Here is a 182,855-nt window from a genome sequence, read left to right as displayed (position 1 = left end):
GAATTTATCTTGAATACAACAACTGTTTGGGTGTTGTATAGTCAAGCCTCACGAGCAATTAGTATTGGTCAGCTTCACATATCACTATGCTTCCACATCCAACCTATCAACGTCCTAGTCTTGAACGGCTCTTTAGGTGACATATAGTCACAGGGAAATCTTATCTTGAGGTAGGCTTCCCGCTTAGATGCTTTCAGCGGTTATCCCTTCCGAACATAGCTACCCGGCGATGCGACTGGCGTCACAACCGGTACACCAGAGGTTCGTCCACTCTGGTCCTCTCGTACTAGGAGCAGATCCTCTCAAATTTCCAGCGCCCACGGTAGATAGGGACCGAACTGTCTCACGACGTTCTAAACCCAGCTCGCGTACCTCTTTAAATGGCGAACAGCCATACCCTTGGGACCTGCTTCAGCCCCAGGATGAGATGAGCCGACATCGAGGTGCCAAACACCGCCGTCGATATGAACTCTTGGGCGGTATCAGCCTGTTATCCCCAGAGTACCTTTTATCCGTTGAGCGATGGCCCTTCCATACAGAACCACCGGATCACTAAGACCTACTTTCGTACCTGCTCGACTTGTGGGTCTCGCAGTTAAGCGCGCTTTTGCCTTTATACTCTACGCGTGATTTCCGACCACGCTGAGCGCACCTTCGTACTCCTCCGTTACTCTTTAGGAGGAGACCGCCCCAGTCAAACTACCCACCAGACATGGTCCTCGCCCCGGATTACGGGGCAGAGTTAGAACCTCAACATTACCAGGGTGGTATTTCAAGGATGGCTCCAATGTAACTGGCGTCACATCTTCATAGCCTCCCACCTATCCTACACAAGTAAGGTCAAAGTTCAATGTCAAGCTGCAGTAAAGGTTCACGGGGTCTTTCCGTCTAGCCGCGGGTACACTGCATCTTCACAGCGATTTCGATTTCACTGAGCCTCTGCTGGAGACAGCGCCGCCATCATTATGCCATTCGTGCAGGTCGGAACTTACCCGACAAGGAATTTCGCTACCTTAGGACCGTTATAGTTACGGCCGCCGTTTACTGGGGCTTCGATCAAGAGCTTCGCTTACGCTAACCCCATCAATTAACCTTCCAGCACCGGGCAGGCATCACACCCTATACGTCCACTTTCGTGTTTGCAGAGTGCTATGTTTTTAATAAACAGTTGCAGCGGCCTGGTTTCTGCGGCTGCCAAGCGCTCAGGGAGCAAGTCCCATCACCCTCAGCAGCGTACCTTCTCCCGAAGTTACGGTACCATTTTGCCTAGTTCCTTCAGCAGAGTTCTCTCAAGCGCCTTGGTCTACTCGACCTGACCACCTGTGTCGGTTTCGGGTACGATTCCTGTGTAACTGAAGCTTAGAGACTTTTCTTGGAAGTATGGTATCAGCCACTTCACTGTACAAGTACAGCTTGATATCGACTCTCAGCATAGAGCACCCCGGATTTGCCTAAGATGCATGCCTACTGTCTTCCACCTGGACAACCAACGCCAGGCTGACTTAACCTTCTCCGTCCTCTCATCGCATTACACAGAAGTATTGGAATATTAACCAATTTCCCATCGACTACGCCTTTCGGCCTCGCCTTAGGGGTCGACTCACCCAGCCCCGATTAACGTTGGACTGGAACCCTTGGTCTTTCGGCGAACGGGTTTTTCACCCGTTTTGTCGTTACTCACGTCAGCATTCGCACTTCTGATACCTCCAGCATGCTTCTCAACACACCTTCATCGGCTTACAGAACGCTCCCCTACCACGTAACTCTAAAGTTACATCCGCAGCTTCGGCACATAGTTTTAGCCCCGTTACATCTTCCGCGCAGGCCGACTCGACTAGTGAGCTATTACGCTTTCTTTAAAGGGTGGCTGCTTCTAAGCCAACCTCCTAGCTGTCTATGCCTTCCCACATCGTTTCCCACTTAACTATGATTTTGGGGCCTTAGCTGGCGGTCTGGATTGTTTTCCTCTTGACTACGGACGTTAGCACCCGCAGTCTGTCTCCCGGATAGTACTCATAGGTATTCGGAGTTTGCATCGGTTTGGTAAGTCGGGATGACCCCCTAGCCGAAACAGTGCTCTACCCCCTATGGTATTCGTCCGAGGCGCTACCTAAATAGCTTTCGGGGAGAACCAGCTATCACCAGGCTTGATTAGCCTTTCACCCCTATCCACAAGTCATCCCCTGGCTTTTCAACGACAGTGGGTTCGGTCCTCCAGTTAGTGTTACCCAACCTTCAACCTGCTCATGGATAGATCGCCTGGTTTCGGGTCTATACCCAGCAACTAAACGCCCTATTAAGACTCGATTTCTCTACGGCTCCCCTATGCGGTTAACCTTGCTACTGAATATAAGTCGCTGACCCATTATACAAAAGGTACGCAGTCACCGAACAAGTCGGCTCCCACTGCTTGTATGCATGCGGTTTCAGGATCTATTTCACTCCCCTCACAGGGGTTCTTTTCGCCTTTCCCTCACGGTACTGGTTCACTATCGGTCAGTCAGGAGTATTTAGCCTTGGAGGATGGTCCCCCCATATTCAGACAAGGTTTCACGTGCCTCGCCCTACTCGTCATCATGATGTGTGCCCTTTCGTGTACGGGACTATCACCCTCTACGGTCGCACTTCCCAGAGCGTTCCGCTAAAACACACATCACTTAATGGGCTGATCCCCGTTCGCTCGCCGCTACTAAGGGAATCTCAATTGATTTCTTTTCCTAAGGGTACTGAGATGTTTCACTTCCCCTCGTTCGCTTCAATAACCTATGTATTCAGTTATTGATACCTACCTTATAGTAGGTGGGTTCCCCCATTCAGACATCTCCGGATCAATGGATATTTGCCGCCTCCCCGGAGCTTTTCGCAGGCTATCACGTCTTTCTTCGCCTCTGACTGCCAAGGCATCCACCACATGCACTTAATTACTTGACTATACAACCCCAAACAGTCGTTAATACCTACAAGTAGTATTACCAACATTACAGTTTGAAGTACTGTGCACTTAAGCACCGTACAGCTTCAATCTAAATTCATATACCAAAACGCTTGATTCAGTTAATTTGCTAGTTCTCAATTAACTCTAAGATCAGAATGACTTCTTCTCTCTTTGTTATTGAGTGAACAATTTATTTCAGACTCAATTCTCAATCTGTTAATGAATTAATGTAACCTCGTCAGCTACATTAAACTGTGATTAATCACAGAGGTTAATAAACCAAGATCCTGCAATCTTCTTATTTATTAATCTCTATAACCATCTTTTCTTTCACTTTCGTGTTCGATCAGATACTGCGCGAAGCATAGCTTCTTGCTTAAATTTCAAGAAAAAGCCTTAAAGCGATGCTTTAAGTTTTCTATTCTTGAAATTTGGTGGAGACTAGGAGAGTCGAACTCCTGACCTCCTGCGTGCAAAGCAGGCGCTCTACCAACTAAGCTAAGTCCCCAGCTTATATCATTTACGTATCTTTAACTCTGTACTCATTAATCTATTCGTCAGAATGGTGGGTCTGACAAGACTTGAACTTGTGACCCCACGCTTATCAAGCGTGTGCTCTAACCAACTGAGCTACAGACCCTGAGAAAGTTTTAAAGCACCGCTTTAAAAGTTTCGCAAGACAAACAGCTTCGCTGTGCGTAGTGTTTGATTCTCGCTCTTTTTTTAAAAGCTTCTCTCTAAATCTTTTTCATTCAGATACCAGAAGAACAACTTGTTGTGGATTCTTACCAATCAACCAATCTTTTCGTTAAGGAGGTGATCCAGCCGCAGGTTCCCCTACGGCTACCTTGTTACGACTTCACCCCAGTCATCGGCCACACCGTGGTGAACGTCCTCTTTGCAGTTAGACTATCCACTTCTGGTGCAACAAACTCCCATGGTGTGACGGGCGGTGTGTACAAGGCCCGGGAACGTATTCACCGCGGCATTCTGATCCGCGATTACTAGCGATTCCGACTTCATGGAGTCGAGTTGCAGACTCCAATCCGGACTACGATCGGCTTTTTGAGATTAGCATCCTATCGCTAGGTAGCAACCCTTTGTACCGACCATTGTAGCACGTGTGTAGCCCTGGTCGTAAGGGCCATGATGACTTGACGTCGTCCCCGCCTTCCTCCAGTTTGTCACTGGCAGTATCCTTAAAGTTCCCACCCAAAGTGCTGGCAAATAAGGAAAAGGGTTGCGCTCGTTGCGGGACTTAACCCAACATCTCACGACACGAGCTGACGACAGCCATGCAGCACCTGTATGTAAGTTCCCGAAGGCACCAATCCATCTCTGGAAAGTTCTTACTATGTCAAGACCAGGTAAGGTTCTTCGCGTTGCATCGAATTAAACCACATGCTCCACCGCTTGTGCGGGCCCCCGTCAATTCATTTGAGTTTTAGTCTTGCGACCGTACTCCCCAGGCGGTCTACTTATCGCGTTAGCTGCGCCACTAATCCCTCAAAGAGACCAACGGCTAGTAGACATCGTTTACGGCATGGACTACCAGGGTATCTAATCCTGTTTGCTCCCCATGCTTTCGTACCTCAGCGTCAGTGTTAGGCCAGATGGCTGCCTTCGCCATCGGTATTCCTCCAGATCTCTACGCATTTCACCGCTACACCTGGAATTCTACCATCCTCTCCCACACTCTAGCTAACCAGTATCGAATGCAATTCCCAAGTTAAGCTCGGGGATTTCACATCCGACTCAATTAGCCGCCTACGCACGCTTTACGCCCAGTAAATCCGATTAACGCTCGCACCCTCTGTATTACCGCGGCTGCTGGCACAGAGTTAGCCGGTGCTTATTCTGCGAGTAACGTCCAGTACCTGGTAGTATTAATACCAGTACCCTCCTCCTCGCTTAAAGTGCTTTACAACCATAAGGCCTTCTTCACACACGCGGCATGGCTGGATCAGGGTTCCCCCCATTGTCCAATATTCCCCACTGCTGCCTCCCGTAGGAGTCTGGGCCGTGTCTCAGTCCCAGTGTGGCGGATCATCCTCTCAGACCCGCTACAGATCGTCGCCTTGGTAGGCCTTTACCCCACCAACTAGCTAATCCGACTTAGGCTCATCTATTAGCGCAAGGTCCGAAGATCCCCTGCTTTCTCCCGTAGGACGTATGCGGTATTAGCATCCCTTTCGAAATGTTGTCCCCCACTAATAGCCAGATTCCTAAGTATTACTCACCCGTCCGCCGCTAAGATCAGTAGCAAGCTACCTCTCTCCGCTCGACTTGCATGTGTTAAGCCTGCCGCCAGCGTTCAATCTGAGCCATGATCAAACTCTTCAGTTAAAATCATTTCGCACCTTATTAAAGACAAGGTGCCAATTCTGGCTCATCAATTACTGACAAATTCTCTCAAATAAACTTCGAGTAATTTAAACCAATCAATTAATGATAATATTTCGATCAATCAATTAGTAAAAATCCACACAAGTTGTTCTTCTATATTCTTAATGATCTTCTTCATGCTTCGTCAGCATCAAGCTAGGTCGGCTATATTACTCTCAATCTCTTAAAAGTCAACAGGCAATTTAGATATTTTTAAAACTCATTTTACTCAACCAAAATATCAATCAAATCCCTCAAGACCCAACCAACACCCTGTTTTTCAACAAGTTTTTATCCGCATCACCACCGATGAGTGCGCATTCTACAGCATTCTACAACCAACGCAACCCCTTTTTTTAAAGATTTCACTCCTTCGTCTATGTTTTGATCATATTTGACGGGTTTGATTATTTCTTAAGCAAACAAGGCTGAGCTTGAAGGAACTCATCCGCAAGAATTTGTGTTTGGTTTTTTTCTTGCCAATTTAAAGGTCGAATATCAATATATTCGCAGTACGCGCTTTCACCTTCAAAGTCCTGATCGTATAAACGCGCATGATAACGAAAGCTTCCAGCAAAACCCGCCCCTACTCCGAATTTATAATCCCCTCGACTTTGTGCTTTGATTTCAAAAATGGGCTGTCCATTTTCCTCTACATACCAAGAAAACTCTCGAGGAAGGTACATTTGACGATGATTTGGCGTAGTAATCTTTGGGTAAACACGATGAACATGAAAGTAGACTTTTTTATCAATAAAGAGGTTTTCTCCATTGATGCCACGCAAATAAAATCTGGAATAAATGATCTGATTCCATTGATTGCGCACCTGACTCAAAATCACTTGTGTGTTTTCATTTAGATTGATCAGTTGATGCGTATAAAATGCCAATGGAAGATAAGGAATATTTGCAGCACGGGCATAATCAAAACTTCCCATACCACTAATTTCATAATGTTGATTTTGATATTTTAAATGCCCCTCGCAATGACACAATATTGACCAATGTTCAAATAAATTCCATTTCAATGGGACAAAGTGAGTAATGTTTTCCGTGGTTTGAATTTTGAGATTCAACTCTAACTCACGATCCTGACGTTGAATTTCAAAATGTGGAAAATTTCCATTGAACTGGTCAATTTGATCAAATTGGTAATGGTATGGATGGATTTGACACTGCTGGTTAAGCCGATAACTTTTTAAATGTCCTACCTGATGTGGACTCACTGCCATCATTACGCTGGCTGTATTGGAAGCTTTATCTTTGATAATACTTGGATTATGAAACAATGGAATTTTGGGTTGACCCAACAAATTAATAAAATTAAAAAAGTGAAGCGGTGCTGGTAGATTGGGTAAAATCAGCCCATGATAAACCAGTCTAAAGTGTCCTTTCGGCGGATGATAAGCCAGCAAAGCAGTTTGGCTGAGTTTGAGGTTCAGGCGTGTAGACTGTTCTAGCGAACTCATCAACATTTGCATACTGAACCTCACTCATAAGCCTTATGTCTTTATAGTAGGACTTTGTTTACGTGCGAACAAGGTGGTCACAAAACCTGAAATTGCATAAATAATGGATACGATTAAAATCCCCATTGGAATATTGTAAGTAATTGCTGCAAAAATCAGCACAACGGGCAACATCACCACAAATGGAACACGTTTACGATCCATTTGTTTAAAAGAATAATATTTAATATTTGAGATCATTAAGATCGCAACAATGACCATGTAGATTGCATAAGCGATTTGTACTTTAATATCACGAATATCGAACACAAACGGATAATCTCGACTGACCCAAATCAGAGTAATCACCAATATTGCAGCCAATGGACTGGCGATACCGATAAAGTAGCGTTTATCCACCACACCAATTTGTACATTAAATCTCGCCAAACGAAACGCAGCGCAAGCGGTATAAATAAAGCAACATGCCAAGCCAATACGCCCCAGATCATGCAAGCTCCAGCTATACATTAAAATAGCAGGCGCAACACCAAACGCTAATAAATCGGACAATGAATCGTATTGCTCACCAAAAGCACTTTGTGCACCAATTGCTCGTGCGACACGTCCATCAAGTCCATCGAGTAAGGCTGCAAGAAAAATCGCATAAATGGCTTGCAAAAATTCACCATTCATACTCGCAGTAATCGAATAAAAACCTGAAAGTAACGCAGCAGTCGTGATCAGATTTGGCCATAAATAGATCCCACGGCGTTTAACTTTTTGGCCTTCCTGAGTCTGTTCCTCTTCAACTACTTCAAAGGTAATACCATCAAAAGGATGGTCATTCTGAGTTGATTCATGGTTAGGCTTTTGTATGTTTGTCATTGTTGTTGATCTCAAATATGCTTTGAATGATAAGTTTTACTCACCTACAAGCCAGCGAACTGCGGCATGACCGCCATTTTCCTGCATACGCAAATGTGGAAATAACCATTGTAAGGCCTGATCGGCATCTTCTGAAAATTGCCAAGGTGGATTAATCACCAATAAACCACAACCATTTAAACCTACTGGCGTATCATCGGGCCAAACACAAATCTCACAAATGAGCTGACGGCGAATGCCCGTTTTCATCATTTTCTTTTCAAAACGCTCAATCATGGCGCGATCCTTAATCGGATACCAAACAGCAAATACGCCTGTTGGCCATTTTTTATAGGCATTTTGCAAAAGCTCAACCAATTGTGGAAAGTCCTTACGCTCCAACTCATAAGGCGGATCGATCATGACCAAACCACGTTTCTCTTTTGGCGGAATCACACCAAGTAAACCCTCATAAGCATCACGCTCATGCAAACCCATGCGTTTATCGCGAATATTTTGACGAAGTTGTTGGAAGACATCGCGTTGCATTTCAAAAACAGTGGCTTTATCTATCTCACGCATCGCTTGCAGGGCAAACCACGGCGATCCAGGATAAGTTCCCTTACCTTGTTCAGCGCGGATATTTTCAACCAGTTTGAGATATTGTTGTACGCCCTCAGGAGCCTGACGTTTTTCCATATCTCCCAGTTGAACCAGTCGATGAATACCCGTTAAAAACTCACCTGATTTTTGTGCAGGTGCCAGAGATAAATCATATTTTCCCGCACCAGCATGCGTATCAATATAACGATAAGGCTTATCTTTCGCGTTTAAACGTGTTAACAATTGAAGCAAGAGTACATGCTTCATGACATCAGCAAAGTTGCCCGCATGGAAATGGTGACGGTAATTCATTTTTTACATTAATTCCTCAGATTAACGTGTATTTTAACATGAAAAAAAGCAGTTACGTGTGCATGAGTTGTTTTAGAATAGCGAAAGCTCACGCTGGATAGGTTTTCTTTGATGGGTTTATTTGATGATTGAGAGGCAAAATGCAGCAAATTTCTGAATCGATTCAGCATGACATCGAACAAATTCTGGATGATTTAGACCAGCATGGCTTTGCTATCGTCAACCAAACACATTCAGCGCCATTTACCAGTCAATTGCTAGATGAATGTCTATTCAATTTAAATCAGTTTCGCGAAGCTGCCATTCAAAATGGTATCGTCAGTAAAATTCGTAGTGACCATATTCTCTGGATTGATGAAAAATTAAAGATTGCGCAACAGCATATCGACTTGCTCCAAAATTTTTCACGGGCATTTAATCGTGCTTTTTTTCTTGGGATTCAATCTATTGAAGCGCATTTTGCTTGTTATAATGCGGGCGAGTTTTATGCCTTACATCGCGATAATCCTCAACAAAAAAATGATCGAATGATTTCAGCCGTTTATTATTTACATCCAGAATGGCAACCCGATTGGGGCGGACAACTGCGCTTACAAGATAAAAATGAGCAATGGCATATTATTGAACCTGAACCTAATCGTCTGGTGATTTTTCAAAGCGATTTATTACACGAAGTATTAAGTTCTAAGCGGCAGAGACTTTCCATTACAGCATGGCTACGCAGTGGCAACTCCATTTGGTCTTCTAAATAGTCATCTGGATAAATAGTGATCTGGAAATATGCCATCAAAGCTGCAACACTGCGTTTCACCCTTGTACACTTTTAAAATCGCCGAATAGCCTCATATAATGACGATAAACCCAGAGGATGAACCACATGCTAGATACAAGCAAAATGATTGTTGAGCGCATCGGAGAAACTGATCAACACTACCTTGCGGGCAATACACCTGAACTTGCACTGGAACGTGGGGATTTACGTTTACAATTGGTTGAAATCAGTCGCAACCGTCAGGAACGTGTGCACTTTTTACATGAAGCGATTGCGATTTTAGAGACATCCCGCGTTGAATTTGATGAAATGCCTATGTCGCTTTATATAGATTTGTCTTTACAATTGGCCAAAGCCTATATGATGTATTATGAGCTGAATCGTGAAGCAAAATTTGCCACCATCACTCAGCAAATTTTAAAACCTTTGGCGCATTTACAACATGGTGATGTGTTGTTCTTTTTGGCTTATGCGTCTGCGGTTAAAGCCGAGTATGCACTGGCGCGCCATTGGCTAGAAAAATATAGCCAGTGCACTGAGTTTGATCTGGAGTTAATGCAACATCATTCAGCTTTTACTCAATTGCATCAACACGATTGGTTTAAAACACTAATTCGTTCAAAAACACATTAAAATGAATCATGGATCCTAAAGCTTAGGCTTTAGGATTACTATCGATATGTAACTGTTGATTGAGTTCATCAATGACAATCGCCCAGTCATCATCTTTATCAATGTGGCTTTGTAAAAACTGACGCTGTCCTTCGCTCCAGAATTCTGCATCATGCAGCTCTACATCTGCCGAAAGTTGATGTTCTTTAATGAATTGATCCATCGCACTTTCACTGGCATCCAATCCAAGCTGCTCAAATAATAATTCTAAAGTGGGTTGTTGTTCGAACATTGTTATTCTCCATGAATCAACTGACCTAAGTTAAGCTTCACGTTAACCACAATACGCTGTTTTGTCATCTATATCCGTTTAATCTTCTTGTTATTTTTTGTTTTAAATCATCATTATGCAAAAAACAAGATCATAAAAAAAGCACCCCTTTAAGGAATGCTTTTTGACGATTAGAAATCGTTTTTAATTATTTTAACATGTCTGCAATTGCAGCACGTTCTTCTTCAAGTTCTTGAAGTGTTTTGTCCATACGTTCACGGCTGAATGCGTCAATTTCAAGACCTTCAACACGTTTGTATTCGCCATTTTCACAAGTAACAGGCACACCATAAATAACGCCTTCTGGAATACCATAAGAACCGTCAGAAGGAATACCCATCGTTACCCACTCACCGTTTGTACCCAAAGCCCAATCACGCATATGGTCGATTGCAGCATTTGCAGCAGAAGCAGCAGAAGACAAACCACGCGCTTCGATGATCGCAGCGCCACGTTTACCAACAGTCGGAAGGAATACGTTCGCATTCCAGTCAGCATCATTGATTTTGTCTTTTAAGTTTACGCCATTTGCAGTTGCAAAACGGTAGTCCGCATACATGGTTGGAGAATGGTTACCCCAAACTGTAAGGTTTTTGATATCAGCAACCGCAACACCTGCTTTTTGCGCAATTTGAGTCAAAGCACGATTGTGATCAAGACGTAGCATTGCAGTAAAGTTTTTCGCTGGAAGATCTGGAGCAGATTTCATTGCGATGTAAGCATTGGTGTTTGCTGGGTTACCCACAACCAATACTTTCACGTCACGGCTTGCTACTTCATTAAGCGCTTGACCTTGACCGATGAAGATTTCACCGTTCACTTTCAACAAGTCAGCACGCTCCATACCAGGACCACGTGGACGAGAACCTACCAACAATGCGTAGTCTGCATCTTTAAACGCAACTTTAGGATCATCAGTACCGATCATGCCAGCCAACAATGGGAAAGCACAGTCGTCAAGTTCCATCATTACGCCTTTAAGCGCTTGTTGAGCTTTCTCAACTGGAATTTCAAGCAATTGCAAAATCACTGGTTGATCTTTGCCTAACATTTCACCGCTTGCGATACGGAATAACAAGCTATAACCAATTTGACCTGCAGCGCCAGTAACGGCAACACGAACGGGTTGCTTCATGTAATTATCTCCAATTGAGGATCGTTAAGATGATTAAACAGATAGTCTATTTAATCTAATAATCATAAACGGCAAAGATTGTACTCCAAACCCACAAGAGATGCATTTAAAAGAGAATGAATTTCAACAAAAGTCTGATAGAAAATACAAATCAATTGCGACCAAGTGATTAATAACTACCTTTAATTGTGAACTCATTTGGACAATTGGACACCACATGACTAGAACATTGCTTATAGGTTCCATTGACCTGATAACAGACCTGAACTTCTGTCAAAATCTGTTCTGAACGTGAAGATTCACAACTCAATCGAATACCATTGGCAGGTAAAGAAGGATTTAAGCGAACAAACTGTTGTTGTAGATTATTTTTCTGAATTTCCTTATTGATTCCACTGGTTAAATCCGCAGGAATTTTCAAACGCTCTGCATAATTAATAATCATTCGGAAATACTGACTGGCGGACATAGGAATACAACCGCCAATACTACGCCATAATTGTGCGCGAGCATTTTCATCAGGCATGACACGTGCCACAACTTTGGCTTGTAATGGTGATAATGTAGGAGCAGAAGTAGTTTCACAACTCGAATGACTGGTTTCAGGCAGCAAGCCTGTAATGGTTAGGGAATATCCTTCCAGACATTTACGCTGTTTTTGCCGCGAAGAATCTAGCGCACATACCGCAGGTGTCATTTGAATTTGCATGACATAGCCTTGTAAGCGTGGTGATTCGGCATATAAATTCGGAGCAAATAAAACAACATTTACCCATAATACGCATCCCGTCAACCATGAAAGACAATGGTATGTAAAACTTTTCTTTTTCATCGAACTAAAAACTTAACCGTTATCATAAGAAGCCCCATCCTGTTTTAAGGTGTGCTACGAACAGGAATGGGAAGCATGCGTTGTTCTATCGATTGAGGCCCCCGCCCCAACAGAACACCATAATGTGCAGCATTGGTCATAACATGCTTTACATAATCTCGTGTTTCAAGTAATGGAATACTTTCCGTGTATTGATCGGCTGACAAAGCTTGAAAATCAGGCTGCCAGCGACGGGCACGATTTGGCCCAGCGTTATATCCTGCGGTTGCCAGCACCGGATTACCACTTAATTGCCCCTGAATCATGGATAAATAAAATGTTCCATAACGCACATTGGTGTTCATGTCAGTCAAAGCAGCAGGATTGTAAGTCTCACCCATTTGTCGGGCAATCAGTTTTGCTGTATCAGGCATAATTTGCATGAGCCCACCTGCCCCGACATGCGAACGTGCAGAGGTTACAAAGCGACTTTCCTGACGCATTAAACCATAAGCCCACGCAGGATCAATTCCTGCATTTTGACTATGATTCACCACCGTGACTTGATGGGGCATCACATAACGATAGGCATAATTATGTTTATTGACCGTACGGTCTGCCGCATAAATTGCACGATCATACCAACCCATTTCACTGGCACGTTGCGCAGCAGCCAGCAATAAACCATCATCTTGTTTTAAGTAAGCCTGACGTACTGCCCAGTTCCATTCACGATTAACATAGTTATCAGGCGCGTTGACATTGCGCAAAGTAAAAGCACGTCTAAAATGAATATCTTGATTCAATCGTTGTAAATCATTATTGGTCGCTTGGGTGTAAACTGGAATATCATTGTATTTTTTCCCCAAATGATCCCGCGCCAACAAATTATGATAGTCATCACCTGACTGAGCCAATTTTTGATAAATCTGCTGCGCTTGCTGTTTTGCCTGCCGATCATTGCGCTGTTCTAAAGCACGCGCTAACCAATATTGCCAACGATCTTCTTGCTTTTGACTGACCGACATGCCATCAATGGCACGAATCACACTTTCCCATGAACCAAAGCGGATGGCTTGGCGCGCATACACTTCCGCTTCTTCTGGACTGAAGGGATAGCCATAACTTAAATCAAAACTATTTAAAACTTCACGATTAAAGTTATTTTTCATGACTGTGGTACCGCCGATGTAACCCACCGTGCGATATAAATATTTTTGAACATCGGGCGGTGTGCCTTCTGCAACCCGCTTTACATTGCCCAATGCTGAAGTTAAATCACTATCTGCCAAACGACCTAAAGCAAAAATTAGATACGCATAATCGGTCTGGGAAGTTTTAGGCGCAGACCATAAATAATTCAGTGGATTGGATTGAATCTGATTCAACTGCGCAAGAGATAAACTCATGCCTAAAGTCTGCGCAGTGGACAGAGCCAGTCCAGATTGGCCTGCTCGTAACTGCCCCCACAAACGTTGTTGTTTATCCTGCGCAGACATCAGTGGGCTGGATTGCATCATCCGCCCCAATCCATTACAGGACTCTGGTTGGCTATTGGTGGTGAGCCAGACATCTTTATATTCAGCAAATACCAGTGGATCACCTGAACTGGCGCGAACTTGTGCCACAGCACAGCTTTCAGCACGATCTGGATTGGTTACATACGGCAATACAGGTTGAGCAGTTACCAAATCTCCTTGTTTAACTTTTTCTTCGACATAATCTGCCGATAATTTTTCAGCCATCGCAGAGTTAGGATAACGCTTGGCAAAATTAATAATGGTGGTGGCAGGCTGCAATCCTAAATCAGTGTTAAGTTTCCAATATTCTGGATAATAACCTAGCACATCATTTTGCATGGAAAATTGGTATTGATCGAGCGCAGTTAAATCGCCTGCATTGGCGGCACGTAATGCATCGTTAAATTGTTCCTCAGCAGCAAAAGCCACAGATGCTGAAAGTGATGTTAAGACACTGATCGCACTGGTATAAATCCATTTATTTTTAAAGAAAACTGCCACTGAAAATTTACTCTTTTTTTTCCATGCCATAGACGCTTTTTTAAACCCCAATCACTTCTGCGCTCTGCTAGTGTAATTACTCTTGACGCCCGCTACTGTTGTGTTATGTAAACTGCTGATTCAGCAACAGTAATATTCACATTTTTTTAATTGAAAAATCAACCATATTAGCGAATCACTTACTTATCACAGTCTGCAAAATATCTTGATCTGAAGCTCAATGTTTAGCCACTTCATTTATTTCGCGATCTTTGCCGCAAATACTGCTACAATTGCGCGCTTTCGTCGGATCAAATCCCGATAGACCGGTTTACTTTATTTAGGAGCCTACATGACGGTTCAAACTTTCATTCCTAATGGTGACAAAGCTGCCTCAGAAAACACTGTCACCCAGCCAGCGCACACCCAAGATGTTTCAATCAAGAAATTGTATATTGAAACTCAAGGGTGTCAGATGAATGAGTATGACAGTCATCGTATGGCAGATCTTTTAGGCGACTCTCATGGCTATGTCCTAACTACAGATCCGAAAGAAGCCGATATTCTACTAATGAATACCTGCTCGATTCGTGAAAAGGCTCAGGAAAAAGTATTTAGTGAGTTAGGGCGCTGGCGCAAGCTTAAAGAACATAATCCTGACCTGATTATTGGGGTTGGGGGCTGTGTTGCGTCTCAGGAAGGCGACAACATTCAAAAACGTGCGCCCTATGTCGATATGGTCTTTGGTCCACAGACTTTGCATCGCTTGCCACAGATGCTGGATCAACATCAGGATCAGGTCGAAAAACCAAAAAAAGATAAAATCAAACTAGTAGACATTTCTTTTCCAGATATCGAAAAGTTTGACTTTTTACCTGAACCACGGGTCGAAGGCTTTAAAGCGTTTGTTTCGATTATGGAAGGTTGTTCAAAATACTGCTCGTTCTGCGTCGTGCCTTACACACGCGGCGAAGAAGTGTCACGTCCTTTGGATGATGTATTGGCTGAAATCGCAGGATTGGCTGAAAAAGGGGTCCGTGAAATTTCATTGCTCGGCCAAAACGTCAACGGCTATCGTGGTGAAACTTTCGAAGGTGGAATTTGTACCTTCCCTGAATTGTTACGACTCGTTTCAGAAATTCCGGGCATCGGACGTTTGCGTTATACCACTTCGCATCCACTTGAGTTCTCTGATGACCTGATTCAATGCTACCGAGACTTACCACAAATGGTGTCTCATTTGCATTTGCCTGTACAAAGTGGCTCAAATGCCGTGTTACAAGCGATGAAGCGTAACCACACCATTGATGTGTATATCGAGAAGATTGCAAAACTCCGTAAAATCCGCCCAGACATGCATTTATCCAGCGATTTTATTATTGGCTTCCCGGGCGAAACCGATGAACATTTTGAAGAAACTTATCAATTTATCAAAGATTTGGATTTCGATCATTCTTATAGTTTTGTCTACTCAAAACGCCCTGGGACACCCGCGGCTGAGCTAGTAGATACGACATCCGAAACAGTCAAAAAAGAGCGTTTAGGCAAAGTTCAACATTGGATCAAGCAGTCTAGTATCCGTAAAACTGATGCCATGTTAGGTACAGTACAACGAGTATTGATTGAAAATGTTTCCGAGAAAAATCCAGACCTTTTAGTCGGGACTGCGGACAATACACGACTGGTTACATTTATCGGAGATCCTTCATGGGTGGGACGCTTCGCAGAGATTGAGATTACCGAGATCAAAACTTTGAATTTAGTTTATGGTGAACTCTTGAATCTTGAGCCTGACGTGGCGTAATGTAAGGGTATTAGAACAAGGCTAGAAAAAGGATAACTCTTTGACTGCAGCGATTCGACGTACCGTTACTTTTCCCGGCGTTTCAATGACCCGTTTAAAAAGCATGTTAGGTGCATACAACGGTCACTTGAAGCAGATTGAACAGCGTTTAGATGTACAAATAACTCATCGTGGTGACGCGTTCTACATCGATGGTGACATTGATGCAGTCGAACGAGCAGAATCACTGCTCCAGCGTCTTTACGATGAATCAGAAATTTCCAGCCAGATTAGTGCCGATATCTTACACCTGATGATTCAGGGCAGTCAGACTGATCGAGAGCTTATGGATGATTCCGAACAGGAACATACAGGTCTGGATAATGTCTGGCTACAAACTCCCAAAGGTCGTATTAACCCTCGTGGTACCAACCAAAAGCGTTATGTGCAGCGTATTTTACAAAGTGACATTTCGTTTGGAATCGGGCCAGCAGGAACAGGTAAAACCTATCTTGCCGTTGCTGCGGCTGTCGACATGCTGGAACGCAATGAAATCCAGCGTATCCTCCTTGTTCGACCTGCCGTTGAAGCAGGTGAAAAACTCGGCTTCTTGCCAGGTGACTTAGCTCAAAAAATCGATCCATATTTGCGTCCTCTTTATGATGCTTTATACGAAATGTTGGGTTTTGAAAAAGTTGCAAAGTTGATTGAACGTCAGGTGATTGAAGTCGCACCACTTGCTTATATGCGTGGTCGCACACTGAATCATTCTTTCGTGATTTTAGATGAAGCGCAAAATACTACGCCTGAACAGATGAAGATGTTTCTCACCCGTTTAGGCTTTGGTTCACGTGCTGTCATCACGGGCGATATCACGCAAGTCGATTTACCACGCGGACAGCAATCTGGTTTAGCGCATGCTTTACGTGTACTAGAACCGATTAAAGAAATTCACATTACCCGTTTTCATTCACGTGATGTGGTACGTCATCAACTGGTTCAGAAAATTGTTGAAGCCTATGAAGGCTGGGACTCTGAACAAAATCGCTTAAGTGCAGAAGCACGTGCTGAACGCAAAGCACGACAAGAAGCCTTGATGAATGAACATGATGCCGCGGCAGATGCCCAGCATCAGGAAGTTTAATATATTCATCAAGTTGTCTATCAACTTACAAAATCAGGGGATTGCCATGCATTCCCCTATTTTTATGAAGGATCAGGTTTGAAGCTTAATCTTAGTTTACAACAAGAATTTAAATCTTCTGATTTAGTCTTGAAGCGTGTTCAACTTAAAAAAACCATTGAAGTGACATTACGTCATGTGGATATTGACAGTGATTGTGAAATTGGGATTGCCTGTGTCGATCATGAAGAGAGTCATCGTCTAAATCTGGAATATCGCGGTAAAGATAAATCGACCAATGTACTGTCTTTTCCGAGTGATATTCCTGAAGAAGTTTTACCTTTACTGGATGCCCGCCCTTTGGGTGACTTGGTCATTTGTATTCCTGTTGTGCTACAAGAAGCCATTGAGCAAGATAAAACAGCACACGATCATTTTATGCATATGCTGGTACATGGCACTCTGCATTTACTGGGTTATGACCATGAACTGAGTGATGAAGACGCAGAAGAAATGGAAGCGCTAGAAATCGAAATTTTAGCCAAGTTGGGATTGGAAAATCCATATTTGGAGCGGTAGCTTTCAGTATTTCAATGAATACGTCTAATGCACTTCAAACTCAGCCTGTGCTGGGTTAAATTTCCATGTTCGGATAATCCGTAATTCGGAAATATCTTTCATTCCTGCATCAAAACGACCAAACGGTGCGCCACGGCGTACCGATGCTTTGGCAGCCTCATCCAGTATTGGATGTCCAGAACTCTCGATTAAACGAATCGCACGAATGCCGCCTTGTGCATTCAGCACCACCATGAGTCGAACTTCACCTGCTAAATTTTGTTGTTTGGCTTCATCTGGATAATAACGGTTGCCATAAAGTTCCACTTTTTCACGAAATTTATTTAAATAGGCTGCTGATGCATCTTGCTTGGCTTGAATACCATCTACGGTTTTAATCCGTTGCTGTCGGCTAAAATTCTGCTGACGCTGTAAATATTGCGCCTCAATGCTCGCGACCATGGCTGCTTTAGCTTGAAACTGGCTTTGTAAATCATCCTGTGCTTTTTTTCGCTGGTTTTCTTCCGCTTGTTTTTGCCAGCTTAATACCGTCATCAGCACTTTTTCTTCAAATTTTAGCTCACGTTGTTGCTGAATATGGTCAAGGGTTTGTGTTGGTGACTCACCTGAGCTTTGATCAGGCATGGCTTTGGGCATATCACTCGACATACGGTGAGAATCATGAAATTTTCCAGATCCTTTTTGATTTGCCTGTGCTAAAAAGTCGGCATGCTCAACCTGATCAGTACTTGGACGAATCGATACTGCAATTTCTTTGGTCGCAGTATCCGATGGCGCAGGCATGGCGAAATGAATCAGCAAAACGAAAATATGCAGCACGATTGCAATCGCAATTGCAGCCAATAAAATAGAATCCTGCCACCAGTGTCGAATAACTGGAAAATAACCTACATTTTTTTTAAACATTGTGTTCAACTAACAAAATGTTGCATCCCCACCTGTGAAAACAGGATAAAATAAAACCATTATTCATTTTTAAATAAAAGCGTGACCCACTTCAAAGCCAATAACAATAAGGTTTGAAGTTTTAAAAATGTAGCAATTAATTTTGCTAAACTGCAACAAATAAACTCATTTTTTTCATGTTTTAGATTAGATTGTAATTTTGCAATCGACCAAAACAGCTATTTTTTGGACAGCCTTTATGCCAACATTACTGTCATCGATTTCTAAACATTTGCGTCGAGCTTATGAAAAAGCCGAAGAATTTATCGAAGAAGAACGCGAAATTCCAGTTTCACAAGTATTCTTAAATGCCACCTTTAAACGCTATGTAACGGATAATCTCAGTTTTCTGGATGATTTACATGCCGATGTCTACGAGGGTTGGCTACGTTTGTATGCCAGTTTACATTTTAAAGGATTGAGTACCACACTTTCGGTCGATTTAAAGTTGATCCAAATGGAGCTCAATAAAGACACCCAACTTCTAGTCTTTGAACAAATTAGCGACACACAGGTTGTTGAAGCCAAATTTAAAAATACCTTACAGAAAATCGCATTTAACAGTTATGTTTTTTTCTATCACAAAATATTGCGCAAAGATCCGCTCGGCCCGATTCTTGAGCGTTTCGAGGTAGTCAAAGTCAAAGATGAGCTTTTATTTTTAGATTTAAATCGCTGGTTAGGCAAAAACCGTAGTGTGATCGATGCACTTTCCAAAGTTCATGTTAATCATGCACAACTGAGAGAAGCAGAGCTGGTGGTACTGGGCAATGTCAACTTTATGGCACTCTTTAATAAAGGACTGAGTAAGCCAAGAGATCAAGAGGATGCTGCCGAAGAAGAGTTAGAACTTGCAGAAACCACGGTCACTCCGATACGACAAAAAAATGAATAAGCTCAGAAACAAAACACGCATAAAGACATTAAATATCAACATAATGAAACAATGCATACGGAAATACTGCGTTTTTCTTCATCACGAAATGTAATACTATCTGGAATGATTGAAGACTCTTTCACTATTTCATTTATGACATCAGGAACTTTCTTATGGCACTTCATGTAACGAAAACCATGACTTTGGCAGCTAGTCTGACCACAGCACTGTTATTTACAGGCTTTTCCAGTCATGCACTCGCCATGAGTCCTTTTAAGGCAAGTTATCAATTTTCCTATAATGGGAAAAATATGGGTTCAGGAACACGAACCTTAAGCCAACAAGGCAATAACTGGACTTATGATTTTTCTGCGAAAGCAGGTGTGATTGCTTCTGCCAGTGAAATTAGTAAATTTAGCTTTAATAATGGGCAAATTAGTTCACAGCAATTTAGCCGTAGCAGTAAGATTCTGGTGCATAACAACACCATGAATATCAATTTCAACCCATCCAGCAAAACCATTAACACTCAAAAAGATGATAAAAAACGGTCGTTTGCTTGGAAAGCGGGGGTACTTGATGAACTCAATGCTGAATTACAAATTCGCGAAGATTTAAAGGGAAATGGTATAAAAGCCACCTACCCAATTGCGGATGCCAAAGGTATTGATACACGCCGTTTTGTGAAACAAGGGACTGAAAATATCAAAACCCCTTATGGTACATTCAATACCATTAAAGTCATTATTCAATATGACAATAAACCAGGTCGTAATACCACGTTTTGGTTAGCCCCTAAACTGGATTACTTACCTGTGAAAGTCAGTCATGTCGATGAGAAAACTTCTTATGGACTGCTCTTAACAGGTTATTCTGGTAAAACTAACTAAGAATTGTCGATTTTGGCTTGCATTTTTTTGGATGCTTTTTAAAATACGCTTTTGCTGAAAAGGCATCCGCCCTAGAGGATTCTCCCGTGCATGCACTAGAACAGAAAATCTTAACAGAAGGTATCGTTCTATCTGATCAAGTTTTGAAAGTCGACGCTTTCTTAAATCACCAAATTGACCCTGTACTGATGCAGAAAATTGGTAAAGAGTTTGCTGCTCGTTTCAAAGATGCAGGCATCACCAAGATTATTACCATTGAAGCATCTGGTATTGCGCCTGCGATTATGACAGGTCTTGAACTGGGTGTTCCTGTGATTTTTGCACGCAAATATCAATCATTGACTCTGAAAGATGACTTGTACCGTGCCAAAGTATTTTCATTTACCAAACAAACTGAAAGTACCATTGCCATTTCCAATAAACACATCAACTCAAGCGATAAAGCTTTAGTGATTGATGACTTTTTGGCAAATGGTCAGGCTGCTTTAGGTTTGATTGATTTGATTCATCAAGCGCAAGCCGAAATTGTAGGCGTTGGAATTGTGATTGAAAAATCATTCCAGTCTGGTCGTGATCTACTGATCGAAAAAGGTTATCGCGTTGAATCTCTAGCACGAGTTCAATCATTAACCGATGGTAAAGTGACTTTTGTCAAAGAATAATTCGAGCAGAATTCCTTGAATGATCTAAAAGAGCGCTTCGGCGCTTTTTTTATTTCTGTCAGATTTTAAACAGCGTCATTTAACGCTCATCACGCATTTTTCTGCTATTTTCATCATTTCATTTACAACTGCGCTAAACTATTGAGCTATGATTCGGCTAGAATGATTTGAAGAAAAATAGGAAATTGAATTACATGGGTAAAGCGCAAAAAGAAACGGAAACAAAAGTAGTCTGCCCTAAATGTGGTTCGACCGATCTTGAACAACGCAATCATGAACAAGTTTTACAAAAAGCTGGTGGTGTACTTTTAACCTCAGCAGGCGCAGCCGCTGGAACAGTAGGGGGTGCGGCCTCTGGTGCATCGATTGGTGCGGCCATTGGCACTGTCGCAGGACCTTTAGGGGTGATTGTAGGGGGAACAGTCGGAACCTTTGTCGGTGCGATTAGTGTTGGAATTACGGGTGGTTTTTTAGGTAATCGTTTTGGGAAAAAAGCGGGCGTAATGATCGATAAAAATATTTTTCAAGATTATAAATGCCTAAAATGTGGTTATCGTTTTAAGCAGTAGATTTCTTTCGGAAGTGCTTTTTATCTCTCTGCTACGCAGAAAAAAAAGAATAGTCCAACCGTTTTGAAAGAAATCTAGCCATTTGTCGCTTTAAAGTTTGTCCATTTGAAATGGCTCATTTTAAAAATCGATACATCGCGATTGGAATATAATTTAACACATCACTATGATCTGGATTTCAAGATAATTTCAGCGCAACTTCAGCCAAACGCTTGCCCATTGCTTCACACAATATTTTTTCATCCTGACTTAATTCCTGATCATGTCTTGGACCACTGACATGACTTGCGCCATAAGGGGTGCCGCCTGTTTTCGTATTAGATAGCGCGGCAATCGAATTAGGTAAGCCCAAAATCATCATACCGTGATGAAATAAAGGCGGAAGCATGGTCAACAGAGTACTTTCCTGACCACCATGCATAGAACCCGATGCAGTAAATACACACGCAGGCTTGCCATGTAATGCTCCATTTAGCCAAAGGCTCGTGGTTTGATCCCAAAAATACTTCATTTCACTGGCCATATTGCCAAAACGAGTGGGTGAACCCAGTGCCAGACCTGAACAATGTGCCAAATCATCTAAAGTACAATAGAGATCGCCTTCTGCTGGCACACTTGGCTGTGCCTCTGTAACGACCGTAGCCAGTTGCGGCACGGTTCGAATTTTTACTGGCATACCTGCGGCTTCTACGCCATTGGCAATGAGATGTGCCATCTGTTTGGTTGAACCATACTTACTGTAATAAAGGACAAGAATATAAGACTGCATAATTTTAAAATGAGGTATTAAAAACAAAACTATACGATATTTATGGCCTTTTTTGGTTAAGCTTTACATGGAAAACCTAAAAAGATCAAAAAAATGAGACTTTATTTTTATGCTGAATTTTTTAAAAAAGTTACCTTTTTACGATAAAACATGGTTTCAGTTTATCCTGTTTGTACTGCGTCGTTTTGAAGCAGATCGTTGTCGTGAACATGCAGGGGCACTGACTTACACCACGTTATTTGCAGTGGTTCCAATGTTGACGGTTTTTTTGGTGATTATCTCCTCCATTAAAGCACTTGAACCTGCTAGACAACAATTACAGCAGCTCATTTACAGTAATTTTCTGCCCAAAAGTACCATTGCCTTTGATCGAATCTTAAATTCATTTACCGAGAAATCCAGTAATTTGACTGTCATCGGGGTGTTATTTTTGTTTGTTACGACCGTGATGATGCTTAGTACCATTGAAACCGCATTTAACCGTATTTGGCGGGTGCGTGAAACCCGTGGTGGCATCGTCGGTTTTATGCGTTATTGGACCATTATTTCACTTGGGCCTATTTTATTAGGAAGTGCCTTCGTCATTTCTTCTGCTGTCGCATCCATGAATATCCTCAGCAATAATTTTGCAGGCTATGAGCTAAATGGTGCTTTTGTGCTATGGCTGATTTCATTTGGATTGACGATTATTGGATTTTTCTTTTTATATTGGACAATTCCAAATCGAACGATTCCCATTTATTCAGCCATCATTGCGGCTTGTTTTAGTGCCACACTCTTTGAATTACTCAAAAACATTTTTAGTTTCGCGATGTCTAATTTTACCAGTTATGAACTGGTGTATGGTGCTTTTGCTGCGATCCCCATCTTTTTATTGTGGATTTTTCTTTCATGGAATATTGTGCTTCTTGGCGTTGAAGTCAGCTATGCATTGACCGCCTTTCATTCACAAAAAATTCAGACTCGACACCCTGTGCTCATGCTATTGGATGTACTGGAACTTTTTTATAAAAAACAGAAACTAGGTGAAAGTGTGACGGATCTTGAAGCACTGGATATTATGGGGCGTGGTGAAATTGGACGCTGGCCAGGCTATGTGGAAATGCTAGAAAAGCAGAACTTGATCAAACGTACTGATAAAGATGAATATGTTTTAGTCAGAAATTTATCACAAGTCGATTTCTGGTCATTTTATACCGCTTTACCTTTTTCCTTACCGCGTCGTCAGGATGTTGGAAATATTCACCCTGATGATGAATGGATGCAAAAACTAGGGCCTGCCTTGATTGAATCGGATGATTATCTGGCTGCCAAACTGGCTATTCCTCTTTCAACTATTTTTGAAGAGAAATAATAATTTGAAGATATCGTTTGATTTAAAACGGTATCTTCATATTTAGATTTTAAGCCTCTTCGATTGTATCCAACCTGGCAGACTGACCACAATCACACCCAGCAACACCAAAGCCGTTCCAATCAAGAAATTTAGTTCCAGTTTTTCATTGAGCAGGTAAACACCAAATCCCATCCCAAAAATCGGGGTAAGAAATGAAAATACCCCTAAACGTGACGCCAAATATGTTCTTAATAGCCAGAACCACGCCAGAAAACTCGCAAAAGAAACGACAAATGTATGAAAAATCAGACTCCCCACTGCCAATGGAGTAAAGTGAATCTCAGTTTGCCCTGTAATCCATGCCACAATCATCAATACAATGAAACCACCCAACATTTGATAAAACATGGTTTGGGTAGCAGGTGCTTGGGAAAGTGGTGTCAAACGTATCGAAATGGTCGTTGCAGCCCATGCGATTGCAGCCATAAGTGCTAAACCGTCGCCCCACAAAATCGACTGTGTATCAATCCCCTGCACGGTCTGTGGTCGAATGAAAGTAAGGATGACTCCCAAAAAAGCAATGCCAATTCCTGACCATTGTAAAATGCTTAAACGTTCAGCGGGAAGTTTCCAGTGCAAACCCAATGCAACAAAAATGGGGGCTGTATAAAGTAATACTACGGTATGCGAAGCATAGGTATGCCGAATGGCTTCAGCGAGTAAAAAGAACTCAAGCGCAAAGAAAAAAGCCACCAATAGCCCTGAACGCAAATAAACGGGTGCCAAAAGTTGGATATTTTTTTCTCGACACAAAAGTGGTAAGACTAAAACTGCGGCTAGCCCTGAACGTAATGCGATTTGCATGATGGGTGAAATATCGGGAGCAGCCATTTTTAAAATGACTTGCTGTAAGCCCCAGATCATGCAGAGCACGACCATGAGACCAGATGCACGTGCATCTAACGCCTTCCGATCATCCACCGTCTATTCCTTTATTCAATCAATGAAAATGGACTATAGCGCTGACCTATTTAAATGATATAGTTCAAATCAGACAACTTATCACCCAATACAGGCAACTCAACTCAAATACCGCTATGAAAAAAACAGCGCATCTCATCAAAAAATTTTTGGAAATCCCTGCCTGTAATGATATTCCCGCACCGCTCTGGTGTCAGGTGAGAGATGCGCCTGCCGAAACCATTTATCCGCAACATGAACACGCATGGGGAGAATTTATTTACGCATATCATGGTGTTTTGGAGGTAAATGTCGATTCAATTCATTATTTAACCCCGCCGCCTTATGGTTTGTGGCTACCACCGCATTTAAAACATAGCGGACTGAATCGGACAAAAGTGACACATTGTACGGTGTATATTCATGAATCTTTATGTCAGCACATGCCAAAACATGCAGGAATTCTCCTTAGTTCTGCACTGGTTCCTGCGATTATGGAACACCTTAAAAATAATGTAGTGGCACAGACAGACCCAGATGAACATTTACGATTATTGTATGTGTTATTAGATCAACTTCAACATGCTCAAATTGTAGGAAGTTATCTACCAACTACGTCACATCCATTGTTACAGCCTTTACTTGACCATTTAAAACAAAATCCGTCTGATCATCATTCGTTGGCAGAATTGGCTCAACTGGTTAATACCAGTGAACGAACATTGGCACGCTATAGTCAAAGTGAACTTGGCATGTCATTACATGAATGGAGACAACGCTTACGCGTCATGCAGGCATTACCCTTACTTGAACAAGGTCATACGGTAGAAAGTATCGCGCTAGATTTAGGTTATGCCAGTGCGACAGCTTTTATTAATCTATTTAAACGTTGGATGGGCCTTACCCCTGATCAATTTAGAAAAACATTTTCTGCATGGTAAATGCATTCAATCGTTTTTCAGTAAAGACTGAATAAGGCTAGAAAAATTGATCGCAGCTTGGGCATGCGTATTTCGTCGATAAGCAAGAGAGAAACCAACTACGGGTTTAGGTTCAGCCACTTGTAAATACTGTACGCCTTTAATGCCTAATTGCATGGCGGAGGCTGGCACTAATGACACACCCAAGTTTGCGGCCACGAGTGAAACAATCGATACAATTTGTGGGGCACTTTGTCCAATTTTGGGTTCAAGTCCATGACTACGGCATGCATCCAGTACAGCATCATGCAAACCTGCACTCACCGAATGTGCAGCCATAATAAAATTTTCATCTTTTAACAATTTAAGCTGTATTTCCTGTTGCTGATCAATCATGCGTTCTAAAGGCATCACTACAACTAGTGGCTCGTACATTAAAGTCTGAATATGAATATCTATAGGCACATGGTGGGGTGGACGAATTAAAGCAATATCAAGCTGATCATTCAGCAATCGATCAATTAAAACCAAAGAATTTCCTTCTTCTAAACGAAGTTGGACTTTAGGGTATTGCTGCTGAAACAAACGAATACTATGAGGTAAGACTGGATTAAGCATTGCGGTTCCAGTGAAACCCAGACGTAATTGCCCTAGTTCACCGTTCGCCATTTGCTGAGCCAAACTCACAGCATCGTCCACTCGCTGTTGAATCGGCTGTACCGTATTTAGAAAAACCTGCCCTGCTGCGGTCAATTCCGCTCCATGTGACGAACGATAAAACAACTCTGTTCCAATCTCGTCTTCCAGATTTTTGATTTGCATGCTTAAGGGTGGCTGACTAATTCCCAAACGCTGGGCTGCTCGAGTAAAACTTTTTTCTTCTGCAACCACCAAAAAATAACGAATATGCCGGAGTTCCATATATAAAACATATAGTGATTGATATTTATATATATTAGACAAATAATACTCAGATTGCTATTCTCACCTTGTTGGCAGCTAGGCAAGCACTGCCAACACACTCTCTTCTTTTTAAAAAACTCTGGTTTATTTCATGACGATTCCTTCAACAGTAAGCGAGTCTGAACGCGGTATTGATTCACCTCAAATTATTCATAAGACCAATACTGAACATTGGATTAGCCGTGGCACATCTGCTTACCTGAAAGCAGGACTTGCACTTTTCTTACTCGGTTTTGCAAGTTTTTCCATGATTTACTGTGTGCAACCATTGTTACCTGAATTTACCCATACATTTCATATCAGCCCAGGTACCAGTGCGCTTGCCTTGTCACTGACCACTGGATTACTGGCAGTTTCCATTTTATTGTCCAGTGCTTTTTCTCAGGCTTTAGGTCGCAAAGGTCTAATGTTCGTTTCGATGGGCTTAGCCGCACTGCTGAATATTTTGTGTGGCCTTGCACCCAATTGGCATATTTTACTCATTGCCCGTGCGGTACAAGGTTTTGTGATCGGAGGCGTTCCTGCCGTTGCAATGGCATGGATTGCTGAGGAAATTCATCCCGCTCATTTGGGTAAAACCATGGGGCTATATATTGCAGGAACTGCGTTTGGCGGCATGATGGGTCGTGTTGGGATGGGTTTACTGACACAATATTTCTCATGGCGTGTTGCATTGGGGGTATTAGGTGTAATCTGCCTGATCTGCGCTTTAGGATTTTTATGGTTACTGCCTAAATCTCAAAATTTTATTGCACAAAAAGGGATACAGCTTCAGTTTCATTTATCTGCTTGGAAAAATCATTTAAAAAATCCTCGACTGGTTCGTATTTATGCGATCGGCTTTCTCATTACCAGTATTTTTGTCACCTTATTTAACTATGTCACTTTTCGCTTGGCTGCTACACCTTATCAACTCAGTCAAACCCAGATCAGTCTGATCTTTTTGTCTTATAGTTTAGGGATGATTTCCTCATCGCTTGCAGGTTCTCTGGTAGACAAATTTGGCAGAAAAATGGCAATGTTGATGGGTTTTGGTTTTATGTTAGCGGGAATCCTGCTCACCCTGAACGCTGGTTTATTTGCAATTATTATTGGAATTGCAGCCATTACCACGGGGTATTTTATTGCACATGCTATTGCCAGCAGCAATGTGGGACTGGAAGCAAAACAGGCCAAAGGCCATGCAACTGCACTGTATTTGTTATTTTATTATTTGGGTTCAAGCATCATTGGTTCTGTAGGGGGATGGTTCTGGCAATACGGCGGTTGGCATGCTGTTGTATATCTGACACTGGCACTGGTTGCTGTGGCCATTTTTATCGTGATGACCGCGCCAAAACCGTTGCAAGCATCATCAAATTAATGATTTGAAAACGGAGATCAAATTATGCGAATTTCTCATCTTGATCATTTAGTGTTGACGGTTGCAGAGATTGAAGCGACCTGTAACTTTTATCAACACGTATTAAATTTTGAAGTGATTGAGTTTGGAGAAAATCGTAAAGCGCTCAAGTTTGGTTCTCAAAAAATCAATCTACACCAAACAGGGCATGAATTTGAACCGAAAGCCGCTTTCCCAACCCAAGGTTCTGCCGATCTTTGCTTTATCAGCGAAACGCCGATAGAACACATCATTCAACAGTTAAAACAACTGCATATTGATATCGAACAAGGTCCAATCCAGCGTACAGGTGCAATGGGTGCTATTTTATCGGTTTATATTCGCGACCCAGATCACAATCTGATTGAGATTTCAAATTATCTTTAAGTAATAAAAAGCCTGCTTCAAATAGCAGGCTTTCTTCATCACAGCAAAATTAGGCTTTAACAAAGGTTTCCCAAACAAATTGTTGAGTTTTACCATTAAGCACCATTTTGAGCTGATCACCACGTTCTAGCGGCCCTACACCTGCGGGTGTTCCAGTCATGACGACATCCCCTGCTTCTATCGTAAATGCCTGACTCATATTACACAGATATTCACCAACACTTAATAGTAAATAGGCTGTATCACCCTGTTGGCGAACCGCATCATTAATATAAAAACGATAGGTCACATGTTTCCAGTCTTCAATTTCACTGACATCGACCCAATCGGCCAATACGCATGCACCATCAAAAGCTTTAGCTCGCTCCCACGGCTGACCTTTATTTTTTAGCTCAGTTTGTAAATCCCGTAACGTCAAATCCAGACCAATCGTGACCGCACCAATCGCGGCTAAGGCTTTTGCTGGATCAGTTTCATTCTTGAGCGGCTGATCGATTCGCAAGGTCAATTCACATTCAAAATGACAACTTCCATTCGCTGGATTCCATTCAATTCCATCCTGCAAACCAATCAAGCTACTTGGTGGCTTAATAAATAACACTGGACGATCGGGAATGGCATTGCCGAGTTCTTTGGCATGCTCGGCATAACTTCTACCCACACAAATAATTTTTGATGGTCGTGCGTTCATAAGACTTCCCTTTACATGGCGTTACGTATTGATTATTTTTTAAAGGTGTTTTCAAACTGAGTTTGTTGTGTACTGTCGCTAAAGGCACGTTTTGGCACAATCACCACGGTACGATTTTTCAGTTCAATCATATAGGTCAATTTACCTTTGGCAAAATTGACCACTTCACTATACGCGAATTGTTGCTTACGACCATTCGCATAAAGTTCCATACGATCTTGATACAAGTCGATGCCCTGTTCACTTTTACCAAACTGATATTTGACAAACTGACGTTTAAACATCATGGGTAAAAACCAGTAACGCATCAAAATTTGCATCACCAGAAAAAATGCACCCAATGCGACGTAATAACGTCCAACACCAGAAAATCCGAGATAAAAACCCCAAATGATAATCGCAATACTAATCACGGGCGTAATAAAGCGAGTCAATTGTTTTTTTCCAAACGTCGCAAGTGCAAAGCCGTCTTGAGATTCTTCTAAATTGAGTTGATAACGCAATGAAATGGCGGGTTTCAGTTCTGACATAAAATGTTCAACATAAATGATGAATTACCCTCAAAATACTACACCAGTTCGACTATTTTATTTAGCGCTTGATCACATTTGATTAAGAATTTAATCCCCCTGACATTGATCAGTATTTACATAAAATGACTTTTTTTTGAAGCTAAAACGTTTTAAACACTTAAGACTCAATCAAAACAATAAACTATTTTCGAGGATGTTATGCAACGATTTGCCTATGGATGTGGCATTTTTCTCAGTTTGATCAGTTACAGCAGCATCGGTTCTGCGCAATTTGTCTCGTGGAATGAAAATATTCCAAGCAGTCTGGCATTGTTCCAACAAAATCCTCAAGAACTGGCAGATTTGGCTCAAAACAATATTTTAATTTATGCACAACCTTATACCAAAACCAATGTACCTACCCAAAAGAAAAACCCGCAACCGACCGTCCAGTTTGTCAGTTCAGCCATTATTGTGCCTGTCAGCACACAGGAGGTTGCCAAAGTATTAACCGATTACAATCATTATGTTGGCCTATTCCCCACGTTAAAATCTGCGAAAATTGAAGAAAAAAACGGTAATACCACGCGGGTAAAATATAAAATTCAAATTCCGACCCCGATTCCAGTGCTTAACTTTAACGAAGATATTTCCATGCAACATCAAATAGGGAATAACAGTATTGCCAGTTTAATTACCGATGCACCTGTACCCTATGGCTTAGGAAAATTTGAATGGTTTAGTTTAGGCCCACAAAAAACGCTGATTACCTTGACACAATGGGGTGACCTAAATCAGATTAATGGTTTTTTACTTCGCAAGATGTTGTCTGCTGTGCCTGATGCAAAACTCGGCATCCCGATTGGCAGTAATGCTTTTATACTTGAGTCTTTACAACGTAAATGGACAAAAACTCAGACTACGGCACTTGATGCGAGTCAATTACCGCCGTTACAACTTACGAGCAATCAAATTAGAAAAATAAGTGAAATAAGCCGAAGTACGGGATATCCAGTGTCTTTTATTCAACCTGCGTCCTCGATACCTTATCCTCAAGGACGTGAAACAATGCGCTTCACCACAACATATCAGTATTACGCAAAAACACCACAGCAACTGCAAAACTGGCTCAATCCTGCGTCTTTTCAAAGTTTATTTCCAAGACAAATCAAAAAAGTGGAATTGAGTTCTCCTGCCCCCCAATTACAGGACGCTAATTTTCGGGTTTCGGTAGGATTAGGAGTTATTAACATTCCATTTGATTTTAAAATGCGTTTTAACCATATCGACTCCAATCAATCACAATATAATGCCATTGGTGGTGATTTACGCTTTGTTAAAGGAGGGATGCAATTACTACCACAGAATAATAATGGCACACTACTTAAAATGACCAGTGCCGCCAAAATTGATGAAAAAGCGCCGTTTTTATTACGCGCAATGCGTAGTTTACCTTATCACGATATGTTGCCCGCAGCCGGTGGCAATGCTGTCTTTAGTCTAAAAATTAAAGAGAAAATGAAATAATTTTGTAAGAAATGCCATTTATGATAAGCACAAAAAAACCACTTAAAAAGTGGTTTAATTTAACTCATATCGAGTTCAAGTTGGTGCGCTCAGAGAGATTCGAACTCCCGACCCCTTAGTTCGTAGCCAAGTGCTCTATCCAGCTGAGCTATGAGCGCGTACTTGATGGAGCGCATTATACGCATTTTTTCTGCATTGATAAGTCTTTTTTCACAAAACTGTCACCAAACGTTTAGTTATTAGGCATTGTTTTAAAATTTATACTGATGAAAGATTATCCTATCATTCTGAGTTCATGATTTATGCTTGGAAGATGAGTTTGATCGATAGGCAAACAAATCGTAAATATGGTTCCTTCGCCCTTTTGCGTTGTCACTTGTACATTTCCACGATTTTTTTCAATGAACTGTAAACACAGTAAGAGTCCTAAACCAGATCCTTTTTCGCCATCCGTACCTTTTTCACTGCGAATCTGCTTTCTCTGGTTAAAGTTTTGAAAAGATTCATCTGACATACCAACACCTGTATCACGGACGGTAATTTCGACTTGTCCATTTTGGGTTAAGGCAGATATATAAATTTGACCACCATTCGGTGTAAATTTGAGGGCATTGGAAATAAGATTCTGAAATACCGAAAGCATCATGTTTAAATCGACAAAGCAATGTAAATCCTTTTCGATATTACATTCGATCTGAATACTTTTTTTCTGTGCAACTGCCTGAAGAATTTCACAAACATCTGACATCAGTTCTGCCATATTGACAGATTGCGGGTTATAAACAATTGCGCCACCTTCCGACATCGCCCACTGCAATAAATTTTCCAGAAGCTTAAATGTCGCTTGGGCTGTACTGCGCAAATAACCTGCAATATCACGAATGCCCTGTTCATCCAGTGTTTCGATTTCTGTCTCTAGTACATCAGAGAAGCCTAAGATGCCATGAAATGGTGCGCGTAAGTCATGAGCAATAATGGAAAAAAACTTATCTTTACTTGCATTTAAGTATTCTAATTCTTGGTTTTTTTGTTGTATTTCAAAATTGGATTTACGCAGTTCAAACTGTTGGACGACTTGCGCTGCTAAAACAGCAAGCGCCTGACACTGATCAGAAGTTAATTGACGTGGTTTAGAATCAAGAACACACAAGGTACCCAGATTAAAACCATCATAGGTTTTTAATGGCGCGCCTGCATAAAAACGAATCCCGAGATCACTTTTTACTGTTGGATTATCATGGAATCTTTCATCAAGCAAAGTATCTTCTATAATAAAGATGTCCTGCTGCAAAATCGCATGGCTACAAATACTGTATTTTCGCTCAACTTCTCCACGCGGTACGCCATAAGAGGATTTAAACCAACTGCGGCTTTCATCGATCAAACTAATAATAGAAACTGGTGCCTCACAAATTTTTGACGCCAACAAAACAAGATCATCTAGACATTGTTCAGCCATGGTATCCAAAATCTGATACTCATTTAAGGCATGCATCCGTCCCAATTCATTTTCAGGCAGTTTTGCTTCAATCATTTTAAGTCTCAGTTATGATCTAGTTCGGTTTTAAAAAAAGCTTAAAACAACTACTATAGTTTGTAACAACCCACCTATAATTATGTATTATTATTGATAATACAACGATTTATACAGCCATCCTATGTATGAAATGCGTAATTAAGATAAATGGTGTATGCATTTTCCGTATAAATATATCTACGTTTGAACAATTCTATATTTAATGCATTGAAGTTAAGCGTGTAAGTTTTTATCTTTTTAACGCGTTATGATGCGCTTTTACGATGCTTGATATAAACGACTAGAAATAGAAACAGAGTGTCCTTCTGGATCTTTCAATTTGCAAATTGATAACCATCCCGTATTTCATGCATTCATAGCTTGATATCTGGTTTTAACTATTTCATCTTGTTGCAACAATATCAAATCATTTCCAAGCAAGTAAATTCTCACAATCCTTTAAAGATTTCCGAGCTTGTTGTTGCTCCGCTAATTTTAAATCCTGAAACTCAGAAAAGACCAGACGCGCAAATCGTGTTTTAAAAGTGGGCTTATGCAATGCGTAATCTGGATAAGAGTGTTTTTGCACTTTTTCCATTTCAATGAAAATATGATCCTTTTCTGTTAAATCATCTTTTTGAATCACCAAGCAGAATAATGCGCGATAATCTTCATATTGGGCTGGCGAAGGCTGCCAAATTTTATACGCAATCAAACTCAGAACGGAAATGGACAAGACGATTAAGATAGGTTTAATCAATGACATGAAATAAATAACAGATCAATTTTATCGATATTATAAAACAAAAAAACCGCAATTAAGCGGTTGATTGTTCAAGTTGGTGCGCTCAGAGAGATTCGAACTCCCGACCCCTTAGTTCGTAGCCAAGTGCTCTATCCAGCTGAGCTATGAGCGCATTACTTGTGTGCCTATATAAAGGCTTCGTTAATTTCGAATACTTGTTAAATTGGTGCGCTCAGAGAGATTCGAACTCCCGACCCCTTAGTTCGTAGCCAAGTGCTCTATCCAGCTGAGCTATGAGCGCATCGTAAGTATTCGTTGGCGGTGAGAGAGGGATTCGAACCCTCGGTACAGTTACCCGTACGCATCCTTAGCAGGGATGTGGTTTAAGCCACTCACCCATCTCACCGTAACGAGCCGCCATAATACAAACTTAGCCTGTGAACTGCAAGTCATCACATCTAATTTTTCTTAGTTTTTTATCCAATCAACTATTTTTTAAACAAAATTGGACGCTAATGAATTAATGAGTGTTTACAGCTTGTTAATATAATGACTATCTTTGCGCTATACCTATGCAAAACTAAATCACATAGACTTGTCATGATGATCATGCAGAATGTTCCTGCATAAGCTATGCTAAACTTATCTTCAAATATGAAGCCAAAAGACATTATGAAAAACTGGGTTGACCCTGAAGCGAAAGCGGAATCTGAACGTTACGATAATCCGATCCCGAGTCGTACGCTTATCTTAAATACACTCGAACAAGTCGACACGCCCCTTTCGCATGCCGAATTGGTCGATCATTTTGAAATCAAAGATCAAAAAAGTATCGATGCTTTAAGTCATCGTTTAAGCGCGATGGTTCGCGACGGTCAAATTGCCAAAGATGGTTTTAAGTTTCAGCTCCTTGGCGATCAACCGACTTTTGATGCAACGGTTTATATTAATAACAAAGGTCTGGGTTCAGCACATATCGATGGTCAAAATGATCTATTACTGCCTGAGCGCGAGTTACGTTTAGTATTTAATGGCGATCGGGTCAAAGTTCGTCAGACCTCTGTTGACCGTAAAGGCAAAGGATGGGGTTTTATTACTGAAGTCACGCAACATCGCGTGAAACAGCTCATTGGTAAAGTAGCAGAACATGAAGGTGAATTTCATATTCAACCTGCTGCACCCAATGCGCATCAGCCGATTCCTTTAGAAAAACAATTGGTTGAACATGCCCATGCCAAAGTGGGCGATTATTTGCGGATTGAAATTGACGATTATCCAACCCGCGAAGAATTTGCCACGGGTCATGTGATTCAATCCATGGCAGATAAAGCCGACACTGAGATTATTATTCCTCAGACTATTTTAGAATATGGTTTGCCTTATGAGTTTCCAAAAGAAGTCGTTGAGGAAGCAGAAAGTTTTAAAGAACCATCGAAAAAAGATATTGAAGGTCGTATCGACTTACGTGATTTGCCATTAGTGACCATTGACGGCGAAGATGCCCGCGATTTTGATGATGCGGTCTATGCTGAAAAACGCGCAGGTGGAGGTTACCGCGTGGTCGTGGCAATTGCGGATGTCAGTCATTATGTCCGTTTGGGCAAACCGCTTGATGATGAAGCGCAAGAACGTGGAACTTCAGTATATTTCCCACATTTTGTGCTCCCAATGTTGCCTGAAGCTTTATCCAATGGACTGTGTTCCTTAAATCCGCATGTCGATCGTTTATGTATGGTCTGTGATTTAAAACTCTCTCGTGCAGGTCGCGTGATGAGTTATGAATTTTATCCATCAGTGATGCATTCTCAAGCACGTCTGACCTATACACAGGTCGGTCAATATTTTGAAGGTAAAACGGATGCAATTCCTGCCGATAAATCGATTCAAAAATCACTAAATACCTTGTTCCAACTTTATCAAACGCTGAAAGAGCTACGCGCCAAACGTCATGCGATGGAGTTTGAAACTGTTGAAACTTATATGACTTTTGATGAGTTGGGTGGAATTAAGGAAATTTTACCGCGTACTCGAAATGAAGCGCATAAATTGATTGAAGAATGTATGTTGCTTGCCAATGTCGCGGCAGCCGAATATGCATTAGAACATGATATTCCGATGCTGTATCGTGTGCATGAAGCACCCGAATTTTCACGCATTCAAAAAGTCAAAGATTTTGTTAAATTACTAGGTTTACCGTTCCCTGATCAGCCAACACAGGCAGATTATCAACGTGTCATTGAAGCCACCAAAGATCGGATTGATGCACCAAGTATCCATGCAGTGTTATTACGCTCGATGATGCAAGCCTATTACGGCGCTAAAAATGCAGGTCACTATGGTTTGGCGTATGAAGCCTATACGCATTTTACTTCGCCAATTCGCCGTTATCCTGATTTATTGTTACATCGCTCGATTAAGGCGCATTTACAGCAAAAACCTTATCCTCTTTCTGGTGCAGCACTGGATGATGCAGGTGAACAGTTTTCCAAAACTGAACGCCGTGCCGATGAAGCGTCTCGTAGCGTAACGTCTTGGCTGAAATGTCACTATATGCAACAGCATTTAGGTGAAGAGTTTATTGGCATTATTAGTGCGGTAACTGAGTTCGGTTTATTTGTCACCTTAAAAGATTTATATGTAGACGGTATGATTCATGTCAGTCATTTGGGTGACGATTTCTTCCTTTACGATCAAGCGAGCCAAAGTTTAGTCGGGCAAAATCGTGGTCAAATCTTTGGTCTAGGTGATGAAGTCAAAATCAAAGTCGCTGCGGTAAATCTGGAAGAACGCAAAATTGATTTTGAACTAATTCAGCAAATTACCCATGCAGGTCGAATCATTCGGAGTCGTGCGCCACGAACTAGCAAAGCTCAAACCACTGAGCAAGTGTTTAATGCGCAAGGTGACAGCGTTGAATCTCATCAACAACCCTCACGCAAGAAAGAGAAATCGAAAAGTAAACCAAGTTCGTATGGTAAGAAGTCAGCTAAAAAAGCTGTTGCTCCCGTAGCAGTGAAGACTGAAAAACCCAAGAAAAAAACCAAGTCCAAACGTAAAAAGTCCAATGCCAAAAGCAAATCGGACAGTTAGATAGAACGGCCAGTTAATAGAACCAAGGAAGGTCATTATGGGAAAAGTCATAAGCGGTATGTGTATATCTGTGGATGGTTTTGTTGCTGGTCTGCATATGACCGAAGATAAACCTTTTGGTGAATTACCCAATATTCACCAAAGTTTATGTAAATGGTTATTTGGTCAAGCAGATCAAAATAAAAATGAAATCGCCAGCCTCACATCTGCGGGCGCGTTTATTATGGGTCGTAATATGTTTGGTCCAACTGGGGCACAATATAGTACGTGGCAAGGCTGGTGGGGTGAAGAACCGCCCTATCATGCGCCTGTTTTTGTTCTGACGCATACAGCACGTGACAGCCTGAGTTTACAAGGTGGAACGACTTTTTATTTTGTCACTGATGGAATATTGAGCGCACTTGAACAAGCAAAAAAATTGGCGGGCGATAAAGATGTTGCAATTGCAGGCGGTGCGCATACCGTTAATCAATATCTTAAAGCAGGGCTGATTGATGAGTTGTGGTTACATATCGTTCCCGTCATTGTCGGTCAAGGTCAACGTTTGTTTGAAGAAATGCCAGAGATCAATTTAGAAATATTAGAACAAAGAGGAACAGATTTGGTCACCCATATCAAATATCGCATCCTCAAATAACATTGGTTTTATGGACGTTACTCAGAATGATTGTTGGCCAAAATCAATAAAGCCAAATCATCACTGTGAGAAATCCGCTTAATAAATCTTTAGCCCAGCTTGATTTCCTTGCGTTAAACCCTTACATCTAGTCATAAGTTTAAAAAATTATGGCGAATACAATGACATTACAGCAAGCAACGCTTCCCGCTCCTCAATTTGATCACATCCAGCTAGACAGCCTAAAACAAGAGATCGAAAAAAATATTCATCAAGGTCAGCAGTTTTTAGACACTTTACAAAATGTTCCAACTGATTTTGCTGCGCAAATACATGTGTTGGAACAAATGGATGAACTTGAAAATAATATGAGCGAATCATGGGGCGTTTTGTCACATCTAAATGCCGTGATGAGCAATGCGCAAACCCGCGAAGTGTTTCAATCATTATTGCCTGCTCTAAGTGAATATTATACGCAGCTTGGGCAACATACGACGCTCTATCAAACGTATCAGCAGATCCATGATAGCGCTGAATTTTCTAGTTTAAGTGCCGCACAACAAAGTGCTATCCGTTTAGCCTTACGTGATTTTAAACTTTCAGGTGTTGCGCTTGAAGGTGAAGCCAAAAAACGTTACGCAGAAATCTCAGCACGTTTATCGCAGCTTTCTTCTGATTTTTCCAATCATGTGCTCGATGCAACTCAGGCCTATTTTAAACCTTTAAATGAAGCTCAACTTAAAGGCTTATCACAAAGCAGTATTGAGCTGCTTAAACAATATGGTCAACAGCGTGAACTGGATCAACCCGTGGCAACGCTAGATATGCCTGCTTACTTAGCCATTATGACCTATGCCGAAGACCGTGATTTACGCGAAGCGTTATATAAAGCTTATACCACCCGCGTTTCAGATCAATCCGATCATAAAGAGTTTGATAATACTGAGGTGATGGAAGAAATCCTAAAACTACGTCAGGAAATGGCTGTATTACTTGGTTTTCATAATTTTGCAGAATATTCACTGGCGAGCAAAATGGCGCCTGATGTACAAACGGTACATAAATTTTTGGTTGATCTGGCTGAACATGCAAGCGCGCCTGCTCAACAGGAAGTAGCGGAACTGAAAACCATTGCACAACAAGATGGTATTGAACAATTACAACCTTGGGATAGTGGTTATTATTCAGAAAAACTTAAACAGCAGCAATTTAATTTGTCTCAGGAAACCCTGAAACCGTATTTCCCAGCACCCAAAATTATTCAAGGGTTATTTCAGATCGTAAATCGCTTATATGGCGTTCAGATTGTTGAGCGTCAAGCACCCGTTTGGCATCCTGATGTCCATTATTATGAACTTGAAGACCAAGGCAAAGTCATTGCAGGATTCTATTTTGACCTCTATGCACGTAACGGTAAACGGGGTGGCGCATGGATGAGTGGTTTCCGTTCGCGTATGCAAACGAAACAGGGTTTACAAAAACCGATTTGTTATATGGTCTGTAACTTTACTCCACCTGTGGGCAATCAGCCTGCATTACTCACCCATGATGAGGTCAATACACTATTTCATGAGTTTGGACATGGCTTACATCATATGCTGACTGAGGTCGATAATATTTCGGTCGCAGGCACACACGGCGTAGCATGGGATGCTGTAGAGCTTCCAAGCCAGTTTATGGAGTTTTGGACATGGGACAAAGAAAGTCTGGATGTCCTCAGTGAACATATTGAAACCAAGCAAGCCTTGCCTGAAGAATTATTGAGCGCATTGTTAAATGCTCGCTTTTTTCAGTCAGGAATGCAGACCCTTAGACAGATTGAATTTGCTTTGTTCGATTTGACCATTCATTCCAAAAATCCTGCACTAAACAACACACAAATTCAGTCCGTTTTAGATGGAATTCGCAGTCAATTTTCAGTATTGCCAACTGCCTCATATAACCGTTTTCAAAACAGTTTTAGTCATATTTTTGCAGGCGGTTATGCGGCAGGATATTACTCTTATAAATGGGCTGAAGTGCTTGCCAGTGATGCCTTTGACCGATTTGAAGCAGAAGGTATTTTCAACACAAAAACAGGACACGAGTTCCGCGAAGCGATTCTTGCGGTGGGTGGCAAAGATACGGCTTTAGAAGCATTTGTTAACTTCCGAGGTCGTGAACCCAAAATTGATGCATTATTACGTCATCAGGGTTGGACGAGCGACCCTAAAACGGCTTAAACTAAACATTAAAATGTTCGTAAGTGGTTGGGAAGTGACAAAATGAAACGTCGGTTTATTGCAGGTGCTAAATGTCCAAAATGCGGTGCCACAGATCGGATTGTCATGCTCACCACAAACGACGACGAATGGATTGAATGTATCGAGTGCGACTATAGTGAAAATCGTCCTACTCATGTTGAAGAACCCGATATTCCCGCAGTTGCAGATGAAGTCGGAGTGATACAGTTCAAACCACGTCGTTCAAAATAAAAGGTTTAAGCAATGACGTTAGAACAACGCCATAACTCTCGTTTGTTATGGATTATTATTGGGGGCATCAGCATCGTTGTGTTGTTATTTTTAGCTGCACAATGGTTTTTTGCTGAGAATCAAAATGAATCAGAAAAAACTCAAACATCAACCACCGAAACGCAAACAAAGTTATCCAATTCAACACAACCATCGACAAAAAATGCCGATGTATCTGCTGCAAGCGAGCCTGCACCAAGTACTTTAGTGGATGACTCTATCCTAAAAACGCCCGTGCCAGATCATCCTTCCCTTGCAAAAGAGGAAATCGCCAAACTTGATGATATTCAATCACAACTTAAAGATCAGAAATCAACGCTCCAAGCCCAACATCAGGATGCCGATACGTTGATTAAACTGAAAGAGGAACAAATTAAGTTACTTGAAGCACAATTGGCCGAGCAAAAATAAAGTCTATACTTTAAAACTTGGGTTTGTGCATCACAGACCCAACTTTTACTATCAATAAAAAATCTGTATTAAAGTGCCAAAAAATACGCGCTATAACTTATATAGAAAATGCTTAAATCAAATTATTCGGCTTTAGCCTGTTTACTTATTTACGCCTTAAAGAACGAAGCCTGTTAATTCGCGATCCAAAATACCTCTGGTAATAAATCACTGAATAAAGTCTAGTTTGATGATGCGATTGATTTCAATCGTAAAAAATAAAGCACCCAAAGGTGCTTTATTTTTTATCTTTGCAGATTAATGATACCAACCGAACATCTTGAAGATATAAGGTGCAAAGGTCACAATCATTAACGCTGGAAATAGCACCATGATCGGCAATAACCAACGCTCATAGCGATAATAGAAACTGGTATATTTTTCCTTAGCTTCACGATCTGCTGCTGCAACCTCTTCATCACCGACTGATAACCTCGTCAACAAATGATTCAGTGCAACTGGTGGTGTGACATAACCCAACTCGAAGGCAACCAGTACAATCATCCAGAAGTGAATCGGGTGAATACCATTTTCGTAGGCGACTGGAGCAATAGTTGCGGCCACCAAAATCACCGCACCAAATGGATCGGTACACATTCCAATCAAAGCCAATAGCATCGCAATAAAGAACAATGAAATATAAATGCTACCTAAATGAGTCGGTAAATATTCCACGATTTCGGTACGTTCAATCAGACCACCAACACTCGCAGAAAGCGCCATCAAGATAATCAATGCGCCGATATGCCCGACGGTCTCTGCTGTGGCAAAGTGCATAGAGCTGAAAAAACCACGACGATATTGGTCACTTTGCGCGCCATGCTCACGTAAGTAAGGAGAATCCTGCTCATGTTGCTTAACTAAAGATTCATGCGCTTCTACTTGAGGAATGTATTCTGGCTCTTTACGCAACTTGTCAAACAGAATAATCGCAATCAATACCAGTGGTAAAATCACAGGTGCAGTGAATTCGTTCATACTGGTGTCTAGACCATATTTGTAGAACGCCAAAACTATCACTGTGATCACGATATAAGGAATTACAGGCATGAAAGCACGTAACATGCCTGGAATCGCAACTTTAGGTGAATTCACACGGAATTTGGTTTCAGCAAGCAGTAACGACACGCCTAAGAAAATAAATGCCGTCAACCAGAATACATAGAAGCCATGATCAAACAACTCATCAGACGTGACATGACGGCTATCCAGCATTGCAATCAGAACCACCAGTAGACATGGGCGGATCACTACCCCCAATGAACCCGACATGGCAGAGACAGCCAATGCATATTGACGACGTGCGCCCGAGTTCCAGACTTCTTTATAGATAATCGCACCTGCTGCGATCACGAAAATCCCTGAAGCGCCTGTATAAGCTGTCGGAATTGCCGCTGCTAAGAGAATGAGCCAAGTCAGAGTTTCAGGTGCAAGATTCCACGGACGTAAAATGTTCAGGAACAAATCCATCACACGCGTCTGAGTTAACAACATACCCGCCCAGATAAACAAGGCAAGATTCAAGAAGATCCCTGAGAATTCGACCAGAATACTCAAATAAATCCCTTGCCCCATTGGGTAATCCATAAAGAAGGTAAATGCAATACCTGTCAAAATGGACATAAAAGCATACAAAGGGATACTGAGTAAGGCTAAGCCAAAGTTTCCACCCGGCAATGCCGTTTTTGGAATTCTGAAGAGTTGGTATACACTAATTAAGGTCAATATCCCAAATAAGCCCATCCATAACCATGCAATGACCAATGTTTCAGTGGTCAATGTCACACCTGAATTGATCAGGGAACGATATTGGCTCACAGTAGATGCGGTTAATAGTGCATTCCCCAGCACCATCGCCACTGAATAAACACGGAAATCAACACGCGTTTTTGGACTACGTAGACCAATATGATGAATTTTCAAGCTGGCTGTAATGGCAGCAAAGAACACCATAATCAGTAGGAAAATCGTACGATTCTCTGTACCAAATTTAAAAATACCAAAGAAAGTGGTTTCCATGGTGCGATAAGCACGAAGCGATGGATGCGATTCAATATGCTTCATCGCTTTATCGTAAAACTGATACTTTTCTTCACACAGTTGTTGTGCTGCCAATAATGAAGCACGGACGTCTGATTCAGATGCTGCACCAAAGAAGTCAGCAAACTCATCGTGTTTATTGGCTTGCATCTGTTGCTGAACTTGCGCATCGATATTTGGATGGCGCTCACAGTCTGGTTTTTGTGGTTCAGCGCGTAAAAAAGAATATTGCATCCCACTTGCAGGATCACCATATAAACGCTCACCCATACGTAACATCTGACCATGGATCATTTCACCTGTTCCAATAATCAGTGTTAGCAATAACATAATGAGGATGACGTATGTTGAAATCCATTCGTTCCAGATATAACTCAGGAGACCCAAGCCAGATCTATTTTCTTGATTTTCTTGCATGTCTTTTCCAATTTTTTTTGCAGCATCACCCAAACCAGCGATAGTTTTAAGTGATCTCTCCTTGGCAACGGGTTGTTCCATCCCCCATTGCAGTCCTTTTCCATTGTTTAAATTTGCAACATACCTTTCCATTAAAGAATGGCTTGATCGCAACTTTTAGCGGTTTATTTTGTCAACTTTCTCGTATTTCAGTTTTTGTTTGAGTAAATAGGCACTTCCTGCCAGTATTCCACCGAGAGCACCTAACCAATGTGCCTCAACTAATACAGGACTGCCAATGAGTTGTGCAGTACGGCTATTACCCCACGTATTTTCCCAGATAATTTTAATGACAATCAGCGCTAGAACCAAAAGAGCAAAATTACGTTCTTTGGGATATTTTAAATACACGATCGCAACAGCAACATACATACCATGCAACACACCAGATAAGCCTGCATAAGCTTCAATATGAGGCATAAACCAGTAAAATATGACACTAATAAATGGCGATAACACCATCAATAATAAGGTCATATGCCGTGTTCTGGCATGAGGAAAAATAAAAGGCAAACAGGCAAACGCCAACATATTCAGTAGAAAATGTATCCAACCGACATGCACCCAATGCGCCGTCCATAAACGCCAGAATTCGGTTAATAAAGCAGGTCGCCAGTAAATAAACCAATCTGAAAAAACCTGTAAACATGCTGAAATGGAAATACATAGCGCGACAAAAATCACTTTTTTAATGAGATCTTCATCTTTCATGATTTGCCCTCCATTCACATGTGCAAAAGGGATCAGGTGTTTTCCAACAGCCTCATCCCCTCCACGATCAAGTCAAATATCCAGTTCTTTAAGCTTTTTCGACTTCCTTGAATTACTCAGCTGGCTTTTCCTCAACAGGCATCGATTGAGAATCAGCATTACTCTCACTCGTTGCATCAGCACTACTAGCACCTGCACCGCCATCATTAAATAAATCTTCTAGCTCTGAAGATGTTTTATTTTGCTCATCCCAGAAAGTGGTCATCCCATCATCGCCAGTACGCACACCTGTATGCTCAGTCCAGTAACGATCCGAAATACCACGAATCATCACCCCTGCCATTGCATCAAATAGTCTGAAATTCGGATTAACTGGCTTATCATCACCACGTGACTCAGCGTATGATCTAAGCGCATCACGAATTTTATTATCATCGCCACTGGCTTGCGCTGCAACCGCATATAACGCGTGAGGTAAGCGAACGCCTTTTTGTTCACCAATTTGCATGGATTGTTTTAAAGTCACATAAGGATCAGGTTTACCTTCATCAGCCCCCGGCAATAAAGTCCAGATGACAGCGCGGGTTGCATTTGGTACACCCCAAAATTTGGTGTTGTCCAAACAAGCCATACTCCGTTCAACAATGCCTGCAATATCTTTAGGTACATTGACATCACCGCCAGAATTGATGTCATTGGTTACAGCCTGCAAACCACTTAACAATCCAAGCATATAAGTCAGTTGATCCTTGTCGCTACGCATTTTTGGACAAGATTCACCTAAATGATATTTATATTTACTTTCCCAACGCTGTGCAAATAATTGGTAAGCATTATATTGACGCTGTGCAGCAATTGCAGCCCAACGTTTTTGTTCAATGCGTGCATCTTGGGCTTCCGTTACCTGCCCCGCTTTAGAAGCACGCAAATAACGTAATTCACCTTCTAATGCCTGATTCTCTGCACACATTCCTGCACCAGCGTACAATAATACTGCCATATTGGTCGGGTCGGCACCCATATCTTTCGTCGCCATAATCGCTGGCGTTAATGCATTCCCAGAATTACAGATCATATCCACATCACCCATTGCCAAAATAGGTGGAACAATATGATTTTCACTAAAATTCAAGGCAACATTGGCACCTGATTTAATCACATAGGAACATCCAGACAATACAGATGAGGCAAGAACAGCAACGGCCAAACCCTGACCTATTTTGAATACTTTTGGCATTTTCTATCCCTCGAAATCATTTTATTTTTCCTTTGCGTTGTACCTTATCAGATGCACAAGGCGAATAAAAGAGCAATTACTCTAATATTAATCACGTAATATGACATAAAAAAATAATGAAAAGATTGGCTTTTTTCTTGTGTTTATACAAATTTTAGGCAAAAAAAAGTAGCATTGCGACGGTTCAGCACATGCTACTTGTTAACTGAGAATGGGTTGTACTCTTATTTATTGATGGTGTTCAATATAATCCCTGAGTAAAGTTCCTGCTCGTCCTATAACCACTGCCAAAACAAAAGCAATGACTGGAAACAACCACGTTGGAATATCGATCATTTCTGACCTCCTTCACACTTTACGTTGGTATTTGTACTTTAACTGAAGTCTTTGAGACACAACTTTAAAATTGTTAGACAATGCCTGTTTAGGCTGTTTTTTCAATGATTTGATCAGACAATATGCACCTAGATTTCATTTAAATAACTTAACACTCTGATTTTAATCTATTTTAATTTTATTCTATTTTTTAAATTGTTTAACAATTAAACCAGTTTTGCCATGACTTTGAGCTGTTTCCATTGATTTAAACTCACTTGATCACGCCAAATGATCTGCGAATTGCGATTTTGCTTAAAATATAGAACTATATAAATGTGGTGATCTATCACACGATAAAGCTGCACATGTTCAATTTTGCTGTGATTGCGCCATTGAATTGACCAAAGGTCTTGATCGAGATAAGCCAAAGAGCGCATTTTCGAACGTCTCAAGAACGCAAGATAAGCAATGATTGCCAAAAATATCGCAATTAAAAATATATAAAATGGAAAAAGCTGAAACCAGATAATTCCGATCAATAGCAACATTCCCAACTGAAACAACAGGGCAAGCAAGCTGCGTTTCAGTTGAAATTGATGATTAACCATGCACGTAATGCTTGAGTTTCAAAATAAAAGTTTTGAGCTCTGGCTTCGGTGGCTCTGATACTTCCATAAACCAATCCAGTAAATCTGGATCTTCCTGATCAACCAATTCAGCAAAAAGTGCTTTTTCTGCGGGTTCAGCGCTCAGGTAATGATTACGGACATAAGGATCAAAATAGACATCAATTTCTTTCAGGCCGCGTCGCGCACGATAAATCACCTTGCGCTCTTCGAGCGTAAGTTCTTCAGACATTAGATTCCCCAAGTCGATAAAAAACCCCGCTAGTTTAACCGATCAGCATAGGTTTGTGGGTAATTGATTGAGCTGAATGACTAAATCCATCATTCGCACTTCACTTTTGAGCATTCATCCTATTGTTTGCCTGAGTCAGATGATTTTTACTTTCTGCTGAGAAAATAAACTGCAAGGATACAATAACAATGCAATCAGCTGCGATTCGTCCCATTCCTAATATGCTGGAGCGCAATCTTTTTAATGAAGAGCATGAAGCCTTCCGTGAAACTGTACGTAAATTTTACGAAAAAGAAGTAGTTCCCAATATTGAAAAATATGAAAAACAACAACATGTTGATCGTGATTTATGGAACAAGGCAGGTGATTTGGGATTGTTATGTACCACCATGCCTGAACAATATGGTGGTTCTGGAGTAGATCGTCTTTACAGTATGATTTTGATTGAAGAACAGGCCTATGCCATGGACTCCAGTACTGGATTTTCATTACACTCTGATATCGTTGCCAATTACATTAATAATTTTGGTCATGAACAACAAAAACAGAAGTGGCTGCCAAAAATGGCAAGTGGAGAAGTCGTCACTGCGATTGCCATGACCGAACCAGGGACAGGTTCAGACTTACAAGCTGTGCGTACTTCTGCTGTTTTAGATGGCGATGAATATGTCATCAATGGCTCTAAAATTTTTATCACCAATGGCTATTTATGCGATATGGCCATTGTAGTGTGTAAAACAGGCAATAATGAAAAGGGTTCAGCCAATTTATCCTTAATCATCGTTGAAGCTGATCGAGTTGGTTTTAGTAAAGGCAAACCGCTGAATAAAATTGGGATGAAAGGTCAGGATACTTGCGAATTATTCTTTGATAATGTTCGCGTCCCTAAAGAAAATTTATTGGGTATGGAAGGTATGGGCTTCATGATGCTCATGAAAGAGTTGGCATGGGAGCGCATGTTAGTTGCCATTATCTGTCAGGCAGGTGCTGAAGCTGCTTTTGCTCATACAGTTCAATACACCAAAGATCGTAAAGCTTTTGGTAAACCAATTGGATCATTTCAAAATACACGGTTCAAACTCGCTGAACTCCGTACTGAAATCGACTTTTGTAGAACGTATTTAGATCGCTGTATGCAATTACAACTCGAAGAACGATTAGGGATAGATGCAGCCGCAGCAGCCAAATATAAAATTTCAGACATGTTCTCCAAAGTCGTGGATGATTGTTTACAACTTCATGGTGGCTATGGCTATATGCTGGAATATCCAATTGCTCGCGCCTATATCGACAACCGAGCAAATCGCATCTATGCAGGAACCAATGAAATTATGAAAGAATTGATTTCGCGGACACTCTGATCGTTAATCCATCTTTGCTAATGCAATGAAAAAGGAGCTTATCTAAGCTCCTTTTCTAATTTACATATCGAGATTATGAAACTAATTTTGGCTTGGATTTACGCTCAATGCTTGCATCTACTTTATGAAACTTTAAAACGCCATCATCAAAACGCGCATTTTTAAGTGCCTTACGATCTGCCAGATAGTTATTAGTCACTTTCCACGGTGCATGCTTACCTTGTTTTGGCATCACACTGGCGGCACGTGCGATATAACCTGATGACAGACTTCCCATCACGGTATCATCCATTAACTCGGTTTGATCACCTTCTGGAATGACTTCATCATAGCCATTTTTATCCATATAATTCAGCAAACGACAAATATAGTCTGCGGCGACATCCACTTTGAGTGTCCATGACGCATTAATATAACCGATGATCATCGCCATATTCGGTACATCACTGACCATGACACCCTGATACAGCATTGATTTTGAAGTATCCAGAGGCTGTCCATCGATTGTCCCTTTAATCCCACCCAAAATCTGGATTTCTAGACCTGTTGCAGAGACCACAATATCTGCATCCAAGTGTTTGCCTGATTTTAGCTGAATACCTGTTTCAGTAAATTTCTCAATCTGATCGGTTTCCACGCTAGCCTTACCAGAACGCAAAATCTTAAATAAATCACCATCAGGTACGACACACAAACGCTGATCCCAAGGATTATAGCTCGGCGTAAAGTGCTTCATATCCACTTTACCCTTAAGCTGCATTTCAATTGATTTTAAAAGCAGTTTACGCACTAACTGTGGTTGCTTCTGAGATAAGGCATAAATACCACGTTGCATGCCGATATTGCGCGCACGTGTTAATTTATATGCCACATCTTCTGGTAAAAGCTTACGCATTTTGTCATAGACAAAATCGATTGAAGGAATAGACGCAATATAAGTTGGCGAGCGCTGTAACATCGTGACATGCCCTGCCCCCCCTTTTGCCATTGCTGGCACCAACGTAATCGCAGTCGCGCCACTACCAATAATCACCACCTTCTTGCCTGTATAGTCCAGATTTTCAGGCCAATGCTGTGGATGAATAAATTGACCTTTGAAAATATCCTTATTTGGAAAATCAGGTTCAAAGCCATGATCATAATTATAATAACCCGTACATCCGACGACAAAATTCGCAATCCAAGTTTGCCTTTTTTGATTGGCATCTTCAATTTCGACAAACCATTTTTTCTTGGCTGTATCATAATTGGCTGTAAGTACGCGATGCTTAAAATGAATTTTTTTCTTTAAATCAAATTCATCAACCACTTCGCCTAGATATCCCTTAATTGCGGGGCCAGCCGCGAGTACATTTGCACTACGCCATGGTTTAAAATTAAAACCGAAAGTCGACATATCAGAGTCAGAGCGAATGCCAGGATAACGAAATAAATCCCAAGTTCCACCAATACTGTCACGACGTTCAATAATTTCAAATTGACGTTGTGGAGAATTCTTAGCAAGATGTGCCGCAATTCCAATCCCAGAAATACCTGCACCTACAATTAATACATCAACGATCTTTTCCATGTTGTTTTTATAACCTTGAGAACTGTTCCATTTTATTAAAGCACAAATTTGACAATGTGCAATGTCAAGTTTGGGTCATTTGTCGCTTTTTCTTATCACTTGGGGACAATTTTTCAAAAGGCAAAAAAAAGATCGGTAAAAACCGATCTTTTTCTTGAATAAGTATCTTATTCTGCTGAAGTGTTTACTTCACGATCTACAAGCTCAACATAAGCCATTGGTGCAGCATCACCTGCACGGAAGCCCGCTTTAAGCACACGTAGATAACCGCCGTTACGTTCTTTGTAACGAGGGCCAAGTACGGTAAATAATTTACCTACAGTTGCAGCTGAACGAGTACGAGCAAACGCCAAACGACGGTTTGCTACTGTATCGTTTTTTGCTAGAGTGATTAAAGGCTCAGCAACACGACGTAATTCTTTTGCTTTAGGCACAGTTGTTTTAATCAACTCGTGTTCAAACAAAGAATTCGCCAAGTTTTGGAACATCGCTTTACGATGGCTGCTTGTACGGCCTAATTTCACACCACTATTACGATGACGCATGGTGATAGTCCTACTTAATTAACGGCTACGATAGGCGAAACGATCGTCCATGCGTAAACTAGCAGGTGGCCAGTTTTCTAAACGCATGCCGAGTTGCAAGCCTTTCGAAGCTAAAACATCTTTAATCTCAGTCAACGATTTTTTACCTAAGTTAGGAGTTTTTAACAACTCAACTTCAGTACGTTGAACAAGATCACCAATGTAGTAAATATTTTCTGCTTTCAAACAGTTAGCAGAACGAACAGTAAGCTCTAGATCATCTACTGGACGAAGCAAGATTGGGTCAACTTCTTCACGAGGTTCTTGAGCCACTGGTGCCTGATCTTTCTGAAGATCAACAAAAATTGCAATTTGTTGTTGCAAGATTGTTGCCGCTTTACGGATCGCTTCTTCAGGATCAACAGTACCATTGGTTTCAAGATCAATGACCAGTTTATCAAGGTCAGTACGTTGTTCAACACGCGCATTTTCAACGGTGTAAGAAACACGTTTGATTGGGCTATAAGAAGCATCTAACTGTAGACGACCTACAGGACGTGTTTCACCTTCAGGGAAACGCGAGTCAGAAGTTTCATAACCACGACCTTGAGAAACTTTCAGGCGCATTTTAATTGAACCTGAAGCACTCAATGTGCCGATCAAATGCTCTGGGTTAACCACTTCAACATTATGCGGTAAACGAAGATCCGCAGCAGTAATATCGCCAGGACCTTGTTTTTCCAATGTCAAATATGCTTCATTTTGATCGAACAGCTTAATAGACAATCCTTTTAGGTTCAGCAAGAGCTCGACGATGTCCTGCTGCAAGCCTTCTAAAGTACTGTACTCGTGCTCGACGCCTTCTATTTCCACTTCAACCACAGCAGCGCCAGGCAAAGAAGACAATAGAATGCGACGTAAAGCATTACCTAGAGTATGGCCAAAGCCACGCTCTAAAGGCTCCAGAATCACTTTTGCCGAGGTCCCGCTCACCGCTTCGACCTTGATCGCTTGCGGAGTTAGAAACTCGTTTGCAGTACGCGTCATTTATTGCTACCTCAAGGATTATTTAGAATACAATTCTACAATCAAGCTTTCGTTGATTTCAGCAGGTAGATCAGAACGATCTGGTGCAGCTTTGAACGTACCTTCAAACTTAGAATGATCAACTTCCATCCAAGCAGGAATACCACGTTGAGCAGCTAATTCAATTGCGTTTTTGATACGTAATTGTTGTTTAGCACCTTCATGTACTGCAATCACATCACCCGCTTTTACTTGAATAGACGCAATGTTAACACGACGGCCATTTAAAGTAATAGAACGGTGAGATACGAGCTGACGAGCTTCTGCACGTGTAGAACCAAAACCCATGCGATAAACTACGTTATCAAGGCGGCTTTCAAGCAATTTCAACAAGTTTTCACCTGTTGCACCTTTTACACGAGCAGCTTCTTTATAGTAATTACTAAATTGACGCTCTAACACACCGTACATACGACGTACTTTTTGTTTTTCACGTAATTGTAGTGAATACTCAGATTGCTTACCGCGAGCTTGGCCATGTTGACCAGGCGCTTTAGCATGTTTTTTAGTTTTGACGTCAAACGGTTTAACGCCAGATTTTAATTGCAGGTCTGTCCCTTCGCGGCGAGAGAGTTTGCATTTTGGACCAATATAACGAGCCATGAATGTTTCTCCTTACACGCGACGTTTTTTAGGTGGACGGCAACCGTTGTGAGGGATTGGAGTCACATCGGTAATGCTGTTGATCTTATAACCCACTGCGCCTAATGCACGAACCGCAGACTCACGACCTGGACCAGGACCTTTTACAAGGACGTCTAGGTTTTTCAAACCGTAATCCAAAGCTGCTTTACCAGCAACTTCAGCAGCTACCTGAGCAGCAAACGGAGTTGATTTACGTGAACCACGGAAGCCTTGTCCACCTGAGGTGGCCCAAGCCAATGCATTACCTTGACGATCGGTAATCGTAACAATGGTGTTATTAAAAGACGCGTGAATGTGTGCAACACCTTCAGAGACGGTACGGGTGACCTTCTTGCGTGTGCGAGTATCTTTAGCCATCTTTTAGCTTCCAGAAATCTTACTTTTTAATCGGTTTGCGCGGACCTTTACGGGTACGTGCGTTAGTTTTGGTGCGTTGTCCACGGACAGGCAAGCTGCGACGATGACGAAGACCACGATAGCAGCCTAAATCCATTAAACGTTTAATGTTCATGGAAATTTCACGACGTAAATCACCTTCGGTTGGAACCTTGGCAACTTCTGCGCGAATCGCATCAAGCTGAGCATCATCCAACTCACGAATTTTTGTTGTTGGTGCAATACCTACAGCAGCTAAGATGTTCTTAGATGTGTGGCGACCAATACCAAAAATATACGTAAGTGAGATAACAGCATGCTTGTTATCCGGAATGTTTACACCGGCAATACGAGCCATTCACTTTTCTCCAAAAAGGCAGTAGATAAATCAACCGCCCCACAAAAAAACTTTGAGGGGCGGATATTAACCTAATTCGCCTACTGAAATCAACAGGTCTTGATCAGATTAACCTTGACGCTGCTTATGACGAGGTTCTGCGCTGCAAATCACGCGAATAACCCCATTACGACGGATAACTTTACAGCTACCACAAATTTTCTTTACAGAAGCTTGTACTTTCATGATGAAACCTCTAAGTGCGCTTATCCCTTAGGATGAGCAGTCGTTTTTCTCATTAACGTTTGATTGTCATATTGATGTGAAGTCAGGTGCGCTTGAAGTTGCGCCATAAAGTCCATCACCACTACAACAACAATTAACAACGATGTACCACCGAGGTGAAATGGAATTCCAAATGAACTTTGCAGAATCATTGGCATTAAACACACTACAGTAATATAAATCGCGCCGATAAAAGTCAAACGATTCAAAATATGATCTAAATAACGAGCCGTTTGCTCCCCTGGGCGTATACCAGGTACATATGCACCGCTACGTTTTAAATTTTCTGAAACTTCTTTCGGACTGAACACCAGTGCTGTATAGAAATAACAGAAGAAAATAATTAACGCACCGAAAAGCATGAGATATAACGGCTGTCCAGGCGATAACACGAGTGCCAAATCTTGCAAAGCACGTTTCACAATTCCTGCATTTGGATCAGCACTTCCAAGCCATTGACCTAAACTCGCTGGAAATAATAACAGTGAGCTGGCAAAAATTGCTGGAATAACACCTGCCATATTAATTTTTAATGGCAAATGTGTTTGCTGTGCAGTAAACACACGACGACCTTGCTGTTTTTGTGCATAGTTGACTGGAATCCGACGCTGTGCTTTCTCAATGAAAACAATTGCAGCAAGAACTGCAAGTGATAACAAAGCAAATACAGCCATTCCAATTAAACTGCCTTGACCATTTTGTACAGAAGTAAAGCCCTGAATCACCTGATTCGGCAATCCCGCAACAATCCCTGCAAAAATAATCATGGAAATACCATTACCAATACCACGTTCGGTAATTTGCTCTCCAAGCCACATCAAAAACATCGTTCCAGCGACCAATGAAGTCACTGCTGGAACATAAAATGCCAGACCTGAAGTCAAAGTAATCCCCTGACTGATCAAGCCTGCACACATCCCTACCCCCTGCACCAAAGCAAGGAACAAGGTGCCATAGCGTGTGTATTGATTGATTTTACGTTTGCCTTGCTCGCCTTCTTTTTTCAAAGCTTCTAACGATGGAACAACCGTTGACATCAACTGCACGATGATCGATGCAGAGATGTACGGCATAATTCCCAAAGCCAGAATTGACATACGTTCTAATGCACCGCCAGAGAACATGTTAAATAAACCCAAGAAGGTTCCTTCATTGGCTTTAAAAAAACGGGCTAGCGCTACATTATCAATACCCGGTAACGGAATATGCGCTCCTAGTCGAAAGACCAACAATGCACCAACCAAGAACATTAATCGGCGAATAATTTCACGATATTTCACATGAAATGGTTGTCCTTTCATCATGTTGACATGACCTGAAGAACTAGGAGACATAGCCACTCGGTATTACTCCTCGACTTTACCGCCAGCCGCTTCAATCGCAGCTTTAGCGCCTTTAGTCAAAGCAACACCTTGCACTGTAAACGCGCGAGTTACTTCACCAGAAAGAACAACACGTGCACGAGTCTGATCACGACGAACTACGTTCGCAGCTTTCAAAGTTTCAAGTGAAATAATATCACCTTCAACTTTTGCAAGTTCAGACAAGCGTACTTCCGCAGTTTTCAATGCGATTTGGCTAGTGAAACCGAATTTAGGCAAACGACGATAAATCGCTGTTTGACCACCTTCAAAGCCTGGACGAACGCCACCACTTTTACGTGATTTTTGGCCTTTAACACCACGGCCACCAGTTTTACCAACGCCAGAACCGATACCACGACCCAAGCGACGATGTTCACGCTTTGCACCTTCAGCAGGTGAAAGTTCATTTAAACGCAGAGTCATGGCTTATTCCTCTACACTAACCATATAGTAGACTTTGTTGATCATACCGCGGTTAGAAGGCGTATCTTGCACTTCTACAGTATGACCAATACGACGCAGACCTAAACCTTGAAGGCAAAGTTTGTGATTTTTCAAACGATGCGAAGCAGATTTAGTCTGGGTAACTTTAATCGTTTTCATGATTGATTACCCTTGAATTTGTTCTACTGAAAGACCACGTTTTGCAGCAACTTTCTCAGGAGAAGTCATATCACGCAAACCTTTAAAAGTCGCGTTTACAACGTTCGCCGCATTCGTAGAACCATAACATTTAGCAAGTACGTTATGTACACCAGCAGCTTCCAAAACAGCACGCATCGCGCCACCAGCAATTACGCCAGTACCTTCAGAAGCAGGTTGCATGTATACACGGCTTGCACCATGACGAGCATTCACAGGGTGTTGCAATGTAGTACCAGCAAGGTCTACAGTAATCATGTTGCGACGTGCAGCTTCAAGCGCTTTAGAAATAGCAGCTGGAACTTCACGTGCTTTACCACGACCAAAACCTACACGACCATTCCCATCACCCACAACTGTTAATGCTGTGAAAGAGAAGATACGACCACCCTTAACAACTTTGGCTACACGGTCAACGGCAACCAGCTTTTCAACAAGACCTTCGTTTTGTTCAACTTTAGCCATGATTAGAACTCCAAGCCGTTTTCACGAGCAGCATCAGCCAAGGCTTTGATACGACCATGATATTTAAAACCAGAACGGTCAAATGCAACTTTCGTTACACCAGCAGCTTTCGCACGTTCTGCGATTAAAGCACCTACTTTAGTAGCTGCGTCTACGTTACCAGTTGAACCGCTACGTAAAGAGGCATCCAAAGTAGAAGCTTGCGCTAATACTTTGCCACCATCTGCGGAAATCACTTGAGCATAGATGTGACGCGGAGTGCGGTTTACACACAAACGAGTCGCACCCAATGCACGAATGTGCAAGCGTGTGCTTTTCGCACGACGCAAACGGGATTGTTTCTTTTCGTTCATAAGAACCTCGCGCCTTATTTCTTCTTAGCTTCTTTACGAAGAACAACTTCGTTCGAGTAACGAACACCTTTACCTTTATACGGCTCTGGTGGACGATAACCACGGATTTCAGAAGCAACTTGACCAAGTAACTGCTTATCTGCTGACTTCAAAACAATTTCAGTCGCAGTTGGAGTTTCAGCAGTTACGCCTTCAGGAAGGTTGTAATCGATTGGGTGAGAAAAACCAAGGTTAAGGTTCACAACTGTACCTTTTACCGCAGCTTTATAACCAACACCAATAAGTTGCAACTTACGTTCGAAGCCTTCGCTTACGCCTTTTACAAGGTTGTTAAGCACAGCGCGAGCAGTACCAGCTTGCATCCAAGCGTCTTTCGACTCTTTTGCAGGAGCTAGTTGAAGTTTACCTTCTTCCTGTTTTAGCTCGACCAGCGCATGCAGGTTGAAAGACAATGTACCTTTAGTGCCTTTCACTTCGACCTGCCGGCCGTTCTGAGTAACTGTTACACCGTTAGGGACAGTTACTGGGGCTTTAGCCACACGAGACATGAGGAATCACCTATTAAGAAACAAAAGCAATAACTTCACCACCAACGCCTGCAGCACGTGCAGCGCGATCAGTCATGATGCCTTTGCTTGTAGAAACAATTGCAATACCTAAACCTTGCTTAACGCTTGGAAGTTTATCTTTACCGCGATATTGGCGTAGACCTGGACGGCTTACACGCTTCACAGTTTCGATCACTGGTTTGCCTTCAAAATATTTTAACGTAAGAGTCAAAGTAGCTTTTGCTTCTTCTTGAGCAACTTCTACGTTTGAAATATAACCTTCTTGTTGAAGAACGTTGGCAATTGCAACTTTCAACTTAGAAGACGGCATAGAAACAGTTTGTTTCTTTGCCATTTGTGCGTTACGAACACGTGTTAGCATGTCGGCAACGGTATCTTGCATACTCATTTAGTTGCTCCTTACCAGCTTGCCTTAACAACGCCAGGTACATCACCCTGCATTACTGTATCACGTAATTTGTTACGGCTTAGACCGAACTTACGGAAGTAACCATGAGGACGACCTGTCAAACCACAACGGTTACGAAGACGTACTGGAGATGCGTTACGTGGCAATGCCTGTAACTTTAATGTCGCTTGGAAACGCTCTTCATCGCTTGCATTTACGTTGGCAATAATCGCTTTTAATTCAGCGCGTTTTGCAGCGTATTTAGCAACGGTTTGTTCGCGTTTCAACTCGCGATTAATCATACTTTTCTTAGCCATATCGACCTCTTATTTGAACGGGAAGCCGAATGCACGCATAAGCGCACGGCCTTCGTCATCGGTGCGAGCAGTAGTAGTGATAGTAATATCCATACCACGAATACGATCAATCTTATCAAAATCGATTTCAGGGAAAACGATTTGCTCTTTCAAGCCCATTGAGTAGTTACCACGACCGTCGAAAGATTTCGCTGAGAAACCACGGAAGTCACGGATACGAGGGATCGCGATTGAGATCAAACGGTCCAAGAATTCGTACATTTGTTCGCCACGTAAAGTCACTTTACAACCAATTGGCCAACCATCACGGATTTTGAAACCTGCGATTGATTTACGTGCAAGCGTAACTACTGGTTTTTGACCAGCAATTAAAGTCATGTCTGCAACAGCACCATCTAACAATTTCTTGTCAGTTGCAGCTGCGCCCACACCCATGTTTAGGGTGATTTTTGTAATGCGAGGAATCTCCATTACATTCTTAATGCTAAGTTCCTGTTGTAACTTAGCTTTAAGTTCTTCATTGTAACGTGTTTTAAGTCTGGCCATTGCCGTGTCAACCTATTACTTTGCTGTCGCCACTGATTCACCATTTGACTTATAAACGCGAGTTTTCACGCCATTTTCGTCAATTTGGTAACCAACACGATCAGCCTTTTGGGTTGTAGCATTTAAAATTGCCACGTTTGAGATATGAAGCGAAGCTTCTTGAGTAACGATGCCGCCTTCAGCGCCAGTTACACGGTTCGGCTTTTGATGCTTCTTCACTAAGTTAAGGCCTTCAACCTTAACGCGGTCTTCAGAAACAGACAGAACAGTACCCTGTTTGCCTTTTTCTTTACCTGCGATCACGATAACCGTATCGCCTTTTTTAATCTTAGCCATGATTGCCTCTTATAGAACTTCAGGAGCCAATGAAATGATTTTCATGAACTGTTCAGTACGAAGTTCACGAGTCACTGGTCCGAAAATACGAGTGGCAATCGGAGCTTTATTGTTGTTTAACAATACAGCTGCATTGTCATCAAAACGGATCACAGAACCGTCTGGACGACGAATACCAAACTTAGTACGTACCACAACAGCATTCATCACGTCGCCCTTTTTAACACGGCCACGTGGAATTGCTTCTTTAACAGTAACTTTAATAATGTCGCCAACAGAAGCATAACGACGATGTGAACCACCTAGTACTTTGATACATTGTACGCGGCGAGCACCACTATTGTCTGCTACGTCGAGCATACTTTCGGTTTGAATCATTGCCCTACTCCAAAACCGAGCAACACCGGTCGCAATTTCGAAAGGCTCAAAGAGTACTCGAAATTGACCGATGATGCAACAAGAACGTAATTACTCAGCAGCTACTTCAACCACTTCCACTAAAGTCCAAGCTTTAGTTTTAGAAATTGGGCGGCTTTCTTTGATGGTCACTAGGTCGCCTAATTTAGCAACATTGTTCTCATCATGAGCGTGTAGTTTAGTTGAACGGCGGATTGATTTGCCATACAACGGGTGTTGAACGCGGCGTTCAATAAGAACAACAATAGACTTATCCATTTTGTCGCTTACGACTTTGCCGGTTAACGTGCGGACTGTTTTTTCACTCATTGTCCGTTCCCCTGTTTTTCGGTAAGGAGTGTCTTGATACGAGCGATAGTTTTACGAGCAATTTGCACTTCGTGCGATTTACCCAATTGACCAGTCGCTTTCGCCATACGAAGACGGAATTGGTTAAGCTGTTGCTCATCAAGCAACGCTTTCAACTCTTCTACCGATTTTTCACGTAGATCTTTAGTTTTCATTACATTACCGTCCGAGTCACGATAGTGGTTTTAAACGGAAGTTTAGCAGCAGCAAGCTTAAATGCTTCAGTTGCTAATTCATCGTTCACACCTTCAATTTCGTACAGGATCTTACCTGGCTTGATCTCGCAAACCCAGTATTCCACATTACCTTTACCGTTACCCATACGTACTTCTAATGGTTTTTCGGTAATTGGCTTGTCTGGGAATACGCGGATGAAGATTTTACCACCACGCTTAATACGACGGCTAATAGTACGACGCGCAGCTTCGATCTGACGCGCAGTCATACGACCACGTTCAGTCGCTTTAATCGCAATCGAACCAAATGATACTGTACTACCACGATGCGCTAGACCAGTGTTACGGCCTTTGTGCATCTTACGGAATTTGGTACGTTTAGGTTGCAACATGGATTATTCTCCCTTGTCAGCAGCACGGTCATTACGACGTCCACGACGCTGTTCTTGACCTTCACCACGACCACGACCGCGTTTAGCTGGACGCTCTTCAGCAGGAGCAGGGTTCATGACTTGTTTCATGCCACCTAAGATCTCACCACGGAAAATCCAGACTTTAACACCAATCGTACCGTAAGTTGTTTCTGCACGCATAGTTGCATAATCGATGTCCGCACGAAGCGTATGCAAAGGTACACGACCTTCACGATACCACTCAGTACGTGCAATCTCTGCACCACCTAAACGGCCTGAAACTTCAACTTTGATACCTTTAGCACCAGCACGCATGGTGTTTTGAACCGCACGCTTCATAGCACGACGGAACATCACACGCTTTTCCAATTGAGAAGCAATTGCTTCAGCAACTAAACGCGCATCTAAGTCTGGGCGATCGATTTCGTTGATGCTTACTTGCGCAGGAACACCCATAATATTGGTAAGTTCGCGCTGTAATTTTTCAATGTCTTCGCCTTTTTTACCGATTACGATACCAGGACGAGCAGTGCTAATAGTTACTTTAGCAGCACCTGTCGGACGTTCGATAAGAATATTGCTCACCATCGCGCTCTTAAGTTTTTTAGTTAAAAACTCACGAACTTGAAGATCTTTAAGCAAGTATTCAGCGTATTGTTTCGGATTCGCATACCAGTTAGCGTTATGACGTTTCACAACACCTAGGCGGATACCGATTGGATGAACCTTCTGACCCATATCAAACCCCTACCTTAACGGTGATGTGACAAGTACGCTTAGTAATACGATCTGCACGGCCTTTAGCACGTGGCATAATACGTTTCAGGCTAATGCCTTCATCAACGTAAATCGTAGAAACTTTAAGGTCGTCTACATCTAAACTGTTATTGTGTTCAGCATTTGCAATTGCAGATTCCAAAGCTTTTTTCACTAAAACAGCAGCTTTTTTGTTGCTGAAGTTTAGGATATTAAGCGCGTGAGCAACAGATTTGCCACGGATTAGGTCTGCAACCAAACGTGCCTTTTGTGCCGAGATAGCGGCACCGCGTAATTTAGCAGTTACTTCCATCATGACACCTATTAACGTTTAGATTTCTTGTCAACACCGTGACCACGATAGGTACGAGTTGGCGCGAATTCACCGAGTTTATGACCAACCATGTGTTCAGTAATGATTACTGGAACGTGGTTACGACCATTATGAACAGAAATTGTTAAACCAACAAAATCCGGAAGAATCATTGAGCGACGAGACCAAGTTTTGATCGGCTTACGGTTGTTAGCAGCTACAGCAGCTTCAACCTTAGCGAACAAATGCGCGTCGACGAATGGACCTTTTTTTAATGAACGAGGCATTAGTCAGATTCCTTTACTTGACGCGACGGTCGCGGATAATCATCTTAGTCGTACGCTTATTGGTACGAGTCTTGTACCCTTTCGCTTTTTGACCCCATGGGCTTACAGGTTGGATACCTTTGTTACGCCCTTCACCACCACCGTGTGGATGGTCAACTGGGTTCATCGCCATACCACGAACGGTAGGACGAACACCACGCCAGCGCGCTGCACCAGCTTTACCCAATGAACGTAGGTTGCTTTCTTGGTTAGAAACTTCACCAATAACAGCACGGCATTCAACATGTACTTTACGCATCTCGCCTGAACGCAGACGAATGATTGCGTAAGAACCATCACGACCCAACAACTGAACTGATGTACCAGCAGAACGTGCAATTTGAGCACCTTTACCGATTTTAAGTTCAACGTTATGTAGTGTAGAACCGATAGGCATATTACGAAGTGGTAAGCAGTTACCTGGACGAATTGGAGCATCGTTACCAGATTGAACTTTATCACCCGCACGCAAACCTTTAGGCGCAATGATGTAACGACGTTCACCATCAGCATATTTCAACAAAGCAATATGCGCTGTACGGTTAGGATCGTACTCAATGCGTTCTACAGTTGCAGGAACGCCATCTTTGTTACGTTTAAAGTCAACGATACGGTAGTTTTGCTTGTGTCCACCACCAACGTGACGAGTCGTAATGTGACCGTTGTTATTACGACCACCAGTACGTTTTTTAGCTTCAACCAACGGTGCATAAGGCGCGCCTTTGTGAAGATGGCTATGCACCACTTTCTCTACAAAGCGACGTCCTGGAGACGTTGGCTTACATTTTTGAATCGGCATAATTTTCGTCCTTATTCCGCTGCGCTTTCAGCGGTATCGCCCAAGTCAGCCATTTCAACATCTTGGCCAGCTTTCAGGGTGACGTATGCTTTTTTAACATCAGAACGACGTCCTAATGTTTTACCAAAGCGCTTAGTCTTACCTTTAGTAATAGTTGTGTTAACTTTAACAACTTCTACACCAAATAGTTGTTCTACTGCTTTTTTAACTTCAAGCTTAGTTGCATTAATATCAACTTTAAACACTTGAACACCAGCAGTATCACCTAAAACTTGTGCCTTTTCTGAGAAGACCGGTCCTTTTAGGACTTGATAGATACGTTCGTTGTTCATCCGAGTTCTACCTCAATTTTCTTAGCAGCAGCTACAGACATGACAACTTTATCAAACGCGATCAAGCTAACAGGATCGATTGCAGCAGCATCTACCACATCAACGTGTGGAAGGTTACGTGCAGCAAGATATAAGTTCTCATCTACAGCATCAGTCACGATAAGTGCACGAGCTGCATTCAAGTCGTTAAGTTTTGCAAGCAATTCTTTAGTTTTAGGAGCAGCAACAGCAAACTCTTCAACCAATACAAGACGATCCTGACGAACAAGTTCAGCAAGGATACATTGCATTGCACCGCGGTACATTTTGCGGTTTACTTTTTGAGACCAGTCTTGTGGACGTGCAGCAAAAGTTTTACCACCGCCAACCCAGATTGGGCTACGAATAGAACCAGCACGAGCGCGGCCAGTACCTTTTTGACGGAATGGCTTTTTACCACCACCAGATACTTCAGCACGTGATTTTTGAGCACGCGTACCTTGACGGCCACCAGCTAAATAAGCTGTAACCACTTGGTGTACAAGCGCTTCATTAAATTCACGTCCGAAAGCAACTTCAGACAACTCAACAGCAGAGCCGGAAACAGTTTTTAAATTCACGTTATTTCCCCTCAGGCCTTGATCGTAGGACGAACGATAACGTCGCCACCAGTAGCACCAGGAATCGCACCTTTAACAACAAGAACTGAACGTTCTGCGTCAACGGATACAATTTCAAGACCTTGTACTGTTACGCGTTCATCACCTAAGTGACCGGCCATTTTTTTGCCTTTGAACACGCGTCCAGGAGTTTGGTTTTGACCTGTAGAACCTAAAACACGGTGAGAAACTGAGTTACCGTGAGTCGCGTCTTGGGTACGGAAGTTCCAACGCTTAACACCACCTTGGAAACCTTTACCTTTTGATTGACCAGTAACGTCAACAATTTGACCCACTGTGAACAAATCAACACCAATACTGCCGCCAACTTCACGACCTTCAAGCTCAGCTTCAGTCACGCGAAACTCTTTAACCAAACGACCAGCAGCCACACCCGCTTTCGCAAAGTGACCTTTCTGTGCATTGGTTACGCGAGATTCACGACGTTCACCAGTAGTAACTTGAACCGCTTGATAACCATCAGTTTCAAGCGTTTTAATTTGAGTGATACGGTTAGGATCAACCTCAATCACTGTAACAGGCACAGAGACGCCGGCATCTGTAAAGATACGGGTCATACCGCACTTGCGGCCGACTAAACCAATAGCCATGTGTGTAACCTCTAAAAAAGCAGCTTAATTAATGCCAGGCACTAATTAACCCGAAAGCCTTAACCCAATGCGATCTGAACATCAACACCCGCTGCAAGATCCAATTTCATCAATGCATCAACAGTTTTATCTGTTGGTTGAACGATATCGATCAAACGTTTGTAGGTGCGGATTTCGTACTGATCACGCGCATCTTTGTTTACGTGCGGTGAAGTAAGAACGTTGAAGCGTTCGATGCGAGTAGGCATCGGGATTGGACCACACACTTGTGCGCCAGTACGCTTAGCGGTTTCTACGATCTCTTGAGAAGATTGATCAATCAGACGATGATCAAAAGACTTAAGACGGATACGGATTCTCTGGTTAGACATACCAGTAAACTCCAAGCCAAAATATATAAAGAATCACCTTTGACGCACCTCACCCATTGGTAAGTGTCAAAGGCAGTGAAAATCACTAAGGTCACGATCGATGCCGCGACTGTCATGCATTTACTACGTTCTTTGCAGTAAATGACCTCACAATTTGAGGGTCGCTCATTATAACGACTGTTTAAGTCTTATGCAATTCTATTTGTTGCTGAATCGTTAAATATCCGAGTTTTATTTTAAATCATTTGCATTTTATTTTGATTACGATGCGTTCACTACATATTCAATCGCCTGATTGAGCAATTGATTTCCTTCTATAAATTTTGATTGTTTTGATTGTTTGAGTTGATTGGCTGGCTGTACATATTCTCCATGAAAAATGGCCACTTCATCATCATTTTCCAAAAATAACTCCAGTGTTTGTGGGGTGATTTCTGGGTGAAACTGAAAACCTAAAACATTTTGCCCAATCTGATACATCTGATTACGACAGACGTCATTTTCAGCTAAATGAATCGCGCCTTTGGGAATCTCAAAAGTTTCACTGTGCCACTGCATCACATGCAAAGAAGAGGGTAAAGGAAAACACTGCGTTGCCGATTGTGGTACTCGATGTACGGTCGTCCAGCCTAACTCCTGAAATGGATTACGGCTCACGGCAGCACCTAAAGCATTGGCAATCAGTTGTCCACCCAGACACAATCCTATCGCCGGTTTACCCGCGGCTAAATAACGACGAATCCAGCGTTTTTCAATTTTCAACCAAGGAAAATTGGCTTCATCATTAACACTCATGGTTCCGCCCATAATGATCAGTAAATCGACATCGTCAATACGAGGGAGCGCCTCTATTTCAAGCGGTAAATCAGGGGGGAGTGCGAAAAATTCAGTCGCGGTAATTTTTGACTGATGTGTTTTCAAAAAATCATAACAACTCCCGAACCCTTCACCAGCAATATGCTGAAAATAATGCACTTTTAAATGCGACTTCATGCACTTAGAACCTATATTGTTGTTGGTATTAGCTAAGTCATAGCAAAAATGAAGCCAACTTTTGTCAATGCAGTTTTATGTAAAGAAATACTCACAAAACTCGACCAAAACTAGCAGAAAGGATTTATATTTTTTAATCTAGAGCTAAATGACCTAAATGATATACACCATGACAGATAATAAAACCATTCAAACCCAGCTTATTCACGCCCCACGAAAGGCTCCTCAATATATTGCGAGCATTCAACCTCCCCTGTTTCGTGCATCGACGATTATATTTCCATCGACAGCGCACCTTTTTGATCGGCATTGGACAGATGCTTATGATTATAGTTATGGCACCCATGGCACACCGACCACTTATACCTTAGCTGATCAATTGGCACAGCTTGAAGGGGGGACACATTGCTTACTCGCACCGAGTGGACTATCTGCCATTAATCTGGTTAATTCAACCTTTTTAAATCAAGGCGATGAAGTTTGGGTTCCAGATAATGTGTATGGGCCAAACATGGAACATCTCAAAAATCTACAACAACGTTATGGCATCATCGTCAAAGTCTATAATCCAATTGATGCCAACTCATTTACGCCTTCTGCACACACTAAACTGATCTGGCTCGAAGCGGCAGGTTCAGTCACTTTAGAATTTCCTGATCTTAAAAATCTGGTTAAAAAAGCCAGACAAGCCAATGTGTTGATTGCATTGGATAATACATGGGGCGCAGGGCTCGCCTTTAACGCTTTCGATTTTTCAGATGAACACTTATCCGTTGACATCACCGTCCATGCACTCACCAAGTATCCAAGCGGTGGTGGTGATATCTTAATGGGCAGCGTAATTACTCGGGATCAAAAACTTTATCATCAGCTCTTTAAGATGCATGCCACTCAGGGAATCTGTGTGTCGGGAGATGATACCGCACAAGTTATACGTAGCCTGCCGCATATACGCTTACGTTATCAACAACAAGCCAAAACCACACAAGACCTATTAGCGTGGCTCAAACAGCAGCCTGAGTTTGCACAAGCTCTACATCCCGCCGACGCGAACAGTCCTGGACACGCCTTTTGGCAAGAAATCTGTATAGATCAACAAAGCGCAGGTTTGGTCAGTGTGATCTTTCAAGCCAACTATGACATCAGCGCCGTCCGCCGCTTTTGTGATGCCTTAACATTATTTAAATTAGGTTTTAGTTGGGGCGGCCCCGTAAGTCTGGTGATGCTTTATGATTTAAAACAGATGCGAGTATTGCCAAATACACATCTACAACAGGGTTTATTGGTTCGCTTTTGTATAGGACTAGAATCTGCCCAAGATTTAATACAAGATATCCAAAATGCACTCCAACAAATTGAAAAGTGATAAGAATAGGAATAAGTATGGGCACACCAATTGTGATTGCAAAAAAAACGACTGATATTCATCAGGATATTGTTTTACATTCCGAATTTGCGAACCGTCACGGTCTGATTGCAGGTGCAACAGGAACAGGTAAAACTGTGACACTCAAAGTCATGGCTGAAAATTTTTCTCGGATTGGTGTGCCTGTTTTTTTAGCAGATGCCAAAGGTGACGTCTCGAGTATTGCCAAAGCGGGAAGTGATAATCCAAAATTTGATGAACGGATTAAATCACTTGGTTTAGACACTATTGCGTTTGCTGCTTCTCCCACTATTTTTTGGGATTTATTTGCTGAACAAGGTCATCCAATTCGTACCACTGTCTCTGAAATCGGGCCATTGCTTTTGGCTCAAATGCTGAATTTAAATGATACACAGGAAGGTGTACTTTCTGCGGTGTTTCGTATTGCAGATGATCAAGGGTTATTGCTCATCGATTTTAAAGACTTAAAGGCCATGCTGAGTTATGTCAGTGACAATGCAACTGACTTAAAAGCAGATTATGGAAATTTATCACCTGCAAGTTTAGGCGCAATTCAGCGAAATTTGCTGGCATTGGGTGACCAAGGTGGTGAACAGTTTTTTGGTGAGCCAAGTTTAAATATTCTGGATTTTATTCAGACCGATAGCAATGGTCATGGTTATATCAACCTGCTCGCCGCAGATAAACTGATGAATACGCCAAAACTCTATGCGACCTTTTTGCTGTGGATGCTTTCAGAGTTATTTGAACAATTACCTGAGGTTGGAGATCTGGATAAACCGAAACTGGTATTTTTCTTTGATGAAGCACACTTACTTTTTGATAATTCTAGCCCCGCCTTACAACAAAAAATTGAACAAGTGGTACGCTTGATTCGTTCCAAAGGTGTGGGCATTTATTTTATTAGCCAAAACCCACTCGACATACCAGAAACGGTTTTAGGGCAACTCGGAAATCGAGTTCAACATGCTTTACGTGCGTTTACACCAAAAGATCAAAAAGCAGTAAAAACAGCAGCGGATACCTTTCGTGCCAATCCTGAATTTAAAGTGGATCAAGCCATTACTGAACTTGCCGTTGGCGAAGCATTAATTAGTTTTCTGGATGAACAAGGCACGCCACAGATCGTGGAACGTGGCTGGATCATGCCTCCCTATTCTGCATTTAGCCCTTTAAGCGCTGATGAACGTAAAGCATTAATGTCGCAAAGTATTGTCGCGGGAATCTATGAACGCGCTGTAGATCGAGATAGTGCTTATGAAATGTTACAGCGCAAAGTGAGCGAAAGTGCGGCGCAACAACAAGCCCAGCTCGAAGCCGCGCAACAAGCCAAACAACAAGAAACAGATGCCAAGCAACAGGCAAAAGAACAAGAGCGTTTAGCACGTGAACAACAAAAAGTAGATGAAAAAGCACAACGCGAGCGTGACAAACTCACTCAAGATGTACTTGGAACCTTTGCAAAAAGCGCAGCACGTAGTTTAGGCGGACCAACAGGACAAAGACTGGTTCGCGGCTTGCTCGGCTCGTTGTTTGGAAAACGCTAAATAACTTTCAAAAATACACTGATTTTACAAAACCAATCTCTTGTAAAATCAGTGTTTAATTTTTTTGCGAAAAACCAATCAATTTGACCAATACGATCTATTTAATCCCTTAAAAAAATTATGACTTTTAATTAAAGATGCATTGCAAATGTATTTTATAAGATGTATTTTAAATATATCTTATATAGCCAGATAAAAAGGTCTAGCCATGACTCCACAACAAATCGAACTTGTAAAATCAACTGTACCTGTCTTACGTGAACACGGCGTCGCACTGACCAGCTATTTTTATAAGCGTATGCTTGGCAATCATCCTGAACTCAAAAATGTGTTTAATCTGGACCACCAAACAACAGGACGTCAACCACGCGCCTTAGCCGCAGCAGTTTTGGCTTATGCAGAAAATATCGAAACCCCTGAAAAACTAGCCAAAGCAGTGGAACATATTGCAACCAAACACGTCAGTCTGGATATTCAACCCGCGCAATACTCGATTGTGGGGGAAAACTTATTACATTCGATTAGTGAAGTGCTTGATGTCCCATTTGAATCAGATTTAATCGAAGCGTGGAAACAAGCCTATTTGCAACTAGCTGATATTTTGATTGGGGCTGAGCAACAAAAATATGATCAGTTGGCTTCGCAAAGTGGAGGATGGTCAGGTTGGCGTAATTTCAAAATTGTGTCGATCCAAGATCACGCAGAAGGTAAATTTTTTAACATTCGTGCAGCCGATCAACAAACGATTCCAACGGCACAAGCAGGTGAATATATTTCGGTCAAAGTCCATGTTCCCGAAAAAGGAATTGATCAACCTCAACAGTTTAGTTTTAGTTCAACTCAGGATACAGCTCAATATGGTTTCTTAGTCAAATCACAGGCTGAACATAGTGAATACGATGTTGCCAATATTCTGTTAAGTCATTATCAAGTCGGAGATGAGCTCGCTGTTTCTGCTCCTCTCAAAGGTTAAACTGAATATAAGATTAAACTGAATATAAAACTGTGATTTGCAGGTGTTTGGACTCGGGAGTTTCCTTCGGGAAACTTTCAGGCTAATATGATCTTTATAAATTTCTGGTATTTAGCTGAACATGCAACTCAATAAATTTACCGACTATGCCTTGCGTATACTTATGTACGTTTCACGCCCAAGTGAAATGCCGTATACCATCGCAGAAATCGCACGGGATTTGCATGTTTCTCAAAATCATTTGGTCAAAATTGTACATTTCATGGCTAAACAAGAGTGGATCATTACCACGCGCGGCAAAGGCGGTGGACTTCGTTTAAATCCCAAAGCGCTCGATCTGACATTGGGTAAAATCGTACGGATCTTACAAGGTGATCATCAGATTGTAGAATGCAATACTCCGCCTTGTGTATTACGCTCGCACTGCGGCTTAAAAGGAATTTTAGATGATGCACTGGAAAGCTTTTATCAAACACTCGATCAATACACTTTAGCCGATGTTTTGGCTGCTCCGCCTTCTACCTCCAGTCATTCAGCCATCGCTTTTATCTCGATCTCCTGATCATTTGATCCAAATGCTGTTAAAATTCGCGTGAAAGGCTCGCATCCTTTATAATGCGTTTTAAATATATTTTGATTGTAAAAGTTAAGCTCTATGCATCGCTATGCGAAATCCAAAGACACCAAAGCCAAACTCGCACCTAAACAAAAAATTAGTTATGAGAAAAAAGCTGATCCTGCAATTACTGAATACTCAGTAAAGGCACTCAATTGGCTACGCAAAGCTGAATTTTTAATGAGTGCGCCCAAACTGGCACTTTGTGTAGAAGATACAGGTTATGAAATTGCCTTTGCAGGACGTTCCAATGCAGGCAAGTCCAGTGCCATTAATACCTTAACCAATCAAAAACAACTGGCACGTGCGTCTAAAAAGCCAGGACGTACCCAGATGATTAACTTTTTTAGTCTAGGGAATCCTGATCAGCGTCTGGTGGATTTGCCAGGCTATGGTTATGCTGCTGTCCCTGAAGATATGAAACGGGTTTGGCAGAAAGAACTTGAAAACTATCTGATTCATCGTCAAAGCTTACAGGGTTTAGTGCTATTGATGGATATTCGTCATCCACTCCAGCATTTCGATACCATGATGCTGGAATGGGCGCATTCACGTAAATTGTTTGTGCATATTTTACTGACCAAAGCGGATAAAATGAATCGTGGTCCCGCTCATCAAGCCCTACTCGAAGTTAAACAAAATCTAAAAAAGATGAAGCTGAATTTTTCAATTCAACTATTTTCATCACTCAATAAACAAGGACTTGAAGAGCTTGCCAGTGTGATGGCAGGTCGCTTAAATTATACGCTAGAACAAGAACCTGAATTTGATTTAAGTCAAATTCCAGAAGCGACAATTGATGATGAAGATGAAGCAGATTTAGTATTAAAAGAAGAATAAACTACCGCTTTTCTGATCATTTCATCACGTAATGACAATTGAATGTCCCGTATTGCAAAGCAAAATACAGGGGCATTTTTTATACTCAAAAAAACCAGCAAAAGTTCGATAAGAACAAATAAAGGTAAGGACATGAGTATTTTTTCATTTTTTAAACACAAGCTTCCAGGATCTTCGATTCACTATCGCATTCAACCACGAAAGGTAAAATTCGACTGGAAAGAAACTCCAGTGGACTGGATTCCCAATCAACCTTTTGCCAGTTATTTCATCAATGAAATTAATAATATCTTACCTGCGGGTGAGTTCTGGTTCTGTCGTCTTTATAATAAAGTCTTGCCGCAAATTACCGATGAAAAACTCAAACAAGATGTCCAGGCTTTTATTCGGCAAGAAGCCATGCATGCCAATGCGCATACCTCTGCCAATAAAGAATATTTGTCGGCACGTAATATCGATATCCAGCGTAATCTGGATATCATGAACTTTTTATTTAGCAAGTTATTGGCTGATAAACCTCTAGACTATGAAGTGCCTAAAGCGTTACAACATCAGTGGGATTTATTTCGTTTAGGTGTGATTGCCACAGTAGAACACATGACGTGTGTATTGGGTAAATACGCGCTTTACAACAAAAAATGGGAAGAACTCGGCGCTGACCCTGAAATGGTCGATTTAGTCAAATGGCATGGCGCAGAAGAAATTGAACATCGGACAGTTGCATTTGATTTATATCGTCATTTAGGTGGTGGTTATATTGCCCGTTATTATTTAAGTGTCGCGGTAATTGCGGGGGTATTAGGTTTATGGGTCGATGGTGCCGCACATATCATGAAACAAGACCCACGTTTCGCAGATAAAAATCCGAGTCTGTGGCATCCATGGATCTGGTTAGAATGGCTTAAACAAGGACGCAAGGATAACCAAGTGCTTCCTAGCCCAATCTGGTTGGTAGCACAACAGATCGATTATTTAATGCCATGGTACGATCCAGTCAAAGAAGGAAGTACCGAAGATGCTGTCCAATATTTAGATCAATCTCCAGCAGCGAAACGGGCGTTATTAACTGCTGCTTGAATGAAGTTACTTGAGCGAAATAAAAGGTAAAAAGCAGAAGTTCTCTTCTGCTTTTTATCATTCTCGTGATGCAATGTCTTGCAATCGAGCATCTTAATCGCACTGCATTTTAAGATGGTTCAATGGAATCTGATTTGGCATAACGATCTACCACGACACTGATCATCATATCCCCCTGCACATTAACCACAGTTCGTACCGTATCTAAAATTCGGTCGATTGGCAGTAAAATCGCAATCGCTTCGGCAGGAAGCCCAACAGACTGTAGCACCATGATCATGGTGACCATTCCTGCACTAGGAATTCCGGGCGCACCCAATGATGCAATCATGGCAGTTAAACAAACAATCAATTGCTGAGTCAGGGTTAAATCCATTCCTACCAAATTGGCAATAAATAATGCAGCCGCGGCTTCATAGAGCGCGGTACCGTCCATATTTAACTGCGTTCCTAAAGGGATAACAAAACCTGCTGTTTGTGGGCGAACCTTGAGATTTTCTTGGGCGCACTTCATGCTCAATGGCATCGTGGCTGAACTGGAACTGGTGGCAAAAGCAGTAATGAGGGCTAAGCGTGTACCTTTAAAAAAAGTGATTGGATTCATTTTCCCAAAAATCCACAGTAATAAAGGCAACACCACCGCACCATGAAAAATCGTCGTTCCCGTTACAACTAAGGCAAACTCAGCCAGACTGTTCAGGATTTTGACATCTTCCGTTGCAATCAGTTTAGCAAGTAAGGCTAAAATTCCTAATGGAGCCAATTTCATGACCCAACCCACCAACATCATCATGATGTCAAAAAACTGTAAGCTTAAAACCCGTACTGACTGAAAACGATCTCCACCTTTAATTAAAGCCGCCCCAATGAACAAGGCGAACACCACGACTGCCAGAACATTGCCATCGCTAAAAGCTTTAAAGGGATTAATCAGCGTATTTTGAATAAAATTCGTAAAAAAGGTGGATGGCGATAATGTATCTGGAGATTGATGATTACTCATGGCTTCACTAAAAATTCCGATATCCATGCCCTTGCCCACTCCAAATAAATGAGCACAGCCAATACCGAGAATTAAAGCCAATGTAGTCGTAGTTAAACAACATAATGCTGTGATTTTCCAGACTCGTCCAAACTGCCCGCTGGCTTGCAAATTTGAAACTCCCACCACAATTGAGGAAAAAATCAGTGGGATTAAAAGCATTTTCAACAGCCCGATAAATATGCTACTGATAATACCGAGTCCATAAAGACTATGTTGAAAAAAAGCGGTGTCTGGGTATAGATTTAATAAAAACCCAAATGCGATACCGATGATTGCAGCAACTAAAATCTGTGTATTTAAGCTCATACCATTTGAAATAGAATGTCATTGTTTTGGATTACTATGACACGCAAGATGCTTAGAATCGAATAATTTTTTAGCATATCTGACAATTTAAAAATAAAAAGCCGCATCCATGCAGCTTTACTGAAACATTTAATGTGGTTTTATTGGTTATTGGCTATTTCACGCAGGCGTATAAGCCCCTCTTGTGTGGTACTACAGACCAGTTGTCCATTTTGCCACATGCGTCCAAAATTTAATCCGCGTGAATTTGCAGTGACGGTCGCTTCCATGTCATACAGCATCCATTCATCCGCACGGACTGGACGATGAAAATAAATGGCATGATCGATACTGGCACATTGCAAACTCGGTGAAATATAGCTTAAACCATGCGGTTTTAAGGAAGTCGTCATTAAGCTGAAATCAGAATAAAATGCAACGATCGCTTGATGTAAAGACTGATCATCCAACTCTTGAGGAATAGGATCATGGGTTCGGATATAGTGTGCGTTAATCGGTGCTTGTGGTTGAGGTTGAAATGGATTGACTGGATCAATCGGGCGAATTTCAACATGTCGATCACGCATAAAACTGGCACGCACATTTTCAGGCAGGAAATTAACTAATCCTTCTTTGAGTTCATTTTCTGATTTGAGGTCTTCTGGCGCTGGATAGTTAGGTTCTTCTGGTTGATAATTCAAACCTTCTTCAAGATAAGCAAACGATATCATTGCCGAAAAGATAGTACGACCATGCTGAATAGCACGAACTTGGCGACTGGAAAAGCTTCGACCATCGCGTAAAGGATCGACTTCATAAATAATCGGTGCATTGACATCACCGCCATAGAGAAAATAAGCATGTAGCGAATGTGCAGGACGATCTGTGGTATAGGACGCAGCACGTAACGCTTGTCCCAGAACTTGTCCACCAAATACACGTTTTCCGACCAGATTACGGCTTTGTCCACGGTATAAATGATCTTCAAGCCTTTCAAGAGATAAAAGCTCGACAAGTTCCTGGGTTAATGCATTCATAAGATACCTTTAAAGTGTCGGCAATTTAAAAACAAGACAACTGTAAACTATAAAACATATATACGGTATTTTTCCACAAATTCAGAGTATAACCATCAAGATTAGTTGACTGTCATGTCACACTTTAGCATTGTTATTCGTATTAAAAATACGTTTTTTAACGATAAACACTAGCGCAATCCATGTGATTTATCAGAAAATAGCTCATTGTTTTTCACATCAATTCACTAAGGCAGTTTTCGTTCTTTAGGACAGAGATTGTTGTTTGAGTAGGAGTTCTTATGGCCAAGAGTGGCTTGGGTCAGATGTATCGACGCCTGTCGAGTAAGTTACTTGACCTCGTGGTAACACCGCATGTTCTTGGGGAAGTCCCTTCTGAATCTACCGATCAGCAGACTTCAGAACATCCTGCACAGAAAAAAGTCGTCTGCTATGTATTACAAAATTACTCTCGCAGCAATGCTTTAGTTCTTGATGGTGAAACACGTCGCTTGCATTTAAAGCCTGCACTAGATCCACTGGTGATGGATGATCACAAAGAAAAAGCATCGGTTTTATTTTTACAGCATCACGATGAAAAGAATTTACTCAATCCACCACCGCATGCCTTTCCTCCGCGATTACTGCGTTTAATTGAGTTTTTAGACAAGCATCCTGACTACGATATTGAACTGGTTCCTGTCACGGTGCTATGGGGACGCTCTCCTGATAAAGAGGATTCATGGTTTAAGTTGTTATTTACCGATACATGGGCAACCCCAGGTAAAGTCAAACAATTGATGAATATCGGTCTGCATGGTCGTCAAACTTATGTTGAGTTTCATGAACCGCAGTCGTTACGCCAACTGGTCAACTATGCCAGTGCGCATTATCCGAATCTGTCTCCTGCCACGTATATCGTGAGCACTCTGAATGACTATTTAGATAGTCAGCGTGAAGTGGTTCTGGGGCCTGACTTGTCTGACCGCCGTAATGTGATGGAATCCCTGATCAAATCACGTGATGTGCAGGATGCGATTCGTCGGGAAAGTATTCGCGGTAAAGTCAGCATGCTTGAAGCTGAACGCCGTGCGATTGGCTATTTAAATGAAATTGTCTCAGATTATTCATATTCAGCCATCCGTTTTGCTGATATGGCCCTGACTCGATTATGGACACAACTTTATGATGGTGTCGAGGTTCATAACTTTAGTACCGTACGTGAACTGGCCAAAGACTACGAAATTATCTACACACCATGTCACCGCAGTCATATCGATTATTTATTATTGTCTTATGTGATTTATCGTCGTGGTTTAATGGTGCCGTATATTGCAGCGGGAGATAATCTAAATCTGCCATTTGTCGGTCAGCTTTTACGTGGCGGCGGTGCATTTTTTATTCGACGCTCCTTCCGTGGCAATGCACTTTATACGTCTGTATTTAAAGAATACCTATATAGTATTTTGTCGCGTAATACCCCGCTTGAATATTTTATTGAAGGGGGTCGCTCGCGTACTGGTCGCTTACTTCCGCCCAAAACAGGCATGCTGGCCATGACCATACACAGTCATTTAAGGGGTCGTGCCAAGCCGATTGTTTTTGTTCCAACATATATTGGTTATGAACGCTTAATGGAAGGTTCAACCTATGTAGGAGAAATGCAAGGCAAACCCAAAGAAGCAGAATCCATCTTCGGGATTATTCAAACTTTACGCAAAATTGAACGTATTTTTGGCAAGGTCCACGTTAACTTCGGTGAACCTGTGTTTCTGGACGATTTGCTAAAAGCACATGGTGCAGATCAGATCAAAATTGAGAAAAACGATGATCCGATTCCACCACAAGTTTCAGAGGTCATTAACAGTTCAGCACATGCGATTGTTGAAAATATTAACCGCGCTGTAGTGATCAATCCTGTTTCGTTGCTTTCTTTAATTTTATTGGCAACCCCTAAACACACATTGGACGAAGAGTTGTGTATTAAACAACTCGATGCTTATCGTAATCTTGTTACCACACTTCCTTATGATGAGCGCACACAAGTTACACCGCTGTCTGGTAAAGAAATTATTGCTTACGGCTTGAAACTGAAATTGATTAAACGTGTTCAGCATGTATTAGGCGACATTATTGCAATCGAAGATTATCAAGCGGTGTTGTTGACCTACTTCCGCAATAATATTTTACATGCTTTTGTGCTGCCCTCTTTAATTGCAGCGCTAGTTGAACACAATGGTAGAATTAGCCAGAAAAATCTGATCAATGTCATTAAAACACTCTATCCGTTTTTACAGGCAGAGTTATTCCTGAAATGGAAACCTGAGCAACTTGAACAACAAATTAGTCAATATGCCGATGCTCTGGTCAATGCCAAACTGATTGAACGCGACAGTGAAGGCGACTTGATTAGTCCTGCACCAAATTCAGAAGATCATAATCAATTGGTGATCTTAGCAGCTCCAGTCAAACAAAGTCTGGAACGTTACTACATGACCTTGGCATTAATTGCACAACGTGGTTCTGGAAATATTTCGGTGAAACAAGTCGAGGACTTGAGTCATTTGCTAGGGCAACGCCTGTCGGTTCTCTATGAATTCAACTCACCTGAATTTTTTGATAAATCATTGTTCCAGAGCTTTATCAAAGTTCTGACCCAGCAAGGATATATCTGCACCAATGAACAAGGGGCAATCGCGTTTGAACGCAACTTTAGCAATATGGCGGAAGGTGCCAAATTGGTACTGGATGAAGCAACCTTACAAATGTTGCAACATATCACCACCTTTAATGACGATGAGCTTAAAGCTGCACTGGATGCAGTCGCTTCACAACAAGCAAAACGTCGTTCAAAACGTAAAAAAGCTTAAATGATCCTGTCATCTAAAATTTGAGCTCAACATGGCAACTTCGGTTGCCATGTTTGATTTACCAGATCTGACACTCAAAATATTGCGGTTCATCTTTACAGCGTAATTTTTTGATCAGTTTGACAAAGCGCGGATCATAAAAAAAGTTCTGGGAATATTGATTGCGTACTTTAGCAATGACCACATTATAAGCTTGTTTCTCAGTGGCAGACACATCCATCCAATAATACGCGGGTAATCGATTTTCCCAGCGTATCACTTGCCCTACCAATACCCGTGCTTGTCCTGCAAACCAATGCCGCATATTCACACCAAAATCTGATGGGTATTCAGCAGCGCGAATTACAATATTTAAGCCCGCATAAACCACTGGAAAATTGATGACTCGGGTCGATTCACCAAACTCTTTTCTCAGATTATAAGCAAGTAAAGCATAAACAGGGACAGGTAAAATATCCACTTGATTATTTTTAAAGGCCTTGATTGCATTATCAAAACTCAAGGCAACAGGCTGTGCACGCACACTACGCACCAAAGCCGTTTGGGGCGGAACTTCAGCCAAAACACCAATCCGATTATTTTTTAGGTCTGTCACTTTATAAAGCGTTGGCGTTTTGAGCATCATATAGGTCATTCCCACAGGAATAAACCCGACCACCTCATACTCTCCTTGTTGCATGGCAGAACGTAATGCAGGTTGGTTCAACAACTGAATAAAATGCTGCGCGGTTATATTATTTGTGATAAATCCCACACCAGCCGTACTTCCCATAAATGCATTATAGTTTCGAGTATTAAAGTTGGTTGCGACCAGACCTGAACATTTTTTCTGATTAAATTGTGCAATAGCCTCTGTTTCATGCTGATAAATTTTAAGTTGCAAATTGACCTGATCACGCTGTGCATAAAGCGCAATCTCTTTTAAACGTCGGGTAATATCCCCTTGCGCACCGACTGGATCATATACACACCATGTCTTTTCAACCGCTGCCACCTGTTGCACCACGATGAGCAGAAGCAAGCTTCCAAATGCCTGTTTAAACATCTTCCACCAATCTTGTATTTATCGGTTTAATTTAATTGTAGATGTTGCCGCATTCTTGAGTTTAATTAAATTATTGGCTTTGCCTATGTTGTTTCAGGCAGATTGTATAGTCATTAAAGCAAACCGGATGCTGTAATTTAAATCCTGTTTTGAGCATCCGTGTTGCATATAAGCGTTTTCCTGAAATTTCCTGACTGCTCAATTGTAGCTTTGGCAAATCGAGTTGTTGCTGAAACCACAAGATAATTTCATGTAAAGCTAAAGGGTGGTTATTGGTCACGATATAAGACGAATCAACATTTTTTAATGTCGATAAATCCGCTAAAAATCTTGCCAGATCATCAATATGAATGCGGTTGCTATAATGAATCTTTGGGTAACTAATGGTGTTTTCTGCCATTTTTATTAAACGCGCAACCGATTGACCATAGATCCCAGAAGGGCGAATTATCACGGTCTGTTTCGGATATGCTGCCCGCCATTTTAATTCCATATCACGCAAGATTTGTCCTTGCTCATCTACAGGTTGAATGGGCGATTCATCATCGACTCGCTCGCCCTGATGTTCACCATAAACCCGTGTCGATGACAGCACCATAATCCTTTGTACAGGATGTGATTTTAATGCTTGAACGATTGGTTCAACTGAATCCAGATAGGTTTGACGATAGACCTCTACATTACTTTCTGAGGGCGCCAAAGCCACATAGACCAAATCAATTGGTGCAAGATTGTCCAGATTAAGGTCATGCACATCTTGAATGAGGTGATTCGCGTACACATCTGTTTTCGGGCTACGGCTAATTGTGGTAATTTGATGTCGCTGTTGATTCGAGTTCTGTTCAAATAGAAATTGGGCAACGCATTGAGATGTTTTACCATAACCAATAAATAAAATATGCATGCATGATCCTGATGTAAAGGGTCCTGACTTGGAGAGATATGACTTCAGTCCAGCAGTTACAGGGTGTCGGTGGTGCTGCCGCTGCACTTTTGGAAAAACTTAATATTTTCACTACCGATGATCTACTTTTTCACCTGCCGCGTGACTATGAAGATCGTAGCACGGTCATTCCCATGAACCAACTGGTGGTGGGACGCAGCTATTTGCTTGAAGGTGAAGTCAAAGCTCTGGACTTTCCACCTGGAAAACGTAAATCTCTGGCCGCTTTACTGCAAGATGACTCAGGTAAAGTTACCTTACGCTTTTATCATATTTATAAAAATCTGACTGATAAGTTAAAAGCAGGTCATCGTTTACGTGTTTTTGGGGAAGTTCGAGTCGGCGCGCGCGGCTTAGAGATGTATCATCCTGAAATACAACTGGTCACTGATCATAGCGCTTTACCTAAAACTCAGCTCACTGCGATTTATCCCAGTACAGAAGGACTGACTCAACCCAAACTGCGTGAATATGTCAAACAGGCACTCAGACAATACAGCGATCATTTACCAGAATTATTGCCTGAACAATACACCAATGGTTATGCGCTGAAACAAGCTTTACAGTATATCCATGAACCCCCTGTCGATGCCAATATGCAGCAATTGGCACAAGGTTCACATCCCGCACAGCAACGACTGATTTTTGAAGAACTGGTCGCACATCAGGTCAGTTTACTCACCCGACGTGCCTATATTCGACAAATTGCTTCTCCCAGTTTTAGCCCAAGCAAGACACTTGCCAAAGCCTTACTCGCCCAATTACCCTTTGAAATGACACAGGCCCAAAAACGAGTGTCCAAAGAAATTGTCATCGATCTCAAGCAAAACAAACCCATGCTACGCTTGGTACAAGGTGATGTCGGCGCAGGCAAAACCCTGGTTGCCGCTGTCGCTGCTTGTCATACACTAGAAGCAGGATGGCAAGTCGCGCTGATGGCACCGACTGAAATTTTGGCCGAGCAACATTATCTAAATTTTAAACGCTGGTTTGAACCACTAGGGATACAAGTCGCGTGGCTGTCTGGAAAACAAAAAGGGAAGGCTCGTACACAGGCTGAACTAACTATTAAAACTGGCGAAGCACAATTGGTAGTGGGTACTCATGCGTTATTTCAGGATACTGTTGAATTCGCCAAATTAGGTTTGGTGATTATTGATGAACAACATCGATTTGGGGTCGATCAACGTTTGGCACTTCGCAATAAAGGGAATGATCAACTTACACCACATCAGTTGGTCATGACCGCCACCCCGATTCCACGTACACTGGCGATGAGTGCCTATGGGGATCTGGACACCTCTATTATCGATGAGCTTCCGCCGGGACGTACTCCTATTCAGACTGTCACCGTTCCACTTGATCGACGTGAACAGGTTTTAAATCGTATTGCCAGTAATTGTCGTGAAGGTAAACAAGCCTATTGGGTATGTACACTGGTCGAGCAGTCGGAAACCCTTGATGCTCAAGCAGCTGAAGCAACGTATCAGGAAATGAAAGAACGCTTTCCTGAACTGAATATCGGTCTAGTGCATGGCAAAATGAAAGCAGATGAAAAGCAAAATGTCATGCAAGCATTTAAAGACAATCAATTGCAACTACTCATTGCCACCACAGTCATTGAAGTCGGGGTAGATGTCCCAAATGCTTCTATTATGGTGATTGAAAATGCTGAACGGCTTGGACTCTCCCAACTCCATCAATTACGTGGTCGCGTCGGGCGAGGTGCAACCGCCAGTTTTTGTGCCTTACTCTATAAAACGCCTTTATCGCAAAATGGACATGAAAGATTATCCATTTTAAGAGAAAGTAACGATGGTTTTGTGATTGCGGAAAAAGATCTGGAAATTCGCGGCCCTGGAGAATTATTAGGAACCAAACAAACGGGTGATATTGGCTTTCGCGTAGCACGTCTGGAGCGTGATGATCATTTGCTGACACAGGCACATTATGTGGCAGAACAGGTATTAAAAAACTATCCAAAACAAGCCGATGCATTACTGAAACGTTGGCTACCCGAGGCACCTCGCTATGCTTATGTTTGATGATATTAAAGCCTCCATGCAACAGCTTGGGCAAAAACTTTTACCCTGCCGTCTGTGTGAATCCAGTCCACGTTTAAAGCATTATGTTCTATGTAAAAGTTGCTGGGAGCAATTGCCTTGGCTGAAACAGCCGATCCATCGGCATGAATTACAGATCATGGCGGCCTGTTACTATGATTATCCGATCGATCGTATTTTACAGCAGTTTAAATACGAACAAAAATTACATCACCAACCCTTACTCGATCAACTCCTTGCCCAGATGAAATATCCTAAAGTTCAGGCGATTGTCCCCATGCCGATCTCGGAGGCACGTTTGATCGAACGCGGTTATAATCAATCTTTGCTCTTGGCACAACAACTGGCAAAGAAACTCAATATTCCCGTCTGGCAACCGATTCATCGACTTGAACAACATTCTCAAAAAGGACTGAATCGAATAGAGCGGATTCAAGGCATAGAACAGCAGTTTGTTCTGTTAGAGAAACCCAAAATTCGCTACCGAAAAGTCTTGATCATTGATGACGTCGTCACGACTGGCAGCTCAATTTATGCGTTGCATCAAGCATTACACGAATTAGGATGCCAGCAGATTTACGCATGTTGTATTGCAGCAGCAACAAATCAAAACGCCAAAACTTAAAAATCGCTAAATATTTAAATACTTTCGACACCATGGCATCACCACTTCACGCGTTAATGGTGCAAGTGCTGTAACTTGATCATCTAGCGTAACCCATTTCATTTCGGCAATCTCGGCTGCAATCTGCGGCGTCTGCTTTAATTGCGCCAAATAAACATAACTTACCAATTGATGATCGGGCTCATTAGCCGTTGCTGTTTCAAAACGTCCGACAAACTGATCAATCTGAATATCACAGCCGATTTCCTCTTTGATTTCTCTTGCAATCGCTTGTTCAGGCGGCTCATTTACTTCTAACTTACCGCCCACCTGCATAAACACGTGAGTATTTTTCTTACGCACCACCAAGAGCTCACCTGCCTCATTTAAAATAATCGCCGCGGCAACGGTAATTCTCTTGGCAGTGCTTTTTTTCACATCAACTTTTTCCACAGCGCTGTCTCAATGTTAAGGATGAACTTGCGTTTGTGCACCCCACTTCGGCGCGGCAGGTTGATAATGCTCAAAGGCATTTAAAATCACATCAATCTGATCTGATGCAATTAACTTCTCGACAAAACGTGACTGAGTAAAGCCTCGCTCTACAGTTCCTTGAATCATTTTGAGTAAATCATCATAAAAACCCTGAATATTTAAAAAAGCACAGGGTTTTTGATGAATGCCCAACTGTGACCACGTCCATTGTTCAAAAATTTCTTCCAGTGTACCTGCTCCGCCTGGCAAAGCAATAAAACCATCCGAAAGTTCAGCCATTTTGGTTTTACGCTCGTGCATATTTTTTACGATATGCAATTCAGTTAGATTGGGATGAGCCAATTCACGATCAACCAAAGCGGTAGGAATGACTCCAATCACACGGCCGCCTGCCTGCAAGGCACTATCTGCAACCACACCCATCAGTCCTGAGCGACCACCGCCATACACCAGTGTTTTGCCCTGTCTGGCAATGGTTTCACCTGTCAACTGAGCGGCTTGTAAAAATAAAGGATCATTCCCAACTGCTGAACCACAAAAAATACAAATTGAATTCATAAAACTTTTAACCATGTTTTTAAGCTGTCATGCTTACAATATAAGCTTTAGCAAGATTTTTTCAGAAAAAACGACAACAATGAGTGTTTTTAAGTGAATCCTTGTCTAAAATACACCCATCAAATTTATCCATACTGCGCAAGGGAGAAAAGACATTATGCTTGAAGCCTTTTACGCCACAGAGCGCGGTAGCCTTGAAGATGCAACCATTAATGGTGGTTTTGATCTACATCAGGATCTGGTCTGGATCGATTTAATTGCACCCTCTCAAGAAGAGCAACAATGGGTCATTGATGCCTATGACCGAAATCTACCTACCCTCAAGTCACTTGAAGACATTTCATCCTCTGCCCGATTTTACCGCGATGATGATGGCATTTTGCATATCAGTACCTATTTTTTAACGAAAAATAAAAATTATCAGGTCGATGGCGATAATGAAGACACCAGTCATATCTTAGCAACGGTGCAAACGGTCGCATTTATTTTACATAAAGATCGGCTATTTACCATGCGTGGTGAAAAGCTGGTGGCGTTTCGTGCATTTCGTGCCCGTGCACGACGTAACGACTATGACATGGATTATAAAGATCCGACTTGGATTTTACTCGGTTTACTCGAAGCTAAACTGGATGAGCTTGCGGATATCCTCGAAGATATCCACAAGGACTTGGAAAAATATTCTACAGAAGTGCTCAATAACCATCATCGTGAAAAGATTTTAGATCTGGATGACATGATTACCCGTCTGGCACAACAAGAAGACGTACTGGGTAAAGCACAACTGTGTCTGATTGATTTACGTCGTGTCCTGACCTTTTTATCTCGTCCACGTGCTTTGGGCAGTCATATTTATGATGCGGACATTCGCGAGTTGAGTGAAGACGTTCGCTCACTGGTCGAACATGATGCATTTTTATTCCAGAAAGTTCGCTTCTTGCTCGATACTACATCTGGATTCATTAATACCGAGCAGAACGATACCATTCGTCGATTCTCGATTTTACCGAGTATGCTTGCGCCACCGATGTTGATTGCCAGTATTTATGGGATGAATACAACGGAGTTACCCTTTGCCCATGGTGCTTTGAGTTTTTTAATTGTTGCAGCAATTTTGATGGTTTCATTTGTCGGGCCGATGATGTACTTCCGCTGGAAGAAATGGGTTTAAAATTATCGATATAAAAAAAGCACCGAGATTCGGTGCTTTTTTTATTGAAATTTAATTAACTGTGCAGCAGGGTTAAATCATCCTGTAAATGACAAGACTGGATAATTTTGAGCATTTTTTCTGGTACATCCTGAAAATGTAACCCTTGTGCATTTGGTGTTTTTCTTAGCCATTGCACCAAAACCGCCAATGCCAAAGTACTGCCATGCTGTAATTGGCTTAAATTCACCACCAAAGGAAAGTGTTGATGTTGTTGAATCAAACGCAGACCATCCTGATAAACCGTCTGCGCATTGTCAAAATCAATCTTTCCTGATAGCACCAAGTGCTGATCGACGATTTCAATCACAATAAACCTTCACTTATTTTTTGTTTACAGCCGCATCAGCATCTGGCTTAAAGTTGGCAATGGCTTTGTCCAAATTACCACCATTACGCTGTACCGTTGCAGCAAACTGGTTACGGAATTGCAAACCTAAATCAATACCAGACACATTGATATTACGAATTTTCCACTGACTGCCAGCATCAGTAAGCTGGAAAGAAACAGGAATCTTGTCGCCTTTATTACTAAAATCAATCGTCACCACAGGGTTACGACTACCCGTTTCTTTATAAGGGCGCATGGTATAGCTTTGATTACTATATTTTGCAAACGCAGTACCATAGTTTTCAATCAAAGTTTCACGGAAATTCTTTTCAAACTGCGCACGTTGCGCCGCGGTACTGTTTTGATTGGTCGCATAAGTTCCCATCACAATGCGGGTAAACGCTTGCGAATCAATATATGGATCAAGATTTTGACGTACAATTGCTTTTACAGCAGTCGGATTGTTTTGCAGCTTGGCATGATCTGCCTGTAAACGCGAAATAAAATTATCGGCAACACGTTTAATAAATGCTGGTGGCGCTTCTGCTGGCGCAGCAAATGCAGTACCTGCAAGAAGAGTAGATAATACACTTGCAGTAAGGGTTTGTTTGAACAACGTCTTCACAAGAATCGCTCCTTAAAATTACTCAGTAAAAGAAGGTTCGGCACTATTGGATGCAGCCGCTTGTGGCTGTGACGCCGAGTCTTCTGCCGAGCCACCCGATGATGATTTATTGGCACCACCAGTAATAAACTTACTAATCAGATCTTCAAGATCCATTGTACCTTGAGTATTGGTAATATTTTCACCACGTTTTAAATAGTTAAATCCACCACCTGGTACAATTTTAAGATACTTTTCACCTAATAAACCGTTGGTTGCTATCATTATATAAGCATCTTCATCGATATTAGTGATGGATTTCATGTTGGCAATCAGTTTCTGTTCCATTTCTTTTTGTTGCGCAGCATTGGCTTGCGTATAATCAGAACTGTAACGTAACTCATCCAAAGCATTTTGTTGAACCGCCTTGAGCTGTTCTGCATTGAATGAGGTCAATTTTCCATCCAGATCAAAATCAACAGTCGCCAAACGAGTCACAGGATCAAGCGTAATCGATTCAACCCGTCCGACAGTTACGCCACTCATGGTGACTTTAGCACGTGGTTTAAGACCATTCACATTATCAAAACGCGCCGTCATGTGATAACTGTCATTTAAATTGGTTCCAACCAGACCACTGACTTTCATCGCCAAAAAGAACAAGGCCACGCCAAAGATAATGACAAAAATCCCTACGGCCAGCTCACTAGTACGTGATTTCATTAAACACCTCCGAACATGACCGCAGTCAACACAAAGTCAAAACCTAAAACACACAGCGATGAATACACCACTGTACGAGTGGTTGATGTCGCAATACCTTCTGAAGTCGGTTCACAGGCATAGCCCTGATAAACCGCAATCCATGTACAAATCAGAGCAAATACAATACTTTTAATCACGGTTCCATTAAAAATGTCATGCATAAACTGAATCGAACTTTGCATGCCACTCCAAAATGAACCATCATCCGCGCCCAAAAAATCGACACCGACGACTTTACCGCCAAAAATACCAATCGCAGCAAATATAATTGAGAGCATCGGTAAACTCACAATCCCAGCCCATAATCTAGGCGAAACCACACGTTTTAATGGATCAACCCCAATCATTTCCATACTGGAAAGTTGCTCTGTGGCTTTCATCAGACCAATTTCAGCAGTTAGCGCAGAGCCTGCACGTCCTGCAAATAATAACGCTGCTACAACAGGTGCAAGCTCACGCAATAAGGTCAGTGCAATTGCGGTGCCTAGCATGGCCTCACTACCAAAAGTCACCAAAATGTTATACATCTGCAAGCCAAGAACAGCCCCAATAAATAACCCAGATACAGCGATGATGAGTAAGGACATGACCCCAACACGGTACATTTGGTAGATAAATCGACCAAAACCACCCGCAGACGGCAAAGAAAAGATAATTTGTAGCAACATAACCGTTGCGTCACCAATTCCACGTACCCGCTCAATCACGAGTCGACCTAACCAGGCAATCGCATTCATGGATGTACCTCGTTACTTAAATATGCTTGATGGCTAAATTGATATTCAACGGGTCCTTCGGCAGAGCCTGTCAAAAACTGTTTTACAAAAGGTGAAGCTGAAGCCTGTAATTGTTCAGGGGTCCCCTCTCCCTGAATTTTACCTTCGGCAATCACATAAATATAATCTGAAATTTCAAGTGTTTCAGCAACATCATGAGACACAATTATCGTGGTTAGATCTAATGCTTCACGGAGTGAACGGATCAATCGCGTCAATACTCCTTTTACAATCGGATCCTGACCCGCAAAAGGTTCATCATACATGATCAAATCTGGATCAAGGGCAATGGCTCGTGCTAGAGCCACACGACGATTCATCCCGCCTGACAGCTCTGTTGGCATCAGGTGTTCTGCACCGCGCAAACCGACGGATTCTAATTTAAGTCCGACCAATTCAGCGATTAAATGTTCTGGTAAATGGGTATGCGCACGAATGGGGAATGCCACGTTTTCATAGACAGACATATCAGTAAAGAGTGCGCCACTTTGAAACAGCATACCCATACGTGCCCGTGCGGCAAATAACTCTTGACGAGACATGCTGGCAATATCCTTACCATCAAGCAGAACCTCACCACGATCTGGAGTTAATTGTCCCCCAATTAATCGTAATAGTGTTGTTTTTCCTGTGCCTGATGGCCCCATGATGCCTGTAATTTGTCCACGTCGAATGGTTAAATCAACATTGTCATAGATGACGCGCTCCCCTCGATTAAAACTCAGATTTTTCACTTCAATCAGTGGCTGAGCTGTCGAAAGTATCGAATTATTCATAGCAGTATATGTTCCTGCATATTTTAAGCTCGCATAATATAGCACTGAACGTTTATGAAATTCTTGTTATTTAACAATGAAACGACCAATTACTTGATGAGCTGAATACTGTTATTTTGATGATCTTGCATTGCAAGTGCTTGTGGTGAAATGTCATGATGAACGTAGATACTATAAGAAAAATATAAAGCATTCCCAATTACTAGCGCTGCGCCAAGTTTGCGCAAATTGAAATGACGTAATCGGGACAAGAATTTTACATTAAGATCCTTTTTTTCTTTCATTTTTACAATAAAAACCTGACACAGTTCTCATATTATATATTTTTTGATAGTTTTATTACAAGAAAAAGCCGATGCATAAAAGCATCGGCTTTAAAATAACTTCAGAAATTAAATCTTAACGATCATTTTTACGTGAACGGTCACGACCAAAGTTTTCTTCGTTTACACCACGGCGCGGACGGTCATCACCGAAACGTTTTGGACGGTCTTCACCACCAAAAGTACGTTTAGGACGATCTTCACCACCAAAACTACGCTTCGGACGATCATCACCAAATGAACGTTGTGGACGGTCACCAAAACCACCTTCGCGACGTGCTGGACGATCACCAAAATCACGTTTTGGACGATCACCGAAACCACCCTCACGACGTGGTTTGTAATCTACGCGATTACCACGGTTGTCATCATTTGATTCGAAACGCGGTTTATCATTAAAACCACCTTCACGACGTGGACGGTCAGAATTGAATTCGCGACGCGGACGATCTTCACCACCGAAGCTACGTTTTGGACGGTCTTCAAAACCACCTTCACGACGTGGACGGTCAGAATTGAACTCGCGACGCGGACGATCTTCACCACCGAAGCTACGTTTTGGACGATCTTCAAAACCGCCTTCACGACGTGGACGGTCAGAATTGAACTCGCGACGCGGACGATCTTCACCGCCGAATGCAGGACGTTCACCACGTGGTTTATCATCGAAACTACGACGCGGACGATCATCACGACCACCTTCACGACGTTTAAAGTTGCTTTCGCCTTCAAAACGACGACCGCCACCAAAACCACCGCGACCGCCTTCACGACGACCACCACCGTTACCACCGCGACCACGACCACCGCCATCACGACCTGAACGCGCAGGAGGTGGAGATGGCTCTAAGCCTTCGATTTCAGAAACGCTCAAACGCGCTTCTAAATAATCTTCAAGGGCACGAATTTTACCGCGCTCACGATAAGTTGCTAAAGTAATCGCCTGACCTGTACGACCTGCACGACCTGTACGACCGATACGATGCACATAATCTTCGTGTTTCATTGGCAAGCCAAAGTTAATCACGTGAGAAATAGTCGGTACGTCTAAACCACGCGCAGCAACGTCAGTCGCAACCAAGATTTTAGCTTTACCTTCACGAATGCTACGCAAACGGCGGTTACGCACGGTTTGTGGCATTGCACCATGAAGTGCAACCACTGAATGACCTGCTTCAGCAAGTTCTTCAGCCAGCATATCTGTGTCTTCTTGTGTGCTTGCAAACACCACAGCCTGATCTAGATTTTCATCACTTAACCAGTGAGTCAGCAATTTTTTCTTATGCTCAAAACCATCAGTCCAGTGTAAAGTCTGGGTAATGTCAGTATTAGTTGAATGACCTGTCTCAATCGCAATACGCATTGGATCTTGCATCATGCATTCAGCAAGACGGATGATACGATCAGCAAATGTTGCAGAGAACATCAATGTTTGTTTACGGTTTGCAGCTAATTCGCTAATCGCTTCCAAATCTTCAGAGAAACCAAGATCAAGCATACGATCCGCTTCATCGACAATTAAAGCATCTACTTTGTCTAATTTAATTTGACGACGATTGACCAAATCCAACAAACGGCCTGGAGTAGCAACCACTACTTGCGCGCCTTTTAATTGTTGAATTTGTTTTGCAAATGGCATACCACCCATAATCGCAGCGATACGAACACCTTTCATATGACGTACAAATGCAATCGCATCTTGACTGACTTGTTGAGCCAATTCACGTGTTGGTGAAATCACTAAAATATTCGGTTGAGTTACTGCTTTCATGCGTTCTTTAAACGGAACAAAAGTGTCCTGACCAGCAAGCGCATGTAATGTTGGTAATAAAAATGCTGCTGTTTTACCAGAACCAGTTTGGCTTGATACTAAAAGGTCTTTACCTTCAATAGCAGCTGGAATCGCTTGTTCTTGCACAGGGGTTGGTGAAGTGAAACCAAGGTCCTGTAGTGCTTGTTGTAAAGATTCGTGTAGAGAGAAATCGGCAAAAGTTTTGCTCATAGAGAGTTTCACCCTGATGGGTGCTCCATTTTAATAAATACAAATATGGACATCGACAAAAGGCGGCACGGCATCTTAGGCTGAATAGTTTATATTCAACAGCAATCCGAATAACGACGATGTAGACTATACGCACGCATGATTACGGCCGGAACCTGAAGAATCGCTGAGCGATTTGGGCGCAATGAATGGTCCTCTCTATGGACGGCGTGCGCATACAATGAATAGAACAGAATGTTCAGGTAATGAACGGAAATTTAAGTGCGTGGCGAGAGTATAACAGAAAGTTTTTAAAAGTCACCTTTTTTAATAGGTTTTTACATAAAATCAAACAAGTTGACTCACTCTCTGCAATAAATAATTGCATAAAAAATATAAACTATTGATTCAAATTGTTTTTAATATTATTTACCACTTGTAATGGCTGTACATCTGTAAGCATGATTTGACAGGGTAATTGAGAATAAATATGAAATCTCTGTATTATTTTATCGCGTTCTTTCTCTGCTGAGGCTTTTAAATAGGGTCGATTCATTTGTCTTTTGACAATTTCCTGCACACAAATTTCAAAACTTAACGAAGGAAGCAATACAAAAGTTAAAGAATGTTCAAGTATTTGCTTTTTGAGCTCTAAATAATTTAAATGAATGTCTTCTGGATAAATCATAAAACCAGAAGAGCAGACCACAATTACATTACTTCCTTTTTGATGAACCTTATGCATTATGGTTAAGTAACACTCAATATTTTTTGTGCATAATATGCATAACCAAATTGGTCAATATATGTGGAAATATCGCCCACAGTTTGCATAAAGTATAAGTCCAGATCAAAACAATCCCAGCCAAGTTGTGATGCTAACAACTGTGCAGTTGTTGTTTTTCCCGCTCCACCTGGACCAATCAAATAAATCATCATGACTTTATCTATTTCTCTTATTATAAAAAAAGCCCTCAAATTTTCATGAGAGCTTTTTAATGCATCGATTCAGCTTACTTCGCCATTTCGCCCCATGCAGGTACAACCGTTTGCATCAATGGCTTTAACATTTTTAATGAAGATGCCAGAACCTGACCATTTTCCATTGAATCATTGCCACCACGGGCATCGACCACAACACCGCCTGCTTCTTTGACAATCAATTCACCCGCAGCAATATCCCACGGTTTTAGACCTACTTCAAAGAAGCCATCAAAACGACCCGCAGCAACATAAGCCAAATCTAACGCAGCAGAACCTGCACGACGAATATGCGCTCCCGCTTGAGTCACTGCTAGCAATGAAGCAAAATGTTGCTCGGCATAAGATACCACTTCGCCATTACGCATCGCACGATAAGGATGACCCACTGCTAAGAAAGCATTTTCTAGATTGTCACGGACATTGACACGGATACGACGCTGATTCATGACAGCACCGCGACCACGACTCGCTGAAAATAATTCATCGCGAACTGGATCGTAAATCACACCATGTTGGGTAATGCCTTTATGTTGCACAGCAATAGATATACAAAAATGTGGAAAACCGTTGATAAAGTTTTGTGTGCCATCTAATGGGTCAATTACCCAACACCAATCGGCATCATGACCTTTGCCTTCTTGTAGGCCAAACTCTTCACCTAGAAAGCTGTGGTTCTTATAACTTTTACGTAAAGTATCAATGGTCAGTTGTTCTAAATAACGGTCAACACGTGTTACTGGACCTTCAATGCCTTTTTCTTCAACTTGTAGATCGAGCTTATGACGATTTTGATGTGCTTTTAAAAGCTCTTGACCAACTAATTGAGCTGCACGCGCAGCCATGACCACCATAGGTTCCATTGAACACCCACTACAAGTTTGAAGATTTTGACAAAGAATAATGCATGAAAGCGCGCAGATTCTATCAAATTAGCGCGCTTTTGGGTAAAAAATGTTAGGATTTTTTTAACTGAAGAATTTAAGCTGTCTGTACAAGCTTTAACCACACTTTTTCTATGGCTTTCTGGATACCTTCCGCATCTAGCCCACAGTTCTGTAACATCTGTGCATGTGTGGCTTGAGCCAGAAAACTGTCAGCTAAGCCTAAGTTCAGTATTGGTTTCAAGATTTGTGCTTTGGCCAAAAACTCATTTACGGCACTGCCTGCACCAGCCATAACCGCATGCTCTTCAACTGTCACAAATAAACTGGTTTTTTCTGCGAAATCACGAATGATTTGTTCATCCAACGGCTTCACAAAACGCATATTGATGACACGTACCCCAATATCATGCATTTTGCTGAGTTGAATAGCCGCTTCAATAGCTGCCGTCACACGACTACCAAAGGCTAGAATGCTAATTTGTTCATCATATTCGGCGTGGTATTCCGCTACAATTTCAGCTTTGCCTATTTCGAGCGCGGTCAATGTTTGTTGAATTTCAACGCCAACTCCATTACCACGTGGGTAACGTACTGCGGCAGGTCCATGATGTAAATACGCGGTATGCAACATTTGACGACATTCATTTTCATCTTTAGGTGCCATGATCACCATGTTTGGCACAGTACGCATATAGGCATAATCATAGGCACCAGCATGCGTTGGACCATCTTCACCCACTAAACCCGCACGATCAATACCAAAAGTCACATCCAGATTCTGTAAAGCCACATCGTGAATCAGTTGATCATAACCGCGTTGCAAAAAGGTTGAGTAAATTGCCACAACAGGTTTTAAGCCTTCACACGCCATGCCCGCAGCCAAGGTGACTGCATGTTGCTCAGCGATCGCTACATCAAAGAAACGTTCAGGATATTGCTTGGCAAATTTCACCATGCCTGACCCCTCACACATCGCGGGGGTAATCGCTAAAAGTCGATCATCCTGCTCCGCTTGATCACATAACCATTGCCCAAAGACATCAGAATATTTTGGAGGTAATTTTTTTGCTGGCGCAGTCGCGACTGGTGCAATTTTGGTAATGGCGTGATAGGTGATCGGATCAGCTTCGGCAGGCTTAAATCCTTTGCCTTTTTTAGTATAGACATGAACCAGACGAGGTCCTTTACGTTTTTTCAGCGCATTGAAAACATTGACCAGTTGTTCGACATCATGGCCATCAAAAGGGCCAAAATAATCAAAACCAATGGCTTTAAATAAGTTATCTGCGGCATCAGTAGCAGACTGATGTAACCGTGAATTATATGTCCATTGTGGATGGGGCTGTACATAAGCCTCACCCTCGTCATTGATATTGACTGAATGACCATGTTCCCAAATGGCTGCCAAATGTTTGGCAAAGCCACCTGTGCTACAGGAGATGGACATATCGTTGTCATTTAAAACCACAATTAGATCTGCATCATGTGCCACAGCATCATTCATGGCTTCAAAAGCCATACCTGCGGTCATGGCGCCATCACCCACAATACACACCACTTCGCATGGATTTTGCTGATAACGGCGCGCAAGTGACATACCCAGTCCTGCCGAAATTGCAGTCGAAGAATGCCCAACACCAAAAGTATCAAATACAGATTCTTCACGCGCAGGGAATGCAGCCAGACCATGTTGAGCACGAATCGTGGTCAATTGTTCACGACGCCCCGTCAATGCTTTGTGCGGATAAGCCTGATGACCCACATCCCAGATCAAACGATCATGCGGGGTATTAAAACTATAATGAAGCGCAACAGTTAGCTCAATTACACCTAAATTTGCGCCAAAGTGCCCGCCACTTTGTCCTGCCGCATATAAAATAAACTGACGCAACTCATCAGCCACTTGAGTCAATTGGCCTTGCTCGAGCTGACGTAATTGTTGTGGATGATCAACTTCATCTAACAATGGCGTAACAGGGCGTTGAGTTGGTATTTCGGTATACAACATATGTGGCAAAGCCTTTTTAAGCCTGGCAAATCCTAAGCTGGGTAAATGGGATTCGATATGATGAATGACATCATAATCTTATCGAATTTAAAGTCACCTTCAATCAGCCACATTTCTAACAAGGTCGCAGGGAAATTTTCCCTGCGGCGTGGTTGGCTAGATTATCCAGAATAATCTTACTGTTTATCAACTATTATCGTGTGCATTATACAAAAAAGAAATTATTATGCATAAATTCAGCAGTTCAATTCTACCAATATATGACCAGTACGCTATACTTTAGCCGTTTTCCTGATGAGATATGTAATTAGTGGCTATCGAATTTGTCGCAACGTCAAAACTCCCGACCAAGTTTGGTGACTTCAATATTTCGGTGTTTCAAGATCCTGAAACGGGTGAAGAGCATGTCGCATTATCCAAAGGTTTAGAAAGTGCGCCGAATGAACCTGTGCTGGTACGTATTCACTCTGAGTGTCTCACGGGCGATGCTTTTGCCTCACTCAAATGTGATTGCGGCCCGCAGTTGCAGGCGACACAACAGCTCATTAATGATACGGGTAAAGGCGTTATTTTATATTTGCGTCAGGAAGGCCGTGGTATTGGATTGACCAATAAAATTCGTGCTTATGCTTTACAGGATCAGGGACACGACACAGTCGATGCCAATCTTTTATTGAATCTTCCTGCGGATGCACGTCACTATGATATGTGTACCATTATGCTGGATCATTTGCAGGTCAAAGCAGTTAAATTAATCACCAATAATCCTCTCAAATTAAAAGCTTTGACTGATTTGGGGATCAATGTAGTTGAGCGTGTTCCACTCACGGTTGGACGTAATCCTTTTAATGAGCATTACTTGAAAACTAAACGTGAACGTATGGATCATTTATATAAAAAAGATGATTTCTAATTTCACGTTATTCTCGCATTTACATTTCAAGGGATTTTATTCATTGACTGAATAAAATCCTTTTTTACTTATTCTCACGCTTTCTTTATGCTTCATCTAAAGAAAATAAGATCATTTGAGGTCCTCATGCAGCATCCAACTTCGGCTGATATTCTACGAGTACGTGAATTTTTACTCGACCTACAGGCACGGATTTGTGCTGCATTAGAACAACAAGAACAACGCGGCGGCGGTTCTGCACAGTTTATGATTGATGACTGGCAACGTGCAGAAGGTGGCGGCGGACGCTCTCGTGTTTTGCAAGACGGAGAAGTGATCGAAAAAGGCGGCGTGATGTTTTCACATATTGATATTCGCCAACTCCCCGCTTCTGCGACACAACGTCATCCCAATATCGCAGGTGCTAAAGCGCAAGCATTAGGCGTGTCATTGGTGATTCATCCTAAAAACCCCAATATTCCCACTTCTCATGCCAATGTCCGTTTATTCGTGGCTGAACCTGAAGGTCAGGAACCTATCTGGTGGTTTGGTGGTGGTTTTGATTTAACGCCGTTTTACCCAGACAATCAAGATATCAAACATTGGCATCAAACTGCTTTTGATTTGTGTCAGCCTTTTGGCGAACATGTTTATGCTGAACATAAAAAATGGTGTGATGATTATTTTTATTTGAAACATCGTGATGAACAACGTGGGATCGGTGGTTTATTTTTTGATGACTTAAATCAGTGGGATTTTGACACTTGTTTTGACTATATCAAAGCCGTTGGCAATGGTTATCTCGACGCCATTCTTCCAATTTTTGAGAAACATCGTGAACAGCCTTATACCGAAGCACAGCGAGAATTTCAGTTATATCGACGTGGCCGCTATGTTGAATACAATCTAGTGTATGACCGTGGTACGTTATTTGGTCTACAAACAGGCGGACGAATTGAATCAATTCTAGTCAGTCTTCCTAATCTTGCCGCTTGGTCTTATCGTCCAGAATGGGATGAACACTCCATTGAGAAGCAACTCACTGATTATTATCTAAAACCTCATGATTGGTTAGCAGAACTGTAATATTCACTTGCAAATGAGAGTATTTATTATTAAATCGTCTCTTGAATGTTTGCTGTGATGCGTTATGCTGCTAGTACATGAAAGTTCATGTCATTACATGATTGAAAAAAGCCCCCACACAGTAAAGCAGCAACTGTTTGTCATCTTGATTTCATATTGTTTTGATCTAATTTAAAAAAATGAAAGGGTCATATTATGTCTAACATTTTAGAAAAGCATCGTATGCTGGTTTTATATGCCTTGATTGCTACTGTAGTGATTTCTTCTGGTATTACCATCGAATATGAAAATGTTTATTCAGATAGTATTTCGATTTCTGTGACTGTGCTTGCTGGTATAGGTTTATTTTTGGCTGCTGTGATTTTCTTCATTGAAGAAATTGAATCCATTTGTAATCCATAATATTCCGATACGATCAAAACTTCGATATATCCCCCCTGCAAAATTCCACACATCTTGTTGTTTGTAAATCATAGTCTCCAAATACCCTAAATTTAAAGCATCCACAAAAATAAAAGCCGCCTGATTCAGACGACTTTTACCTATGTTTAAATTTTAAATATTATTTAAATCAAGAACCTGCCAACTTAAACTCAATCCGGCGATTACGGAACTTACCTTGTTCAGTTTCGTTATCTGCCACTGGATGTTCAGAACCATAACCTACTGCTTTTAAGCTTGAACTACTTACGCCTTTTCCAGTTAAATAATCCACAACTGCTTGCGCACGTTTTTGTGAAAGGGCTTTATTGGTCTCAGCATTCCCCGTTGAATCGGTATAGCCTTCCACATTTAATGCAAGATTTGGAACTTTTTGCAACAGTCCAGCAGCCTGATCCAACACGGCTTTATTGGCATCTGGAATAGTTGCAGAACCGCTAGCAAAATTAATAATCTGCATATTTAAGGCACGTACAATTTGCTCTGGACTTGAGGATTCATTTAATCCTGTTAAAGCTTGAGTACTCGCATCAATACTGTTATTTACAGACTGCTCAACATTTAAAGGAGCTGCTGAAACGACATTTAATTCAGGCGCCAATGCTTTAATTTTTTCAATCAGACCTTTTAGAGCATTTGCATCTGGTGCATTCACAGTTAACTGATCACCCACCCACTCAATGCTTGCATTCGGAACTTCTTTCACCAGATTTAAAATGGCATCCAGTTTCTCCTGCGCTGGTAATTGTGTGGCATAGGCTGAATCTGTGGCAATATTACAATTTACACCTGTACCAAAGACTTTGGCTATTCCAGTCTGTAGAAGAGACGCAAGACCACTGTCTCCCACATTGGACTGACAACCTAAAACCTGATTTCCTGTTCCAGAAGTCAAACTTAGGGATGCAGGAGACGTAGCAGCCACTGTTGGCGCGACTTCAGAACTTGCTGTAGGCTCTGCGACACTGTTCGGTGCAGGTGTCTGTTTTTGGCAAGAACGCCAGAACAATAAAAGTAATAAGGCAAGAATAATTAAAGCTAGCCACGGCAGGAACTTTTTAAAGCCGCCTCCCGATGAATCTGCGGGTGGTGTTTTGAATGACTGACTCGCCGATGCCGTATGAAATAAGCTGCCCAACCCCAAACCTGATAAAATAGGTGCTGACCATGCTGGCAGCTGACTGGTTATTTGAGGTAGATAAGAACCGATGTAAGAAACAATATTTTCCTCACCCACCTCCTCTTTCAATGCTCTGGCACTGAGAGGAATCGCGTGATTGAAAAGAGATTCGATCGTTGCGGGCTGTAAACTATGATGTTTTGAAAATGCATCCAGAATTTCATTTAAAACGCCTTGATGATTTCCCAACAACTCCTGTAGCGGTGCCTGACTGCCATGTAATATGCTATTTAATCGGTCAGGAAATTTATGAAATAACGCCAGCATAATCGGGTAAAACTGTTTAAGTAATGAGGCCTTTTTATCGATATCGATTTCTAGTTGACTATGGTCGACCACCAACGGTGTCACTCTCTCCGCCAGAAGCTCTAGCGGGTTGAAGTTTGATGTCATTATTGTTCTCCATTTTTGTTGTGTCACAACTTAAATTATTAAGCGATATTATTTATAAGAAGAAATATCCAATAGCGTTTACATTTTGATCAGATCAAAAAAATTAGGCAATTACTCGCAACATAAACACATCATAAAGCTACAAATGCACGCACAAAGGCCATCTAACAATCTCGCAGAAACCTCATTTATTTTGCGGTCATTTTTAGCGTATAGTGATTCCATTTTTTGATAGTGATGGAGCTTCGCAATGACAGGACAATTTGCGGTAATTGGCAATCCGATTGAGCAATCACGTTCTCCAGAGTTACATTATGCTTTTGCTGAAAAATTAGGGATTGAATTGAGTTATCAAAAGCGTCTGGCACCTTTGGATGGTTTTGAAAAAAGTGTCACTGAGTTCTTTGCACAGGGCGGTTCAGGAATGAATGTGACTGTACCTTTTAAAGAACAAGCCTATGCAATGTGTGACGTCCTTACAGAGCGCGCGCAGATTGCCAAAGCAGTCAATACTTTGTGGAAAAAAGACGGGCAGTTATTTGGCGACAATACTGATGGACAAGGTCTGGTCGATGCCATTTTAGCGTTAAATTGGTCACTCAAAAATACTCGTATTTTAATTTTGGGTGCGGGTGGCGCAACGCGAGGCGTGATTTATCCCTTGGTTAAAGCAGGCGCAAAACAGATCACTATTGCCAACCGCACACTCACCCGTGCAGAACAATTAATCAGTGATCTTGAATCTTCTGTTCCAGAGGCTCAACTGAATATGATGCAGCTTTCTAAGCTCTCAGGTGAATATGATTTGGTTATCAATGCAACATCTGCCAGTCTCAGTGGCGAGGCATTAGTGTTACCGTCAAAGCTTAAATTTGATCATGCTTATGAAATGGCTTATGGCAAACCATCCACCTTTATTGACCAAGCCAAAGCTCGTGGTGTGCCAACGGCTGAAGGTTTTGGTATGCTCGTTGGTCAGGCTGTAGAAGCTTTTGCCATTTGGCATGGTGTTAAACCAGCAATCAAAGAATTCCTGTAAATACATGATTAAATCAACATATAAATAAGCTACGTCCATCTTGGAACGTAGCTTGCTATTTCAAAAATATGGTTCTTATTCAGTCAACATCTGACGATAGAGCTGTTCGAATAATTGATAATCAATATATTCCAAATGCTGTTGAGTCAATCCCTGTAAAGATTGTTCAGTCAGTTTATGTTGATGCGCATCTACAAAGACCTGCCCTAAGATTTTAGAGGTCTGAATCAACAGTGGGCGCGTTGATAAATCAACACCCTCCTGTTTTTCAAAAAGGGCCTGATACTGAACTGCAAACAGTTGTTGCGGTTTTTTTATAGCTTTTCTTGAGTTGCTGCCACTGCTGCCGTTCTCCTGACTGCATCATTGTCTGAGTTACAATCTCATCCACCATAGCACCCAGCTCTTGATCAAATTGCTCATCCGCCTCTAAATGATGCTTTTGCTGTAAAGCCTGAATTTGTTTGAGTGCCTGTCCTCGCGGGTTATAAATATCTTCATCGGAAAACCAATACGCATAAACCCGCGCAATATCTTTTAAATCTTGCGCAGAAAAATGTTTCACATATTCAGGCTCATTTGCACTCAAATGAGCAATAAAAATGGCGTTAAATGTTTTTTCATAAGAATGCGTTTGCTCATAAACCTGCGCCGCCAATTGCTGAAGCTGTTCATCCCATGACCATGAAGCATTTGTAGTGGTATCTATTTCATTCTCTAATGACCGGGTTAGACCACCCACGACTTTTTCAAGAAAAGAACCCTTACTCACTTCACTCAGTGATTTTGCCTGTTTAAGCTGTTGACGAGAAATGGGCGTTCCTTTTCCATAATTACTGACCTGCATCTCCATATTAAAATGCATACGTCGATTGGTTTGAGGCAATAAAAGACTCAGGTCATAATCAGCACTGACCAAACGCCCTTGTGCATCTAAGCCCACATTCATCGTCAAAGGTGTGCGCGCTTTGACAGCGGGCAAAGTTTGATCAATTTCAGAATGATGTTTAAGCCAAAGTGCTTTAAATGCTTGATCATCAATGAATTGATTTTGATCATAAGCTGCAAACGTGCTTTCTAATTTCTTTTGTTGAATCTGCTGATCGTTGTTACTGATTTGAGCGGTGCCGAACAGATCGATTCCATAATATTCTTGACAATAATGGATATCACCGTAGAACATCGATTTTTGAGATCTTTGCAAATCGGTACATTGCGCTTCAGTTAAAAGCATCGAATCCTGACTTTGGCTAAGGTCATGATCTTCAGCATCAGGTAATAACACATCAGTATTTGCTTGAATTTCATCCTCCGTTTGATCGGACTGCTCAGCAAGATCGGACTCTGTAACCCCTAATTTTTCAGTCACCATCGCGTACAGTTTTCGACTGGCATCATGCGCCTCAAGCTCAGGAGACTGATTTGCAGAAGTTTCGGAAGCTTTTGTTGCCAATGCCGCTGCTTTGTTATCTGCCCATTGCTCAAATGAGTTTTCTTTAAAGCCTAATACTGACTGAGTTAAATATTGTGCATTGACTTTATTATAAAGATCAGTTTGCAACATCACTTCTTCTAAGGTACTGTTTATACTTATTTTTCTAACAATTCCTGCTGATCTATCCTGATCACTTAACGGCAAGGTCTGGAACTGTTCAGGTTGAGCCAATACATAAGACACCGCACCTGAAGCTTTGAGATATTCCACCAATTTTTTCAAATCAACTTGTTTAAAAATATTTTGATATTTGGAGAAATCGATATAAGCAAGATTGCTCTGATTTTCGCGATTAACCAAATACGGCATAAATGCAAAATAGTTGGTATAAAATTTATAATCTTTAAAATCCAAAATCATTGGCAATTTCGCCTGTACCAATAATGTTGGCTTTTCATAACGTGCGGTTAAATTGAACGATCCCATTCGTTCACGATAATGTACCGACCCATCGTAACTAAACTGCACATCGTTGAGGATATTGATCCCAATATCCATCATTTTATCTAAATTACCCAAAGACCCCTGATTATTTGCACGTAGGCTTTGTTGCGCAATTGCACCATATAACTGTTGTTTTTGTTGTGCAGAGAGGCGAACTCCTTGTTCAAGCAAAGAGCGATCAATCTTTTGTTGTAGCTTTTGATCAAGTTTTTGCTCAGATGCAGCATTCTTTACGGTATTGTTTTGCGGCTTTGGCTGAATGTTGACTTTAAATTGACCAGAATAATCATAACTTGGGGTTTCATAGATTGCATTTAAACCAGAAATGATACGCTCACGATCGGTTTGATTCACCGAATTGGTTTTAATGACATGTTGAGTGCACCCCGAAAGACTTAAACCAAGTACACAATATGTTAAATATTTTAAACGCACTTTCACGCTTTACACCTTTAATATAGTTATAGTTACTAGCCTAATATGATTATTTTTAAATCAGAACCATACACTCGGACTTTATCAGAAAATCATCAAAAAGCCTTTGTCCAAATCTACAAAATTCGCTTTTCTGACATTTTTTTCATAACCGAGTATCAATGTATTTTTAAAGATGAGTAGGAATAATCCCTAGCATCGATACAGATAATCCAGAACTATTTCTAAATTTAGGATTAAAGACTATGCCAGCGTATAAAGCCCCGCTCCGTGACATTCGCTTCTTAATGAATGAAGTATTTGATTATGCTTCTCACTATAAAACGTTATCTAACGGTGAAAATGCCGATGCAGATACAGTAGATATGATTTTAGAAGGCGCAGCCGACTACTGTGAAAATGTACTTTCGCCGCTTAATCAAAGTGGTGATGAAGAAGGTTGTCATTTTGACAATGGTGAAGTGAAAACACCAAAAGGCTTTAAAGAAGCTTACGACCAGTTCGTACAAGGCGGCTGGCAAGGTCTGTCTTATCCAGAAGAATTTGGTGGTCAAGGCTTACCAATGTCATTGAACCTGATCAAATCTGAAATGATGGGAACGGCGAACTGGTCATTTACCATGTATCCAGGTCTGAGCATGGGCTGTATGAATACCATCATGCAATTTGGTACAGATGAACAAAAAGCGACTTACATGCCAAAGCTGGTTGAAGGGACTTGGTCTGGCACCATGTGTTTAACTGAACCACAATGTGGTACAGATTTGGGACAAGTTAAAGCTAAAGCAGAACCACAGGCAGACGGCACATACAAAATCTCTGGCACTAAAATCTTTATTTCTGCGGGTGAGCATGACTTAACAGATAATATCATTCATATCGTATTGGCTCGTCTTCCAGATGCACCTGCGGGTACACGTGGTATTTCATTGTTCATCGTGCCTAAATTCCTCCCTACTGCGGATGGCGGTGTAGGTGAGCGTAACGGTGTTGTTTGTGGATCAATTGAACACAAAATGGGAATTAAAGCTTCTGCAACGGCAGTGCTTAATTTTGACGGTGCAACAGGTTACCTGATTGGTGAAGTGAATAAAGGTCTGCATGCGATGTTTACCTTTATGAATACAGCCCGTATTGGAACAGCGGTTCAGGGTATCGCGCATGCTGAATTGTCTTTCCAAGGTGCGTTACCATATGCCAAAGATCGTATGTCGATGCGTGCCCTTTCTGGTAAAAAAGATCCAGATAAAGTCGCTGATGCAATTATTCATCATGCCGATGTCCGTCGTATGTTGCTGACTCAAAAAGCCATCGCGGAAGGTGGTCGTTCAATGATTTATCATGCAGCACAACTTGCAGATAAAATGACCGACGCATTAATTACAGGTGACCAAGCTAAATTTGAAGACTATGACGACAAACTGGGCTTCTTTACCCCGATTCTAAAAGGTTTCTTGACTGAGCTTGGTTTGGAAGCTGCGAATCATGGTATGCAAGTATACGGTGGTCACGGTTATATTCGCGAATGGGGCATGGAGCAAATTGCTCGTGATGCACGTATCTCAACACTTTATGAAGGTACTACTGGTGTCCAAGCACTCGATTTGATTGGTCGTAAAGTACTGTTATCGTCTAAAGGTAAAGTCGTTCGTGACTATACTGCTGAAATTTTAAAATTCTGTGGCCGTCATGCACGTAACAAATACTTGCGTCGCTTTGCATGGGATCTCACCAAAATCTGTGCGCAATGGAATACTTTAACTGTCCGCATCATGCTCGCTGCACGTAAAGACCGTGACATCGTTTCATCTGCTTCAGTAGATTATTTAATGTTCTCAGGTTATGCCATGATGGCTTATTTCTGGGCACAACAAGCCGTGATTGCATCTGAGAAACTAGAAGCAGGTGACGGTAAAGAAACACCTGAATTCTATAAAGCCAAAATTAAAGTTGCAGATTTCTACTTTGATCGTTTGTTGCCACGTGCACAAGGTCATGCTGAATCAATGGTTACACCATCTCGTGCATTAACATCATTAGCACCAGAGCATTTTAGTTTTGACTACTAAGTCTCGTTAAAACTCCAGTGATCAAAAAGGATGCCTTTGAGGCATCCTTTTTTTTACTTTTACTTTCTATTTCCATCTAATCAGTAAGCTTAGTCAGGATACGGCTTTTCTGAGGTAAAACGAAATTCTCACCCAAATTTCTACGGTTTTCGCCATTATTTGTATTTTTAATTTTATCCAGATCGGTTTTTATACGTTCAGAGTCGATAATTTTAAAATAAAGGTTTCCTCCACCAAAAACACTGACACTAATTTCTTTCTGAGCACTATCGATTGTCCACGCATCTGGCTGAGATATTTTAGTGTTTTGTCTTTCATCGATCACGATCCGCCCTGTACTAATTCTTTGGCGGTAAGCCGTTCCATCCTGCAATAAGCTGATCACATAATCAATCTGTCCTTCAGGCTCTTTGCAAAGCGCAACTGGATCAGAACAAGGAATGTGTACATGATAACGTCCAGTATATTTCAATGCCTCTGGAGACAATGACGTAGACTTTTTCTGATTCGGCGGTGTTTCAACTGGCAATGTTGCCTGACCAGCGACATCCACCAATTTACTGCCCTGATCTTCGTCATCATGAGCGGAATCTTCTGCAACGGATGACGCTGCCATAGGATCGCTTGATGCAATATCAGGCTGAGCATGATGTTGATCACATGCTGATAATCCGAGACTGAATAACAACACCAATAGCAACCGTGTTTGCATCAACGTAAAGCTTACCGAAGCGTTTTTTGAATAAGACATAGATGAGTATCTTTAGCGTTTTCCTCTATTTTCAGGGAAATAACGCCATATCATAAATTTAAGATCATGATTATGTTCTGGATCTCACACTGAGAGATTGATCTTATTTAAAAAATTCAAATTCTGCGTGAAATTGGTGCAAGTTTATCTATTTCAGCTTTTAGTCAGTGATTTTGCTTACATAAAATAACGATTTTTTAGCTTATATACCTTTAAAGCGTTGAGATCTTCCCCATTTTATAAATTACATACCCAAAACATAAATTGGAGATGTATTTATTTTTATCTGAGGAGATATTCTGAATGGCCAATACTGGTTTATATCGTTCTAACCGACAACATTTGATCGCCGGTGTCATGGGCGGTATTGCTGAACGTTTTGGTTGGAATGCAAATTTATTACGGCTTATTTTCGTCATCATTTCGGTCATGAGTGCTGCTTTCCCTGGCATATTGGTGTATCTGATTTTATGGTTGGTTATGCCCAAACAAACTGAACGTCTGCCATATCAGCAAAGCTATCAGCAGCCCATTCGAACAGTACATGAAGAACAACGGATGAGACGTTAAACCCAACATCATTTGACCTTGTTATTCTGGTCGCTACGATTGTGATCCCCCTAAAATGCAATCGTAGCTTTTTTTTGGCTAAAAATGCTCAATCAACCTGATGATGCTTGAATATGCACTAACTGCTGTTGTAATGCGGCAATCATATCGGCACGGCTAATAATTCCAATCAATTTTTGATCCTGAACCACAGGAATATAGTTAAACGATTTTTCCACAAAATAAGGCACCAAATCCTGAATAGGTTGTAACGGCATCACCGTTACCACTTTGCGATTCATAATTTGTTTGACCAGATGCTCCCATGAAGCTCTCGGATCTGCCGCGCGTTTAAACCATTCCACCACATCATATAAAGCCAATGTCCCCACAATATGATTATCCTTGTGAATAACAGGTAAGCTCATGAGATTATTGTATTTAAATTTATCTAGTGCTTTATGAATATCATCATTTTCATCGAGTGTAATAAGGTCTTTACTCATAATATCCTGACATCGATAGACATTGACTTGGCGTTGGTGGGCTAGCTCCTGCGCTTCCAAGATGATTTTTTCCAGATCGTATTGGCTAATATCGAGCAACTCTGTGTGTTCATGCAGTGCACGTTGAATATCTTGTGGCTGAATACTGACCTTTTGTGTCGGTGTCGGGTCTTTAGAACGTGAATTAAGATGTTTTGGATAAGGATAATGTCGGCCAATCAATCGATTAAAACACAAGGCAAATGCCAGCAATAATACTGAATTCAGTAACACTGGGTATATCACAAAGTTAAAACCTAAACGGTGAACAGCCTCTCCGCCTAACACCGCGGTGATTGCAACTGCGCCACTGGGAGGATGCAATGAGTCGCTAGTCATCATCAGAAAAATAGTGAGACCTACTGCCAAGCTAAATGCGCTCGTTAAATCTGGAATCCACGTGGAACACGCGACTCCCACAGTAGCAGCAATAGTATTCCCGATCAGCATATTCCACGGCTGCGCCAAAGGACTTGATGGGACAGCAAATAACAAAACAGAGGATGCCCCCATCGGCGCGATATACCATGGATTTATGCCACCCAAGACATACCAGCTAATGAGTGAAGAAATGGCTAAACCACATAATGCGCCGATGCTACAAAAAAGTCGTTCTTTAAAAGGAAGAATCTTGAAATTTGGTTTTAAGGCTGAAAGCCAATCTTGCTGTATATCTCTCACCGCTCACCTAGGTTTTGATCTTGCCTGAGTTACAAAAGTATAAGCGGATTTTTCTTAAAAATGTATTTGTATTATATCTTAAGAGAATCAGAAAATTTGCTCATCATTTTAATTGATGTATTCCTGTAGTTGTTCTACCCGATGTTGATATTCAAGCATTGGACAAAATCCATACATTGGAGAACCTATATAATCCCCTGCATTTTGACATTCCTGATCGACATATTGTTTCCAAAGCTGCTGTGACTTCATAATCTTGTTATATCGCTCAGGACTTCCAGTTGTTTTGATCTGATCTAGCAATTGTACAATCTGCTTTTCATAAAGACCTCTGGCGTATCCACTACAGACGTCTACCACTGCGTTATTAATACTCGGAAAATGCTGCTTCTGTATCGTTTCTTCCACGCATTGGCTATATAAATCTGACTCAACAGGATTCTGCGCATTTGCAGTTTCTACCAAGAAAATTAGGCTCAGTAAAAATAAGCTATTTTTGAGCTTGGTCATCTCTCCCTCCTTTTAACGTGCATGCTGTTTGAAAAAATTCCAAACCACTTGCGTCGCATCAAATCCTTCATCTGCCTGATCAGCAGTTGGCCAGACATGTTGCCCCTGATCAATATCATAAAGTACGACATCAGCTTTGCAGTTTAGATTTTTTTCAATCCTAAAATGTGCTGTTTGCTCTATAAAGCCTTTTGTTTGACATTGATTGACCGTCTTCCAGTAATTCATCGCATAAGCAACCGATTGAAACGGTTGTTGCTGTGCTTTAGCAACAAATCGAGTTGGGCTTATTCCTCCCTGAAAAGGCACCACCGAATCTTTTTCACCATGAATCATTAAAATAGGCACTGCATCTTTTGCTATTGCTTCATCTCCAAATAATGCACCTGACACGATCGCGACAGCAGCCAGTTGTCGCCCCATGTGGATGGCTAATTGATGCGTCAACATTCCTCCATTTGAAAAACCCACTACATAAATTCGATGCGGATCAAGCAGTGCATGCTGCGATGCATCTTTTAGAACCACCTGAATAAATTTAATATCATTTACCTGCTTCTGCACGGCTTGACCACAACAACCGTATGCATTCCATGTTCCCATTTTGCTATTTGCACCTATGCCTTGTGGCGTAATTAAAATAAAGTTTTGTTGTTGTGCAATGGCTTGCCAGCGTTTCAGCATTTGATTGGCATTGCCTCCTCCGCCATGTAATGCAATCACCACTGGGCGAGCAGATTGCCTTGCAGAAGATGGGATATATAATTGATAGCTGCGCTGCATAGCATCAACTTGAAGATATTGTGATGATAGCGAATTGTTCTCAGTTGTTCTTTGTTCAAATTTTTGCTTTATTTTTTGTGCAAGTGGCCGCTCTGCCAACCATGCCGCTTGAGCTGAAAGGGTATGCATGATCAGGGCAAAGACACCGAATATCGCGCACCATCGTTTAGATATTTTTCTGAAGTCGGCCATGTCGATTAACCTTTGTGTTTATTTTTAGCTCTAATCTACGCCTAAATTCAGCAGAAAAGATGAAGTTTAATCTCCGCTATTTTTTATTCGCAAGAACTCGACAGAACCTTTGCCACTCCCCTTTAAAATCCTTATACTTGAACGCAATTTTTCTTTGATTTTATTAGTGGATGCACCATGAGTCGCGCCATATCGCATATTGATACCTTTCAGGGCTTAATTCTTGCCCTACAAAACTATTGGGCCGAACAAGGCTGCGTCGTTCTACAACCCTACGACATGGAAATGGGTGCAGGTACATTCCATACCGCGACCTTCTTACGTGCACTTGGCCCTGAAACATGGAATGCCGCTTATGTGCAACCTTCGCGTCGTCCGAAAGATGGACGCTATGGTGAGAACCCAAACCGCTTACAACATTATTATCAATTTCAAGTGGTACTTAAGCCAAACCCAGACAATATCCAACAGCTTTACCTAGACTCCCTCAAGGCGATTGGGATTGACACTCTGACTCACGATATTCGTTTTGTCGAAGATAACTGGGAATCTCCAACACTCGGCGCATGGGGCTTAGGTTGGGAAGTCTGGCTCAATGGTATGGAAGTCACTCAGTTTACTTACTTCCAGCAAGTCGGCGGTGTTGAGTGTTACCCAGTCACAGGTGAAATTACCTATGGTTTAGAACGTCTGGCGATGTACCTACAAGGGGTTGATTCGGTTTATGACTTGGTCTGGACTAAAGGTCAATTTGGAACCGTGACCTATGGCGATGTGTTCCACCAAAATGAAGTGGAACAATCGACCTATAACTTTGAATATGCCCCTGTCGAGAAATTATTTGAATTATTTGATTTTTATGAATCAGAAGCAGTTCGTTTAATTGAGGCAAAACTGTCTTTACCTGCCTATGAACAAGTGGTTAAAGCATCGCATACCTTCAACTTATTGGATGCGCGTGGCGCAATTTCAGTCACCGAGCGTCAACGTTATATTTTGCGTGTAAGAACTTTAGCTCGCGCCATTGCGCAAAGTTATGTTCAGGCGCGTGCCGAACTTGGCTTTCCAATGGCAGAGCCACATTTACGTGATGAAGTTTTAGCCCAACTCAAAGCACAAGCAGAAAGTGATGCAGCCAAAGCGCAAAAAGCGGAGAACAAATAATGAGTCAACATACGGTCTTATTTGAACTTGGCTGTGAAGAGCTGCCACCAAAAAGTTTAAAAACATTACGTGATGCGCTACAAGCAGAAACCATCAAAGGTTTAACCGATGCGGGCTTAAACTTTGCAACAGTGGAAGCCTATGCTGCACCACGTCGCTTGGCTTTAAAAATTGTGGATGTTGATGGCGCTCAGGCGGATACACAAAAACGCTTTGATGGCCCTGCGCTTCAGGCTGCTTATGATAGCGAAGGCAAACCGACCAAAGCCCTTGAAGGCTTTATGCGTGGTCAAGGGATTGAGGCGGATCAAGTATCGACCTTTCAGGCTGGTAAAGTTGAGAAAGTCTGCTACTACAAAGACATCAAAGGCCAAAGCCTTGATGAATTATTACCAAATATTCTACAAACGGCGTTAGACAATTTACCGATTGCTAAACGCATGCGTTCTGCTGCAAGTCGTACCGAATTTGTCCGTCCAGTAAAATGGGTCGTATTACTTAAAGATGATCAAGTCATTCCAGCCACGATTCAGGATCATTCAGCCAGTAATGTTACCTATGGTCATCGTTTCCATGCGCCTGAAGCGATCACTTTGGATCATGTCAATGATTATTTGACTGCACTTGAAAGTGCCTATGTGGTGGCTGATTTTTCAAAACGTCAAACCACCATTCAGCAGCAAGTGAAACAATTGGCAGATGAAGTCAATGCCACTGCCATTGTGCCTGACGACTTACTCGATGAAGTCACTGCATTGGTGGAATGGCCAGTTGCACTACGTGCAAGTTTTGAAGAACGCTTTCTTGCTGTACCACAAGAAGCCTTAATTACCACCATGCAGGATAATCAGAAATATTTCTGTCTGGTCAATAGTGAAGGCAAGCTGCAACCCTACTTCATTACCATTTCCAATATTGAATCGAAAGATCCAACTCAAATTATTGAAGGAAATGAGAAAGTTGTACGTCCACGTTTGAGCGATGCAGAATTCTTTTTCTTGCAAGATCAAAAACAACCGCTTGCCAGCCGTAAAGACAAATTGGCCAATATGGTGTTTCAGGCAGAACTTGGGACACTCTGGGATAAATCTTTACGTATTGCCAAATTGGCAAGCCAGATCGCGATATTAACTCATGGTGATCGTGCTGCCGCAGAGCAAGCAGGTCTTTTGGCAAAATGCGATTTGACCTCTGAACTGGTCGGTGAATTCCCTGAATTACAAGGTACTGCGGGAACCTATTATGCACGTTTGGAAGGTTTACCAAGCGAAGTTGCAGATGCGATTGCAGAGCAGTATTTACCACGTTTTTCAGGTGATGTTTTACCACAAACTCAAACGGGTACGGCGCTTGCACTGGCAGATCGTTTAGATACCTTGGTCGGTATTTTTGGCATTGGTCAAGCCCCGACAGGTTCTAAAGATCCGTTCAGCTTACGCCGTGCTGCGATTGGTGTATTGCGTCTATTGATTGAAAAAGAGTTAGATTTGCCATTGGTAGAACTGACCAAAATTGCTTCTGAAAACTATCATGGCAAGTTACGTGAGCCTGTCAAAGCGCAACATGAAGCGCTGAACTTTATTGAGGCGCGTTACCGTGCCATGTATGAAGATCAGGGCGTTGCCATTGATGTGATTCAATCGGTTCAGGCGTTATCTCCAAAATCTCCACTGGATTTTGATCATCGCGTTAAAGCTGTGAATCATTTTAAAAATTTGCCAGAAGCACAGGCATTGGCTGCTGCCAATAAACGTGTGGCCAACATTTTGGCTAAAGAAGGTCAGATTGTCGGTGATGTGGATACCTCGCTGTTAGTTGAAGATGCTGAATACGCGTTATTTAATGCACTGCAAACGGTGACTCCAATAGTACAACCTTTGCTTGAAGCACATAACTATACCGATGCCTTGTCTCAATTGGCGTCGTTACGTGAGCCGATTGATGCATTCTTTGACAACGTGATGGTGATGGCAGAAGATCCAAAACTCAAAGCCAATCGCTTACGTTTACTGGCGCAGTTACGTGGTTTATTTACCGCGATTGCGGATGTGAGTATGTTGCAAGGTTAAGTTTTTATCATCCTTGTTTTTTAATATAAACCTCGCTATAAATTAGCGGGGTTTATTTCGAGATAAAAAATGAATAAATTAACTCAACGAGAAAGAATTTTTGAATTTTTAAAACAAAATCCGCTAAAGCAATTTAAACCACGTGAAGTTGCATTAGGTATAGTTGAAAAATTTCCAGAATATTATAAAGAAAAGCGTAAAAACCCAAGATTTAAAACAGAAAGTGATTTTATCAATCAAATTGTTGCAGAAATAGCAAAACAGAAAGATGATATTTTAAGAACATCGCCAAATATACAGCTACAAAATAAGCCGCGTCTTTTCTGGTATGATCCCAACACTCAAAATGACGTTACTACAATAAACTCGGACTCTTTTGAATCAGAGATTGATATTATTGAAGATTTAGAAACTACATATATTAATACAAAGAAAGTTCAACTTCTATCGGAATATGAACTTTATCCTTTATTAATTGAATTTTTAAAATCTGAACTTGGTTTATATTGTTTAAGAATTGATGAAAAACGATCTGCAAATACGCGTGGTCTCAATGGTAATCAGTGGTTACATCCTGATATCGTTGCGATGCAACCTTTAGATAAGGGATGGCATGAATTTATAAAAACATGTGTAAAGCATAGTTCAGGACAAAATGTTCGGCTGTGGTCATTTGAAGTCAAAAAAGAGCTTAATAGCTCGAATATACGCAGCAGTTTTTTTCAAGCCGTAAGTAATTCAAGTTGGGCCCATGAAGGTTACTTAGTAGCTACCGCTATTTCCAAAGCAGACGTAGAAGAGGAACTAAGGATGCTCTCTGCTTTACATGGTATAGGTGTAATTTTGCTTAATACTGATAATCCAACAGAAAGTGAAATTTTACTTCCTTCACGACGTAGACATGATGCAGATTGGCAAACAATAAATCGTATTTTGAAAGAAAATACTGACTTTAAACAATTTATTGATTTAGTCGCCAACTACTTTCAATCAGGGCGCATCTATCAAGAGAATTGGAATAAATAGACTACTATTTACTTTCTTAAAGCTTTTCTTTATTCCAATTCATCCACCCAATACTACCCACAATCATTAATCCTCCAATCAATACATAAATCGACGGCCGTTCACCCAAAAACAAGATAGCAATCGTCATCGCCACCAAAGGCGTACAATACAGAAGATTTGAAGCCTGCATTAACGGTATTTGCTTAAGTACATAGCCCCAAAGTACATATGCCAAAGCACTCGGAAAAAGTCCCAATAACAACACCGCAATATTTGCCTGCCAGTTTGCCTGTTGGATTTGCACAAGCACATCAGGGCTATAAAACAATAAAGGCAAGCTGCCGAACCAGACGACATAACACATCATACTGATCGAGTCATAAGGCAGATCAAATTTTTTATACAGTACAAAATAAATCGCCCAACACATTGCTGCGAGTAAAATCAATAAGCTATGCGCATTTGGTGAAATCAGCCCACGATCGCCACTGACCACCAAAATGGCACCAGCCAATCCCATCACAATACAGATGCTCTGTTTCAGCGAAATTTTATCTTTAAATACCAACGCTGAAATAATGAGGGTAAACAATGGAATCGACTGACTTAAAATACTTGAAGCAGTGGCAGTGACATATTGCTGTCCAGTATTGATCAAAACATGATGCAAGGTTACCGAAAACAGCCCAAGAATGAGTAATATAGGAAGATCACGTATTTTGGGAATCATCATTCCTTTTCGTAGGGCAATCATCGCTAAAACAGCTGATGCAATCACAAAGCGTAATAGCGCAATATGTTCAGGCGAATACGATAGTAAAGCGCTATGCACACCTACAGGCGAATAGCCCCAACAGATCACCACCAAAGCAATAGAGAAATAAAGTTTGAACTGCTGATGATTGAGCAATGAGATGTAAAAGTGATGCATTAAAGCTTACCAGACTTGGTCTTAGTTGCATCATAAAGCGATAGATGGTTGAGTAAAATTAACTTATATTGAGCTTATCATTCATTTTTATTCAACCATAAACGATGGATATACAACAACTCAGAATGTTTCAAAGCATCGTGGAATGTGGCAGCATGGCTCAAGCTGCGACTAAACTGCATTGTGTTCCCTCCAATATCACCACTCGTATTAAACAGCTTGAGCAAGAACTCAAAGCCCCTCTTTTTTTACGTGAAGGAAAAACCCTTAAACTCACTGCTTCTGGTGAGATTTTTCTGGAATATTGTCAAAAAATTTTAGCTCTATGCGATGAAGCCAAACGTAGTATTCATCCTGATGCAGCGCCCTCTGGGCCATTAAGAATTGGTGCAATTGAATCTTCAGCCACGACTCGTCTGCCGCGTTTATTGGCTCAGTATCATCAACTGTATCCCGATGTTTCCGTTCAAATTACGACAGGAACGTGGAAACAACTTTTACAGGATGTCGCTCAACATAAACTGGATGGTGCCATTGTCGCGGGACAGATAAATTTTCCATTACTCCATCAACTTGAAATTTATCAAGAAAATATGGTACTGATTGCGCCAACATCCATGGGCGAAATTCGTTGTCTGGAAGATTTGATCGATAAGGAAATTTTTATGTGGACTGAAGGTTGTCCTTATCGTGCAGCACTGGAAGCATGGCTTAAATTAAAACACTTGTCCTTACCCATAACAGGTATCGCAAGTTACGCTACCATTATTGGCTGCGTCAGTGCGGGTTCTGGTGTTTCTTTAGTTCCTAAAAGTTTGTATGAACAATATCAAGGTCTCAGCAGTATTCGCGGTTTTGATTTTGCGCATTTGTCCTCAATTCAAAATCAATTTTTCTGGCATCAAAATGTTCAACATCATAAAGCCAGAGATGCATTTATTGCGCTATTAAAAACAGAATTTTCAAATAAAAAATAGCTTAATTTTTTTATTCACTACTCTCGCTGAATGAACAAATATGGTTATACTGATAGCCAATAACAACACATGTAAGCACTTGAATGATGAAACTTAAAACTCTTTTTTTAGCAACTGCTACTTGTTTAACCCTTACAGCCTGTTCAACGACTCCTCCTGTTCCAGAAACCACTGTAGGTGTGATTGAAGAAGTCAGCAATATTAAAGCCTTTCCTGATACCCAAAATAATAAGGCAAAATTGATCAAGCTGGGTGATCATTGCAACATTGAATTTACAGGTATTATGGATGCAGGTCGTGCGCGTGAGAACTGGGTATTTAAAGGCAATACCTTAATCTCTGCGGGAACGGTGATCGTGGCTAAAGATGGCACCAGTTCAGCCAAATCTTTTGACCTGTATGACAAACAAGTTCAAGCAAACTTCCTTTCGCTCCGTGACAATTTCAAAAAAGAAAACGTCGCAGCTTGTGAATAAGACTTACTGTTCTGCCCTTAATCCAAATTAGGGGCAAACTATTTCATTATATTTATCTCCTTCAATGTATATCGCTTGTAGCAAGCTGTATCAGTTTGATCTTTTTTATTCTTAAATTCAGTTCATGCGCTAAGATAACCCACATTCTAGAATCAAGAAAAAGGATGGCTAAAAAATGCTTAAGCATGCCCTTTATGCTGCAACGCTCAGTTTGCTTACTTTTTTACCTATTGCAGCAAATGCAAATGAAAGCGTGACATCTACATCAGATCAACCCAAAACTATGCCTTATGGGGATAACCCCAATATCTTTCGGGTACTGACCTATAAAACTGGGCAAAGCATTAGTCGTTTAGGAAATTCGATTCAGCGCGGCGCAGATAAGTCTTCCGCTAAAATCAGTGAGAAGTGGCAGGAAAGCAAAGCTTATGGCTCTGAACAGTCACAAGTGGCACAGCAAAAGGCCAATGAGGCAAAGACCTACACTGAACAAAAGTGGCAGCAGACCAAAGATGCTGTGGTCGGTACCAACGGCGGCACTGTTCCGATTGAACAAGGCAGCTTAAGTCAGTCCTCAGCAGAACCAGCGACTGCTAGAGCGGCAGTTGCTACTCCTGCAAGTTCAGTCAGTCCATCTACGACCAATCCAGTAACATCGGCTGCGCCATTGCCCGAAAGTGCGAATCCTTAAATCTTTGGGAGAGCTAGGTCTCAGACATTCACCTGACGGATGATTTGACCTGAGATAAATCCTTTTGCATTTTCAGCCAATTGCTCTACCATACGTTGTCTGGATTGCACACTGCCCCATGCCGCGTGTGGGGTAATGATTAAATTTGGAAGATTTGCATCCAGTAGCACATTACCCTCTCTAGGTGGCTCAACAGTCAGCACATCGGTGGCTGCACCCGCGATCTTTCCTTGCTTTAAGGCATCAACCAAATCGGCTTCATGCACAATGCCACCCCGCGCACAATTGATTAAAAAGGCTGAATTTTTCATCAGCTCGAATGCATTAGCATTAATCAAATTTTGAGTCTCGGGTGTTAATGGACAATGTAAGCTTAAAAAATCCACTTGTGGTAACAATTCATTCAGTTCTAAACCATTTTCATGTTTTGGTCGGTTGGGTAAATTGGCAATTAAAATCTGCATGCCAAAGGCTTGAGCCAAACGAGCAACTTCCTGTCCCAATTCGCCATAACCCATAATGCCTAAGGTCTTTCCAGAAAGTTCAAGTATTGGATAATCCAAAAAGCAGAATTGCGAAGATTGCTGCCAACGCCCTTGTGTAACCGCACGATCATAACGAATCAGTGAAGTAGCCAATGCCAACATCAGCGTCAGAGTATGCTGTGCAACGGATGCCGTGCCATAGCCTTGACAATTACACACCACGATTCCTTGTGCTTTGGCCGCTTTCAGGTCGACATTATTGGCCCCTGTGGCAGAAATGAGGATCAATTTTAACTTTGGAAGCTGTTGAATTGTCTCGGCATCTATAACAACTTTATTGCTAATGGCGACCTCAACATGGCTCAGGCGCTCGATCACCTGTTCAGGCGCAGTACTTTCATATAACTGAAGCTCATTAAAACAAGCCCGTAAAGAGCTAAAATCCAGATCATTCATGTCCAGAGAACCATAATCCAAAAATGCAGCAGCTAAACTCATCATGTACTCTTGTGTAAATTGGCTATTTAAAATAAAAAACTTATCACGAAAATTCTATCTTGTTCGCATCAGATACAAAACTTATGATCAAGCTGAAATGGCAAGGGATGCAGCGTATTTTTCCTCAGCTTGAAAATTTTAACTTTGAGTCAAATTCATTGATTTTTCTGTCTCCATAATTTCTCCTCAACTTTATTCACGCAGTTAACTGCTTGTAATTTTTTTGAACTAAGTCACACAAATCAAAAATTGTTACTTATGATAGCAACGTCGATCACTCAATCATCAGGCTGAGTGGATTCACAAAAGGAAAGAAAAATGAAAATGATGAAAACCGCGATTTTAACTGCAAATATTTTAGCTTCGGCAAGCATCTTTGCTGGCAATGCTTCTGTCAATGTTGGTGCAAATGCTCAAGTCGAATCAGATGGCATGCTTAGTCGCATTGGCCACGGGGTAACACAGGGCGTCAGCAATACCGCACATGCGGTTCATTCAACAGCAGTTAAAGCAACTGATGCCACAATTGATGCGGGAAGCCATGTGGCGCATAAAACTCATGATGTTGCAGTGAGTGCTAAAGATAAAACCGTCAATGCCGCAGAGAAAGTAGGTGATAAAAGCCAACAAGCTTGGCAGGATACCAAACGTGGAACCAAGAAAGCCGTAAATAAAACGGAAAAATTCACTGCTGAGGAAAAAGCCAAAGCTGAATCTCGTTGGAATGCAAGCAAGAACACTGCAAATAGTGGCATAAGCGCAAATACAAATGCAGGGGTAAAAGTAGGTTCAGTCAACGCTAATGCGGGTGTTGCCACCAATGCGTCTACCCACAATTTAGGCGTTCAGGGTCAAGCTGGGATTGAAAGACAGCCAACGGCGCCACAAAATTCTGCGACAAACTAAATCGGTAAGCGCAAGATTATTGTAGGATGGAATAACACAAAACATGAAAAGGGGATGACCTAGGTGAATACTAGTCATCCCCTTTTCCTATCGGGACATTGGCTTTAAATATGTTCTTAAATCGTTTTAAACTTTTCTGTATCCTGAATAGAATTTTCAGTGAAAGTACATATTCCATGTTCATCGCTATTAAGACTTAACTGCTTATAACTCAACACAAAATAATCATCATATTTTTTAATGAGGATCGGACTCATATCGGTTGTCAATGCATCTTCGTCCTTAAACAATTTCATGACTCGTCGATCATTCATCGCCACAATATAACGTTCGGCATTGATTACAATTTTAACAATCCCACTACTTTTGGCATGAATACCAATCAGGTATTTATTATTGAGTTGCACAGCATCTGCCAAATAGCTTTCGAGCTTATGGCTGATCAGATTAAATACTAAATGATGTCCAAAATTATCCTGTAATTGATCATTGGCTTCTTGCTGTGACATCGGCAAATTAACCTTGATGCCTAGTTTTTGTAAATCCTGTTCTGTGACCTGACGTCGACTTAACATGACACGGGTAATCAGTTGTTTTAAGTTGGCATCAAAATATTGATCATCCAGATGAAGCTCATTATTTCTCAAAATTCGCCCCAGTGCGGCACTGTGTCGCGACATCAAATTTGCAATGACGGTACGATAATAAAACTTGCTATTTTTCTTTACAGTGCGCATTTGCTGGTAAAAATAGCCTTGATCGTATGAGTGACGAATAAAATCATTGAGCAAACTAGAACTTGCCAACACTGCAAGTGCTTCATGTCCAGTAAAGGGAAGTTTTAAGGTCAGTAAATTTGGAATCACTTTTTTGATTTTTAAATAATGTTCACGATCTTCTTTATAGTAAGGATCATAGACTACGATATATTCAGCCTGAGCTAAGAGATCGGTCGCTTGAATTTGCATATCGCGATTTAAATTGACATCAAAAAACTCTGCGTAACGGCGATCTTCAACTTGTTGAGGATCAATACTAAATTGGGGAACAAAAGCAATCACGCGATTCATTTTCAGCAATTTAGAATATTTAATCGCAGCATAGCCTCCCATCGAACCACCATATCCCACAATATGTTCAAATTGGTTCAGTATGGGCTGTACACTTTCCATCATCTGTTGCATGGACGCTTGCGGAAACCATGATTTGAGCTTGGGCATAATACCCAAGACGTTGTAATCATATTTAATTAAGGATTTTTCAGCATTAATGGTCAAACCTTTGGCACGACTAATTAAATCTCCAAATGAAATCACCAGTTCGCTAGATGTTCCTTTTAGAAAAATAACCCGTATATGTTCGTCTTCAAAAATAATTTGCTTGTCCATTAGGCTACCAAAAATAATGACTGGCTCAGTTCCAAACGCCATGCTCTACAGAACAACGCGGAACTTGTTATTTTATAAAGACTGAGATAAGAAAACAGGGCAAAAGCTACCACAATGTTGCAATCTTGTTGAAACTTCCTATATACATATACGTCCAAAAGTTATCATCAAAATTTAAAAAGTTATCCACAACTCATTCAGATTGCATATTATTTCAGCAATTTTATTTTGCATTCAAGGCAATTAGTCATCATACCTTAAGCCTAAAATGTCTAAAAATGATCATCAATACTGTTGAAATATTAAGCCTCAACCGAATTCAATCAAACACTTTGCCTTTACGCCAATAGCCCATAAAATTCAGGCAGTTTTTATCAATGCCGCAATTCTGAATTAAAAAACGGCGTATCGCCAAAACAGCCGCAGACTCAGCCGCAACCCATGCATAAAAAGTTTGCTGTGCTTGCTGTTCATTTTTAGTCAGCCACAATATTTGCTCATCGACATTAATATCTTCTAATTCAACTTGTTGCTGCTGTGTTGGTTTAAATAATTGCTGAACCGTTTCAATCAAATGATGTCCAGCCGACTGTCCCTGAACACGATGAAACCATTGTACTTTTATATTCGGATGTGGCGTGAATGCGATCCGATCTAATTCAGACGGCATTTCAATACACACATTGACCTGTGCCTGTGTATTTTGCTGAATAAGTTGATCGATAATTCCAGACACCGCAGGAAGTGCAGTTTCATCTGCCATGAGTAAAATCTGGCTCGCATGTTGTGGAGGCTGCCATTCAAAACCTGCATGTTCTCCCTGCCAAGCGATATTTGGAGCCGCCATTTGTAAATGATCCCCTAGTTTCGCCTGTTCCGCCCACGAAGATGCAGGCCCAGTCGCGCCATGCATGGCAAAATCGATATCCACTTGTTTCTGTTTTTGTCGTAAATGTCGAATGGTATAAGTACGCATAGGTGGGCGAACCTGTTCAGGCAACTGTCGATAGTGCTGATACCATTCAGTATGGTTTTCAATCCATTGTGTTTGTTCAGGATTGTCTATAATGGGGAAAAATAACTTTACCCGCTGATCAGGTGCATAACTGAGCACCTGATCCAGTTGATCTCCTTGAAAGGTAAATCGGGTCATGGTTGGAGATAATTTTTGAATTTGAGCCAATTGCATATTCACAATCAAATAAGGCTGTGCCTGATTCATGATCACACCCTCATATAGGAAAAGTCATTTCAATATAACATCAAAAGATAATGATTATCAATTTCATTATCGCACTTGTATTCACATTTCCATCAAGAAGATATGATCTGAATCCGATCACCAACCTTTAAAATTCCTCATATACAGCAGGGTTTTGATTGGCTAAACGACCATCTGCGCGGGTCAATTGGTTGATCTGCTGCATCTGCTCATCACTCAGGCTAAAGTTAAAAATTTCCTGATTCGCCAATTGGTTTTTATCGCTACTGGCCTTAGGGATCGAAATTACACCCAGTTGATGCTGCCATCTTAAAATCACTTGCTGCATCGAATAATTCAGCTCTTGAGCAATCTGCTGCAATACGTCATTTTTAATGACCTCACTGCCCCGCCCTAAAGGATTCCACGCCATCGTCAAAATCTGTTTGGATTGATCATATTGATGCTGCGCTGACTGATTAAAATAGGGATGTAGCTCGACCTGATTGATCACAGGCAATACGCCTGTTTCACGCTGCAATGTATCAATATGCTCAGGCAAAAAATTACTGACGCCAATGGATTTGATCAGACCCTGCTTTTGTGCCTCAATCAGCGCTTGCCATGCCTCAACGTATAATCCCTGTTTGGGATTTGGCCAGTGAATCAGATAGAGATCCAGATAATCCAGTTGCATACGATATAAAGATTCTTCAATGGTTTCCATTGCCTGCTTATATGGATGACGACGGCCTGGTAACTTAGAGCTTATAAAAACGTCTTTGCGCTCTAATCCAGATTGCCGAAATGCTTCACCCACAGCGCCTTCATTTTCGTAGTTAAACGCCGAATCCAATAGACGATAACCATTGTTCAAGGCACGTAACATGACATCAACCCCTGCTTTACCTTTTAAGGTATAGGTACCAAAGCCAAGTGCAGGAATCTGATGTCCATCATGAAGTTTTAAAGAAGGAATTTTAATCTGCTGAGTCATTTTTTCACTCTTTTAGGTATGCATTGTATTAAAGTTTTAACATGTAAAACCGTACAGCTCTGCTATATCCACATGTAAAAATGTTATAAAACTCATCGAATTGTATGAAAAATGCTATTTTCTAAACGCGTCGTATAGATGCGGGGTTCATAATAGCAAGAGGTTATCTACATTAAAAAAGACGATTTTGGGTCAACGCTTATGAAACCGATTCATCATGCTGCACAGCAAGGATTTAGTCAGGCTGCCGAACTCTACCAACAGGTTCGACCTGATTATCCAAATGAAATTGTGAACTGGCTAAAACAGGAGTTGCAATTAAATCAAAGCTCGTGTGTCGTAGATTTAGGGGCTGGTACAGGTAAATTCATCCCTTATCTTGAGCAAGTGACCTCAGATATTATTGCGGTTGAACCCGTGCAAGCTATGCGTGAACAGTTGAGCCTTGCACACCCTAAAATTAGAACCCTAGATGCCTATAGCACGGAAATTCCATTGCCTCCTCAAAGCGTCGATGCGGTGCTATGTGCGCAGTCATTTCATTGGTTTGCCAATATCGAAACACTCAATGAAATCTATCAACTTCTCAAAATTGATGGGCATTTGGGGTTAATCTGGAATCAACGTGATATTGAAGTCAACTGGGTCAAAGCACTGGCAGATATATTGCAACTGTTAGAACAAGATACCCCTCGTTATCACAGTGGCGACTGGAAAAAAGTATTCGAGCATCAATTTTTATTTCGACTCGAAAGTGTCAAAGTTTATTCTCAAGTTCAAAAAGGAACAGTGGAACAAGTGGTGAGTAAACGCTTGCTGTCCACCAGTTTTATTGCTGCGATGACTGAAAAACAACAGCTCGAACTGAAACAACAATTTGAACAAGTCGTATATGAATTCACGGGTAAACAACCACAGGATGAGATTGAATTCCCTTATATCACCTACGCTTACCACTTTAAAAAAATCTAATGCTGATCCAAACTCAATAAGGAAAACATCATGAGCATCCAAAATAATAAGCCCTTGCAGATATTGGCTTTGGTTTTAGGCAGTACATTGTTACTCAGTGCATGTAATAAAAATGATCAAAGCAAAACAGTACCATCAACTGAACAACAGCCCCATGAGCATCAGGCAAATGTAGATCAGTTAAAAACACCACCGATCAAAGAGTTTCCTGCGACAGAACAAGATACTCATGACATTGCGTTGTTAGATGAGTTTGATGAAAAATTCACTGCAATGACGGATGATATGGACAATGAACTGGCAAAAATGCAACAGGATGGAAACTTAACCCCTGAATTTGAACGTAACCGTAAACTTGATCATATTCAGTCGGCACTGACCATGCTAAAAGATTTAGATTTAAAAACAGCACAAGGACGGTATATTCAGGGATTGTTATATCAATACTGGGAAAATCAGGGCAAGTTAATTAATGAGCAAACCAGCTCTGCAAATGCTCAGAACCAGAAAAAAGCCGCAATCAATGTACAAGACCTGAGTGATTATTTACATGCTCAGGAACAATTAAAACATTGGAAAGACCAACAAAAGCCAGCATAAAAACCACCTAGAAACGAAAGCAGCGACATTATTCAAAACAACTGTGTCGCTGCAAATCATTTTTTAAGGCGTGAGCAGGAGATTAAATTTTTTGACGCTCAATCCATTGAATCGAATGCACTCGAAATACTTCACAGGCTCCATCACCCACACCGCCGGGAGCAAGTGATGAAGTCCAGACTAGATTATTGTCTTTTACTTCAACCAATTCACCTTTCAATCGAACCAAATCACCACGTTTGACTTGGGTAATCTGTTTAGCAATATCTGGGTTAGCAGGAATAATATGCATATTCGACACCAGTTTCATGGCCTGATCTGGCGGCACAGGAAGTGTTTGCATACTCCAGTTCAAGTAACGATCATACTGATTAATTTTAATTTGTGAGGCAATTTCAGGATGTGCAAATAAGCCATAACTGACAGCAAAATCGATCGGAGAGAATTTTGCCTGTTCATCATTACGATATTGTTTAGAACCCAAAATACGAAAATCACCATTAAAAGGTTTTAACACCGACACCGATTGTCCTTTAACCGCAGGAGCCAAACCTCGCGCAATGTTGTAGTCACTGGAAGTCGAGGCAGTCACCTGCCCAATACTCAATGCCACAATCAATCCGATACCTATCTGCTTGAGCATATCAACTCCTCCACTAAAACATCACAATATTCATTTTGATCTTTTTATCATAGGCTTAAATTTAATAAAAAATTGCAAAATTGGGTAACAATAAAGACAGATTTAGTCTCTTTTTGTGGCGCGAAGACACGCTTGAACTCTCATCTTCATATGCAAATAGACCAGAATAAATAGCATTAGATCGCAGAGAAATCATTGATTCACCTAATCGTCAAAATCAATTCTAAGTATTTCGAAACGGACTCGACCTTCTTGCACCGCTTGCGCAATCGCTTGCTGACCTTTAGTGAGTCGTGCGCCTCCACTTTTAATATCCATCAGAATCACTTCGATATCTTCAGCTCGACCTTCACCATCACGAAAGTCGGTATAACCATCAAATACCACATAATCCACAGGATCACCTAGAAATTTGGCATCACTCGGCAAATAACGAAATTCTGGCATAATCGGAGCAAGCTGTTCCGCCATTTTTCCCTTTAAGACTGCACGACTGGTATTTACACTACGCTTTTGTGCCTGTGCCAAAGCCTGCTGATGTTCAAGTTCTAGTTCGCTAATATATTGTTCATATTCTGCCCGAATACGTCCATTTCGTGTATTTGAAAGAATCAAGGTGGTGATGATGACACCAATACATGCTCCTATTAACATTGCCATCCAGATGGACATGAATTTACCTACTCTAAATTTGGTTCATACTTTAAGGTCTAAATATTTTAACGTTTAAACACTTTAAATAAGCTGAAGACTTTTGTCATGTGTAACCTTTCAATGCTAAAAAGATGCTAATCTAATCCAGTAAATCAAGAATATATCTCGGGCATGAAAACGATACTTATAGCAAATCAAAAAGGCGGATGTGGTAAAACCATTACAGCAATTACACTGGCTTCGGCACTGGCGCAAAAAGGATATAAAGTTGCGCTAGCCGATGCGGATAATCAAAAATCAGCGCTGCAATGGCTCAAACAGCGACCAAAAACCGCAGCAATGATTCAGAGTCTGGACTGGCGTCATGAAAAATCCATTGGAGATGCGCCTAAAAATATCGATTATCTGATTATTGATGCGCCAGGTGCCTTATCAGGTGAACAGGCTGAACAACTGATTAGTGAAGCGCATGCGATTGTCACGCCGCTTCAACCTTCTTTTTTTGATATTGACAGTACCAAGCGTTTTTTAAAACATTTACAGGATATTAAACGGATTCGTAAAGGTAAGGTTGGAATTCATTTAATAGCCAATCGTATGAAAGCCAATACTTCAAGCAGTAAAGATATTCAGCAGTTTTTTGAAAAAATCGAACAACAACCTGTAGCTGCGATTTCTGAACGAAGTGCTTATGGTCAACTGGCCATGCAGGGCTTGAGTATTTTTGATCGATCTCAAAAGAATTTTTTATTATTACAGACGCAATGGCAACCGCTGCTCGATACTTTGATTGAAGATCCTGCTGAATGGTTCTAATTGCGTTTAAATCTTTAAATTCTTAAAGCAATATTAGACTTCTTTCATAAATCCTTTTTATTTATCCCTATGGGAGAAAAAAATAAAGAAGGTTTCAACAATGATGAAAGAAGTTTATTTGCGTTCATTTTAACAACGCAATGCAACTCAAGATTTATTTTCTGATTATTTGTTTTCAGTTAAGATGATGAATTGCCCAATATTTAACAGATAGAGAGTTCAGTGCAACAATACGCGCCAACCCTACAACGAGCTTTACTGTTCGGATTACTGATTATCCTGCTTTTTTTAGGATTTAATATCCTGAAATATTTTATTGTTCCTGTGGTTTGGGCGGCGATTATTGCGTATATGACTTGGCCAATTTATCTGTGGGTACAGCGTTTGTGTGGAGTGCATCGCCCAAATCTGAATGCCTCAGTCATGATTTTACTGATTATTTTGGTGATTGGTGTACCGCTGACTTTTGGCGTATTTATGCTGCAACACGAAGGCCGCAATCTCTTTTTTGAACTACAAAAACAAATTTTTTCAGGTCATTTAGATGTTCCAGATTTTATTCGTGAGCTGCCGATTATTGGAAAGGAAGTTTCACGGATCCTCAATGACATCAATAATGACCCTAATAGTATTACCCAAAATGTAGCCGCGTGGATTCAGGGTCATATGGGCTATGGCCGTTTTGTATTAAGTGAAATTAGCCGAAATCTGGTTAAATTGGGTTTTGCGCTTTTATCACTCTATTTCTTTTACCGTGATGGGCCGATCATTTTAAGTCAGGTCAGTAAAGCCATGGAAATGGTCATCGGGCCACGTGTTCATCATTATCTGGACACCATTTCTGAAACCACTCGCGCAGTTGTTTACGGTGTTGGTTTAACAGCAGTGGCTCAGGCAATTTTAGCAGGACTCAGTTATTTTATAGCAGGTGTCCCAAATCCAATGGTTTTGACCATTGTTACCTTTTTATTGGCCTTGATTCCTTTTGGAACGCCTGTGGCATATACCTCTGTCGCACTTTGGTTGTTTTCTCAAGATCATATGATGGGTGCGATTGGTGTGATGCTATGGGGTGTTTGTATCGTCAGTACTTCTGATAATGTGATTCGTCCTTTGGTGATTTCAGGCGCAACTAAGATTCCGTTTTTACTCATTATGTTTGGCGTATTGGGCGGTTTAGCCAGTTTTGGATTGGTCGGATTATTTATCGGCCCTGTGATTTTGGCAATTTTGCTTGCGATCTGGCGTGAATGGTTACATGAAAATATTGAACCTGAACCAATGCCGAAAACCACCATGATTTATGATGATCTGGATGATCCTAAAGTTTAGTGATTGAATATTTTTAAGTTTTGAAACAAAGAGTTTAAGCCGATTGATATCAATCGGCTTTTTTTATAGAGCTTTTTAAAGGTGAAATTAAATTGATTCAATAGACTTTTTATCAAGGTAATAAAACTAAAAATTGTCTTAAAGACAGATATTTTGTTTATTTTTAGAATACAACGTATAAGCACTATAATATTATTTGGGGTATTCAGACTCATATGGTGTTCGGGCATTTTTTACTGATCCCTGTTCTTTTGCTCCAAATTTTTTAAAATTAATACGTGCTTGATTAAGAGATGGAATATTTGCTCCGCCACTAAATTCAGGATCATCATTCTGTACAGGATCATTTTCCCAGAAACAGACAGGGCAAATATCGTAATCGTCATTACACGGCTCAGGCCTAGTTAAAAAACCACAGCACACACATGGATATGTATCTTCTTTCAATTATTTCCTCCCTTAAGTTTTCTAAAATTAACACAATGCACCTTATGGAAAATCAAAAAAGAGAGCGATCAGCTCTCATTTTTAGATAACCTTTTCAAATAAGGCTTGGGTGAGCATCTAGAATTCGAATTAATGTCACTGCTGGCCCCGTTGGATAGCGTCGCCCCTGTTCCCAATTTTGCAAGGTACGAGGACTAATATGCAGACGTGCCGCAAATTCATTTTGGCTTAAGCCAGTTTTTTCACGTACTTCTTTAATATCAGGCAATTCGAGTTCTGTAACTCGACTTGCTTTAACTTCTTCACGTTTGATAGCTCCAGCTTCTTTGATTGAAGCAACCAAGTCATCAAATAAGTTGTTATCCATGAAATTGCTCCTTCACGAGTTGACGCAGCATGGCTGTTTCCTTATCTGTTAAATTATCTTTCACTGATTTGGGATAAGCCACTAAGAAAAAGATCTGATCATACTCGGTAACCCAATAATAAATCACCCGTATGCCACCACTTTTCCCTTTGTTACCTTGAACACAACGTACTTTACGAATACCACCGCCATTCTTGATTAGGTCACCTCTATCAGGCTGTACCAAAAGATCTTGCTGAAGTTGACGATATTCTTCATCAGATACAAGGTCTTTAATTTGCTTGGTAAAGATACTGGTTTCAATAAATAACATGGACCCTTTATACGTCATTGGCGTATTTGGATTTTAGCAGTTTTCACAATAAAAAACGAGAGCTATCCGCTCCTGTTATTCCCAAATAGCTTTCTATTTAACCTCATCTATCTGTCCGTATCAAAATTACCACCAAGCTTAAATTTCTTATTGATACTCCAACACTTATACCCAAACTGTTACAGGGTATGGACATAAAACGAACGCAACTTACATGCCAGATAGGCATGATAGAAGTCACTGTAATTCAAACTTAAGTTAAATTTTTGACAAAAAATAAAGAGGCGAACAATGAAAATTGCTTTAATCGGTGCAACAGGTATGGCAGGTTCACGTATTTTGGAAGAACTAGTTTCACGTGGTCACTATGTCAAAGCCATTGCGCGAGACACACATAAAGTGGCGGATACGGAACGTGTGATGGCAGTTAATGTCGATTTAAATGATCATGAGGCTTTAGTAGATGCATTAAAGGGACAAGACGCGGTGATTAGTGCCGTTCGTTTTCAGGGCTTAGATGCTCATGCATTAATTGAAGCGGTACGTGACTCCAAAGTAAAACGTTATTTGATCGTGGGCGGTGCAGGAAGTTTACATATACCTCATCAAAATATCCGTGTTTTGGACACACCTGATTTTCCTGATGCTTATAAACCTGAAGCAGAAGCGGCAGCAATATTCCTCGATAAACTCAAAGAAATCGATGATCTCGACTGGACGTTTATTTCACCTTCTGCTGAATTTGGTCCGGGTAAACGTACAGGTGAATTTCGATTGGGTAAAGATGAGCTTTTGATCGGCGAAGAAGGCAGTAAAATCTCGGCTGAAGATTTTGCGGTGGCACTAGCGGATGAGCTTGAACAAAACAATCATATCCAGCAACGTTTTACCGTGGGTTATTAAGGTCGTAAATCGTTTTTGCAAAGGAAGCGAATCATTCGCTTCCTTTTTGTTGAATCAGGATTGACAGGCTTTTAAAAAAAGCCCAACCTCAATAAAAATATTAATGAAATCCTCCCAATTCATGAATGGCCTCACCCGTTTCTTTAAACATTATAATTTTAATGCGACACTGGTTTATTGCTTTCAAATTTTTATTGTTCTGACAGGAACAACGCTTGGCTTGCGTTGGCTTGGACATGATGAGTTGATCGTTCCAGTTACACTCGGTGCGATTGCGACAGCATTGACCGACTTTGATGATCGCTTAAGCATTCGACTTCGAAATTTGTTTTATGTGGCTGTATTGTTTTTTGCGGTCAGCAGTATTTTAGAGTTTTTAGCACCTTATAAATTTCTACTGATTTTATACTTATCACTTTCGAGTGGTTTTTTAATTTTATTAGGTTCACTTGGTCAGCGCTACGCCACCATTTCGTTTGGTACCATTTTAATTTCAATCTACAGCTTATTTGGTTTAGGCGAATATCAGCATTGGTATCAACAACCGGTCTATTTTGTGTACGGCGTGATTTGGTACGGTATTACCTCAATTGTTTTTTTTCTGATTAAACCTACACTGCCTGTTCAGGATAACCTTTCGCAAGTCTTTAGCCATTTGTCTGATGTGTTGATGACCAAAGCCCGACTCTTTGACCCTGATAACAAAGACAATGTTGAGCCATTATTATTTGAACTCTCAAAAGAAAATGCGCAAGTGGTTCAATATCTCAATACCACAAAAGCCTCATTACTGACTCGACTGAAAGCCTCTCGAGTTAATAAAAACAGCATCTACTGGCTGCATTTATATTTTGTCGCGCAAGATATTCACGAGAAAGTGAGTGCCAATTATTTACATTATGAACAGATCCCACACAATTTTAGCCGCAGTGATCTGATCTTTCGCTTTCAAAAGAATATTCGGCTTTTGGCGCTTTCCTGCCAGCAATTATCTGAATGTATTTTGCGAAATGAAGCATTTACGCCAGTTCATGATCCCACACATGCTTTAGAAAATCTGGAACTTTCACTACAGGACTGGATACAGGATCATCCATATAATACTGGAGTCAAAAATCTAAAATTAATCGTTAAAAACTTAAAAGATTTGCACGACCAACTCAGTCATTTACAGGATGTACAATTTACCTATGCGTATCGTTTTGAACAGCATGTCGATAATTTAAACTTATTGGATGATGATATTCACGGCATCAAAGATTTATGGCTTAAATTTAAACAGCATCTTACTCCAAAATCTGCGCTATTTCGCCATGCAACACGCATCGCCTTTGTCTTTGCCACAGGTTCACTGGTATCACTTTTACCCTTTGCGCAAAATGGTTACTGGATCGTTCTAACCAGTTTATTTGTCTGTCAGGTGACTTATTTCGCGACCAAAAGTCGTTTAAAACTACGAACTTTAGGTACTTTACTGGGAGTCATTTTAGGTCTGCCGATTCTTTATTTTGTGCCAAGTGTCGAAGGTCAATTGATCATCACCGTGATTTGTGGCGTATATTTTTTCTATCTCCGTCAAAAGAAATATGCGCTTGCGACTTCAATGGCAACCTTAATGGTATTGTTGATTTTTAACCTTAAAGGCTTTGGTTATAGCATTATTGCGCCACGTATTTTAGATACCCTCATTGGCTGTGGCATTGCATGGTTTGCCGTGAGTTTTATCTGGCCAGACTGGAACTTTCGTAATATTTCCAACAACATTAAAAAAACCAGTCAAGCAAGTATCAATTACCTAAATGCTGTGCTGAACCAATACCAGTTTGGCTGTACCAATAGTGTTGAATATCGTACCGCAAGGCGTTTGGCACATAATGCACAAACTGAACTTTCCAGTATGATTTCCAGTTTAAGTGCGGAACCGCAACCGAATCAGGCGTTAATTCATTCTGCTTTTCGCTATCTGGTGTATAGCCATAGTCAGCTTAGTTATATATCTGCGCTCGGAAGCCATCGTCAAAAGATTAATGATCAGCAAGTCATGGACTTATTAAAATGGTGTACCAATACACTACAGCAGACGTTACTCGAACAAAAACCACTTCCTGCGCAAGATATTGAGCAAAAGTTATCGGAAATTCGACAACTTTCTGAACAGAACTCCACATCGGATTACTTCATGTTAATTTTAAAACAAATGAGTTTATTGCTCGAAACCTTGCCTGAATTACTCATGCTGCAAAACAAACTATTATCAATGGAAATTAAATAGCCTCTGTTGTTGTTCAGCTTTCAACCGATCTAGGCTACACTCGGTCTTTGTTTATATTTTTTGAGCGAATGATGAACGTCAAAACTTTACGCATTGTTGGATTTTTAGAAGGTTGGTCTTTTTTATTGCTCCTGTTTATTGCCATGCCAATGAAATATATTTGGGATAATCCACTGTGGGTCAAATATGTCGGTATGGGGCATGGTTTACTGTTTATTTTATTTATCGTCGTTTTATTGGTGGTATGCCAACGGATGCAATGGTCGATTCATATGTTTATTTTAGGTTTGATCGCGTCGATTTTACCGTTTGGCCCTTTTGTATTTGATCATAAATTAAAACAATCAAACCAAACCTAAGTTGCTTAAAAAAATAATTTCGCGATAAAAAGAGCGAACCCGTAGATTCGCTCTTTGCTTAAAACTGCCCTTCCTGCCTACGTTGCTGCATCAGTTTAAGCAAAACTTGCTTGGGTTTTAAAAACCAAATCGCAATCAAAACAAAAGAGGCGAGACTAAATGCCATAATATGAAAATGGACATAGAGTTCGCGCACCAGTTCAATAATTCCAAAGAAGCTTAACATCAGTAACATCGACACTGCTGCCGCAACTGTGCCTTTACTCATCTCAGATGACATCAAAGCAAAGCGATACATCACCGAAAAACTAATGCCTTCACCAAAACTGATCAAGGTCATGCCGATTAATAAACATGGCACCAGATAGTGTTGGCAGATTGCCCCGATCACTAAGATAACAGTGCCTAATAGCATTATAGGTAAGCCTGTGAGAATCGTGGTTCCCAAAGGATAACGATCCATAATCTTAATCAGCACAATATTGCCCAAAATCAGCCCGATAAAAACGGGGAACTGTGCTAAGCCATATTGCACACTACTAAACTTGAGTTCTTCCACTAACATCACAGGGGACAATGCAATCCATAGCATTAAAGGTAAACTCACCAAAGGCAATGCCAGAGTAAGACCTAAAAACTTTTTATCGGTAAAGACTTTTTTAAAATCATCAAACAGATAAATAAACGGTTGACGCGTCACACTCTGCTGCTGACTTGGCATTTTGGCTTTTAATCCAAACCAACTGATCAATGCCAACAAAGCGATTGCAACGAAGCCCCAGTGCCATGACACATAATCAATCAGAAAAGCACCAAAAACAGGCCCAAGTAATGGTGCAAGTAAGGAAATATTGGCCATTAACGCCATGACTTTAATGGCATCACGTTCGGCAAAAGTTTCCTGAATCGCGGCATAACCGACCGCAGCAATCACTGTCAATCCGATCCCTTGTAAGAACCGAAAAGCCAAAAATTGTGCCATATTTTGAGTCAATAAAATCAATAAACAGCAAATGCCGAAAAATAACACACCCGTTAATAAAACCTTTTTTCGACCTAGACGATCTGAAAGTGGGCCGAGTAACCAAGCCACACTTGCACCGCCCAATAAATAAAAAGACATCGAAGAAGGCGCCCATGTCGAACTGACACCAAAATCCTGTGTAATGGCCAGCATCGCTGGCTGAATTAAATCATTGCCAATATAAACCGCAAGTTCAAACAGAACCAAAGCCAGCGGAAACATTAAGGTCTGACGATTTAATGTTGTCGTTTGCATATTTTGCATTGTGATCTACTTATTCAAGATGTCTGTTTGCAAGCTGAACATTATTTTCTAATCAATATGCGCCAGCCCAATGACAAACATTGAGTTTTAGAGAGTTGAATTTTTGATATGCTGACTATTCAGCTATACAACACTGTATTCACAAAGTGTCTGAATTTTGAGGAGAAAATAACAACGTGAGATTGAGGTCAAATGATATGACCAAGATTTATGAAAAATCTGGCGCAAACATAGCACTTTTTATTTTCAGCGTCGATATTAAAATGTTAAATAAAGCGCAAGATTGTTATTTCTTTCAAATTATTTTTAAAATTTAACTACAAATTATGCATGTTGTGACTGTGAGTAAACGCGAAGTTATCCACAGTTTGAGTTAAAAAATAAACAGCACGCAACTTCCTATAAAGAATTATTGATTTTTAAGCAATAATATTTTGCAGATTCATGCATTTTTTAGAATCAATAAACACTCTATATTGACTATCATGAATTTTAAAATCAGGTTCTCCCGTGAGTCATATCTTAATCATCAACGGTGCTAAAGCATTTGCACATTCCAATGGCCAATTGAATGATACCTTAACCGATTTTGCGCAACGTCATTTAATCCAGTTAGGTCATGACGTCAAAGTAACGCGGACGGACAGTGACTATGATATTCAAGCTGAGATAGATAAATATGTGTGGGCAGATGTGGTGATCTATCAAATGCCAGGTTGGTGGATGGGCGCGCCGTGGACGATGAAAAAATATATCGATGAGGTATTTACCATTGGTCATGGTGTACTGTATGCCAGTGATGGACGCAGCCGTTCCGATGTCACTAAAAAATATGGTTCAGGTGGTTTGATTCAGGGCAAAAAATACATGTTGTCTTTAACATGGAATGCCCCAATCGAAGCATTTACCGATCCTGATCAGTTTTTTCACGGCGTCGGTGTAGATGGCGTGTATTTACCTTTTCATAAGGCAAACCAATTTTTGGGAATGGACTCACTCCCCACTTTTATCGTGAATGATGTGATTAAGATGCCAGACGTGCCGAGCTATCTCGATGCTTACAAAGCCCATTTAGATCAAGTTTTTACAGTTGAACAGGAATAAGGAAAACACAATGTTGACGATTATTGCCGAAATTCGTATCCATGCAGCTACGGAACATCGTCAAGCTGTTTTAGATGCCTTTCAAAAAATCACCCCTACGGTGTTGGCAGAAGATGGTTGTTATGGTTACGAGACTTTAATTGATCACTTACCTGCGCTTGAAATACAAACTCAAGATCAAAACTTAATTGTAATGTTAGAAAAATGGCAAAGCACCGCGCATCTTGAAGCGCATATGCAAACTGCCCATATGCAGCGACATTTTGAAGCGATCAAAGATCATGTGGTGGATGTCAAAGTTCGTATTCTACAAAGTAGGTTTTAAAATTAAAAACGATCAGTAGAAGCTTGCTTCTACTGATAATAATACTGCTTCAAATGACGACTATATTCTGTCAGGTAGCGTTCTAAACCCTCACGCTGATCAGATTTTTTTCATCTCTTTAGCAGCCAACTGCTCAATTTTCGTTTCCAACAACTGAAGAATAGCTGTCTGCTCTACTTCTGGAAGTTGGGCTTTTTCTTTCTGCTGCTTTTTAATTTCTAAATAATCTTCCGCCCAATGACGTAAAGGATCATTAGCAGCGATTTGTTCAAATAAAGTGGTAATCAACAATTCAGGCATGATTTCCTGAGTTGCTAACTCTGCTGACATCAAACCACGAATCGAATAAAATACTTTCTTATAAGTAAAATTATCTGCGGTTTGCATCACTTTCATCCCACCTTTCGCTAGTGATAAGTAGTGATGATATAGCGCGCTATAGTCAATTCGCTCAAGCAACCCATTGCGGAAACTTTGCCATTCTGGAAAAGCATTAAAATACACAATATGCGCTCGTACCCATTCGATAACTGTGGGATTACTTTTAGCGAGCAGACCAAACATTTTATCTAAATCATAAGAAACAAAGTCAAAATCGCCATCCATGATTTCTATCAGATCACGATGCTTTTTATAATCAAAATACTGATCTTTACTGGGTAAATGGAAGCCACGCACATCATAGTCACTGTCAGGACTTGCCATACCCCATAAACGACTGCCACTTTCAATATAAAATAATGGAATGTCTTGGCGCTGTTGGAACAGCTTTTCAATTTCGCGATGGATGTTCATTATTATAAAAATCTCATAAAAAAAGCATATCTTCCGATATGCTTTTACCTAAAATTTCTTATTTATTCAAGCAATAAAGCCTAAAACACTAAGAACACAACTTGCTCTGAAAACTGCGAGTATTCTTGCCTCTGGCACATTGATAACTCTGCTGTTTATTTTGCAACTGCCATTTTTTATCATCCAACTTAAATAAATATTCAGTTTTAATCGCAGACACCGAATCATCCATTAAACCCGTTTGAATGACCGTAATTCTGGAAACAGTAGGAGATTCAACTCGATTAAACACTTGCTGAATCGAGGTATTTTGATGTTCTTTACTAATTTCAGGCTGCGCTTTTAAAACCTGTTGCATTGGGCTTTCGCCACCACCCAATGACATTAACTTAGTGGTTGTGGCACAACTCGTCATCAATCCCAAACATAATCCAGAAATCGCAATTAAACGTAACATCTTTTTCACACATCTAAAAAACAAAAGGCGTAGCTTTATGATGCTACGCCAATCTCAATTACACTGTAGAAACTATGTAGCTTCTACAGTTTTGTGATTTTTATAAATCAAACAATTTACCCGGATTCATAATACCGTTCGGATCAAATGCCAGTTTCAAGGCTTTCATATAACCAATTTCTTCAGGTGAACGCGAATATTCCAAATACGGTTTTTTGGTCATCCCTACACCATGTTCAGCCGAAATTGAACCATCATATTTTTTCACTGTATCGAATACATATTTATTCACCACCTGACATTTGGCAAAGAACTCATCCTTGCTTAAATTCTCAGGTTTCAAAATATTTAAATGTAAATTCCCGTCACCAATATGACCAAACCAACAAATTTCAAAGTCTGGATAATTGTCCTGCACAATGTCATCAATTTCTTTAATAAATGCAGGCACATGTGTGATCAAAACTGAAATGTCGTTTTTATACGGAATAAACGGCGCAATCGACTCAGAAATATCTTCACGCAAACGCCACAAGCTTTCAACCTGATCCAGACTTTGGCTCATCACGCCATCAAGCACCCAACCCTGTTCCATACAATGTTCAAAAATCTGCATGGCTTTATCCATAATCGGCTCATACGGTGCTTCAAATTCAAGTAACACGTAAAATGGACATTGCGTTTCAAAAGGGCGTTGGACATGACCACGATCCAACACTTTTTGCATCGCCAGTTCACCAAAGAACTCAAAAGCCGTCAGGTCAATTTCCTTTTGGAATGCATGTAATACAGGCATCACCGCATCAAAATCAGGCACACCTAGCACCAATACCTGTAGATTTTGTGGTTGACGTTCCAGTTTAATTTCAGCTTCAGTCACTAAACCTAAAGTTCCTTCACCACCAATAAACAAATGTTGTAATGCATAGCCAGTTGCGTTTTTAACCATGCCTTTGTTTAAGCGTAAAATATCGCCTTTACCTGTGACTACGGTCAAACCTAGCACCCAGTTACGCGTCATGCCGTATTTGATAACTTTGATACCGCCCGCATTGGTGCCAATATTACCGCCAATCTGGCTCGAACCAGCAGATGCAAAATCAACTGGATAATACATGCCCTGTTCTTCAGCGTAATTCTGCAATTGCTCAGTCACCACCCCTGCTTGTACACGTACCATACGATCTGCTGGGAAGAATTCCAGAATCTGGTTCATCTTGTCCATACTAATGACAATTTCACCGTTGGTCGCAACTGCACCTGCCGATAAACCTGTGCGACCACCTGATGGTGTAATCGCCACATGAAATTGATTGGCAAGTTTGACGATCGCTTGAACCTGCTCAGTACTTGATGGAAAAACGATGACTGATGGGTTTGGATCAAAATGCTTGGTATGATCGCGTCCCCAATTTTCAAGACTATCCGCATCGGTTTTAATTCGGTTTTCACCGACGATCGCAGTTAATTGGGTAAGTAACTCAGGTGTTAAAGCGACTGGAGCATTCATCGTTTACAGGCCTAGCAAGAAATAAACAGGTGGGGTTAAGAAATTTGAAAATTGTACTGCAATCCACATACACAAGTTGCAGCATGACTCACAAATTTCTAAAAGCGTTTGGTGTTTTACCAAATATTCATCTTATTTTACATGTAAGCAGGCGCTGGATAAAGCATCGCTTAAACATACAGTCACTACAAAATGTGTTGAATAGCTTATTTAGAAATATTCAATTTTTTAATCTGCCAACCACAACTTGAATTAGATTGTCAATAAATTGAAATTTATTCAGCTCATGATTCCATATCGTTGCGTGATAACGCATAAACAACTGGCAGGACTTGTGATATAATTTCGCGACTAAATTTGGCCTTTGTAGCGGAGCCGTAATGAGCCAACATCTATCACTACCTAAAGATAAAATTCGTTTCTTGTTGTTAGAAGGTGTTCACCAAAACGCCATCGATACTCTCAATGCAGCGGGTTATACCAACATCGATTATCATAAAACTGCGCTGGAAGGCGACGCTCTAAAAGAAGCCGTCAAAGATGCGCACTTTATTGGGATTCGTTCGCGTACTCAACTCACTGAAGAAGTGTTTGAAGCTGCGAATAAATTGATCGCGGTCGGCTGTTTTTGTATCGGAACCAATCAGGTTGATTTAAAAGCCGCGATGTCACGTGGTATCCCAGTTTTCAACGCCCCGTATTCAAATACGCGCTCCGTTGCTGAACTGGTTCTTGCTGAAACAATTTTATTGTTGCGTCGTGTGCCAGAGAAATCAACAGATACCCATGCAGGTGGATGGAATAAATCTGCGGTTGGTTCTTTTGAAACACGTGGTAAGACTTTAGGTATTGTGGGTTACGGTTCGATTGGTTCTCAGCTTTCTGTATTGGCAGAAAGTCTTGGTATGAAAGTGATCTATTTTGATGCCGTGACCAAACTCCCATTAGGTAATGCACGTCAAGTAGGTTCACTGGATGAATTACTTGCAACGGCTGATGTGGTGACTTTACACGTTCCAGATGTACCGTCTACACGCAACTTCTTCAAAAAAGAACAGTTTGCTAAAATGAAAGAAGGTTCAATCTTCTTGAATGCGGCACGTGGTACCTGTGTGGTGATTGAAGACTTGGCAGATGCATTGAAATCTGGTCATCTTGCAGGTGCAGCGGTCGATGTATTCCCGAAAGAGCCTAAAGCCAATGGTGAAGAATTTATTTCTCCACTACGTAACATTCCAAACGTGATCCTCACCCCACATGTGGGCGGTTCAACTATGGAAGCGCAGGCCAATATTGGTCTTGAAGTAGCTGAAAAGTTTGTCGCGTATTCTGATAAGGGTATGACGCTTTCTGCGGTGAATTTCCCAGAAATCGCATTGCCATTGACTGAAGGTAAACATCGTCTGTTGCATATTCACAAGAATATTCCAGGCGTATTGTCTAAAATCAATAATCTATTTGCAGATCAAGGTATTAACATTTCTGGTCAAAGTTTAATGACCAAAGGTGATATTGGCTATCTGGTCATGGATGTTGATGCATCTGCCTCTCAGGAAGCTCTGGATATGTTGAGCGAAGTCGAAGGTACGATTCGCGTTCGTATCTTGTTCTAATAAAATTTTTGCTCAAAAGCCACAGCAATGTCTGTGGCTTTTTTGTCTCAACATGAATTATCATGCTTAAAAATATACCGTTTGTTCAAAATGTCCTTATCTAGTCCGAAGTCGCAATTACAAGCTTTAATTTTTCTGCTTGTGGCGATGATCTGTGTGCAAAGTAGCGGTTCTCTCGCCAAAGTCTTATTTCAAAGCTACCCCGTTCTGACGGTTTCTGCGATGCGACTATGTTTTGGCGCGCTGATTTTAGCGGTGATTTTTCAGGCATGGAAAATCCAGTGGCAAAAGGTTCGCTGGAAAGCAATTATCAGTTATGGTCTGGCGCTGGCAGGAATGAATGCCTTATTTTATTTATCGCTGCAACGTTTACCTTTGGGCATCGCAGTGGCATTTGAGTTTGTTGGGCCGTTAAGTATTGCTCTTTACTATGCTAGACAAAAATACGATTTGATCTGGGTGTGCTGTGCCATTGTAGGCTTACTCTTACTGTTTCCATTTCATCAGGCCAGCCATCATCTGGATCTGATTGGAATAGCTTATGCCTTAGCGGCAGGTGCTTGTTGGGCATTGTATATTATTGCAGGTCAGAAGCCTTCAGGCATTTCAGGCAATCACACGGTATTTCTAGGCATGACAATTGGTGCATTGCTATTAATTCCGATTGCATTTCTAACAGGCTCTATGGCGCACGTCTTTGAACTTCCCTATATTTTTTATTTTATTGCACTTGCAATTTTAGCCAGTGCCTTGCCTTTTTCACTGGAAATGCTGGCATTAAGACGACTCACTGCACTAAGCTTTGGTACACTGATGAGCATGGAACCTGCGGTTGCTGCATTTTCCGGTTTCATCTTTTTGGGCGAAAAATTAATATGGAGTCAATGGCTTGCTTTAGCAACGATTATTACAGCTTCGGTGGGTTGCACAGTGACAACGCAACGCGCTAAACGTACAGACCATGTAGTGCCATGAAAGACTCATCTCAGTTTCTTATAATAGATGTTATTGCATACAAGATTTATCGTTTCAGTTATTTATATCTTTTGAGCCCTCACCATGTCTAATACTCCATTGATTGCTGTCCTAGCCATGATGTTGTCGATGATGTGTTATCAAGTTAGCGCATCTTTTGCCAAGCAATTAATTGCAGTATTAGATCCCTTGAGTGTAACCATTTTAAGGCTCTGCTTTGCTTCAGTTTTAGTCTTTTTCATGTTTCGATCTTGGAAAATCTTAAGCAAGCTTTCGACTTTAAAATGGCGTGACTTACTCGGTTATAGTGGCGCTTTAGGTGTCATGAATGTGTTGTTTTATATGTCTCTTGGCAAATTGCCCCAAGGGATTGCGGTTGGATTAGAGTTTATTGGCCCACTGGGACTCGCCTTACTTTCGATTCAGCAACGCCGCGATTATATCTGGGTAATCTGTGCCATCTTAGGGATTGCCCTGATGGTACCTTGGCAACAAGCGGCTCAGGCAAACTTCTCCTTAACTGGTGCAGCGTTTGCACTTGGGGCAGGTTTATGCTGGGCATTTTATATCTACTTTGGACATAAAGTGGTACGCCAAAATATCGGGATGCATGCCTTGACCATTGCCATTAGTCTTTCAGCGATGGTGTTATTGCCCATTGGTTTAGTTCATCAACCTGAACATCTTCTCGATTCTGAGTTTTGGCCAAAGGCATTGTTGATTGCCATCTTAGCCACCGCTATTCCGTATGCACTAGATTTATTTGCCCTAAAAAGACTGACTAAACTCAGCTACGGCACATTATCAAGCCTTTCTCCTGCTTTGGCCGCACTCGCAGGTTTAATCTTATTGCATGAAAACATTACGTTATTACAATGGATTGCCCTTGGTTTTATTATGCTTGCCTCAATTGGAGTTACGCTACGCGCATCGCGTCAAGACATTGATCACTCTACTACGTAACTCGTAACTCGACTTTAAAATACGCTAAAGAATGGAGCATTTAATATCAGACAAGTTCATGCTTCTTATATTTGGCGTATTCTTTTAAATATTGCTGACCCAGTTTTTCTTTTTGTTTGTCATCCAGAATTTTACCAGCCTGCTGGAAGAATTTATGCTCTTCTTCTTTTAAATGGTGATGTACCACGTCACTTAACTGTTTAGCAATCGCCAACCAACTTGGACTGCTCATATCAGTTTCTTCAAGCTGTTCAACAAGCTCATCCATTTCATGATGTTCTGATAAGGCATGTCGGCTAATATCCAGCCCAATATCATTAAACATTAATGGAATATAAAGATAGCGATCTTCTGCAACAGAATGCGCCCACAGTTCATTTTTTAAGGCCTGAAACAATTGTTCACGTAGTTCAGTGTGTCCATGCGTCTGTATTAATTGTTCAGAAAGAGCACGTTGATTGTCATGACTTTCCCGTAATGCTTCAAAAATATTCATCTATTTATCATCCCTATTCTGGCTATTATCATGTGGCTAAATAAGAAAAAGGCAGCCGATTGGCTACCTTTAGTTTACTTTTTCAATGCATGAAAAAAAGTTCGTTGATGTCAAAATCTGTTTCAGAACGTTGTTTGATCGACTATCCTGTTACAAACATTTGATAACCAATGCGACAGATCAAGATCGAAACCAAAATCAAAAAGATAATTCGTACAAAGCCACTGCCATATTTCAGCGCAACACGTACACCGACTATAGAGCCAATCACATTGGCAACCGCCATCATAAGACCAATCTGAAAAATCACATGACCTGTCGGTGCCAAAAAGCTAAGAGCAGCAATATTGGTCATGAAATTTCCGATTTTTGATAATGCTGAAGCATGTAAGAAATCAACATTCAAAAAGCGGATAAAGAAGAAAATAAAAAAACTGCCGGTCCCTGGACCAAAAATTCCGTCATAAAATCCAATCAGCAAGCTCCCAATTGCAGCAAGCATAAGTACTCTAGGCGTGATACTTAAAGCAACATGTACCTGTCCAAAATTCTTTTTTACCAATGTATAAATCGCAATAACGATTAACATCACAAAGACAAATGGACGTAACACCGACTGAGGAATCAAGGACAAACAAGCTGCCCCCAGAAAAGAACTGATCAAGGCACATACGGCAATCACCGCCAGTAATTTCCACTGTAATTTAACCTTGCGCACAAAGGTATAGGCCGCAGAAGCTGTGCCGAAAACTGAAGAGAGCTTATTGGTTCCAATTACGGTGGCAGGTGACATTTGCGGAAAGGTACTCATCAGAGCAGGAATCTGAATCAAGCCACCCCCACCCACTGCCGCATCAATTGCACCTGCACAAAACGCAAAAAAGATTAAGCTGAGTATGACTTCGATTTCCATGGGGAACTATGCCTATAAATTTAAAAGACGCTTCGGCACCAATCTTTTTTTATCGGTAATTTCAGCCAGACCCAAACAATGATCTTGATCAAATACTAGAACTTCAGGCGCAGGTGGATGTTCGATATTACTTTCCTGACCATTACAAAAATATTTGTGACGGCCTTCAGGAATTTGAACTTTCGGTAAATATTCGACGGGTGCGTAGGCCGGCAATAATAGCATATCGCGCTGTGTTTCATTCAGTTGTTCTAAATATTCAATGCTATATTCAGGGATGAGTTGAAAATGTCCCGTCTGGATTCGATGCAAATGGGTGAGATGACCACCACAACCGAGCGCCTCACCAATATCCTCCCCCAATACCCGAATATAAGTCCCTTTAGAACAAGTCACATCCAAGGTTAAACTTTCTGCATCGAAATCAATCAGTTTTAACTCATAAATGGTTACAGGACGGGCTGCACGTTCAATTTCAATGCCCTGTCGTGCCAATTCATACAGAGGACGTCCATCGCGCTTTAAAGCGGAATACATCGGCGGAATTTGCTGAATATCCCCACGGAATTGATCCAGCACTTGTTCAATACTTTGACGGGTCAAGGCGGGAACATTTCTACGCTTAAGAATCTCCCCCTCTACATCACCCGTCGAAGTGGTTTCTCCGAGTTTGACCACGGTTTGATAACGTTTGGTTGAATCTAGTAAATAATGTGAAAACTTGGTTGCTTCCCCCAGACAAATAGGTAACAAACCTGTGGCTAAAGGATCCAGTGCACCCGTATGTCCTGCCTTTTGCGCCCTAAATAGCCAACGAACTTTTTGCAAGGCTGCATTTGAACTTAAGCCTAAAGGCTTATTCAGCAGAAAAACACCACTCAAGTGGCGACGAGGGATTTTTTCAGATTTAGCCGTCATGTATGTCCAGTGCGAAGCAGTCAAAATGCTGTCGCCATGTTATCAAATCCACTTATCCATTTTTACAGTATTTTATGTTTACTGTGCTATTTTTATACATGGATTCTTTAAATCTACTAAAACAAAAAAGAAATAGGGATGGATCTCTACATGCAAGGATTTCGCAATCATTATGTTTGGATCGTCATTGGTTTTATTCTTCTATTGGTCATCGGTTTGATGTTTTGGCTTAAACCTCAGTCTGCCAATGGATCTATGTCTAATCAGGATAAATCAAGACAAAATATTTCTACGCAAGCACCTTTAACTCCCCCACCGTCTGGATCAAGCTTCGCCACATCGGCATTGAGCAGTCCAAGCCAAGCAGATACTCAGATTAATTGTCAGCTTAAACTTGCGAACAATTCCTTAATTGTGAATGAACAAACCCGAGATTGTTTTGAGTATTTTATTACTCAATATGGGGAAAAAAGTATTGCTCAAATTGATAGCGATTTTAAAAAATACTTAGAGCAAAATTACCATGAACCCGCTTTATCACAAATTCAGGATCTCTGGAGTCGTTATTTAAAGTATCGCCAGCAGCTTGGGGAACTCAGCCCACCGAATTTAAAACAGGATGATCCTGCTTATTATCGTGCTATTTTCAGCAATATGAAAAATCTACGCCAACAATTTTTTTCTGTGAATGAAATTTCAGGATTATTTGGCAGCGAGGATACTTATCATGAATACACTTTAAACCGTATGGCAATATTGGATGACAAGAATCTATCTGAAAGTGAAAAAGCTAAACGTTTAAAAGCACTATTCGATCAACTTCCTCAAGATTGGCAAGAAAATCTACAACAAACCACCAAATTAGAAGAATTGCGGCATTTGACTCAAGCCATTCAAGATCGTCATGGTTCAGCCAGTGAATTACGACAAATGCGTTTGAATCTAGTCGGGGCTGAAGCCACTCAACGCTTAGAAAGCCTTGATCAAAATCGCGATGTCTGGAAAAGTCGTGTGAATCAATATCTGAATAATCGCGATACTATTTTAAATAGCGGGATGTCTGATGCCGCCAAACAACAGGCGATTGATCAATTACGCCTGCAAACATTTAGCAACCCTCAAGAACAGCTTCGATTACAAACATTTGAATCTGTTCATGATCAAGGTGGAACACTACCATTTGCTCAGTAACAGCATAATCAATCACAGGAGGATCATTTTTTAGGGATTTGCTGGAGAGGATCACCAGCATAAAACGAAAACAAAAAGAGGATAAAGATCAAATGCGATCAAGAATATTCATAACAGGACTGATCAGTTGTCTTGTAATCCAGAGTAGTTTCGCTGCGGAAGGATTACAAAGTGCAGAAACAAAAAATGTCATTTCAGACTATGCCAAAACCAAATATCCATTAGTTTTTGTACACGGTATGTTTGGATTTAACCGTTTGGGTTCAGCAGAGTTTGGGCTCGATTACTGGTATCAGGTATTACCCGATTTAGCCAAAAATGGTGCAACCGCCTATGCTACGCAGGTATCCCCGCTTGAGTCGACTGAAGTACGTGGCGAACAATTGTTACAACAAGTCGAAGAAGTCGTGGCAATCACTGGCAAAAACAAGGTCAATCTGATTGGACATAGTCATGGTGGCCCAACCGCGCGTTATGTTGCTGGGATTAGACCAGATTTGGTTTCATCGGTTACCAGTGTAGCAGGCGTCAATTTTGGCTCTCCTGTCGCCGATCTGGTTCAGAATCTACCTTTACTCAATACTGCATTGGCAGCAGCTGTAGATGCTTTGGTTTCACCGATTATTAGCTACGCGCAACTTCGTTCTAATTTACCCAGTGATTTTAAAGCATCGATTCATAGCTTATCGGCTCAGGGAGCAGCAGAGTTTAATGCCAAGTTTCCATTGGGTTTACCCACAAAAGCCTGTCAGGATGGACCTGCAAATGCCAATGGCATAGCATTTTACTCATGGACAGGTGCAGCACAAACCACCAATCCTTTAGATCCTGATACTTTATTAACCTCTATGGGATATGTGGCGTTTAGTGGTCAAAAGAACGATGGTCTAGTGAGCCAATGTAGTAGCCGACTTGGCAAAACCATTCGAGATGACTATTTCCATAATCATTTTGATGAGGTGAATCAGGTACTCGGCTTACGCAGCGTGTTCTCAGCAGACCCTGTGGCGCTTTATCGTCAGCATGCGAACCGACTTAAATTACAAGGTCTATAAAACGCATATAAAAAATGCGCCTTATCGGCGCATTTTTTTGCTTGAAAACGAGGTTAAAATTAACCTTGTTTACGTGCTGGCAATTTTTCACGAATACGTGCAGCTTTACCAGACAATTCACGAAGATAGTAAAGTTTCGCACGGCGAACATCACCACGACGTTTCACTTCAATTTTAGCAACAACTGGTGAGTGAGTTTGGAAAACACGCTCAACACCAACACCGCTAGAAATTTTACGAACAGTGAACGCAGAGTTTAGGCCACGGTTTTTCTTCGCAATCACAACACCTTCAAATGCTTGAAGACGCTCACGATCACCCTCTTTTACTTTAACTTGAACGATGACTGTGTCACCTGGAGCAAAAGCAGGAATGTCTGATTTTAACTGTGAATTTTCAATTGCTTGAACTAAAGGATGTTTACCACTCATTGTGGAATCTCCAATATGTGCGGGAGAGAAGAGGTCTCTTACACCGCTGGGGACAGAGGCTAAAGCGCATATCAACCCGTTTAACTTTCCCTTTATCATTCATACTGAACGTATAAAAATAAAGAGCCTATAAAAGATGTTTCATCTTCATGATCCATCTAAATCGTTGAGCCATTTTTTTTGCTGCTTGGTCAATATCACTTGTTCAACCAACTCAGGTCGACGTTCAAGTGTACGTTGATAACGCTGCAAAAACCGCCATTTTTCAATATTAGCATGATGTCCTGATTTAAGTACCTCAGGCACATCCAACCCTTCAAAATGGTCAGGCTTGGTATATTGTGGGCAGTCGAGTAAACCATCCACAAAAGAATCCTGTATATGCGATTGCTCATCGGACATGACATCGGGCAAACGCCGAATAATACTATCCAAAAGCACCATCGCGGGCAGTTCACCACCCGACAAAACGTAATCCCCAATTGACCATTCCTGATCAATATAACGCTGGATTAAACGCTCATCGACACCCTCATAACGACCACAAAGTACAATTAAACCATCATATTCAATGAACTGTTGTACTGCGGGTTCATTTAAGGTTTGACCTTGTGGCGACATATATACTACAGGGACATGAACACATCCTGCTTGGCTCGCAAGCTGTTTGGCATGGGCAATCGCTTCCGCCAAAGGCTCAGCCATCATCACCATACCTGGGCCACCACCAAATGGACGTTCATCCACTCGTTTGTAGTTACCCTGTGCAAAATCACGTGGATTGATACAGGTCACCTGTACCATGTCACGCTTGGCTGCACGACCACTAATCCCGTAGGCAGTAATCGCTTCGAACATTTCAGGAAACAGTGTAATGACTGCAAAAAACATCGCAGACTCCTCTATTTTCTTACTGCGTTCGCACTAAACCACTTATGTGCAATTTAGTAATCTACGCCCCAATTGACGTAAATACGATTTGCTTCAAGATCCACACGTTGCACCACATCTTTATGCCATGGAATCATGCGTTCTTCAGCATCAATACTGTCAGCCGTGGCGCGAACCACCATGACATCATTGGCACCTGTTTCAAAAAGCTCATGAATCTGTCCGAGATTGACTTCCTGCTCATCATCATTCAGTCCTAACACCGTAAGACCTTTGAGATCAGACCAGTAATACTCATCTACATCTGCTTTTGGCAATTGTGATTTGGCAATCCAGATATTAGCGCCGATCAGACTGTCAGCAGTAGTGCGATCACTCACACCTTTTAAGCTCACTACCAGACCTTTGCCATGCGGTTTCCAACGCTTTACATCTATCGTTTGCCAACCTGCTTTGGTCTCAATGTACCAAGGCAGATAGTCAAACATATTGCTCATGGGTTCTGTATTGGAATACACCCAGAGCCATCCATTTAAACCATAGGCTGAACGTAACTGTCCAATCTGAATACGATCTTCGGGAACATTCAGCACTGGTGTCATGGATTACCTACTACTTAAGCAGCAGTTGCCGCTTTTTTAGCTTGAGCAGCTAAAGAAGCAACACGTTCAGACGGTTGAGCGCCTTGAGAAACCCAGTGAGCAAAACGGTCTGCATCTAAACGAAGTTTTTCCGCTTGACCTTGAGCAGTTGGGTTAAAGAAACCAATACGTTCGATGAAACGACCATCACGCGCATTGCGGCTATCAGTCACAACGATTTGATAGAATGGACGTTTTTTTGCACCACCGCGCGCTAAACGAATAACAACCATGATAAAAGCCTTATAATTCTTACGGATTATCCCTGTAATCGACCACCGATCACGCTTCAAACCCCTTTCATAGAGGGCGATATTCTACGTGATTTTTGACCTAAAGAAAAGATGCTTTTTTGAGTTATCCGCAGGTTTGAATTTGTGGTTTATCGTCCGTCCCAGTTGGAGGTGGCAGAAAGAGCACAAGCCGTTGCACCTTTGGTCCAATATTTTTGACCTTGATCATTGAGACAAATCCAGCCATTCCCAGCTTGGATTGTTGCACTTTTAGGTTTGGCAATAAGTACCCATTCAGACGCAGTAGTAGTTACTGGGTCAAATGTCAAATCGTAAATTGCTGTCGATTCTTGAGGGTAAACAGTTGAACCGTATATAGTATTTACATTTGTTCCGGCATAAGTGCCTATAGCAACTTTATAAGCAGACATTTGTTGCGCGATATTCAATAACTCTTTCTGCACATCTGATCGATTCGTACGGATTCTATACTGAGTATAAGAGGGATAAGCTATCGCAACTAATATTGCAATAATCACTACAACGATCATGACCTCTATTAGGGTAAATCCTTTATTTACCATTGTTCACTCCCATCATCCTTAGTTCCACAAGTCTGGTAAGTTACTTTTGCTTTATTCTTATTCATACAGCGAATACCTGTACTTGTAATTAATAAATCATAATTTGAGGGATTTGTAACAGTATTACTCTCAGCTTTTATTGACCATGACTGGCCAAGGTTTGTTAAGCCTGTGTTTGTTAATAATGTTTGTGTAATCACATCGTTACTAGGATCTGTATCGCCTTTTTCATCAGTAGAAGACCCCATGATCGTTAACGTATATTTTGATCTACTACTATCAATCGGTATCTTTAACTCTTGTTTAGTTGCGTCAAAGTTTGGGTTCAGCGTTCCAACTTTATCCTTGTATAAATAACTTCCATCAAAACCTTTATAGCTAAAATTACGCGCTTTATGTCTTGATAGCTGCTCAGCAATTCTTTGCATCTCTTGTTGAGCACTCGCAACATCCGCTTTTCGGACGTAGATTTGATAACTTGGAATTGCTATTGCTGCAAAAATTGCAACAATAGCAATTACCACCATAAGCTCTATCAAGCTAAACCCATACTGATAGGATTTACTCCTTAGTACAATAGTGATTATTGGCATTTTTCTCATACTACTTGACCTTCGCATAACGCTCATACCAACGATTTGGAACAAAACGCATGGTACCGCCAGTAGCAAAAAAGTTTGTTGTTCCACACGCTGTACCTACACATTTTGTACTACTTGGATCTGGAATAATAAGCGTTCTACAAGTATCTCCTGTACAATTAGGATCACCGTCACCACCACCACCAACCTGCGGCGCTACAATCCCAGATCCTAGGTTATAGGTATAATCTGCATCTAATGAACATACACCTGTTGGTAAACACATTCTTTTCGTATAACTATTTCCTTTTACTCCCGCACCACAACTTGAAGAGGTTCCATTATCCGCTGAATCAAACATTGTGACATACAATGCTCCACCCATAGCTATAAGTGGAGATAATCCTTTAATCACACTTTCATTCTCAGTATTACCATTAAACTTAGTCGTCAATTTATAATACCAGCCACCCCAACCAGATGTTTTATTGACTATCGCACCAGTATTATTACTTGCACTAGTTGTGGCCGTAATCAATTTCAATTTAGAAGTAGAGGCTACGTCACTTGCAACCGCCAGTGTCCTCGTAGCAATCAATGGACTAGCCTGAGTCCCAACAGGATAATTTGCACCATTTGGGAAAATATCATAGTCATAAATTGCATAGACCGCATCGTACTGTAAACCAACAGTATTCTGCCAGCCTGTAGCACTTGGCGAGTCTGGCGTACCCAGAAGAGGCGAGCTTTTATTACCCGAAATAAAAGTTGCAACAACAATATTTCCACCTTCCGCTTGCCCAGCGCTACGATGTGCTGTAAATACTGGTGGTAAATAAAACCTTGGGCTAGTGCCATCAGTTTTATGAATATCAAGAATTTTATTTACTTGAGCTGTAAAAGTTGATGCACCATCATTTTTAAAATCAACACGGAAAGCTTGTCCTGACAAATCACCAAAATACAGATGATCGACCACACCATCGTTATTACGATCTACGGTCTTAATTTGACTAACAACACTATAGTTTAAATCGGTATTTTTGACATTTGCATCATTGGTTGAGTCGGTATACCACAACAAATCACCATTATCTGCATCAAACATATAAACACCAGCACCAATCTTCTTATTGGTGGAAGTAGAGTTTTCTTGCTTATAATTATAATACTCATATCCCGCATAACCAGTACGGACACCATTGGATTTTAATCCATCTCCATCATCGCCACCAGCATCATAACCACCACCAACAAACATAACGAGTTTGCGCTGTCCTTTCCAGTTTACATAATCAATTTTAGGTTTAGACCAACTTTGACCCATTTTTTGGATCGCAGGAAAGCTTTTACCTGTTGGACTGTCTTGGGAATATATCATTCCAGCAGATGGATCTATCTGAAATTTAATTTTAGGATTATCCATGTCCGTAAGATCAAGCGCATAATAACTACGCCCGCCCATACGCATACCACCATACACCCATTGCTTCCCTTTAAGGTTTTCTTTATCAGTAGCACTCCCGATTACATTTCGAACCGTTCCTTTAACGGTTAATGTTCCATCATCTTTAGAAACATAAACAGTCTGTGCAGTCCATTCTCCATCCATCCCGTAGTAAAGCGCATTTTTACCACCAGCCAGACTACCACCATTTAGCTTAAATGTTTCGGATTGCTTCTCTATCATTTCTTTTGGTACAAAGGAAAATTTTTCTACTCCTGTTTTAGCATCAACAACGCTCACTAAACCCTGTGTTGTACCAAATAATGCATAGTCTTCCCGACTTTCTGAATCAATGTAAACCTGACCTGCATCATTTTTCTTGGCAACGACCTTTCCTTCTTGTGTCAATAACACAGGATTTGAATGATAAACACTACCCATTTGGCGAATGGTTGCCACACGATTTGTCAAATCCAAGCCATTCGTATTTTCATCATTAGTAATATTATAACCAAGTAAAGCCATTAAAGAACGTGCGTATATAGTATCTGTTTTTGTTTTAGTATCAGTCGTATAGGTGTATTTCACTTTAACTAGATTGAGATTATTCGTTACCTGATTTGCTCCTGTCTTTGTGCCATCATAATCATAATTGGTTAATAAGGTTCTTCCTGTAATTTTTGCATTATGGGTGTCCGTCGTAGTACCCAAAACCAACTGACTCAATGCCCCCCCTTTTTGATAGATTGGCGTTGTTTCTGTATAGGTAATGCCACCATCATTCCAAAGATCCGTGACATCCTGCACTTTACTCGCTTTGATAACTAGATCTACTTTATTTTTTGCATACACCGAATTATTTAGGACATAATATTTTTTTAGGTTACCTAGCCATAACTGTTGGACATCTTCTGGTTTCACCTTAGGTTCAAATTGTGGAAAATAAGAATACGGCTGTACAACTTCAGGATTTAGAGCATCCATAGGAATAGTGGAAGAACCAGTACTCATAGAAGGAATATCTTTAGTAATATCCTTAATAAAATTATTAATACTATTAACAATATCTTGAGGACTAGAACCCGCTACCCAGCCCCCACCACCAAGATTCCCCCAAGTTTTAGCATCTTCCACATCATCATTTGTAGTTCCACTACCAAAACTACTCCCAAAACCAACCACGACTGTTTTAATCTGTAATCCAAGTGTGTTTTTAGTCGAGTCTAATAAAGATTGTGCAAAGTTGCCAATACAAGACCAAGCATTCCTAGAATTTGTATAGTTACTTCTTTTACCTAACAGGCTATTAGCACAAGTAAAGCCCCCCCCTTTAGAACCAAGCGCAGTACTCATTAAGGAATATGCCGTACCACTTTTGCCATCTGAACCTGGAGCTGTACCGCCAGGTTCAGGTACACCATCAGTTAAAAAGTAAATCCCTTGCCCACTACATTCTCTTTTATCTGAATTAGTAAGTTGATCTGTAATTGAGCTTGGTGCGATATAAGTATTACCACTTTTTGAACTAGATACAGATTTATCAAAACCAGTATACGGATTAATATTTGGGTCACGGCCAATATAATAGTTTCCACTATAACCATCTAATTTATCGCTAGCCCCTTTTGTGTAGCCACTAGAGTTAAAGCCTTTAGAATACCAGCGATCCCATGATGTACATGTGATACCTGCCCATGATGTACATACTGCATAGTAACCACTATATTGTCCCGAAAGCACAAAATAGGCCTGTAAATCATTACGAGGAGCTGATTGACCCATCAAATATGCAGCCGCTTCAGCGTATGCATAAGGGGTTGGTGTTCCTCCATCCGCATATAAATTATTACTATTAATTTCTGTAAGTAGTGTATCTCTATGTGTTAAATCACGATATTTGGGTAATTCCTCCCATATAAATACACAGTCACTATAATCTCCATATGTACAGCTTGTATTGGTATTCGTTTTATATGGGCTTGATGTACTATATGCAGACGGCTTAGAGGTGGTTTCCCCCCCCCAAGTTAAACAATTATAATTATTAGGATCCCAAGTTTTACATTCATTATAATATTGCTTAGGTTTGCCAGAGATTTTACGGTTATAACTTTGCCAGCGAGGCTTAACATAAACGCCGTCTTGGACTTGATAGCCCGTTTTTTCCCCTAAAGGCTTAGCTGGTATACGAATATAACCATTATCTCCACTGAAAGTAGCCAGCCCCATGACGACTTTATCATCAACTCTTGGCACAGATGCAGTACCTTGCAGCACATCACTTAAGCCCTGTTTCAGTCTTTGCATACGTGATGTAGATAAACCATCCTTACTATCCATACTCCCCGAAGTATCCAACATCATCATTAATGTTGTAGAACCTACAGAATCTTCTGGTACCTTATAAATTTCAATATCAGATGCATAAGTAGGGGTTATTGCTGCACATATTAAAGATGTTAATGTTGCCGATACACTAGCGATATTTAATTTATGAATCACTTGTTTGTCAATTTCCACATTTACATCTTTATTTGCTTTTTTATTGATTGAATTTTTCATCATCATTCCCCCACTTTAAGATGCATTGATATAGCGCAAGGTATATTCCATATCCTGCGTACTGTATGGCACACTATTTTTTGCTAAACAATCTGTTACAGTATCCTGCTTCGCAACATCATCATAAAAACTCGTATAATCTGTTAGACAAGAGTTAATCTTAGATTCTAAACTCGTGCTTAAATTTGGTAATAATGATGTTGCTGTAATAATTACTTTTTGAATATCCTGCCCTTTTGAAGTTTCTTTATCTTCACCAGAAATAAGTTGATCCCAGTCTTTATCATTAGGCGCAGCTCTCACAGTGACTTGAGTCATAACTGCAGCACGTTTACTTAAAAAATCAAGCGATCTACTTGTTTTGCAAAAACCATTTTTACCCATGTCACTATTGCTAATACTCGTACCATTCCAGTACACAATACTGCCATATCGACTACCTGCAAAATTATCTGCTACAGTTCCACGAATACAAAACACTAACTCCTTGTTCTTATTTTCTGGTCGCATAACATATGCCAACATACCATCTCCAATACGCATATTGGCGAACTTTAAAGCATCATTTGTTTGATTTTCCAATGTAAAAAAAACAGAATCACTATTTTGCATCAGCAATGATTGTGCTTGAGAATTTGTTGCTATATTGAGGGAAATTAATCCACTACGGATCGCCCAAGTTCCTGCTATTGTAAGCAAAATAAGCATAACTAATACAACGATGAGTACAGCACCAGTTTGGGCTTTTTTGAATACTTTGATATTTTTCATTACAAGCCCCTTATTTCGCTATTCCAAAACCATTACGCATAGCGATGGTCTGTGTTACAACATTTCGAACATAGAGTTTATTTTTGTCATTTTCGATTAATTTCCCACTAGTCTGTAAAATTTGATACAGTTGATCTTTATTGAAAAATTTGTTTTCACCCACTGTGTTCGTAGAACGAATCAACAGACCTATTTTCACTGCAACAATTTGTGGCTTTATTGTTGCAGTCAATTTTTTATAATCTTCGATTTTAATATCACCAAAACAGTCCATATTTCCATCTTTTTGCGTTGCATCATCAGCATTACATGCTGCATTCCTACCATCTTGTGCGATACGTAGCATCACACTAAAATGGTCAACTCTAGGAATAACAATCTGACCATCTCCAGATAAATCTATTTTTGTTGGCGTATCACCACTATAAACAAAAGATTTACATGCTAATGACAAAGCCTGATTAGGATCATTTCGATTAGTATCTGTGCGCAGAAAATAACGCTCGACGACAAAAACATCCTTACTCAAACTATTACCTTCACAGTCGAATTGACTATCCAAAATATTTTTATATTGAATAACAAGTTGGTCGCTTTTTACACCATTTAGATTAGATGAGCCTTGTTCTCCAATAGATAATGCATTAGTTAAAGTAATATCTGCTTCATTTTCCTTAGGAGTCGCCTGTCTTTTAGATGTGTAATTTCTACCATTTAATACAACTCCACCATGTAATACAGAATCATCCATGTAAGGCTGATCAGCATTTAAATTTGCTAATCGGATATCACGAATTAATGCTTCCAATCCAAATATAGAATCACTTTGCATATTCGACAGAGCCTGCTGCGTCGTTATACTACGTTGACTGATTAGAAATAATTGTATAGCCGCCGCACTAATAATCAGACCTAATGCCAAAGCAACCATAAGCTCTAATAAGGTAAAACCTCTTTGCGTGATATAATTTAAATTATATTTCATTAGAATGCCTCCATAACAAGGCATTGAGAACCCACTAAATATGTTCCTGTGGAAGAATCAATACATTTACTTGCATCAGTATTAATATTATTTGCCGTTGTATTTGTTCTCCCCCAAGCCACATAAATACAATTTAAATTACTTCCTACGCAGTTATATATTTTTATCGATTGTCCCAAACTATCAGCTTTTGTAAGAATTTCTCCCACATCAAATTTTACCATTGTTTCTGGATTACACTTTGGAAAATAACTTGTCGCCGAACCAATGCAACTCGTATCTACTGTTTTAGCATTGATATACTCTTTATACTTTGTTAAAGCAGTTTTATTAATACGAATTCGTTCAGACAAATCTCGAGCAAGATTCATAGCAACGGAACGATCAGAAGCTTCTTGCGATGCATCTATAGCTCTCACTTGCAAAACAGAAAACCCTAGCACTCCAATAGCCAGAAGTAGAAGCGCAACTAAAACCTCCATTAGACCCACACCATTTTGATAGTTTTTATTCATTTTCAGCATGTTCCTTTTTCTATTTGTTGAATCGTGCCATTTAAAGAAACATTGATCATTCGACTTTGCTTAATTTTTGAATTACAAAGTTTAAATTTTAAAGGAACTATGACTTTTATCGTTGGCGGGTTAGTAGGTGGCTTTGTATTTAGATCAGTCTCTTTTGTTTTATCATATGTAGGATTAGGTTTATCCACTTCTCTTTGAGAAGGCACTCCAACAGGTGTGTAGGTCACATCAGAAAAAGAAACATCCTGATCTGATTCATCCATAGCATTATTTTCTGATTGTGGTATCCAGTAGTACGTAGTAGAGGTATTAGTTCCAGCTTTAAATTTTATTGTTATTTGTTTCCGTAAAGCCGCAGCCTGCCCTCTAGCATCACTTAGTGTCAAGGCTAAATCACGAGCATCTCTATCCAATTTCTTTTCTGCCACCAAATTTCCAAAAGAAGGCGCAGCCATCGTCGCAATCACCGCCAACACAGCAATAGTGACCATTAACTCAATGAGCGTAAATCCTAAACTTCTACGCATTGTTCACCCCTATTTATTATGACCGCCTTCTTTATTATTTTAGATTAACGTTTTTTTTTACAGAACCAATACAATCAAGATTAAGGGCATAAAAAAACGGATGAGTAACACTCATCCGTTCTCAAAAAAACTTTTTGTTTAAAATTAAGCCTGTGTCACTTGTATTCTTAACTCTTTCGGCAAGCTAAAGGTAATATTTTCCTCACGCCCATCTAACTCTTTAGGGGCGTCTGCACCCCAATCTTGTAAACGCTGGATCACTTGTTTAATTAAAATTTCAGGAGCAGACGCGCCTGCCGTAACGCCAATTTTATCCGTCTTTTTAAACCAAGCCTGTTCAAGCTGATCAGCATTATCGACTAAATATGCCGATTTCCCCATACGCTCTGCCAGTTCACGAAGTCGATTGGAGTTGGACGAATTTGGAGAACCGACCACAAGCACAACATCACACTGCACAGCTAAATCACGCACCGCGTCCTGACGGTTTTGTGTAGCATAACAAATGTCATCTTTACGTGGTCCCTGAATATGAGGGAAACGTGAACGCAAAGCATCAATGACTTTAGCTGTATCATCAATCGACAACGTGGTTTGAGTCACAAACGCTAATTTTTCAGGATGTCTCACCGCTAGCTCAGCAACGTCCTGTTCATCTTCAACCAGATAAATATCTCCGCCACTTTTTTTGTCGTATTGTCCCATGGTGCCTTCGACTTCTGGATGACCTTCATGACCAATCAAAATGGCTTCTGTTCCTTCACGAGCATATTTAGTGACTTCAATATGGACTTTGGTCACCAATGGACAGGTCGCATCAAAGACTTTTAAACCACGCTGTTCAGCCTCAAGTTGAACCGCTTTAGAAACTCCATGCGCACTAAAAATAACAATTGAGTCATCTGGTACTTGATCAAGTTCATCGACAAAAATTGCACCGCGTTGGCGTAAATCATCCACCACAAATTTATTGTGAACCACTTCATGCCGCACATAAATAGGTGGGCTAAAGCATTCTAGTGCACGATTGACGATCGCAATCGCACGGTCTACACCAGCACAAAAACCTCGTGGATTTGCCAATACGATTTGCATAAGATCCTCAACAAATGGCTAAAATGAATAATATTTTAAATTTTAAGAAAGATAGCGAACTAAACTTTATCTTGAACCCTTTAGTTTAGATCGTCGGTACACTACAATAGCCAAGATATTTTATCATATCAGGAAAAATATCATGTCGGGTCTATTGTTTGTCGTTTCTGCTGCTTCAGGGACGGGCAAAACATCTTTAGTCAAAGCCCTACTAGAACGTGTCACCAATTTACACGTTTCTGTATCGCATACCACTCGTGGACAGCGACCAGGCGAACTCGACGGTGTGCATTATCATTTTACCACAAAAGATGCTTTTCTGAGCCACGTCGAAAAGAGTGGTTTTATTGAATATGCTGAGGTTTTTGGTAACTATTATGGTACTTCGCAAGCCACTGTGGAACAGCAACTTGCCAAAGGTCATGATGTATTGCTCGAAATTGACTGGCAAGGCGCACAACAAGTTCGCAGGCTTTTTCCTGATTCCCGACAAATTTTTATTCTACCTCCTAGCCAGTTTGATTTGCGCCAGCGTTTATCTAACCGTGGCACAGATTCAGTTGAAGTGATTGAGCATCGTTTAAGTTGTGCCGTTGAAGATATGCAACAATATGTTAATTTTGACTATGTCATTATCAATGATGACTTTAATAAAGCTTTACATGATTTAGAGTCGATTATTACTGCGAACCGTTTGACACTTGCCCAACAGGTCTATCGTCATCAGTCCTTGATCGAACAACTCATCACCCCAAATAGCGAATAGACTTGAGTCTGCGCTCAATACATTTTATACTTTGCAGTCTAGTTGTATTCATCACCCGAGAACTTATATGGCACGCGTAACCGTTGAAGATTGTTTAGACCATGTAGACAACCGCTTTGAGCTTGTACTAGTGGCAAGCAAACGCGCGCGTCAGCTTGCTCGTCAGGGCATTGAACCTACTGTAGAATGGGATAATGACAAACCAACTGTCGTTGCATTACGTGAAATTGCAGCAGGTCACGTGACCAAAGATATTTTAAAACAACGCGATCAAGACTATCAAACGTCTAGCCTTGATTTAGCGTTGTCTGCAAACAGCTTAAATTTGGAAGGTTTTTCTTTCCAATAAGCGTTTCAATATAAAAAAGGGTGCATTATTGCACTCTTTTTTTATGCCCAAAAAAATTTAAAGATTTGCCATTCAACCTTACAATTTATTTTTTCAGATTCATCTATTTGTCATCATTTTTTCTTTATTCTTTTATTCAACCCACCCATTTTGCTCAAAAATAAAACACTTGCATCCTAAAATTGGTGAAAAAAATGCATCTCGCCTCTCAAAAATGATGCATCTACATAAAAGATTTGATACAACTGTAAGATTCGATTGATTCTGCCGATCTCCCCAATTGAAATTTACCCGCGAATATTTGTGTGAACGAATTGACAAAATTTGCGATATGCATTTCATTAAGAGATAGGTAGATTCTCATTATTCACTGTAAATAAAGGTGCTCTATGCCAGGCGAAGAGGTCAGCCAAGCCAAGCAACAGCTCAAACTTATTATCGATGCCTATTTAAAAGCTGAGGATGTCGAGCGTGTGCTTGCTGCCTGTGATTTTGCCGATCTGGCACACTCAGGAATCACCCGTAAAAGTGGTGAGCCTTATGTGCTGCATCCTATCGCGGTGTGTTGTATTTTGGCACATATGCGTCTAGATGCAGAAACCTTGATGGCTGCGTTATTGCACGATGTCATCGAGGATACAGAATATACCAAAGATGATGTGGCAGAGCGTTTTGGACGGACTGTTTCAGATTTGGTGGATGGTGTAACCAAACTGACCCATTCCAGTGATAAGCAATTTAATAAAGCGGCTTCTTTTCGTAAAATTTTACAAGCGACCTTGCAAGACCCTCGTGTCATTATTATTAAATTAGCAGATCGCTACCATAATATGACCACGCTAGATGCCTTGCGTCCAGATAAACGCGCTCGCATCGCGCAGGAAACGCTGGATATTTTCGTTCCGATGGCACGTATTGTCGGCATGAATGAAATGGCGGATAACCTTGAACTATTGTGTTATCAAAATCTTGATCTGGATATGTACAATAATGTTCAGACCGCTTTACTCGAAAGTAAACCCAAACGCTGTGAATATCAGTCCCAATGGGAAAAACATTTAGCAGATTTACTCCTTGCTTATCAAATTAATGGTCGAATTAAAAAGAAAAATAATAATATTGAATTACTGCGCCACTTTGTCAAAAATGAAATTGATTTGCACGAACTTACGCACAGCCATGCTTTTGAAATCATCTTACAGAGTATTGCGGACTGTGATCGTTTAGTTGAAGCACTCCGTGAAAACTTTGAAGTCTTGCATTATGAAGATCATATTCGTCGCCCATTGCCAGGCGGTAATCAATCTTTATTGATGAAACTAAAAGGTGAAAATACCACGCTTTCTTTAACGATTCAGACGGAATTGATGCGTAAAGCGGCGCGTTTCGGGGTGGTACTCGGTGAAAATGCACCGCAAGCCTGCCGTTCAGCCATTCAGGCGTCTATGCAGAATTTAAATACCCTGATTGATGATGCTTGTGCTAAAACCACATTCAATGATTTACTCGATTATCTGCATCAAGAAAAAATCTGGGTTTATACCCCACATGGACATTTACATGAATTGCCTCAAGGCGCAACGGTGGTGGATTTTGCCTATGCCGCCAGTCTCTTTTTGGGCAACCATGCGGTAGGTGCTAAAGTTGATGGTGAAATTCGTCCGCTTTCTACGCCATTGGCCAGTGGTCAGGTAGTTGATGTTATTACTGATGTGTTAGCCACACCTAATCCAGATTGGCTCAGTTTTATTAATACGCAAAAAGCACGTCGAGCCCTGCAAAATATTTTGCGGGATCAGGATATAGAAGAACAGCGCCTGGTTGGACAACAAGCTTTAAATCGCGCATTAAAACTGTTTAATCGATCCATCAATGATTTATCTGAATCGGACTGGATGGATGTGTTGCAATGGCGTCATGTTGAAAATAAAGATACGTTATTTGAGCAAATTGCAGTGGGTGATCTTTTGCCGCAACTGGTCGCCAATCATTTATATGTACAGCAGGACACAGCTCAAGCTGAAACGCATGAATCTGATCGATTAATTCAGGGAACTGAAGGGATTGATGTTAAATATGCACATTGCTGTAATCCAGTGTTAGGCGACCCAATTCAGGGTCATCTGTCCCGACGTGGTCTGATTGTGCATCGCGCTCGATGTCATAATTTATTGCATGAACAACATTTGCATCCAGAAAATATCATGCCTTTACAGTGGCAATCAGATGATCTGGAGGATGTCAGTTTTAATGCCTATTTATGCGTAGAGCTGGCAATGGATGACGAGCAAGTCTCCGAATTGATTTATCTATGCCGTAAATCGCACATTGGGGTCGAACAAGTGTATCCAACCACTGACTGTACTTATGTCAATATTGTGGTTAATAATCGTAAACAAATTGCACAGATTATCCGTGATCTGCGTATGCAATTTAACTTCCCTCGCATTTCCCGTCTGGCACTGCCACCCGCTATTATGGAAAGCTCTCAGGCAAGCTAATCATTTTTGAAAAAAAACAAGACTGAATAAATTCCTGATAATTCATGAATCGGTCTTTTGCCTAACAGCCGCATGGATTATGATGGTCAGAATATCAGATTTAGGAGAAATCAATGACCCGTCAAGTGATCCATACGGAAAATGCACCTGCTGCGATTGGAACTTATTCTCAGGCAATATTAGTGGGTAATACACTGTATTTATCAGGTCAAATTGGTTTAGACCCATATAGTATGGAACTTGTTGAAGGTATTGAAGCTCAAATTCGCCGCGTATTTGATAATTTAAAAGCGGTCTGTGAAGCGGCAGGCGGAACACTAGCAGATATCGCGAAACTTAATATTTTTATGACTGATTTATCTCATTTTCAGCTCGTCAATCAGATTATGGGTGAATATTTTGCTCAGCCTTATCCTGCACGCGCTGCGTTGGGTGTCGCAAGTTTACCCAAAGGTGCTTTGGTTGAAATGGATGGGATTGTAATTATTCATCAATAACTTATGCGTTTTTTAATGATTTCAGCTTTCAGCATTTTAATTCTATAGAGCACATCACGTTATTAAGAAGTCCGAGCCATGCTCGGATTTTCCATTTGTTTCTTAGCTTTTTATTCAAAATGACAATATTAAAAATCGTATTTTCAAATGAATTTCATTGACAAACGATAATAATTATCAATAATATCAGTTATCCCATTTATCAATGCGAATAAGTCTGATGTACGTGTGTTTATGTCGCGGTATTACCGATCAAGATATTAAAGATGCTGTTGCAAACGGTGCTGAAAGCTATCGAGAAATTCGTGATTTACTAGATTTAGGCACGTGCTGTGGTCGTTGCGCACCAGAAGCTCGTACGATTATTAGTGATGAATTGGCTGAAATTGCTGCGCGTATTTCAGTTGCAGCCTAGATGGCGATAAATTTATTTTGAACATAATTATAACAATATTATCATGATCCCCAGATCATACTCTCCTCCCCGCTTGTGACTCTAAGCGGGTTTTATTTTATCTATATTTTATATTTAGTTGTTTTTGATTGCGATTTTCATTTGCTGTTCCATAAATTACTCGCTTGAAGCTCAAATCTTGATTAAACTGATCTGAAAAAGATGGCCTTGAACCTTAGTCGGGGCAAAATTTGTTTTGGGAGTCCGCGCAATGAAAGGCAATCGTGAAGTCATCAATCAACTGAATCAAGTGCTTTATCATCATCTAACTGCGATTAATCAGTATTTTTTACACTCTCGTATGTGTAATGACTGGGGAATCGAAAAACTAGGTTCAATTGAATATAAAGAATCAATTCGTCAGATGAAACATGCCGATAAAATTATTGAGCGTATTTTATTTTTAGAAGGTCTACCAAACTTGCAACATCTGGGCAAACTTTATATCGGTCAACATACCGCAGAAGTTTTAAAGTGTGATGTACGTAAAGTCAAAGAGAACATTGAAGTCGAAAAGAAAACCATTGAAGTCTGTGAATTGGCTCAGGATTACGTCTCTCGTGATTTAGTTCGTGAAATTCTGGAAAAAGAAGAAGAATATTGGGACTGGACAGAAACGCAAATTGACTTGATTGACGATGTTGGTATCGAAAACTATATCCAAAGTCAGGTTTAATTCCTGTTTTAATCATTTGTTTTCTCAAAAAATCCAAGTAAAGGCAGATCCAGTTGATCTGCCTTTACTTATTGGCGAGGTGAAGCTACATCCTTCTGTAATGTTTGTGCATTTTGACTTTTAATTTTTTCAATTTTTGCGTTTATGCGCAAAACATCCTGATAAAGCTGATTGAATTGTTTAACCTGTGCAGCGTCATAAAATGAGATCTTACCGTCTTGTTTCTGCCAGCGATGATTTTTTAATAACTCAAACATTTGCTCTGCTTTGCTATAAATCTGTTGTTCCAGATTAAACAACGCATATTCTTTTCGTTGATCTTGTTTTTGGTTAATTTTAACCAATAGCGCCGCTTTCATCTCAGGATGAATGGATAAACTGCGCGCCTGATTTAAAAAATGCTGTTGAGATTCGCTATTGTCCTGCAAATAATTCGTTTCTATCATTTTTACATCTACCAGCATTTGTGTGGTTTCTACATAATTATGCTGACGATCCTGATCAAGTCGATCTACGTCCAGAAACTGATCCCATTTGGCGGCTTTTAGCTCACGTAAATACAGATTTCTCGCTTCGGCATTTTGCATCCAGTAATTGAGCAAAAACTCTGACATGATTTTATAATCACCATATAGCCGTTTATCGTGGACATCCAGATGAATAGGCTGTTCCCAGTTTTGTGCTTGATCATAAAGCTGCTGCATTTTTTCAGCCATGACCACATCGAACATTTCTCGGTTATACACATCATCACGTTGGTATTGTGAATTTTTATAAAACCAAAAGACACAGCCAACCAGTAGGATTAATAGCACAAAGCCTATGGTTAAACGGCGTACTGACATATACACCTCCTTGATTTATTTGCTTGTTGTTATGTTTTATCGTGATGTCTGAATTGAATCTCAAATTTCATGCTCTTAAAGATCACTCAATTGCACAAAATGTAATGCTGTATTGCAATTTTTGTACTTTAAACGCGATCCACTCGCCTCTATTATAAAGTCATTAATTAAAATTGAGTATCCATCATGCGCGTAGATATCTGGTCAGATGTGGTGTGCCCCTTTTGTTATATTGGTAAGAAACGTCTTGAGCACGTTGCAGAGCAGGCAGGTATCGAGTTAGAGATTCATTGGCATAGTTTTGAGTTGGATCCGAATGCTCCCGCCAAACATGATATGTCAAATACAGAGCGTCTAGCGATTAAATATGGTCGTAGTTTTGAAGAAATGCAAGAAATGGAACGTAATATTGCAGAAATGGCAGCCGATGAAGGAATCGATTTCCAATGGCAGCAAGCCAAATCTGGTAATAGTTTTAATGCACATCGTATCATCCATTTAGCACAAAGTAAGGGCTTAGGAAGTCAAGCGGAGGAAGCCTTTTTCCATGCATATATGACGGAAGGTCTTGCTATTGGTGAACGTGAAGTTGTAGAGGAAATTGCCTCCAGAATTGGTTTGGATCATGCCGAAGTCGAGTTTGTACTTGATAGCGATGAGTTGGCTGATTTTGTCCGTCATGATGAAAAAATTGCGCATGAACAGCTCAATATTAGTGGCGTACCTTTTTTCGTGTTCGATCAAAAGCTGGCCCTGTCAGGCGCACAGCCACGTGAGGTTTTTCTACAGGCTTTACAGCAAGCGCAGGATCAGCCTCAATCATCCATCGCCGCTACGACGGCTGCAAGTTGTCATGATGACAGTTGCGAAATTCCGCAAAAATAAATCTCGGGGTAAACTGGGTTCGTCGAGCCTTATTTTGCAATGCTGCGTTGCATAAATAGACTAGGTTCACTGATTGAGAACTTTTAAAATCAGATGCATCAACTGCGCTGTAATTTTAATTTCTCGTCATGTTCATCCAACCCAATCAATGGATGAACAGCATTGAGTTTATCCCCCTCATTCAGGGGGATTTTTATAGCGTTTTTCATATAGCAAGATCAATTTCATAAATCCTACGTTTGGCCATGCACTGAATGCCAGGTACAAGCGGACGCACATTGGTAATTTCCCAAGCCCAATATCCTTCTGTCCAATAGTTTGCACAGGCCATTTCAATTTCATCTTAACGCCATGTATGTACCGCGACAATATCAATGATTGCCATCGCTGTCCCGATCTGTTCATCACCGTCTTTATGCAGGAACTGCGTATTTTGTACAATCACTAAATCACATAGCGGCAAATGTTCGGGTCGCCATGAACGAATTTCCAGTTTTTTCTGTCCTGAGATAATTCGCTCACAAGCGGGCGCTACGATAGAGAGTGCTTTTAATTTTTTCAAAGTATTCCTCTGGATTTATTTTTTAGTATTGTAAAAGTTTCACGGATGAATGAAATACAAAAAATTGCTTTAGACACTTTATGGACAAGTTCTTTCACCCAAAGTATGTGGCTTGCAACGAAACTGTCAAGGTTGTTACTAAACTTGATTTCTTATTAACAGCTCTGCCACAAATTCAGGCTGAATCTTGTGTTTAGATAAATTCAATGACTCGTTCGACTCAATTCAGGTCATGGATATCTCAACCTAAATAAGAGGAAATGAAAATGGCAACTGATCAAAATCCTAATGTATTAGATACAGCCAACACTTCAACAGCAAATGAGCAGGAATCAGCAAAAAAATCACGTTTTTCTCCAACTGTAAAAGGTGTCGTAATAGGTGCCGTAGCAGGCAGTATTCTTCCTGTTTTTGGAACCTTTAGTGGTGCGTTGATTGGAGGTATAGCTGGTAAGATTTATTCTCGTCGCTGCCAACATACGCATGCTTCAGCCTAAATAAAAAACGGATTTGAATCACTTTAATCACTTATTCTTATCTTAATATCTTGAAGACTCTCCCTTTGTGGAGAGTTTTTATTTGGTCTATATAATTTTTTGGTTCAATTAAAATTTTGGCACTTGAGCTTTATTGATTCTAAATGGTGTAATCCATGATTAAAGCTTATCTAGCGCTTGGCCTTGCGATTATATTTGATGTCATTGCAACATCTTCGTTGCCACATACCAAAGGCTTTACCCATGCACTTTATACCTTAATCATGGTGATTTGCTATGTCTGTGCATTCTATTTATTAAGTATTGTCGTTAAGACCTTAGCTGTAGGCATCAGCTATGCTATTTGGGCAGGTACAGGAATTGTAATGGTAGCGGCCATCAATTTTATTGTACTCAAACAAAAATTGGACTTCCCAGCGTTATTGGGTATGTTGTTGATTATTGCAGGGGTAATCATCATCAATTTATTTTCAAAATCCATTAATCATTAAGATATTTGTATAAAATTCAAATTATTTATATACAAAAAAATAACGTATCTTCTTAAAATTACTTAGTTTTGTTGCTAGGACTTGATTTTATGACGTAAATCAACAAGAGTTATCACATAAATGAGATAATAAACAATGTACAGCCATTATGATGAAAGCTAATTATTTTAACTTGGGTTCTCGCGTTTTATATTTCTTAGTGTGTTTGGGGGGAATAACTTCGCTTTCCGCCAATACAGAAACAAAAGATGTGAGTTTCGATCAATCTTCCGAGCAAGATCAGCCCTTGGTTTTACCAAATGATCCCAATACGCCACGAACCTCTGTCGCCTATGCAGTCAAATTACACCAATTAAATCAATCACAAGATAAAAATCTATTAGATTTAATTCCTGCATGGATTGATTCAACACCGACCATTTTACCTCCTGAGTCAGATACGCCCAATGTTCCTCCTGTATCTGAAACTCAAGATCTAACGTGGTTTGATCGTAAGCAGCATGATATTAGCCGTTGGGCAGACCGTACCTCTGGCAAAATCGATCATTGGTTTGGTGATGTAGATCCCAAAAAACCAGCCGATGCCACCTTGAGGATCATGCTAGATAATTATTGGGATAAATATAATGGCTATGAGATTAAGCCACGTATTCGAGGAAAAATTAAACTTCCAACACTCGAACGGCGTTTTAGCGTCGTGTTTGGTGATGACTCACTCGATGATGAGTTTGATAATAATGTCGCCAATACCAATATCGATCCAAACGGGGATAAAAAACGCTTAGATTCTCGTCAAACCCGTGACAATAATGGTTCATTGGCACTACGATGGTCTGATTTCTCCAAAAAATTACCGTTTGAAACTGATGCCGATCTGGGGATTCGTTCTGGGGACGACATTTATGTCCGCTTAAAAGCCAAACGCGCGTGGCCGCTACGCAACGATTTTTCGTTTTACGCGGAACAAATTTATCGTTATGGCATCGATAGTAAAAACTATTTAAGAACCAATCTAGAATTAACGCATGCGCGTCCTAATGAGGCTTTTCTCTCTAACCAATTCAGCCTAACTTATGCTGATGATCAGGATGATGATCTGTGGTGGGATAACCGTTTATTTAGACAGCATCAATTCTTTGCCAATAATCGTTTTAATTACGGCTTGTATACAGGTGGTTATTACAATAATAGCGACTTACGCTTAAATAGCTGGGGACCTTTTATGTCTTGGCGTCAACAACTCTGGCGTGAATGGTTTTATGTACAAGGCGATCTCAATTATTTTAATGATCATCGTGAAGATCGCAGTCACTATGTGAGTACTTTTGTCCGTTTAGAGGCTTTATTTTAAAAAGTAGCCATCCTTTTGCGCTTGCCATGTAGTATTTTGGCAAGCGTTTGATCAAGCTCATCGAAACTTAAATAAAAAATTAAGATTAATTTTATATTCTATTCCACATTCATTATTCTTATTATTTTTTTCATGAAGCGATACCTTATCGTTCATTTTCAGCTTGCGATTATTTTAAGCCTATGTAGTATTTATGCGGTATGGGTATTAAGCCATTCCACTTTTAAACCCTATTCTTTTCAGTCTTATACAGTGCATCTAAATCGGCAGCACTTATCAAAATTAACATGTACAGAAGCACAGATAAATTCAGAACAAGAAAGCATTCTTTCCAACGAACAACTGAGTCAGGAATTATTGGCTGTTTTTGATAACGATTCTTTATGGGCAAGGACTTTGCAGCAACAACCCCAACCTGTTAAAAAATTTGGAAAACCGCATAAAACTAAAAGTAAAAAAAATAAAGTAGCTAATCCTGATCCCATTAGTGCCAGTATCAGTACCATCACCAGCTTGCTGCCTTTTTCTAACGATATTAATCTGGGTTCAAATTCAGACAGTGATGTGTATGTCCAGTTTTTAGCAAAGAAACAATGGGTGTTAAGACATGACATCAGCATTGATACTCAACAGTTGTTTCGCTATGGTTCTACCAGTAAAAATTATTCTGAGACAACTTTGAATCTGAATCAAAAATTACAAGACAATACTCTTTTTTCCAATCAATTCAGCCTCAATAAAAGTCAGGATGAAGAATACTATTGGGCAAATCGAACTTTCCAACAATATCAATTTTTAAAAAATCACCGTTTAATTTATGGAATTTATAGTAGCGGTGTGTATGATCAAACTAAAAAAGACTGGGAATTACAGCTATGGGGGCCTTATTTATCATGGCGGAGACCCTTATGGCGTGACTGGATTTTTATTGATAACCAGATTTCTTACTATCATGACATGACCACAACCGATAAAGAACTTCAGCATATCTTTAGTACGACGATTCAATTAGAAGCAAATTTTTAACTTGTCGAACAAATCAGCAAAATTGTGGATAAGTCTGACTTTACCCACATGCACCAACAAGGTATAAAAAACCCTGACCGTAGTCAGGGCTATTTTACAGATGATTTATTTTAACAATAAGCTATTGATCCGTTTTACATAAGCAGCAGGATCTTCTGGTAAACCACCTTCAGCAATGACCGCCTGATCAAAAATCACATTGGCCAGATCATCAAACTGCGCTGAACCTTCCAGTTTTTTCACCAATGGATGTTCAGGGTTAATTTCAAGAATCGGCTTCATCTCAGGCACTTCCTGACCCGCTTGTTTCAACATACGAATCAATTGCGGCGATAATTCACCTTCCGAAGTGACCAAACACGCAGGAGAGTCGACCAGACGTGTAGTTACACGCACTTCTTTGGTTTTATCCTTGAGTGATTCACCCAGTTTTTCCACTACGGGTTTGAATTGTTCCGCTGCTTGTTCGAGTGCTTTTTTCTCTTCTGCATCTTGTAAATCACCCAGATCGACAGCCCCTTTTGAAACATTCTGCAAAGGCGTACCATCAAACTCCTGTACAAAATTCATCGCCCATTCATCGACACGTTCAGACATCAGTAAAACTTCAATGCCTTTTTTCTTAAATAATTCCAGTTGTGGAGAGTTTTTAGCGGCATTGAGACTATCTGCGGTCACGTAATAAATCGCTTTTTGCCCTTCTTTCATACGTGCTTTATAATCAGTCAGTGAGGTGTTGACATCATCGTTATTTGAAGTTGCATAACGTAGAAGTTTTAAAATACGTTCGCGATTGCCAAAGTCTTCGCCCAAACCTTCTTTAAGAACTGCACCAAATTCGGTGTAAAAAGTTTTGAATTTTTCCTGATCTTTTTCATCTTCTGATTTTGCCAGACCATCAAGCAGGGTTAATACGCGACGGGCATTACCTTCACGAATGGTTTTAACATCGCGACTTTCCTGTAACAGCTCACGACTTACATTCAGCGGTAAATCGGCACTGTCGACCACACCTTGTACAAAACGTAAATAATTTGGAATCAGATGATCCGCATCATCCATAATGAAGACACGTTTCACATACAGCTTAATGCCTGCCTTAGCTTCACGGGTAAAAATATCATGCGGTGCTTTAGCTGGAATATAAAGAAGCTGGGTATATTCTGTGCTACCTTCAACCCGATTGTGTGCCCAAGCCAACGGTGCATCAAAATCATGACTCAAGTTTTTATAGAACTCGATATATTGTTCTTCTGAAATTTCATTTTTATTTCGTGTCCAAAGCGCACTGGCTGAGTTAATGGTTTCCCATTCTTCAGTTTTGACCATTTTGCCATTGGCTGCTTGTTCTTCACTTTCCGCCACCTCATCCTCTTGCCAGACTTCTTTTTGCATTTGAATTGGCAAACTGATGTGATCTGAATATTTATTGATAATTTGCTTAACTTTATAACTTTCTAAATATTCAAGTGCATCATCACGCAAATGTAAAATAATATCTGTGCCACGTGAATCCTTGTGGATTTGCTCAACTTCAAATTCACCAGTACCGCCACTCACCCAGCGTACGCCTTCATCCGCAGACAACCCCGCACGACGCGATTCAACGGTGATTTTATCTGCAACAATAAATCCAGAGTAAAAGCCGACACCAAACTGACCGATTAACTGTGCATCTGACTTTTGATCACCAGTTAATTTAGACATAAAATCTTTAGTGCCTGATTTGGCAATGGTACCCAGATTATCAATCGCTTCCTGCTGATTGAGACCAATACCATTGTCTGAAATAGTAATGGTTTTATGCTCTTTATCCAGAGTTACGCGTACATGTAAATCTGGATCATTTTCATAATATTCTGGATGATTAATCCCTTCAAAACGCAATTTGTCGCAAGCATCTGATGCATTTGAAATCAGCTCGCGTAGAAAAATTTCTGGATTAGAATATAGTGAATGGGTCACTAAATGTAAAAGTTGGGCGACTTCTGCCTGAAAGCTATAATTCTGTGACGTTTTTTGTTCGCTCATCACTCACTCCTAAAATACCATTCATGTTAGCGAATTCTTTGATGTTGTATGTATTGGAGTGAGTCACGACTTTTTCAATAGCAAAAGTGAAGATTTTTATCTGGTTTAAAAAGGACCTTGCGTTAAAATACGATTTTGCACGATGTCATCCAGATGCTTTTGACGCTCGGTATAACGCTGTGTGATACAACTTACATTTGCACGACAGCTATCCCGCTGTTTTAACCATTGATATTGCGCACCTTTCTCGGCATCACGTCCGCCCATTGGCAAGGCGTGAACAACAATATTATAAGTTGTTGCCATTTTTACATCGGCATCATTTAAACTGCGGTTTTGACAAATGGTTTTTTCTGTACTGGTTTTGGCTTTATCGCAGGAGAAACTTGCAGCATGGGCGAGACTTAAACCATTTATACAAAATAAACTACTGAGCAGAACTATTCGTAATTTTTTCATTGAAACGCTCGTGTTGGATTTATTATTTTAACTTTAACAATTATGTTCATTTGAATAAGTAAATTTTTGCCATTTTCTGTACAACATCAGTCACAACCATAAAAAAAGCCTCACAGTTTCCTGTCAGGCTTATCATGCCGATGATCATATTATTGTTGTTCTCTATATCATTATTATTAAGTGCATTATCAGTTAAAAACTCCCTTCCCCACGAGGGAGTTTTTAAAGGCTATATCTTCCTTAGAATCTATAGCTATAACCTAGTGTATAAATCACTGGGTCGATATCTAAATCAAACGTACCTAAGTTGTCGACTAAACGAACTTCTGGGCTCAAATCTGCATAACGTACATCGAAGTAAACACCCCAATTTTTTGCATCAGCAGGTTGGAAAGTGAAGCCAACTTGTCCCGCAAAACCGTAATCATTTTTGACTTTATCTGCTACACCTGATTCATCCCATGGAATGAAAGCAGTTGCACCCACACCAATATATGGTGTAAAGCGTGTCGCGTTTTTAAAGTTATATTTTGCTGTGATGGTTGGTGGTAAATGCTTTACTCTTGCAACCTTATTACCATCCAATAACACGTCATGGTTAATCGGTGTTGCAAGAAGTAATTCAGCAGAGAATGGTGAGTCACCAAAGAAATATTCAACAGATGGTGTAAAAGCAAACTCATCATCCGCTTCAACTTTGCCTAATGCAGTTTGAGTATCACTGGTTGGCGCAATATAACTTGCCCCGACTTTAACCTGCCAATCACCTGCAAAAACAGAAGAAGACAAACCTAATAATGCAATAACAGCAGCTTGTTTCAACATTTTTATTACCTCTTAATATCTTGATAACATCATAATATTATATATATATTAAACGCAATACAGATTATAAACACATTTTAAACATTATTTATAAAGCAATGATATTCTTATTTATTTATTTTAATCAGAGTGTTTTAGTATGTTTTTAAAATGCCAAATTAAACACAAATAAACCCGATTAAATTAATACACTTTAAAACCGATCAAAATAATAAGGTTTCGTGATTATTAGACTATTTTCATAAGATCTTTTTATTTACACCTACGGGAGAAAAATAAAAAAATTCAACTAATGATCAAAGAAGTCTATTATTTTAAAATATTTAATCACAAGCTTATATTTATTTTTTAATCTTCCCTTTTGTTAATTTAATTAATTTAAATAAATTTGCAAGTTTATTTCGATCAATGTCTTGTCCAACCCAAATTTTTCATTTTTTATATAAATAAAGTGAACATTGAATGTAGCTCCGATACAATACGCGCAAGAATTGGAGTAATCGATGTCACAGAATTCTTCTTTAAAGCGTGGACTCAATACACGCCACATCCGTTTTTTAGCTTTAGGCTCTGCCATTGGTACAGGTCTGTTCTATGGATCTGCTTCTGCTATTAAGCTCGCAGGTCCAGCAGTCTTGATGGCGTATGTCATCGCGGGCATTGCCATTTATATCGTGATGCGCGCGCTTGGCGAAATGGCCGTACACAACCCAGTTTCAGACTCATTTAGTCGTTATGCCTCAGATTATGTGAGCCCTTTGGCTGGTTTCACCACAGGTTGGACCTATGTTTTTGAGATGGTGATTGTCGCCATAGCAGATGTCACCGCTTTTGGCATCTATATGGGATTTTGGTTTCCTGATGTGCCACGCTGGACATGGATTTTATCGCTCATCTTCTTTTTGGGTGCGATTAATCTGATTCATGTCAAATTTTACGGTGAGCTTGAATTCTGGCTATCGATTATTAAAGTGAGTGCCATTGTTGCCATGATCTGTGGCGGCTTTGGCATTATGTTTTATGGTTTGCATGTTCCCAATACCAGCTTTAATCCTGGTATTTCTAATCTATGGGAACATGGTGGCTTTATGCCAAATGGAGTAATGGGTGTCATTGCCTGTTTCTCAGTGGTCGTGTTCGCTTTTGGTGGAATTGAAATCATCGGCATTACCGCAGGTGAAACAGAAAATCCGAAAACGGCCATTCCACGTGCCATTAATGCTGTTCCGATCCGAATTATCCTGTTTTATGTTTTGACTATTTTTGTCTTAATGTCGATTTTTCCATGGAATCAAATCGGGACTCAAGGCAGTCCATTTGTACAAATTTTTGAGAGTTTAGGCATTAAATCTGCCGCTGCCGTATTGAACGTCGTGGTAATTACAGCAGCTATTTCAGCGATTAATAGTGATGTATTTGGCGCAGGTCGTATGATGTACGGTATGGCACTCAAAGGACAAGCACCTGAAGTGTTCCGTAAAACGTCTAAATTCGGTGTGCCGTGGATGACCGTAGTGGTCATGGCTGGCGTATTGTTGATTGGCGTGGTTCTAAATTACCTAATTCCTGAAAATGTATTTGAAATTATTGCTTCGATCGCGACTTTTGCGACGGTCTATGTTTGGCTGATGATTTTATTATCGCATTTTGGCATGCGCAGAAAATTATCGAGTGATGAAATTAAAAAGCTTGATTTCCCTATGATTGGTTGGCCTGTAGCACCTGCACTTGCTACCGCATTTATGATCTTTGTGATTGCGGTGATTGGCTATTTCCCTGATACGCGCCCTGCCCTGTATGTCGGTATTTTCTGGTTACTTCTATTAGCCGTTGCTTATAAGATTTGGGTCAAACCGAAAATCTAATCAATGTTAACTGATATAAAAAACCACCTTTCATGGCAATGTAAAGGTGGTTTTTTATTACGATCATTAAATTAAACTGGCTGTTGAGACCAAGCAAACTGACGAATATAGTCTGCCATTTTTTGTGGTTCACTCAACATTGCCCAATGATTGGCATCCAGCTCAACATATTCAAATTGCTTTACCCATTTGGGCATTCCTTTTAAAATATAATCAGGGCTGACAAAAGCATCACGCATGAGTACCACAGCCTGAACTGGGCATTGTGCATAGCGCTGACGTGGTCGAGTCAAACTTGGAATAAAATTCGCTCGATAAAGATTAACCCCATATTTTCCATCACTCGCAATATGGAAATTCAATGGTAAATCTTGCTTCCTTTCCAAACCATTTAAGATTTTTCCCCATTTTTCGGGAGTAAAATAATGCCAGACGGTAGGTGCAATGAAGGGCAGATGAAATGCACCGATATACCATGATTTTGATAATTTCTTCAAAAAATTGGCTGGATGAGTTTTAACTTCATCACGTAGCAACCAAGCAGCATGGTCCAAACAAGGGCCAGAAATCGTGGTATAAGACAAAATACGATCTTTAAATTTAGGTTCAGTCACCGATTCCCAGCTTTGAATCGATCCCCAGTCATGCGCAGCCAAATGAAACGGCCGATCTAACAACAATTGATTGACAACAGCTTCCAGATCCAGAGAAAGGCGTTCAAGCCGATAATCCCGAATATGCTTAGGAATACTGGATTGACCAGCGCCACGGACATCATAGGTGATTATATAAAAATCATCGATCAGCTCATGAATAATCGGCTCCCAGACTTCCTGATTATCAGGATAACCATGAACCAGTACCAAGGCTGGTTTTTGCTGATCGCCCCATGTTTTAGCACATAAGGTCTGCTGATCGGAAGTTTGGACAGTGTGAATCTGAGGATGCATGCCATTTCCTTTTTGTTTTTGATTGACCATTTCTTTAATCGGATTAGGCATTGCTATCAATGCCAGAATGATGTTAGTTATTTAGTATGAAGATAGCCTATAGAAAATCAATTGACCCTCATGAATATTTTAAAGCAACTTCAAACCATACCCGCTGTATCAAAGTTTATTATTAATCGCTATTCACCTTATCGTGGTGCGGGGATTAGCATTGACAAAATTGATCTGAAAAATTATTACATCCGAGTCAAAATGCCCCTCACCCGAAAAAACCAAAATATTGTCGGGACTCATTTTGGGGGAAGCTTATACTCGATGGTGGATCCTTTTTATATGTTGATCCTCATGCATCATCTGGGCTCAAAATATATCGTTTGGGATAAGTCTGCCAATATCAATTTTTTGTCACCTGGACGAAGTACCGTGTATGCAGATATTCGCCTAGATGCGATGGAACTTGAGCATATCCGTGAACTCGCCGGAAATTATGCACCAGTGCTAAGAAACTACACCGTTAATATTTTTGATGAATCTGGCGTCAGAATCGCCGAGATTCAAAAAACACTTTATATTCGTCGTAAAAAGCCAAAACCATTTTAAAGATATCACTGACCCTATTTTTATTTGAAATTTAAAGGGTTTTGATAAAAATCAAAGATTCTATATTTATCTAAATTCCTATCAAAAAAGACAGCTTGAAGCTGTCTTTTTGGTCATCGAGAAAACATTATTTTTTCTCTTGAATGGCTGCACCTGCGCCGCCACCAATGGCACCACCAACCGCAGCACCACCATCGCCACCAAATATTGCCTTGCCGACGACAGATCCAATACCCGCTCCAACGGCACTACTGGTTGTTGAGCTACTATTACCACCTTTGGCATTAGCACCTACGCCACCACCTAAAGCACCGCCAGCAGCAGCACCAACGCCACCACCCACATGGTTACCCACGCCACCACCAACAGCACCACCTAAAGCAGCAGCGCCAATACGTTGATTCGATGGACTCATATCCTGACAACCAGCGAGAATTGCGGTCGACATGACAGCGATCGCCATTAAACTCATTGTTTTTTCATGCTTAGCTCCTCGTTTAATACTTATCAGAATAAGCATTTTTGGAGAATTTTTTAATAAGATCATGTAACAAAATGCCCCATCCATGCAGTGATTTTGTAATCAAAAAAATCGGACAAATTCATCTATTTCTTTGCATAAAAAAAGACACCCGTAGGTGCCTTTCTTTTTCAATCAATCTTTAAAATTGATCAGAGTTTAATGCCTGACTGAAAGCTTGATCAACATCACTAAAGTCGTTGTGCAATTCATACTCAGCCGCTTCAGCTTCCTGACGACGACGTTCAAGATGATACGCTAGACCCGTACCTGCTGGGATCAAACGACCCACAACTACGTTTTCTTTCAAGCCACGTAAATCATCTTCTTTACCTGTTACAGCCGCTTCCGTTAACACACGAGTGGTTTCCTGGAACGATGCAGCAGATATGAATGAGTCAGTCGAAAGCGATGCTTTGGTGATCCCCATCAATTGACGTTCAAACTTCGCAGGGAACTTGTTCTGAGCCAAGACTGCTTGGTTTTCTTGAACGACACGGATGTAGTCCACTTGCTCACCTTTGATGAAGCTGGTATCACCACCATCAGTGATATCAACTTTACGCAACATTTGACGTACGATGACTTCAATGTGCTTATCGTTGATTTTTACACCTTGTAGACGATAAACGTCCTGAACTTCGTTCACGATGTAGTTGGTCAATGCCACTTCACCTTTCAAACGCAAGATGTCATGTGGATTTTGTGGACCATCAGAAATGGTTTCACCACGATTCACATGCTCGCCTTCGAACACGTTGATTTGACGCCATTTCGGAATCAATTCTTCGTAGATTTCAGAACCATCATCAGGCGTGATCACCAAACGGTTTTTACCTTTGGTCTCTTTACCAAAGCTCACGATACCTGATATTTCTGCCAAGATCGCATGCTCTTTTGGCTTACGTGCTTCGAACAAATCAGCTACACGCGGTAGACCACCAGTAATATCACGAGTACGTGAAGTTTCTTGTGGCACACGACCAATAACATCACCCACACCAATGGTTTCACCATCACGTACGGTTACGATGGTATTTTGTGGCAAGAAGTAGAACTGTTCGCCACCATCGGTTGTATCCAACACGATTGCAGGACGTAAATCTTTACCAGATGCAGGACGTGCTGTCACAGGCAAGATTTCAACCGTAGTCATACCCGTTGCATCATCAGTTTTAGACGTTGCAGTGACACCATCCGCAATTTGACTGAATCGCGCTTTACCTGCCACTTCTGTTACAAGTGGATGTGTATGCGGATCCCAAGTTGCGACAATACCGCCTGCTTCAACAAACTCACCGTCTTTCAACAGGATGCTTGCACCATAAGGCAGTTTATAACGCTCACGTTCACGACCTAACTCATCGGCAATACCAATTTCGCCTGAACGCGAAACAGAAACCAAGTGACCTTTAGCATGTTGTACCGTTTTCACATTATGGAAACGTACAGTACCTTTGTTACGCACTTGTACACTGTTTGCAGCAGAAGTTCGGCTTGCAGCACCACCCACGTGGAAGGTACGCATGGTTAACTGTGTACCAGGTTCACCAATCGATTGAGCTGCCATAACACCAACAGACTCACCTGGGTTAACCTGATGACCACGAGCCAAATCACGACCATAACATTTTGCACAAACACCAAATGATGATTCACATGCGATGACTGAACGAACTTTCACTTCATCGACACCCGCTTCTTCAAGCTGAGCTGCAATTTTCTCGTCAATCAAAGTGCCACGTGGCAATACCACTTCATTGTCCGATGCACGACGTACATCTTCTGCTGTTACACGACCCAATACGCGATCACGTAATGGCTCAATCACATCCCCACCCTGAATGAATGGCGTCATGACTAAACCGCCCGCAGTACCGCAGTCTGGCTCAGTAATCACCAAGTCTTGTGCTACGTCAACCAAACGACGAGTCAAGTAACCTGAGTTCGCAGTTTTCAATGCTGTATCGGCCAAACCTTTACGCGCACCGTGCGTTGAAATAAAGTACTGAAGAACCGTTAGACCTTCACGGAAGTTCGCTTTAATTGGCGTTTCAATGATCGAACCATCTGGTTTTGCCATCAAACCACGCATACCCGCCAACTGACGAATCTGAGCCGCACTACCACGTGCACCAGAGTCAGACATCATGTAGATGCTGTTGAACGATTTTTGTTTCTCGTCTTCACCCTGTTTGTTCTTCACATTGGTAAATGACAAGTTATCCATCATCGCTTTAGCGACTTGATCGTTAGTACGCGCCCAAATATCGACCACTTTGTTATAACGTTCACCCGCGGTCACAAAGCCTTGTTCAAACTGTTGTTCAATTTCACGAACTTCAGTTTCTGCTTTGTCAATAATGACTTGCTTTTGTGGCGGAATGACCATGTCTTCCATACCCACCGATACACCTGAGCGAGTCGCTTGACGGAAGCCCAAATACATCAATTGGTCAGCAAAGATAACTGTGTCTTTTAGACCTAATTTACGGTAGCAAGAGTTGATCAGTTTTGAGATGTTTTTCTTGGTCATCTCAAGGTTGATCATGTCAAAGCTTAAGCCTTCAGGAACGATTTCCCAAAGTAAGCAACGACCCGGTGTGGTATCCACAATAATGGTTTGCTTTTCGCGCTGACCATTTTCATCAATCACAGTCTGATGCACACGCACTTTTACACGTGCATGGATCGCAACTTTATTGGTGGCCAAAGCACGGTTTACTTCGTGCGTATCAGCAAAGACCATGCCTTCGCCTTTGGCATTGACTGCATCACGCGTGATGTAGTAAAGACCCAAGACCACGTCCTGAGACGGAACGATAATCGGCTCACCATTGGCAGGTGACAGGATATTGTTGGTTGACATCATCAAAGCACGTGATTCAAGCTGTGCTTCCAAGGTCAATGGAACGTGTACTGCCATTTGGTCACCGTCAAAGTCGGCGTTAAATGCAGTACAGACCAATGGATGCAAACGAATCGCTTTACCTTCGATCAAAATCGGTTCAAAGGCTTGTAGACCCAAACGGTGAAGTGTCGGTGCACGGTTCAACATCACTGGATGCTGACGAATCACATTCGCTAGAACGTCCCAAACTTCAGGAGTCTCGCGCTCAACCATTTTCTTGGCAGCTTTAATGGTGGTTGCCTGACCAGATGCCTGCAATTTTGCGAAAATAAATGGCTTGAATAGTTCAAGTGCCATCTTCTTCGGAAGACCACATTGATGCAAACGTAAAGTAGGACCAACGGTAATGACCGAACGACCAGAATAGTCAACACGTTTACCCAACAAGTTCTGACGGAAACGACCTTGTTTACCTTTGATCATATCTGCCAAAGATTTCAATGGACGTTTGTTTGAACCTGTAATCGCACGACCACGACGACCATTATCAAGTAATGCATCAACAGATTCTTGTAACATACGTTTTTCGTTACGTACGATGATATCTGGCGCTGCAAGGTCAAGAAGACGCTTTAAACGGTTATTACGGTTAATTACACGACGATAAAGATCGTTCAAGTCAGACGTCGCAAAACGACCACCTTCAAGTGGTACCAGCGGACGCAAGTCTGGTGGAAGTACTGGCAGTACATTCATCACCATCCATTCTGGCTTGTTGTTTGACTCTTTAAACGCTTCCATCAACTTCAGACGCTTAGACGCTTTTTTCAGTTTCGTCTCTGAGGTTGTTTGTGGAATTTCTTCACGAAGACGTGCGATTTCAGCTTCAAGATCGATGTCTTTCAACAAATCCTGAACCGCTTCCGCACCCATTTTCGCGGTAAATTCATCACCGTGTTCTTCAAGTGCGTTGTAATACTCTTCATCGCTAAGCAACTGATATTTCTCAAACGGAGTCATACCAGGATCAGTCACGACATAAGATTCGAAATACAACACACGTTCGATATCACGAAGTGTCATATCTAGTAATAAACCAATACGGCTTGGTAATGATTTCAAGAACCAGATGTGCGCCACTGGCGAAGCAAGCTCGATGTGACCCATACGTTCACGACGAACTTTTGCAGTGGTGACTTCAACGCCACATTTTTCACAAATGACGCCTTTGTATTTCATACGCTTGTATTTACCACACAAGCATTCGTAATCTTTGACTGGACCAAAGATTTTGGCACAGAACAAACCATCACGTTCTGGTTTAAACGTACGGTAGTTGATTGTCTCAGGCTTTTTCACTTCACCGTGAGACCATGACTTAATCATTTCTGGTGACGCAAGACCAATACGGATACGGTCGAATTCAACGGGTGCATGACCGTCAGAATCCGTTTTCTTACGCATGATATCGAGCAAGTCTTTCAATTTTTTTCTCCGTGTGTCAGAGAGCTAGGCTCATCCGACTGGGTCACAAATATTGTTTTTACTGAAATTTGAAAATCTCCTCTAACCCCTCTTTGAAAAGAGGGGCCCCCTTTAACAAAGGGGAATCGAGGGGGATTTAGTCACCATTTTTCAGTTCAATGTTGATACCTAAAGAACGGATCTCTTTGGTCAATACGTTGAATGATTCAGGCATACCCGGATCCATATAATGGTTACCATCTACAATGTTCTTATAGATGCGTGTACGACCTTCAACGTCATCCGACTTCACAGTGAGCATTTCCTGAAGGGTATATGCTGCGCCATAAGCTTCCAGTGCCCAGACTTCCATCTCACCGAAACGCTGACCACCGAATTGAGCTTTACCACCCAATGGTTGTTGCGTTACCAGAGAATATGAACCTGTTGAACGCGCATGCATCTTGTCATCCACCAAGTGGTTCAGTTTCAACATGTACATATAACCTACGGTTACAGGACGGTCAAACTGTTCACCTGTACGTCCATCAAACAAAATCTGTTGACCAGTACGTGGCAATTCAGCCAACTCAAGTAACTCTTTAATTTGACTTTCTTCAGCACCATCAAATACAGGAGTTGCTAGTGGTACACCTTTACGCAAGTTGCCAGCCAATACCAAGACTTCATCATCAGTCAGACTGTTTAGATCTTCTTGCTCACCACCGACCTTGTTGTAAATCTTATCAAGGAAGATACGAAGTTCGGCAATGGTACGCTGTTGTTGCAACATCTTATCGATTTGTTCACCCAGACCTTTGGCTGCCAATCCTAGATGTGTCTCCAGAATCTGACCCACGTTCATACGCGATGGTACACCTAATGGGTTCAAGACGATATCGACAGGTACACCATTGGCATCATGTGGCATGTCTTCTACAGGCAAGATGTTAGAAACAACACCTTTGTTCCCGTGACGACCCGCCATTTTATCACCTGGCTGGATACGACGTTTAACTGCAAGGTAGACTTTAACGACTTTCAAGACACCCGTCGTTAACTCATCACCCGTCGCTAATTTGCGTTTTTTCTCAGCAAATTTCTCATCAATTTCAGCACTCTTCTCTTTCAAGAATACTTGAATTTGACTTAAACGCTCAGCGATGCCTTCATCACTTGGTTGAATTTCAAGTAAATCGACCAGCTCAAGACCAGACAATAAATCTTCAGTCAGTTTGTCACCACGTTTAGTCGTGCCACCACCGTTAGAATCCTGACCTTTTAATAAGCGCACAATACGTTCACGTGCTGCTTCTTCAAAGATTTTGTATTCTTCTTTCAAATCTTTACGGTACGAATCCAATTGCGCTTTTTCAATCGCAAGTGCACGATCATCTTTCTCAAGACCATCACGTGTGAAGACTTGTACATCGATGACAGTACCTTTCGTACCAGACGGAACACGTAAAGATGAATCTTTCACATCAGCCGCTTTTTCACCGAAGATCGCACGAAGCAATTTTTCTTCTGGCGTAAGTTGAGTTTCACCTTTAGGCGTAACTTTACCTACCAGAATATCACCCGCAGTCACTTCCGCACCGATATAAACAATACCAGATTCATCTAGCTTGGATAGAGCAGCTTCACCTACATTCGGAATATCGGCAGTAATTTCTTCTGCACCCAATTTAGTATCACGTGCAACACATGATAATTCCTGAATGTGAATTGAAGTTAAACGATCTTCCTGCAAAACTCGCTCAGATAACAAGATTGAGTCTTCGTAGTTATAACCATTCCACGTCATGAACGCGACGCGCATGTTTTGACCCAATGCCAACTCACCACCATCGGTAGAAGGACCATCAGCCAATACATCACCACGACCAACTTTATCGCCCAGATTCACAAGAACTTTCTGGTTAATACAAGTATTTTGGTTAGAACGGGTGTATTTGATCAGGTTATAAATATCAACACCTGCTTCACCCGCGATCATTTCATTTTCATGAACACGAATGACCACACGTGATGCATCAACAAACTCAATCACACCACCACGTTTTGCAATTACACATACGCCTGAGTCACGTGCAACGGTCGCTTCCATACCCGTACCCACAAGCGGTTTATCCGCAAGTAAGGTTGGCACTGCCTGACGTTGCATGTTCGAACCCATTAAGGCACGGTTCGCATCATCGTGTTCTAGGAATGGAATCAATGATGCTGCTACAGAAACAACTTGCTGCGCAGAAACATCCATATGCGTCACTTTTTCAGGAGGCATACGTACAAATTCGCCCTGATGACGGACTGAAACCATTTCTTCAACGAGGTTACCCTCTGCATCAACACCAGAGTCGGCCTGTGCAATCACAGTCCCCACTTCTTCAATCGCAGAAAGATATTCAACATCGTCCGTTACACGACCATCGACTACCTTACGATAAGGCGTTTCCAAGAAACCGAAATCGTTGGCTTTTGCATAAACAGATAGCGAGTTGATCAAACCAATGTTTGGACCTTCAGGCGTTTCAATCGGACACACACGACCATAGTGAGTTTGATGTACGTCACGTACCTCAAAGCCTGCACGTTCACGTGTCAAACCACCTGGCCCAAGCGCTGATACACGACGTTTGTGTGTAATTTCAGACAATGGGTTGTTTTGATCCATGAACTGAGACAATTGGCTTGAACCAAAGAATTCTTTGATCGCGGCAGCAACAGGTTTCGCATTGATCAAGTCTTGTGGAGACAAGTTATCGGTTTCAGCTTGGCTTAAACGCTCTTTAACAGCACGTTCAACACGCACCAGACCCACACGGAACTGGTTCTCTGTCATTTCACCAACTGAACGGACACGACGGTTACCCAAGTGATCGATATCGTCGACTTCACCTTTACCGTTACGAATCTCAACCAATGTACGTAATACATCAGTGATATCCTCATTAGAGAGGATACCTTCAACTTCACGTGATTTTTGATCTGTACCAACTTCGTAAGGACGACCCAAACGACGGTTAAACTTCATACGACCAACAGGTGACAAATCATAACGTTCAGAAGAGAAGAACAAGTTATTAAACAAGTTTTCAGCCGCTTCTTTCGTTGGTGGCTCACCTGGACGCATTACCTTGTAGATTTCAACCAGTGCTTCTTCACGACCTGATGTGGTATCAGCACGTAAAGTATCCGCAATAAACGGACCATGATCGATATCGTTGGTATACAGGATATTAAACTGCTTTACGCCGCCTTCAGCTAGCTTGACCATGACTTCATGGCTGAGCAAAGTGTTGGCAGGAATGATATCACCATCTTTTAGTGTAATATCTTCAGCAGTGATACGCTCATACAGATACTCATCAGGCACTGAAAGCTTGCTTAGACCAGACGCTTCCATTTGACGAACATGACGCGCATTAATACGTTTGCCTTGTTCTACAATGACTTTACCGTCATTATCAGTAATATCAAACTGCGCCATTTCACCGCGTAAACGTTCAGGCACAAGATCAATTTGGTAGCTGCCCATGTCCAGATACACAGGTACTTTTTCATAGAACAAATCAAGGATTTGCTCATTGTTATAACCCAGTGCACGTAGAATAACCGTAGCCAATAGCTTACGACGACGGTCAATACGCACGTAAACCAAATCTTTGGCATCAAATTCAAAGTCTAACCATGAACCACGGTAAGGAATAATACGTGCTGAATACAGCACTTTACCGCTTGAATGAGTTTTACCTTTATCATGATCGAAGAACACACCTGGTGAACGGTGTAACTGAGATACGATGACACGCTCAGTACCGTTAATCACAAATGTTCCGTTCTCAGTCATGAGTGGCATTTCACCCATATACACTTCTTGTTCGCGAACATCTTTAATTGATTTCGTTTCACGATCTTTAATGATCAAACGAATTTTTACGCGCATTGGTGCCGCATAAGTTGATCCGCGAAGAATACACTCGCGTACATCAAACTCTGGTTTACCAAGACTATACTCAACAAATTCTAAAGCAGCATTGCCAGAATAACTTTCTATAGGAAAAACTGAACGAAATGCGGCTTGGAGACCGATATCTTCGCGGTTTTTCGGTGTTTTGCCATCTTGTAAAAACGTTCTGTACGAATCGACCTGAATCGAAAGCAAGTACGGAGCGTCCATGACGCTAGGCAATTTACCAAAATTCTTACGGATCCGTTTCTTTTCGGTATATGAGTATGCCATCTGGAGTCCTCGGAAAGTAAACCAGGCTCGCCTGCAGAACGAGCTTGGATGGAATGACGCAGGCCGATATGGCCACCACTTTTACAAATGCTGCAATTTTTAAGTGGTATTAAAACGCTTAACAATATTTTTAAACCAGAAAAATATTGGTAAGCGTTTGAATTTATTTCATTTGTTCTTTAAATCGAGCGTTTTTATATCAAACAAACAAAAATCGAGCCGATTATTGTAACGCAAAAAGGCTGATGACCCAAGAGCCATCAGCCATTTTATGGGGCCGATTATCAAAAAATCGACCCCTTGATGCATTACTTAAGTGTAACTGTAGCACCAGCTTCTTCAAGTTTCTTCTTAAGCTCTTCGCCTTCTTCTTTAGAAACGCCTTCTTTAAGAACTTGTGGAGCACCTTCAACAAGATCTTTCGCTTCTTTAAGACCAAGACCAGTCGCTTCACGAACTGCTTTAATTACAGCAACTTTGTTCGCGCCGAAAGAAGTCAATTCAACATTGAATTCAGTTTGTTCTTCAGCAGCAGCAGCGCCAGCACCTGGAGCAGCAGCAACAGCTACAGCAGCAGCAGATACATTGAATTTCTCTTCAAAAGCAGAGATTAATTCAACAAGTTCAAGAACAGTTTTTTCAGCAACTGCGTTTAAGATTTCTTCGTTAGTTAAAGCCATGAGAATAACTCCAAATGGATATTGAATAAGGTAAAAGTGTGATTAAGCTGCTTCTGACTCGTTTTTCTCTTTGAGTGCTGTAAGTAAGCGACCCAATTTCGAAACAGGAGCTTGAAGAACAGAGGCAAGCATAGTAAGTGCTTTCTCTTGGTTTGGAAGGTTTGCAATAACGCTAACTTCAGCACCTTGATAAACTTTGCCGTCAAATGCAGCAGCTTTTAATTCAAATGCTTTGTTCGTTTTTGCAAATTCTTCAAACAAGCGTGCAGCTGCACCCATGTCGTCTTCAGAAGTTGAAAAACCAAGAATTGTTGGGCCTACAAGGTTGTCATTCAAGATATCAAATTGAGTACCTTCAAATGAACGTTTAGCCAAAGTATTACGCACGATACGTGTAGTAACACCTAACTTACGCGCTTCAACACGAAGTTGAGTAAGTTTTTCGACAGTTAAACCTTGATAATCAGCAACAACAGCAGAGAACGCTTTAGAAGCAACTTCGTTGACTTCTGCGACGATCTGTTTTTTGCCTTCGATAAGAAGAGCCATTGTAAAACCTCCTAAGGTGACTTATGCATCTGAGCTAGATGCACTCCCAATTCGTAAACCTTTCGGCTTACACGCGGAGGAGGAACAAATCACACCACCGCGTCTACTCAGGCAATCAATTAAGGCCAAAGTCTAAACTCCAACCACCTGAGGTCTTTGACGCTGGCAAATTAATATTTACCAATTCAAAGTCCGCTTGATGACATATTTGAATCCTCAAAGATTCATCAAATACGTTTATTCACCAAGACCTTTAAAAATCTTTTAACTAAAATTAGTTAGAAACGTTATTTACATCAACAGTCAAACCAGGGCCCATTGTTGAGCTCAAAGTGATCTTTTTGATATAAACACCTTTAGAAGTTGCAGGTTTTAACTTTTTCAAGTCAGCAACTAAAGTTTCAACGTTTTGACGGATCGCTTCAGCGGTAAAACCTACTTGACCGATCGCAGCATGGATAATACCTGCTTTGTCTACACGGTAACGCGCCTGACCTGCTTTCGCATTTTTAACTGCACCAGCAACATCTGGAGTAACCGTACCCACTTTAGGGTTTGGCATTAAGCCACGTGGACCAAGAATTGTACCCAACTTACCTACAACGCGCATTGCATCTGGAGCCGCGATCACAACATCAAAGTCAAGATTACCTTGTTGAATGCTTTCAGCAAGATCATCAAAACCTACGATATCAGCACCTTCAGCCTTAGCAGCTTCAGCAGCAGCACCCTGAGCAAATACTGCAACACGTACAGTTTTACCAGTACCCGCTGGAAGTGTAGTTGCACCACGAACAACCTGATCAGATTTACGTGGATCTACACCCAGATTAACTGCAACATCCAAAGACTCTTTGAATTTAGCAGCAGGTAGATCGTTAAGAACTTGTACCGCTTCTTCCAAAGTATAAACTTTGTTAGTATCGACAGCAGCAGCAATGGCTTTTTGACGTTTAGTTAACTTTGCCATGTCTTATAGCTCCACTTCCAAGCCCATAGAACGTGCAGAACCAGCGATGGTACGAACACGTGCGTCTAAATCAGCACCAGTTAAATCTGGTTCTTTCGTAGTCGCAATTTCTTCTAATTGAGCACGAGTCAACTTACCAACTTTAGTTTTGTTTGGTACAGAAGAACCCTTTTGAATACCAGCAGCTTTCTTAAGAAGAATAGATGCAGGTGGAGTTTTCATGATGAAAGTGAACGACTTATCGTTGTACACAGTGATCACGACAGGAATAGGCAAACCTACTTCAAGTTTTTGTGTCGCAGCATTGAATTCTTTACAGAACGCCATGATGTTAACACCACGTTGACCCAAAGCAGGACCAATTGGTGGAGATGGATTTGCTTTACCAGCTGGAACTTGCAGCTTGATATAGCCGTCAATCTTCTTAGCCATTATAGATTACCTCTGGGTACAAACGCCGCTAGGCTCCCCAACATTTACTTCACAACATACAGGATGCTGTAATAACAAATGCCCGATCAGATCGGGCGCTTTCCAACCAATTCAGGTTAATTCGCTTTTTCGACTTGACGAAATTCGAGTTCAACCTGAGTTGGACGGTTAAATACATTAATCGTCAACGTTAAACGTGACTTCTCGTACTGAACTTCCTCCACAACTCCTTTAAAGTCTGTGAACGGACCATCAGTCACCAATAATTCTTCGCCTGGCTCAAACATTGTCTTAGGACGAGGTGCTTCACCAGTATTGCGCACACGTGCAAGAATCGCATCAGCTTCTTTTTGTGAAATCGGAGCAGGCTTTTCTGCTGTTCCACCTATAAAGCCCAGAACTTTTGGACATTCTTTGACAATGTGCCAAGTTTCATCGTTCATTTCCATTTCGACCAACACATAGCCTGGAAAGAACTTACGTTCTGATTTACGCTTCTTACCATCCTTCATTTCCACCACTTCTTCGGTAGGAACAAGGACTTCACCAAAGCTATCGGCAACAGCGCTACGTGCAATACGATCATTCAAAGAACGCATTACCTGTTTTTCATAACCAGAATAGGCATGAATAATGTACCAACGTTTCATAGCTCTTTTATCCGATAATTAACTTAATTAACCAACCCAGTCCATAGTCAAAACACCACAATACAATTGCAGTAATAATAACCACTAACAAAACCTGCCAAGATGTGGTCACGGTTTCTTGTTTTGTTGGCCAAGTTACTCGACGCAGCTCAAGTCGCGCATCTTTAAGTAAACGAACAAAGCCTTTACCCTGATGGGTGGCGTATAATAAACCTAAAGCAACAACGATACAAGCGATAATTACACCAACACGCACCCAAACACTATTTGCAGGTGGCCAATACGCAGGTAGATATTGATTCACCATGGCTGCACCAACTAAAAGTACCAGTGCAATCGCCCACAGTACAATATCCAACGGCGAACCAGAAGTGACAACTTCGGCAGAATTATTTCTTTGAGGGATTGGCGCGTCGCTTAATGCGTCACGCGATTTATCATTCGACATTTTTTTACTCGTCGTTGAACTCGCGACTTATTATATGACACTTAAGTCAGCATCAAGCTTGTCATAACGTGGCAGGCCAGGAGGGACTCGAACCCCCAACATTCGGTTTTGGAGACCGACGCTCTACCAATTGAACTACTGACCTAGGACACACAAGCCGAGAGTCTAGACTCTCGGCTCAAAAATTGCAACCGTATAAAGTGATTATGCAGTTACTTTCGCAACAACACCAGCACCTACAGTACGACCACCTTCACGAATCGCAAAACGTAGACCTGGGTCCATTGCG

General features: G+C 41.1%; 185 protein-coding genes, 7 tRNA genes, 2 rRNA genes and 3 pseudogenes. 70 read left to right on the top strand and 127 right to left on the bottom strand.

From position 1 onward, the window contains the following. Positions 1-37: 37 nt before the first annotated feature. From F944_RS00980 to F944_RS00950, 7 genes are all read right to left on the bottom strand, one after another. Positions 38-2,931, bottom strand: a 23S ribosomal RNA gene (locus tag F944_RS00980). 436 nt (positions 2,932-3,367) lie between these two features. After that, positions 3,368-3,443 (bottom strand) — tRNA-Ala (locus F944_RS00975). Between the two features lie 55 nt (positions 3,444-3,498). Next, a tRNA-Ile gene (locus F944_RS00970) sits at positions 3,499-3,575 on the bottom strand. Positions 3,576-3,744: 169 nt separating this feature from the next. Further along, positions 3,745-5,281, bottom strand: a 16S ribosomal RNA gene (locus F944_RS00965). The 16S and 23S rRNA genes sit together here with 2 tRNA genes alongside, the layout of an rRNA operon. 446 nt (positions 5,282-5,727) lie before the next feature. Then, the gene (locus F944_RS00960; RefSeq protein WP_004985474.1) at positions 5,728-6,801 is read right to left on the bottom strand and encodes a DUF6670 family protein; all 1,074 of its coding nucleotides are present in this window, start codon (positions 6,799-6,801) and stop codon (positions 5,728-5,730) included. A 21-nt stretch (positions 6,802-6,822) separates the two neighbouring features. Next, positions 6,823-7,656 (bottom strand): CDP-diacylglycerol--serine O-phosphatidyltransferase, encoded by an 834-nt coding sequence (gene pssA / locus F944_RS00955; RefSeq protein WP_004985472.1) that lies wholly within the window; start codon positions 7,654-7,656, stop codon positions 6,823-6,825. 36 nt (positions 7,657-7,692) lie between these two features. Beyond that, a complete protein-coding gene (locus F944_RS00950; RefSeq protein ID WP_004985467.1) occupies positions 7,693-8,550 on the bottom strand; it encodes a 23S rRNA (adenine(2030)-N(6))-methyltransferase RlmJ in 858 nt (285 codons plus the stop codon). A gap of 140 nt (positions 8,551-8,690) precedes the next feature. Here F944_RS00950 and F944_RS00945 point away from each other — a divergent pair, with 140 nt between their 5' ends. Together F944_RS00945 and F944_RS00940 are read left to right on the top strand one after the other, a co-directional pair. After that, a complete protein-coding gene (locus tag F944_RS00945) occupies positions 8,691-9,302 on the top strand; it encodes a 2OG-Fe(II) oxygenase (protein ID WP_004985466.1) in 612 nt (203 codons plus the stop codon). Between the two features lie 125 nt (positions 9,303-9,427). Next, entirely contained in the window at positions 9,428-9,955 is a 528-nt protein-coding gene (locus F944_RS00940) for a hypothetical protein (RefSeq protein ID WP_004985465.1), read from the top strand. Positions 9,956-9,977: 22 nt separating this feature from the next. Here the strand turns inward: F944_RS00940 and F944_RS00935 are convergent, their stop codons facing one another. The 4 genes from F944_RS00935 to F944_RS00920 all read right to left on the bottom strand — a co-directional run bounded on the left by F944_RS00935 (position 9,978) and on the right by F944_RS00920 (position 14,262). Continuing rightward, positions 9,978-10,226: a DUF2789 family protein gene (locus tag F944_RS00935; RefSeq protein WP_004985459.1), complete on the bottom strand. Its 249-nt coding sequence runs from the start codon at positions 10,224-10,226 to the stop codon at positions 9,978-9,980. A 187-nt stretch (positions 10,227-10,413) separates the two neighbouring features. After that, a complete protein-coding gene (locus F944_RS00930; RefSeq protein ID WP_004985458.1) occupies positions 10,414-11,400 on the bottom strand; it encodes a malate dehydrogenase in 987 nt (328 codons plus the stop codon). A 169-nt stretch (positions 11,401-11,569) separates the two neighbouring features. Beyond that, positions 11,570-12,232: a ribonuclease T2 family protein gene (locus F944_RS00925; RefSeq protein WP_004985457.1), complete on the bottom strand. Its 663-nt coding sequence runs from the start codon at positions 12,230-12,232 to the stop codon at positions 11,570-11,572. 44 nt (positions 12,233-12,276) lie between these two features. Then, a complete protein-coding gene (locus F944_RS00920; protein WP_010588894.1) occupies positions 12,277-14,262 on the bottom strand; it encodes a lytic transglycosylase domain-containing protein in 1,986 nt (661 codons plus the stop codon). Between the two features lie 301 nt (positions 14,263-14,563). Between F944_RS00920 and miaB the strand changes: the two genes are divergently transcribed. From miaB to ybeY, 3 genes are all read left to right on the top strand, one after another. Further along, positions 14,564-16,015 carry a tRNA (N6-isopentenyl adenosine(37)-C2)-methylthiotransferase MiaB gene (miaB, locus tag F944_RS00915; protein WP_004985452.1) on the top strand — a complete coding sequence of 484 codons (1,452 nt, stop codon included), beginning with the start codon at positions 14,564-14,566 and terminating at the stop codon, positions 16,013-16,015. A gap of 40 nt (positions 16,016-16,055) precedes the next feature. Next, entirely contained in the window at positions 16,056-17,138 is a 1,083-nt protein-coding gene (locus F944_RS00910) for a PhoH family protein (protein ID WP_004985450.1), read from the top strand. 78 nt (positions 17,139-17,216) lie between these two features. After that, complete coding sequence (ybeY, locus tag F944_RS00905) at positions 17,217-17,696, top strand: rRNA maturation RNase YbeY (protein ID WP_004985442.1); 480 nt, start codon at positions 17,217-17,219, stop codon at positions 17,694-17,696. A gap of 24 nt (positions 17,697-17,720) precedes the next feature. Here the strand turns inward: ybeY and F944_RS00900 are convergent, their stop codons facing one another. Next, on the bottom strand, positions 17,721-18,602 hold the full coding sequence (locus F944_RS00900) for an energy transducer TonB (protein ID WP_004985439.1): 882 nt from the start codon (positions 18,600-18,602) through the stop codon (positions 17,721-17,723). 238 nt (positions 18,603-18,840) lie between these two features. Here F944_RS00900 and F944_RS00895 point away from each other — a divergent pair, with 238 nt between their 5' ends. The 4 genes from F944_RS00895 (at position 18,841) to F944_RS00880 (ending at position 21,639) form a co-directional block, all read left to right on the top strand. Beyond that, the gene (locus F944_RS00895) at positions 18,841-19,536 is read left to right on the top strand and encodes a hypothetical protein (protein ID WP_004985437.1); all 696 of its coding nucleotides are present in this window, start codon (positions 18,841-18,843) and stop codon (positions 19,534-19,536) included. A 155-nt stretch (positions 19,537-19,691) separates the two neighbouring features. Next, on the top strand, positions 19,692-20,408 hold the full coding sequence (locus F944_RS00890; RefSeq protein WP_004985435.1) for a DUF3108 domain-containing protein: 717 nt from the start codon (positions 19,692-19,694) through the stop codon (positions 20,406-20,408). An 86-nt stretch (positions 20,409-20,494) separates the two neighbouring features. Then, positions 20,495-21,070: a xanthine phosphoribosyltransferase gene (locus F944_RS00885; protein ID WP_004985432.1), complete on the top strand. Its 576-nt coding sequence runs from the start codon at positions 20,495-20,497 to the stop codon at positions 21,068-21,070. Positions 21,071-21,264: 194 nt separating this feature from the next. Continuing rightward, entirely contained in the window at positions 21,265-21,639 is a 375-nt protein-coding gene (locus F944_RS00880) for a hypothetical protein (protein ID WP_004985429.1), read from the top strand. 178 nt (positions 21,640-21,817) lie between these two features. On the opposite strand, the gene wrbA is transcribed toward F944_RS00880, so the two are convergent. Continuing rightward, positions 21,818-22,408, bottom strand: coding sequence for an NAD(P)H:quinone oxidoreductase (wrbA, locus tag F944_RS00875; protein WP_004985428.1), 591 nt, complete (start codon positions 22,406-22,408; stop codon positions 21,818-21,820). A 109-nt stretch (positions 22,409-22,517) separates the two neighbouring features. On the opposite strand from wrbA, the gene F944_RS00870 reads away from it, so the two are divergent. Beyond that, positions 22,518-23,762: a YihY family inner membrane protein gene (locus F944_RS00870; RefSeq protein WP_004985425.1), complete on the top strand. Its 1,245-nt coding sequence runs from the start codon at positions 22,518-22,520 to the stop codon at positions 23,760-23,762. Between the two features lie 42 nt (positions 23,763-23,804). Here F944_RS00870 and F944_RS00865 read toward each other — a convergent pair whose 3' ends face one another. Then, positions 23,805-24,725 carry a DMT family transporter gene (locus F944_RS00865; RefSeq protein ID WP_004985423.1) on the bottom strand — a complete coding sequence of 307 codons (921 nt, stop codon included), beginning with the start codon at positions 24,723-24,725 and terminating at the stop codon, positions 23,805-23,807. A gap of 116 nt (positions 24,726-24,841) precedes the next feature. Between F944_RS00865 and F944_RS00860 the strand changes: the two genes are divergently transcribed. Continuing rightward, entirely contained in the window at positions 24,842-25,645 is an 804-nt protein-coding gene (locus F944_RS00860; RefSeq protein ID WP_004985420.1) for an AraC family transcriptional regulator, read from the top strand. Positions 25,646-25,651: 6 nt separating this feature from the next. On the opposite strand, the gene F944_RS00855 is transcribed toward F944_RS00860, so the two are convergent. After that, positions 25,652-26,545: a LysR family transcriptional regulator gene (locus F944_RS00855; protein ID WP_004985418.1), complete on the bottom strand. Its 894-nt coding sequence runs from the start codon at positions 26,543-26,545 to the stop codon at positions 25,652-25,654. Positions 26,546-26,678: 133 nt separating this feature from the next. Here F944_RS00855 and F944_RS00850 point away from each other — a divergent pair, with 133 nt between their 5' ends. Further along, complete coding sequence (locus F944_RS00850; protein WP_004985414.1) at positions 26,679-27,950, top strand: MFS transporter; 1,272 nt, start codon at positions 26,679-26,681, stop codon at positions 27,948-27,950. Between the two features lie 24 nt (positions 27,951-27,974). Beyond that, positions 27,975-28,355, top strand: a complete 381-nt coding sequence (locus F944_RS00845; RefSeq protein ID WP_004985412.1) for a VOC family protein — start codon at positions 27,975-27,977, stop codon at positions 28,353-28,355. 49 nt (positions 28,356-28,404) lie between these two features. Here the strand turns inward: F944_RS00845 and F944_RS00840 are convergent, their stop codons facing one another. Together F944_RS00840 and F944_RS00835 are read right to left on the bottom strand one after the other, a co-directional pair. Then, positions 28,405-29,046, bottom strand: coding sequence for a fumarylacetoacetate hydrolase family protein (locus tag F944_RS00840; RefSeq protein WP_004985410.1), 642 nt, complete (start codon positions 29,044-29,046; stop codon positions 28,405-28,407). 32 nt (positions 29,047-29,078) lie between these two features. Then, positions 29,079-29,576: a YcxB family protein gene (locus tag F944_RS00835; protein WP_004985404.1), complete on the bottom strand. Its 498-nt coding sequence runs from the start codon at positions 29,574-29,576 to the stop codon at positions 29,079-29,081. Between the two features lie 201 nt (positions 29,577-29,777). On the opposite strand from F944_RS00835, the gene F944_RS00830 reads away from it, so the two are divergent. Further along, on the top strand, positions 29,778-31,085 hold the full coding sequence (locus tag F944_RS00830; protein WP_004985400.1) for an SRPBCC family protein: 1,308 nt from the start codon (positions 29,778-29,780) through the stop codon (positions 31,083-31,085). An 81-nt stretch (positions 31,086-31,166) separates the two neighbouring features. Here F944_RS00830 and F944_RS00825 read toward each other — a convergent pair. From F944_RS00825 to F944_RS00800, 6 genes are all read right to left on the bottom strand, one after another. Beyond that, positions 31,167-31,243 (bottom strand) — tRNA-Arg (locus F944_RS00825). A 116-nt stretch (positions 31,244-31,359) separates the two neighbouring features. Further along, positions 31,360-32,619, bottom strand: a complete 1,260-nt coding sequence (locus tag F944_RS00820) for a GAF domain-containing sensor histidine kinase (RefSeq protein ID WP_004985399.1) — start codon at positions 32,617-32,619, stop codon at positions 31,360-31,362. 409 nt (positions 32,620-33,028) lie between these two features. Then, positions 33,029-33,367: a hypothetical protein gene (locus F944_RS00815; RefSeq protein ID WP_004985397.1), complete on the bottom strand. Its 339-nt coding sequence runs from the start codon at positions 33,365-33,367 to the stop codon at positions 33,029-33,031. Between the two features lie 74 nt (positions 33,368-33,441). Continuing rightward, positions 33,442-33,518: transfer RNA gene (locus F944_RS00810), tRNA-Arg, on the bottom strand. Positions 33,519-33,570: 52 nt separating this feature from the next. Then, positions 33,571-33,647 (bottom strand) — tRNA-Arg (locus tag F944_RS00805). Between the two features lie 15 nt (positions 33,648-33,662). Further along, a tRNA-Ser gene (locus F944_RS00800) sits at positions 33,663-33,752 on the bottom strand. Between the two features lie 263 nt (positions 33,753-34,015). Between F944_RS00800 and rnr the strand changes: the two genes are divergently transcribed. The 5 genes from rnr to F944_RS00775 all read left to right on the top strand — a co-directional run bounded on the left by rnr (position 34,016) and on the right by F944_RS00775 (position 39,976). Continuing rightward, complete coding sequence (rnr, locus tag F944_RS00795) at positions 34,016-36,436, top strand: ribonuclease R (RefSeq protein ID WP_026039971.1); 2,421 nt, start codon at positions 34,016-34,018, stop codon at positions 36,434-36,436. Between the two features lie 37 nt (positions 36,437-36,473). Further along, positions 36,474-37,073 (top strand): dihydrofolate reductase family protein, encoded by a 600-nt coding sequence (locus F944_RS00790; protein WP_004985392.1) that lies wholly within the window; start codon positions 36,474-36,476, stop codon positions 37,071-37,073. 161 nt (positions 37,074-37,234) lie between these two features. Next, on the top strand, positions 37,235-39,274 hold the full coding sequence (locus F944_RS00785) for a M3 family metallopeptidase (protein WP_004985390.1): 2,040 nt from the start codon (positions 37,235-37,237) through the stop codon (positions 39,272-39,274). Between the two features lie 42 nt (positions 39,275-39,316). Then, complete coding sequence (locus tag F944_RS00780) at positions 39,317-39,526, top strand: YheV family putative zinc ribbon protein (RefSeq protein ID WP_004985388.1); 210 nt, start codon at positions 39,317-39,319, stop codon at positions 39,524-39,526. A 12-nt stretch (positions 39,527-39,538) separates the two neighbouring features. Then, entirely contained in the window at positions 39,539-39,976 is a 438-nt protein-coding gene (locus F944_RS00775; RefSeq protein ID WP_004985385.1) for a hypothetical protein, read from the top strand. Between the two features lie 297 nt (positions 39,977-40,273). Here F944_RS00775 and F944_RS00770 read toward each other — a convergent pair whose 3' ends face one another. From F944_RS00770 to F944_RS00750, 5 genes are all read right to left on the bottom strand, one after another. Then, positions 40,274-42,472, bottom strand: a complete 2,199-nt coding sequence (locus F944_RS00770; RefSeq protein WP_010588897.1) for a TRAP transporter large permease subunit — start codon at positions 42,470-42,472, stop codon at positions 40,274-40,276. A gap of 156 nt (positions 42,473-42,628) precedes the next feature. Continuing rightward, positions 42,629-43,222 carry a rhombosortase gene (gene rrtA, locus F944_RS00765; RefSeq protein WP_004985380.1) on the bottom strand — a complete coding sequence of 198 codons (594 nt, stop codon included), beginning with the start codon at positions 43,220-43,222 and terminating at the stop codon, positions 42,629-42,631. Between the two features lie 112 nt (positions 43,223-43,334). Further along, positions 43,335-44,459: a hypothetical protein gene (locus F944_RS00760; protein ID WP_004985378.1), complete on the bottom strand. Its 1,125-nt coding sequence runs from the start codon at positions 44,457-44,459 to the stop codon at positions 43,335-43,337. A 542-nt stretch (positions 44,460-45,001) separates the two neighbouring features. After that, the gene (locus F944_RS17210; RefSeq protein WP_010588898.1) at positions 45,002-45,385 is read right to left on the bottom strand and encodes a hypothetical protein; all 384 of its coding nucleotides are present in this window, start codon (positions 45,383-45,385) and stop codon (positions 45,002-45,004) included. Continuing rightward, entirely contained in the window at positions 45,378-45,635 is a 258-nt protein-coding gene (locus F944_RS00750) for an FAD assembly factor SdhE (protein WP_004985373.1), read from the bottom strand. The genes F944_RS17210 and F944_RS00750 overlap by 8 nt, the downstream gene beginning before the upstream one ends. Before the next feature lie 188 nt (positions 45,636-45,823). Between F944_RS00750 and F944_RS00745 the strand changes: the two genes are divergently transcribed. Continuing rightward, positions 45,824-46,996, top strand: coding sequence for an acyl-CoA dehydrogenase family protein (locus F944_RS00745; protein WP_004985371.1), 1,173 nt, complete (start codon positions 45,824-45,826; stop codon positions 46,994-46,996). Positions 46,997-47,069: 73 nt separating this feature from the next. Here F944_RS00745 and F944_RS00740 read toward each other — a convergent pair whose 3' ends face one another. The 30 genes and pseudogenes from F944_RS00740 to F944_RS00595 all read right to left on the bottom strand — a co-directional run bounded on the left by F944_RS00740 (position 47,070) and on the right by F944_RS00595 (position 63,291). Then, on the bottom strand, positions 47,070-48,566 hold the full coding sequence (locus F944_RS00740) for a flavin-containing monooxygenase (protein ID WP_004985369.1): 1,497 nt from the start codon (positions 48,564-48,566) through the stop codon (positions 47,070-47,072). Between the two features lie 167 nt (positions 48,567-48,733). Next, positions 48,734-49,111, bottom strand: coding sequence for a 50S ribosomal protein L17 (gene rplQ, locus F944_RS00735; protein ID WP_004924167.1), 378 nt, complete (start codon positions 49,109-49,111; stop codon positions 48,734-48,736). Positions 49,112-49,129: 18 nt separating this feature from the next. Next, positions 49,130-50,137 carry a DNA-directed RNA polymerase subunit alpha gene (locus F944_RS00730; RefSeq protein WP_004924164.1) on the bottom strand — a complete coding sequence of 336 codons (1,008 nt, stop codon included), beginning with the start codon at positions 50,135-50,137 and terminating at the stop codon, positions 49,130-49,132. Positions 50,138-50,155: 18 nt separating this feature from the next. Further along, a complete protein-coding gene (gene rpsD / locus F944_RS00725; RefSeq protein WP_004985367.1) occupies positions 50,156-50,779 on the bottom strand; it encodes a 30S ribosomal protein S4 in 624 nt (207 codons plus the stop codon). 12 nt (positions 50,780-50,791) lie between these two features. Then, complete coding sequence (gene rpsK / locus F944_RS00720) at positions 50,792-51,178, bottom strand: 30S ribosomal protein S11 (RefSeq protein ID WP_001040166.1); 387 nt, start codon at positions 51,176-51,178, stop codon at positions 50,792-50,794. Positions 51,179-51,197: 19 nt separating this feature from the next. Continuing rightward, positions 51,198-51,554, bottom strand: coding sequence for a 30S ribosomal protein S13 (gene rpsM / locus F944_RS00715; RefSeq protein WP_004985363.1), 357 nt, complete (start codon positions 51,552-51,554; stop codon positions 51,198-51,200). A gap of 108 nt (positions 51,555-51,662) precedes the next feature. Continuing rightward, positions 51,663-51,779, bottom strand: a complete 117-nt coding sequence (gene rpmJ, locus F944_RS00710) for a 50S ribosomal protein L36 (RefSeq protein WP_000867907.1) — start codon at positions 51,777-51,779, stop codon at positions 51,663-51,665. A gap of 20 nt (positions 51,780-51,799) precedes the next feature. Beyond that, a complete protein-coding gene (gene secY, locus F944_RS00705; protein ID WP_171063242.1) occupies positions 51,800-53,119 on the bottom strand; it encodes a preprotein translocase subunit SecY in 1,320 nt (439 codons plus the stop codon). Positions 53,120-53,164: 45 nt separating this feature from the next. Then, positions 53,165-53,605 carry a 50S ribosomal protein L15 gene (gene rplO, locus F944_RS00700; RefSeq protein WP_004985359.1) on the bottom strand — a complete coding sequence of 147 codons (441 nt, stop codon included), beginning with the start codon at positions 53,603-53,605 and terminating at the stop codon, positions 53,165-53,167. A 3-nt stretch (positions 53,606-53,608) separates the two neighbouring features. Next, the gene (rpmD, locus tag F944_RS00695) at positions 53,609-53,785 is read right to left on the bottom strand and encodes a 50S ribosomal protein L30 (protein WP_004985357.1); all 177 of its coding nucleotides are present in this window, start codon (positions 53,783-53,785) and stop codon (positions 53,609-53,611) included. Between the two features lie 6 nt (positions 53,786-53,791). Then, positions 53,792-54,289: a 30S ribosomal protein S5 gene (rpsE, locus tag F944_RS00690; RefSeq protein ID WP_004657688.1), complete on the bottom strand. Its 498-nt coding sequence runs from the start codon at positions 54,287-54,289 to the stop codon at positions 53,792-53,794. A gap of 2 nt (positions 54,290-54,291) precedes the next feature. Beyond that, positions 54,292-54,642: a 50S ribosomal protein L18 gene (gene rplR / locus F944_RS00685; protein WP_004869518.1), complete on the bottom strand. Its 351-nt coding sequence runs from the start codon at positions 54,640-54,642 to the stop codon at positions 54,292-54,294. A 14-nt stretch (positions 54,643-54,656) separates the two neighbouring features. Next, positions 54,657-55,190 (bottom strand): 50S ribosomal protein L6, encoded by a 534-nt coding sequence (gene rplF / locus F944_RS00680; protein ID WP_004985355.1) that lies wholly within the window; start codon positions 55,188-55,190, stop codon positions 54,657-54,659. A gap of 13 nt (positions 55,191-55,203) precedes the next feature. After that, a complete protein-coding gene (gene rpsH / locus F944_RS00675) occupies positions 55,204-55,599 on the bottom strand; it encodes a 30S ribosomal protein S8 (RefSeq protein ID WP_004985354.1) in 396 nt (131 codons plus the stop codon). 11 nt (positions 55,600-55,610) lie between these two features. After that, the gene (gene rpsN, locus F944_RS00670) at positions 55,611-55,916 is read right to left on the bottom strand and encodes a 30S ribosomal protein S14 (protein ID WP_004985353.1); all 306 of its coding nucleotides are present in this window, start codon (positions 55,914-55,916) and stop codon (positions 55,611-55,613) included. A 9-nt stretch (positions 55,917-55,925) separates the two neighbouring features. Further along, positions 55,926-56,462: a 50S ribosomal protein L5 gene (gene rplE, locus F944_RS00665; protein WP_004985349.1), complete on the bottom strand. Its 537-nt coding sequence runs from the start codon at positions 56,460-56,462 to the stop codon at positions 55,926-55,928. Between the two features lie 15 nt (positions 56,463-56,477). After that, positions 56,478-56,798, bottom strand: a complete 321-nt coding sequence (rplX, locus tag F944_RS00660) for a 50S ribosomal protein L24 (protein ID WP_004985347.1) — start codon at positions 56,796-56,798, stop codon at positions 56,478-56,480. Between the two features lie 9 nt (positions 56,799-56,807). Next, a complete protein-coding gene (gene rplN, locus F944_RS00655) occupies positions 56,808-57,176 on the bottom strand; it encodes a 50S ribosomal protein L14 (protein ID WP_004924120.1) in 369 nt (122 codons plus the stop codon). A gap of 90 nt (positions 57,177-57,266) precedes the next feature. Beyond that, the gene (gene rpsQ / locus F944_RS00650; protein WP_004924117.1) at positions 57,267-57,524 is read right to left on the bottom strand and encodes a 30S ribosomal protein S17; all 258 of its coding nucleotides are present in this window, start codon (positions 57,522-57,524) and stop codon (positions 57,267-57,269) included. Further along, positions 57,521-57,718, bottom strand: a complete 198-nt coding sequence (gene rpmC, locus F944_RS00645) for a 50S ribosomal protein L29 (RefSeq protein WP_000849927.1) — start codon at positions 57,716-57,718, stop codon at positions 57,521-57,523. The genes rpsQ and rpmC overlap by 4 nt, the downstream gene beginning before the upstream one ends. Then, positions 57,718-58,131 carry a 50S ribosomal protein L16 gene (rplP, locus tag F944_RS00640; RefSeq protein WP_004985344.1) on the bottom strand — a complete coding sequence of 138 codons (414 nt, stop codon included), beginning with the start codon at positions 58,129-58,131 and terminating at the stop codon, positions 57,718-57,720. The genes rpmC and rplP overlap by 1 nt, the downstream gene beginning before the upstream one ends. After that, positions 58,071-58,890, bottom strand: a pseudogene (rpsC, locus tag F944_RS00635) (30S ribosomal protein S3). The gene rplP and the pseudogene rpsC overlap by 61 nt, the downstream one beginning before the upstream one ends. 1 nt (position 58,891) lies before the next feature. Beyond that, complete coding sequence (gene rplV, locus F944_RS00630) at positions 58,892-59,221, bottom strand: 50S ribosomal protein L22 (protein ID WP_004754247.1); 330 nt, start codon at positions 59,219-59,221, stop codon at positions 58,892-58,894. Positions 59,222-59,232: 11 nt separating this feature from the next. Next, positions 59,233-59,508, bottom strand: coding sequence for a 30S ribosomal protein S19 (rpsS, locus tag F944_RS00625; RefSeq protein ID WP_004985338.1), 276 nt, complete (start codon positions 59,506-59,508; stop codon positions 59,233-59,235). Between the two features lie 13 nt (positions 59,509-59,521). Next, positions 59,522-60,346, bottom strand: a complete 825-nt coding sequence (rplB, locus tag F944_RS00620) for a 50S ribosomal protein L2 (protein ID WP_004985332.1) — start codon at positions 60,344-60,346, stop codon at positions 59,522-59,524. An 11-nt stretch (positions 60,347-60,357) separates the two neighbouring features. Further along, positions 60,358-60,678, bottom strand: coding sequence for a 50S ribosomal protein L23 (gene rplW / locus F944_RS00615; protein ID WP_004985330.1), 321 nt, complete (start codon positions 60,676-60,678; stop codon positions 60,358-60,360). Beyond that, entirely contained in the window at positions 60,675-61,277 is a 603-nt protein-coding gene (gene rplD, locus F944_RS00610) for a 50S ribosomal protein L4 (RefSeq protein ID WP_004985328.1), read from the bottom strand. The genes rplW and rplD overlap by 4 nt, the downstream gene beginning before the upstream one ends. A gap of 11 nt (positions 61,278-61,288) precedes the next feature. Then, entirely contained in the window at positions 61,289-61,927 is a 639-nt protein-coding gene (gene rplC, locus F944_RS00605; RefSeq protein ID WP_004985326.1) for a 50S ribosomal protein L3, read from the bottom strand. A gap of 59 nt (positions 61,928-61,986) precedes the next feature. Beyond that, positions 61,987-62,298 (bottom strand): 30S ribosomal protein S10, encoded by a 312-nt coding sequence (rpsJ, locus tag F944_RS00600; protein ID WP_004725677.1) that lies wholly within the window; start codon positions 62,296-62,298, stop codon positions 61,987-61,989. A gap of 261 nt (positions 62,299-62,559) precedes the next feature. Further along, positions 62,560-63,291, bottom strand: a complete 732-nt coding sequence (locus F944_RS00595; RefSeq protein WP_004985323.1) for a type 1 glutamine amidotransferase — start codon at positions 63,289-63,291, stop codon at positions 62,560-62,562. Between the two features lie 169 nt (positions 63,292-63,460). On the opposite strand from F944_RS00595, the gene F944_RS00590 reads away from it, so the two are divergent. The 6 genes from F944_RS00590 (at position 63,461) to F944_RS00565 (ending at position 69,731) form a co-directional block, all read left to right on the top strand. After that, on the top strand, positions 63,461-64,657 hold the full coding sequence (locus F944_RS00590) for a PLP-dependent transferase (protein WP_005002011.1): 1,197 nt from the start codon (positions 63,461-63,463) through the stop codon (positions 64,655-64,657). A 17-nt stretch (positions 64,658-64,674) separates the two neighbouring features. Next, positions 64,675-66,225: a helicase HerA-like domain-containing protein gene (locus tag F944_RS00585; protein WP_004985321.1), complete on the top strand. Its 1,551-nt coding sequence runs from the start codon at positions 64,675-64,677 to the stop codon at positions 66,223-66,225. Between the two features lie 208 nt (positions 66,226-66,433). Beyond that, positions 66,434-67,198 carry a globin domain-containing protein gene (locus F944_RS00580; protein ID WP_004985320.1) on the top strand — a complete coding sequence of 255 codons (765 nt, stop codon included), beginning with the start codon at positions 66,434-66,436 and terminating at the stop codon, positions 67,196-67,198. 121 nt (positions 67,199-67,319) lie between these two features. Then, positions 67,320-67,760 carry an RrF2 family transcriptional regulator gene (locus tag F944_RS00575; RefSeq protein WP_004985317.1) on the top strand — a complete coding sequence of 147 codons (441 nt, stop codon included), beginning with the start codon at positions 67,320-67,322 and terminating at the stop codon, positions 67,758-67,760. A gap of 93 nt (positions 67,761-67,853) precedes the next feature. After that, positions 67,854-68,654, top strand: a complete 801-nt coding sequence (gene yihA, locus F944_RS00570; protein ID WP_004985315.1) for a ribosome biogenesis GTP-binding protein YihA/YsxC — start codon at positions 67,854-67,856, stop codon at positions 68,652-68,654. Positions 68,655-68,786: 132 nt separating this feature from the next. Continuing rightward, complete coding sequence (locus F944_RS00565; RefSeq protein WP_004985313.1) at positions 68,787-69,731, top strand: metal-dependent hydrolase; 945 nt, start codon at positions 68,787-68,789, stop codon at positions 69,729-69,731. Between the two features lie 109 nt (positions 69,732-69,840). On the opposite strand, the gene F944_RS00560 is transcribed toward F944_RS00565, so the two are convergent. Together F944_RS00560 and F944_RS00555 are read right to left on the bottom strand one after the other, a co-directional pair. Beyond that, positions 69,841-71,082 carry a dicarboxylate/amino acid:cation symporter gene (locus F944_RS00560; RefSeq protein ID WP_004985311.1) on the bottom strand — a complete coding sequence of 414 codons (1,242 nt, stop codon included), beginning with the start codon at positions 71,080-71,082 and terminating at the stop codon, positions 69,841-69,843. Positions 71,083-71,222: 140 nt separating this feature from the next. Continuing rightward, positions 71,223-72,098, bottom strand: a complete 876-nt coding sequence (locus F944_RS00555) for an acyl-CoA thioesterase (RefSeq protein ID WP_004985310.1) — start codon at positions 72,096-72,098, stop codon at positions 71,223-71,225. A gap of 281 nt (positions 72,099-72,379) precedes the next feature. On the opposite strand from F944_RS00555, the gene plsB reads away from it, so the two are divergent. Next, positions 72,380-74,947 carry a glycerol-3-phosphate 1-O-acyltransferase PlsB gene (plsB, locus tag F944_RS00550; RefSeq protein WP_004985307.1) on the top strand — a complete coding sequence of 856 codons (2,568 nt, stop codon included), beginning with the start codon at positions 72,380-72,382 and terminating at the stop codon, positions 74,945-74,947. Positions 74,948-75,005: 58 nt separating this feature from the next. Here the strand turns inward: plsB and F944_RS00545 are convergent, their stop codons facing one another. Both F944_RS00545 and F944_RS00540 read right to left on the bottom strand, forming a co-directional pair. Then, the gene (locus tag F944_RS00545) at positions 75,006-75,992 is read right to left on the bottom strand and encodes a putative solute-binding protein (protein ID WP_004985303.1); all 987 of its coding nucleotides are present in this window, start codon (positions 75,990-75,992) and stop codon (positions 75,006-75,008) included. Positions 75,993-76,062: 70 nt separating this feature from the next. Further along, positions 76,063-76,896, bottom strand: a complete 834-nt coding sequence (locus F944_RS00540) for an NAD-dependent epimerase/dehydratase family protein (protein WP_004985301.1) — start codon at positions 76,894-76,896, stop codon at positions 76,063-76,065. Between the two features lie 38 nt (positions 76,897-76,934). Between F944_RS00540 and recG the strand changes: the two genes are divergently transcribed. Both recG and F944_RS00530 read left to right on the top strand, forming a co-directional pair. Then, positions 76,935-78,980 (top strand): ATP-dependent DNA helicase RecG, encoded by a 2,046-nt coding sequence (gene recG / locus F944_RS00535; RefSeq protein WP_004985300.1) that lies wholly within the window; start codon positions 76,935-76,937, stop codon positions 78,978-78,980. Beyond that, positions 78,967-79,623 (top strand): ComF family protein, encoded by a 657-nt coding sequence (locus F944_RS00530; protein ID WP_004985298.1) that lies wholly within the window; start codon positions 78,967-78,969, stop codon positions 79,621-79,623. Before recG ends, F944_RS00530 begins: the two co-directional genes overlap by 14 nt. A gap of 6 nt (positions 79,624-79,629) precedes the next feature. Here F944_RS00530 and F944_RS00525 read toward each other — a convergent pair whose 3' ends face one another. Further along, positions 79,630-80,055, bottom strand: coding sequence for an NUDIX hydrolase (locus F944_RS00525; protein WP_004985294.1), 426 nt, complete (start codon positions 80,053-80,055; stop codon positions 79,630-79,632). A gap of 15 nt (positions 80,056-80,070) precedes the next feature. Then, positions 80,071-80,655, bottom strand: coding sequence for an LOG family protein (locus F944_RS00520; protein ID WP_010588689.1), 585 nt, complete (start codon positions 80,653-80,655; stop codon positions 80,071-80,073). Between the two features lie 157 nt (positions 80,656-80,812). Between F944_RS00520 and F944_RS00515 the strand changes: the two genes are divergently transcribed. Continuing rightward, the gene (locus tag F944_RS00515) at positions 80,813-81,826 is read left to right on the top strand and encodes a CorA family divalent cation transporter (RefSeq protein ID WP_004985290.1); all 1,014 of its coding nucleotides are present in this window, start codon (positions 80,813-80,815) and stop codon (positions 81,824-81,826) included. A 55-nt stretch (positions 81,827-81,881) separates the two neighbouring features. Here the strand turns inward: F944_RS00515 and F944_RS00510 are convergent, their stop codons facing one another. From F944_RS00510 to dxs, 10 genes are all read right to left on the bottom strand, one after another. Further along, positions 81,882-82,175 (bottom strand): STAS domain-containing protein, encoded by a 294-nt coding sequence (locus tag F944_RS00510; protein ID WP_004985287.1) that lies wholly within the window; start codon positions 82,173-82,175, stop codon positions 81,882-81,884. Between the two features lie 13 nt (positions 82,176-82,188). Continuing rightward, positions 82,189-82,821, bottom strand: coding sequence for an MlaC/ttg2D family ABC transporter substrate-binding protein (locus F944_RS00505; RefSeq protein WP_004985286.1), 633 nt, complete (start codon positions 82,819-82,821; stop codon positions 82,189-82,191). A gap of 18 nt (positions 82,822-82,839) precedes the next feature. Further along, positions 82,840-83,523, bottom strand: a complete 684-nt coding sequence (mlaD, locus tag F944_RS00500; RefSeq protein WP_004985284.1) for an outer membrane lipid asymmetry maintenance protein MlaD — start codon at positions 83,521-83,523, stop codon at positions 82,840-82,842. Then, positions 83,523-84,302, bottom strand: a complete 780-nt coding sequence (gene mlaE / locus F944_RS00495; RefSeq protein WP_004985283.1) for a lipid asymmetry maintenance ABC transporter permease subunit MlaE — start codon at positions 84,300-84,302, stop codon at positions 83,523-83,525. Before mlaE ends, mlaD begins: the two co-directional genes overlap by 1 nt. Next, entirely contained in the window at positions 84,299-85,117 is an 819-nt protein-coding gene (locus tag F944_RS00490) for an ABC transporter ATP-binding protein (RefSeq protein WP_004985282.1), read from the bottom strand. The genes mlaE and F944_RS00490 overlap by 4 nt, the downstream gene beginning before the upstream one ends. A 399-nt stretch (positions 85,118-85,516) precedes the next feature. Further along, positions 85,517-87,442 (bottom strand): DEAD/DEAH box helicase, encoded by a 1,926-nt coding sequence (locus F944_RS00480; RefSeq protein WP_004985280.1) that lies wholly within the window; start codon positions 87,440-87,442, stop codon positions 85,517-85,519. A gap of 379 nt (positions 87,443-87,821) precedes the next feature. Beyond that, the gene (locus F944_RS17205; protein WP_004985279.1) at positions 87,822-88,166 is read right to left on the bottom strand and encodes a hypothetical protein; all 345 of its coding nucleotides are present in this window, start codon (positions 88,164-88,166) and stop codon (positions 87,822-87,824) included. A gap of 5 nt (positions 88,167-88,171) precedes the next feature. Further along, the gene (locus F944_RS17200) at positions 88,172-88,360 is read right to left on the bottom strand and encodes a shikimate kinase (protein ID WP_004985278.1); all 189 of its coding nucleotides are present in this window, start codon (positions 88,358-88,360) and stop codon (positions 88,172-88,174) included. Positions 88,361-88,434: 74 nt separating this feature from the next. Then, positions 88,435-89,265, bottom strand: a complete 831-nt coding sequence (locus tag F944_RS00465) for an inositol monophosphatase family protein (RefSeq protein WP_004985277.1) — start codon at positions 89,263-89,265, stop codon at positions 88,435-88,437. Between the two features lie 118 nt (positions 89,266-89,383). Beyond that, entirely contained in the window at positions 89,384-91,297 is a 1,914-nt protein-coding gene (gene dxs / locus F944_RS00460; RefSeq protein ID WP_004985276.1) for a 1-deoxy-D-xylulose-5-phosphate synthase, read from the bottom strand. Between the two features lie 310 nt (positions 91,298-91,607). Between dxs and ribA the strand changes: the two genes are divergently transcribed. From ribA to F944_RS00445, 3 genes are all read left to right on the top strand, one after another. After that, the gene (gene ribA, locus F944_RS00455) at positions 91,608-92,210 is read left to right on the top strand and encodes a GTP cyclohydrolase II (RefSeq protein ID WP_004985274.1); all 603 of its coding nucleotides are present in this window, start codon (positions 91,608-91,610) and stop codon (positions 92,208-92,210) included. Positions 92,211-92,336: 126 nt separating this feature from the next. After that, positions 92,337-93,275 carry an oxygen-dependent coproporphyrinogen oxidase gene (gene hemF / locus F944_RS00450; protein ID WP_004985272.1) on the top strand — a complete coding sequence of 313 codons (939 nt, stop codon included), beginning with the start codon at positions 92,337-92,339 and terminating at the stop codon, positions 93,273-93,275. Between the two features lie 195 nt (positions 93,276-93,470). Next, entirely contained in the window at positions 93,471-93,677 is a 207-nt protein-coding gene (locus tag F944_RS00445; RefSeq protein ID WP_004985269.1) for a hypothetical protein, read from the top strand. A 169-nt stretch (positions 93,678-93,846) separates the two neighbouring features. On the opposite strand, the gene F944_RS00440 is transcribed toward F944_RS00445, so the two are convergent. Next, positions 93,847-95,289 (bottom strand): OmpA family protein, encoded by a 1,443-nt coding sequence (locus F944_RS00440; protein WP_004985268.1) that lies wholly within the window; start codon positions 95,287-95,289, stop codon positions 93,847-93,849. 250 nt (positions 95,290-95,539) lie between these two features. Here F944_RS00440 and aroE point away from each other — a divergent pair, with 250 nt between their 5' ends. Continuing rightward, complete coding sequence (aroE, locus tag F944_RS00435; protein WP_004985264.1) at positions 95,540-96,328, top strand: shikimate dehydrogenase; 789 nt, start codon at positions 95,540-95,542, stop codon at positions 96,326-96,328. Between the two features lie 75 nt (positions 96,329-96,403). Here the strand turns inward: aroE and F944_RS17430 are convergent, their stop codons facing one another. Both F944_RS17430 and F944_RS00430 read right to left on the bottom strand, forming a co-directional pair. Beyond that, positions 96,404-96,559: a hypothetical protein gene (locus tag F944_RS17430; protein ID WP_154647387.1), complete on the bottom strand. Its 156-nt coding sequence runs from the start codon at positions 96,557-96,559 to the stop codon at positions 96,404-96,406. Between the two features lie 37 nt (positions 96,560-96,596). Then, positions 96,597-98,708, bottom strand: a complete 2,112-nt coding sequence (locus tag F944_RS00430; RefSeq protein WP_004985261.1) for a hypothetical protein — start codon at positions 98,706-98,708, stop codon at positions 96,597-96,599. Between the two features lie 239 nt (positions 98,709-98,947). Between F944_RS00430 and F944_RS00425 the strand changes: the two genes are divergently transcribed. Further along, entirely contained in the window at positions 98,948-100,771 is a 1,824-nt protein-coding gene (locus F944_RS00425) for an acyl-CoA dehydrogenase C-terminal domain-containing protein (RefSeq protein WP_004985260.1), read from the top strand. A 76-nt stretch (positions 100,772-100,847) separates the two neighbouring features. Here F944_RS00425 and F944_RS00420 read toward each other — a convergent pair whose 3' ends face one another. Then, positions 100,848-101,522, bottom strand: coding sequence for a hypothetical protein (locus F944_RS00420; RefSeq protein ID WP_010588688.1), 675 nt, complete (start codon positions 101,520-101,522; stop codon positions 100,848-100,850). 303 nt (positions 101,523-101,825) lie between these two features. Here F944_RS00420 and F944_RS00415 point away from each other — a divergent pair, with 303 nt between their 5' ends. Then, positions 101,826-102,092, top strand: coding sequence for a PspC domain-containing protein (locus F944_RS00415; RefSeq protein WP_004985253.1), 267 nt, complete (start codon positions 101,826-101,828; stop codon positions 102,090-102,092). 92 nt (positions 102,093-102,184) lie between these two features. Here the strand turns inward: F944_RS00415 and F944_RS00410 are convergent, their stop codons facing one another. The 3 genes from F944_RS00410 to F944_RS00400 form a co-directional block, all read right to left on the bottom strand. Beyond that, entirely contained in the window at positions 102,185-103,297 is a 1,113-nt protein-coding gene (locus F944_RS00410; protein ID WP_004985252.1) for an HPP family protein, read from the bottom strand. 108 nt (positions 103,298-103,405) lie between these two features. After that, positions 103,406-103,807 (bottom strand): lysozyme inhibitor LprI family protein, encoded by a 402-nt coding sequence (locus F944_RS00405; RefSeq protein ID WP_004985251.1) that lies wholly within the window; start codon positions 103,805-103,807, stop codon positions 103,406-103,408. Between the two features lie 12 nt (positions 103,808-103,819). Then, positions 103,820-104,782 carry a CE1 family esterase gene (locus F944_RS00400; RefSeq protein WP_004985250.1) on the bottom strand — a complete coding sequence of 321 codons (963 nt, stop codon included), beginning with the start codon at positions 104,780-104,782 and terminating at the stop codon, positions 103,820-103,822. 177 nt (positions 104,783-104,959) lie between these two features. Between F944_RS00400 and glyQ the strand changes: the two genes are divergently transcribed. From glyQ to F944_RS00385, 3 genes are all read left to right on the top strand, one after another. Then, positions 104,960-105,946: a glycine--tRNA ligase subunit alpha gene (gene glyQ, locus F944_RS00395; RefSeq protein WP_004985249.1), complete on the top strand. Its 987-nt coding sequence runs from the start codon at positions 104,960-104,962 to the stop codon at positions 105,944-105,946. Next, positions 105,946-108,015 (top strand): glycine--tRNA ligase subunit beta, encoded by a 2,070-nt coding sequence (gene glyS, locus F944_RS00390; RefSeq protein WP_004985248.1) that lies wholly within the window; start codon positions 105,946-105,948, stop codon positions 108,013-108,015. Before glyQ ends, glyS begins: the two co-directional genes overlap by 1 nt. A 69-nt stretch (positions 108,016-108,084) precedes the next feature. Then, positions 108,085-109,041 carry a COG2958 family protein gene (locus tag F944_RS00385; RefSeq protein WP_004985246.1) on the top strand — a complete coding sequence of 319 codons (957 nt, stop codon included), beginning with the start codon at positions 108,085-108,087 and terminating at the stop codon, positions 109,039-109,041. Positions 109,042-109,057: 16 nt separating this feature from the next. Here the strand turns inward: F944_RS00385 and F944_RS00380 are convergent, their stop codons facing one another. After that, positions 109,058-109,954, bottom strand: coding sequence for a DMT family transporter (locus tag F944_RS00380; protein ID WP_004985240.1), 897 nt, complete (start codon positions 109,952-109,954; stop codon positions 109,058-109,060). A gap of 104 nt (positions 109,955-110,058) precedes the next feature. Here F944_RS00380 and F944_RS00375 point away from each other — a divergent pair, with 104 nt between their 5' ends. The 3 genes from F944_RS00375 to F944_RS00365 all read left to right on the top strand — a co-directional run bounded on the left by F944_RS00375 (position 110,059) and on the right by F944_RS00365 (position 112,098). Beyond that, on the top strand, positions 110,059-110,931 hold the full coding sequence (locus tag F944_RS00375) for a LysR family transcriptional regulator (protein ID WP_010588686.1): 873 nt from the start codon (positions 110,059-110,061) through the stop codon (positions 110,929-110,931). Between the two features lie 86 nt (positions 110,932-111,017). Next, positions 111,018-111,407, top strand: a complete 390-nt coding sequence (locus tag F944_RS00370; RefSeq protein WP_004985234.1) for a hypothetical protein — start codon at positions 111,018-111,020, stop codon at positions 111,405-111,407. Between the two features lie 175 nt (positions 111,408-111,582). After that, positions 111,583-112,098 (top strand): hypothetical protein, encoded by a 516-nt coding sequence (locus F944_RS00365; RefSeq protein WP_004985233.1) that lies wholly within the window; start codon positions 111,583-111,585, stop codon positions 112,096-112,098. Between the two features lie 20 nt (positions 112,099-112,118). Here F944_RS00365 and F944_RS00360 read toward each other — a convergent pair whose 3' ends face one another. Then, positions 112,119-113,081 (bottom strand): 2-hydroxyacid dehydrogenase, encoded by a 963-nt coding sequence (locus F944_RS00360; RefSeq protein ID WP_004985231.1) that lies wholly within the window; start codon positions 113,079-113,081, stop codon positions 112,119-112,121. A 318-nt stretch (positions 113,082-113,399) separates the two neighbouring features. Between F944_RS00360 and F944_RS00355 the strand changes: the two genes are divergently transcribed. Continuing rightward, positions 113,400-113,987, top strand: a complete 588-nt coding sequence (locus F944_RS00355; protein ID WP_004985229.1) for a hypothetical protein — start codon at positions 113,400-113,402, stop codon at positions 113,985-113,987. Between the two features lie 116 nt (positions 113,988-114,103). Here F944_RS00355 and F944_RS00350 read toward each other — a convergent pair whose 3' ends face one another. From F944_RS00350 to F944_RS00340, 3 genes are all read right to left on the bottom strand, one after another. Then, entirely contained in the window at positions 114,104-115,375 is a 1,272-nt protein-coding gene (locus F944_RS00350) for a hypothetical protein (protein WP_026039899.1), read from the bottom strand. Between the two features lie 319 nt (positions 115,376-115,694). After that, positions 115,695-116,597 (bottom strand): siderophore-interacting protein, encoded by a 903-nt coding sequence (locus tag F944_RS00345; RefSeq protein ID WP_004985225.1) that lies wholly within the window; start codon positions 116,595-116,597, stop codon positions 115,695-115,697. A gap of 127 nt (positions 116,598-116,724) precedes the next feature. Next, positions 116,725-117,573, bottom strand: a complete 849-nt coding sequence (locus F944_RS00340; RefSeq protein WP_004985223.1) for an aldo/keto reductase — start codon at positions 117,571-117,573, stop codon at positions 116,725-116,727. A 201-nt stretch (positions 117,574-117,774) separates the two neighbouring features. Between F944_RS00340 and F944_RS00335 the strand changes: the two genes are divergently transcribed. Both F944_RS00335 and F944_RS00330 read left to right on the top strand, forming a co-directional pair. After that, a complete protein-coding gene (locus F944_RS00335) occupies positions 117,775-118,545 on the top strand; it encodes a class I SAM-dependent methyltransferase (RefSeq protein ID WP_004985222.1) in 771 nt (256 codons plus the stop codon). A gap of 30 nt (positions 118,546-118,575) precedes the next feature. Then, positions 118,576-119,145, top strand: a complete 570-nt coding sequence (locus F944_RS00330; RefSeq protein WP_004985220.1) for a hypothetical protein — start codon at positions 118,576-118,578, stop codon at positions 119,143-119,145. Positions 119,146-119,227: 82 nt separating this feature from the next. Here F944_RS00330 and F944_RS00325 read toward each other — a convergent pair whose 3' ends face one another. Together F944_RS00325 and F944_RS00320 are read right to left on the bottom strand one after the other, a co-directional pair. Continuing rightward, positions 119,228-119,788 carry a hypothetical protein gene (locus F944_RS00325; RefSeq protein WP_004985218.1) on the bottom strand — a complete coding sequence of 187 codons (561 nt, stop codon included), beginning with the start codon at positions 119,786-119,788 and terminating at the stop codon, positions 119,228-119,230. A 204-nt stretch (positions 119,789-119,992) separates the two neighbouring features. After that, complete coding sequence (locus F944_RS00320) at positions 119,993-120,460, bottom strand: Holliday junction resolvase-like protein (protein ID WP_004985216.1); 468 nt, start codon at positions 120,458-120,460, stop codon at positions 119,993-119,995. A gap of 153 nt (positions 120,461-120,613) precedes the next feature. Here F944_RS00320 and F944_RS00315 point away from each other — a divergent pair, with 153 nt between their 5' ends. Further along, complete coding sequence (locus F944_RS00315) at positions 120,614-121,258, top strand: ParA family protein (RefSeq protein WP_004985214.1); 645 nt, start codon at positions 120,614-120,616, stop codon at positions 121,256-121,258. A 222-nt stretch (positions 121,259-121,480) separates the two neighbouring features. Further along, entirely contained in the window at positions 121,481-122,590 is a 1,110-nt protein-coding gene (locus F944_RS00310) for an AI-2E family transporter (protein WP_004985212.1), read from the top strand. Positions 122,591-122,782: 192 nt separating this feature from the next. On the opposite strand, the gene F944_RS00305 is transcribed toward F944_RS00310, so the two are convergent. From F944_RS00305 to F944_RS00295, 3 genes are all read right to left on the bottom strand, one after another. Beyond that, entirely contained in the window at positions 122,783-123,037 is a 255-nt protein-coding gene (locus F944_RS00305) for a CPCC family cysteine-rich protein (protein WP_004985211.1), read from the bottom strand. Positions 123,038-123,131: 94 nt separating this feature from the next. After that, a complete protein-coding gene (nadS, locus tag F944_RS00300) occupies positions 123,132-123,404 on the bottom strand; it encodes a NadS family protein (protein ID WP_004985209.1) in 273 nt (90 codons plus the stop codon). Beyond that, positions 123,397-123,717, bottom strand: coding sequence for a type II toxin-antitoxin system RelE/ParE family toxin (locus F944_RS00295; protein ID WP_004985206.1), 321 nt, complete (start codon positions 123,715-123,717; stop codon positions 123,397-123,399). The genes nadS and F944_RS00295 overlap by 8 nt, the downstream gene beginning before the upstream one ends. 291 nt (positions 123,718-124,008) lie before the next feature. Here F944_RS00295 and F944_RS00290 point away from each other — a divergent pair, with 291 nt between their 5' ends. The 3 genes from F944_RS00290 to F944_RS00280 all read left to right on the top strand — a co-directional run bounded on the left by F944_RS00290 (position 124,009) and on the right by F944_RS00280 (position 127,251). Then, the gene (locus F944_RS00290) at positions 124,009-124,620 is read left to right on the top strand and encodes an NAD(P)-dependent oxidoreductase (RefSeq protein WP_004985203.1); all 612 of its coding nucleotides are present in this window, start codon (positions 124,009-124,011) and stop codon (positions 124,618-124,620) included. 121 nt (positions 124,621-124,741) lie between these two features. Further along, positions 124,742-126,892, top strand: coding sequence for a YccS family putative transporter (gene yccS, locus F944_RS00285; RefSeq protein WP_004985198.1), 2,151 nt, complete (start codon positions 124,742-124,744; stop codon positions 126,890-126,892). 71 nt (positions 126,893-126,963) lie between these two features. After that, positions 126,964-127,251: a DUF3817 domain-containing protein gene (locus F944_RS00280; RefSeq protein ID WP_004985195.1), complete on the top strand. Its 288-nt coding sequence runs from the start codon at positions 126,964-126,966 to the stop codon at positions 127,249-127,251. A gap of 58 nt (positions 127,252-127,309) precedes the next feature. Here F944_RS00280 and craA read toward each other — a convergent pair whose 3' ends face one another. Beyond that, on the bottom strand, positions 127,310-128,539 hold the full coding sequence (gene craA / locus F944_RS00275) for a chloramphenicol efflux MFS transporter CraA (RefSeq protein ID WP_004985193.1): 1,230 nt from the start codon (positions 128,537-128,539) through the stop codon (positions 127,310-127,312). Between the two features lie 510 nt (positions 128,540-129,049). On the opposite strand from craA, the gene F944_RS00270 reads away from it, so the two are divergent. Both F944_RS00270 and F944_RS00265 read left to right on the top strand, forming a co-directional pair. Continuing rightward, positions 129,050-129,643 (top strand): NAD(P)H-dependent oxidoreductase, encoded by a 594-nt coding sequence (locus F944_RS00270; RefSeq protein ID WP_004985186.1) that lies wholly within the window; start codon positions 129,050-129,052, stop codon positions 129,641-129,643. Positions 129,644-129,653: 10 nt separating this feature from the next. Further along, positions 129,654-129,968, top strand: coding sequence for a putative quinol monooxygenase (locus F944_RS00265; RefSeq protein WP_004985182.1), 315 nt, complete (start codon positions 129,654-129,656; stop codon positions 129,966-129,968). A gap of 29 nt (positions 129,969-129,997) precedes the next feature. On the opposite strand, the pseudogene F944_RS00260 reads toward F944_RS00265, so the two are convergent. The 3 genes and pseudogenes from F944_RS00260 to F944_RS00250 form a co-directional block, all read right to left on the bottom strand. Next, positions 129,998-130,763, bottom strand: a pseudogene (locus tag F944_RS00260) (nucleotidyltransferase domain-containing protein). Positions 130,764-130,851: 88 nt separating this feature from the next. Then, positions 130,852-131,220 carry a hypothetical protein gene (locus tag F944_RS00255; protein ID WP_004985178.1) on the bottom strand — a complete coding sequence of 123 codons (369 nt, stop codon included), beginning with the start codon at positions 131,218-131,220 and terminating at the stop codon, positions 130,852-130,854. A 100-nt stretch (positions 131,221-131,320) separates the two neighbouring features. Beyond that, the gene (locus tag F944_RS00250; protein ID WP_004985175.1) at positions 131,321-132,730 is read right to left on the bottom strand and encodes an FAD-binding oxidoreductase; all 1,410 of its coding nucleotides are present in this window, start codon (positions 132,728-132,730) and stop codon (positions 131,321-131,323) included. 380 nt (positions 132,731-133,110) lie between these two features. Between F944_RS00250 and serA the strand changes: the two genes are divergently transcribed. From serA to F944_RS00235, 3 genes are all read left to right on the top strand, one after another. Next, the gene (gene serA / locus F944_RS00245) at positions 133,111-134,343 is read left to right on the top strand and encodes a phosphoglycerate dehydrogenase (protein ID WP_004985171.1); all 1,233 of its coding nucleotides are present in this window, start codon (positions 133,111-133,113) and stop codon (positions 134,341-134,343) included. Positions 134,344-134,433: 90 nt separating this feature from the next. Continuing rightward, a complete protein-coding gene (locus F944_RS00240) occupies positions 134,434-135,318 on the top strand; it encodes an EamA family transporter (RefSeq protein ID WP_010588684.1) in 885 nt (294 codons plus the stop codon). Between the two features lie 84 nt (positions 135,319-135,402). Beyond that, positions 135,403-136,281 (top strand): EamA family transporter, encoded by an 879-nt coding sequence (locus F944_RS00235; protein WP_004985166.1) that lies wholly within the window; start codon positions 135,403-135,405, stop codon positions 136,279-136,281. 46 nt (positions 136,282-136,327) lie between these two features. On the opposite strand, the gene F944_RS00230 is transcribed toward F944_RS00235, so the two are convergent. The 3 genes from F944_RS00230 to truB all read right to left on the bottom strand — a co-directional run bounded on the left by F944_RS00230 (position 136,328) and on the right by truB (position 138,608). Then, a complete protein-coding gene (locus F944_RS00230) occupies positions 136,328-136,777 on the bottom strand; it encodes a hemerythrin domain-containing protein (protein ID WP_004985164.1) in 450 nt (149 codons plus the stop codon). A 142-nt stretch (positions 136,778-136,919) separates the two neighbouring features. Beyond that, complete coding sequence (locus tag F944_RS00225) at positions 136,920-137,690, bottom strand: sulfite exporter TauE/SafE family protein (RefSeq protein ID WP_004985162.1); 771 nt, start codon at positions 137,688-137,690, stop codon at positions 136,920-136,922. A gap of 12 nt (positions 137,691-137,702) precedes the next feature. Beyond that, positions 137,703-138,608 (bottom strand): tRNA pseudouridine(55) synthase TruB, encoded by a 906-nt coding sequence (truB, locus tag F944_RS00220; RefSeq protein ID WP_004985158.1) that lies wholly within the window; start codon positions 138,606-138,608, stop codon positions 137,703-137,705. A gap of 150 nt (positions 138,609-138,758) precedes the next feature. Here truB and F944_RS00215 point away from each other — a divergent pair, with 150 nt between their 5' ends. Then, positions 138,759-139,799, top strand: a complete 1,041-nt coding sequence (locus F944_RS00215; RefSeq protein ID WP_004985156.1) for a lipase secretion chaperone — start codon at positions 138,759-138,761, stop codon at positions 139,797-139,799. Between the two features lie 92 nt (positions 139,800-139,891). After that, complete coding sequence (locus F944_RS00210; RefSeq protein WP_004985154.1) at positions 139,892-140,854, top strand: esterase/lipase family protein; 963 nt, start codon at positions 139,892-139,894, stop codon at positions 140,852-140,854. A gap of 59 nt (positions 140,855-140,913) precedes the next feature. Here the strand turns inward: F944_RS00210 and rplS are convergent, their stop codons facing one another. The 12 genes from rplS to ispH all read right to left on the bottom strand — a co-directional run bounded on the left by rplS (position 140,914) and on the right by ispH (position 152,126). Continuing rightward, positions 140,914-141,285 carry a 50S ribosomal protein L19 gene (gene rplS, locus F944_RS00205; RefSeq protein WP_004985149.1) on the bottom strand — a complete coding sequence of 124 codons (372 nt, stop codon included), beginning with the start codon at positions 141,283-141,285 and terminating at the stop codon, positions 140,914-140,916. A gap of 147 nt (positions 141,286-141,432) precedes the next feature. Further along, positions 141,433-142,176, bottom strand: a complete 744-nt coding sequence (gene trmD / locus F944_RS00200) for a tRNA (guanosine(37)-N1)-methyltransferase TrmD (protein WP_004985147.1) — start codon at positions 142,174-142,176, stop codon at positions 141,433-141,435. Positions 142,177-142,229: 53 nt separating this feature from the next. Next, complete coding sequence (rimM, locus tag F944_RS00195) at positions 142,230-142,778, bottom strand: ribosome maturation factor RimM (RefSeq protein ID WP_004985145.1); 549 nt, start codon at positions 142,776-142,778, stop codon at positions 142,230-142,232. A 14-nt stretch (positions 142,779-142,792) separates the two neighbouring features. Then, entirely contained in the window at positions 142,793-143,050 is a 258-nt protein-coding gene (rpsP, locus tag F944_RS00190) for a 30S ribosomal protein S16 (protein ID WP_004923845.1), read from the bottom strand. A gap of 149 nt (positions 143,051-143,199) precedes the next feature. Further along, positions 143,200-143,634: a type IV pilin protein gene (locus tag F944_RS00185; RefSeq protein WP_004985143.1), complete on the bottom strand. Its 435-nt coding sequence runs from the start codon at positions 143,632-143,634 to the stop codon at positions 143,200-143,202. Beyond that, positions 143,628-144,236: a type IV pilin protein gene (locus F944_RS00180; protein WP_004985142.1), complete on the bottom strand. Its 609-nt coding sequence runs from the start codon at positions 144,234-144,236 to the stop codon at positions 143,628-143,630. The genes F944_RS00185 and F944_RS00180 overlap by 7 nt, the downstream gene beginning before the upstream one ends. Position 144,237: 1 nt before the next feature. After that, positions 144,238-148,224 (bottom strand): hypothetical protein, encoded by a 3,987-nt coding sequence (locus tag F944_RS00175; protein ID WP_004985135.1) that lies wholly within the window; start codon positions 148,222-148,224, stop codon positions 144,238-144,240. Positions 148,225-148,239: 15 nt separating this feature from the next. Continuing rightward, entirely contained in the window at positions 148,240-148,995 is a 756-nt protein-coding gene (locus tag F944_RS00170) for a pilus assembly PilX family protein (protein ID WP_004985133.1), read from the bottom strand. Between the two features lie 10 nt (positions 148,996-149,005). Then, the gene (locus F944_RS00165; protein WP_004985131.1) at positions 149,006-149,980 is read right to left on the bottom strand and encodes a prepilin-type N-terminal cleavage/methylation domain-containing protein; all 975 of its coding nucleotides are present in this window, start codon (positions 149,978-149,980) and stop codon (positions 149,006-149,008) included. Next, entirely contained in the window at positions 149,980-150,495 is a 516-nt protein-coding gene (pilV, locus tag F944_RS00160; protein ID WP_004985129.1) for a type IV pilus modification protein PilV, read from the bottom strand. The genes F944_RS00165 and pilV overlap by 1 nt, the downstream gene beginning before the upstream one ends. Before the next feature lie 2 nt (positions 150,496-150,497). Then, positions 150,498-151,031, bottom strand: a complete 534-nt coding sequence (locus tag F944_RS00155) for a prepilin-type N-terminal cleavage/methylation domain-containing protein (RefSeq protein WP_004985126.1) — start codon at positions 151,029-151,031, stop codon at positions 150,498-150,500. Between the two features lie 144 nt (positions 151,032-151,175). Further along, positions 151,176-152,126, bottom strand: coding sequence for a 4-hydroxy-3-methylbut-2-enyl diphosphate reductase (gene ispH, locus F944_RS00150; RefSeq protein WP_004985120.1), 951 nt, complete (start codon positions 152,124-152,126; stop codon positions 151,176-151,178). Positions 152,127-152,268: 142 nt separating this feature from the next. Between ispH and gmk the strand changes: the two genes are divergently transcribed. The 6 genes from gmk to bfr all read left to right on the top strand — a co-directional run bounded on the left by gmk (position 152,269) and on the right by bfr (position 157,369). Next, positions 152,269-152,892 (top strand): guanylate kinase, encoded by a 624-nt coding sequence (gene gmk, locus F944_RS00145; RefSeq protein WP_004985117.1) that lies wholly within the window; start codon positions 152,269-152,271, stop codon positions 152,890-152,892. Between the two features lie 67 nt (positions 152,893-152,959). Then, complete coding sequence (gene rpoZ, locus F944_RS00140) at positions 152,960-153,241, top strand: DNA-directed RNA polymerase subunit omega (protein ID WP_004985115.1); 282 nt, start codon at positions 152,960-152,962, stop codon at positions 153,239-153,241. Positions 153,242-153,630: 389 nt separating this feature from the next. Continuing rightward, positions 153,631-155,742, top strand: a complete 2,112-nt coding sequence (locus tag F944_RS00135; protein WP_004985112.1) for a RelA/SpoT family protein — start codon at positions 153,631-153,633, stop codon at positions 155,740-155,742. A 113-nt stretch (positions 155,743-155,855) separates the two neighbouring features. Then, the gene (locus F944_RS00130; protein ID WP_004985108.1) at positions 155,856-156,239 is read left to right on the top strand and encodes a RidA family protein; all 384 of its coding nucleotides are present in this window, start codon (positions 155,856-155,858) and stop codon (positions 156,237-156,239) included. Positions 156,240-156,459: 220 nt separating this feature from the next. After that, positions 156,460-156,654 (top strand): bacterioferritin-associated ferredoxin, encoded by a 195-nt coding sequence (locus tag F944_RS00125; protein WP_010588682.1) that lies wholly within the window; start codon positions 156,460-156,462, stop codon positions 156,652-156,654. Between the two features lie 250 nt (positions 156,655-156,904). Then, the gene (bfr, locus tag F944_RS00120; protein ID WP_004985103.1) at positions 156,905-157,369 is read left to right on the top strand and encodes a heteropolymeric bacterioferritin subunit Bfr; all 465 of its coding nucleotides are present in this window, start codon (positions 156,905-156,907) and stop codon (positions 157,367-157,369) included. 68 nt (positions 157,370-157,437) lie between these two features. Here the strand turns inward: bfr and F944_RS00115 are convergent, their stop codons facing one another. Then, complete coding sequence (locus tag F944_RS00115) at positions 157,438-158,214, bottom strand: hypothetical protein (protein ID WP_004985100.1); 777 nt, start codon at positions 158,212-158,214, stop codon at positions 157,438-157,440. Between the two features lie 186 nt (positions 158,215-158,400). On the opposite strand from F944_RS00115, the gene F944_RS00110 reads away from it, so the two are divergent. Next, complete coding sequence (locus tag F944_RS00110) at positions 158,401-159,099, top strand: DsbA family oxidoreductase (protein WP_004985098.1); 699 nt, start codon at positions 158,401-158,403, stop codon at positions 159,097-159,099. A 205-nt stretch (positions 159,100-159,304) separates the two neighbouring features. Here F944_RS00110 and F944_RS00105 read toward each other — a convergent pair. Beyond that, a pseudogene (locus F944_RS00105) lies at positions 159,305-159,661 on the bottom strand (ASCH domain-containing protein). Positions 159,662-159,927: 266 nt separating this feature from the next. On the opposite strand from F944_RS00105, the gene F944_RS00100 reads away from it, so the two are divergent. From F944_RS00100 to F944_RS00085, 4 genes are all read left to right on the top strand, one after another. Further along, positions 159,928-160,158 carry a hypothetical protein gene (locus tag F944_RS00100; protein ID WP_004985094.1) on the top strand — a complete coding sequence of 77 codons (231 nt, stop codon included), beginning with the start codon at positions 159,928-159,930 and terminating at the stop codon, positions 160,156-160,158. A 155-nt stretch (positions 160,159-160,313) separates the two neighbouring features. Then, the gene (locus F944_RS00095) at positions 160,314-160,649 is read left to right on the top strand and encodes a DMT family transporter (protein ID WP_004985092.1); all 336 of its coding nucleotides are present in this window, start codon (positions 160,314-160,316) and stop codon (positions 160,647-160,649) included. A gap of 148 nt (positions 160,650-160,797) precedes the next feature. After that, the gene (locus tag F944_RS00090) at positions 160,798-162,000 is read left to right on the top strand and encodes a hypothetical protein (protein ID WP_004985091.1); all 1,203 of its coding nucleotides are present in this window, start codon (positions 160,798-160,800) and stop codon (positions 161,998-162,000) included. A gap of 132 nt (positions 162,001-162,132) precedes the next feature. Continuing rightward, positions 162,133-163,026 (top strand): hypothetical protein, encoded by an 894-nt coding sequence (locus F944_RS00085; protein WP_004985089.1) that lies wholly within the window; start codon positions 162,133-162,135, stop codon positions 163,024-163,026. Positions 163,027-163,131: 105 nt separating this feature from the next. Here F944_RS00085 and htpG read toward each other — a convergent pair whose 3' ends face one another. From htpG to F944_RS00070, 3 genes are all read right to left on the bottom strand, one after another. Beyond that, positions 163,132-165,057 (bottom strand): molecular chaperone HtpG, encoded by a 1,926-nt coding sequence (gene htpG, locus F944_RS00080; protein ID WP_004985088.1) that lies wholly within the window; start codon positions 165,055-165,057, stop codon positions 163,132-163,134. Between the two features lie 105 nt (positions 165,058-165,162). Next, positions 165,163-165,516 (bottom strand): lysozyme inhibitor LprI family protein, encoded by a 354-nt coding sequence (locus F944_RS00075; protein ID WP_004985083.1) that lies wholly within the window; start codon positions 165,514-165,516, stop codon positions 165,163-165,165. A gap of 240 nt (positions 165,517-165,756) precedes the next feature. After that, positions 165,757-166,341: an OmpW/AlkL family protein gene (locus F944_RS00070; RefSeq protein WP_004985082.1), complete on the bottom strand. Its 585-nt coding sequence runs from the start codon at positions 166,339-166,341 to the stop codon at positions 165,757-165,759. 503 nt (positions 166,342-166,844) lie between these two features. Between F944_RS00070 and F944_RS00065 the strand changes: the two genes are divergently transcribed. Beyond that, positions 166,845-168,206: an amino acid permease gene (locus F944_RS00065; RefSeq protein ID WP_004985079.1), complete on the top strand. Its 1,362-nt coding sequence runs from the start codon at positions 166,845-166,847 to the stop codon at positions 168,204-168,206. A 71-nt stretch (positions 168,207-168,277) separates the two neighbouring features. Here F944_RS00065 and F944_RS00060 read toward each other — a convergent pair whose 3' ends face one another. Further along, positions 168,278-169,156, bottom strand: coding sequence for an alpha/beta fold hydrolase (locus F944_RS00060; protein WP_026039895.1), 879 nt, complete (start codon positions 169,154-169,156; stop codon positions 168,278-168,280). A 120-nt stretch (positions 169,157-169,276) separates the two neighbouring features. On the opposite strand from F944_RS00060, the gene F944_RS00055 reads away from it, so the two are divergent. Continuing rightward, on the top strand, positions 169,277-169,756 hold the full coding sequence (locus tag F944_RS00055) for a DUF4442 domain-containing protein (RefSeq protein ID WP_004985076.1): 480 nt from the start codon (positions 169,277-169,279) through the stop codon (positions 169,754-169,756). A 127-nt stretch (positions 169,757-169,883) separates the two neighbouring features. On the opposite strand, the gene F944_RS00050 is transcribed toward F944_RS00055, so the two are convergent. The 11 genes from F944_RS00050 to F944_RS16540 form a co-directional block, all read right to left on the bottom strand. Then, positions 169,884-170,228: a hypothetical protein gene (locus F944_RS00050; RefSeq protein WP_035245281.1), complete on the bottom strand. Its 345-nt coding sequence runs from the start codon at positions 170,226-170,228 to the stop codon at positions 169,884-169,886. Between the two features lie 190 nt (positions 170,229-170,418). Beyond that, positions 170,419-174,612, bottom strand: coding sequence for a DNA-directed RNA polymerase subunit beta' (rpoC, locus tag F944_RS00045; RefSeq protein WP_004985071.1), 4,194 nt, complete (start codon positions 174,610-174,612; stop codon positions 170,419-170,421). A gap of 136 nt (positions 174,613-174,748) precedes the next feature. Continuing rightward, on the bottom strand, positions 174,749-178,837 hold the full coding sequence (gene rpoB, locus F944_RS00040; protein ID WP_004985068.1) for a DNA-directed RNA polymerase subunit beta: 4,089 nt from the start codon (positions 178,835-178,837) through the stop codon (positions 174,749-174,751). 308 nt (positions 178,838-179,145) lie between these two features. Next, positions 179,146-179,517 carry a 50S ribosomal protein L7/L12 gene (rplL, locus tag F944_RS00035; RefSeq protein ID WP_004985065.1) on the bottom strand — a complete coding sequence of 124 codons (372 nt, stop codon included), beginning with the start codon at positions 179,515-179,517 and terminating at the stop codon, positions 179,146-179,148. A gap of 42 nt (positions 179,518-179,559) precedes the next feature. Next, positions 179,560-180,066 carry a 50S ribosomal protein L10 gene (rplJ, locus tag F944_RS00030; protein WP_004985064.1) on the bottom strand — a complete coding sequence of 169 codons (507 nt, stop codon included), beginning with the start codon at positions 180,064-180,066 and terminating at the stop codon, positions 179,560-179,562. A gap of 274 nt (positions 180,067-180,340) precedes the next feature. Continuing rightward, complete coding sequence (gene rplA / locus F944_RS00025) at positions 180,341-181,036, bottom strand: 50S ribosomal protein L1 (RefSeq protein ID WP_004985063.1); 696 nt, start codon at positions 181,034-181,036, stop codon at positions 180,341-180,343. Between the two features lie 3 nt (positions 181,037-181,039). Further along, entirely contained in the window at positions 181,040-181,468 is a 429-nt protein-coding gene (rplK, locus tag F944_RS00020; protein ID WP_004637639.1) for a 50S ribosomal protein L11, read from the bottom strand. A 116-nt stretch (positions 181,469-181,584) separates the two neighbouring features. Next, positions 181,585-182,118, bottom strand: a complete 534-nt coding sequence (gene nusG, locus F944_RS00015; RefSeq protein ID WP_004985062.1) for a transcription termination/antitermination protein NusG — start codon at positions 182,116-182,118, stop codon at positions 181,585-181,587. Positions 182,119-182,125: 7 nt separating this feature from the next. Continuing rightward, positions 182,126-182,566, bottom strand: a complete 441-nt coding sequence (secE, locus tag F944_RS00010; RefSeq protein WP_004985059.1) for a preprotein translocase subunit SecE — start codon at positions 182,564-182,566, stop codon at positions 182,126-182,128. Between the two features lie 69 nt (positions 182,567-182,635). Beyond that, a tRNA-Trp gene (locus F944_RS00005) sits at positions 182,636-182,711 on the bottom strand. 59 nt (positions 182,712-182,770) lie between these two features. Then, a partial coding sequence (locus F944_RS16540) for an EF-Tu C-terminal domain-related protein (protein WP_004985058.1) occupies positions 182,771-182,855 on the bottom strand: 85 nt, incomplete at its 5' end.

The organism is Acinetobacter ursingii DSM 16037 = CIP 107286 (assembly GCF_000368825.1).
Lineage (GTDB): Bacteria > Pseudomonadota > Gammaproteobacteria > Pseudomonadales > Moraxellaceae > Acinetobacter > Acinetobacter ursingii.
This window is presented reverse-complemented; position numbering and strand designations above follow the sequence as displayed.

What these genes read in the sequence shown, in the direction of transcription:
- F944_RS00960 (WP_004985474.1), bottom strand. Translation starts at nt 6,801, where the DNA reads ATGCAAATGTTGATGAGTTCGCTAGAACAGTCTACACGCCTGAACCTC.
- pssA (WP_004985472.1), bottom strand. Translation starts at nt 7,656, where the DNA reads ATGACAAACATACAAAAGCCTAACCATGAATCAACTCAGAATGACCAT.
- F944_RS00950 (WP_004985467.1), bottom strand. Translation starts at nt 8,550, where the DNA reads ATGAATTACCGTCACCATTTCCATGCGGGCAACTTTGCTGATGTCATG.
- F944_RS00945 (WP_004985466.1), top strand. Translation starts at nt 8,691, where the DNA reads ATGCAGCAAATTTCTGAATCGATTCAGCATGACATCGAACAAATTCTG.
- F944_RS00940 (WP_004985465.1), top strand. Translation starts at nt 9,428, where the DNA reads ATGCTAGATACAAGCAAAATGATTGTTGAGCGCATCGGAGAAACTGAT.
- F944_RS00935 (WP_004985459.1), bottom strand. Translation starts at nt 10,226, where the DNA reads ATGTTCGAACAACAACCCACTTTAGAATTATTATTTGAGCAGCTTGGA.
- F944_RS00930 (WP_004985458.1), bottom strand. Translation starts at nt 11,400, where the DNA reads ATGAAGCAACCCGTTCGTGTTGCCGTTACTGGCGCTGCAGGTCAAATT.
- F944_RS00925 (WP_004985457.1), bottom strand. Translation starts at nt 12,232, where the DNA reads ATGAAAAAGAAAAGTTTTACATACCATTGTCTTTCATGGTTGACGGGA.
- F944_RS00920 (WP_010588894.1), bottom strand. Translation starts at nt 14,262, where the DNA reads ATGGCATGGAAAAAAAAGAGTAAATTTTCAGTGGCAGTTTTCTTTAAA.
- miaB (WP_004985452.1), top strand. Translation starts at nt 14,564, where the DNA reads ATGACGGTTCAAACTTTCATTCCTAATGGTGACAAAGCTGCCTCAGAA.
- F944_RS00900 (WP_004985439.1), bottom strand. Translation starts at nt 18,602, where the DNA reads ATGTTTAAAAAAAATGTAGGTTATTTTCCAGTTATTCGACACTGGTGG.
- F944_RS00895 (WP_004985437.1), top strand. Translation starts at nt 18,841, where the DNA reads ATGCCAACATTACTGTCATCGATTTCTAAACATTTGCGTCGAGCTTAT.
- F944_RS00890 (WP_004985435.1), top strand. Translation starts at nt 19,692, where the DNA reads ATGGCACTTCATGTAACGAAAACCATGACTTTGGCAGCTAGTCTGACC.
- F944_RS00880 (WP_004985429.1), top strand. Translation starts at nt 21,265, where the DNA reads ATGGGTAAAGCGCAAAAAGAAACGGAAACAAAAGTAGTCTGCCCTAAA.
- wrbA (WP_004985428.1), bottom strand. Translation starts at nt 22,408, where the DNA reads ATGCAGTCTTATATTCTTGTCCTTTATTACAGTAAGTATGGTTCAACC.
- F944_RS00870 (WP_004985425.1), top strand. Translation starts at nt 22,518, where the DNA reads ATGCTGAATTTTTTAAAAAAGTTACCTTTTTACGATAAAACATGGTTT.
- F944_RS00860 (WP_004985420.1), top strand. Translation starts at nt 24,842, where the DNA reads ATGAAAAAAACAGCGCATCTCATCAAAAAATTTTTGGAAATCCCTGCC.
- F944_RS00855 (WP_004985418.1), bottom strand. Translation starts at nt 26,545, where the DNA reads ATGGAACTCCGGCATATTCGTTATTTTTTGGTGGTTGCAGAAGAAAAA.
- F944_RS00850 (WP_004985414.1), top strand. Translation starts at nt 26,679, where the DNA reads ATGACGATTCCTTCAACAGTAAGCGAGTCTGAACGCGGTATTGATTCA.
- F944_RS00845 (WP_004985412.1), top strand. Translation starts at nt 27,975, where the DNA reads ATGCGAATTTCTCATCTTGATCATTTAGTGTTGACGGTTGCAGAGATT.
- F944_RS00840 (WP_004985410.1), bottom strand. Translation starts at nt 29,046, where the DNA reads ATGAACGCACGACCATCAAAAATTATTTGTGTGGGTAGAAGTTATGCC.
- F944_RS00835 (WP_004985404.1), bottom strand. Translation starts at nt 29,576, where the DNA reads ATGTCAGAACTGAAACCCGCCATTTCATTGCGTTATCAACTCAATTTA.
- F944_RS00830 (WP_004985400.1), top strand. Translation starts at nt 29,778, where the DNA reads ATGCAACGATTTGCCTATGGATGTGGCATTTTTCTCAGTTTGATCAGT.
- F944_RS00820 (WP_004985399.1), bottom strand. Translation starts at nt 32,619, where the DNA reads ATGATTGAAGCAAAACTGCCTGAAAATGAATTGGGACGGATGCATGCC.
- F944_RS00815 (WP_004985397.1), bottom strand. Translation starts at nt 33,367, where the DNA reads ATGTCATTGATTAAACCTATCTTAATCGTCTTGTCCATTTCCGTTCTG.
- F944_RS00790 (WP_004985392.1), top strand. Translation starts at nt 36,474, where the DNA reads ATGGGAAAAGTCATAAGCGGTATGTGTATATCTGTGGATGGTTTTGTT.
- F944_RS00785 (WP_004985390.1), top strand. Translation starts at nt 37,235, where the DNA reads ATGACATTACAGCAAGCAACGCTTCCCGCTCCTCAATTTGATCACATC.
- F944_RS00780 (WP_004985388.1), top strand. Translation starts at nt 39,317, where the DNA reads ATGAAACGTCGGTTTATTGCAGGTGCTAAATGTCCAAAATGCGGTGCC.
- F944_RS00775 (WP_004985385.1), top strand. Translation starts at nt 39,539, where the DNA reads ATGACGTTAGAACAACGCCATAACTCTCGTTTGTTATGGATTATTATT.
- F944_RS00770 (WP_010588897.1), bottom strand. Translation starts at nt 42,472, where the DNA reads ATGCAAGAAAATCAAGAAAATAGATCTGGCTTGGGTCTCCTGAGTTAT.
- rrtA (WP_004985380.1), bottom strand. Translation starts at nt 43,222, where the DNA reads ATGAAAGATGAAGATCTCATTAAAAAAGTGATTTTTGTCGCGCTATGT.
- F944_RS00760 (WP_004985378.1), bottom strand. Translation starts at nt 44,459, where the DNA reads ATGCCAAAAGTATTCAAAATAGGTCAGGGTTTGGCCGTTGCTGTTCTT.
- F944_RS17210 (WP_010588898.1), bottom strand. Translation starts at nt 45,385, where the DNA reads ATGGTTAATCATCAATTTCAACTGAAACGCAGCTTGCTTGCCCTGTTG.
- F944_RS00750 (WP_004985373.1), bottom strand. Translation starts at nt 45,635, where the DNA reads ATGTCTGAAGAACTTACGCTCGAAGAGCGCAAGGTGATTTATCGTGCG.
- F944_RS00745 (WP_004985371.1), top strand. Translation starts at nt 45,824, where the DNA reads ATGCAATCAGCTGCGATTCGTCCCATTCCTAATATGCTGGAGCGCAAT.
- F944_RS00740 (WP_004985369.1), bottom strand. Translation starts at nt 48,566, where the DNA reads ATGGAAAAGATCGTTGATGTATTAATTGTAGGTGCAGGTATTTCTGGG.
- rplQ (WP_004924167.1), bottom strand. Translation starts at nt 49,111, where the DNA reads ATGCGTCATCGTAATAGTGGTGTGAAATTAGGCCGTACAAGCAGCCAT.
- F944_RS00730 (WP_004924164.1), bottom strand. Translation starts at nt 50,137, where the DNA reads ATGACGCGTACTGCAAACGAGTTTCTAACTCCGCAAGCGATCAAGGTC.
- rpsD (WP_004985367.1), bottom strand. Translation starts at nt 50,779, where the DNA reads ATGGCTCGTTATATTGGTCCAAAATGCAAACTCTCTCGCCGCGAAGGG.
- rpsK (WP_001040166.1), bottom strand. Translation starts at nt 51,178, where the DNA reads ATGGCTAAAGATACTCGCACACGCAAGAAGGTCACCCGTACCGTCTCT.
- rpsM (WP_004985363.1), bottom strand. Translation starts at nt 51,554, where the DNA reads ATGGCTCGTATTGCCGGTGTAAACATTCCGGATAACAAGCATGCTGTT.
- rpmJ (WP_000867907.1), bottom strand. Translation starts at nt 51,779, where the DNA reads ATGAAAGTACAAGCTTCTGTAAAGAAAATTTGTGGTAGCTGTAAAGTT.
- secY (WP_171063242.1), bottom strand. Translation starts at nt 53,119, where the DNA reads ATGAAAGGACAACCATTTCATGTGAAATATCGTGAAATTATTCGCCGA.
- rplO (WP_004985359.1), bottom strand. Translation starts at nt 53,605, where the DNA reads ATGACTCTGCGTTTAAATGAACTTTCACCTGCTGAAGGTGCAAAGCGT.
- rpmD (WP_004985357.1), bottom strand. Translation starts at nt 53,785, where the DNA reads ATGAAAACGATTAAAGTTACCCAGACTAAATCTGCTTCGCATCGTTTG.
- rpsE (WP_004657688.1), bottom strand. Translation starts at nt 54,289, where the DNA reads ATGGCTAAAGTTGAACAAAACGAAGGTCTTGTTGAAAAGCTGGTTGCC.
- rplR (WP_004869518.1), bottom strand. Translation starts at nt 54,642, where the DNA reads ATGAACGAAAAGAAACAATCCCGTTTGCGTCGTGCGAAAAGCACACGC.
- rplF (WP_004985355.1), bottom strand. Translation starts at nt 55,190, where the DNA reads ATGTCTCGTGTGGCTAAAGCCCCAGTAACTGTCCCTAACGGTGTAACA.
- rpsH (WP_004985354.1), bottom strand. Translation starts at nt 55,599, where the DNA reads ATGAGTATGCAAGATACCGTTGCCGACATGCTAACACGTGTTCGTAAC.
- rpsN (WP_004985353.1), bottom strand. Translation starts at nt 55,916, where the DNA reads ATGGCTAAGAAAAGTATGATTAATCGCGAGTTGAAACGCGAACAAACC.
- rplE (WP_004985349.1), bottom strand. Translation starts at nt 56,462, where the DNA reads ATGGCCAGACTTAAAACACGTTACAATGAAGAACTTAAAGCTAAGTTA.
- rplX (WP_004985347.1), bottom strand. Translation starts at nt 56,798, where the DNA reads ATGGCTAAGATTAAAAAAGGCGATACGGTTATCGTGATCGCAGGTAAA.
- rplN (WP_004924120.1), bottom strand. Translation starts at nt 57,176, where the DNA reads ATGATTCAAACCGAAAGTATGCTCGACGTAGCAGACAATAGTGGTGCT.
- rpsQ (WP_004924117.1), bottom strand. Translation starts at nt 57,524, where the DNA reads ATGAGTGAAAAAACAGTCCGCACGTTAACCGGCAAAGTCGTAAGCGAC.
- rpmC (WP_000849927.1), bottom strand. Translation starts at nt 57,718, where the DNA reads ATGAAAACTAAAGATCTACGTGAAAAATCGGTAGAAGAGTTGAAAGCG.
- rplP (WP_004985344.1), bottom strand. Translation starts at nt 58,131, where the DNA reads ATGTTGCAACCTAAACGTACCAAATTCCGTAAGATGCACAAAGGCCGT.
- rplV (WP_004754247.1), bottom strand. Translation starts at nt 59,221, where the DNA reads ATGGAAGTAACTGCTAAATTACGCGGTGCCGCTATCTCGGCACAAAAG.
- rpsS (WP_004985338.1), bottom strand. Translation starts at nt 59,508, where the DNA reads ATGCCTCGTTCATTAAAAAAAGGTCCATTCGTCGACGCGCATTTGTTC.
- rplB (WP_004985332.1), bottom strand. Translation starts at nt 60,346, where the DNA reads ATGCCGATTCAAAAATGTAAGCCAACGTCTCCAGGACGTCGCTTTGTA.
- rplW (WP_004985330.1), bottom strand. Translation starts at nt 60,678, where the DNA reads ATGAACAACGAACGTATCTATCAAGTCCTAAAAGGACCGGTCTTCTCA.
- rplC (WP_004985326.1), bottom strand. Translation starts at nt 61,927, where the DNA reads ATGGCTATTGGTTTAGTCGGCCGCAAGTGCGGTATGACCCGTATCTTT.
- rpsJ (WP_004725677.1), bottom strand. Translation starts at nt 62,298, where the DNA reads ATGTCTAACCAGAGAATCCGTATCCGTCTTAAGTCTTTTGATCATCGT.
- F944_RS00595 (WP_004985323.1), bottom strand. Translation starts at nt 63,291, where the DNA reads ATGAAGTCGCATTTAAAAGTGCATTATTTTCAGCATATTGCTGGTGAA.
- F944_RS00590 (WP_005002011.1), top strand. Translation starts at nt 63,461, where the DNA reads ATGACAGATAATAAAACCATTCAAACCCAGCTTATTCACGCCCCACGA.
- F944_RS00585 (WP_004985321.1), top strand. Translation starts at nt 64,675, where the DNA reads ATGGGCACACCAATTGTGATTGCAAAAAAAACGACTGATATTCATCAG.
- F944_RS00580 (WP_004985320.1), top strand. Translation starts at nt 66,434, where the DNA reads ATGACTCCACAACAAATCGAACTTGTAAAATCAACTGTACCTGTCTTA.
- F944_RS00575 (WP_004985317.1), top strand. Translation starts at nt 67,320, where the DNA reads ATGCAACTCAATAAATTTACCGACTATGCCTTGCGTATACTTATGTAC.
- yihA (WP_004985315.1), top strand. Translation starts at nt 67,854, where the DNA reads ATGCATCGCTATGCGAAATCCAAAGACACCAAAGCCAAACTCGCACCT.
- F944_RS00565 (WP_004985313.1), top strand. Translation starts at nt 68,787, where the DNA reads ATGAGTATTTTTTCATTTTTTAAACACAAGCTTCCAGGATCTTCGATT.
- F944_RS00560 (WP_004985311.1), bottom strand. Translation starts at nt 71,082, where the DNA reads ATGAGCTTAAATACACAGATTTTAGTTGCTGCAATCATCGGTATCGCA.
- F944_RS00555 (WP_004985310.1), bottom strand. Translation starts at nt 72,098, where the DNA reads ATGAATGCATTAACCCAGGAACTTGTCGAGCTTTTATCTCTTGAAAGG.
- plsB (WP_004985307.1), top strand. Translation starts at nt 72,380, where the DNA reads ATGGCCAAGAGTGGCTTGGGTCAGATGTATCGACGCCTGTCGAGTAAG.
- F944_RS00545 (WP_004985303.1), bottom strand. Translation starts at nt 75,992, where the DNA reads ATGTTTAAACAGGCATTTGGAAGCTTGCTTCTGCTCATCGTGGTGCAA.
- F944_RS00540 (WP_004985301.1), bottom strand. Translation starts at nt 76,896, where the DNA reads ATGCATATTTTATTTATTGGTTATGGTAAAACATCTCAATGCGTTGCC.
- recG (WP_004985300.1), top strand. Translation starts at nt 76,935, where the DNA reads ATGACTTCAGTCCAGCAGTTACAGGGTGTCGGTGGTGCTGCCGCTGCA.
- F944_RS00530 (WP_004985298.1), top strand. Translation starts at nt 78,967, where the DNA reads ATGCTTATGTTTGATGATATTAAAGCCTCCATGCAACAGCTTGGGCAA.
- F944_RS00520 (WP_010588689.1), bottom strand. Translation starts at nt 80,655, where the DNA reads ATGAATTCAATTTGTATTTTTTGTGGTTCAGCAGTTGGGAATGATCCT.
- F944_RS00515 (WP_004985290.1), top strand. Translation starts at nt 80,813, where the DNA reads ATGCTTGAAGCCTTTTACGCCACAGAGCGCGGTAGCCTTGAAGATGCA.
- mlaD (WP_004985284.1), bottom strand. Translation starts at nt 83,523, where the DNA reads ATGAAATCACGTACTAGTGAGCTGGCCGTAGGGATTTTTGTCATTATC.
- mlaE (WP_004985283.1), bottom strand. Translation starts at nt 84,302, where the DNA reads ATGAATGCGATTGCCTGGTTAGGTCGACTCGTGATTGAGCGGGTACGT.
- F944_RS00490 (WP_004985282.1), bottom strand. Translation starts at nt 85,117, where the DNA reads ATGAATAATTCGATACTTTCGACAGCTCAGCCACTGATTGAAGTGAAA.
- F944_RS00480 (WP_004985280.1), bottom strand. Translation starts at nt 87,442, where the DNA reads ATGAGCAAAACTTTTGCCGATTTCTCTCTACACGAATCTTTACAACAA.
- F944_RS17205 (WP_004985279.1), bottom strand. Translation starts at nt 88,166, where the DNA reads ATGCATAAGGTTCATCAAAAAGGAAGTAATGTAATTGTGGTCTGCTCT.
- F944_RS17200 (WP_004985278.1), bottom strand. Translation starts at nt 88,360, where the DNA reads ATGATGATTTATTTGATTGGTCCAGGTGGAGCGGGAAAAACAACAACT.
- F944_RS00465 (WP_004985277.1), bottom strand. Translation starts at nt 89,265, where the DNA reads ATGGAACCTATGGTGGTCATGGCTGCGCGTGCAGCTCAATTAGTTGGT.
- dxs (WP_004985276.1), bottom strand. Translation starts at nt 91,297, where the DNA reads ATGTTGTATACCGAAATACCAACTCAACGCCCTGTTACGCCATTGTTA.
- hemF (WP_004985272.1), top strand. Translation starts at nt 92,337, where the DNA reads ATGCAGCATCCAACTTCGGCTGATATTCTACGAGTACGTGAATTTTTA.
- F944_RS00445 (WP_004985269.1), top strand. Translation starts at nt 93,471, where the DNA reads ATGTCTAACATTTTAGAAAAGCATCGTATGCTGGTTTTATATGCCTTG.
- F944_RS00440 (WP_004985268.1), bottom strand. Translation starts at nt 95,289, where the DNA reads ATGACATCAAACTTCAACCCGCTAGAGCTTCTGGCGGAGAGAGTGACA.
- aroE (WP_004985264.1), top strand. Translation starts at nt 95,540, where the DNA reads ATGACAGGACAATTTGCGGTAATTGGCAATCCGATTGAGCAATCACGT.
- F944_RS00425 (WP_004985260.1), top strand. Translation starts at nt 98,948, where the DNA reads ATGCCAGCGTATAAAGCCCCGCTCCGTGACATTCGCTTCTTAATGAAT.
- F944_RS00420 (WP_010588688.1), bottom strand. Translation starts at nt 101,522, where the DNA reads ATGTCTTATTCAAAAAACGCTTCGGTAAGCTTTACGTTGATGCAAACA.
- F944_RS00415 (WP_004985253.1), top strand. Translation starts at nt 101,826, where the DNA reads ATGGCCAATACTGGTTTATATCGTTCTAACCGACAACATTTGATCGCC.
- F944_RS00405 (WP_004985251.1), bottom strand. Translation starts at nt 103,807, where the DNA reads ATGACCAAGCTCAAAAATAGCTTATTTTTACTGAGCCTAATTTTCTTG.
- F944_RS00400 (WP_004985250.1), bottom strand. Translation starts at nt 104,782, where the DNA reads ATGGCCGACTTCAGAAAAATATCTAAACGATGGTGCGCGATATTCGGT.
- glyQ (WP_004985249.1), top strand. Translation starts at nt 104,960, where the DNA reads ATGAGTCGCGCCATATCGCATATTGATACCTTTCAGGGCTTAATTCTT.
- glyS (WP_004985248.1), top strand. Translation starts at nt 105,946, where the DNA reads ATGAGTCAACATACGGTCTTATTTGAACTTGGCTGTGAAGAGCTGCCA.
- F944_RS00385 (WP_004985246.1), top strand. Translation starts at nt 108,085, where the DNA reads ATGAATAAATTAACTCAACGAGAAAGAATTTTTGAATTTTTAAAACAA.
- F944_RS00380 (WP_004985240.1), bottom strand. Translation starts at nt 109,954, where the DNA reads ATGCATCACTTTTACATCTCATTGCTCAATCATCAGCAGTTCAAACTT.
- F944_RS00375 (WP_010588686.1), top strand. Translation starts at nt 110,059, where the DNA reads ATGGATATACAACAACTCAGAATGTTTCAAAGCATCGTGGAATGTGGC.
- F944_RS00370 (WP_004985234.1), top strand. Translation starts at nt 111,018, where the DNA reads ATGAAACTTAAAACTCTTTTTTTAGCAACTGCTACTTGTTTAACCCTT.
- F944_RS00365 (WP_004985233.1), top strand. Translation starts at nt 111,583, where the DNA reads ATGCTTAAGCATGCCCTTTATGCTGCAACGCTCAGTTTGCTTACTTTT.
- F944_RS00360 (WP_004985231.1), bottom strand. Translation starts at nt 113,081, where the DNA reads ATGAGTTTAGCTGCTGCATTTTTGGATTATGGTTCTCTGGACATGAAT.
- F944_RS00355 (WP_004985229.1), top strand. Translation starts at nt 113,400, where the DNA reads ATGAAAATGATGAAAACCGCGATTTTAACTGCAAATATTTTAGCTTCG.
- F944_RS00350 (WP_026039899.1), bottom strand. Translation starts at nt 115,375, where the DNA reads ATGGACAAGCAAATTATTTTTGAAGACGAACATATACGGGTTATTTTT.
- F944_RS00345 (WP_004985225.1), bottom strand. Translation starts at nt 116,597, where the DNA reads ATGAATCAGGCACAGCCTTATTTGATTGTGAATATGCAATTGGCTCAA.
- F944_RS00340 (WP_004985223.1), bottom strand. Translation starts at nt 117,573, where the DNA reads ATGACTCAGCAGATTAAAATTCCTTCTTTAAAACTTCATGATGGACAT.
- F944_RS00335 (WP_004985222.1), top strand. Translation starts at nt 117,775, where the DNA reads ATGAAACCGATTCATCATGCTGCACAGCAAGGATTTAGTCAGGCTGCC.
- F944_RS00330 (WP_004985220.1), top strand. Translation starts at nt 118,576, where the DNA reads ATGAGCATCCAAAATAATAAGCCCTTGCAGATATTGGCTTTGGTTTTA.
- F944_RS00325 (WP_004985218.1), bottom strand. Translation starts at nt 119,788, where the DNA reads ATGCTCAAGCAGATAGGTATCGGATTGATTGTGGCATTGAGTATTGGG.
- F944_RS00320 (WP_004985216.1), bottom strand. Translation starts at nt 120,460, where the DNA reads ATGTCCATCTGGATGGCAATGTTAATAGGAGCATGTATTGGTGTCATC.
- F944_RS00315 (WP_004985214.1), top strand. Translation starts at nt 120,614, where the DNA reads ATGAAAACGATACTTATAGCAAATCAAAAAGGCGGATGTGGTAAAACC.
- nadS (WP_004985209.1), bottom strand. Translation starts at nt 123,404, where the DNA reads ATGGATAACAACTTATTTGATGACTTGGTTGCTTCAATCAAAGAAGCT.
- F944_RS00295 (WP_004985206.1), bottom strand. Translation starts at nt 123,717, where the DNA reads ATGTTATTTATTGAAACCAGTATCTTTACCAAGCAAATTAAAGACCTT.
- F944_RS00290 (WP_004985203.1), top strand. Translation starts at nt 124,009, where the DNA reads ATGAAAATTGCTTTAATCGGTGCAACAGGTATGGCAGGTTCACGTATT.
- yccS (WP_004985198.1), top strand. Translation starts at nt 124,742, where the DNA reads ATGAATGGCCTCACCCGTTTCTTTAAACATTATAATTTTAATGCGACA.
- F944_RS00280 (WP_004985195.1), top strand. Translation starts at nt 126,964, where the DNA reads ATGAACGTCAAAACTTTACGCATTGTTGGATTTTTAGAAGGTTGGTCT.
- craA (WP_004985193.1), bottom strand. Translation starts at nt 128,539, where the DNA reads ATGCAAAATATGCAAACGACAACATTAAATCGTCAGACCTTAATGTTT.
- F944_RS00265 (WP_004985182.1), top strand. Translation starts at nt 129,654, where the DNA reads ATGTTGACGATTATTGCCGAAATTCGTATCCATGCAGCTACGGAACAT.
- F944_RS00255 (WP_004985178.1), bottom strand. Translation starts at nt 131,220, where the DNA reads ATGTTACGTTTAATTGCGATTTCTGGATTATGTTTGGGATTGATGACG.
- F944_RS00250 (WP_004985175.1), bottom strand. Translation starts at nt 132,730, where the DNA reads ATGAATGCTCCAGTCGCTTTAACACCTGAGTTACTTACCCAATTAACT.
- serA (WP_004985171.1), top strand. Translation starts at nt 133,111, where the DNA reads ATGAGCCAACATCTATCACTACCTAAAGATAAAATTCGTTTCTTGTTG.
- F944_RS00240 (WP_010588684.1), top strand. Translation starts at nt 134,434, where the DNA reads ATGTCCTTATCTAGTCCGAAGTCGCAATTACAAGCTTTAATTTTTCTG.
- F944_RS00235 (WP_004985166.1), top strand. Translation starts at nt 135,403, where the DNA reads ATGTCTAATACTCCATTGATTGCTGTCCTAGCCATGATGTTGTCGATG.
- F944_RS00230 (WP_004985164.1), bottom strand. Translation starts at nt 136,777, where the DNA reads ATGAATATTTTTGAAGCATTACGGGAAAGTCATGACAATCAACGTGCT.
- F944_RS00225 (WP_004985162.1), bottom strand. Translation starts at nt 137,690, where the DNA reads ATGGAAATCGAAGTCATACTCAGCTTAATCTTTTTTGCGTTTTGTGCA.
- truB (WP_004985158.1), bottom strand. Translation starts at nt 138,608, where the DNA reads ATGACGGCTAAATCTGAAAAAATCCCTCGTCGCCACTTGAGTGGTGTT.
- F944_RS00215 (WP_004985156.1), top strand. Translation starts at nt 138,759, where the DNA reads ATGCAAGGATTTCGCAATCATTATGTTTGGATCGTCATTGGTTTTATT.
- F944_RS00210 (WP_004985154.1), top strand. Translation starts at nt 139,892, where the DNA reads ATGCGATCAAGAATATTCATAACAGGACTGATCAGTTGTCTTGTAATC.
- rplS (WP_004985149.1), bottom strand. Translation starts at nt 141,285, where the DNA reads ATGAGTGGTAAACATCCTTTAGTTCAAGCAATTGAAAATTCACAGTTA.
- trmD (WP_004985147.1), bottom strand. Translation starts at nt 142,176, where the DNA reads ATGTTTTTTGCAGTCATTACACTGTTTCCTGAAATGTTCGAAGCGATT.
- rimM (WP_004985145.1), bottom strand. Translation starts at nt 142,778, where the DNA reads ATGACACCAGTGCTGAATGTTCCCGAAGATCGTATTCAGATTGGACAG.
- rpsP (WP_004923845.1), bottom strand. Translation starts at nt 143,050, where the DNA reads ATGGTTGTTATTCGTTTAGCGCGCGGTGGTGCAAAAAAACGTCCATTC.
- F944_RS00185 (WP_004985143.1), bottom strand. Translation starts at nt 143,634, where the DNA reads ATGGTAAATAAAGGATTTACCCTAATAGAGGTCATGATCGTTGTAGTG.
- F944_RS00180 (WP_004985142.1), bottom strand. Translation starts at nt 144,236, where the DNA reads ATGAGAAAAATGCCAATAATCACTATTGTACTAAGGAGTAAATCCTAT.
- F944_RS00175 (WP_004985135.1), bottom strand. Translation starts at nt 148,224, where the DNA reads ATGAAAAATTCAATCAATAAAAAAGCAAATAAAGATGTAAATGTGGAA.
- F944_RS00170 (WP_004985133.1), bottom strand. Translation starts at nt 148,995, where the DNA reads ATGAAAAATATCAAAGTATTCAAAAAAGCCCAAACTGGTGCTGTACTC.
- F944_RS00165 (WP_004985131.1), bottom strand. Translation starts at nt 149,980, where the DNA reads ATGAAATATAATTTAAATTATATCACGCAAAGAGGTTTTACCTTATTA.
- pilV (WP_004985129.1), bottom strand. Translation starts at nt 150,495, where the DNA reads ATGAATAAAAACTATCAAAATGGTGTGGGTCTAATGGAGGTTTTAGTT.
- F944_RS00155 (WP_004985126.1), bottom strand. Translation starts at nt 151,031, where the DNA reads ATGCGTAGAAGTTTAGGATTTACGCTCATTGAGTTAATGGTCACTATT.
- ispH (WP_004985120.1), bottom strand. Translation starts at nt 152,126, where the DNA reads ATGCAAATCGTATTGGCAAATCCACGAGGTTTTTGTGCTGGTGTAGAC.
- gmk (WP_004985117.1), top strand. Translation starts at nt 152,269, where the DNA reads ATGTCGGGTCTATTGTTTGTCGTTTCTGCTGCTTCAGGGACGGGCAAA.
- rpoZ (WP_004985115.1), top strand. Translation starts at nt 152,960, where the DNA reads ATGGCACGCGTAACCGTTGAAGATTGTTTAGACCATGTAGACAACCGC.
- F944_RS00135 (WP_004985112.1), top strand. Translation starts at nt 153,631, where the DNA reads ATGCCAGGCGAAGAGGTCAGCCAAGCCAAGCAACAGCTCAAACTTATT.
- F944_RS00130 (WP_004985108.1), top strand. Translation starts at nt 155,856, where the DNA reads ATGACCCGTCAAGTGATCCATACGGAAAATGCACCTGCTGCGATTGGA.
- F944_RS00125 (WP_010588682.1), top strand. Translation starts at nt 156,460, where the DNA reads ATGTACGTGTGTTTATGTCGCGGTATTACCGATCAAGATATTAAAGAT.
- bfr (WP_004985103.1), top strand. Translation starts at nt 156,905, where the DNA reads ATGAAAGGCAATCGTGAAGTCATCAATCAACTGAATCAAGTGCTTTAT.
- F944_RS00115 (WP_004985100.1), bottom strand. Translation starts at nt 158,214, where the DNA reads ATGTCAGTACGCCGTTTAACCATAGGCTTTGTGCTATTAATCCTACTG.
- F944_RS00110 (WP_004985098.1), top strand. Translation starts at nt 158,401, where the DNA reads ATGCGCGTAGATATCTGGTCAGATGTGGTGTGCCCCTTTTGTTATATT.
- F944_RS00100 (WP_004985094.1), top strand. Translation starts at nt 159,928, where the DNA reads ATGGCAACTGATCAAAATCCTAATGTATTAGATACAGCCAACACTTCA.
- F944_RS00095 (WP_004985092.1), top strand. Translation starts at nt 160,314, where the DNA reads ATGATTAAAGCTTATCTAGCGCTTGGCCTTGCGATTATATTTGATGTC.
- F944_RS00090 (WP_004985091.1), top strand. Translation starts at nt 160,798, where the DNA reads ATGATGAAAGCTAATTATTTTAACTTGGGTTCTCGCGTTTTATATTTC.
- F944_RS00085 (WP_004985089.1), top strand. Translation starts at nt 162,133, where the DNA reads ATGAAGCGATACCTTATCGTTCATTTTCAGCTTGCGATTATTTTAAGC.
- htpG (WP_004985088.1), bottom strand. Translation starts at nt 165,057, where the DNA reads ATGAGCGAACAAAAAACGTCACAGAATTATAGCTTTCAGGCAGAAGTC.
- F944_RS00075 (WP_004985083.1), bottom strand. Translation starts at nt 165,516, where the DNA reads ATGAAAAAATTACGAATAGTTCTGCTCAGTAGTTTATTTTGTATAAAT.
- F944_RS00070 (WP_004985082.1), bottom strand. Translation starts at nt 166,341, where the DNA reads ATGTTGAAACAAGCTGCTGTTATTGCATTATTAGGTTTGTCTTCTTCT.
- F944_RS00065 (WP_004985079.1), top strand. Translation starts at nt 166,845, where the DNA reads ATGTCACAGAATTCTTCTTTAAAGCGTGGACTCAATACACGCCACATC.
- F944_RS00060 (WP_026039895.1), bottom strand. Translation starts at nt 169,156, where the DNA reads ATGCATCCTCAGATTCACACTGTCCAAACTTCCGATCAGCAGACCTTA.
- F944_RS00055 (WP_004985076.1), top strand. Translation starts at nt 169,277, where the DNA reads ATGAATATTTTAAAGCAACTTCAAACCATACCCGCTGTATCAAAGTTT.
- F944_RS00050 (WP_035245281.1), bottom strand. Translation starts at nt 170,228, where the DNA reads ATGAGTTTAATGGCGATCGCTGTCATGTCGACCGCAATTCTCGCTGGT.
- rpoB (WP_004985068.1), bottom strand. Translation starts at nt 178,837, where the DNA reads ATGGCATACTCATATACCGAAAAGAAACGGATCCGTAAGAATTTTGGT.
- rplL (WP_004985065.1), bottom strand. Translation starts at nt 179,517, where the DNA reads ATGGCTTTAACTAACGAAGAAATCTTAAACGCAGTTGCTGAAAAAACT.
- rplJ (WP_004985064.1), bottom strand. Translation starts at nt 180,066, where the DNA reads ATGGCTCTTCTTATCGAAGGCAAAAAACAGATCGTCGCAGAAGTCAAC.
- rplA (WP_004985063.1), bottom strand. Translation starts at nt 181,036, where the DNA reads ATGGCAAAGTTAACTAAACGTCAAAAAGCCATTGCTGCTGCTGTCGAT.
- rplK (WP_004637639.1), bottom strand. Translation starts at nt 181,468, where the DNA reads ATGGCTAAGAAGATTGACGGCTATATCAAGCTGCAAGTTCCAGCTGGT.
- nusG (WP_004985062.1), bottom strand. Translation starts at nt 182,118, where the DNA reads ATGAAACGTTGGTACATTATTCATGCCTATTCTGGTTATGAAAAACAG.
- secE (WP_004985059.1), bottom strand. Translation starts at nt 182,566, where the DNA reads ATGTCGAATGATAAATCGCGTGACGCATTAAGCGACGCGCCAATCCCT.